This window comes from Streptomyces sp. NPDC038280 (genome assembly GCF_055600045.1).
Genome location: NZ_JBVJYZ010000006.1, coordinates 112,890 through 292,468 on the forward strand (window position 1 = coordinate 112,890; position 179,579 = coordinate 292,468).

Consider the following 179,579-nt stretch of genomic DNA (forward strand, 5'->3'; position numbering starts at 1 on the left):
AGCGGGTCCGGCGCCACATGGACGCCTCCAGATCCACGGGACTGACCTTGCCCCGTACGAATCGCCTCGTGGTCGGCGGGGCGGTCGTCCCGACGACTCCGGTCACCACGCCCACCAGGCCTCCCGTGGTGGCGAGCCCAGCGAGCACCCACAGCACAATGGTGTTCATCCGGCCATCACACGAAGGTCCAGCGGGCGCTGCCAGGAGCCGCGCGGATTGTCGAGGAGGTAGCCGGGGAAGCCGACTCGAACGAGGTCCTCCAGGCACGACGGGTGCATGTGGGGCACGGCCCTCGGTTCACCGGGCGCCGGAGCGAAGATCCTGTTGGTGGCCGGTCGGCCGTTCTCACCCATGCCCGTCACCTCCAGTACGTGCGAGACGAACCGGTGGCGCTTGCCCTGGACCCGGGTCTCGTCGCGCATGGACACGAAGACGATGAAATCGAGGCCGTTGGCGGCCTGGCGATAGGCGAGTTGCTCGGTCATGTTCTCCTGCGCCAGGAGGTACAACTCGGCGATCCGGTCGAAGACGATTTCAGGACGGCGGGCGTGGATGGTGCAGAGATTGCCGCCCTTGCCGTTCGTCATCGCCTGCATCATGGCCACGATCTCCTGGCCCCGGACCTCGCCGACCACTACGCGGGACAGCGACATGCGCAGTGCCCGGTGGATGAGATCGAGGAGGGTGATCTCGCCGGCGCTGCGACCGTCCACACCGCGCTCGCCGTTGGACTCACGGGATTCCATCGGCACGACCTGCCGGTGGAATCCATTGGTGTGCGCGAAGAGTTCGAATTCCGTCTCGATGGTGGCGAATCGCTCGTCCGGGTCGATCTCCTTGAGCAAAGCACGCAGCAGAGAGGTCTTACCCACCGCCTGCTCGCCAGTGATCATGATGTTCTTCTCGGCGCGCACGGCGGCGGAGAGGAACGCCGCCAGGGTCTCGTCGATGGCCCCGAGCTGGACCATGCCCGCCAGATCCACGTCCTTGACGCGGTGCCTGCGAATGGTCACGAAGGTCTTCGGCGTCACCCCGGTGACGGCCTGAAGCCGTGATCCGTCCGCGAGCCGCAACGCGAGGAACGGGTCGGCTGTGGACAGGGTGCGCTCACTCTGGCCGTTGCGCCGGGCCAGGTCCCTGAGCATCTCCTGGAGTTCCTCGTCGGATTCCGCGACGGGGGCAGCACGGACCCGGTGGCTGTCGCCGTAGTCGAGCCACACCTCGTCATAACCGTTGATGAGGATGTTCTCGACCCGGTCGTCGTCAAGGTACGGCTGAAGGCGACCGGCCCTGAAGAGCATGTCGTAGACGGCGGCGGCGAGGGCAGTGTCCTCGGCCTTGGTGGTGCTCACGCCACGCTCGACGGCGATGGCATCCGACCATACTGCGACGGCCTCGTTGATCAGGGCACGGCCCCGCTGAGCCTGAGATTCCTGATTCATCCGTCCCGCGGACTTGATCTCCTGCGCGAGCCGGTCGGCGACGCGCCTCTTGATCTCGCCGGCGACCCGGTGATCCACCGTGACCTGGGGAAGCGCGTTCTCACCGAGCGCACGAGGGGCGGAAGCACCTGTGGGCCCGTACGTCACGGCCGTCGGAGGACCGAACCGCCCGGGGATCACGGTCCGCTCGGCAGCGGCCGCCTCAGGGCGGACGTCGGGATCCGGATGCAGGGGATTAGCGCGCATCAGCCAGCTCCCCTCCTCCGTATGGTGCCTGCGAACGGGGCGCGAGCCGGTCGCGTCGGAGCAGCACGCGCTGGCGCAACGGGCCGGTGAGCGAGCGGGCCGCGCGCATCAGCTCCGAGCGTTCGAAGCGGCTGCCCCCGTCGGCCCCGTCGGAAAGCACTTCGGCCTGCTTCGGCCGCCATGGCAGCGTCCCCAGTACAGGAGCGTGAAGAACCCGTTCCACTTCACCCGGCTTGTACGGGCCACTTTCGATCACGACCACGGCCAGCGCGTCGCCACCGGTGCCGCCCGGTCCGTCCAGTTCCTTGCGCAGCGCCTCCGCACGCACCTGCGCGCTCTGAATGCCGCGCAGCGTGTTGCGCACCACCAGCACCACGACATCGGCCTTCTTGACCAGGACGGAGGAGGCCCCGAACGCACCCCTGCGCCCGAGGTCGACCAGGACGTCGTGGTCGTGGTTCTCGATTCTGACGAAGAGCTCCGCGAGGCTCGACCACGCGGGATCAAGACCAGCGGCCTGTGCCGGGTTGGTTATTCCGGGAAGGAGCAGCCGTGTACTGCTTTCGTCTTCGGAGAGGTCGACGAGCTGCCGCCAGAACGCCTCGACCAGCTGGTCCTTGCGCGACGCGACGGCCAGGTTACGCAGCCCGTAGCGCGAATCCATCCGCCCCTGGAGGGCACCCGCCAGCACGGCTCCGCCGTCCGGGTCGCACTCGGCGAGGATCAGCCGCCGCCCGTGCTCCAAGGGCCAGGCCAGCAGCAGCGCGAGTGCTGTGCTGGTGACCCCGGGAGCGCCGGTGGTACCGGCGAGAGCGATCACTGACATCAGGAACCGCTCCCGTTCTCCACGACAATGGCGACCCGGCCAGTGGCGGCACGCGCCGCCAGCGCCGGACCGTCGGTCGAGGGAACCGCCACGTCGACCGTGACAACGCCTGTCGCGTCACTCGCCTTGCCCACCGACACGACCGTGGCCGGGATGGTCTTGGGCGGGGACGAGGGCACCGCCTCGTCCTGTCCCGGCGTGCTGACGACGAGCACCTTGCGACCGGGGGTCAGCCCGGAGGTGGGCCGTTGCGACGGCTTGACGGAGACACCGACAAGCATGTCCCCCTCGCGCAGCAGTGACTTGTCCGTTACCTGATCGGCGGAGAGCAGGGAACCCGCGGTCAACGCGACCGCGGCACGCTTGCCCACGACGCTGTCCCTGGACGTCGCCTTCACCGGCTTGAGCACCGGGTCGAGCGAGATGGACGCCTCGGTGAGGTCGGCGTCCTCGATCACGTCACCGGCCTGCACATTCTGGCTGATCGCCAGCACCTGCGTCCGCTCCCCGGTCGCGGTGAACAGCAGTGCGCCCGAGAGACCACCGGCCGCGGTCAGCGCGAGCGACAGCGCGATGAGAGCCGGCCGGCGCCGTCGCTGCTTCAGAGCGCGCGGCGGCGCCACGGGCGTAGGGGCGGAGCCGCCGGTCGCACCCTGCACGGGCGGGGTGGCGGTCTTCGTCCTGGTCAATTCCTGCCTCCAGCAGATGTGTTGCCATTCAGCGCGCGCTGACTACTCACCGACGACCTGGAGCTCACCGACAGCGATCTCGGTGTTGGACACCCGGGTCTGGGTCAGCTCTCCGCTCTCGCCGCCGCCCTCCCAGTGGATGGTCCATGTGGCGGTCGCGGTGATCTTGTATTTGTTGCCGGCCTTGCCCTTGGACGTGCGGCTGTAGACGTGACCGCAGTCCGGCGACTCTCGTTTGCCGTAACTGGCCTTGTACGGCGTCCCGGGCTTGGTGCAGGTGACAGAACTCCCGTCACCCATGCTCCAGACGACCTTGTCGACCTTGGCGGTCGCGGTCACGGTCACGCTGCCTGCGGAAGCGGTAACGACCTGGGGCCCGGTGGTTTCCTCACCCGTGCGGTTCCACATCCATACCGGAAGTCCGACCAGCCCCGTCTTTCCGGGTTCGGGCACGATGCTGATGGCAGGGCCCTTCAGCGTCATCCGCGCGACGGCGCGCTCGGCGAGTTCCTCCGGGGTGACGGTCGGGACCCCGTTGAACTTGCCGTCGGGAAAGAAGGTGTCCCGGGGGATGAACGTGCCTGCTCCGACGTAGTCGAAGTCCGGGCAGGACGTGGGCCGATAGATGTCACCCTTGCTCGGGTCGTTGCCGCCCCAGACCAAGGCGTCAGCGGGCGGCTGGGGCTGCAGGAGCTGCCAGTAGCACTGCGCGCTCCAGAAGCCGAGCCCAGGAACGTAACAGGGGATCTTCTCTCCGTTCGCCCGTCGGCACGCGCTCGATTCGCCGCCGCCGGACCCACCTCCCGAGCCCCCCGAGCCGCCATTCCCAGGCTTGCCCGGGTCCTCGGCCTCCACGTCGCAGACCTGGACCTCGGGCGGGCACGTGACCGGACCGTCGGCCAGGGCCGCGTTCGTTCCGCCGAACATCAGCCCGCCGGCGGCCAGGAGCACGAGGGACGCGCGTATCAGGCGTCTTCCGCTCAGCATGTCCTGTCCTTGTCGATCGTGTAGTCCGTGATGCGCCATTCGGCGCCGCCCGCCTTTGCGGTGGTGGCCTTGGCGGTCCAGGGGCGTCGGGCGTCGTCCTTGCCCACCGGAACGGGCTTGCCCGTCGCCCGCTTGACCACGACGCCCGTCATGTCGACACAGTCGCTGATGGTCGCCGTGTGGGGATCGGACGCGACGTCGACCGCGGTCACCTTCGGCGCGATCTGGGGCTTGCCTTTGTAGGCAAGACCTCGCTCGCTGTAGTAGGTGAAGCCGGTGATGATGCTCTTGGCCGCCTCGCCGGTCGTGTAGTCGCTGAGCCGCGCGTTCTTCATGCTCCCCGAGGTGTAGGCCTCCACCTGGGCGTCCCACATACCGCGGTATGCGGCCAGCGCCTTCGCCTGCGCGCCGGCCCTCTGCTTCTGCGCGTCGCCCTGATCCGCACTCGCCTTGGGCGGCTCAGGCTTGTCCTCACCTGACGAGCCGCAGCCCGCGATGAGGAGGAGCGTGGCCGCGGCCACTCCAGCACCGACTCTGCGGACAGTGTTCTCCCCGTACCTCATCAGACCCCCCTTGGTCATGTGACGTAACACTTCTTCCACATCCGGCATGTGACCTGCCGTCATTCTGCATCAGAATCAGACACCACTGCTGTCTTGTTCTGTCACAACCGTGTACTCCTGCGGTCACAACGAGGCAGCCCGACGTCAGAGTTGAGGCAAGGTCAGACATGCACGATCAGTGCCACTCGGGCCACGGTGTCACACCCGCACTCCGTCACGCGCGGACATTTGGGCGGGCCGGCTGCCGGACATACCCGACGCTCGACCCCCAACCTAGGGTAAGACGTCAGTTCGAATAACCGTGTGACACCGACGTGTTGATCGGACAAGATCTTGGCCGGCGTACGGTCCGGAACCGCTTTACCCCTGGACCGGCAACCGTCGCCGCCAGTCCCGGGAGCGGACAAGGGGGGAGTGGAACTGTTGTCGCGTTCCACAGCAAGCCACAGGGGGATCACCGTGTACAGCAGTACCGTCCACATCCGAAAGAACAACGGGCTGGTCGGGCGGCTGAACGCCGAGTGGGAGCGTCTGCAGCAGGACGAGACCGCACGGCTCGCCGTTCGTGACTGGTACGGCGAGGAAGGGCTCGCCGTACCGCAGGACGTCCTCAAAGCCTTGGGCGCCTGCCGCACCCGCATCGAGCAGGACCGTTTTCTCCTGCCTCCGCTGCGCTCAGCGGTCGTTGGCGGCGCGCAGGCGCAGATCGCCGCACGTGTGATCGTCCAGGCGATGCTGCCCAAAGCCATACGCATCGCGCGCAGCCAGCTGCGCCCCGGGCACGACTGGGAGGAGACGGTCTCCCTGACGGTCGGCGCACTGTACGAAGTGATCCGGACCTACCCGGTTGAGCAGCGCGCAGAGCGCATCGCCGCGAACCTCGCCCTGGAGACCCTGCGCCTGACGCACCGCCTGATCGGCTCGGAGCCAAGCGTCGTCCCCCTGGACATCGCCGTCGCCGCCGGCCTCTCCGCCACCGACGCATGCCCCGCTTCGCAGGCGGAATTGGCCATGCTGCTCGCGCAGGCGGGCGAGTACCGGCTGTTGGCCGACGACGAGCCGGGTCGCATGGCTGGGTGGGATGCCCGCGCGGAGCTCGTGGAACTACTCGTCTGGGCCCTGGACACCGGCGCCTTGAGCGTGGACGACGCGCGCCTCATCACCAGTTACTACCGCGACAGCCCGGTGCGGGACGCGATCAAACCCGACCCGCTGGGCCGGGCGGGAGCCAGCCAACGCCAGCGCCGCAGCCGCGCCGTCCGCCGGCTGACGCACGCCGCCTCTGACAGGTTCGCGACAGCAAGGTGACGGCTCAGTGACACAACTCACGCAAGATCTGAGCTTGTTGGGCGTCACACCAGCACCGTCCGACGCACCTTCCTCAGGAGGAGTCCCATTCCTCACTCATATGACAGTCACTCGAAAGGCTCGGAGGGTCCCTTGACCGCCACCCCCACCACGTCCCTGGACGAGAGCGTACGACGCGTCGTCGATCTCGGGCGCCCGGTGCTGTGGATCGCTCAGGGAGGCATGCGATGAAGCGCGACCGGAAGCTCATGAGCAAGAAGCAGGACAAGGACCAGGCACGCAGGGGCCGCGCAAGCACCCGGACGACGCGCCAGGACGCGGTGGCGCCGCAGGGGCACGACGAGATCCACGAGGGCGGTGAACTGGACGAGGCGGTCACCGGCTGGCAGCAGAGCACCGCCAAGCTGGCCGGCTTCACCAGACTCGCCACCATCGGTATCTGGGTTCTGCTGTTGGCGGGGCCCGGCCTCGGTCTCCTCGCGGTGGTCATGGCCGGCTCCCGGGCTCCCGCACAGCACGCCTCGGGCGCGGCGAAGGCCGCCGCGCCCTCGCCCACCGGCCCGGCGGGCTTCGCCGAGCTGTACGTGGCCACGTACCTCTCGGCCGGCGAAGGCACGGAGGAGACCCTCGAGCCGTACTACGCGCAGCACGTGACGCTTGCCAACGAGCCCAATTCGCGGACCGCGACGCATCTGGTCACCGTCGCGGCACAGCAGGTTGGCGACGGCTACTGGGCCGTGACGGTCGCGGCGCGCGTCTCGGCGAAGGCCGACAAGGGCAAGGCCGTCGACAAGGGAGTGCACTACTTCCGCGTCGGAGTCCAGGTCTCCGGGACACCGGCGGCGGGAGGCACCGCCAAGCCCGGTGGCGGCCAGGCGCTCTACGCGGCGACCTCGCTGCCCGCCGAGGTCAACGCTCCCAGCTCGGCGAGCCATGGGGACCTCGACTACGGCACGGACACCAACTCGAGCCTCAACGGCCCGGTGGGCGACACGGTCAGCCGCTTCATCGCCGCCTACCTCACCGGTCAGGGGGAACTCAGCCGTTACGTCTCCCCCGGTCTCCAGGTCGCGCCGATCGTCCCGGCCCCGTACACCACGACCCTTGTCACCGGCCTCCAGGACGATCAGGAAGAGGCGAAGACCCCGGACACGCCCTCCGTCCCGGCGGACGGCACGCGGCGCCGTGTGCTGGCGACCGTGAGCGCCACGGTCGGTGGCCAGGACTACACGCTCAACTACGCGCTCACTCTGAGCACTCGGGACGGCCGGTGGGAGGTCGCGGCGTTCGACGTCGCGCCCGCTCTCTCCCCCGACCAGACCGGTCCCACACCCGACAGCGCCTCGGCCGCGCCGAGTACCGCACAGTCGCCGGACCCAGCTTCCCCGTCGGCCTCCGCCGGGGAATGACCGCCCAACAGCTCATTACACGAGGGGATTTACACATGAGCTCCGCGCATCCCGCCATGATCACACTGGCCGCCAACGGCAAGGTGTTCACCTGGCTCGACGAAACACTCAGCAACGTACAGACTCTGGCCACGACGGCGGCCGGCGTGCTCGCCATCGTCGCGACGGTCCTGGCCTACTGGAAGACCCGTTCCTGGGCAGGCACGCTCACAGCGGCGATCCTCGGCGCCGTGGTCGTCTTCGCAGTCAAGAACATCACCGATCTCAGCAGCATGGTGGACAGCGAAGTGCCCGACGCCGGCAAGGCCAATCCGGGCCAGGTCCTCGTCGTGGACCCGCCGCAGTCCCTGCCTCAGCAGCTGAACGGCGCTGACCTGCTGTGAGCAAGTCGCCGTCCGACGAGGGGGTGCTTGTCGGGCATTCCTACACGCGGGCCCGCAAGCACCCCCTCGTCATCGGCAAACTGCCCGGCGGCGGGCGGATCCCGGGCGGCCCCTACACGATCACCCAGATCGTCACCATGGTGGTGGTCTTCATCCTGCTGATCACCACGCGGGATCTCTGGGCGGTCTTCGGGCTGGGGAACGCGTTCATCCTGATCGCGTTCCCCTGGGGGCTCGCGTGGCTGATGCGGTACGCGCGAATGGACGGGCGTGACCCCGCGCGGGCGCTGCTCGGGCTGATCGTCTACGGCACGTCTCCGCCGGGCGGCCGGCTGGCCGGCCGCCCTCAGCGGCCGTTCCGGACCAAGCTGGTCACCGGCCGCGTGACGATTCGGCTGCGGCCGCCGGAGCCGGCTCGGGACACCGAAGACCGGCCGGTCCGGCTCGTCACACCGGCGCCGCCCGCCCTGCGTCCCGCAGAACAGCTCGCGGGCCGGTCCACGGACCGGCCGGCCCCCGCGGCCCGGCCCCGCACCCGCCTCCAGGAACTGCTTGACGAAGCAGAGCGGAACTGAACCCGCCCTGAACCGAAGGATGGACGAACTGCCATGCGCCTTCCCGTGCGCCACATCAGCGGCAATCTGATCTGGACCACCAACGCGACGGTGTGGGCTGTGTGGCGGGTCGACTCCGACAACTACAGCCACGCCTCCCGGGCCGCCAAGCGCGAGCGGCTCAACGCCCTGGAATCGCTGTTCAAGGCGATCAAGGGCGAGGCCCTGCTGCTCAGCCTCTGCCCTCAGGTGGATGCCGCGAGCGTCGTCACACGCATGACGGCGGGCATCGACCTGGACGCCTCCCCCGAGTACGTGGACCTCTCCCTGCGTGTTCTGGACGAGCTGGAGGAGATGGAACTCTCCGGACGCGTCGACTTCCTCGCCGTTCCCATGCGGCACACGGACTTCAAGCAGGCCACCAAGTCGGTGCTCTCCTCGGCGCAATACGAGGTGATGAGCGCCTTCGGCCTGCCCACCGCTCCGATCGGCAAAGCCGAGGAAGAACGGCGCATCGAGCAGGCACGGCACCTCGCGGCCACCTGGCCGTCCGCGGTGCGGCTGCGCCCGGCGACCGAGGGGGAAATCCTGTGGATCTACGGGCACTGCGCCCGGCGGGGAACGGCTGAACCGCTTCTGCCCGAACAGGACGAGCCGCGGGGCGTGGTGGGACGCGGTCGCGCCGTGGCTGCCTACTCCGAGGTGATTCTGGACGAGGGCGGGCGCGGTGATGGCATCGAGGAGCGCCGCGGCGTGCCCGTCAACCCGTTCCGCCACCGGTACGTGAAGTCGACGACCGAGTTCGGCGACAGTTACCAGGCCTTCTCCATCCTGGCCGAGATGCCGGACTCGTTCGCCTTTCCGGGCAGCGAATACCTGGCCGCTCTGGACGACTTCGGCTTCCCCGTGGACTGGGCCGTGCGGCTGAACATCGAGCCCGGTTCCAAGGCCGAACCCAAGTCCCGCCGACAGGCACGCGAACTGGCCCACCAGCGAGGGGAGTACGACGGAGAGACCGCCGGTGTCCCGGCCAGCCTGGACAAGGCCGGCGCCGCCCTGGACGAGTACCGGTCACGTCTGACCTCGTCGTCCACCGAGGTGGAGATCCGGGCGAGCGTGGTCACGTGCGTCTGGGGCGCGACCCCGGAGGAGACCGAGGAGAAGGCATCGGCGCTGATCAACCACTTCGGCGGCAACGAGTACACCCTGGTCCGTCCGATCGGCGAGCAGACACCCCTCTTCCACAGCATGCTGCCCGGCACCCCTACGCCCCGGGTCATGAACGACTACGCGCAGTACCTCCTGGCCAGGGACTTCGCCATGGCCCTTCCCTTCTGCGGTCAGGCACTCGGTGACGACGGCGGATCGCTGTACGGGCTCCAGCTGAACGGCGGCGGGGCCCGCCCGGTCCTCGTCGACTTCAGCCTCGGCCCGCGGCTGAACGCCTCGGCTTCGGCCGTGTTCATCGGCGAACTGGGCTCGGGCAAGTCGGTGGCCATGAAGACGGCCATGTATTCCATCCTCACCACCGGCCGCCGGATCGGCCGGGCACGCAGCCGTGGCCGGGCACTGGCCATCGACCGTACGCCGCAGCAGGAGTGGGCCCGCTTCGCCCGTGCTTGTCCTGGTGAAACCCAGGTCATCACCGTGGACGAGGACGCCGAGGTGTCGCTCGATCCGCTGCGCGTCTTCAAGGGGCCTCGCGCCGCCCGTTACACCGAGTCCTTCCTCACCCCGCTGCTGGACATCGCCTCGATGAGCACCGAAGGTGTCACCCTCGCCGACGCCATCGACGCCACCCACAAGTCGCCGCAGCCCAGCATGCGCCTTCTCATGGAGAAGCTGACGGAGCGGGCCCAGACGCCCGATCCGAGCGACCCGGACGACCACAACGTCCGTGCCTCGGCAAGCGAACTCTCCCGCAAGCTCCGCTCCCTGGCCAAGAAGGACCTGGGCCGGGTGGTCTTCGATCCTGACCTGCCGATCGTGGAGATCTCGGACGCCGACACGATCGTCTTCTCGGCCGCGAACATCGGTCTGCCCAAGAAGACGGAGCTGGAGGGCCATCGGCTCTCCAGCCTCGAGGTGGAGAAGAAGTTCGGCTGGCGGCTGATGTACCTGGTGGCGGCGCTGTGCCGGGAGATCGCCTTCGCCGACCCGGAGGAGTTCGTCGGGGTCTTCCTCGACGAGTGCTGGTGGCTGACCTCTTCAGCCGAGGGAACCGAACTCCTGCTCGAGATCATCAATGACGGTCGTAAGCACGGCTGTGGTGCGTTCGCCGGCTCCCACGACCCGTACGACGTCGGTCCGGCCAACTCCGAGTACGGGGAGAAGATTCGCGGCCTCGTCTCCCACCGCTTCCTCTTCCGCCACCGCAACAAACAACTGGCCGCCCGTGGCCTTGAGTTCCTCGGTCTCGACGGCACGGACACCTCGCTGGTCAAGCTGGTGACCGAGAACCTGTCGCCGATCAACGTCTCGGAGGAAGAAAGGCTGCTGCGGGCCGGTGAATGCCTCTACTACGACCTGAAGAAGCGAATCGGCGGCATGAAGGTGCTCATTCCCGCCGATGAGGCGGCCGCAGAGGCGATCCACACCACTCCTGGCCGGGCCACGCTCGACGAGCCGGTGGAAGCGGTCGAGGAGGACGAGGTGGCGACGATATGACCGCTCTCCCGGGGGTGGTCCAGCACCCCCGTTTCTGGTTGCGCCTGCTGGTCCTGGTGGCGTTGCCTCTCGTGGTCACGCTGCTGCTGGGACAGCACGCGTGGGCGGACGGCGACTTGTGCAAGCCCAACGAAGCGGTGCCGAACCTCTATTGTGAGCCGCCGCCGCCGCCCAAGGACGCGGGCAAGGTGCTCGGCATCTTCGAGGTGGTCGACAGGAACGGCGTCCCGATCAGCGCCTATGGTCTGAACGTCGACCAGGGCGGCACGCTCGATGTGATCAGTAAGATCATCGCCTTCCTCATCGGTGTCGGCTTCATGGTCACGAAGGTCGTGATCGGCTTCGCCTGCTGGCTGGTGGACTGGGCTCTGGACTTCGGCCTTGCCAAGACACTGCTCGACCCGGTGTCCGACGTCGCCGCCAGCATCAAAGCCCAGGTGATCGACAAACTGGGGCTTCCAGGGCTCTTCCTGACGATCGTCGCGCTGTGGGGCGGATATCACATTCTGTTCAAGCGGCGGTCCAAGGGCTGGAGCGAGATCGCCATGTCCCTGGTCATCGCCTCCATCGCCACGGTGACGCTGGCGAATCCCGGCGCCACGCTGATCGGCAATGGCGACGACTCGGGCGTGCTGGGCACGACCAAACAGTTTTCGCTGGCTCTCGCCGATGTGGTCCTCGAGGACATGTGCAAGGAGCCTCCGCCCGGCGGCCAGAGAAAGAATCCGGACACCACCTGCTCCGGCCAGCAGAAGGGCGACAACGAGGCGGACGCGGTCAGCCGGCCGATCACCGACGGCCTGGTCGACGCGTTCATCCAGCGCCCCGTATGGGTCCTCTACACCGGCAGGGCCATCGACGGGCAGTGCAACGCCGCCTACGGCAAGGCCGTCCTCGCCCGCTACAACTTCAACCGCATGGTCATGCCGAGGATCATCCAGGCCGAGCAGGACAAGGACTTCTGGGACAGACTTGGCGACGCTTTCAGCGACGCCTTCTCGCTCGAGGGACTGAAGGACAACCTGCTGCTGGCCACCGGTAACCCCTGGGCCATCTATACGGTGATCAACGACAAGCAGCAGGCGGCAGTCGAGGAACTCAAGAAGAAGGCAACAGAGCACGCGGCCTGGAAGCAGTACGTCGTTCCGGCCGACGCGGAGGTCAAATCCGTCTGCGGTGGTGAGGCCCCCATGGACGACCAGCAGTTGTCCGCCTCCCTGGACAACCTCCTCAGCGTCTGGTTCATCGCACTCGCCGCGCTCATCGTCGTACTGCTGGTGTTCGGCGTATCCATCACGTTCCTCGTCTCCCAGGTATGGATGGCCATCGAGGTCATCCGGGCACAACCGGCTCTGGTCGCCGGCATCTTGCCGGGCGGCGGTCGGACGGCCATGTGGAACTGGGTCTCAGGAGTCTTCAGAGTCATTCTCGCGATCTTCCTGTCCGTCATGTTCCTGACGCTCTTCCTCGTGATGGTCATCGCGGTGCTGAACGCGGACACCGGCGAGGTCATGACGGTCAAATTCCTCACGATCGACTTCGTGGCCCTGGCGTTCCTGGTCTTCCGCAAGAAGGTCACAGCCGCTGCCAAGACCATCTCGAAGAATCTCGGCGATCGGCTGAACTCGAACACCGGTGGCGGAGGCGCATCGGTCTTCAACGGCGCCGCGTCGGCCGGCCCCAAGGGCCTTGACCAGCTCAAGAGCGACGCGTCGACGCTCAGCAGCGTGGGCCGCAAGGCCCGCGACCTGTGGGTCGGCAAGCCCAAGGGCGGCGGTGGCGCAGGCGGTGGAGCCGGCGGTGGCGGTGGCGGTGGTGGCGGCCAGGGCGGCAAGCCGAAGAAGAACCTCAAGCAACGAGTCCAGGGCGCCGTCAGGTTCGGCACCCAGGTGGCCGCGGCCGTGGGAACCGGAGGTACGACCGCCGCGGTGCAGGCAACCGCCAAGACGGCCCTGAAGAACCGGCTGAAGAACGCCGCGAAGAAGCGTCTGGAGAAGAACCGCGTCGGACGTGGCGCGCTCGCCACCGCGCGCACCGGCCGCTATATCAAGAACGAGGCGCCCGTCACCCGCAGCCGGTTCAGGAACGCGGTCGCGGCGGAGCGGCGCAACCTCGAACGGGAGGCGCGGGGAGGCACGCGGCGTCCCCGCAACGCCCCGCAGCAGGACGCCTCCAGGCGCGTGCGCGATGCCAGGAGCCAGGCCCGCAGTGACGCACAGCGGTTGAACCGGGCCGTGAACGGAAGGCGGAGCCAGCAGCAGAACAGGCGTCGCTCGTCCGCCGGGAGCAGCGGAGCCAACCGCCGTCGCGGGAGGGATGCCGGAGGGCGTGGCAGGTGACGGCAGCCGAAGAGAACGAGCCGATGAGCGGCACGAAGAAGCTGCTCATCGCGCTCGCGGTCGCCACGGTCCTTCCCTGGGCGTTCCTCATATTCGGGGTCGCCATGGCGGCGAACCTGCTGCCCGGTGGCCAGCAGGGTCAGCAGCAGGTTCCGGTCGAGGTCAGCTGCGAGAAAGTGGCGGGCATCCCCAAACCGACCTGTGAGGCGTACCTGGCGGCCGAAATCAAGATCAGGGAAGTTCGTCCCAAGTGCAAGAATCTCAGGTGGACGCTGCTGGCCGGCATCGGAAAGATCGAGTCCCACCACGGCACGTACGCCGGCAGAAAGGTCATCGACAAGCACGGTAAGGATTACGGCAACGTCACGCCGCCGGTCATCGGCATCCCGCTGAACGGTCGCGAGGGCACACAGCTCATCTACGACACCGACGGCGGCAAGTACGACCAGGACACCGAGTACGACCGCGCCGTCGGACCCACCCAGTTCATTCCTCAGACCTGGGAGAGCGTCGCCCAGGACGGGGACGCCGACGGCGACACCGATCCCCAGAACGTCTTCGACTCGGCGTTGTCCACCGCGGCCTATCTGTGCGGGACCGGCGAGGCGGACTTCGGCGACAAGGAGACCGAGCACGACGCCATCTACCGTTACAACCACTCCGAGCAGTACGTGGCCGACGTCCTGGCGGCCAAGGCCGAATACGACGCCCTGGGTGACGTCTCCGGTCCCATCGAAGCCTCGGACAAGGCCAAGAAGATCATCGAGGCGGCCCGGAAGCACAAGGGAGCCGACTACTCCTGGGGCGGCGGCGACGAGAGCGGCCCCTCGTACGGAATCTGCTGTTCACCGGGCGGACAGGACGGTCGCAAAGTCTTCGGGTTCGACTGCTCCGGCCTGACCGAGTACGCCTACGCGCAGGTCGGTCTCCACATCGGCACCACCGCGCAGGCACAGCACGACAGCGGCAAGGTCAGGATCACCACCAAGGCCGGAAGCCTGGCCGGAGCGCAGCCAGGCGACCTGCTCTTCTTCTCCGACAATCCGGGAAGTGGCAGCCAGCTCTTCCATGTGTCCATCTATCTTGGCCAGAACAAGCAGATCGAGGCTCCCCGGCCGGGGGAAGTGGTCACGGAATCCGCAGTACGCATGAAGAGCCTCGACAGCATTGGACACCTGGAATGAACAGCGCGGAGCGTTCGGGCGTCGTCATGCTGGCCATGTCCGCCGTCCTCTCGGTGATCGGAGTGGCCCTGCTATGGCCACAGTCCGACGGAGCCCCACCTCCCGCTGCGGGGCCTCCGGCACATTCCCCGGCCCCGCCGACCCAGTCCGTCCAGCCGTCGTCTCCGGTCAGCCCAACGCCGGCGTCGTCCACGCCGACGCCCACCACCACCGCGCGAGACGCCGACCCGCTCGCCGGCGATGTCAGTGACGCCGTTCTGCAGAAGGCACTGGCTCAGAGCAGAAGGGCGAGCATCCCGCCCACCCTCGAGAGGCGACTCGTGGAACTGGCCGGAAACGTTCTGCTCGCCGATGTCACCGGTGAAGGCAGGAACGCCTTCCCGGAGTACTTCAAGGGCCTGCCCGCCACAGAGCGTTGGCGTGAATGCCGTGTCCGGGCGGGCGTTGCCGAGCGCTACGACGACCGGTCCGACGCGGTCCGGGTCCACCTCGTATGGGCCGGCACGAGTCCTGAAGGTGTTCGCGACGATCGGCAGCCGACGACGGTCCTCCTGGTCAGGAACGTGGGCGGCACCTGGGCTCCCCAGTCGTTCTCGGACGAGCAGGACTGACTGGTCGACACACCGGTGCTCAGGTGAGTGGGGGAAGGTGTCGCCATGGCGGGCCGTCGCCGAACAGGCCTCGCGCACGCCTCCGGCCCTCGGCGATGGCGTTCGGGGTTCCCATCAGCAGCAGTCGGCCGACCACGAGGACCTCGCGGGCCGTGACACAGGCGGCGAGGCGGGCTGGGTCGTGGGACGGCCAGTAGGCGAGGAGGTCGTCCACGTTCTTCGGGTCACCGAAGCGCCGATGCAGGACCAATAGCGCGGCGAGGTCCCATTCGGGCGGGGCGACACAGACGTACTCCAGGTCCACGAGCCAACAACGCTCTGAGGTGTCGATCAGGGCGTTGCCTGGATGCAGGTCGTCGTGGGCGACCACTCGTTGGCACCACGCCCGTCGCTCGGTGAGAGCCGACCGGGCGTCTTCCCAACGGGCGGAGAACCGCCCGCCCGCGTCGGGGCCCAAGAGCTCGCGCCATCTTGACTGGGCAATCTCGGGCATGTGGATCGGTTGGATGCCCTCAACAGCGGCCTCGGCGACCAACGACGCCTGCTCGGCTATCAAGGTCCAGGCACGTTCACGGGAGAGGGGTGGCGCGTGGTCCACCCACTCGGTCACGAAGGCGAACCGCTGACCTGGCACCCGCAAGGGCCCGGACAACAATTTTGGGGTCCGGACACCGGCATCCGCGAACGCGCCGATCGCGCGGGTTTCGTGGGTCACCTGCTCCATGTTCTTGGTTCCCGGCCTGGTCACCGTGATCGCGGCGTTCGCGTCCGGGGCGTGCCAGACCAGCCGGGAGGAGCTGGACACGAGCCGCATCCCGTCAGTGCTCAGTCCCGCTGCCCGCGCCGCGTGGAGTGCCGCGCGTTCGTCCTCGATCTCGTGCATCCCAATGTCTCCCAACACGGCGGGGGCTTGTCCAATGGTCACGGCAGACGGGGAGTACCGGCTGGGGTGACCTTGATGAAGTAGAGAAGCTCTCAACGCACAGGGGGCCAGCCTGCACGAGTCCCGAGTCACGAGTCACGAGTCACGAGTCACGAGTCACGAGTCCATGCTTGGCCACACAACGCGTCACCTGGCCGCTCCGATGAGAGGGAGGCTGGGACGGGGCCGCTGGGCCCGATGCCGATGCGAGGAGGTGGCGCCCGTCGTGGGCGCGGACAATTGGGTCGTCGCAGCGACGCACCACCCACCGGGGCCACGAGCGCGGTTGCGCAACCCTGCACCGAGACTGCAAGCGGCACGCCGGCTCATGCCCGGAGCGGAAGGGCGGCGGGCTCGGAGGTCATGCGCGCATGGGTGACGCCTTCCGGCCCCAGCCTTCACCCGCGCCTGGGACCCGTCGATAAAGGCAAAAGCCCCAGGTCACGGCGAGTGAGTCCTGGGGCTTCTACAGGGCCGCCTTCGGGATTCGAACCCGAGACCTACGCATTACGAGTTGTCCGATCTTGGTCCGGGGGTGTTCGTGGACGTTCTCGAACGGGGCTCCGTGCCTGATGGAAGGGCATGTCAGGACCTTGGTGGACCATGGCGGACGGGCGCGGACTCAGAGGTGACTGAGACCACGACTGAGACCGCGAGCGCCCAACGCTCGCGTCCCGTTTCCATCCATCACACCCGGCCTCCCAAGGTCATCCAAGGGCACCAAGAACTACGACAGCCCCTAACCGAACTGCTGGTCAGGGGCTGTTCTTCGGGGCTGGCACGGGATTGCACCCGCAGCGTCTCGCACCGCGACGGTTTTCAAGAAGCGACAGAGACGACAACCGAATCGGCTCCGTCGATCAGCCGACGTCCATCATGCGCACGCACCTGCGCCGCGTCACTGTCGAGGGCATCGAGCACGCGCACCGAGTACGCCTCAAGCATGTGGCTCTGAACCTCTTCACGAGTGAACCACTGCACATCGACCGATTCGCTAGAGGTGCGCTCTTCCCCTCCGACCGGCCGGCACAGAAACACGAGGGCCACGACGCCGCGCGCCATGTTCTTGTAGACCCCGGTCAGACGCACAGCGTCAACCTTGATGCCGGTCTCTTCCAGGACTTCTCGGCAAGCGCCATCCTCCGGCCGCTCGTCAAGCTCCAAGACACCGCCCGGGGCCTCCCACGCGCCGTTGTCGGCCCGCCGGATCACGAGAATGCGGCCATCGTCACGGACCACGACGCCAGCCACAGACACCGAATGCAGCGACATTGACACGCCTTCCTGGGGTAGCGTTACTCATGTATATAAGCATAGGAGGAACAGAAGGACATGGGGACCACAGCCTCTAGGGACTCTGGCAAGCCACGGTACCTACAGATCGCCGAAGACCTCGCTCAGCAGATCAGGGCTGGAGTGCTCGCGCCCGGAGAGAAGGTACCCAGCGAGTCCGAGCTGATGGCTCGCTACTTGGTGTCGCAGGGCACCGCCCGCAAGGCAGTCGCAGAGCTGCGGCCGATGGGCCTGATCGACACCCACCACGGCAAAGGCTCATTCGTAAAGAGCCAGCCGCCCGTACGCCGAAAATCCTCGGACCGGTTCCGGCGGTCGCACCGCAGGGCGGGGAAGGCCGCTTACATCGCGGAGACGGAGCAGGCAGGGAGGAAACCCGACGTGACCGTCCTCTACATCGGCCCGACCGATGCACCGAGCGAGATCGCGGAACGGCTCGGCGTCCCCGTCGGCGCACAGGTGCTCGCACGTCGCCGACTGTATTTCAGCAACGGCACGCCGACGGAAGAAGCGACGTCCTACCTGCCGTGGGACATCGCGAAGGACATCCCAGAACTGTTCGCTGAGAATCCGGGTGGCGGCGGCATCTACGCACGCCTGGAGGACAATGGACACACTCTCACGGAGTTCACGGAGACGGTCCGCGCGAGGCTCGCCACGAAACAGGAGACGGCGGCCCTCAGCCTCAGTCCCGGCTCCCCCGTCATCCACCTCACCCGCAGCGCAGAGACGGACGCGGGCCGCGTGGTGGAGGTGTGCGACACCATCATGGCCGCTGACCAGTTCGTTCTCGACTACCGCATTCCCGCCGGAGACTGACGGCGACTCAGCCCAGACAGCCCGTCGCGGAGAATCTTCTCGCGGCGGGTTGACTCATGTATACGAGTCGGGCACTCTATGTAACGTAAACTCCTGCACATGAGTGCAGGAGTGAGGGCGCTCTGCGCTCCGTGCATTGCGTGTCCGAAAGGGCGCGCTTGCGTCACAACTCCACAGCGTGATCCACCGCAGCGAGACGGCCGCACTGCACCGGCCGAGGGCGAGTGGAGACCAGTCGGCCGAGACCGGACCCGCTTCACAACCGGGTCCCACACCCCGTAGGGGGACACGCCACCGACTCAAAAGAACCGCACGGCACACCTCCCGCCTGCCACGACCTCCGGGATTCGGAACTCCCTGGACCGAGCAGCACCGTGCGAACAAGAGATCCGCGCACGCTCCCGACCGACCAACTAACGGCGTGCGGCCCCGGTGCTCGAACACCGGGGCCGCTGTTCGGGCCGTTCCTCTGAGAAGGGACCACGACCCAATGGTTTTCATCGCTGCACTTCAGGCCGTTGTTACGGCCGTCCCGTTCGACGGTGAGCCGTCGGACCCGGAGCTGGACGCGATCGAGCGCGAGATGCCGCTGATTCTGGCGGAGGTCGACCTGCTCGACGCGCAGATCATGACCATCGACCGGCCGGCCACCGAGCTGGACGAGCGGCGGACCCGCCGGGCCCGCAACCGAGTCATGTCGGCCCGCCGCGACCTCACGAACCGCGCCGGTACGGCGCTGACGGGCGGTGCCGCATGAGCACGCAGACCCTGAAGGAGCTGAACGCCCCGCTACTCGCGCTGCGGGTGTTCGGTGTGGAGTTCGCGCACCTGTCGGCACCGTGCCTGTCGGTGTCCACGGTCTATCCGGACCTGCTGGAACTGTCCTTCCATGACGACCTCGCCGGTTTCGAGGCGTGGCGCGACGCTCTCGGGCTCACCCCGGAGAGCGTGAGCTACCACGAGCAGGGCACCCACACCCGGGTCCTGAAGGTGGAGACCGAGTACGCCGGCGCCCGGCTGCGCCTGACCGGCTACGGACGGATTCCGGCGCTTGCCCCGGGCGGTGCGGCGTGAACCGGGCCGGTAAGGCGCTGCTCGTCCTCGCCCTGGTGGCCGTGGTCGGCATGGCGTTCCGTGTCTCGTGGAACGCGCTGCGGGACGTGGCCACGGCCGTCGGGGCGGACAAGACCGGCGCGACCCTGTACCCGTTCGTGGTCGACGGTCTGATGGCCCTGGCCCTGGTCGCCACGCTCGTCCTGACCGACCGGGCCGACAAGGCGTTCGCGCTGCGGGTCCTGGCCGCCTACACCGCCGCCTCGCTCGTCCTCAACTTCGTGCACGGTCTCGTACCCGAGCTGCACGGCGAGTCGGTCGACTGGACCCGGCTCGCCGAGTGGGACGCGGTCAACTGGCTGCTCGTCCTGCTCGCCACGTCACTTCCCGTCGGGTCGATCTACTTCGGCTCCGATCTCGTCGCCAAGGTGCTGCACCACCGACCGATCGACCCCGCGAATATGGAGAAATCTAGCCAGATCGACACGGAACGGTCTACCTCTGACCTGCCCGTAGCGGCCCCGGAGCCGCTTCCCGCACTGGTCGAGCCGGTGACGGTCGAGTGGCTCGAGCAGGTCGATTCCCCCGCCGAGGAGGACCCGACTGATCGGGTCGCCGTGCGGGCGGTGGCGGCCGAGCAGTCGGCCTCGCGCCGGGCGACCGGTCGGGTCCCGGACGCGGCCCGATCGGCCCGACCGCGCCGCACGGCGGATGAACTCCTCGATGAAGCGCGGCAGGTGACGGAGTCGTGGACGGTGGATCAGTTGACCGCCGAAGGCATTCGCAAGGCCCTGCGCACGTCCTCGGACAAAGCCCGGATGCTGCGGGAGACCCTGCGCGCCGAGCGGACGGCTGAGCAGGTTCCTGAGCCGGTCGCGGTGGCGTGATGGGCGCCATCCCCGTCTACCGGTGGCGGCTCGCCCCCGACGGATTGGCTACCTTCCGGCAGCTCCGTGCGCTGGGCCTGCGTCCCGGGGGTCAGCCGGTCGCGGCGCAGCTCGAACGTCCCCGCCGGCGGCGGGAGCCGCTGGTCGCCTATCTGTACCGGGTTGACCTGGCCAGACCCGTCCGCCTCATGACGCCCGCCCGGCGGGCGGCCCTCGCCAAGGCGAATGCTGCCCGGCAGATCTGCCCGAACTGCCGCCGGGACGCCGGGTATCGCATCCCGACCTCGCTCGGCATGTGCACGCCCTGCGCCTACCCCGAGCAACAGCCAGAGAGGACACGGCCGTGAACAACCTTCCTGAGCCCGCCAGGGTGGTCCGGCTCCCGGACGGCACCTACGTCTATGCCGACCACCTCCCCGCCATCCACCAGCCGAACACCGCTCCGCAGATCGTGCACCAGCACATCCACCAAGCGCCGCCGGACCGCACGGTTGAGCGCATCGCGCTCGGCTCCGGTGTCGGCGCCGGCGCGGTCGCAGCCGGGGTCTACTTCGGCCCCCTGCTCGTCGGAGCCCTGACCGCCATCGCCGCGAACCTCGCGCTGCTCGCGTTCCTTGCCGTCGCCCTCACCTGGGGCGTCGTGACCGTCGTCAAGAGCGTCGGCGGCCCGGACGGCAAGAACGCGGCCATGACGCTCAAGCGGGCTCGCCTGAAGGGACGGTGACCGTGTTCTCCGCCGGAGACAAGGTGCTCATCGTCGCGTGCGAGGACGACCCCCGGGCCAAGGGACGGACGGGCCGGATCGTGGACGAGGACCCGCCCGGACCGCTCACGAACGGCCGGTGGACCGTCGCCGGGATCAGCTGGCTGATCGCCCCCGTCCTCTGCCACACCGACGAACTGCGGCCCGCCTGACGGCTGCCCGATCCGCCCGTCCCGTACGGGCGGTGAGGGGAGCCGGACAGTCCGGCCCCAGGGAGGGATTACCGCTGTGGACAGCACCCAGTACCGCGCCCGTGCCGAAAAGCTCTTGAGCAGTCAGCACCCCCTCGACCTGAACCCCGCCATGGTCGAGCAGGCTGCCGTGTGGGCCGCGCTCGCCCAGGCCGCCGCCATCACCGAGGCCGCCAAGGAGAAGGCGGAGGTCAAGTGATGGTGCGTCCCGATGAGCCGAAGCTGACGACCGGTGAGAAGGCGAAGGTCGCGCTCCTGGTGGCCCGGATGTGCAAGCGCGGCATCGCCGGTGAGCAGGTCTATCGGGGTGATTTGGAACGCAAGGTCGAGCGGGTCATCGAGGGTGCCCGCAAGCGCGAGGAACGCGCCTCCAAGAAGAACGAGCGCGAGTAGCTGTGCCCCGGGACGGCCGACAGCCGCCAAGCATCCCGACCGCCCCGGGCCCTACCCGCCGCCCTTTCGAGCAGCAGGAGACCAGCATGACCGAGAACGTCATCGCCCTGTTCAAAGACCCACAGAACGAAGAACCCGCCACCCCGCTCGGCCCCGCGTCCGTCGCGGCCGCGCGTGCGCCGGTCCAGCCGGTCCGGGTGTGGAAGCGCGCCGGCCGCGCTGTGGTCGGTGCGGTGAGGCACGAGCGGACCAAGGGCGCCGGCCGGGCCGTGGTCCGTCACGGCTCCTACGTCATCGGCGGAACGAGGATCGTCACCCGTCGGGCGTGGGACGGCCGTACCGGTGCCCGCTACGAGCGGCTGCTCCGTGCGGCGGAGGCGGCGGGCAACTACGAAGCCGCGGGGGAATGGGAGGAACGCCTGCACCGGTTCCGCGACCAGCGGCACAAGCGGCGCATGGACCTGCTCATGGCCCCCGAGAAGGTCGTGAAGGGCGCCGCCTACGGCGCCGGCGGTGGGCTCGGTGCCCTGCTCGCGATCGGTATCGCGCTGACCATAGCGAACAAGGACGCCTCCGACGTCTTCACGCCGCTGATGGCGCTGGTGGAGCTGATCCGGCTGCTCGTCACGCTGATCACGATCCTGTGGGGCCCGCTGGTCGCGTTCGGTCCGTGGCTCGCGCTCATGGGGGTGTGGGCGGTCGGTCGGCACCGGGGCTCCGCCCCGCAGTGGGCTCTCCCCACCAACAGTCGCAGCGACGATGCCGGGGCGCCGATCACCCCTTCCGTCGTCGTCACCGCGCTGCGGGACCTGGGGATCGCGCCGCTGCGGAACGCCATCAAGGAGATGGGCGACGCCGGGGCGGCGATGCTCGGCCCGATCCGGATCGCCGGATGCGGTGTCGAAGTCGACGTCACTCTCCCCTCGGGGGTCTCCACCCAGGAAGTGCAGTCCCGCCGACGTAAGTTGGCGGAGAACCTGGCCCGGCACGAGCACGAGGTGTTCATCACCCTCCCGGCCGCCGCCCGCACCGTCCGCCTGTGGATCGCCGACTCGGGCGCGCTGGACGAGCCGATCGGCCCGTCCCCGCTCGTCACGGACGAGACGATGACCGCCGACTACACCAAGGGCCGGGCCCCGTGGGGTCAGGACCTGCGCGGGGATGCGGCGACGCTGAGCCTGTATCAGCGCCACCTGCTCATCACCGGCCTGTCCAACCAGGGCAAGACCGCAGCGCTGCGCTCGCTGGCGTTGTGGCTGGCGCTGGACCGGTCCGTGGAGTTCCGGGTGGCGGACCTGAAGGGCGCGGGTGACTGGGCCATGTGGGACGGGCTCGCCACGGTCCTGATCCAGGGCCCCACCGACGAGCACGTCATCGACGCTACCGAGATGGTCGAGGGCGGTGTCACGGAGATGGAGCGCCGTCTCCAGGCCCCGCCCGGCACCATCTTCCCGCCGCTGATCCTGCTGGTCGACGAAGCGCAGGTCGCGTTCATGTGCCCGGCGGTCGACGGCGAGAAGCGGCCCTACGGCGGCTCCAAGGCCACGTCCCGGTACTTCATGGCCGCCCGCAAGATTCACAACCAGGGGCGGGCGGTGAACGTGACCCTGTGGCAGGGGACGCAGGACCCGACCGATCAGAACCTGCCCAAGCTGGTCCGCGAAGGCGCCCACACCCGCGCGTCCCTCGCGCTGGGCACCGAGTCGCAGGCCCGGATGGCGCTGGGAGACAAGGCCGTCGACGGTGGCGCCGCGCCGAACCTGCTCCGCCCGGGCTTGGACAAGGGCACCGTCGTCGTCGCCTCCGACGGCATCAAGATTCCCGCCGGACAGGCATCCATCACGGTCCGCACCCACTACATCGACACCGACACCGCCACCGCCATCGCGGAGCGGGCGAAGGCCCTGCGGGGCGGGGTCACCACCCTGCACGTCGTCGACCAGGGCGAGGAACGTGACGCGCTCGCCGACATCTTCAGCGTCCTCGGTGACACCTCCCGGGTATTGACGGCCGACGTGCTCAAGCGGCTGTCCGCGCTCAGCGAGAAGACCTACGGCTCGTGGACGCCCGGCGACCTCAAGCGCGTATTGGAGGACGCCGGCGCCGAGCCGTACAAGTCCGACGGCCGCATGGTCGTCGGCCGCGAACGCGTCGCCCGCGCCCTCGCCAACCGCACCACCGAGGGTTCCGCTTCCGCCGAAGCCTGACAGGGAAGCGACCCCCGGACCGGACAGGGAGGCAGGGAGAACTCCCTGAACCCGTCCCTGCACCGCCTCCCTGGCCCTGACCTGTGAAAACGAGCTACCAGGGAGGCAGGGAGGCACCCTGCCACCACCTGCGAAAACCCCCTCCGCAAGCCATCCGGCAGGGGGTGTGCGTGCCTCCCTGAGCGGCCGCAACCCGTGATTCCGGTTGCTGTCCCCACGAACGCCGAGAGCGGCCCCCACAAGTCCGCCAAGACCGGGACCGCTCTCGTCCACCAGCACCACTTCGAGAACTGGAGACACCCAGCATGACCCATGACGTCCCCATCCGGCGAGACAGCGAACGGCTGTTACTCGCCCTGCGCCTGGCCGCCACTGGCGTGCCGGTCCTGCCACTGCGGGCCGGGAAGGTCCCATTCGGTAACTGCCACGGCTGCACCGGCAACGCCTGCGGCGGTCGGCCGAACATGAAGACCCCCGGCCCCTGCACCTGCCCCAAGCCGTGCCACGGATGGGCCGCCGCCACCACCGACCCCAACATCCTCGCCTCCCCGGCCTGGACGGCCGCGTGGAAGCACGCAGAGACGGTCGCCTACCACCCCGGCGGCGCCGGAGTGACCGTGGTCGACCTGGACGACGCCGACGCGATCGTGTGGGCCCGCGAGACCCTGCCGTCTACCCGGACCGTGGCCACCACGCGGGGCGAGCACTGGATCTACCGGGGCGCGATGCAGTCCGCCAACGGGGTGAGGCCCGGCGTGGACCTCAAGTCGTCCATGTCCTACGCCCGCTGGCTCGGCCCCGGAACCGGCACCATGGCTCCACTTCCGGCGGCCGTCCGCGCCCTGGTCGTGAAGGCGCCCGCTGTCGTCCGCCCCGTGCGAGGCACGGTCGCCGTGCCCGCACCGGCAGGTGCCGGGCCGTGCCTCCACCGGTCGCCCGTGTTCCTGGAGCGGGGTATCGCCATGGCCGAGCAGCGAATCACCGAGACCGCTAGCGCGGTCCACAACACGGTGTACCGGACGTTCCTCGCGGTGTTGTCCGCCCATGGCCGGTGCGGCTGCCTCACCGAGCCGCACATCGACCGCCTGTTCACCGCCGCGCAAGCCAAAGGCGAGTCGGTCCGGCACTGCGCGGACGCGTGGGCCAACGCCCGTACGACGTTGGGACTGTGACCATGACCGACGAGGAAAAGACTCCGGCACGCGAGGTCATCACCGACTACGCGCAATCCCACTTCCGGTACTTCCGCACCGCCGACGGCACGGTGTACGCGCAGAAGAACGGCCATCCCGTCGCCCGCCCGATCCGCTCTCAAGGCACGACGGGCAGCCACCGCCAGGAACTCATGGTCGGGCTGTTCAGGGACGGGTGCGGCGTCTTCAACGGGACCGCGCTCAAGGAAGCACTGGACCTGATCGAGGCACTGGCACTGACCGAAGACGTGCAGCCCGTCCACATCCGCGTCGCCCCCGGGTTCGACGGGGCGACCTGGCTCGACCTGGGTCGCACCGACGGGAAGTCCGTCCGCATCCACCCCACCGGCTGGGACGTCACCACCCCCGACCCCCGCGAGGTGTGCTGGCGGCGGACACAGCTCACCGGGGAACTGCCCCTACCTGCCAAGGACACCAACGGCAAAGGCATCGACCTGCTGATGCGGCTGTGCAACTTCGCCAATGCGGAGACGGAGTGCCTGGCTATCGCCTGGCTGATCGGCTGCTTGGGGCCGTCCGTGCCCGTCCCCGCACCGTTCCTCACCGGCCCTCAGGGAGCGGGCAAGTCCACCGGCGGCCGGATGCTCGTGCGGATCATCGAGGGTATGAGCGGTGACCTGCGCCGGGCGCCGAAGGATGAGGAGAACCTGATCGCGGCTGTGGCGGCTGGATGGGTCACGGCTCTGGACAACCTCTCCCACATGACCCCGGACCTGTCCGACGCCATGTGCTGCATCGTCACCGGCGCCGAGAACGTCAAGCGCGCACTGTTCACCGACGGGGACGTGTTCCGCGTCGGCTACCGCCGGCCCCTGCTCCTGACCGGTATCGATGTCGGAGTCATTCGACCCGACCTCGCGGAACGGCTCCTGCCGCTGCGTTTGGAGCGGCCCCGCGTCCGGCGCACCGAGGCGGAGCTGTGGGCGGAGTACGCGGAGATTCTGCCCGTCGTTCTCGGTTCCCTTCTGGACCTCACGGTTAAGGTCCGCGCAGCCGAGGCAGAGACCCCCACCGACCTGCGCATGGCCGACTTCGCCCACCTGTGCGCGCAGCTCGACGCTGCCACCGGCCTCGGGGCGCTCACCGCCTACCGGGCCAGTCTGGACGACCTGAACGACGACGTGATCGAGGGCGATCTCCTCGCCCAGACCGTCCTCAGGCATGCCGACACCATCGAGCCGGGCGCGGCGCAGCGGATGACCTCCACCGAGTGGCTGCACTGCCTCGGTCGCCTCTACTGCGGTGACGAACTGCGTCCCCTGCCCAAGGCCTGGCCGACCACTGGGAAAGTCCTCTCCGACCGGCTCAAGCGCCTCCAGCCGACGCTTGCCGCTCGCGGTGTCCTCATCGACACGGGCCGCACCAGCGCGGGCCGCTACCTCGAAATGACCCGCCCGGCCACCGCACCCCCACACGAGCAGCAGCGGATGTACTGACCGCGATCCGCACGCTCCCCCGGACAAGCAAGAAGAGCACCAGCGGCGTGGCGTGCTCCTCTTGCTGTTCGGCGGAACGCCGCCCAAAGGTCGCGCCGCGCAGCGGCTCCTTCTTCACGCTTTGCAGCACACCGCCACAACAGACACCCCTCTTCTTTGTCCTAAGAGGGAAGACGCTGCGTCATCTGCGTCATGCAAGCCGAAGACCGGCCCCTGACCTGCGGATACAGGCATGACGCAGACGGCGGAGTCTGCGTCATCCTGCGTCATCTACGTCATCCGATGACGCGGCCCATGACGCTGCGATGACGCACCCCCTAGCCGCTACGTCACACAAAGCCGCAGGTCAGAAGCCTAAATGACGCTCATGACGCAATGACGCAGAAATCCACACCTCGGACACATGCGCGCCAAGGTCCCGAGCGCAACTCCCCTAAGGCAAGGACGACTGCCCAGGAGGCACCCCGGATGAGCACCGCGATTGCCGCCCCCGTCGACCGACTCCTGTACAAGCCGGAGGAGGCTGCCGAAGCCCTCGCCATCGGCCGGTCGACTGTCTACGAGCTGATGGCCGAAGGAGCCCTTAAGTACATCAAGTTGGGCCGCACTCGCCGGATTCGGCGTGCGGATCTCGAAGCGTACGTGGAGAACCTCACTCCGCTGTCCAACTGACCTGAGCACCCCGGAGGCGCTCCGAGCTTCCCGCTCGGGGCGCCTCCCTCGTGGAGGAATGCATGAGCCCGCGAAAGCCCAACATGGAATCGTCCATCTACTTCGGTACCGATGGCTGGTGGCACGGTCGCGTCACGATGGGCGTGAAGAACGACGGCAGTACTGACCGCCGTCATCGTCGTGCCAAGACCGAGCCTGAGATCAAGCGCAAGGTTCGGGAGCTGGAACGGCTGCGCGACCAGGGCCGTGCGCCGGCTGCGGGCCGGAAACCGACCGTGGAGAAGTGGATGGAGACCTATCTCACTGACATCGCGAGTCTGAAGCTCAAGCCGCGCTCCCTGGACGACTACTGGTCCAAGACCCGCAACGACATCATCCCAGGGGTCGGTCAACACCGGATCGACAAGCTGCAACCCGAGCATCTCGAGCGGATGTACCGGGCCATGCTCGACGCTGGGCATGCCCCCTCACACGTGGTGAAGGTGCATCGCATCTTGTCGAGGGCTCTGAAGATTGCCCACCGCCGCCGCATCATCGCGGAGAACGTCGCCACCCTTGTGGATCCCCCGAGCGTCGACGAGATGGAGGCAAATCCGTTCACCAAGGAAGAGGCCAAAGCGTTCCTCGAAGCAGCCGCGAAGCGTCCCACCTTCATGCGGTGGATCGTGGGTGTCGGCATGGGGTTCCGGCAGGGGGAGACCCTGGGTCTGCGCTGGTCGTACGTGGACCTGGAGGCGGAGCTATTCCACCCTGAGTGGCAGCTTCAGCGCCTCACCTGGCGCCACGGCTGCGGCGAGCCGCATGCCTGCGGCTCGCGCCTCCACCGCTTCGAATCCTGCCCACCGGCCTGCACCACGCATAAGGGCTACAAGCGCGGTTGCCCGAAGCCATGCCCCAGGACGTGCACGAGCCACGCGAGCGCATGCCCGCAGCGCAAGGGAGGCGGTCTCGTCTTCACACGCCCCAAGACGAAAAAGAGCCGGAACGCCGTCCCGATTCCGCCCGTCTTCATTCCCTTCCTTCACGACCACAAGGCACGGCAGGAGACAATGCGGGCCGCCGCGGGGGAGTTGTGGCAGGAGTTCGACGTCGTGTTCTCGCGGACGGATGGGCGCCCGCTTGACCCACGGGCCGACTACGAAGAGTTCAAGGAACTGCTCGGGGAAGCAGGAATCGACGACCGCCGCCTGTACGACGGAAGCCGCCACACGGCCGGGACGATCCTGAACGAGCTGGGCGTGGACATGCCCACGATCATGGAGATCCTTCGGCACACCCAGATCAGTCAGACACGGCGGTACGTGAAGGGGCGGTCTCACCTCTCGAAGGACGCCATGCGCCGCATGGGCGAGTTCTTCGTTCCCGCGCCCCCGAAGCCGGATCCGGGCCCCACTGAGACCAGAATTGAGACCGTCGACACTCGCGCGGCCCGCGCCCGACAGCGGCGCCGCATCCGATAAAGGCAAAAGCCCCAGGTCACGGCGAGTGAGTCCTGGGGCTTCTACAGGGCCGCCTTCGGGATTCGAACCCGAGACCTACGCATTACGAGTGCGTTGCTCTGGCCAACTGAGCTAAGGCGGCATGCCGTGCTAATCCCGTGGTGGGTGCAGCAGCGACGCCAAGTCTACACAGTGAAAACGAGTGCCTCTCACACCCCCGGTTGTCCCCCGGCCGACCCCGGGTCGGGTTCAGCGGCAGCGGGTGCCGTCGGCCGGGATCGCCCCCTCCAGCAGGTAGCTGTTGATCGCCGAGTCGATGCAGTCGCTGCCGCGGCCGTACGCCGTGTGCCCGTCACCCTCGTATGTCAGCAGTGTCCCCGTGGACAGCTGGCCCGCGAGGGACTTGGCCCACTTGTAGGGGGTTGCCGGATCCCTCGTCGTGCCGACCACCAGGATCGGGGCCGCGCCCTTCGCCTCGATGCGGTGAGGGGCGCCGGTGGGCTTCGCCGGCCAGTACGCGCAGTTCAGCGCCGCCCACGCGAGGCCCTTGCCGAAGACCGGGGAGGCCTTCTCGAAGGAGGGAAGGGCCCGTGTCACGGCGTCGGGGCCGGTGAAGGAAGGGGGCAGGTCCAGGCAGTTCACGGCGGCGTTGGCGTACATCAGGTTGGAGTACGAGCCGTCGCCCTCCCGCTCGTAGTAGCTGTCGGAGAGGGCGAGCAGCTCCGACCCCTCGCCTCCCATCGCGCGCGTCAGCGCCTCGCGCAGCTGGGGCCAGGCGCGCTCGTCGTACATCGCGGTCATGACCCCGGTCGTCGCGAGGGACTCGCTCAGGGAGCGGGTCTCCCCGGTCGGCACCGGCTTGGCGTCGAGCTCCGCGAAGAAGGCCTTGAGGCGGGTGGAGGCCGCAGCGACCGATTCCGTCCCGAGCGGACACTCGGGCTTCTTGACGCAGTCCGCGGCGAAGGAACGGAAGGCGGTCTCGAAGCCGGCCGTCTGCTCGCGGTTCAGGTCGACGGCGGGCAGTGAGGGGTCCATCGCCCCGTCGAGCACGAGCCGTCCGGTGCGCTTGGGGAACAGTTCGGCGTAGGTCGCCCCGAGGAAGGTGCCGTACGACGCCCCGACGTACGACAGCTTCTGGTCGCCGAGCGCCGCGCGCAGGATGTCCATGTCGCGGGCGGCCGAGACGGTGGAGACGTACGGCAGGACCCTCCCCGAACGCGCCTTGCAGCCCGCCGCGAAGCCCTTGAAGGACGCGGCGAGGCGGTCGGTCTCCCCCGCGTCGTCGGGGGTCGTGTCGACCTGCGTGTACGCGTCCATGCCCGCGCCGTCGAGGCACTCGACGGGCTCGCTGCGGGCGACCCCGCGCGGGTCGACGGCGACCACGTCGTAGCGGGCTCGGACCGGCGCGGGGTAGCCGATCCCGGCGTACCCCTCCAGGTAGGCGACGGCCGAGCCGCCCGGGCCGCCCGGGTTGACCACCAGGGAACCGAGACGCTTGCCGGGTCCGGTGGCCTTCGCCCGGGACACGGCCAGTTTCACCTGTCCGGCGTCGGGCTTCGCATAGTCGAGCGGGGCCCGCAGGGTGGCGCACTCGAAGCCGGGGGTTCCGCAGGTACGCCAGGTCAGATGCTGCGCGTAGTACGCCGTGAGGTCGCCGACGACGGCCTTCGGCGCCGTGGCCGGGGCGCCGGGTCCGTTCGTCGCCCCGGGAGCGGCCGCGCTTCCGCCGGAACAGCCCGAGAGGACGAGGCCGGTGGCCGCCAGGGCGATGGCGGAGCCACGGAGGAAACGCCTGGAGTGCGTGTAAGCCATATGCGGAGCGTAGCCGGACGGTGACGCAACGCGCGGCTTCCTGCCCGTACGGGTGACAAGCCCGCGGGATCCGGGCCCGGACGTCAGCCCTCCCTGAGTGCCATCGTCATGGCCTCCACGGCGAGCAGCGGGGCCACATTGCGGTCCAGCGCCTGCCGGCAGGCGATCACCGCCTCTATCCGGCGCAGCGTGCGCTCCGGCGTCGAGGCCCGCGCGATCCGTTCGAGGGAATCCCGTACGTCCTCGTTGGCGAGCTCGGTGCGCGCCCGCATCTGGAGCGCCAGTACATCGCGGTAGAAGCAGGTCAGATCCGTGAGCGCGAGGTCGAGGCTGTCGCGCTGCGTGCGGGTCCTGCGGCGCTTCTGACGCTCCTCGAGCTCCTTCATGGCGCCGGCGGTGCCCCGGGGCATCCGACCGCCCTGACCCCCGCCCAGCGCGGCCTTCAGGTCCTCCGTCTCCTTGACGTCGGTCTCCTCGGCGACCTGCTTGGCGTCGTCGCCCGCCGCGTCGATCAGCTCCTGGGCCGCCTTCAGACAGCCACCGATGTCCTCCACGCGCAGGGGCAGCTTCATGACGGTGGCCCGGCGTGCCCGTGTCCGCTCGTCGGTGGCGAGGCGGCGGGCCCGGTCGATGTGGCCCTGGGTGGCGCGAGCGGCGGCGGCGGCGATCCCGGGCTCGATGCCGTCGCGCCGTACGAGCACATCGGCGACGGCCGCCACCGGGGGTGTCCGCAGGGTCAGCAGGCGGCAGCGGGAGCGGATGGTGGGCAGGACGTCCTCGAGCGAGGGAGCGCAGAGCATCCAGACCGTGCGTGGCGCGGGCTCCTCGATCGCCTTCAGCAGCACATTGCCCGCGCCTTCGGTGAGCCGGTCGGCGTCCTCCAGCACGATGACCTGCCACCGGCCGACCGCGGGCGACAGCTGGGCGCGACGGACGAGATCGCGGGTCTCCTTCACGCCGATGGAGAGGAGGTCGGTTCGGACGACCTCCACATCGGCGTGCGTACCGATGAGACTGGTGTGGCAGCCGTCACAGAACCCGCAGCCCGGCTCGCCGCCGAGCGCGCGGTCCGGACTCACACACTGCAGCGCGGCGGCGAACGCGCGCGCGGCGGTCGCGCGGCCCGAGCCGGGCGGGCCGGTGAACAGCCAGGCGTGCGTCATCCGGGACGCGTCGGGCGGGGGCGCGTCCGACGCATGGGCGGTGACGAGGGCATCGGCGTCCCGCGCGGCGGCGGCGAGCTGCTCCTGCACCCGCTCCTGCCCCACGAGGTCGTCCCATACGGCCATGTCTGCCCCTCCTCAGGTACGGGATCCATTGTGGGGCACCGCACTGACAACCCGGTCCGGCGGCGGCGTCGACGGCGCGGCCGGAGGGGGCGTCGGCGCGGTCCGAGGGGCTTCGGTCGGGTAGCCGCCGGGGTTGGGACCGGGCCGCCCGGGGTTGGGCCGTTCCGACGGCGGCTTGGGGCCGGGCTCCGCCGGCTGTGAGGCAAGCGCGTCGGCGTTGGGGACCGGGTGCGCCGGGGTCGGGTCGTTCCGACGGGCTTGGGGCCGGGCGACCGGGCCGCCCCGGGTTGGGAGGCCGGGTGGGCCGAAAGCGCCGAGACCCGCCGTGCGACGCAGCCCCCGGCTTCGGGTCGGGCCCGGGCCGGGGGGCAAGGCGCTGCAGCACGTCGGGGATTCGGGCCGGGCGGGCCGGGAGCCCACAACAGGCCCGAGGCCCGCGCCGCAGCGCAGCGCTGGGAGCGGTTAGTCCCGCCCGTACGGCGCCGATCCCGGCAGCGCCCCGCAGCCTCCGCCCCGGGCTTCGGGCCGGGCCGCAACGAAGTCGCCTGCGCCCGCATCGCGCCGCACCCCAGCCGGGTCTGCGCCAGACCGGCCCCCGCCCAGCTCAGCCGGGCCAGGGCCAGGGCCAGACCGCACCCCGCCGGCCCCGCCACGCCGTCGGCTCAACGACCGCGCCGTCGGCCCTCGTCCTCGTCGTGCGGCCCGAGCAGCTCGTCCGCGAGCGACGGGAGGTCGTCCAGCGGAGTCTCCTCGGCCCAGTCCCAGCGGCGCCTCGGACGGCCCTGCTCGTCGACCTGGGGCAGCTCGGCCGTGCGGTCGTTCGGACCGGGAGTCCGGGTCTGGCCCTGGTTCTCGTCACGGAAGATCCCCGGCGGGACCCGGTCGGCCGGATCGGCGTCCCGTACCGGAGGCAGCACCGCCGTCTCGTCGGCAGCACGCGCGTCCCGTACCGGAGGCAGCACGGCCGTCTCGTCGGCAGCACGCGCGTCTCGTACCGGAGGCAGCACGGCCGTCTCGTCGGCAGCACGCGCGTCCCGTACCGGAGGCAGCACCGCCGTCTCATCTGCGGCAGCCGAGCCGGCGGCACCCGAGCCGGTGCCCCGCCGGTCCGTTCCCCGCGAGTCCGTGCCCCGCGAGCCGGCGGCACCCGGGTCGGTCCCCCGCACGTCAGCCTTACGCGGGTCACCCGTCCGCGGGTCAGGGCCACGCCCTTCCCGTACCGGAGGCAGCACCGCCGTCTCGTCGACCGCCTCCGCCGGCACCACCGGCGTCGGCACGGTCTGCGTCACCTCGTCCGGCTGGACGATCGGCGTCGGGACCGTGACCTCGTTCGGGGACACCTCCGGAACCCCGGCCGCCGCCTCCGCCGCAGTCGCCGCTTCCGCCGCCGAGGCCGCCGCAGCCGCCTCCGCCAGCCGGCGCGCCTCCTCGGCCCGCAGCAGTGCCTCTTCCGCCTTGCGCTGCTTCTCCCGGCGCCGTTCCTCGGCCTCGGCCCGCAGGCGGGCCTCCTCCTCGGCCTGCTTCCTGCGCCGCTCGTCCTCCGCGCGGCGCGCCTTCTCCTCGGCCTCGCGGCGGCGACGCTCCTCCTCGGCCGCCTGCCGCGCCTCCTCGGCGCGCCTGCGGGCCTCCTCCGCCTGCCGCTCGGCCTCGCGCTGGCGCGCCTCTTCCTCCTCGCGGCGCTTGCGCTCCTCCTCCTCGGCGCGGAGCTTGGCGAGCTGGGCCTGGCGCTCGCGCTCCAGACGCTCCTCCTCGGCCTTGCGCGCGGCCTCTTCCTCGGCCTTGCGCCTGGCTTCCGCCTCGGCGGCCTTCCGCGCCTCCTCCTGGGCCTTCACCTCGGCCTCGGACAGGGGGAGCATCTGGTCGAGCCGGTGGCGTACGACGGTGGTGACCGATTCGGGTTCCTGGCCGGCGTCCACGACGAGGTAGCGGCTCGGGTCCGCGGCGGCGAGGGCCAGGAAACCGGCCCGTACGCGCGCGTGGAACTCGGGCGGCTCCGACTCGAGCCGGTCCGGCGCCTCCGTGAAGCGTTCCCGCGCGGTGTCCGGCGAGACGTCGAGCAGCACGGTCAGATGCGGGACCAGTCCATCCGTCGCCCACCGGGAGATCCGGGCGATCTCCGTCGGGGACATGTCGCGGCCCGCGCCCTGGTAGGCCACGGAGGAGTCGAGGTACCGGTCGGAGATGACGATCGCACCCCGCTCCAGCGCGGGGCGGACCAGCGAGTCCACGTGCTCGGCGCGGTCCGCCGCGTACAGCAGTGCCTCGGCGCGGTCGGACAGCCCCGCGCTCGACACGTCCAGCAGGATCGAGCGCAGCCGCTTGCCGATGGGTGTGGCGCCCGGCTCGCGGGTGACGACGACCTCGTGGCCCTTGGCCCGGATCCACTCGGCGAGCGCCGCGACCTGGGTGGACTTGCCAGCGCCGTCACCGCCCTCCAGGGCGATGAAGAAACCGGTCGCGCTCGGGGCCTGGGCCGGGTCGGCGCCGCGCAGGGCGTCCCGCAGGTCGCGGCGCAGCGGCACTCCGGATCGATCGTCGGTCTTCGCCAGTACGAGGGCCGCGACGGGCAGCAGCAGGGCGCCCACCAGCATCAGTGTGAACGCGGCGCCGCCGTGCGCGAAGACGAAGTCGCCGCCGGCGAGCCGGTGCGGCCCGATCGCGGCGGCGAGCAGCGGTGCGGCGAGCACGCCGAGGGCGATCGCCACACGGACGACGGCCTGGAGGTGCGCGGTGATCCGGGGGCGCCGGAACTCCTCGGTCTCCAGGTCGGTCAGCGCGTGCCCGGTGTTCGCGGCGACTCCGGCGGCGAGGCCGGCGAGCAGCGCGATGAACAGCACGGTCGCGGTGTCCGGAACCAGACCCATCGCGAGCAGCGCGATACCGGTGACCGCGATCGCGAGTGCGAGGAGGCGGCGGCGGGACAGGGCGGGCAGTACGGAACCGGCCGCACGGATCCCGACGGCCGTGCCGCCGATCAGCGCCAGGATCAGCAGCGCGAAGGTGAGGGGGCCACCGCCGAGGTCGGGGGCGTGCAGAACGGCGACGGCCGCGGCGGAGGCGATGGCTCCGGAGACGGTGGCGCAGGCGACGACGAGCAGCGGGACAGCGCCGGTACGGCCCTTGTCGGGACCGTCTCCGGTCGACGGCCGCCGCAGCCCCTCGAGGGGAGAGCGGAGCCGGGGCGTCTGGGTGTCCGGCAGTTCGATGACGGACAGGACGGAGACGGAGGCGGCGAAGAGGCCTGCCGCGACATACGCGCCGAGGGCCGCCTGGTGCAGCGAGAACCACTCGACACCGGTCCCGAGCAGATTGCCGATCAGGGTGGCGACGAGCAGCGCGGCGGCCGCGGCGGGAATGGCGAGAAACGCCGTACGCAGGGAGAGGCGCCGGAGCGCGTCGAGATGGTCCGGCAGGGGGCGCACGGCGGCACCCTCCAGCGGCGGCGGGGGGAGCAGTGCGGGGGCCGCGCTCTCCCTCGCGGCCGACCAGAACCGCTCGGCGACCCCGGCGACGAACACCGTGCCCAGCAGGAACGCGAGGGCCTTGTCCGGTGTCCAGTCGATCCACAACGGTGCGACGACCAGCAGCCCGATCCGTACACCGTCCGCGCCGATCATGGTCCAGCGGCGGTCGAGCGGGCCGGACGGCGCGGTGAGGCTGGTGAGCGGCCCGAGGAGTACGGCTCCGAAGAGCAAAGTGGCCAGTATCCGCGCACCGAACACCGCGGCGACGGCGAACGCCGCTCCGCGGTAGCCGCCGCCGAACGCCCCCTCGAAGACGGACGCCTGAAGCGCCAGCAGAAGGAGGACGAGCAGGGCGAGCGCGTCGCCGACGCTGCCGACGACGTGCGCGCTCCACAACCGCCGGAGCGGCTGGTTGCGCAACAGAGCTCTTACGGCGCGCTCGCGTGAGTCTGCGGCAAGTGAGGCGTCGGAGCCCGAGGTGTAGCTCACGACGACTGGCTGCTCGGCTGGCTGCTCGGCTCGCGTCATCCGCCCAGCCTATCCGGAGCGCCCCCGTCCCCGGAGTCCCCACCCGAACAAACGCCCGTCTGATCGCCTCACCGGGTGGCGGGTGATCGCCACGACGGGTGCCTTGCGGGGGTGGCGACCGAACGGCTCGGCGTGCGCCTCACCGGTCGGCGACCGAGCCGCTCGACGGGTCACGGGAAGCAGGTGGCGGTGGCGGGTGGCGGGTGATCGCCGCGAAGCGCCCCACCCGCCCCACCATCGTTCCCGGTCCTACTCGTCCGCCGTACCGGCCGACGCCGAAGCCGTCTTCTTGGCGGCCGCCTTCTTCGCCGCCGTCGTTTTCGCGGCGCTCGTCTTGGCGGCCGTCTTCTTCGCCGTGGTCGTCTTCTTCGCCGCGGTCTTCTTCGCCGTCGCCGTCTTGGCCGCCGTCTTCTTCGCGGGGGCCTTCTTCGCGGCCGCCTTCTTCGCCGTCTTCTTGGCCGGGCCCTTCGCCCGCTTTTCGGCGAGCAGCTCGTAGCCCCGCTCCGGCGTGATCTCCTCGACGCTGTCGCCCGTCCTCAGCGTCGCGTTCGTCTCGCCGTCGGTGACGTACGGCCCGAAGCGGCCGTCCTTCACCACCACGGGACGCTCGCTGACCGGGTCGGTGCCCAGCTCCTTCAACGGCGGCTTGGCCGCGGCACGGCCACGCTGCTTCGGCTGGGCGTAGATCGCCAGCGCCTCTTCCAGCGTGATCGTGAAGAGCTGCTCCTCGTCGGTCAGCGACCGGGAGTCCGTGCCCTTCTTCAGATACGGGCCGTAGCGGCCGTTCTGCGCGGTGATCTCGACGCCCTCGGCGTCGGTGCCCACCACGCGCGGCAGCGACATCAGCCTCAGTGCCTCGTCGAGGGTCACCGTGTCGACGGACATCGACTTGAAGAGCGAGGCCGTCCGCGGCTTGACCGCGTTCTTGCCGGTCTTCGGCGTGCCCTCGGGCAGCACCTCGGTCACGTACGGGCCGTACCGCCCGTCCTTGGCGATGATCTGGTGGCCGGTGGCCGGGTCGGCGCCCAGCTCGAAGTCACCGCTCGGCTTGGCGAGCAGCTCCTCGGCGTACTCGACGGTCAGCTCGTCCGGCGCGAGGTCGTCGGGGACGTCGGCGCGCTGGTGGCCTTCCTGCTCCTTCTCGCCGCGCTCGATGTACGGGCCGTACCGGCCGACGCGGAGCATGATGCCCTCGCCGACGGGGAAGGACGAGATCTCGCGCGCGTCGATCGCGCCGAGGTCCGTGACCAGCTCCTTGAGGCCGCCGAGATGGTCGCCGTCGCCGTTTCCGGCATCGGCGGCGGCGCCCGCGCCGGAGCTCTCGCCCTCGCCGAAGTAGAAACGCTTCAGCCACGGCACGGACTGCGCCTCGCCCCGCGCGATGCGGTCGAGGTCGTCCTCCATCCTGGCGGTGAAGTCGTAGTCGACGAGCCGGCCGAAGTGCTTCTCCAGCAGGTTGACCACGGCGAAGGACAGGAACGACGGCACCAGGGCCGTGCCCTTCTTGAAGACGTATCCGCGGTCCAGGATCGTGCCGATGATCGACGCGTACGTCGACGGACGGCCGATCTCGCGCTCTTCGAGCTCCTTGACCAGCGAGGCCTCGGTGTAGCGGGCCGGCGGCTTGGTCGCGTGGCCGTCGGCGGTGATCTCCTGGGCGGAGAGCGCGTCGCCCTCGGCGACCTGGGGCAGCCGCCGCTCGCGGTCGTCCAGCTCGGCGTTCGGGTCGTCGGCGCCCTCGACGTACGCCTTCATGAAGCCGTGGAAGGTGATCGTCTTGCCGGACGCGGTGAACTCGGCGTCCCGGCCGTCGGCCGCCCGGCCGCCGATCTTCACGGTGACGGAGTTGCCGGTCGCGTCCTTCATCTGAGAGGCGACGGTCCGCTTCCAGATCAGCTCGTAGAGACGGAACTGGTCGCCGCTCAGACCGGTCTCGGCCGGCGTGCGGAAACGATCACCCGACGGACGGATCGCCTCGTGCGCCTCCTGGGCGTTCTTGACCTTCCCGGCGTACGTGCGCGGCTTCTCCGGCAGATAGTTGGCGCCGTACAGCTGCGTGACCTGGGCCCGGGCCGCGGAGACCGCGGTGTCCGAGAGGGTCGTGGAGTCCGTACGCATATAGGTGATGAAGCCGTTCTCGTACAGCTTCTGGGCGACCTGCATGGTCGCCTTCGCACCGAATCCGAGCTTGCGGCTGGCCTCCTGCTGGAGGGTGGTCGTGCGGAACGGCGCGTACGGCGAGCGGCGGTACGGCTTGGACTCGACCGAACGGACCGAGAAGGAGGTCTCGGCCAGGGCGGCGGCCAGACCGCGGGCGTTCGCCTCGTCGAGGTGAAGCACCTGGTCCGACTTCAGCCGACCGTCCGAGCCGAAGTCACGGCCCTGCGCGACACGCCGGCCGTCGACCGCGGCCAGCCGGGCGGTCAGCGTCGAGGGGTCGGACGCGTCACCGGTGCGGCCGGTGGAGAACGTGCCCGTCAGGTCCCAGTACTCGGCGGAACGGAAGGCGATGCGCTCGCGCTCCCGCTCGACGACGAGACGGGTGGCGACGGACTGCACACGGCCGGCGGACAGCCGCGGCATGACCTTCTTCCAGAGGACCGGCGAGACCTCGTAGCCGTAGAGGCGGTCGAGGATGCGGCGGGTCTCCTGGGCGTCGACCATGCGCTGGTTCAGCTCGCGCGGGTTGGCGACGGCGTCGCGGATCGCGTCCTTGGTGATCTCGTGGAAGACCATCCGGTGGACGGGAACCTTGGGCTTCAGGACCTCTTGGAGGTGCCACGCGATGGCCTCGCCCTCGCGGTCCTCATCGGTGGCGAGGAAGAGCTCGTCGGATTCGGCGAGCAGCTCCTTGAGCTTCCTGACCTGGGCCTTCTTGTCGGCGTTGACGACATAGATCGGCTGGAAGTCATGCTCGACGTCGACGCCGAGACGGCGCACCTCGCCGGTGTACTTCTCGGGCACCTCGGCGGCGCCGTTCGGCAGGTCGCGGATGTGCCCGACGCTCGCCTCGACGACATATCCGGGGCCGAGGTAACCCTTGATCGTCTTCGCCTTGGCAGGCGACTCGACGATGACGAGTCGGCGGCCGCCGTGTGCGGTCTCGCTGGTCGGGGACAACTTCGCTCTTCTCTCCGGTCGACGCTCAGTGGCACATACGGCGCAGTGGGCGCAGTAGGCGCAGTAAGAGGACTGCGCGCGCTGCGATGACGCTGCTTACGCTGCTGTCGCTGCGGAGTGTGACGGTACAACCCGCCCCCGTGTCAAACGGCAAAAGACCGCAACGGCCACTCGAACGGTAACCCGAGTCCTGCCATTCCTGCCGCCCGGACTCCCACCCCGGCATTGCGGCGCAGCTCACGCCGCCCGGAGGGGCCCTGGGTCAGACGCGCCCGAAGCACCACATCCCGAGGACGAGGAAGGCCGCGCCGAAGGTGGTCGTGAGGGCCGCCGCCGCTGCGGGGCTCACTCCATACGCTATGGGCGCACGGTGCAGGGCCCGCGCTCCCGTCCAGAGCAGCAGCCCCGTTCCGAACAGCGCGAACGCCGTCCCGGCGAAGATGGCAGGTCCACTCTCCATGTGCATGCCCCGTTCCTTCGTGATCGGTGGGCGTCCGTGCTTCCGGCCGCCGAGCCGGCCGCGATCCGGTCGTCGACTCCAGCCTTCGATCCCGGTCGTCGATCCCGTTGCCGACTTCGGCCCCACGCCCCGGAGCGAGAGGCTGGCACCTCCCGGCGTCCTGGACGCGAATTCCCGGTGAACGGCGTGGGCACTCCTCCCGGGTCCCCGCCCGGTCCGGCGGGCCGGCAGGTGTCCGGGGCTCCCGACCGACCGAATATGGCCGGTAGCGGACGGCCCGGGCGCCCGTCGCACGCCACGCGGTACGACACCTTCCGCCGGAGTGGGCCGCCTCCCCCTCCGAGTACGTCACATTCCGCCGGAGTACGTCATGTCGCACGCGCTCCCGCCTACCCACTGCGCGCTGAGCGTCACATCACGTCGAGAGTCGCGCGGCGCCGACCCGGCCGAGGCGTCGCGGACGCCGGGCAGTTCGCGGATTGCGCGCGCGGTGCTGCTCGTCCGCCGTAGGCCTCCATCCGCAGGACGTCCCCCTGCTGGACCCTGGACTTAAGGGTGCCGGGCGTGCCCAGTGCCCGGATTTCGCCACCGCGACGACCGCGACGCGGTCGCACGGCTCGTCGGCCTCGGCCATCCCTCAGTGGCCGGCGCCCGCAGCGGCGCCACGAGCTCCACTCACGCGTCCGCCCCCACCGGTTCGAGGAAGCCCTCCTCCACGAGCGCCCGGATCGCCAGCGGCGTGCGGTCGCGCAGCAGGACCGGGTCCTCGCCCATCAACTGCCCGATGGCGTCCAGGATCCGCCCGGCGCTCAGCGTCCCGTCGCACACGCCCGCGAAGCCCGCTCCAATGGTGTCGACCTTGGTCGCGCGCCGCATTCCGCGGTTCTGCCGGAGCACCACGTGCTCGGGGTCCTCGGCCCCGGGCAGCCCGACCTGCTCCTGCACCACCTCCGGCGCGAGGCGGAAGTGGTCGGCGAGGAGCGCCGCGTCGTCGTGGGTCCGCAGATAGTCCTGACGCGCGAAGTGGGAGCGGACGGTGTCGCTCAGCGGCTGTTCGACCGGGTGGGGCCACTCCTCGATCACGATCGAGGGCCGGTCGACGCCCGACTTGCGCAGGGTGATCCAGCCGAAGCCGACCGCCTTGGTGCCGCGCGCCTCGAACTCGTCCAGCCACGCGCCGTACCGCTCCGCGTACTCCCCCGGGTCGGCGCGATGGTCACCGCTGTCCCGCAGCCACAGCTCGGCGTACTGCGTCACGTCCTGGACCTCGCGCTGCACGATCCAGGCGTCGCAGCCGCGCGGCACCCAGGCGCGGAGCCGCTCCTGCCACTCCTCGCCGTCCAGGTGCTCCCAGTTGGCGAGGAAGTGCGCGAACCCGCCGTCGTTCAGACGGTCACCCGCCTGCTGGACGAGCGAACGGCACAGATCGTCCCCGGCCATCCCACCGTCGCGGTAGGTGAGCCGCGCTCCGGGGGAGATGACGAACGGCGGATTGGAGACGATCAGGTCGTACGTCTCGTCCCCGACCGGCTCGAAGAGCGAGCCGGTGCGCAGGTCGGCCTCCGCCGCGCCGGACAGGGCGAGGGTGAGCCGGGTGAAGTCGAGCGCCCGTGGGTTCAGATCAGTGGCGGTCACCCGCGTGGCGTGCTGCGCGGCGTGCAGCGCCTGGATGCCCGAGCCGGTGCCCAGGTCCAGGGCGGAGGCCACCGGGGTGCGGACGGTGATGCCGGCGAGCGTGGTGGACGCCCCGCCGACGCCGAGCACGACGCCCTCGTCCTTGCTGCCGATGCCTCCGGCGCCGCCGACCGCGCAGCCGAGGTCGGAGACGATGAACCAGTCCTGCCCCTCGGGCCCTCCGTACGGCCGGACGTCCACGGTGGCGCGGATCCCCTCGCCGTCGAAGGAGTCCTTGTCCCTGACGGCCCAGCCGTCGGCGAGGCACTCCTCCAGGGGGAGCGCGGCGCCGGCCGCCGCGGCGGATACCGGCCGCTGGAGGAGAAAGAGCCGCACGAGCGTCTCCACCGGCGTGTCGCCGCCGGTGGCGCGCAGGGCGGGCACGGTCTCGCTGCGGGCGAGCGCGGCATAGGCGGGCGCGCCGAGGAGGTCGAGCAGGCCGTCGGCGGTGAAGTCGGCGGCGAGCAGGGCGTCGCGGAGGCGGGCGGCGCGGTCGGGCACCGGGAGGCTGGCGGTAAGGCTGGTCGTACTCACCCGCCCATTGTGACCGTCGCCACTGACAAACGCCGAACGGCCCGGCTCCCGTTGCCGGGATGCCGGGCCGTGCCGCTCGCTCGTGGCGCTGCGGCCGGTCTACTCGGAGGCCGCCGAGGCGGAAGCCGATGCGGAGGCCGATGCGGAGGCCGAGTCGGAGGCGGCGGGCTTCGACGCCGAAGCCGAGGCCCCGGTGGAGGCGGACGCGGCAGGCTTCGAGGCCGTGGCACCCGGCTTCGCCGACGTCGACACGGACGGCTTGGCGGTCGGCGCCACCGAAGGCTTCGCCTTCTGGCAGCCGGGCTGCTTCGCCATCGCCGATCCCAGCTGCCCGGACTGGAGCTTGGACAACGCGTCCTGGTCCATCTTCTCGATCTTCTTCAGGCCTTCGGCGACACCCTGGAGCCCGTCGGCGAACTTCTCCTGGTTGTTCGGGTCGAGGGCGTCGACCTGCTTCTTCAGACCCTCGTACGCCACTGCCGTGGCGTTGAGCTCCTTGACGGCGTCCTGCTGAAGCTTCTCGCCGTTGTCGACGGGCGGCGCGCCCGCGCCCTGCACGGCCTTGGCGAGCGCCCGGTCCGCGTTGGCGATGTCCTGGAAGGCCTTGGAGTCGGCCGCCTGGATGTCGGCGGGCTTGCCGTCCGCCGCCGTCGAGATGATGATCTGCTGGGCGTTGGCCCTCTTCTGAATCTGGGGCTTCGCCTGGTCGCAGACCGTCTTGGCCCAGGCATCCACCTTGTTGTCGCCGTCGTCGTCGCTGCAACCGGACAGCGCCAGCACCAGTACCGCGCCGCCGGACAGCGCGGCCGCAAGCTTCTTGTTCACCGGATCGGTCCCTTCCAAGGCTCTCGGCCCCGGAACATACACGCCAACTGGGCGACATCCACCTTTCGTGCGACCAGTCCGTGCGCTATTGCAGCCATTTGCACCAAGGGAGACACGCCTCACGCACCATGGCAACGGGCGGACGACGCGTCAGTACGCGTTGTCCGCCCGCCCTTTGACCAGGTGTTACGAAACCACCGCCGGGTCCTGTGACGTGGCCGTACGCTCAGCCGCGTTGCCTTCGTCACCCACGGCGACGGAACGGCGCTTGGAGACGTACACCGCACCGACGATGACGATGATCGCGAGCGCCGCGACCGCCGCCCGTACACCGGCGCTGGCGTCGTCTCCGTAGCTGAACTGCACGACCGCCGGGGCGATCAGCAGTGCCACCAGGTTCATGACCTTCAGCAGCGGGTTGATGGCCGGGCCCGCGGTGTCCTTGAACGGGTCGCCGACCGTGTCGCCGATGACCGTCGCCGCGTGGGCCTCGCTGCCCTTGCCGCCGTGGTGCCCGTCCTCGACCAGCTTCTTGGCGTTGTCCCAGGCGCCACCCGAGTTGGCCAGGAAGACGGCCATCAGGGTGCCGGTGCCGATCGCGCCGGCGAGGTACGAACCGAGCGCTCCGACGCCGAGGCTGAAGCCGACCGCGATCGGCGCCATCACGGCGAGCAGCCCGGGCGTGGCGAGTTCGCGCAGCGCGTCCTTGGTGCAGATGTCGACGACGCGCCCGTACTCGGGCTTCTCGGTGTAGTCCATGATCCCGGGGTGCTCGCGGAACTGCCGCCGCACCTCGTAGACCACCGCGCCGGCGGAACGCGACACGGCGTTGATCGCGAGCCCCGAGAAGAGGAACACGACCGCCGCGCCGAGGATCAGCCCGACCAGGTTGTTGGGCTGCGAGATGTCCATGGTCAGGTTCATCTCGCTCGCCTTGGCGCCGACGTCCCCGACCGCCGTGGCGATGGCGTCGCGGTACGAGCCGAAGAGCGCCGCCGCGGCCAGTACGGCCGTGGCGATGGCGATGCCCTTGGTGATGGCCTTGGTGGTGTTTCCGACGGCGTCGAGGTCGGTGAGGACCTGGGCACCCGCGCCCTGGACGTCTCCGGACATCTCGGCGATGCCCTGGGCGTTGTCGGAGACCGGCCCGAAGGTGTCCATGGCGACGATCACGCCGACCGTGGTGAGCAGACCGGTACCGGCGAGGGCCACGGCGAACAGCGCGAGCATGATCGACGTGCCGCCGAGCAGGAACGCGCCGTAGACGCCGAGACCGATGAGCAGCGCGGTGTAGACCGCGGACTCCAGGCCGATGGAGATGCCCGCGAGCACCACCGTGGCGGGCCCGGTCAACGAGGACTTGCCGATGTCCCGCACGGGGCGTCGGCTGGTCTCGGTGAAGTACCCGGTGAGCTGCTGGATGAGCGCGGCCAGCACGATGCCGATGGCGACGGCCACCAGGGCCAGGATGCGCGGGTCGCCGGAGTGGCTCAGGATCGCGGCCTCGGTGACGCCCTTGAGCTCGGCGTAGGAGGACGGCAGGTAGACGTAGACCGCCGTGGCCACCAGTGCGAGTGAGATCACCGCGGAGATGAAGAAGCCGCGGTTGATGGCGGTCATGCCGCTGCGGTCCGCGCGACGCGGGGAGACCGCGAAGATGCCGATCATCGCGGTGATCACACCGATCGCCGGGACGATCAGCGGGAAGGCCAGCCCGAGGTCGCCGAAGGCGGCCTTGCCGAGGATGAGCGCGGCGACGAGGGTCACCGCGTACGACTCGAAGAGGTCGGCGGCCATGCCGGCGCAGTCACCGACGTTGTCGCCGACGTTGTCCGCGATCGTGGCGGCGTTGCGCGGGTCGTCCTCGGGGATGCCCTGCTCGACCTTGCCGACGAGGTCGGCGCCGACGTCGGCGGCCTTGGTGAAGATGCCACCGCCGACACGCATGAACATCGCGATCAGCGCGGCGCCGAGGCCGAAGCCCTCCAGCACCTTGGGCGCGTCGGCCGCGTAGACGAGGACCACGCAGGAGGCACCGAGCAGGCCGAGGCCCACCGTGAACATGCCGACCACACCGCCCGTACGGAAAGCGATCTTCATGGCCTTGTGCGAGACAGCCGTCAGATCCTTCGCCGGCTCGCCCTCCGCGGGTGTGGCTTCACGCGCGGCGGCCGCCACACGCACATTTGCTCGTACGGCCAGACGCATACCGATGTATCCGGTGGCCGCCGAGAAAAGCGCACCCACCAGGAAGAACAACGAACGCCCGGCCCGCTGCGACCAGTTGTCGGCCGGAAGCAGCATCAGCAGGAAGAACACCACGACGGCGAAGATGCCGAGGGTGCGCAACTGCCGTGCCAGATAGGCATTCGCGCCTTCCTGTACGGCTGCCGCGATCTTCTTCATGGAATCGGTGCCCTCGCCGGCAGCCAGCACCTGGCGTGTCAGCAATTGGGCGACGATCAACGCCGCCAGGGCGACGGCCGCGATGACGATCACGATCGTCCGGTTCTCGTCGGTGAGTACCGCGGCTGCGAAAGTAGTGGGGTGGTCGGTCAGTTCAGGGTTGAAGAGCCCCGCCATTCGTCCTCCTTGACGCTCAGAGCTCAAGATGTGGACGGATTGTAGGTAGCGGGACCTGATCAAAACAGGGCGCCGCAAACGGAATTGACCTTCGAGCGCTACTCAGCAAATGATCGGGTTCCGAAAGTGGCCACGAAATGAGTAATGGGCCAGATGCATTGACACTTGATCAATGATCTAGATAAATGAAAAAAGGCCCTGCTCAGCAGGGCCTCTCGGGACGCACCGCCGCCGGAGCTCCCCGCGGAACAGGCGGGGGGACCCTGGCGCCAGGGGCACGAGTGAATCTAGGGCAGAACAATGGCCGATGTTGTCGGCCAGCTCATCCGGATCACGCCGCCGCGCTCGCCGGCGGACACCTCGACGTCGTCGACGAGCCCGCTGATGACCGCGAGGCCCATCTGGTCCTCGCCCTCGGCGTCGTCGAAGTCCTCGGCGGGGGCGCCACTGCGCGAACCGGGGACACCGGCCGCGTCGGCCGCCGCCACCCCCGCGCCCGGCACCTCGTCGCCGACCTCGATGGAGAAGGTCTTCTCCTCCTCGGTCAGCACGACGCGGACCGGCGCGGTCACGCCGTTGCTGCGGTGCAGTCCGACAGCGCGGGAACACGCCTCGCCCACGGCGAGTCTGACCTCGTCGAGGACGGCTTCGTCGACCCCGGCCCGGCGCGCCACCGCGGCCGCCACCAGACGGGCGGTCCTGACGTGCTCGGGTTGGGCGCTGAAGCGGAGTTCAACGGTGGCCATGCGGTCCCCCTCGGACATAAGGGCGTGCTTCGCAGGGGACCGGGCTGGCCGCCCGGCACCCCTGTCGTTCCTCATGAAGTCGCGGGGCGACTTCAGTCGGTGGCGTTGACGGCCTCTTCGACCGTGGTGTGAATGGGGAACACCTTGGTCAGGCCCGTGATCCGGAAGATCTTGAGAATGCGCTCCTGGTTGCAGACCAGGCGCAGCGAGCCTTCGTGCGCGCGCACGCGCTTCAGACCGCCCACGAGCACGCCGAGGCCGGTCGAGTCGAGGAAGTCCACACCCTCCATGTCGACGACCAGGTGGTAGCTGCCGTCGTTCACCAACTCGACCAACTGCTCGCGCAGCTTGGGCGCGGTATACACATCAATCTCGCCACCGACCTCGACGACCGTACGGTCGCCACTCGGTCCAGACACGTTGCGAGTCGACAGGGACAGGTCCACGGATCCTCCAGCACCTTGCTATCGGGCGGTCGCCCCTCGGGTCTCCCCGACGGAGCCAGGGGACGGATCGCCAGCCGCGATGGCATTCAATCACTTACCAACAGCCATGCACGACGCCTTGGGAGCATTGTCCGTCACGCCAGTGACAGACTCGGTGCCGATGGCCAAGAATCACCGTCCCAGCCGACGACCCGAGAGCGGGGACACCCGCCCCACTCCCCGTACGGTCCTCGACCGGCTCACCGCGGGGGAGAGTCGGGCTGCGCGCATCACCCATACGGAGCACTTGCCCCCGAGACCGGGTCGTCATGCCCTCTGGCCTGATCGAATCCGACCCGAAGTGATCAGTGCCATCCAGCAAGCGGGCATCGACCACCCCTGGGCCCACCAGGCAGAGGCCGCCGAGCACGCCCTGGACGGCGAGTCCGTGGTGATCGCCACCGGCACCGCGTCCGGCAAATCGCTGGCCTATCTGGCCCCCGTGCTCACCACCCTGCTGGACGGCTCCGAGGCCGCCAACGGGCGAGGCGCCACCGCGCTGTACCTCGCCCCCACGAAGGCCCTGGCCGCCGACCAGCGGCGCGCCGTACGGGAACTGGCGGCCCCTCTCGGCAACCGCATCCGGCCCGCTGTCTACGACGGCGACACGCCCGTGGAGGAGCGCGAGTGGGTCCGGCAGTACGCGAACTACGTACTGACCAACCCCGACATGCTCCACCGCGGCATCCTGCCCGCCCACCCGCGCTGGGCCTCCTTCCTGCGCGCCCTGCGCTATGTCGTGATCGACGAGTGCCACACCTACCGGGGCGTCTTCGGCTCCCATGTCGCCCAGGTCCTGCGCCGTCTGCGGCGTGTCTGCTCCCGCTACGGCGCCCATCCCGTCTTCCTCCTCGCCTCCGCCACCGCCGCCCAGCCCGCCCTGGCCGCCGGCCGCCTCACCGGCCTGCCGGTGTCCGAGGTCGCCGACGACGCCTCACCGCGCGGTGAGCTCGTCTTCGCCCTGTGGGAGCCGCCGCTCACCGAACTCCAGGGCGAGCAGGGTGCCCCCGTTCGGCGTACCGCCACGGCCGAGACCGCGGACCTTCTCACCGACCTGACCGTCCAGGGCGTCCGCACCGTCGCCTTCGTACGCTCCCGCAGGGGCGCCGAACTGATCTCGGTGATCGCCCAGGAGCGGTTGGGCCAAGTGGACCGCTCGCTGCCCGGGCGTGTCGCCGCCTACCGGGGCGGCTACCTCCCCGAGGAGCGCCGGGCCCTGGAGCGGGCCCTGCACTCGGGGGAACTCCTCGGTCTGGCCGCGACCACCGCCCTGGAACTGGGTGTCGACGTCTCCGGCCTCGACGCCGTCGTCATCGCCGGATATCCCGGCACGCGCGCCTCGCTCTGGCAGCAGGCCGGCCGCGCCGGACGCTCCGGCCAGGGCGCCCTGGCGATCCTGGTGGCCCGCGACGATCCGCTGGACACCTTCCTCGTCCACCACCCCGAGGCGCTCTTCGACCAGCCGGTCGAGTCGACCGTCCTCGACCCCGACAACCCCTACGTCCTCGCCCCCCATCTGTGCGCGGCCGCCTCGGAGCTCCCGCTCACCGAGGAGGACCTGACTCTGTTCGGCCCCGCCGTGCCCGAGCTGCTGCCCCAGCTGGAGGCGGCCGGACTGCTGCGCCGGCGCGCCTCCGGCTGGTACTGGACCCGCCGCGAGCGTGCCGCCGACCTCACCGACATCCGGGGCGAGGGCGGTCGTCCCGTCCAGATCGTCGAGGCCGGCACCGGCCGCCTCCTCGGCACGGTCGACGAGCCGGCGTCCCACGCCGCCGTCCACGAGGGTGCCGTCCATCTCCACCAGGGCCGCACCTATCTGGTCAGGGAGCTCGATCTGAAGGACTCGGTGGCCCTCGTCGAGGAGGCCAGCCCGCCGTACTCCACCACCGCCCGCGACACCACCTCCATCTCCGTCCTCGACACCGACACCGAGATCCCCTGGGGAGCCGGCCGTCTCTGCTACGGCTCCGTCGAGGTCACCAACCAGGTCGTCTCCTTCCTCCGCCGCCGTCTCATCACCGGGGAAGTGCTCGGCGAGACGAAACTCGACCTGCCACCCCGGACCCTGCGCACCCGCGCGGTGTGGTGGACGGTCACCGAGGACCAGCTCGACGCCGCCCGGGTCAACCCCGAGCAGCTCGGAGGCGCCCTGCACGCCGCCGAACACGCCTCCATCGGCATGCTGCCGCTCTTCGCCACCTGCGACCGCTGGGACATCGGCGGAGTGTCCGTCCCGCTCCATCCCGACACCCTGCTGCCGACCGTCTTCGTCTACGACGGCCATCCGGGTGGCGCCGGCTTCGCCGAGCGGGCCTTCCACACCGCCCGCGAGTGGCTCACCGCCACCCGCGAGGCCATCGCCTCCTGCGAGTGCGAAGCGGGCTGCCCGTCCTGCATCCAGTCCCCCAAGTGCGGCAACGGCAACGATCCGCTGCACAAGCGCGGAGCCGTCCGCCTCCTCACGGAGCTGCTGCGGGAAGCCCCGGATCCGGCAGCCCCGCACCAGGACCCGGAGGCCCCGCCCGCGCCCTGACCGTCGGGGCGTAGGCACCGAACCGGGCCCGGGCCGTCACATCGGCCACACCGCCCCTCAGCGCGCAGCTGACCACTTCTGCCTCCTGGGCCCCCGCCACCCGCTCAGCGGCCGCACAGGCGGCCTCCTGGCCCCACAGAGCCCGGTCCGCGGCGGCCAGCGCCGCCAGGTCGGCGGCCCCACCAGCCCTGTGACGCGCGGCCACCGCCTGCCCCAGGGCCAGCTCAACCGCGAACACCGCGCACATCGCGCTCACCGCCACGGCTGTCCAGACCGTCGCCGAGCCCCTCTCGCCTCCCCTCACGGCCCCACCTCCTGCTCCAGAGGGTCCGCGCCCACCGTGTCCTCGGCGAGGGCCGTCGCCTGCGTCCGCAGAGTCAGCCCCATACCGCCGGGCCCCGGCGCCGGCGCCTCGACCGTCACCCGCCACAGCTCCCCCGACCGGCGAACCGAAATGTCGGCGCCGTCCGGAGCCGCCGAACGGGCGGCCGCCACCGCTGCCCCCGGCGGCTCCGACCGGGCCGCCGCCCGCGCCCCGGCCCTCGCCGCGTCCACGCACTGGATGTACGCGGCCGCCGCGAGCAGCCCCCAAAGGAGCGCCGTCGTGAAGACCACCATCGCGGGGATCACCATGGCCGCCTCCGCGGTCACCGAACCCCGGTCGGCTCCGGCCCCGGACACTTCAGAACTGCGCATTGAGCGCCTTCCCGATCACTGACTCCAGCCCGCCCGACACCGTGTCACTGGTGACGATCTTGTACAGGACGGCCGCGAAGGCGCAGGCGGCGAGCGTCCCCATCGCGTACTCCGCCGTGGTCATCCCCGCGTCCTCCCGCCTCCGGCGCAGCACGCCCCGAAAAAAGCGGTTCTTCAGCTGCTTCCACATATCAACCCCCGTGGTCATCTGCCGTGTTCGTGTGCTGAATTGCTCTGTTGATCTGCTGTGCGGTCTGCCGCGTTCGCATGTCGTGTTGTCGGGCCGTCGGGCCGTCGTCGTCAGCCCCGCAGCAGTCCGCTCGCCAGACCGATCACCACCGGCGCCACTCCCACCGCCAGAAAAGCGGGCAGGAAACACAGCCCCACCGGCGCCGTGATCAGGACCTGTGCGCGCTGCGCGCGTGTCGCGGCCTCCCTCGCCCGGGTCGCCCTGAGCCCTGCCGCGAGCTTCGACACCGGCTCGGCCGCGGGCGCCCCCGAGGAACCCGCCCGCTCCAGACAGCGGGCCAACCCCTCCGCCCCCGGTATCTCCCCGAACCTCCGCCACACCTCGGCGGGTTCACCACCGAGCCTCAGCTCGGCCGCCGTCCGCGACAGCCGCTCCCCCACCGGCCCGCCCAGGGACAAGCCGACCGCCTCGGCCGCTTCGCGCGGCCCGGCCCCGGCCGAAGCGCAGGCCGCCAGCAGGTCCGCGGCCAGGGGAAGTTGCGACGCCACCTCACCGTCGGCTCGTACCGGCCCCGGTCGTTGTTGCCTGCGGAACACGCCGTACGCCCCCGCGAGGCCCACGAGACAGCCGACGAATCCACCGATCAGGACGTAGCCGGTGACAACCGCCCCGAGCGGGCCGCCCCACCGCCTCGCCCAGCGCCCGTAGTCGGGCCGCCGACGCCGCTCCCGTGCCCTCTCGGCCTCCGCCGCGGTCCGCAGCAGCGCCGCGATGCGCCTGCGAGCCCGCGCCTCCTCCCTCCGCCGGGTGATCGAACCGATCAGCCACGCCGCCCCGGCCAGTGCCGCGAGAACTACCCCCAGCCTGTGGACGACCTCCCCGGTCACGGCTCCTCCCCAGCCCGCACGATCCGGGCGGCCCACGCGATCCCCCCGGCCTCCAGGAGGCCACCCACGACCAGGCACACCAGCCCCGCAGGCGTGTGCAGCAGCACCCGGAGCGGGTCCGCCCCCAGCGCGGCCCCGAGCGCGAGACCGAGCGCCGGCAACACCGCCAGCACCGCCACCGTGGCCCAGGCCCCCGCCAGCTGGGCCCGCAACCGCTCCCGCTGGTCCCGGCGTTCGCTCAGCGCCGCTTCCAGCCGGTCCAGCCCGGCCGCCAGACCCGCACCCCCGTCCACGGCCACCTGCCAGCAGGCCGCCATCCCGGCGAGCCCTTCCGCCCCCTCTTCCCTCGATGCCGTCCGCAGCGCCTTCGGCACGTCTCCGCCGAAGCGGCCCGCCGCCAACACCTGGGCCTCGGCGCCGCCCAGCGCGCCCGTGGACCCGGCCCCGAACATCAGCGCCTGCGCCGGCTGCCATCCGGCCCGCAGCTCGCCCGCGACCGTCCCGCACAGGGCAATCACCGCGTCCACCCGCGCCTGCCGGGACTTCCCCCGCTCCCGGGCCCGCAGCCGCCGCCCCACCAGCGGTACCGCTGCCACCCCGGCGACCAGTGGCAGGACCGAGTCGCCCAGTACGGCGAGCAGCAGCCCCCCGACCGGGCAGAGCCATTCGGGCCGCGCACGCAGCCACGGCCACCAGCGTTCCCGGACCCGCGACACCGGCACCCCCGCAACACCCGTGTCCCCTCCCGCGCCCGCCCCCGTCCCTGGGCCGCCACCCATGCCCACCAGCACCAGTCGTGCCCGCCGCGTCCCCCGCCGCTGGTCCACCAGCAGCCACAGCGCCGCGCTCGCGCACAGCGCCACCGCGAAGGCCAACTGCGTCGTCGTCACCACCCCGCACCCCCGATCTGCGACCGCAGCCGCTCCCATCCCCGTTCTTCCGTGAAGCCCTCCGGTCCCCAGCGCAGTGCCGGTACCGTCACCACCAATCCCGTCGAATCACGCTCCAGGACGTGCACCTCGGCGATGCGCCGCCGACCGGCGCTGTCCCTGGCGAGATGCAGGACAGCCGAGAGGCCGGCGCCCACCTGGCTGTGCAGCGCCGCCCGGTCCAGGCCCGCCGCCGTCCCCAGCGCCTCCAGCCGCGCCGGCACGTCCGCCGCCGTATTGGCGTGCACGGTGCCGCAGCCCCCTTCGTGGCCCGTATTGAGCGCGGCGAGCAGGTCGGTGACCTCGGCTCCGCGCACCTCTCCGACCACCAGCCGGTCGGGCCGCATCCGCAGCGCCTGCCTGACCAGGTCCCGAAGGGTCACGCGACCCGCGCCCTCCTGGTTCGCCGGGCGGGCCTCCAGCCGCACCACATGCGGATGGTCGGGCCTCAACTCGGCCGAGTCCTCGGCCAGTACGATCCGCTCCCGCTCCCCCACCAGCCCCAGCAGGGTGGACAGGAGTGTCGTCTTGCCCGAGCCGGTGCCACCGCTGATCAGGTACGAGACCCTGGCCGCGATCAGCGCCCTCAGCACCCGGTCCCCGCCCGGCGGCACCGTGCCGGCCGCCATCAGTTCGTCCAGGGAGAAGGCCCTCGGCCGCACCACCCGCAGCGACAGGCATGTCGAACCGACCACCACCGGCGGCAGCACCGCGTGCATCCGGGTGCCGTCCGGCAACCGGGCGTCCACCCAGGGGCGGGCGTCGTCGAGCCGCCGCCCTGCCACGGCCGCGAGACGCTGGGCCAGGCGCCGGACGGCCGAAGAATCCGAGAAGGACACGCCGGTCAGTTCGAGCCCCGCGCCCCGGTCGACCCAGACCCGGTCGGGCGCCGACACCAGCACATCGGTCACCGACGGGTCGGCGAGCAGCGGCTCCAGCGGCCCGGACCCGACCAGCTCACACCGCAACTCCTCGGCCGCACCGAGCACTTCCGTATCCCCGAGCAGCCTTCCCTGCTCCCTCAGAGCCGCGGCGACCCTGGCCGGTGTGGGTTCCCCGCCGCTCTGCGCGAGCCGCTGCCGTACGGCGTCCAGCAGTCCCGCGCCGCCCGGCGGCGCCGCCGTCATGAGACACCGTCCGCGGCCAGCGCGCGCTCCCAGAACGCCGCACAGAACCTGGCCAGCGCGCCCCGTGCGCTGCCACCCGGGGGTGCTCCGCCGCCCTGCGCCTCCAACAGGCCCGGTTCGACCGGCAGTTCACCGGCGAGTGGGAGCCGCAGCGCCTCCGCGACCCACTGGGCGTCCAGACCGGCCGCGTACGGTCCGCGGGCCACCACCCGGAGATCACGCAGCACCATGCCGGCCATCGAGGCGACCCTGTTCGCCGCCGCCACCGCCCTCAGCTCACCGGGCACGACCAACAGCCCCATGTCGAGCTGCGCCAGCGCCTCGGCCACGCCCTCGTCGATCCGGCGGGGCAGGTCCACGACCACGGCACCGCCCCGCCGCCGAGCGGCGGCCAGAACGGACCTCATCGCCTCCGGCGCGACGACCACCGAGTCGCCCCGGTCCCAGCTGAGCACCCGCAGTCCCCGCACCGACGGCAGCGACTCCTCCAGCGCCCCACCGGCCACCCGCCCCTTCGAGGCGGCGAAATCCGGCCATCGTCGACCCTCGGCCTGTTCGCCGCCGAGCAGGACATCCAGGCCCCCGCCGAGCGGATCCCCGTCGATGAGCATGGTGCGCGTGCCCGCACGCGCCGCCGCGAGGGCGAGAGCGCACGCCAGTGTCGACGCACCGGCCCCGCCCCGGCCGCCGATGACCCCGACCGTCAGCGCCTGCCGTCCCACGCCTTCGACGGTGTCGGCGATCCGGTCCACCAGCCAGCCCTCGGCGTCCGGCAGCCGCAGTACACAGTCCGCGCCGATCTCCACGGCCCGCCGCCAGACGGCGGGGTCGTCCTGGTCGCGGCCGACCAGCAGCACGCCGCTTCTGCGGGTTGCTCCACGGCACCTCGCCGCCGCGTCGTCGCCCACCAGGACGAGCGGCGCCTCGTCCCAGCCGGACCGGTGCTCCGGCACCCCGTGATGCACTTCGGGCTCGGCCCCCGCGGCGGCGCACAGCCGCAGCAGATCGTCGAGCAGTGCCATGTCCTCGGTCACGATCAGCGGTCCGGCCCGCCGCCCTTCGGCGGTCGGCGGCCGATCGGAAGTGATGAATCCGGCCACGATCCCGCGCCCCCTCTCCGTACGATCTCCGCGCGATCTCCCCGTCAATGGGTGTGCGCGGTGAGATCGCGATTCCTGCTGCCCGCGAACTTCGCGGCAGGAATCACCCTGGGGCGATCCGGGAAATCGTGTGGATCTTGCTGAAAAACTGTGGACAACTCTCCAGCTGTGAATAACTTCATCGCCCATACCGGCGACTTCCGGAGAGCAGCGCAACCGCTACGCTGAGTGACGAGTCTCTGCAAGCGGAGGGTGACGGCGATGCGAACGACAGGAGCGGCTCGGGCGCCGTTTCGACGGACGAAAACGCGTCCGGACATGCGACGACCCCCGCCGGGGGGGAGAGCGGGGGTCGTCTCTCCGGCCGACTCGGGGGGGGAGGAGCCGGACCGGGTTAGCACGGTCGCGAACGATCCGTGACTTCCATGGTGTACCCGAGAGCCTTCTCAGGCAAACCCACGCGCCCCAGCGTACGCCGAATGGCGGGCACCTATGCTCGAGCTCGTGGAAAACCACTCGTTGCCGCGCACAGCTGCCTTCTTTGACCTGGACAAGACGGTCATTGCGAAGTCCTCGACGCTGACCTTCAGCAAGTCCTTCTACCAAGGCGGGCTGATCAACCGCCGCGCCGTCCTGCGGACGGCCTACATCCAGTTCGTCTTCCTCGTGGGCGGTGCCGACCACGACCAGATGGAGCGGATGCGCGAGTACCTCTCAGCGCTCTGCAAAGGCTGGAACGTGCAGCAGGTCAAGGATCTCGTGGCCGAGACCCTGCATGATCTGATCGACCCGATCATCTACGACGAGGCGGCGTCCCTCATCGAGGAACACCACGCCGCCGGACGTGACGTCGTGATCGTCTCCACCTCCGGCGCCGAGGTCGTCGAGCCGATCGGCGAGCTGCTCGGCGCCGATCGCGTGGTCGCCACGCGCATGGTGGTCGGCGACGACGGCTGCTTCACCGGGGAGGTGGAGTACTACGCCTACGGGCCCACCAAGGCCGCGGCCATCCGCGAGCTGGCCGAGTCCGAGGGATACGACCTGGCCCGCTGTTACGCGTACAGCGACTCGGCCACCGATGTACCCATGCTGGAGTCGGTGGGCCACCCCTACGCGGTCAACCCTGACCGTGCGCTGCGCCGGGAGGCCACCGCGCGGGATTGGCCGATTCTCGTCTTCAACCGGCCGGTCCGGCTCAAGCAGCGGATCCCCTCGTTCCGTATGCCGCCCCGGCCCGCTCTCGTCGCGGCGGCGGCCGTCGGAGCGGCCGCCGCCACCGCCGGTCTCGTCTGGTACGCCAGCCGACGGAGGAATGCGGCACTTGCCGATCGCTTTGCCCGAATTTGAACCTAAAAGTAAAGAAGCCTGGTCAGGACTTCCCCTTCCACCCCGACAGGAGTAGAAAGGAATCAACGGCCCGCGAGACCAAGGCATCCGAGAGGATTACCTGTTGAGCATGAAGGCCCCACGGACCGAGCATGGAAGCTGAGCACCCACGCGACGTCGACCCGTCGATTACGGGCCAGCCGCACCAGGCGATGGGCAAAGTCCCCGCTTGATGGGCACATATCGAGGACGCATGGTAACTCGGCGGATATGCCAGCGGCGGTACCAGATCTTGGTACCGCCGCAACCCTGTCCACAGGGATTTTTCCCGGTCAGGCAGCTCCGCGCTGAAGCGCCTCGCACACCGCCGTCGACTCCCTGACGCCCAGCTCCACCGCACGCCCGCAGTGCGCGATCCACTGCGCCATCCCCTCGGGCGCTCCGGACCGGTACCCCTCGAAGGCCGCGACGTACGCCGCACGCCCCTGCTCCGCGTGGCCCACCTCCGCCGGGCAGATCGACTTGGGGTCGAGCCCGCTGCCGATCAGCACGATGCGCTCGGCGGCCCGCGCGACCAGACCGTTGTACGAGGTGAAGGCGCGCAGGGCCAGCAGCTCGCCGTGCACCACGGCCGCCGTCACCAGCGCCGGGGCCGAGCCGCCCGCGATGATCAACTCGGAGAGACCCTCGAGCCGGCCGGCGACCTCGTCGGCGTCCGGCAGCGGGGCCTCGATCAGCGGCTCGTCGACCTTCTCGCCCGCCAGCCGGGGGCGGCCCGTCGTCGCGGCCGTGTCGCCGGCGGCGACCAAGTGCAGCCTGGCCAGTACCCGCAGCGGCGACTGCCGCCAGATCGACAGCAGCTGCCCCGCCTCGGCGCTCAGCCGCAGCGCCGCGCCGACGGTCCGCGCCTCCGGATCGCCACTGAAATCGGTGCGCCTGCGGACCTCCTCCAGAGCCCAGTCGGCACCGGACAGCGCCGCCGAGCCCCGCGCCCCCCGCAGGGCCGCCTCGGCCGTGATCTCGTTGCTGCGGCGCCGCATCACGCGGTGCCCGTACACCCGGTCGACGGCCTTGCGTACGGAGTCCACCGAATCGGCGACACCCGGCAGGGAGCCAAGGGCGGCCAGGGGGTCAGAGGCGTGCGTACTCATAAGTAGCGAGGCTACGCGCCCTCGGCCCACACCCCACCTTGGAGTGGTCTTCTTCACGCACCTTGACAACACAGTGCGATAGACCCACTACTCTAGGTGAACATGAAGATCGCTTTCGTGGGTAAGGGCGGCAGCGGCAAGACGACGCTGTCCTCGCTCTTCATCCGTCACCTCGCCGCCAACGAAGCCCATGTCGTCGCCGTGGACGCCGACATCAACCAGCATCTGGGGGCCGCGCTCGGCCTCGACGAGGCGGAGGCCGCCGCGTTGCCGGCGATGGGCGCGCATCTGTCCTTGATCAAGGAGTATCTGCGGGGCACGAACCCGCGGATCGCCTCCACCGAGACGATGATCAAGACGACGCCGCCCGGGGAGGGCTCGCGACTCCTGCGGGTCGTGGAGGACAACCCCGTCTACGACGCGTGCGCCCGGCCCGTGCGGCTGGACGACGGCGTCATCAGGCTGATGGCCACCGGGCCCTTCACCGAGTCCGACCTCGGGGTGGCCTGCTACCACTCGAAGGTCGGCGCGGTGGAACTGTGCCTGAACCACCTGGTCGACGGCGAGGACGAGTACGTCGTCGTCGACATGACGGCGGGTTCGGACTCGTTCGCCTCGGGCATGTTCACCCGCTTCGACATGACCTTCCTCGTGGCCGAGCCCACCCGCAAGGGCGTCTCCGTCTACCGCCAGTACAAGGAGTACGCACGGGACTTTGGCGTCTCTCTCAAGGTTGTCGGCAACAAGGTCCAGAGCCCGGACGACCTGGACTTCCTGTGCCAGGAGGTCGGCGACGACCTGCTGGTGACCGTGGGGCATTCGGACTGGGTGCGCGCGATGGAGAAGGGCCGTCCACAGCGGTTCGAGCTCCTGGAGGCGGACAACCGGATGGCGCTGCAGACCCTGCAGAACGCGGCGGAGGACTCGTACCAGCACCGCGACTGGGAGCGTTACACACGCCAGATGGTGCACTTCCATCTGAAGAACGCGGAGAGCTGGGGAAACGCGAAGACGGGGACCGACCTGGCCGCCCAGGTCGACCCCGCCTTCGTCCTGAGTGAAGGGCTCAGCTCTCCTCAGCCGGTGTGACCTCCTCGTCCTCCGCGTCCTCCGCGCGAGCCGGCGGACCCGCCGGAGCCTGCGGGACCGAAGGAGACGTCGTAGCCGCGGGGGACTTCGGGGCCGCACCGGACTCAGAGGCCGTGGGGGACTTGGAAGCCGCCGGAGAGTGCGGCGTGGACGGGGTGTTCAACCGCTGGGCCAGGAAGGTCGGCCAGCCGCCCGCGGGCGCCTGGCCGACCTTCAGGGTGCGGAGCTTGGCGATGACCGCCGGGTCCTGGGCGTCCAGCCAGTCGGCAAGCTGACGGAAGGACACACACCGCACCTCCTTCTGCACGCAGACCGTCGCGATCGTCTCCTCGATGGCACGCATGTATGTGCCGCCGTTCCAGGACTCGAAGTGATTGCCGATGATCAGCGGCGCGCGGTTGCCGTTGTACGAGCGCTGGAAGGCCTGCACCAGGCCGTCGCGCATCTGGTCGCCCCAGTGCTCGTGCTGCGAGGAGTCGCCCTGGGTCGTCTTGCCCGACTGGTTCACCATGAAGTTGTAGTCCATGGAGAGGGTTTCGAAGGCGCGGCCGGGGATCGGGACGAGCTGCATCGACAGGTCCCACAGGCCCTCGTCCTTCTCGGGCCAGATCTGGTCGTTCACGCCACTGGTGTCGTAGCGGAAGCCGAGCTGGCTCGCTGCCCGCACGAAGTTCTTGCGGCCCTCGAGGCAGGGCGTGCGGGCGCCGACGAGCTCCTTGTCGTAGTCGAACGGGAGCGGCTGCTCGGCGGTGAGGCCGGCGTTCGTCTTCCAGTTCTTCACGAACGACTTGGCCTGGCTGATCTCGCTCTTCCAGTCCTCGACCGACCAGTTGCCGACACCGGCCTCCTTCCCGCAGAAGTGGCCGTTGAAATGCGTGCCGATCTCGTTGCCGTCCTGCCAGGCCCCGCGCAGCTCGCGCACGGTGGCGCGGATGCCCTCGGTGTCGCCGAACCCGATCTCGGAGCTTCCCGGGGCGTGCTGCGGCGGGAGGTACAGCTTCGCCTTCTCCTCGGGCAGCAGATACACGCCGCTCAGGAAGTACGTCATCGTCGCGTTGTACTTCTTCCCCACCTTGCGGAAGTGGGAGAAGAGCTTCTGGCTGTCCTCACCGGCGCCGTCCCAGGAGAAGACCACGAACTGGGGAGGGCGCTCACCGGGCTTCAGCTTCTTGGGCACTGGCTGGTGGGGCTGGACGCCGGTGAAGGCGGTGGAGCCGTCGCCGATGAGGCGGATGGCCTTCTTCTTCGGGGCGGCGGCACCCTTCTTGGCGCCGGCCGCGCCCTTCGTCGGGGCGGTGGAGTCGTCGGAGTCGGAGCATCCGGCGAGTCCGGCAAACAGGGCCACGGCGACGGCACCCGCGGCGATCCTCTTCGTGGCGGCTGGCATCCGCCCACCTCTCCTCTGTTAACCCGATAAACGGACAGTACGAGCGGCGTCAACGTCGCATCAGGCGGCGGAGGTAGAGGCCCCGACAAGCGGCGGGAAGAGAGGTAATCACCGAAACGGGTGAACTATTGCCCTATTTGCCCGGAAATTCATGCCCGAGTCTTTACTCTGCATTACGATCCATTTACCGAGTGTTGAGAGTCGAGCTTCTGAGCGAGCTCCCGAGCACGCCTCCGAGCGAGCCGCCGAGCAAGCGCACGAGCTCCAGATCCCGCCGCTGCACGCCGTGACCCACGGCCGCGACCCCACGTTCGTCACGCACGTTCCGCGACCGCGCTGCCCCGGAGGAGACGGGAACCATGTCAGCCTGCGTCCCCACCCGCACCGACCGACCAGCCCACACCGCCCACACCGCCCCCACCACTCCCCGCTCCCGATTCCAGCGACCGCACGGGCCGCCGGCCGGCGGACGCCGGTTCCGAATCGCCGGTGCCGATGTCTCCGCCTCCATCTCCGTCTTCCTGATCGCGCTGCCGCTCTCCCTCGGCATCGCGCTCGCCACCGGAGCGCCCCTTCAGGCCGGCCTGGTGGCCGCCGCGGTCGGCGGACTCGTCGCCGGCCGGCTCGGCGGCTCCCCACTCCAGGTCAGCGGCCCCGCCGCCGGACTCACCGTGGTCACCGCCGACCTCATCCAGAAGTACGGATGGCGCACCACCTGCGCGATCACCGTCCTCGCCGGAGCCGCCCAACTCGTGCTCGCGGCCCTGCGGGTGGCCCGCTCCGCCCTCGCCGTGTCCCCCGCGATCGTGCACGGCATGGTGGCCGGCATCGGCGTCACCATCGCTCTCGCCCAGCTCCATATCGTCCTCGGCGGCACCGCACAGAGCTCGGCCGTCGAGAACGTCCGCGGCCTCCCCGCCCAGTTGGCCGACCCGCATCCGGTCGCGCTCTCCGTGAGCCTGCTGACGATCGCCGTCCTGCTGCTGTGGCCGAGGATTCCGGGGCGGATCGGCCGGGTCGTGCGGAAGGCGCCCGCGGCACTTGCCTCCGTGGCCGCGGCCACCGTGCTCGCGGCCCTCGCCGGTCTTCGGCTGCCCCGTGTCGACCTGCCCTCGTGGAGCAGTCACGCCCTGCCCGGCCTCCCCGAGGGTCCCGTCCTCGGGATCGCCGCCGCCGTCCTCACCATCACGCTCGTCACCAGCGTCCAGTCGCTCCTGTCGGCCGTCGCCGTCGACAAGCTGACGGCCGGGCGCAAGAACCCCGAAAAGGCCGTGCCCCGGTCCGAACTCGACCAGGAGCTCGCCGGGCAGGGCGCCGCCAACATCGTGTCCGGTGCGCTCGGAGGGCTGCCCGTGGCCGGTGTCGCGGTGCGCAGTGTGGCCAATGTGTCGGCGGGGGCCGTGAGCCGTCACTCCACGATGTTGCACGGCCTGTGGATCGTGCTCGCCGCCCTCTTCCTCGTACCGATCCTCGATCTGATTCCACTGGCCGCGCTCGCCGCGCTGGTGATGGTCGTCGGAATCCAGATGGTCAGCATCACCCACATCCGCAGCGTCACCCGCCACCGCGAGGTTCTGGTGTACGCGGTGACGCTGGCCGGAGTCGTATGCGCCGGGATCCTGGAGGGCGTCGCGCTCGGGATCGCCGCCGCCACGGCCGTCGCGCTGCACCGGCTGACCAGGACGCGGATCACCCGGGAGGAGCAGGACGGCACCCATGTCGTGCGGGTCCGGGGCCAGTTGACCTTTCTGGCCGTCCCCCGGCTGAGCCGGGCGCTGCACCAGATCCCTCTGGGCGCTCATGCGGTCGTCGAGTTGGACGGATCGTTCATGGACCACGCCGCCTACGAAGCCCTGCAAGACTGGCAGACGTCCCAGGTGATGCGGGGCGGCCGGGTGGAGGTGACGGGACGGTCCGGCGGGCGGATCTCGGAGCCGGCGTCCAGCGCGCACAGCTGCTGCCGACCCTGGACGCCCTGGCGCAATCATCATTGCGGCGACCACCCCTCCGAGCACCCCACCGAGCCATCCGGAAATCACCCGGTCGAACACTCCGCAGAAGCCGCCACCGGGTCTCCCGCGGAGTCCTCCGCCGAGTCCGCCGAGAGCTCCGTCGGACCATCGGCCGAGCCCCCCGTCCGGCGCCGACGCCGGGCCGGTCATCAACTGGCGAGCGGCCTCAGCTCGTTCCAGCGCAACACGGCGCCCCTGGTGCGCGACGAGCTGGCCCGGCTCGCCCGGGAAGGACAGCGGCCCTCCCAGCTCTTCCTCACCTGCGCCGACTCCCGGCTGGTCACCAGCATGATCACGTCCAGCGGTCCGGGCGACCTGTTCACCGTACGGAACGTCGGCAATCTGGTGCCGCTGCCGGGCGAGGAGAGCGGAGACGACTCGGTCGCCGCCGCGATCGAGTACGCGGTAGACGTCCTGCGAGTCGAGTCGATCACCATCTGTGGGCACTCCGGCTGCGGGGCGATGCAGGCTTTGCTCACCGGCAGTCCGGACACCCCGCAGACGCCGCTGCGGCGCTGGCTGCGCCACGGGCTGCCCAGCCTCGAGCGAATGGCGAGCCGCCGGCACGCCTGGGCCCGGATCTCCGGACGTCTGCCGGCGGACGCGGTGGAGCAGTTGTGTCTGACCAATGTGGTCCAGCAGTTGGAGCATCTGCGGGCGCATGAATCGGTGGCCCGCCGACTCGCCGAGGGCACGCTGCAACTGCACGGGATGTACTTCCATGTCGGCGAGGCCCAGGCATATCTGCTGGCGGACACGGACGAGGCCGACCGTTTCGCCGACGTCTTCGACCGGGTCGGCCCCACGTCCCAGGAAGGAGCGAGCGCCTGATTCCTCGCCGGTGGAACCGGGGGCAGCCGTGTGCGCGACGGCGGCCCCCTCGCCCCCACGTCTGAACCTTTCCGGTGCCGCGCCCGTGAGACGGTATGGCCCCTTCTTCCCGCCGCCCGGGGAGGAGGGGTCACTCACGCCCCCTCGGCCACATAGGTCTAAACCAATTTCCTGGATGCTCTTGTCACCGGGACCTCTGGCTGATGAGCTATGGCCTGGGACACATAGGCACATAGGACGCCCTGGGAAAGGGAGATGTCGTGAGCAACGAAAGCCTGGCCAACCTGCTCAAGGAGGAGCGGCGGTTCGCGCCGCCGACCGAGCTGGCCGCGAACGCCAATGTCACGGCGGAGGCGTACGAGCAGGCAGCGGCGGACAGGCTTGGCTTCTGGGCCGAGCAGGCGAAGCGGCTCTCCTGGGCCACCGAGCCGACCGAGACCCTCGACTGGTCGAACCCGCCCTTCGCGAAGTGGTTCGCCGACGGCGAGCTCAACGTCGCGTACAACTGCGTCGACCGCCATGTCGAGGCCGGCCACGGCGACCGGGTCGCCATCCACTTCGAGGGCGAGCCGGGCGACAGCCGGGCCATCACCTACGCGGAGCTGAAGGACGAGGTCTCCAGGGCGGCCCACGCGCTGACCGAGCTGGGCGTCCGCAAGGGCGACCGGGTCGCCGTCTATCTGCCGATGATCCCCGAGGCCGCCGTCGCGATGCTGGCGTGCGCCCGCATCGGAGCCGCGCACTCGGTGGTCTTCGGCGGCTTCTCGGCCGACGCCGTGGCCTCCCGCATCCAGGACGCCGACGCCAAGCTGGTCATCACCGCCGACGGCGGCTACCGGCGCGGCAAGCCGTCCGCGCTCAAGCCCGCGATCGACGAGGCCGTCGCCAAGTGCCCGCAGGTGGAGCACGTCCTGGTGGTGCGGCGCACCGGCCAGGACACCGCCTTCACCGAGGGCCGGGACGTCTGGTGGCACGAGATCGTCGCCCGTCAGTCCTCCGACCACACCCCGGAGGCGTTCGACGCCGAGCACCCGCTCTTCATCCTCTACACGTCCGGCACGACGGGTAAGCCGAAGGGCATCCTGCACACCTCCGGCGGTTACCTCACCCAGGCCGCCTACACCCACCACGCCGTCTTCGACCTCAAGCCGGAGACCGACGTCTACTGGTGCACGGCCGACATCGGCTGGGTCACCGGCCACTCGTACATCGTGTACGGACCGCTGGCCAACGGCGCGACCCAGGTCCTGTACGAGGGCACGCCGGACACCCCGCACCAGGGCCGCTTCTGGGAGATCATCCAGAAGTACGGCGTCACGATCCTCTACACGGCGCCCACCGCGATCCGGACGTTCATGAAGTGGGGCGACGACATCCCCGCCAAGTTCGACCTGAGCAGCCTGCGGGTCCTGGGCTCGGTCGGCGAGCCGATCAACCCCGAGGCCTGGATCTGGTACCGGGAGAACATCGGCGCCGGCAAGACCCCCATCGTGGACACCTGGTGGCAGACCGAGACCGGCGCGATGATGATCTCGCCGCTGCCGGGCGTCACCGAGACCAAGCCCGGCTCGGCCCAGCGCCCGCTCCCCGGCATCTCCGCGACCGTCGTCGACGACGAGGCAAGCGAAGTGCCCAACGGCGGAGGTGGCTACCTGGTCCTGACCGAGCCGTGGCCGTCGATGCTGCGCACCATCTGGGGTGACGACCAGCGGTTCATCGACACGTACTGGTCCCGCTTCCCCGGCAAGTACTTCGCCGGTGACGGCGCCAAGAGGGACGACGACGGCGACATCTGGCTGCTGGGCCGGGTCGATGACGTGATGCTGGTGTCCGGCCACAACATCTCGACCACCGAGGTCGAATCGGCGCTCGTCTCACACCCCTCCGTCGCCGAGGCGGCGGTCGTCGGCGCGGCCGACGAGACGACCGGCCAGGCCATCGTCGCCTTCGTGATCCTGCGCGGGACCGCCAGCGAGGACGAGGGACTCGTCGCGGACCTGCGCAACCACGTCGGCGCCACGCTCGGGCCGATCGCCAAGCCGAAGCGGATCCTTCCGGTGGCCGAGCTGCCGAAGACCCGGTCGGGCAAGATCATGCGGCGTCTGCTCCGCGACGTCGCGGAGAACCGCCAGCTCGGAGATGTGACGACGCTGACGGACTCGTCGGTCATGGACCTCATCCAGACGCAGCTGCCCAGCGCCTCCAGCGAGGACTGAGCCAGGCCCCGCACACGACCGGTGGGCCGGCCCTGAGACCTCGGGGCCGGCCCACCGCGCTGTGAGCCAGGGACCTGTCCGCCCGTGTCTCACCCCTGAAGATCACCGGGCAGGCATGCACGTCGTTAGGTAGGGTAAAGAAAACGTCATAGGTGCGCCGGGAAGTCTGGTCGGCAAGTGCTTCGCCCTGCCCACTCGACCCGGAGGTCTCCGCCCGTGGCCGCGCCCCGCCCCACCACCCGCACCTTCCTCGGCCGGCTCGCGCTGCCTGAGCGCAGGTACGTGGCAGAGGCGCTGCGGGCCGAGACCGTCGGCGGCGTACTCCTTCTGCTCGCGGCGATCGCCGCCCTCCTCTGGGCCAACACGCCACTCGGCGACAGCTACGAATCCGTACGCGGCTTCCACATCGGCCCCGCGTCCCTCGGACTGGACCTCTCCATCGAGCACTGGGCCGCCGACGGACTGCTCGCCGTCTTCTTCTTCGTCGCGGGTATCGAACTCAAGCGTGAACTGGTCGCCGGCGAGCTGCGCGACCCCAAGGCCGCGGCCCTGCCCGTCATCGCGGCGCTCTGCGGCATGGCCGTACCTGCCCTGGTGTACGCGCTGGTCAACGGCGTCGGCGGCGGGTCGATGGCCGGCTGGGCCGTGCCCACCGCCACCGACATCGCCTTCGCGCTCGCGGTGCTGGCCGTCATCGGCACCTCGCTGCCCTCCGCGCTGCGCGCCTTCCTGCTGACGCTCGCCGTCGTCGACGACCTCTTCGCCATCCTGATCATCGCGGTCTTCTTCACCAGCGACCTCAACTTCGGCGCGCTGGGTGGCGCCCTCGCGGGGCTCGCGCTGTTCTGGCTGCTGCTGCGCAAAGGTGTGCGTGGCTGGTACGTCTACCTGCCGCTCGCGCTCGTCATCTGGGCGCTGATGTACAACAGCGGTGTCCACGCCACCATCGCTGGTGTCGCCATGGGCCTGATGCTGCGCTGCGCCAGGCGGGACGGCGAGGCGCACTCCCCCGGCGAGCACATCGAGCACCTGGTGCGGCCGCTGTCGGCCGGGCTCGCCGTGCCGCTGTTCGCGCTGTTCTCCGCCGGTGTCTCCATCTCCGGCGGCGCGCTCAGCGATGTGTTCACCCAGCCCGAGACGCTCGGGGTGGTCCTCGGCCTGGTGGTCGGCAAGGCGGTGGGCATCTTCGGCGGTACCTGGCTGGCCGCGCGCTTCACCCGGGCGGAACTCAACGAGGACCTGGCCTGGCCCGATGTCTTCGCCGTCGCCTCGCTCGCCGGCATCGGCTTCACCGTCTCCCTGCTCATCGGCGAACTGGCCTTCAGCGGCGACCCCGTGCTCACCGACGAGGTCAAGGCGGCGGTGCTGATCGGCTCCCTCATCGCGGCGGTTCTCTCCGGCGTGCTGCTGAAGCTGCGGGTGCGGAAGTACCGCGTCCTCTTCGAGGAGGAGGAGCGCGACGAAGACCAGGACGGCATCCCCGACATCTACGAGCAGGACAACCCCGAGTACCACCTCCGGATGGCCGAGATCTACGAGAGGAAGGCCGCCGAGCACCGGCGCCGGGCCGAAGTCGCGGGGGCATCGCGCGACGACGCCGACAGTCCGGCATGATCTGAGGTTCGGACCGTAGAAGAGAAGAGGGAGCAGCGATGAGCGACCCCGGCAACGGTGTAGTGCTCGGTGCGGAGCGCAGTCTCGGCCAGCTGGTCGCCTCGGCGACAGCCGAGATGTCCGCGCTGGTGCACGACGAAATCGCCTTGGCCAAGGCCGAGCTGCGGCAGGACGTCAAGCGCGGCGCGATCGGCGGTGCGGCGCTGAGCATCGCGGGCGTGCTGGCGCTCTTCTCGCTGCCGGTGCTGAGCTTCGCGGCGGCGTACGGCATCCACAACCTGGGGCTCGGCCTCGCCTGGTCGTTCCTGATCGTGGGCGGCGCGTTCCTGGTCGTCGCGGGGCTGGCGGCGCTGCTCGCGGTGACCAAGTTCAAGAAGGTCAAGCCGCCGGAGAAGTCGATCGCCTCGGCCAAGCAGACGGCTGCCGTACTGGGGAGCGTCAAGCCGCATCCCCGTAGCGTCAGCGCGGTCAAGGACGAGGTCGTACCTGTGGCACGCTCGTCTGCATGACGGTCCCTGAAAGCGGCAACGGAAGCGCGAACGGCAGCGGTGGTCCGGTAAGGATCGATGGTCCTTGGACGCACCGGGACGTGGCGGCCAATGGTGCCCGCTTCCACATCGCCGAGATGGGCGAGGGGCCGCTGGTGTTGCTGCTGCACGGCTTCCCGCAGTTCTGGTGGACGTGGCGCCATCAGCTGCCCGCCCTCGCCGACGCCGGGTTCCGTGCCGTCGCCATGGATCTACGAGGGGTCGGCGGCAGCGACCGGACGCCCCGGGGTTACGACCCCGCCAACCTCGCGCTCGACATCACCGGGGTGGTCCGCTCCCTCGGAGAGCCGGACGCGGCGCTGGTCGGGCACGACCTGGGCGGCTACCTGGCGTGGACGGCGGCAGTGATGCGGCCCAAGCTGGTGCGCAGGCTGGCGGTCTCGTCGATGCCGCACCCTCGGCGGTGGCGCTCGGCGATGCTCTCGGACTTCTCGCAGACCCGCGCGGGTTCGTACGTGTGGGGTTTCCAGCGGCCGTGGCTGCCGGAGCGTCAGCTGGTGGCCCACGACGCCGAGCTGGTGGGCAGGTTGATCCGCGACTGGTCCGGGCCGGGGCTGCCGGACGAGGATGCGGTCGAGATGTACCGGCGCGCGATGACCATTCCGTCGACGGCCCATTGCTCGATCGAGCCGTACCGGTGGATGGTGCGGTCGCTGGCGCGGCCGGACGGCATTCAGTTCAACCGGCGGATGAAGCGGCCGGTACGGGTGCCGACGCTGCATCTGCACGGCTCCCTCGACCCGGCGATGCGGACCCGGAGCGCGGCGGGTTCGGGTGAGTACGTGGAGGCGCCGTACCGCTGGCGGCTCTTCGACGGCCTGGGCCATTTTCCGCACGAGGAGGACCCGCAGGCGTTCTCTTCCGAACTCATCAACTGGCTCAAGGACCCCGAGCCCGACCGGTGAGTCACTGGTGACTCACCGGTGACCACGGGAAACAGCCGTGAACGCTTGTCCTACGAACAGCCAAATGCCTGGCGCATAGGCCAATTGGCCGCCCCGGGGGCGGTTACCGACCTTGGGGCCCGGGCAGACGTCGAGGTATGGGCTGGACGCACGACTACGGTGACGCAGCACGCAACCGACGCTCGGCCACGCGGCCGGTGAGCTATGAGAGGGGTGGCCCGCAGGACCCGGGCCACTCGCATCCCGGTGAGGGCATCGGGATTTCACGGATCCTGCGGCGCCGGGCCCGGTGGGTCTCCGCGCGGCTTCGGCATACCCGCGACTGACCGGCCGCGGCGGCGACGCCGCCGGGTCCACCGACGTCACCCCCGGGCCACTCGTCCGGCCTACAGAGCGCATCCCTGGCTGTCGACCTGCTGGTTGGCCGTGCTGCCCCGGGTGATGTCGTCGCGGATCTCGTCCGCCGTCAGCGCGTAGCCGGTGTTCACGTCGTCCAGCGAGCGGGCGAAGATCACGCCGTAGACCCTGCCGTCCGGGGTGAGCAGTGGGCCACCCGAGTTGCCCTGACGGACGGTCGCGAACAGCGAGTACACATCGCGACGGACCTCACCGCGGTGGTAGATGTCGGGGCCGTTGGCGTTGATCCGGCCGCGGACGCGGGCGGAGCGCACGTCGTAGCCGCCGTTCTCCGGGAAGCCGGCGACGATCGCGCTGTCGCCGCTGCGGGCGTCCTCGTCGGTGAAGCGGAGCGGGGTCGCGTCCAGGTCGGGTACGTCCAGGACGGCGATGTCGCGCTGCCAGTCGTAGAGGACGACCTTCGCGTCGTACAGCCTGCCCTCACCGCCTATCTGGACGGTCGGCTCGTCGACGCCGCCGACGACATGGGCGTTGGTCATGACCCTGCGCTCGGCGAAGACGAAGCCGGTGCCTTCGAGGACCTTGCCGCAGCCCGGGGCCGTGCCGACGACCTTGACGATGGAACGCTGGGCGCGGGCCGCCACCGGGCTGTTGGCCAGGGCCGGATCGGGGGCGCGTACCTCGGTGATGGGTTCGTTGGCGAACGGGCTGAAGACCTGCGGGAAGCCGTTCTGCGCGAGCACCGAGGAGAAGTCGCTGAACCAGGTGGACGCCTGATCGGGCATCACCCGCGAGACACCGAGCAGCACCTTGGAGCTGCGGACTTCCTTGCCCAGCGTGGGCAGTGACGTTCCGGCGAGGGCCGTGCCGATGAGCCAGGCGACCAGCAGCATCGCGACGACGTTGACCAGCGCGCCGCCGGTCGCGTCCAGCGCGCGCGCCGGTGACCAGGTGATATGTCGCCGCAGCCGGTTTCCGAGGTGGGTGGTGAAGGCCTGGCCGATCGAGGCGCACACGATCACGATGACGACGGCGACGATCGCCCATGTCGTCGAGACCTGACCCTCGTCCGTCAGCTGATCCCAGATGAGGGGGAGCAGGTAGACCGCGACGAGGCCGCCACCGAGGAAACCGATCACCGACAGGATGCCGACGACGAAGCCCTGGCGATAACCGACGATCGCGAACCAGACGGCGGCGACCAGCAACAGGATGTCCAGCACGTTCACCGTCAATAGCCTCGCAGATTCGTCTTCGGTCGCCGGGGTCAGCCTGTCATGCGCGCCAGTCGAGCGGGACCTGCTTGGTCCGGTCCCATGGCTTTTCCCAGCCGGCGAAGTGCAGGATGCGGTCGATGACACCGGCCGTGAAACCCCAGACCAGGGCCGATTCGACAAGGAACGCGGGGCCTTTGTGGCCGCTCGGGTGGACGGTGGTCGCACGGTTCGCCGGGTCCGTGAGATCCGCCACGGGGACGGTGAAGACCCGGGCGGTCTCTCCCGGGTCGACGACACCGACCGGGGTCGGACGGTGCCACCAACCCAGTACGGGCGTGACGACGAACTCGCTCACCGGGATGTAGAGCCGGGGCAGAACCGCGAAGATCTGGACCCCGGACGGGTCGAGTCCGGTCTCCTCCTCGGCCTCGCGCAGCGCGGCCCGCAGCGGGCCCTCGGCGCGCGGGTCGCCGTCCTCGGGGTCGAGGGCGCCGCCCGGGAAGGACGGCTGTCCGGCGTGCGAGCGCAGGGTGCCGGAGCGCTCCATGAGGAGCAGCTCGGGGCCGCGCTCACCCTCGCCGAAGAGGATCAGTACGGCGGACTGGCGGCCGTGGCCGCTCTCGGGCGGCAGGAAGCGGCTGAGCTGCTCGGGCGCGATGGTGCGCGCGGCCCGAGCCACATCGGCCAGCCAGCCCGGCAGGCCCTCGTCGGTCACGGTGACCGGTACGGCGTGGCCGGCTGCCTGGTCGTAGGTGTTCTCTGTAGCGCGCGTCATAGGCACCCCGTGTTTCACAACGCGGACGGACGATCGTTTCGTTCCCTCATCGCACCGCTCACCCCTCGCCGAGCGGCGGGGCCGGGGCGCCGGGATAGTCCGGTGGCGGGGAGAGCCGCTGCCCCGGCCGGCCGCCCTTCTCGTACTTGAGGAGCTTCTTCGCCTTCTCCGGGTCGGTCTCGCCCTCGCCGTACGAAGGACACAGCTCGGCGATCGGGCAGGCGCCGCACGCCGGCCTGCGGGAGTGGCAGATGCGGCGGCCGTGGAAGATGACCCGGTGGGAGAGCATCGTCCACTCCGACTTGGGGAAGATCGCGCAGATCTCCGCCTCGACCTTCTCCGGGTCCTCCTGCTCGGTGAGCTTCCAGCGCCGCACCAGCCGCCCGAAGTGGGTGTCGACGGTGACGCCGGGGACTCCGAAGGCATTGCCGAGGACCACGTGGGCTGTCTTGCGGCCGACTCCCGGCAGCGTGACGAGGTCCTCCAGGCGGCCGGGGACCTCACCGCCGAAGTTGTCCCTGAGGGCGGCGGAGAGGCCCATCAGCGCCTTCGCCTTGGCGCGGAAGAAGCCGGTCGGGCGGATGAGCTCCTCCAGCTCCTCCGGGACCGCCGACGCCATGTCCTCCGGTGTCGGATAGGCGGCGAAGAGCGCGGGGGTGGTCTGGTTGACCCTGAGGTCGGTCGTCTGGGCCGAGAGGACCGTCGCGACGAGCAGCTCGAAGGGATTCCGGAAGTCCAGCTCGGGGTGGGCGTAGGGATAGACCTCAGCCAGCTCACGGTTGATCCGGCGGGCGCGGCGGACCATCGCGAGGCGGGATTCCGCTTTGGCGGGCCGGGCGGACTTCGGGGTCTTCACGGGTGCCTTCGCCGACGCCTTCGCGGGTGCCTTCGCGACCCCGTTCACCGTCACTTCTGCGGGGCCTTTTGTCGCTTTTGCGGCTTTCTCGGGCCTCGCCGACGACTGTTCGCCCACAGCAGAATCACGCGTTCCGGACACGCTCCCGCCCCCCTTGGCCTGCGCTCTCACCGGCGAATTGGACACCCGGCCAGCCTAAGCCTCACCACTGACATGCGCCCCGGGCACCGCCCAGGACGCCCCAATCGGGCCCCTGACGTACGGACACGCGTGCCAGTACGTCAAACTTGTTGTGATTGATCGCACCACTTTTTACCTGCCCGGGGGTCCGGGGGGTCGTCTCCCCGGGATAAAACTGCACCGTCCGGCATGATGGGACACCTGTCCCTGAGCAGGTCGACAAGGAGAGAACTCGTGGACGACGTTCTGCGGCGCGCCCCGCTCTTCGCGGCGCTCGATGACGAGCAGGCCGCGGAGCTGCGCGCCTCGATGAGTGAAGCGACGCTCGCCCGTGGCGACGCGCTCTTCCACGAGGGCGACCCCGGCGACCGTCTGTACGTGGTCACCGAAGGCAAGGTGAAGCTCCACCGCACCTCGCCCGACGGCCGCGAGAACATGCTGGCCGTCCTCGGCCCCGGTGAGCTGATCGGCGAGCTGTCCCTCTTCGACCCGGGCCCGCGCACCGCCACGGCGACCGCGCTGACCGAGGTCAAGCTGCTCGGCCTCGGCCACGGCGACCTCCAGCCCTGGCTGAACGTGCGCCCCGAGGTGGCCACCGCCCTCCTGCGCGCGGTCGCCCGCCGACTGCGCAGGACCAACGACCAGATGTCCGACCTGGTCTTCTCCGACGTCCCGGGCCGTGTGGCCCGTGCGCTCCTCGACCTCTCGCGCCGCTTCGGTGTGCAGTCGGAGGAGGGCATCCACGTCGTCCACGACCTCACCCAGGAAGAGCTGGCCCAGCTGGTCGGCGCCTCCCGCGAGACGGTCAACAAGGCCCTCGCCGACTTCGCCCAGCGCGGCTGGCTGCGGCTGGAGGCGCGCGCGGTGATCCTCCTGGACGTCGAGCGGCTCGCGAAGCGTTCGCGCTAGTACGCCTGGTACGCCTGTACGCGAAGGGCCGCCCCGGATCCGTCCGGGGCGGCCCTTCTGTGCGTACGGGGTTACCAGCGCGCGCGTACGGGGCTACCAGCGCGCGTACGGGCTACTTCTTCGTGCCGTCCACGATCAGCGGGTTGCCGCTGCCGCCGCCGCAGGGCACCGCGTACACGGGGTTCTTGGCCGCCGCCTCCTTGTACGCGTCGATGCACTGGTTCATCAGGACCTTGTCGGTCAGAGAGGCGTTGAGGATCCGGTTCGCCTGCGCGATGCCCTCGGCCTCGATCTTGCGGCGGTCGGCCTCGGCCTTCGCCGTACGGGCCGCCTCGGTGGCCCGCTCGGTGGCCTGCTGCTGCTGGATCTTCCGGTCGATCTGGTCCTGCAGCCGGTCGGACGGCTTCACATTGCGCAGGTTGACCGTGGTGACGTCGATGCCGCGGGGCGCCAGGCGGTTCTTGATGAGGGTGCCGATCTCGGCGTTGATCTTCTCGCGGGCGGAGGCGTAGCCCTCCTCGCTGGTGTAGCGGGCGAAGACATTGCGGATGATCTCGCGGCTGTCCGGGAAGACCAGCCGCTGCTGGATCGCGTCCTCACTGCCGGCGAGCTTGTACAGGTCGACGGCCTTCGTGGGGGCCACCGCCCACTTCACGGTCGCCTCCACGTACATCACACCGCCCTGCGAGGAACGCACCTCGACCACGTCCTTGTCGGACAGGTTGAGGTCCACCGGGCGCGTGGAGAACGTCGTGATGGTGGTGAACGGCGACGTGAGGTGCATCCCCGAGGTCATCGGCGAGCCGACCCTGCCGAAGGCGACGGGGACGCCGACTTCGTAAGCGCTGATGACCGTCAGCACGCTGGCCAGACCGGAGAACAGGGCGGCGATCAGGGCGCCGAGCGCGCCGAGCTTCAGGCCGCGCCGGTCACCGCCTCGCCCGACGAAGAACAGCACCGCCGCGGCGATGACGAGCACGATGGACAGGACGAACACGGTATTCCCCCCACAGGAAAGACAGCCAGAAGTAAGCGGAGCGTAAGGCATGGGCCAGCGCCCCTCGCACCCGGCCGTACGAGGCCGTGCTCGCGCTACACCAGGCCGTGCTCTTGGAGGTACTCCAGCTGTGCCCGCACCGACAGCTCCGCCGCGGGCCACAGCGAGCGGTCCACGTCGGCGTACACATGGGCCACCACGTCCGACGGGGTCACATGGCCGTTCTCGACCGCCGTCTCCACCTGCGCCAGCCGGTGGGCCCGGTGGGCCAGATAGAACTCGACCGCGCCCTGGGCGTCCTCCAGGACCGGGCCGTGGCCTGGGAGGACCGTATGGACACCGTCGTCCACGGTGAGGGACCGCAGCCGGCGCAGGGAGTCGAGATAGTCGCCGAGACGGCCGTCGGGGTGGGCCACCATCGTGGTCCCGCGCCCCAGGACCGTGTCCCCCGTCAGCACCGCCCGGTCGGCGGGCAGATGGAAGCAGAGCGAGTCCGAGGTGTGGCCGGGCGTCGGGACGACCCGTACTTCGAGCCCACCGAGCGCGATCACATCGCCCGCGGCGAGCCCCTCGTCACCGAGGCGCAAAGCCGGGTCCAGGGCACGGACATGAGTACGGGTCAGCTCCGCGAAGCGGCCCGCGCCCTCGGCGTGGTCGGGGTGGCCGTGGGTGAGCAGCGTCAACGCCACCCGCTTGCCGAGCTTCTCCGCCGTCGCGATCACACGGTGGAGATGGGCGTCGTCCAGCGGACCCGGGTCGATGACGACGGCCAGCTCCGAGTCCGGCTCGGAGAGGAGCCAGGTGTTGGTGCCGTCGAGGGTCATCGCGGACGGGTTCGGCGCGAGGACGTTCACCGCGCGGGCGGTGGCCGGGCCGTCGAGGACCCCGCCCCTCGGCTGCCCCGGCAGGGCTGCGGCGTCGGTCATCGTGTCGCCCCTCCTGTCTCGTGGTCCGTCGGGATGTGCTTGGTGAACTCGTCGTGCCCCGGCCAGCTCAGTACCACCTTGTCGCCCTCCAGGCGCGCCTGCGCGAGGACCGGCGCGAGATCCTGGCTCCGCGCCCCCGCCAGCGCCTGCGCCGCCGTCGCGTACGGCTCGAGCGAGCGCAGGGTGGCGATCGTCGGAGGCATCATCAGCAACTCGCCGCGGTCGTAGCCGGCGGCGGCGTCCGCCGGGCGGATCCACACCGTGCGGTCGGCCTCCGTGGAGGCGTTCCTGGTCCGCTGCCCGGCCGGGAGCGCGGCCACGAAGAACCACGTGTCATAGCGCCGGGGCTCGAACTCGGGGGTGATCCAGCGGGCCCACGCGCCCAGCAGATCCGAGCGCAGAACCAGGCCCCTGCGGTCCAGGAAGTCGGCGAAGGAGAGGTCCCGGGCGACCAGCGCCTCGCGGTCGGCCTCCCAGTCCTCGCCGGTCGTGTCGCTCACCACCGAGACGGGGGTCTCCCCGGCGAGCAGGACGCCGGCCTCCTCGTACGTCTCCCGGACGGCCGCGCAGACGATCGCCTGGGCCTCGGCCGGGTCGGGTACGCCGAGACGCGCCGCCCAGTCGGCCAGCGAGGGTCCCGCCCACCGCACGGGGTGCTCATCGCGCGGGTCCACACCGCCACCCGGATAGGCGTAGGCGCCTCCGGCGAAGGCCATGGATGCGCGCCGGCGCAGCATGTGCACGGCCGGCCCCTCGGCTCCGTCGCGCAGCAGCAGCACGGTCGCGGCCCGTCTGGGCGCGGCGGCCGTCAGCTCACCGCCGGCGAGGGCGCGGATGCGGTCGGGCCATTCCGGGGGGTACCACTGACCATTGGACATGGCCGGATGCTATGCGCATCCATCCGGATGTTCGAGAGGTCGTCACGGCCTGTTCGGTGCCGCGTACACGATGTCGCGCCGCGGTGCGCGAACGGCCCCGCGCCCACCGCTCGTGCGGCGGCCCGGGGCCGTACGAAAAGGCTCTTGGATCTCTGCTCGCCGGGAATCCACAGGGGACCCGCCGCCGGTCAGGCGTGGTCGAGCTCCACCTGGATCTCGACCTCGACCGGCGCGTCCAGCGGAAGCACCGCGACACCCACGGCGCTCCGCGCGTGGACGCCCTTGTCACCGAGCACCGCGCCGAGCAGCTCGCTCGCGCCGTTGATGACGCCCGGCTGACCCGTGAAGTCCGAGGCGGAGGCGACGAACCCGACGACCTTGACGACGCGCTTGACGCGGTCCAGGTCGCCGGCGACCGACTTCACGGCCGCCAGAGCGTTCAGCGCGCAGGTGCGCGCCAGCTCCTTGGCCTCCTCCGCGGTGACCTCGCCACCGACCTTGCCGGTGACCGGAAGCTTGCCCTCCACCATCGGGAGCTGGCCCGAGGTGTAGACGTACACACCGGACTGCACGGCCGGCTGGTACGCGGCCAGCGGCGGCACGACCTCCGGCAGGGTCAGACCCAGCTCGGCCAGCTTGGCCTCCACGGCGCTCACGAGGCGCGCTCGCGCTTCAGGTAGGCCACCAGCTGCTCGGGGTTGTTCGGTCCGGGAACGACCTGGACGAGCTCCCACCCGTCCTCGCCCCAGGTGTCCAGAATCTGCTTCGTCGCGTGCACGAGAAGGGGCACGGTCGCGTATTCCCACTTGGTCATGGAGCCGACTGTATCCGCTGCCACGGACGGCTTCCCGCACAGGCGCCGCCCTCGCCGAATCCGACCCGGGGACGTCTAGCCCCCGCCCTCACTGGTTAGGCTCCAAGGCGTGAGCAGGCTCCAGGTCGTCAGCGGCAAGGGCGGTACCGGTAAGACGACGGTCGCCGCCGCCCTCGCGCTCGCCCTCGCGACCGAGGGCAAGCGGACTCTCCTCGTGGAGGTCGAGGGCAGACAGGGCATCGCACAGCTCTTCGAGACGGAGGCGCTGCCCTACGAGGAACGCAAGATCGCCGTCGCGCCGGGCGGCGGCGAGGTGTACGCGCTGGCGATCGACGCCGAGCGCGCGCTCCTCGACTACCTCCAGATGTTCTACAAACTCGGCGGCGCGGGCCGGGCACTGAAGAAGCTCGGCGCCATCGACTTCGCGACCACCATCGCGCCCGGTGTACGGGACGTCCTGCTGACCGGCAAGGCGTGCGAGGCGGTCCGCCGGCGCGAGAAGCAGGGCGGCTACACCTACGACCACGTCGTCATGGACGCGCCGCCGACCGGCCGCGTCACCCGCTTCCTCAACGTGAACGACGAGGTCGCCGGGCTCGCGCGCATCGGCCCGATACACAATCAGGCCCAGGCCGTCATGCGGGTCCTCAAGTCCCCCGAGACGGCCGTGCACCTGGTGACCCTCCTGGAGGAGATGCCGGTCCAGGAGACCGCCGACGGGATCGCGGAGCTGCAGGACGCCGATCTGCCGGTCGGTCAGGTCATCGTGAACATGGTCCGGCCGCATGTCCTCGACGAGGAGGCCGTACGGGCCGCCGACGGCGACCACCGGGCCGGCATCGCGCGGACGCTCGCCGCGGCCGGTGTCGCCGGCGCCACGAACCTCGTCGCCCCGCTCCTCCAGCAGGCCGCCGAGCACGCCCAGCGGGTGGAGCTGGAGCGGGAACAGCGCGCGGTCCTGGAGAAGCTGAAGGTGCCGCTGTGCGAACTGCCCTTCCTGGGGGAGGGCGCGGACATCGCCGGCCTCTACCGGCTGGCCAAGGAACTACGGAAGCTCGGGGTGGGCGCGTGACGCTGGAGACGGCAGATGTTCCCGGTCTGACCGGGGCTCCCGGCCTGGAGGTCGATCCCCTGATCGACGACCCCGGTACCCGGATCATCGTCTGCTGCGGCGCGGGCGGTGTCGGCAAGACCACGACGGCGGCGGCCCTCGGCGTGCGGGCGGCGGAGCGCGGCCGGAAGGTCGTGGTCCTCACCATCGACCCGGCCCGCAGGCTCGCCCAGTCGATGGGCATCGACTCGCTCGACAATGTGCCGCGCGAGGTCCAGGGCGTGGACGGCGAGGGCCGGCTGCACGCCATGATGCTCGACATGAAGCGGACCTTCGACGAGATCGTCGAGGCCCACGCGGACCCCGACCGGGCCCGCGCGATCCTGGAGAACCCCTTCTACCAGTCCCTGTCGGCCGGCTTCGCGGGCACGCAGGAGTACATGGCGATGGAGAAGCTGGGGCAGCTGCGGGCGCGCGAGGAGTGGGACCTGATCGTGGTCGACACTCCCCCGTCGCGCTCGGCGCTGGACTTCCTCGACGCGCCGAAGCGGCTGGGGTCGTTCCTGGACGGGAAGTTCATCAAGCTGCTGATGGCCCCGGCGAAGATGGGCGGCCGGGCGGGGATGAAGTTCCTGAATGTCGGCATGTCGATGATGACCGGGACCCTGGGGAAGCTGCTCGGCGGTCAGCTGCTGCGCGACGTGCAGACCTTCGTGGGCGCGATGGACACGATGTTCGGCGGCTTCCGGACCCGGGCGGACGCCACGTACCGGCTGTTGCAGGCGCCGGGGACGGCGTTCCTGGTGGTGGCGGCGCCGGAGCGGGACGCACTGCGGGAGGCGGCGTACTTCGTGGAGCGCCTGGCGGCGGAGGACATGCCGCTGGCCGGTCTGGTGCTCAACCGGGTGCATGGCAGCGGCGCCGCCCGGCTGTCGGCCGAGCGGGCACGTGCCGCCGCGGAAAATCTTGAGGAAAGCCGCATTGTGGATCAGGAGGCCGGGAAGGCTGCTGGGCGTGGCTCCAGGGCCACCTCTCCCGAGCCCGAGCCCAAGTCCGGCAAGACTGACGCACAGCCCGCCCCCACCGACTCACGGGCTGCCGAAGGTGACTCACAGGCTGCCGATCCTGACGTACGTCCTGAGTTCGAGCCCGCGGTACCGCTGGAACCGGAAACGGGTGAGCCGCACACCGGTGAGCCACACACGGTGGAGCAGCTGACCGCGGGTCTGCTTCGCCTGCATGCCGAGCGGATGCAGGTGCTCGCGCGTGAACAGCGAACGCGCGACCGCTTCACCGCGCTCCACCCCGAGGTTCCGGTGGCGGAAGTGCCCGCCCTGCCCGGAGACGTACACGACCTCGCAGGGCTTCGGGCCATCGGTGATCGGCTCGCGACCGGTGGGTCGTCTCCGGTCGGAGCTGCGTAGAAGGTCACGGGCCGTGGAAGGTGACGGGGCGTGAGGGGCGCCGGGAGGATCCCGAGCGCTAACCCACCGCCGCGAACGCCTCGTACGTCTCGTCGTCCTCCATGGCCACGGGCAGCAGGCCCGCACCGCGCTCGTACTCCGTACGCGCGGTCTCCAGCAGCCGTCGCCACGAGGTGACGGTCGGCCGCCGGCGCAGCAGTGCCCGGCGCTCGCGCTCCGTCATGCCGCCCCACACGCCGAATTCGACGCGGTTGTCCAGCGCGTCGGCCAGGCATTCGGTCCGCACCGGGCATCCGGTGCACACCGCCTTGGCCCTGTTCTGCGCTGCTCCTTGTACGAACAGTTCATCCGGATCGGTAGTGCGGCAGGCTGCCTGCGCACTCCAGTCGGTTACCCAGCCCATCACGGCGCCGTCCTCTCCCGAATCGAGGCTCCCCCACGGCGGTAGCGGCATATTCACCGCTGCCAGTTGAGGACGTTACGGAAGGTGGGCACAGCGCAACACCCCCTTCGGGCCCAATCTTGAATGGCCCGAACGGACTATGCGTACGCGGCAGATCACCCAGGGGAGTGACCGAAGGACATGCCCGACCATTCGGGCAAACCGGTGCATTTCAGTTGAGTCACAACGGGCTTCGGATGACGCATGAGACGCAATCGGACATGACGTCACACGCTTCGGGTGCGCGGAGAGTCATACCGATGTCACACCGGGGCCTTGATACGGATCCACACTGCTGTGACAGTTGAGAGCAGCTTAGGCCAAGGCATATACGCGTGTCCGGCGAATGAGAACGTAGGCTGCCCCCATGGCAAAGAAGCGCTCGGGCGGAGGCCTGACCGGGGCCCAGCAGGCCGCAAAGTTCCTCGGCGTCAGCGTGCTCTCAGGAGCCGTCCTGGCGGGCATCGCGCTGCCCGCCGCGGGAGCGCTGGGACTCGGCGCCAAGGGAACGGTCGAGGGATTCGACGAGATCCCCGCCAATCTGAAGACGCCCCCGCTCAGTCAGCGCACCACGATCCTCGACGCGCAGGGCGGCCACATCGCCACGGTCTACTCGCGCGACCGGACCGTCGTCCCGCTCGAGAAGATCTCGCCCTACATGCAGAAGGCGATCGTCGCGATCGAGGACTCGCGCTTCTACGAGCACGGGGCGATCGACCTCAAGGGCGTGCTGCGCGCGATCAACCGCAACGCGCAGTCGGGTGGAGTCGCCCAGGGCGCCTCGACCCTCACCCAGCAGTACGTGAAGAACGTCTTCGTCGAGGAGGCCGGCGACGACCCCGACAAGGTCGCGCAGGCCACCCAGCAGACCATCGGCCGCAAGGTTCGCGAGCTCAAGTACGCGATCCAGGTCGAGGAGGAGCTGGGGAAGAAGAAGATCCTCGAGAACTACCTCAACATCACGTTCTTCGGGCAGCAGGCCTACGGCATCGAGTCGGCGGCCCAGCGCTACTTCTCCAAGCCCGCCAAGGACCTGAAGCTGGAGGAGGCGGCGCTGCTGGCCGGCATCGTCCAGTCGCCGAGCCGCTACGACCCCGTCAATGACGCGCAGGAGGCGACCCGGCGCCGCAATGTCGTCCTGCAGCGCATGGCCGACGTGAAGGACATCACCCAGGCGGAGGCCGACCGGGCCAAGGCGACCCCCATCACGCTCAGGGTCAGCAAGCCGAAGAACGGCTGCATCACGGCCACGAACGGCGCCGGGTTCTTCTGCGACTACGTCAAGCAGGTGTTCCTCACCGACCCGGTCTTCGGGAAGAGCCGGGAAGAGCGTGCCAAGGTCTGGAACCGCGGCGGCCTGGTGATCAAGACAACGCTCGACCCGCAGGCGCAGGCGTCGGCACAGCAGTCGCTCAAGGACCACGTCGACCAGGAAGACACGGTCGCGGCCGCCGTGACCATGATCCAGCCCGGCACGGGCAAGATCCAGGCGATGGGCCAGTCCAAGCCGTACGGCTTCGGCGACCACGAGACCACCATCAACTACTCCGTCAACAAGCGGATGGGCGGCTCGAACTTCGGCTTCCCGGTCGGATCGACGTTCAAGCCGTTCGTGGCCGCGGCTGCCATCGAGCAGGGCAGGCCGCCGACCCAGCAGTACTCGGCGCCGTACGAGATGCCGTACCCGGCGTCGATCGCGACGTGCAGCGGGAAGCCGTGGGTCAACACCAGCGGGTTCCGGCTGGAGAACGAGAACCCGAGCGAGGTCGGTCCGTACGCGCTGAAGGACGCGATGGCCAAGTCGGTCAACACGTACTTCGTGCAGATGATCGAGGACATCGGACTGTGCCCGGTCGTCGAGATGACGGACAAGCTGGGCGTCGTGCAGGGCAACGGCACGAAGCTGCCGGTGTCGCCGTCGCCGCTGACGCTGGGCTCCACGGGTATCTCGCCGCTGACGATGGCGACGGCGTACGCGACGTTCGCCAACCGGGGCACGTACTGCACGCCCACCGCCATCGAGTCGATCAGGACGCCGGACGGCAAGAACCTCGACGTCCCGGAGACGAGCTGCAGCAAGGCGATGAACGAGGGGACCGCGGACACGATCAACTCGCTGCTGAGCGGAGTGGTCGACTCCGGCACGGGCCAGGAGGCCGGCCTGCAGGACCGCGACAACGCCGGTAAGACCGGTACGACGGACGAGCGGAAGAACGCCTGGTTCGTCGGCTACACGCCGAACCTGTCGGGCGCCGTGTGGGTGGGCAGCGCGAGCCAGCAGGTACAGATGGAGAACATCACCATCGGCGGCGTCTACCACGACAAGGTCTTCGGCGGTAAGGTCCCCGGCCCGATCTGGAAGGGCGCGATGACCGGAGCGCTGGAGGGGCACGAGGCTCCGTCCTTCGTCCCGGTCGTCATCCCGGACGCGCCGAAGGGCAGGGACAAGGGCCGCGGCGACGGGAAGCCGGGCGGCAACAAGCCCGGCGGGACCGGCGGCAACGACGGAACCCCGTTCCCGGGGATCACCATCCCGCCGGACCTGATCGGCGGGGGCAACAACCGCGGGCAGGGCAATGGCGGAGGGAACGGGTGGCCGCGGCCTTGAGGCGAGCGGAGCGCGTCTGAGCCGAGCCGACGTCGATGAAGGGTCCCCGTGCTTGGCACGGGGACCCTTCATCGTTGCTGCGGAGGGCGCGGGCCGTCGCTCAGGCGGGGGCGCGGGTGCCGCTCAGGCGGGGCGCCGGGTGAGGCGCGGGCCTGCGCTCAAGCGCGTGCGCGGTCACACGGGACGCCCAGTAACACAGCCGCGTCCCCGAACCACGGGGCGCGTCGGCGCTGCGGGCGCGGCGGGTCAGCCGGCGAGGAGCTGCTTGACCGCGGAGGCCACACGGCCGCCCTCGGCGCGGCCCGCCACCTTCGGGTTCACGATCTTCATGACGGCGCCCATGGCACGCGGGCCCTCGGCACCGGCTGCCCTGGCCTCCTCGACGGCCTGGGACACGATCGCGTTCAGCTCGTCGTCGCTCAGCTGCTTCGGCAGGTACGCGTCGAGGACCTCGCCCTCGGCCAGCTCGCGCGCGGCGGACTCGGCACGCCCGCCCTGCTGGAAGGCCTCGGCGGCCTCACGACGCTTCTTCGCCTCCTTGGCGATCACCTTCTGGACTTCGTCGTCGGAGAGCTCGCGGGCCGTCTTGCCGGAGACCTCCTCCTTGGTGATCGCGGCGAGGGTCAGCCGGAGCGTGGACGAGATCAGCTCGTCGCGCGCCCTGATGGCGGCGGTGAGGTCTTCCTTGAGCTTGGACTTGAGCGTGGTCATGCGGACAAGTGTGGCAGGTGCGGCAATGTACTCGCCCGCGCATTTCCGAGCCCCTCCAGGTCTGCGACGATGGAGACATGCGTGCGCGATACGGGCTCCCGATGAAGATCACGGCAGGAATCACGGCCACCGCTGCGGCGGGTCTGGTGTACGCGGCGGGCTTCGAGGCCCGCTCTTTCAGGCTCCGGCGCGTCACCGTGCCCGTACTGCCGCCGGGCATGAGAGACCTGCGGGTCCTTCAGGTGTCCGACATCCACATGGTGTGCGGGCAGCGCAAGAAGCGCGCATGGCTCCAGTCGCTGGCCGGCCTGCGCCCCGACTTCGTCGTGAACACCGGCGACAACCTCTCCGACACGGAAGGCGTACCGGAGGTCGTCGACGCGCTCGGGCCGCTGATGGAGTTCCCGGGTGTCTATGTCTTCGGCTCCAACGACTACTACGGCCCGCAGCTGCGGAACCCGGCGCGCTATCTGTACGAGAAGGCGAAGGGCCGGCACGGCCTGAACGGCAACGCGCCGGTGGTCGGCGCGGTGCACAACCCTTGGGAGGGACTGCGGGACGCGTTCGACGCGGCGGGCTGGGTGAACCTCACGAACACACGGGGGCGCCTGAAGCTCGACGGCCTCGACCTTGCCTTCACCGGGGTCGACGACCCGCACATCAAGCGGGACCGCTACGAACAGGTGGAGGGCGGCCCCGACCCCGACGCCGACTTCTCGATCGGCGTGGTCCACGCGCCGTACCTGCGCTCGCTGGACGCCTTCACGTCGGACGGCTACCCCCTGATCCTCGCCGGCCACACCCACGGCGGTCAGCTGTGCATCCCCTTCTACGGGGCGCTGGTCACCAACTGCGACCTGGACACGGACCGGGTGAAGGGCCTCTCGACCCACTCCGCCTCGGGCCACCTCTCCTACCTCCACGTCTCAGCGGGCTGCGGCACGAACCGCTACACCCCGGTCCGCTTCGCCTGCCCTCCGGAGGCGACGCTGCTGACACTGACGGCCCGGGACTGATCACGAACGCGGCCTCGCGCCGGGGCCCGCCCCCCACCTGCGAGGCCGCGAAAACCGGATTTCGTCTCCGGCCGCGGGTGGGCTAAAGTAATCGATGTCGCCGCGACGGAATGCCTGAGCAGTGACATCGGGGTGTAGCGCAGCTTGGCAGCGCGCTTCGTTCGGGACGAAGAGGTCGTGGGTTCAAATCCCGCCACCCCGACAGCTTAAACACCAGGTGAGGCCGGTACTGATACCAGTACCGGCCTCACCTGTTTCTGCTTGCGTGTCTATCTGCGTGACTACCGCTCCCCGCGTGTCTACAGCCGCTGCGGATCGGCGCCGAAGATCCCGTCCATGACCACGGCACCGGTCTGGATCACGGGCCGGATCTGCTTCCGGTAGACCTCCTCGGTGACGGCCGTCCCGGAGTGCCCGACGAGGCGGGAGATCACTTCCAGTGGAACGCCGCGGTCGGAGAGCAGGGACACGAAGCTGTGCCGGAGCTCCCGGGGCGTCCACTCGTCCGCATTGATCCCGTCGATGTCCTTGAGCGCCTGGCGGAAGGCACGGCGGACGTTGGCCGCGTCGAGCGGCTTGCCCACGGCCGAGGAGAAGACAAGGCCGTGTTCCTCCCACTTCTCGTCGGCGGCAAGCCGGTCCCACCCCTGATCTTCGAACTGCTGCCAGAGAGCTTCGACGCAGCGCGCCGGCAGGGCGAGGGTCCGCCGGGACTTCCGGGTCTTGGTGTCTCCGCCACGCCGGACCGAGCGCCACACCGCGATGTGCGGAGGCTGAGGCGGGTCGGCGTCCGGGATGCCCTTCAGGAAGACGTGGTCCCAGGTGAGCGCTCGAAGCTCCTCGGTACGGGCACCGGTCAGTAGGGCGACGACGATGTACGTGTACATCGAGGTCCCCTCGGCGCCCTTGAGCACTGCTTCGGCCTGAGCGAAGGTAAGCGCCTTGGAAGGGCGCCCGGCCTGCCCCTGAGGCACCGAGCACAGCTCCACGACGTTGCGCTTCACCTTGTCCCTGGCCATGGCGCGCTTGACCGAGCGGTTCAGGCAGGAGTGGATCGCCTGAAGCGTGCGGGTGCTGAGTGTCTTCGACTTGGCGGCCAGCCAGCGGTCTACATCCTCCGCGCTCAAGTCACGGAGCTTGCGAGCACCTAGGGACGGGATGACGTGCGTCCGGGTCAGGGTCGTGCAGGTCTCAGCCGTGCTCGGGTCGATGCCCACCAGGCCGTACGTGAGCCAGTCCGTCACCGCGTCCTTGACCGTGTAGTTGGTGGGCGCGATCGCGAGGCCGTCCTCGTGATCCCGCAGCACCTCCTTGAGCTTGCTCTTGGCCTCCGTCTTGGTCTTGCCACTCCCCCGCTTGACGATCCGCTTGCCGCTCGGATCGAAGCCGAGGTTCGCCGTGGCGATCCATCGTTGCCGCTTCTCGTCCCAGTGGAGACCGCCGTCACCACGGCTACGACGCTTGGTCATCAGGCCGCACGCTCCATCTGCCCCGCGATGAAGTCGCCCACGGCGGAGACGGGGATACGCCGGCAGCCGTCGACCTTGATGGAGACCAGGCGGCGGGTGCGGATCAGGTCGTACACCTTGGTGCGCCCGACCTTGAGCCGGGTCATGACCTCTGGAACGGTCAGCAGGTCCTCAGGCATTTCAGTCCCCCATGTCGTCGTATTCGGGGAGATCGCTCAGGGCCTCCCGTGCGGTTTCGCGGTTGATGCGGATCTCGCGGGCGATGTTGGCGGCGAGCCAGGATTCGCCAGGTGTGTGGCCGTGACCGGCGTAGGCCCAGTGGGCGACGACAAGGACGGTGGCTTCCGGGTCCTCGTCAGGCTCGGGCAGGCCGAGCGCGGTGCGTTGCTGGGCGGCGCGGTAGTCGGCGCGGACCTGGCGCAAGGCGCCGAGGGTGGTCGAGTAGCGGCGGGACTTGGTGGAGAAGTGGCCCCGGAAGCCGAGCATGTGGGCCCAGGCCCGAAGGCGTCGGTCCGGGTAAGCCGGATCAAGGTCCATGCACGCTTCCATGAGGCGCCGGGGGTGGTCGGGCACGTCGAGGAGAATGAGCGCTTCCTTGTTGCCCACCGGGTGGTCTACGGCCCCGGTCGCCTCGGCCGCCTTGGTGGCGTACTTGGCGACGTAGGCGGCGACCGCCTGTTCTGTCAGGTCTTCGCCCTGGCCGAAGTCGCCGATGGGTTGAACGTCGAGCTGCTCGCCCCACGCCAGCTGCACGTCCTGGTCCACGCCGTGCTCGGGGGCAGCGGGCACAGTGACTTGGGCACGGGCGGCGGCGGCCCGGATCGCGTCGGTCAGCAGGTCGAGAGTGGCCCATGCCGGGGGCGGGGAGTCGGGGCCCTCCGGTCCGTCGAAGCGGATCACGGCGTGGAAGTGCACGGCCCCGCGCTTCTGATACTCAGCGACCTTGCCGAAGGAGACACGGGTCTGCTCGCGGGCCGCATTCTGCGTGAGGCCAGCGCGGCGGGCGATCTCGCGGCGGAGGTAGATCGTGAAGTACCGCCACAGCTCGGAGGCGTGGTTGTTCCACAGCACCGCGCCCGCGTAGTCGTATGTTTCCGGGTCGAGTGGGGTGCCGAGTTCGAGTGCGTCCTCCTGGTGGCGGGTGCCGCAGCGGCAGGGCCGGGTGCCGGGGCGGTTGTGAACCGGGCCGAAGGACGGGGCGGTCAGGGTGGCGAAGACGCGCGGGTGATCGCGGATCGTCTCGGGGGTGCCCTTTTCGGGGGCACCGACGAGCCCGGCGCGAATCAGGTGATAGGTGTCCCCCGCGTATGTCCAAGCGCAGGCGGGGCAGCGCGAGGCCCGACGATTGCCGCAGGCGACGCGCAGGACGCCGCCGGGTTCGGCGTCGGTTGTGTAAGCGTGGAGCACGGTCCGGGTTGCGGGGTCCAGGAGCTTGGTGCCGCCGGTGAGTCGGACGGGCGCGGCGCATCCCCCGGTGCGGCGGATCTGGTCGGTGAGGCGGTCGAAGCCGGGGGACCCGGCCACCCGGAGCAGATCGCTCAGGGTGGCCGGGTCCAGGCCCGCCGCAGTGGCGGTGTTGGTCAAGGTGGTCACTTCCCGGCGCGGACGACGGCCGCGGGGACGGTGTGGCCAAGCCCCCGGCAGGTGGGGCAATTCACGCAGACGGTGTCCCGGGTGCCGTCGGAGGTCCGGAGGCCCGTGGTGATGGTGGCGGTGGCGAAGCCGTCGCAGTCGCGGCACACGCGCCGGGTCGAGGCGGTCTCGGGCATCATGAGCATTCCCTTTCGGGTCCGTTGGATCTGGATGGGGTTCAGGCGCCCGGGGCGGCGGAAGTTTGGCGACCGAGGCCGCTCCGGGGGCCGCTCAGCGTGTGTTGCGCCTGCCGTGGCCCTTGGCCAGGTACATGGAGGAGTCGGCGGCGGACAGCGCGTCGGTGAGGACGGGCACCGGCAGGTGTTCGCGGTGGCAGTGACCGACCGAGGCCGAGACCGGCAGGGTGCAGCCGTCGTGCGTGACCGGTTGGTCGAGCGCGGCCTGAAGGGCGCCGAGGCCGGGGGTGTGGGCGGGGTCGGTGACGATGGCTGCGAACTCGTCTCCACCGAGGCGGGCGGCGATGCCGTGGCGCCCGCACCAGGCGGTCAGGCGGCGCGCGGTCTCGGTGAGCACTGAGTCGCCGACGGCGTGGCCGTGGGTGTCGTTAATGGCCTTGAAGTCGTCCAGGTCGACCAGGAGCACGAGCGCGTTCGCGTTCTTGGTCATCAGGTGTTCGGCGCGGGAGGTCCAACCGGCGCGGGTGTGCAGGCCGGTCAGGGGGTCACGTCGGGCGGTGGCCAAGCGGCGCAGAAGCATCCCGCCGTGCAGGGCCCAGCCGAGGGCCGGTAAGCCAGCGGCAGCAATCGCGTACGTGTCCATGTGGGTCACCGGCCCTTCTGCATATCGCGGAGGAGCAGGCGCAGGACGACCGCCACGGAGACGCTGGTGATGGCGACCGCCAGGAGCAGCGAGACGAGGACGGCTCCGACGACCAGGACCACGGCTCCACCGCCGACCGTGAGCGCGACCGCGCTGCCTGGGGTGAGCTGGACCGTCGTGCGGGCTGGGGCGACCGGGGCAGGGGCCGGGGTGGTCGAGGTGAGTGCGGTCGAGTGGTCGGGCACGGTGTGCCGGGTCGGGATGTAGGTGTCCGGGGTCGGGTACTTCGGGGTGAACACGGGTGGGTTCCTCTCAGGCGTTGCAGCGGTGGGTGCGGGCGGCGAGTTCGGCGGCGGCGCGGGTGAGGTAATCAGCGGAGAAGTCACAGCCGGGGGCAGCGCACACGGCGGTGTGCTTGGTGCGGCCCCGGCCGTCGTGGTGAGTGCCGACGCGGACCGGTCCGATGCGGATGACGTTGTAGAAGCGGTTCGGGCGCACGGGTCTTTCTCCTCTCAGGTCAGACGAGTTGGAGGGCGATCGAGTCCGCCAGTGCCGGCGGTACGCCGAGGCGGCTGCGCAGGGTGGCCGCGTCGATCGGGGCGCCGGTCTGTGAGCGATGGGCGTCCGCGATCTTCCGAGCGTGGTCGAGCAGCGCGGGCGGCACCGGCACGGCGGGAGCCAAGGAAGCAGGCTCGGGAGGAACTTCCGGCGGTGCGGGCGGCAGCTCGGGCGCCGGTTCCGGAGCGCGCTCCACGGTCAGATCCGGCACCGGTTCGGCGTTGGGCTCTTCCGAGGGGGCCGGTTCGGGCTTCGGCGCCGGGGTGTGTGCGTGGGCGAGGAGCGTGCCGCCGAGAAAGGCGAGGGCAGGCCACCCGGCGACGAGGATCCGCAGCCAGGCCGGAACGTTCTGCATGTCGAGCAGTCCGGCGGTGGCGACGTTGGCGCCGAGCGACGCGGTCAGGGCGATGGCGAACCAGAGCCAGGGGTCGCGGTTGCCCGCGTCGGTACCCATCCGGCGCCAGGCGGCGACCATCAGCAGGTCGACGCTGACCGGGTAGGCCCAGGCCTTCCATCCGTCTTGTCCAGCCGCGGCGGCCAGGTCGTGCAGGTGGGCGAAGGACAGGGCACCGGCGATAACGGCCTGGATGAGTACGGCGTCGAAGCGGAGGGTTCGGAACACGGTTCACCTCCTTTCGGGCATGGGTCGGGTAGGGACCTGGCGTGAGACGGTCACGCCGACCGAGGGGGAAGGGGTGTCAGTCCGTCGCCAGGATCGGCTTCACCAGCGGGACGGGTTCGGCGGAATCAGCCAGAGCAGGGGCCGTCGACCGATACGCCGCGAGGGCCGGGAGGCTCGGCGTCAGGTGCGCGTACTCGGCGCAAATCGCGGCAGCCTCGGCCGCGCTCAACTCGGGCGTACGAATGCGGGACCAGCCGCCAGAGGAGTCACCGGCCACCGCGACGCCGGGCCGATCGGGCGGGATCGTCGTCACCGCCACGACCGCGTCCGGGGCGATGTCGCCCAAGCCCATGTCGGCCGTCTGCTTGTCGTTGACCCGATGCACGACACGACCGGTGAGCTGGGCGCGCAGGGTAGTGGCGCCCCTTCCGAGGTCGGAGCCGAACCGCTGGCCGCAGACCTCCAGGAAGATGCCGGCCGCGCGGGCCATCTGCCCCAGCCGGATCATCTGCATGACCATCCGGTCCCGGCGTTCCTCATCCTTCTTCCCGGCGACGAGAAACAGCTCCGCGACCTCGTCCACCAGGACCACGACCGGCACCGGCCGCGCCATTTCCGGCAGGGCCCAGATGTCGGCAGCCCCGTGCTCACTAAGCAGGTCGAAGCGCCCTTCCATCTCCCCCACCAGGGCATCCAGGAGCCCGGACGCTTCTTCGGGGGTAATCGCGAGGGCCGATAGCCGGGGCGCGTACCCGCGCTGTTCGACACCCCGCTTGCAGTCGATCCCGACCAGAGCGACGTCCAGGCGGGCAAGCCCGGCGATCAAGTTGCGCTGATACATGGACTTGCCCGACTGGTTCGCGCCGAGCGTCAGCGCGTGCGGGACCTTCAGGTAGTCCCGCACGTACGCGGTCCCGTCTTCCCGGAGCGCGACCGGAACCGTCATTGGCCCGGAGATGCCCCGGCGCGGCATCTTCACCCGCTGCAGCACGTCGTAACCGGTCATCCGCAGCTCGACGTAACCCGGCTTGGTCTCCACTACGTTGACGGAATGGACGCCCCAGGCGTGCCGCAGCCGCTCCGAGGCCGCCATCACGTCGGCGGGCTCAAGGCCGGCGGGGAGACGGAGGGTGACCCGCATCCCGGTCGAGGTACCCCGAACCCGGCGGATCTTCGGCGGCACCGGCTGGATGTCGCTGCGTCGGGCCACGCTGCGGACGAGAAAGGCGCGGAAGCGAGAGGGCTGCACGGTCAGCCCGCACACGTCCATCGTCGAGCGGTACGTCATCGTGAAGCGCACCTGGGTGACCGGCAGACCCACCAGAGACCAGAACACCCGAGGCGCCCGCACCTTCGCATACCCGAGGCCACCGGCCCCAGCCAGCGGGACGCCTACCTCCCATAACGTCGACAGGTCCGTCATAGTCAGGCCCCCAGCGGCGTGACGGCGACCGCGCGGAACGAGATGCCGTGGCGGGCCTGACCGTTGAACGTGTTCTCCCAGTCGCGGGCCTTGAGGCCGATCACCGACACCGGCGTACCCGGCGCCAGACCCTCGGGAAGGCCGGTCTCCGGCACGGTCACCTGGTAGAGGTTTCCTTCACCCTCGTCGGAGATCAGGAGACCCACGGTCGAGAGTCCGGCGCCGGTCTCCCGGTCCATGGCGCGCTCACCGGTCTGCTTGCTGACGAGCTTGGGCGTCGGAGCGGTCGCGACGAACACGACGGCAGTCGAAAGATCGATCTTGAAGGACGGCATGTTCCACTCTCCCGATAAGGGGGGCTTAACAGCCCGAGTGTCGTTCCCCCGCGCGCGTTAAGGGGGGATTAGCACCCAAGATGCACTCGATTGGTGCGAGGCGTCAACCCCCCCTTAGCATGTTGCGTATGAAGTCAGATCCCCGTCCGGTTTCGCGAGGTGTTCGGCGTGATTGAGGAAGTGCGGCGCGTCGCTGCCATGCAAGATCACGCGCTCCGCGCGAAGGCCGCAGTGGAGTTGATGACGGAGCTACAGGCGGCCGTTGTCGAGACGTCGCGCATGCGCAAGGAGAGCATCGCGTGGCTGCGCGACCACGGGCACTCGATGGCTGACGTAGCGAAACTCATGGGCGTAAGCCGGGCGCGCGTCGCCCAGCTCCGTAATGCCGGCCCGCCACCGGAGCGAGCGTTCCTCGGCACCCAGCACGCCCAGGTGATCGTGCCCATGCGGCCGGGAGAGCGGGAGTACGTGGCGCTCGAAGACAGCTCCACGGGCCAGAAGCTCTTGGCACTCGCGCATCAGCTCCAGCTCGAAGGCGACCTGGGCTATATCCCGACCTCGGGCGAGATCGACCTCAACCGCGACGATCTCATCGTCGTGTGCGGCCCCAAGACATCACCCGTGACGGCGGCAGCCCTCCAGGCGGACCCACGGCTCTCGTTCGAGACTCTGCCGGACGGCCGTTGGGCCCTCATCGAGCGGGACAGCGGCAAGACGTTCACGTCACCGAGCGACGATCCGGACGATCCGGCGCTCTCGGATGTGGCCTACCTCGGCAGACTCCCGAGGCCCGATGGGGAGGGTACGTTCCTGCTGGTCGCGGGCGTGCACGCGGTTGGGTCACTGGGGGTCGCGCACTTCCTCACGGAGAATCTCGCGGACCTCTACAGCCGAGCCGGAACGGCCGAGTTCTCGATGGTCATCGAGTGCGACTACGAGCAGGGAACGAAGGCAATCACGGACAGCCGTGCTGCCAGCGAGGTGCTGTTGCACGAGGTGAACTGACGTGCACTTCTCCCAGACCAGCCTTCCCCGTCCCGGCGGGCGCAATGAGGACTTCGCGATCGCCAGCCCGGAGTGCGCCGTGGTGCTGGACGGCGCCGGCACCCCGAACGGCCTGCCCACCGGGTGCGTCCACGGCGTGGCTTGGTTCGTCGAGCTGCTCGGGACGATGCTGCACCGCGAAGCCGTCGAGAGCGGCCGGGACTTGGGCCGCTGTCTCGCCACCGCCATCGAGGACACGGCGGAGCTCCACCGGACGACGTGTGATGTGGGTAGTCCGTTCTCCCCGTCAGCAACGGTCGCCGCACTCCGAAGCCGCGGGAAGGAAATCGAGTGGCTGGTGTTGGGCGACGCCGTTCTCGTCCTCGACGGCGGTCGAGACCCCGAGGTCGTCACGGATCAGCGCTTGGCGCGGGTGGCGAGCCAGGAGCGGGCCGCCATGCGTACGGCTGCGCGGAGATCAAAGGGGGAACTGGGGGCGCACACCGCACTGGTGGAGGCCGAGAGGGCGATGCGCAACCGTCCGGGTGGGTACTGGGTCGCGGCCGCGGAGCCTGAGGCGGCGGACGAAGCCCTCACAGGTCGCATGCCGATCGCGCAGCTGAGGCGGGCAGCCCTTCTCACCGACGGCGCAGCCCGGTTCGTCGACACCTTCGCCCTTGGTGACTGGTCCACCTGTCTCGACGTCTTGGAGCACCACGGCACAGCAGACCTCATTGGCCAGGTTCGCGACGCCGAGCACAGCGACATCGACCTTGAGCGATGGCCGCGCTCCAAGACGCACGACGATGCAACGGTGATCTTCGTTCGCGTCTAAGGCGAGCTGTTACAGGTTTCTCTACCTCATCAAGCACCCGGCTGCGCTCCGCTCCGCCGGGCGGGCTTCCCGGCTCCGCTCCGCGCGACGCTCCTGCCTCCGGCCCGCTCCGCGCGCGCTGCGCCGACGCCCGCCCCTACGGCTGGGATAGGCCCAAGGCATGAGTCGAGCCCCAACGGCCGCGATTCCCAACCCGTCACCGACATGCCTCCGGCGGGGGCGCTCAGGCTCCAGGATGGCGGGGGCTCCGTACGCGGGTGCCGGCCGGTGGGGTGCTGAGGCGGGGGAACTCCCATCCCGTCCGCCATCGACCCAGGACAAGCCGAGCAGACACAGCACCGGGCGTCCAGGTCGTTCGTACAGTGGCGCGCTCCACCTGGACGCCCGGCACCGCGCCCGCTCCACATACGTGTGGGTCGACGGCAGACGGGATGAGAGTTGGGGCGAGTGGTGGGCGGGCGAGACCCACGCAAAACCACTGCATGGCCCACCTGCTGTGGTTACGCTTCTGTGGACTACCCAAGCGATGAGCAGCGGAGAGCAGTGGAATACATAACGGCTACCTTCATCGTGAAGCTCACCGACCATCCCACGTCGGAGCCAGACGAGGTTTGGATTCTCAGCCTCGACAGTTTCCAGATGCCGGCCGACGACGTCATCGAGGAGCTTCAGGCCCTGACGTGGCTCGATGGAGCCGAGTACCCAGCCATGAGCCACATCAGTTCTCGGCAGGGGATCACCAATTGGGGCGCCTCCTCTTCGTTCATGGAGTTTGTTCTTGAGATGAGCTCCAACGGCATGGGAGGTATCGCAACCGTCATCGTTTCCGAGGCGGTCAAGACGCTCTACTCGAAGCTCCGGGAACGCTCTCAGGGCGACCACTGGGGAGAGGCGGTCTCAGAGGAGACCGCTATTGCGGTGGCCAAGCAGCGCATCGCAAGCCAGTACAGCGTAGAGGGGGACAGCCTCACCCTTTCTCGATCCGAGACCGACGCGGCGAACCGCAGCTGCCTCTTCGCCTTCAGCCATCCGGATGGACGGTCCTTCGGTGCCGAAGTGGGCATCCTGAAGGACGCCCCCACGTGCATGCGAATTTGGCGCCAGATTGCGCCCGAGTGACCAGGCGGTAGGGCCCAAGCTCCACATGAGTGTCTAACTGAGTGACAACGGCGACGGACACCGGCGGACACCTGCGCACTCCGACGGACTATCTAGGCAGCTCAGGGCTGCGCCAGCCCAAGGAAGCGAGCCCACCCGAGTTGCTTCGGGACGAAGAGGTCGTGGGTTCAAATCCCGCCACCCCGACAGCTGAAACACCAGGTCAGGGGCCTGATCCACTCAGTGGATCAGGCCCCTGAGTCGTTTTCGGAGACCGTTTGGGAGAAATCTGCGAGAAGATCTCGGAAGCGCTCTCCCACGGCGCCTTCCGCGGAACTCCGCACACCTCCAGCCCGGCGAGGGTTCGGGCAGCCTTCTGGTAGCTGGCGAACGCCATCTTCAGCGCCGAGGCGGAGCCGACGCCGCCGCTCGCACGGCGGACATGCAACGCAGTCTCTTGAACCGTCGAGCCCGGCCGGATCTCCTCCGCGATACGCCGCATCCGCTGCGGGTTGATCGCGTTGGCGTCCACGTACGCCCCAGCGTGACGGGGAGACGCTGCTGGCCGGGCCGCTCCGCCAGAACGTCCACCGACCGCCCCAGGGCCCAACTTTCACCGAACTAAGCCGCCCTGCCAGGCCCTTCACGGCTGCGGTCCCCGAGCGAGATGGCACTCTGGCGGCATGGCAGAACTCAACGGGGAACCGGTCGAGCCGTCTCAGCTTCAGACCCTGGCCCTGACCAACTACGGCCACTTCACTTCGATGCGCGTGGACGATGGCCGCGTACGCGGCCTCTCTCTGCACCTGGAGCGGCTCCGGCGTGACAGCCGAACCCTCTTCGATGTCGACCTCGACCCGCAGCGCGTTCGCGAGCTGGCCCGCCGGGTCGCTCCCCCGACCGGGTCCACGACCGTCCGCGTCACCGTCTTCGACCCCCGCCTGGAACTCGGCCACCCGAGCAAGGCCAACGACCCGCACGTGCTGGTGACCTCTCGTTCTGCAGGCGCCCTCCCACTGCCTCCGCTCAGGGTGCGATCCACGACGTACGTACGTGACGTGCCAAGCGTCAAGAGTGTCGGCCTCTTCGCGACCCTGCACCACCGTCGTCAGGCACAGCTGAACGGATTCGACGACGCCCTTTTCCTCGACCACAAGGGCGTGATCTCGGAGGGAGGCACCTGGAACATCGGCTTCTTCGACGGCAACCGGGTGATCTGGCCGAACGCCGACTGTCTCGTCGGCGTGACCATGGATCTCCTCAAGGACGCCCATGACCACGACGAGCGTACGGTCCGGCTGGACGACCTGAAGAACATGACGGCCGCATTCGCCACCAACGCGGCCATCGGCGTCCGGGCCATCAGCTCGATCGACGGAATCGAGCTACCCGCATCCCACGCGATCATCGACGCTCTCCGCAAGGAATACACGGAGATCGAAGGCGACTTGCTGTAACGCTCCGAAGCTGGCCTCCCACTACATCGTGGTCCTGCCCGAAGAACGCAAACGGCACGGCGCAGCTCAGGTCGCCGCGGCCGTGCCCTTAGGGCACGGCTGTCCACTGCCACGGCCTCGGTCCCCTCTGTCCCATGAGGCACCCCACTCGGTACTGCACCTCCTGGAGTGCCGAGGGGCAGTACGCCGAGGTCATCGCGCGCGACACCCGCGCGGAGTTCGACTCCGCTCTCGCCGAGACGACGAGCCTCGTCGACGCGCTGACGCGGGAGCTGCGGATCACCGCCGAGCTCCCCGGACCCGACGCATGGCCGCTGCCGGGGAAACGGAAGGAAGTGAAGGCAGCCCGCGTGCCCTCCGCGCCACTGCTGAACGGCATCGCCGTGTGCCTGGTTGATGTCGCCGACGAGGCCCGGCGCGCTCGCCTCGCCGAGCATGACGCTGGCCGATGGGGCGCTCCGGCGGTCGACGCCTTCCTCGGCTGGGCCGCATGGCACCGGAAGCATGCCCTCGACCCCCGTCACCGGCCCGACGTCATCGTCGACAACGGCTTGCCCGAGATGGCCTGGCACCGCTGGACCACGTGGCACGCCGGTGACCCCCGATGGCGCACTCAACTGCTCGACACCAGGACCAACCGATCACGAAATCCGTGGACCAGGTTGAGCGGTGGATCACCGAGCAGCGCGACGCGCATCAGACCGGCCAGCTCGCCCTGAGTCACGATTGGGCTTCGTGATCCGTACGAGCCGTCCGGGCGCTTCATCGACGATCTTGCTCGAGGCGGACTCCGATGGAGGTTGTCTTTTCTCGTGACCATCGACTCCAGCCATGACAACGCACCTGCCCGTCGCATCGACTGCAAACAGAACGGCGCCGACTCACGCAGGTGAGTCGGCGCCGCGCCTGATATCAGACGTCGATGCGGGCGACCTTGCGGCCCACCTTGAGGTACAGCTCGGCACCTTCGAGTGCGCCGATCTCGCTGACGACTTCGCCGAGCGTCTGCTGAACAGAAGCCTCCGTGAGTGGCGTCGGCTGCTGGTCTCCATTCGATTCACGGATCAGACGGAGGCCCTTCTGCTGAGCCACACGGCGCACGGCGGAGATGCTGGGAGCGAAGTCCAGCGTGCGGCTGATCAGCGCCCCGAGCGTGTCTTCGGCGTGGTCCTTCAGGGAGATGACGGGGAGGTTCTGGGTGTCCCCGAAGGAGCGCTTGGAGAAGCGCGCCGTGAACTCCGCGCGAGCGGCGGCAGCAGCGTCCAAGCCGTGGAGGGCGGCCACCACCTCGCCGGCGAGGATGCGCTTGATCGCCATCGGGTGCGCGGTCCCCTCCTCCAGGCGCTTGGTGACCACGCGGATCTCGTCGTCCGTCCACTCAGTGAGCAGTTGGAGGTACGGCTCGGTGAGGTGGTCGGGGACGGACATCAGCCGGCCGTAGACGTCATCAGGCGACGCCGTCAGGCCCACGTAGTTGCCCTTGCTCTTGCTCATCTTGGCGCCCGTGCCGTCGGTGCCCTCGATGAGCGGAGTGGTGATGACGACCTCGGGTGCCTGCTCCGAGATCTCCATGACCTTGCGGCACATCTGGAGGTTCAACAGCTGGTCCACACCGCCGAGTTCGACGTCGGCGTCGATGGCCACCGAGTCCCACGCCATGACCACGGAGTAGACGAACTCGGCGACGGACAGCCCCTGTCCCTCGGCGAGCCTGGTGCGGAAGTCCTCGCGCTGGAGCGACATGGAGACCGGCACCCGGGCGAGGACCCCGACGAGCTCCGGCAGGGTGACCTTGTTCAGCCACTCGCCGTTGAAGCGCAGGTCGGCACGCTCGAAGTCGATGAACGGCGTGACCTGCTGCTGGTAGCCGCTCAGATTGCGAGCGATGTCCTCGTCAGTGAGGGTCGGCCGCTCCGAGGACCTTCCCGACGGGTCACCGATCTTGGCCGTGACGTCACCGATGATGAAGACGACGTGGTGGCCCATCCGCTGGAACCGGCTGGCGATGATGATCGGTACCGCGTGGCCGAGGTGGACGTCGGGCGAGGTCGGGTCGATACCGTACTTGACGACGAAGGGGCGCCCGGCGGCCTGCGCGGCTTCGATCTTCTCGGCAAGCACCGCTGCCGAGGGGATCAGGTGGTTCGTGCGTCCCTCGACCAGGGCGGCCTGCTCCTGGGGGGAGAGGTCGGAGAGGTCCAGGGAGCGCCGGGCTGTTGTCTCGTCGAGCAGCTGCGCGACCGCATAGTCCGCGCCCAGGTCCGCTCCATCCAGGATGTGCATGACACGGGTGACGGACTCGCTCAAACGGCTCATGGCCCTTATACGCTCCTGGGTCGGACAACTGGCCTGACCAGTAGGGATTGAAAGCAGCGATTTTATCGTCGCATCGGCAGAATGATCACGATTGAGCCTGCTCGCCTGGGTCTGTCGTGAGCCGGACCAGCGGCCGACCCGCGATCGCGCTGGAAAGGGACCGGAGCCACGGGGCCATTGGGTCTCGGGCTCGGAGCGTGGCGATGAGCATTCCCGGAATCAGGATCATTGCGGATAGGCGCTGAGTTCGCTGCAGGGCGGATTCCACTCTTTGCCCAGAAGCAAGGGCACGGAAGTGCCGGGAGATCCGCCTGAGTTGGCGAGTGGTCGCCCAGGCTGGAGGATTCCCGCACATAGCGCGGAGCCGATCCGAAAGTCCCAGACACACCTCGGCCCGATAATCCTGCGACAGGCCGGGCGTATTTCGGTCGGTCATGCCGCGCGGGTGCACTCGCGTTTGTTATGGCCTGTTCGAGATGCCGGCCGTAGTTGTGGCAAAGGATCACGTACGAAATGCGCGGAGGGGTGCTCACCAGTCACCCCCGTACACGCGGGCGTAGTCGTCCAGGATCGTCCTGTGTTCCTGGGCCCTGTAGTCGAGGAACTCGCAGTCGAGGCGGCGGGGTCTGGAGCCGAGCCGCGCTGCCGCATTCTCCAGCGCGGTCAGGAACTTCTCTCCGAAGAGATTGGGGTGCCCCTGCGACCAGTCGAACCATTCGGGTTCTTCGACGAGCCCCTTGTGGCGCTCGTACTGCTCGGGCAGGTGACCCGTGAGGGAGCAGACGGAAGCAGGTTCAGGTCGAAGGCCACCTCCAGCTGTTCGGAGTGACTGCCCCAGAGGTACGGCAGCAGCAGCGAGTCCGAAGCCAGCCCGGCGTCCGCGGGGCTGAACGCGCGCAGAGGGACGTGGAGCCTGCTGTGGGGATCTGGATCCCCACACTCCAGTTGACCATGGTGGACAACTGGCCCCTGCTGGTCCGGGAGGCACCGAACATGAGGTACCTGGCCCCCGACCCCCAGCCTCGCGCTCCAGGTCAGCCGGTGACGCGGGGGCAGCGACGTATCCGTAGGGGATGACCGCTGCACTGAGACGCTCGCCGAGAACCTCCGTCAGCTTCGTGACGGATTCCGCAGTCGAGCGTGTTGTCGAGGTCGAAGAAAACCAGGAGGGGTTGCACATCCCACGGCCTACGGCGCGAAGGTCAGCTCCCAGCGAGAGTGAGACCACCCCGGTGGCCGTTCTCAGCGCGGGGCCTCCTGGGCCCCCCGCTCCCTGCGGACGCTGCCCAGCCAGAGGACGTCGCGGGCTCGGGTCATGGCCACGAAGAGCTGGCTCCGGGCGAGCTCGTCCCGTTCGCGTTCTGCTTCGGGAGTCCCGGCGCTCCTCATAGGAGCGGCGTCGTAGTTCGGCAAGTAGACCCGTTTGAATTCGAGGCCCTTGGCGCGGCGGTAACTGCCCAGCTTCACGGCCTCGACAGGACGCCCGTCGTAGTGCTCCAGCAGGCACACGGGGATGCCCGCGCGGGCAAGAAGGCGTTGACAGTGCCCGATGGCACGCATGGAGGGACACAGGACAGCGGCGTCTGCCAGCGTGTGCGGCGACAGGGCGCGAAGGGCGTCCAGCAGGGCCCGGTCGTGTTCCGCCGTTGTCTCCGCTCTCACGCGGTGGACGTGGCCGTCGTGGTACGTCAGGTCGACATCCCGGCGACCCGGGCTGCGCAATCCGTCGATGTCCTCGAAGGCGTCCTCGGCGACGACTGCGAGAGCTGCCTCCAGGATCTCCTTGCTGTTGCGGTAGTTGACCCGCAACACCTGTCCTCGATCGCCACGGATGTCCACGCCCGCGTCGGAGAGGCGGAAGCCACCCGGATAGACCGCCTGCTGGCCGTCGCCGATGAGCAGCAGACCGTTGGGGGCGTCCCCGACCAGCGCGTGCAGGAGCCGGACCCCGATGAGGGTCAGGTCCTGTACCTCGTCAACGATCACAGCGGTGTAGGGCGACCGATGCTGTCGACTTCCCTGGCCCACCTCTGCCAGGGCGAGGGACAGGACGTCGTTGAAGTCGTGTACCGCGCGTTCGGCGCGCGCGCGTTCGTACGCCTCGTACAGTGCCCATACCGCCTGGCGGTGCGACCTGCGCAGGACAGTACGGCGCCGGCGCCTGGGCACAGCGGCATACTCCTCGAAGGACGTGATGCCGCGGCCCTTGATGACGTAATCGATCTCCTCACGCCAGTAGCGGTGGCCCGAATCGATCTCGGTGAGGCAGCTGCCCCGGCCGACGTGTTTCCAGGCAAGGCTGAAGGCGGTCTCCGCCTTGTCCCCATGCAGGCGTACCGGCACCTCGCGGCTCTGCAGGAATTCCTGGGCCCAGGAGTGGAGACTGCGGAAGTCGACGCGATCCGCCACGGACGGCGCCATGGCCTTCAGGAAGGTGCCCTGCACGCGGGGCAGGTTGTTGGCAAAGGTGACGTACAGGATGCGCCCGTCGGTGCGTTGGGCGAGATGTGCCGCCCGGTGGAGACCGACGACCGTCTTGCCCGTACCGGCGGGACCGCTGATCCGGGCGGGACCCGCCCAGTTCCGCCGGACAAGAGCGACCTGGTCAGGGTGGAGAAAGGTCATCCATTGCTCGATGGGAGCCTGCCGCGCCTCGTCAAGGGCGGCCTCGCGCAGCGTTCCGATGTCGAAGAGGCCATCGGCCTCGCCGTCCACCGCCTGGTCGTCGCGTCGAACCGTCTCCGGAACAGCCGAGTCTTCGTACTCGGGAAAGACCCGCTCCAGATGGTCGGCGATCGCCCGGATCTGCGCCGGCTGAAGCCGGCGGCGCTCCGAGAACAGAGAGGGTCCGACCTCCCGTTCGCCGAGCAGCCGGATCCTGCCCAACTCGGCGTCCAGCTGTCGGCCCGCGAAGACCATGACCGGCCGCACGGCCACGGGCGACAGCCCCAAGGCCCCCACCGCACTCTCCGCCGCCTTGGTCACCGCAAGCAGCTTGCGCGCGTGTTCGTCCCTCGGCTCGCCGCCGGCCCAGAGCCTTCCGTAGGAGACCTCCGGAGCGGCCCGCCAGTTCTTGACGTCGATGACGAAGACGCCACCGGGGCCGACGAGCAGCATGTCCACGTTGGCGGCACGCGTTCCCGGCCACCGCCGGTCGACCAGCAGCCGCCATCCGTGCTCGGTCAGCACCAGCAGTTGAGCCGCGACGCTCCGCTCCCCCTCGCTCGCCGCCTGCCATCTGCGGGCCTCCTGCCGAGCGGCCTGCCACTGCTCACGTAAGCGCCGTTCCTGCCGCCGCGCCTCCTGCGCCCGCCGAGACGCCGAATCGCCAGCAGCCATGCCCCGCCCCCTCGTACACCGAGTAGCGATCATAAAACGTTGTGCAACACACCGACAGTGGGCGTACTGACCATGCGGATGAGCAACGTCGATGTCGATGACCTTGGTGCGATGAGTTTTTGACGGAGTGGCGGTCTTCATCGACGGCGGTGCGAGCGAGCCGTGGACGCGTCAGGGCGCGGGGGCGCTCACCGAGTTGCTGTCGGCCTCTGTTGCCCGCACGCTCGACGGGCAGGGCCACGACGGGACCCGCGCGCCCTCGCCCCACTGCCGGCGGACGTCCTGACCATGAACGGAGAGCGGTGACGTGAGCAAGGTCTTCGCCAGCCTGGGCATGTCCCCTGGACGGCTTCATCGCCGGGCCGAACGCACGGCCCGGCAACCCGGCTCGGCGACGCGGGACGCGCATCCACCAATGGTTGTACGGGGTTGAGGCCTGGCGGGAGCGCCAGAGCATGAGCGGCGGCGAGTCCAAGGTCTCCGGTGAGGTCGTCGAGGAGAACTTCGCGCGGGCCGGCGCCTATGTCATGGGCCGGAGCATGTTCTCCGAGGGGGAGATCGGCCGGCCGGACCCGCCGCCGTTCCGCGCGCCTGTCTTCGTCCTGACGAGCACGGCGCGTGGACCCTGGGTCCGGCAGGGCGATACGACGTTCACCTTCGTCACGGACGGCGTCGAGAGTGCCCTCGACCGGGCCTGCGCCGCCGCCGGGGAGAAGGACGTGCAGATCGCCGGAGGCGCCCGGACGGTCCGTCAGTACCTGAACGTCGGGCTGGTCGACGAGCTGGAGATCCACCTTGCGCCGCTCGTGCTCGGTGAGGGGCTCCGGCTGCTCGACGGCGTCACGGCCGATCTGCGGCTGGAACCGGACCGGGTCGTCGACGCGCCGGACGTCACGCATCTGCGGTACCGCGTCGTGCGCTGAGCCGGCGCCTCAGCACCTTTGTCCGCCCAAGCCTCGCCCCGGGCGGGGCTCTGCCGTGCCCGCCGTCGCCCTTGTCATACCGCCATCACCCGCTGTTTCCGCACACCTCCCCCTTGTCCGACCTGTCCGGAGGGCGAGACGTATTGACGGGCGGGGCCGAGGCCACTTAGGTTCGCCTTACCTCACTTCACCGAAAGGTTTCAGCCATGTCCGGGGCTTCCCAACCTCCAGCGTCCCTGACGCCACAGACGCCCCAGAGCTCTCTTGCGCCCCTTTCGGCCATCGGCACCCCGGTGTGGACCCTGGTGGTGATCGGCGCCCTGAGCTGCGCCGCACTGACCACCGTCTGCTGGGCGGCAGGCCATGTCCACGCCGCCCCGTCCCTCCTCACCGGGGCGCGCTTCCTGCACCTCGCGTCCCTCGTCGTCGGACTCGGTTCCGTACTCGCCGTCGACTGGCACGCCATCCTCTGGGCCCTCGGCCGCCGACGCCTCAGTGACGTCGTGCGGACCGCGTCCGCGCTGCACGTCCCGATCTGGGGTGGGCTGGCCGGGCTGGTGCTGAGCGGCATGTTCCTCAAGCCGAACCTGGAGTCTCCGCTCACCTGGGTCAAGCTCGGACTCGTCCTCGTCGTCACGCTCAACGGCCTCTACGCCCACTGGCTCGGACAGCGCCTGGCTCCCGAGAGAGCGGTGCCCGTACCGCGTCGGCTGCTGGTGCGGTGCGCCATCGCCGCCACCGTCTCCCAGTGCGGGTGGTGGGGCGCCACCTTCATAGGCTTCCTCAACAGCCAGTCCTAGGAGCCGCAGGCGGCAGGGCCGTGGAGTTCGCCGACATGCCGGGCCCTCCCGGGCCACCTAGCCCCAGAGCGCCTCCGCCGCCGCCACCCCCGCGAACACCGCCCCGAGCCCCGCCGCCACACTTCCGATCACATTCGCCGCGGCGTAGAGCGTCGCGCCGTCCTCCGCCAGGCGCAGCGTCTCGTACGAAAAGGTGGAGTACGTCGTCAACGCCCCGCACAGGCCGGTGCCGAGCAGCAGTTGAAGCTCCGAGCCGGCGGCGCCCGCCGTGGCCGCGCCGGTCAGGAGGCCGAGGACGAGGCAGCCCGCGACGTTCACGGTGAAGGTGCCCCAGGGGAAGAGGGAGTCGTGGCGCCTCTGCACGGCGCGGTCGGTGAGGAAACGCAGAGGGGCGCCGACCGCGGCGCCGGCGATCACCAGGAGCCAGTTCACTCGGGAGTCCCGGTCCCCGGACCGTCGTCCGCCGCGCGGCCCGCGTAGCGGATGACCTCGCACGTGTCGAGGCTCACCAGGCCCTCCCCCACCAGCTCGTCGAGCTGCGGCAGGAAGGCCCGTACGCGCTCCTCGGTGTCCACGATCACGATCGCCACCGGCAGGTCCTCGCTCAGGGACAGCAGCCGGGAGGTGTGGATCAGGGACGAGGCGCCGAAGCCCTCGATGCCGCGGAACACGCTGGCACCGGCGAGGCCGGCCGCGTGGGCGCGGTGCACGATCTCCGTGTAGAGGGGCTTGTGGTGCCACAGGTCGCTCTCTCCGATGAAGACCGTGACCCGCAGGGCCGTGCCCGTCAGCCTCGTCATGGCGCACTCCTCTCCGTTGGGGGTACCCGGCCCGCCGGACGCCGGGCCGCCACCAGGCGGCGCGTCGCCGCCGCCCCGAGCCATACGCCGACGAGCGCCGCGAGCAGTGTCGCCCCCAGATACGCCGCCCCCTTGACCGCCTCGCCGCCGTCGACAAGACGCCGGATGTCGGCGGCGTACGTGGAGAAGGTGGTGAAGCCGCCCAGGACACCGGTACCGAAGAAGGGGCGTACGAGCCGGTGCGCGGCCCACACGTCGGCGATCACGACCATGAACGCGCCGATGACCACGCACCCGACGGCGTTCACCGCCAGGGTCGTCCACGGGAAGGCCCCGGGGTCCGTCGGCCAGAGCAGGGCGGCTCCGTACCGGGCAGTGGCTCCGATGGCCCCGCCCGCCGCCACCACACCGATGACGGGCCACAGCGCCGGCGGGGCTGGCCTGGTCATACGTCTCCTACGGGGGCGGGGCCCCAGCCTATCGCCGCGCCCGTCCGCAGGGCGGGAGGGCCGCATTACCCTTCCTGGCCATGGGCACTGTGCGGCGGAGGATCTCCGCGGAAGAGCGGCGCGTGCGGCTGGCCGTGCGGCATCGGCTGGCCGGGGACGCCCGGGGCGGCGGGGCCGAGGAGGTCGGACGGGCCGTCGTGGCACTGCACGCCACCGACGCGGCGAGTGTCCACCTCGCGGTCGGGGCCCGGCTCCGGGACGCCGGAAGGACGGTCGCGGAGGTGGAGCGGGCACTGTACGAGGACCGGACGCTGCTGCGGATGCACGGCATGCGGCACACCCTCTTCGTCTTTCCCGCCGACCTCGCGCCCGTGGTCCAGGCGTCCACCACGCACGCCGTCGCCGTCCGCGAACGCGCCATGCTCATCAAGCATCTGGAGGCCGGAAGCGACCTCGACGCGGCGTGGCTGGAGCGGACGGAGCAGGAGACGCTCGCCGCCCTGGAGGCGCGGGGCGAGGCGACGGCCGCTCAGCTGGGGGCGGACGTACCGCGGTTGCGGACGCGGTTCGTCTACGGTCCCGGCACGCCCAACGAGGGGCCCCAGTCCGTGTCCTCCCGGCTGCTGCGCGTCCTCGGAACGGAAGGGCGGGTGACGCGCGGGCGGCCGCTCGGCACGTGGACGTCCAGTCAGTTCCGCTGGGCCATCGCGCCGCCGATGCCCGACATGCCGGCCGCCGAGGCACAGGCGGAGCTCGTACGGCACTGGCTGGCCGCCTGCGGTCCCGCCACCGATGCCGATCTGAAGTGGTGGACCGGCTGGAAGGTCACCGACGTACGCAAGGCCCTCGCCGCGCTCGGCGCCGAGGCCGTCGATCTCGACGAGGGCGTGGGGTACGTCCTGCCCGGGGACACCGAGGACACCCCGGCGACCGGGCCCTGGGCGGCCCTGCTGCCCGCCCTCGACCCCACGGCCATGGGCTGGCAGGGCCGCGACTGGTTCCTGCGTCCCGGCCATCGCACCGAACTCTTCGACCGCAGCGGCAACATCGGTCCCACCGTCTGGTGGAACGGTCGGATCATCGGGGGCTGGGCCCAGCGCGCGGACGGCGAGATCGTGTGGAAGCTGTTCGACGACCCGTCCGCTCCGGGCCGGGACACCGCCGCCGTCGCCGCCGTCGAGAAGGAGGCCGAGCGGTTGCACGGGTGGCTCGGCGGCGTCCGCGTCACTCCCCGCTTCCGTACGCCCCTCGAGCGCGCGCTCACCGGCCCGAGGACGGGCGGGACGCCTTGACCGAGTACATCAGCGGAGTACGGGGGCGGTCCGCCGGGAAGCGGTAGCAGCCGTCCTCGTGCCGCCGCAGCGAGCCGAAACGGGGGAAGAGCGTGACGTCGTGCTCGTGCAGGAACTCGATGCGCAGGCCGGCCGCCGCGAGCGCGGAGACGACGTCGCCGACGGGGTGCTGCCACTCCACGCTGCGGTTGTGGACGGTGGCGGCGTCGGTGTCGGCGTACGTCCCGGCCACCTCGTCCACCCAGGCGTCCCGGGCGAAGTAGTCGTAGCTGATCCGCGAGCCGGTCTCCTCGTCGAGCGCGTCGGTGAGCGGGTGGAACTCGCTGAGGTAGAGGAAGCCGCCGGGCGCCACGAGGGATGCGGCGGTGTCGGCCCAGCGCTCGATGTCGGGAAGCCAGTTCAGCGCGCCGCAGCCGGTGTAGACGATGTCGTACGCGCTGTCCGGGACGGCCTGCGCGGCGTCATACACGTCGGCGGCGACGAACGCGGCCGCGTCGGGAGTGAGTCCGAGATCGGCGGCGAGGGAGCGGGCGGTCTCGACGGCGGGTTCGGAGAAGTCGAGGCCGACGACGTGAGAGGTGCCCCGGCGCGCCCAGGAGAGGGTGTCGAGGCCGATGTGGCACTGGAGGTGGAGCAGCGACCGGCCGGTGACGTCGCCGACCTCCGCCACCTCGAAGTCACGCAGTACGTCCTTGCCGGCCCGGAAGGCGGCGAGGTCGTAGAAGTCGCTCGCGACGTGGATCGGGACCCGTTCGTCCCAGCGGGCGCGGTTGGCCTCGCGCCAGTCGGCGGGGGTCGGAGAGTACATGCCGGGGAGGTTATCCACAGGCTGCGGACGATGCGAGCGGATTGTCGGCGGGGCAGAGCATCATGGGCGCATGACTGAGCACCGCAACACGAACGAGTCGTCGGCGGCCGGCCCGGGAGCCGGCCTCGCGGGGGCGGACCCCGCCGGGACGGAGCCCGCGGGGACGGAGCCCGCGGGGACGGAGCCTGCGGGCACCGGCGTCTCCGGGCCCGACCTCGCCGGGATGCCGGACTGGGAGAAGCGCTTCCGGGCGCCGCGGGTGTCGCTGCCCGACTGGGCGCTGGACGCTCCGGACCGGTCGCTGTTCGTGTCCAATGCCACCGGGACGTACGAGCTGTACGCCTGGGACCGGGCCACCGGAGGGCAGCGGCAGGCCACGGACCGGCCGAACGGTACGACCGACGGCATACTGTCGCCCGACGGCGAGTGGATCTGGTGGTTCTCGGACACGGACGGCGACGAGTTCGGCGTGTGGATGCGTCAGCCCTTCGGCGGCGGGGACGACACACCGGCCGTGCCCGGGCTCGAGGCGTCGTACCCGGCGGGGCTGGCGATCGGGCGGGACGGCACGGTGGTGGTCGGCCGGTCCACCGACGAGGTCGGATCGACGGTCCATGTCGCGCGGGACGGCGGGGCTCCCCTCGAGATCTACCGGCACCGGGAGTTGGCCGGGGTCGGCGACCTCTCCCACGACGGCACGCTGATCGCCCTCGAGCACACGGAGCACGGGGACGCCATGCACTCGGCGCTGCGGGTGGTCCGCCGGGACGGCTCGCCGGTGGCGGAGCTGGACGACACCAAGGGCGGCCAGGAGGAGCTGGGGCTCTCGGTGCTGGGGTTCGCGCCGGTCGACGGCGACACCCGGCTGCTGGTCGGGCACCAGCGGCGCGGCCGCTGGGAGCCGATGCTCTGGGACGTCGCGTCGGGCACGGAGACCGACCTGAAGCTCGGTCTGCCGGGCGATGTGTCGGCGGAGTGGTACCCGGACGGATCGGGGCTGCTGATCGTGCACAGCTTCGAGGCACGCAGCGAGCTGTGGCGGTACGACACGGCCACGCGCGCCCTGGAGCGGATCCAGACGCCTGCCGGGTCGGTGACGGACGCGACGGCCCGCCCGGACGGGACCGTCGAGTACCTGTGGTCGTCGGCGCAGCGCCCGCCGTCGGTGCGCTCGACCGCCGGCGGGATGGTGCTGGACCCGCCCGGACTGAAGGCGCCGGAGTCGGTGCCGGTGGAGGACGTCTGGGTGGAGGGCCCGGGCGGCCGTGTCCACGCTCTGGTGCAGCGTCCGTCCGGCAGCGGCCCCTTCCCGACGGTCTTCGAGATCCACGGCGGGCCGACCTGGCACGACAGCGACGCGTTCGCGGCCGGGCCGGCGGCCTGGGTGGATCACGGGTACGCGGTCGTACGGGTCAACTACCGGGGCTCCACGGGATACGGCCGGGAGTGGACCGACGCGCTGAAGCACCGGGTCGGGCTGATCGAGCTGGAGGACATCGCGGCGGTCCGTGAATGGGCCGTCTCCTCCGGGCTGGCCGACCCGGAGGAGCTGGTGCTGGCGGGCGGCTCCTGGGGCGGTTATCTGACGCTGCTCGGGCTCGGCACGCAGCCCGACGCCTGGGCGGTGGGGCTGGCGGCGGTACCGGTCGCGGACTACGTCACGGCGTACCACGACGAGATGGAGGCCCTGAAGGCGATGGACCGCACGCTGCTGGGCGGGACACCGGAGGAGGTCCCGGAGCGGTTCGAGGCGTCGTCGCCGCTGACCTACGTGGACGCGGTGCGCGCGCCGGTCTACATCTCGGCGGGCGTCAACGACCCGCGCTGCCCGATCCGCCAGGTCGAGAACTATGTGGACCGGCTGGCGGGGAGGGACGCGGTGCACGAGGTGTACCGGTACGACGCGGGGCACGGCTCGCTGGTGGTGGAGGAGCGGATCAAGCAGGTGCGGCTGGAGCTGGACTTCACCGAGAGGCACCTGCGGGGGCGGCGCGCGTGACCCGCGGGGCGGGGAGCGCGAGGGCGGGCTCGGGGCCCGCAGGGGCCACGGCCGGCGGGGTCAACACGGCAGGGGGTGAGGGGGTGCAGCAGTGAGGCGGTGAGGGGCGGCGCGCCGGGGCGGGCGGGCGGTGGCCGGGGCGACGCGGCGGGACGCGACGGGGTGAGCGGGCGGTGGCCGGGGCCGGGGTGAGCGGGAAAGCAGCCGCCGACCGGGCTGGCACGCTGGGGCGGGCCGGCGGGGGCCGGGGCGGACCGGGGGAACGGGAAAGCGGCCGCCGGCGGGACGACGCGGCGGGCGGGCGGTGGCCGGGGCCGGGGTGAGCGGGGACGCGGTTCTCGGCACGGTCCGGGGACCCGAGCGGCCGGAAGGCGAGCGCGTTCCGTACCGTGGAGGGGTGTACCGGTTCCTGAGAACGCCCCGCTGGTGGGGGATCAACGTCTTCGTCCTGCTGGCGATCCCGTTCTGCGTGTTCATGGGCACCTGGCAGCTGGGCAAGTTCGAGGACCGCGTCGACTCCCACCGGCAGGCCGAGCAGCGCCCCGATCCCGGTACGCGGGCCGCCGCGCCGCTCGACGAGCTGCTGCCGGTCGACAAGGAGACGTCGGGACGGCACGCGTCGGCGAGCGGGCGGTACGGCGAGCAGTTCCTCGTACCGGACCGTGAGCTGGACGGCCGGACCGGCTCGTACGTGCTGACCATGCTGCGGACCGACGGCGGCAAGTCCCTGCCGGTGGTACGGGGATGGCTCCCGCCGGGCGCGAAGGCCCCGGCGCCGCCGTCCGGCGAGGTCACCGTCACGGGTGCGCTCCAGGCCTCGGAGAGCGCCGGGACGAACGGTGTCCACGCGGGTGGCGGCCTGCCGGAAGGGCAGCTGGGGATGATCAGCGCGGCGTCGCTGGTGAACGTGGTCTCCGACGACGTCTATGACGCCTGGGTGACGCTCACGGACGCCCCTCAGGGCCTGAAGCCGGTTCCGGCGAGCGCCCCGGCGGGCAGCGGTCTGGACGTGAAGGCGTTCCAGAACCTCGGCTACACGGGCGAGTGGTTCGTCTTCGCCGGCTTTGTGATCTTCATGTGGTTCCGTCTGTTCCGCCGGGAGGCGGAGGCGGCGAGGGACGAGGCCCTGGGCCTCACGGCCTGAGGCGGCCGGCGCCCGGCCGTACGTCGTCGTTCACCGGGACCGTCGGCTCCGGGCCTGAGGCGGTCAGCGCGCCCGGCCGTACGTCGTCGTTCACCGGGCCCGTCGGCTCCGGCACGGCCCTCCCGGCCGACGTGCCGAGGCAGCCGCCCGTGGCCGGCCCTCCGCGGACTGCGCCTCGCCCGTCCCATCTCATCCAGCACCCTGGTCGTCCCGGCGCGGGCGTGCCGCGCGTCCCCGTCACGCCTCCCCCGCCGGCTAGGACGCGTCCAGCACTCCCGTGCGGTAGATCGTGCCGGCGCAGGCGTTCGGGATGGTGGCCTCGGCCGCCGGCGCTCCCGGTTCCGCCGTGTGGCTGACCGCGACGCTGCCCTCCTGCGGGGTGCCCTCCTCCGTGCCGAGCTGCGTCGTGGTGTTCGCCGACGACGTGTCCGTACCGGTCGAGCCGCTCGTCGTGCCGCCCGCGTCGGCCGGGGGCGTCGGGTCCGGGGAGACCCCCGTGGTGGGGCAGGTCTCCGTGGGGACCCAGGCGAACTTCACCTCGTACGCCGTGTCCGGCTTCAGGACCAGCGGCTGGGCTTCCTGCGACGGGTCCGGGAGGCCGCTCGCCGCGTCACCCGCAGCGTGTTCCACGACGCTGATCCTGGACTTGTCGGCCGCACCCTTGGCCTCGAAGTTGACGCTGCCCGCGCCGTTGACCGCGCACTCCGTGCCGGAGATGTTGGAGACGCGGAAGGTTCCGTAGACCTTGCCGTCCGCGTCCGGCTTCTCCGCCTGCGCCGAGATGACGCTCAGCTGGCCGGCCTCGCAGACGGGGGAGGACACCGCGTACGAGGTGGACGGGGTGACCGAGCCTCCGCCGGCGCCGCCCGTGCTGCCCGAGATCGCTTCTTCGGGCTTCTGCGTGCCGGGGGTCGCGCTCTCACCGGCCGACGGACCGACGGAGGGCCTGCCGGGGGCGTTGCCGCTGCCGTCCTCGCCCGTCTCGTCACCGGTGCCGCCCTGGGCCTGCTCACCGTGGCCCGCGTTGACCGGCAGATCGTCGGAGATCGCGCCCGAGGTCGCGACGTGCACGAACGCCGGGACCGCGGTCCCGATCAGGACCACCGCGGCCGCGATGCCGACGACAGCCTGGCGCTTGCGGGCGCGTCGCGCCGGGACCGCGAGGCGCAGGCGATCGAGGGCGCCTTCGGACGGTTCGAGATCATCGACAGCCCCGCGGAGCATGCGCCGGAGCGCCAGCTCGTCGTCCCCGCCCTCGCCGAGTCCACCACCGGGCCCGCCGCCACCGAAGCCACCAGCACCAGCACCAGCACCAGCACCAGCACCGAAGTCGATGCCGCTCGCACCCTCAAGGCGCTCATGGCCTGCTGGGCCCGCTTGGTCCCCTCGGCCCGCTTGGTCCGCGGCGCCCGCGTGGCCGCCCGTTTCCTTCACGTGCCGCTCGTTGTCCGGCCCGTCGTTCACAATTCCGTTTCCAGTCCGGTCGTCGTCCAACGGCCCGTCCGGCCCGTACCGCTCATCGTCGTCAGGGCCTCGATCGCCGAAGCCCTTGCCCCAGGAGCCCTTGTCCCCGAAGCCCCTGCCGCCGCGCCAGTTCATGCGTTCGCCTCCATGGCGACACGCAGCGCCGCGATACCGCGCGATCCATACGCCTTCACCGAGCCCAGCGATATGCCGAGCGTCTCGGCGACCTGCGCCTCGGTCATGTCCGCGAAGTACCGCAGGACCAGGACCTCACGCTGCCGGCGCTGCAGTCCCCGCATCGCCTTGATGAGGGCGTCCCGCTCCAGCTGGTCGTACGCGCCCTCCTCGGCGCTCGCCATGTCGGGCATCGGCTTGGAGAGCAGCTTCAGACCGAGGATGCGGCGGCGCAGCGCCGAGCGCGACAGGTTCACGACCGTCTGGCGCAGATAGGCGAGCGTCTTCTCGCGGTCGCGCACGCGGTTGCGCGCGGAGTGGACGCGGATGAAGGCCTCCTGGACCACGTCCTCGCAGGAGGCCGTGTCGTCCAGGAGCAGCGCCGCGAGGCCGAGCAGCGACCGGTAGTGCGCGCGATAGGTCTCGGTGAGGTGGTCGACGGTGGTGCCCGCGGTCATCGTCGCTTCAGCGCCCTCGCGCGGCGCCGGAATGCGGGCGGGCCGCGTGGCGGGCATCGGAGCGATCACCGGCATGCCGCCGGGCGTGCGAGGCCGCCGGAGCGGACGCACGGAAGCGCCCAGAACCGGGGCTGCCGTCGCGGTCCGGAGCGGGACCACGGCCGCACCGCGGAGCGGGACCACCGCTGTGATGTCGAGTACCTCTGCCACGCCTGTTGGACACGCTGCCCCCCGTCAGGGTTGTACGCGTACGCCACCGTTTTTGACGGTGCGTCGTTTGCCCTCATGCGTACCCGCTCTTCCCCAATGCCCCGATTTTCGCAGCACCGCGAAGGGGCGACCGCATAGACGCCTCCCGCCCAACTACCGGTTGCAGAAAGGGGGAAGAGCATCGTCGAACATGCCATCACCCCAGTTCAAGTGGCATGGACCGGCGACTTGCTCACACGGCGTTCACAGATCCTACAAACCGCAACGATCGTGCCGCAGCCAATTCCCGCCGCATATGACCGGATACATCAAGTCGACAGAGGCCGGGCCGCGAACTCGGTGGCGATCGCCTCGGCGATCTGCGCGGTGTTCAGGGCGGCGCCCTTGCGCAGGTTGTCGCCGCAGACGAAGAGCTCCAGGGCGCGCTCGTCGTCCATCGACCGCCGCACCCGGCCGACCCAGGTCGGGTCCGTGCCCACGACATCGGCGGGGGTGGGGAAGTCGCCCGCCGCGGGGTTGTCGTACAGCACCACACCCGGCGAGGTCGCCAGGATCTCGTGCGCCCGGTTCACGGTGACGGGGTTCTCGAAGCGCGCGTGTACGGAGACGGAGTGGGCGCTCACCACGGGCACCCGCACACAGGTCGCCGCGACGCGCAGATCGGGCAGCCCCAGGATCTTGCGGCTCTCCTCGCGGATCCGCAGCTCCTCCGACGACCAGCCGTCCTCGCGCAGCTCACCGGACCACGGCACCACATTGAGGGCGAGCGGACCGGGGAAGGGGCCGGTGTCGTCCCCGACGGCCCTGCGGACGTCTCCGGGGTGGATGCCCAGTTCCGTACCGGCGACGACGGAGAGCTGCGCGCGCAGCGCGCCCACGCCGTCCTGGCCCGCACTACTGGCGGCCTGGTACGCCGAGACGACCAGCTCGGTCACACCGAACTCGGCGTGCAGCGCGCCCACGGCGACGATCAGCGCCAGCGTCGTGCAGCCGGGGCCGGCGACGATGCCGCGCGGGCGCACCCGCGCGGCATGGGAGTTGATCTCGGGGACCACCAGGGGCACGTCCGGGTCCATCCGGAACGCCGCCGAGCTGTCCACGACGACGGCGCCCTTGGCGGCGGCGATGGGTGCCCACCGCGCCGCCACGTCCGCGGGCACCAGGAACAGCACGACATCCGTGCCCTCGAGGGTCTCCTCGCTGAGCGCGAGGACCTCCATTTCCTCACCGCGGACGGCCAGTTTGCGGCCGGCCGACCTCGGTGAGGCGACGAGACGGATGTCGCCCCAGATATCGGCGTGCTGCGACAGGATCTGGAGCATCACCGCGCCGACGGCTCCGGTCGCTCCGACGACCGTGAGCGTCGGCTTGCGGATCATCGTCCGGCGCTCGTCGTCGGGCGTTCCGGGGCGCTCATCGCCGGGTGCTCATCGTCCGGTGCCGCCGTACACGACGGCCTCGTCCGAGTCGCTGTCCAGACCGAAGGCCGTGTGGACGGCGCGGACGGCCTCGTTGACGTCGTCGGCGCGGGTGACGACCGAGATGCGGATCTCGGAGGTCGAGATGAGCTCGATGTTCACCCCCGCGTCGGAGAGCGCCTGGAAGAAGGACGCCGTGACACCGGGGTTGGTCTTCATACCCGCGCCGACCAGGGAGATCTTGCCGATCTGGTCGTCGTAGCGCAGGGAGTCGAAGCCGATCGCGCTCTTCGCCTTCTCCAGGGCGTCGATGGCCTTGTGGCCCTCGGCCTTGGGGAGGGTGAAGGAGATGTCCGTGAGGCCGGTGGAGGCGGCCGACACATTCTGGACGATCATGTCGATGTTGATCTCGGCATCCGCGATGGCGCGGAAGATGGCCGCGGCCTCGCCCGGCTTGTCCGGCACACCGACGACCGTGATCTTGGCTTCGGAGACGTCGTGGGCGACTCCGGAGATGATGGCGTGCTCCACCTGCTGGTCCCCTTGCGGCTCGTTGCTGACCCAGGTCCCGCGCAGCCCGGAGAAGGACGAACGGACGTGGATCGGGATGTTGTATCGGCGTGCGTACTCCACGCAGCGGTGCAGCAGCACCTTGGAGCCGGAGGCGGCGAGCTCCAGCATGTCCTCGAAGGAGATCCAGTCGATCTTCTTCGCCTTCTTCACGACCCGGGGGTCGGCGGTGAAGACGCCGTCGACGTCGGTGTAGATCTCGCACACCTCGGCGTCGAGCGCGGCCGCGAGGGCCACCGCCGTGGTGTCGGATCCGCCGCGGCCGAGGGTGGTGATGTCCTTGCTGTCGGCGGACACCCCCTGGAACCCGGCGACGATGGCGATGTTGCCCTCGTCCAGCGCCGTACGGATCCGGCCCGGCGTGACATCGATGATGCGCGCTTTGTTGTGGACCGAGTCGGTGATGACACCTGCCTGGCTGCCCGTGAAGGACTGGGCCTCGTGGCCCAGGTTTTTGATCGCCATGGCCAGCAGGGCCATGGAGATCCGCTCTCCCGCGGTCAGCAGCATGTCGAATTCACGCCCGGCAGGGATCGGGGATACCTGCTCGGCGAGATCGATCAACTCGTCCGTCGTGTCGCCCATCGCCGAAACCACGACGACCACCTGGTGGCCGTTCTTCTTGGCATCGACGATCCGCTTGGCGACGCGCTTGATGCCTTCGGCATCGGCAACGGAGGAGCCTCCGTACTTCTGCACGACAAGGCCCACGTGCGCTCCTCGCTCGGTCCATGTACCGCAGTCATTACTACGGCCGGTTCAGTCTAACGAGCAGCCCCGAATCGCCCGGGCCATATCGCATCGTGAGATGTCCCGCTCACGAAGTGATCAAGCGCCGGGGCCGGGGCTGCCCGTACGGGGCACTTGCCCAAGGTCTCCGGGCGTACGCGGAATGTGCGGCAGGTCACGCGCGACACGCTGGGGCGAGCCGCGGACGGCGGCGGAGGGGTGAGTGCGGCGCCCGGGGGGCGAGGCGGGTACGAGGGGCGCCGTGGCGCGGGCACGCGTAGCCGGCGGCGCCCCGGGGGCGAGGGGCGCCGTGGCGCGGGGCACGCGTAGCCGACGGGGCTCTGGGCAACCGGTAGCAACCACGACGAACCCCCGCAGGGCGAGGGCATTCTGACCGACCGTCAAGGAGGAGAGGCGTCATGAGTTCCACGGCGGACGGCGTGACGGGAACCGTCACCACCAAGGTTCCCGCGCGTCTCGACCGGCTGCCATGGTCACGCTGGCACTGGATGATCGTGATCGGTCTGGGCACTGTGTGGATCCTCGACGGGCTCGAGGTCACCATCGTCGGCAGCATGGCGAGCCGGCTCTCCGAGGACGGCAGCGGACTGTCGATCACGGATGCGCAGGTCACCGGCACCGCCGCGGCGCTGTATGTGGCCGGCGCCTGTACCGGAGCCCTGTTCTTCGGCCGGCTCACCGACCTCTTCGGCCGCAAGAAGCTCTTCCTGATCACTCTCGCCGTCTATCTGGCCGCCACCGCCATGACCGCGATCTCCTTCTCGGTCTGGTGGTTCTTCCTCTTCCGCTTCCTCACCGGCTTCGGCATCGGAGGTGAGTACGCGGCGATCAATTCGGCGATCGACGAGCTGATCCCCAGCAAGTACCGGGGGCGCGTCGACCTGATCATCAACGGCAGCTACTGGCTCGGCGCCATGGGCGGTGCCCTGCTGTCCGTGGTGGCTCTCGACACCGACCTCCTCCCCAAGGACATCGGGTGGCGGGTCTCCTTCGCCCTCGGCGTCGTCCTGGGCCTTGTGATCATGCTCGTACGCCGCCATGTTCCCGAGAGCCCTCGCTGGATGTTCATCCACGGACGCTCGCAGGGCGCCGAGGAACTCGTCGCCGACGTGGAACGCCAGGTGGAACGGGAGAAGGGCGCGCCCCTGCCCGAGCCCGGCACGGCGATCACCATCCGGCAGCGCCGCGGCACCGGCTTCGTCGAGATCGCCCGAACACTGTTCCGCTCCTACCCCAAGCGGGCGACGCTCGGATTCGCGCTCTTCGTCGGGCAGGCGTTCCTCTACAACGCCATCACCTTCGGGTTCGGCTCGATCCTGGTGACGTTCTTCGATGTGCCCAGCGGGTCGACGGGCTACTTCTTCGCCGTCATCGCCTTCGGCAACTTCCTCGGCCCCCTGCTCCTCGGCCGCCTGTTCGACACCGTCGGCCGGCGCCCGATGATCGCGGGGACGTACCTGCTCTCGGGGCTCCTGCTCTTCGTCACCGCCTGGCTCTTCAGCAGCGGCCGGCTGAACGCCGAGACCATGACCCTGTGCTGGTGCGTCGTGCTCTTCTTCGCCTCGGCGGGGGCCAGCTCCGCGTATCTCACGGTCAGCGAGGTCTTCCCGATGGAGACCCGGGCCATGGCCATCGCGTTCTTCTACGCCGTCGGCACGGCCGCCGGCGGCATCTCGGGGCCGCTGCTGTTCGCCGGGCTGACCGAGAGCGGGGTCGTCTCCGACGCGGTACTCGCCTTCGGCGTGGGCGCCGCGCTGATGGTCGCGGCGGGGCTGGTCGCCGTGTTCCTCGCGGTCCCGGCGGAGGGCAGGTCCCTGGAGGACATCGCCGCCCCACTGTCGGTCAGCGGCACGGAGGACGAGGGCCCGGGCAGGACCACTGCCATCGCCCCCGCGAACGTTACGACCATCTGAGCCCACCGCCCACCGAACGGCACGCAGGCAGCACAGGACCCGCCCGCGCATCACCGCGCGGGCGGGTCCTCAAGGCTGACGGGCGCGGTTTACCCGGACGTGCGGGCCTGCATGCCGAGCGGACCCGCGATCTCCTCCAGCATCACCCGGCCCGCCTCCTCCGCCAGGGCGTCCTCGGCGAGGTCCTCGTCCGTGTCCAGGCCGTCCAGCTCGGCCAGCGGCTGGTCCAGGCGGACGTGGGACACCAGGGACTGCAGCGCGCGCAGGGTCGCGGACGCCGTGGGGCCCCAGTTGGAGAAGTACGAGAACTGCCACCACCAGAGCGCCTCGGTCGTGCGGCCCGCGCGGTAGTGGGCCAGGCCGTGGCGCAGGTCCGTGACGATGTCGGCGAGGTTGTCGGAGATTCGGGACGGCACCGGCGCCTTGCGCGGCTCGTACGGGTCGAAGACCTCCGAGAACACGTCCACCGGGTCCAGCAGCACCGCGAACCGTTCACGCAGGTCGTCCACGTCCAGGTCAGGGCCCGTGTCCGGCTCGTACCGCTCGTCCGGGACGATGTCCTCGTGCGCGCCCAACCGGCCTCCGGTCAGGAGCAGTTGGGAGATCTCCAGGAGGAGGAAGGGAACCGCGCTGTCGGGCTCGTCGCCCTTGGCCACTTCCGTGGTGGCCACGATGAAGGACTCGATCGAGTCGGCGATCTGGACCGCGAAGCTGTCCGGATCCTGCGTGATGGAGTGCAGTGTGGCGTCAGACATCGAGGATGCCTCCCTTGAGCGCACGGTCCCTGTCGTCATACATCTAGCAGCCGCCGCCCCTCGAAAGCACGCCCCAGGGTGACCTCGTCGGCGTATTCGAGATCGCCGCCGACGGGCAGTCCGCTGGCGAGGCGGGTCACCTTCAGGCCCATGGGCTTGATCATCCGCGCCAGATACGTCGCGGTGGCCTCGCCCTCCAGGTTCGGATCGGTCGCCAGGATCAGCTCGGTGACGGAACCGTCGGCGAGCCGGGCGAGCAGTTCACGGATCCGCAGGTCGTCGGGGCCGACGCCCTCGATCGGGCTGATGGCGCCGCCCAGCACGTGATAGCGCCCCCGGAACTCGCGGGTCCGCTCGATCGCGACGACGTCCTTCGGCTCCTCGACCACGCAGATCACCGACAGGTCGCGGCGCGGGTCACGGCAGATGCCGCACTGCTCCTGCTGGGCCACGTTGCCGCAGACCGCGCAGAACCTGACCTTGTCCTTGACCTCCAGGAGCGCGTGCGCGAGGCGGCGCACATCGGTCGGCTCGGCCTGGAGGATGTGGAAGGCGATCCGCTGCGCGCTCTTGGGACCGACGCCGGGCAGCCTGCCCAGTTCGTCGATGAGGTCCTGAACAACGCCTTCGTACAACGGAACGCCTTTCCTGTGCCTGACTCTTACGGTAGTTGCTGGACGTACGCGTTAGAAGGGGAGGCCCGGCATCCCGCCCAGACCCTGGGTCAGGGGGCCGAGCTTCGACTGCTGGAGCTGCTGTGCGTTGTCGTTCGCCGCCTGTACGGCGGCGACCACGAGGTCGGCGAGGGTCTCGGTGTCCTCCGGGTCGACCGCCTTCGGGTCGATCACCAGGGCGCGCAGTTCGCCGGATCCGGTCACCGTGGCCTTGACCAGGCCGCCGCCGGCCTGCCCCTCGACCTCCGTCGCGGCCAGCTCCTCCTGTGCCCGCGCGAGATCCTGCTGCATCTGCTGGGCCTGCTGGAGGAGCTGCTGCATGTTGGGCTGGCCACCACCGGGAATCACGGTCACTCCTGGCATTTCGACGACGAATGTTCGGTAAGCCGAGCCTACGTGGTTGACGCCCGGCATGCCGCCACAACTCTTTCGAGTGAGAAACGTGGCGCTCCACTACCTGATCAAGGCCCCCGTGAGGACGGAAATCCCGGGATTCCGGGCGTCCGGCCCGCCATTCGGCGGTAGGAAGGGGTGCGCGAACATGCGCACCAGCACGCACGCGTGCACCGCACGTCACGATGGGTAACAGGAGAGCGCAGAGCGCTGAGCAGAGGAGTTCCCCGGTGAGCCAGCCGGAGATGCAGCCCGGGGGGCCCGCCCGGGAGGAGGGGGACGCCTCGCACGGGGCGTCGCACGAGGCGCCTCGCAGGGCGTCTCACGGGGTGCCGCACAGCGATCTGACCGGGAGGCCCTTCCCGCTCGGCGACTGGGGCGAGCCCGCGGAGCGGCTCGACGAGCTGTACCGGTGGGTGGAGGGCAACGCGCTGCGGACCACCGAGTGGTACTTGGCCGACCGCGTCCGCAAGCGCCGCGCGGCCAGGGCCCTGCGCGCGGCCACCGCCGTGGGGGTCGTCGCGGGTGCCGCGCTGCCCCTGCTGGACCTGACGGGCGTCGCGAGCGGGGCCGCGGGGTGGGGCTATCTGTCACTGCTGCTGGCGGGGGCGTGTGTGGCCTGCGACCGGTACTTCGGCCTGACCTCCGGCTGGATAAGGGACGTGGCCACGGCACAGGCGGTGCAGCGGCGGCTGCAGGCTCTTCAGTTCGACTGGGCGTCGGAGAGCGTACGAGAGGTGCTCGGGCCCACGGAGGGCACCGCGAGCGAGGCGGCGGAGCGGTGCCTCGGGGTGCTGCGCAGGTTTTCGGAGGATGTGACGGAGCTGGTCCGCGCGGAGACGGCGGACTGGATGGTCGAGTTCCGGGCCGGTCCGGCACCGCTGGTGATGCAGTCGGTGGCGGCGACGTCGGGCCCGCGCCAGGACCCGGCGGCGCCCGCGCTCCGGATCCCGCTGCCGCCGGGTACCCGCCCGAACATGCCGCGCCAGAGACCCCCGGAGCCGCGCTGAGTCTTGCCCGCGCCGAGCGAGCCGCGCTCGCGGGGGACGGGCTCCGCCGACCGCGCCGAGAGAGCCGCACTCGCGGGATCGTGCCGCGCTGGAGAGCCGCGCTCGCGGGGATCGGGCCCGGGCGGATGCGCTAAGGGCGCCTCCGTCATGGAGGCGCCCCCGATGCCGTGACCCTCGGCCGGTCGGCCGGCCGAAGACGACGAGGTCAGCTGAAAATGATCATGGAGCCTTGGCCGAGGCTGCGGGTCGCCGCCGCGTGGAGGCCCAGCCAGACGTGGCGTTCGCGGGCGAAGGGGCTCTCGTCGTACGGAATCGGGCCCGCCGGCTCCTCGAGGGAGGTGGGGCGGTCCGGGGGAAGGGGCGCCGCCGGGGGGTTGGCCGGGTCGATGCCGATGGAGGGGGCCACGAACTCGAGTTCGCGCAGCAGGCCCTGGGAGGATCCCAACGGGCCGCCGCCCTCGAGGAGTTCCTCGGTGGACAGGGGTGCGGCGAAGTCCACCGGGACGTACGCCCCGGCGTGGTCGTAGTGCCAGACCAGGTGGGACTGCTGGGCGGTCGACTCGAACATCTCCAGGAGCTGCTCGTAGTCGCCTCCGAGTTCGTCCACGGGTGTGACGGCGAGACCGCAGAGCTGGAGGAGATACGCCCGGCGCAGGAAGTGCAGGGCGTCGTAGTCGAATCCGGCGACCGGCGCCACGTCACCCGAAAGTCCCGGCATGTAGGCGAAGACGGGGACGGTCGGCAGACCGGACTCGGTCAGGGCCTTGTCGTAGGCCGCGATCTCTTCGGCGAAGGGATTGTCGGGGCTGTGGCACAGCACATCGACGAGGGGGACCAGCCACAGGTCACAGGCCAACGCAGGCTCGCTCTCCGTCAGGTTCGTACGATGGTCGGGACAGCGTAGTGCGCCGCGTACGCTCCGCACAGTCAGTGGGCACCAGTCGCACATCAGCGGACCTCACCGGCCCCGGGTGCCCATCCCCTACCCACCCACCAGCGCTCTTCTTCCCCATACGGCCCAGCAGTTTCGCGGACTGCCCGGCAGCCCGCGACCGGCGCCGGGTCAGCGCCCCTCAGGCCGAGCGCTGCTCCAGGCGGTCCGCCCACCGGAGCGCGAGGTCGTTGTCCGCCATGGTGGCCTCTCGCGCCGCCCGGGCGTCCCCGAGAGTGATGGCGTCCACGAGGTCCGTGTGACCGCTCCACAGCCACTGCTGGACGTCGGGCTCGGCCCGCAGCCGGGGGACGGCGAAGACCCAGACCTGGACGCGCAGACGGTGGAGGAACCCGGCGATGTAACGGTTGGTGACGAGCGCCCCGAGCTCACGCCAGAACCGCAGGTCGTAGCCGATGAGGACGTCCAGCTCGCCGCCCCGCGCGGCGCGCGAGGCCTCGTCCGCGCGGCGGCGTACGGAGACCAGGGCGGGCCCGTCGGTCAGAGGCGGGAACGGCGTCCCGTCCACGCGGAAGATGCCGTCCACGATGAGGGCGCGGGCCTCGACCATGTCCCGGAAGTCCTCGACGGAGAACCGGTGCACCTGGAAGCCCCGGTGCTGGATGGAGTCGAGCAGGCCCTGGCCGGTGAGATCGACGAGAGCTTCACGCACGGGCGTCGCGGAGACCTCGTACTGCTCCGCGATCTGCTTGACCGTGAATTCCTGGCCGGGCTTGAGGCGTCCGGCCAGCACCTCGTCGCGCAGCGCGTCGGCGATCTGCTGCCGCAGCGTGTTGCGGGTGACAGCTCCGCTCGCGAGCATGGCGTGGGTCCCCTCCGTCCGGTTCCGCACACCTTAAGCCAGGGGGATTCCCCGCCGGCGCGGCCCGTGGGCACCTCGGGGCGGAGAGGGCGGGCGACCGGCCCCGCCACGAGGCTGCCCGCAGGGCCGGATTCCAGCCACTGTTCCGGCCTTCCTCCAGTCCGGCGGGCAGTTCACACCGCGGCTCGCGGCCCGCGGCGGGGTCCCGCAGGCGCCGCCCGGCTACACCGTGTGTTCGTCCGCCACCGACAGCGCGATGTCGAGCGCGGCGAGGCCTTCCTTGGCCTCCGCCTCGGTGACGTTGCAGGCGGGGACGGCGTGCGTGCGGTTCATGTTGATGAAGGGCCAGAGTCCTTGCTTCTTGGCCGCCGCGCCGAAGGCCGCCATGGGCGCGTTGGCCTCACCGGTGGCGTTGTACGGGACGAGCGGCTCGCGCGTCTCCTTGTTCCGTACGAGGTCGAGGGCCCAGAAGGCGCCGAGGCCGCGGACCTCGCCGACGGAAGGGTGCCGCTCGGCCAGTTCGCGCAGGCCGGGGCCGAGGACGTGCTCACCGATGTGGGCGGCGTGCTCGACGACCTTCTCGTCCCTCATCACCTCGATGGTGGCGATGGCGGCGGCGCAGGCGAGCGGGTGCCCCGAGTAGGTCAGACCGCCCGGGTAGGGGCGCTTGTCGAAGGTCGCGGCGATCTCGGCGCTGATCGCCACACCGCCGAGGGGTACGTAACCGGAGTTCACGCCCTTGGCGAAGGTCAGCAGGTCCGGCACGACGCCGTAGTGCTCGGTGGCGAACCACTTTCCGGTACGGCCGAACCCGGCCATGACCTCGTCGGCGATGAGGACGATGCCGTACCGGTCGCAGATCTCGCGGACACCGGCGAGGTAACCGGGCGGCGGGGTCATGATGCCGGCGGTGCCCGGGACGGTCTCCAGGATGATCGCGGCGATGGTCGCGGGGCCCTCGAAGGCGATGGTGTCCTCCAGGTGCGCGAGGGCCCGCTCGCACTCCTGCTCCTCGGTCTGCGCGTAGAACGGCGACCGGTAGAGGAACGGCGCCCAGAAGCGGACCACGCCGGCGGAGCCGGTGTCGGAGGCCCAGCGGCGGGGGTCGCCGGTCAGGTTGATCGCCGTCGAGGTGGCGCCGTGATACGAGCGGTAGGCACTCATCACCTTGTGGCGGCCGGTGTGCAGCCGGGCCATGCGCACGGCGTTCTCGACGGCCTCGGCGCCGCCGTTGGTGAAGAAGATCTTGTCCAGGTCGCCGGGGGTGCGCTCGGCGATGAGGCGTGCGGCCTCGGAGCGTACGTCGATGGCGAAGGCGGGCGCGAAGGTGGTGAGCTTCGCGGCCTGCTCCTGGATGGCGGCGACCACCTTGGGGTGCTGGTAACCGATGTTGGTGTAGACGAGGCCGCTGGTGAAGTCGAGGTAGCGGTTGCCGTCGTAGTCCCAGAAGTACGAACCCTCGGCGCCGGCGACGGCGAGCGGGTCGATCAGGCCCTGGGCGGACCAGGAGTGGAACACGTGCGCGCGGTCGGCGGCCTTCACGGCCGCGCCGGCCTGGGGATCGGGTTCGACATGAGGGGTCATACGGCCAAGGGTAAGGACGCCCAGGTGGGGACGGACATGGCCACCTTGTATGGACTGGGCCACTTTCGTCGGCAGGGTGTCCACCCTGTGGGACAGCCCTCCGGAAGGCCCACTTTCATTGACAGCATGCTGTCGATATGACAGCCTTCTGTCATAAGCCGAAGCGTACGCACAGGCACAGGAGGCCGGCATGACCAGCACCGCCACCCACACCCCCGCAAGCTCCCGCGGGACCGTTCACCTCGCGGTCTACGACGCCCTCGCTGACTGGGAGACCGGCCATTGCACCGCCTGGCTCGCCCGCTCCGGGTACGAGATCAGGACGGTCGGGCCCGGCACCGCGGCGGTCACGTCCATCGGGGGGCTGCGCATCACACCCGACATCGCGCTCGACGACCTGGAGCCCGAGGACAGCGCCCTGCTCATCCTCCCCGGGGCCGACCTGTGGGACTCCGGCGACGAGCTGGCCCCCTTCGCCACGAAGGCCCGCGCCTTCCTCGACTCCGGGGTGCCCGTCGCCGCGATCTGCGGCGCCACCGCGGGACTCGCCCGCGAGGGACTGCTCGACGACCGGCCGCACACCAGCGCGGTCTCCTTCTATCTGGCCGCCACCGGCTACAAGGGCGGCGCGCACTACGTCGAGGCCGACGCGGTCACCGACGGCGACCTGATCACGGCCGGCCCGACCGAGCCGGTCGCCTTCGCCCGCGAGGTGCTCGGCAGGCTCGGTGCCTTCGAGGGCCCGAAGCTGGACGCCTGGTACCGGCTCTTCCACGACTCCGACGCCGCCGCGTACGAAGAGCTCAACGCGCGGGAAGGGCTCGACGGGGACGAGGAGCTCAACGCGCCGGAAGCGACGGCTTCATGAGCCGCGAAGAACAGGACGCGCTCAGCAGGACCGCCCTGGCGGTCTTCCGGCTCAACGGCCAGTTCCTCTCCGTCTCCGAGGAACTGGCCGAGCCCGCCGGACTGACTGCCGCCTGGTGGCAGGTCCTCGGAGCCGTACTGCCCGAGCCGCTGTCCGTCGCCGGGATCGCCCGCGTCATGGGCATCACCCGGCAGAGCGTGCAGCGGGTCGCGAACCTGCTGGTGGAACGCGGCCTCGCGGAGTACGCCCCCAACCCCGCGCACCGCCGCGCCAAGCTCCTCGCCCCCACCGCCGAGGGACGGGCCGTCATCAGGAAGATCGACCCGGGTCACGCGGAGCTGGCCGCCCGGCTCGTCGACGAGCTCGGAGGACAGGAGCGGTTCGACGAGACCGTGCGCGTCCTGGAGCGGCTGTCGCGGGCGCTGGACGCGATCACGGACGACCGGGGCGGTACAGCGAACTAGTCATGTAGGCCATGGCCTGCGTGAAGACGGGGTCGGACATGCGCCGTTCCATCTCCTTCTCGTCGACGTCCTCGATGTGCGTCTGGATCCACCAGAGGTTGCCGAAGGGGTCCCGCACCCGTCCGACCCTGTCCCCGAAGAACAGATGCGTGACCTTGCTGACGGAGGTGCCGCCCGCCTCGACCGCGCGCCGGTGGGTGGCGTCGGCGTCCTCCACGTACAGCCGGAGGAAGGCGGGCGTCGCCGGCCAGTCCGCCGGGCTGTCGAAGGCCATCAGCCGCGCGTCACCGATGCGCAGTTCGGCGTGGCCGATCCTCCCGTCCTCCATGACGACCCGGCCCAGGTCCTCGGCCCCGAAGGCGCGCTCCAGATAATCGATCAGCGCCGCCGTGTCGGGGGAGATGATCCACGGCGTGATCGCGGTGTAGCCGTCGGGAACGGGCCTGATCCGTGCGGACATGCGCTGCTCCTCACCAATGGTGTGTGGTGGGAACGACGCTAGGGGCCATTGAGGACAGAAGACGGCCTAGTCGCGCCTCACGCGCCGACGGTTCCGTCGATCCCCTCCCGCAGGAAGTCCGCGTGGCCGTTGTGCCGGGCGTACTCGTGGATCATGTGCAGCATCACCAGGCGCAGGGACACGTCCCCGCCCCACCGCGGCTGATGCCCGGTCACATCGAGGGACTCCGCCTCCGCTTCGATACGACGAGCGTGCTCCACCTCCGCCTGCCAGGCCGCGAACGCCTCGGACCGGGTGGCGGTGCGGGCGTCGTAGGCCACCTGATAGTCGTTCTCCGACCAGACCAGCGGGAGGTCCTCCCCGTTGATCACCTTGCGGAACCAGCTGCGCTCCACCTCCGCCATGTGACGCACCAGACCCAGAAGGCTGAGCGAGGACGGCGGCATCGACTGTCGCCGCAGCTCGTCGTCGGTGAGGCCGTCGCACTTCATGGCGAGGGTCGCGCGGTGGAAATCGAGGAAGGCGCGCAGGGTCTCGCGCTCACCCCCGGTGAGGGGCGGCCCGACGCGTTCGGTCGTCGTGGGGCCGGCCGTCACGGGGGCGGTCGTCGTGGGGCCGCCCGCCGTGCGGTCGGACGTCGTCGAGTCGGTTGCCGCGTGTTCCGTTGTCATGGGGATCAGTCAATCGTCACAGGCGCACGCGGTACACCCTCCGCTTCCCCGGATGCTCTCCCAGGCACCACAAACCGTCACCCCTCGCCAGGGGTTGATGACTCGGATCGCCGGGTCCGAGGGAGAGCGTCCCCAGCGGCTCGGCCGCCCCGGATCCACGAGGCCGGTGGGCCCACAACTCCCCGCGCAACACGCCCCCGCCCGACGGCGGTTCGTCGACGGCCGGTTGGGCCGCGTAGTACATCCGGTCGCGCGCACAGACCGCTCCCCGCACCCCGGCGACGCGCAACGGCCAGGCGCTGTCGACCTGTTCGGCGGCGATGTAGCCGGAGCTGTGCAGGTTCCAGCGCACGGCCATGCCGGTGTCCCGTGCCGGCGCCTCCCGGTCAGTACGGTCCGGGCCGGCGGAGCCTCAGAAAGCCGTCGGACCCTGGCTCCGGCTCCACGCCGGTGCCGAAGGGCCGCCCCACCCGGGTCAGCACCTCGCACAGCCAGGCGGCGTCCTGCTCCGGCGGGCGGTCGAGCCTCATCCGCCGGGCCCGCAGGGGAGCGATCCGCAGTCCGGCGAGCGCGCCCGTGGCCGGGTCCAGGGACGGGAAGTACAGCAGGCGCAGGTCATCCCGGTACCGCTCGTAGCCCGTGATGCCTTCGTAGTCGTCGATGAGGTCTCCGCAGCCGTACAGGATGAGCTTGCCCCGGTAGACCTCGATCGGGCGCGGATGGTGCGAGGAGTGGCCGTGCACGAGGTCGACCCCGCCGTCGACGAGCCGCCGGGCGAAGGCGGTCTGGGGGCGCGGGACCGTGTAGCCCCAGTTCGAGCCCCAATGGATCGACACGACCAGCAGATCACCGTCGCGCCTCACCTCACTCAGCCGCCGTACGAGACCCTCCGCCGCCCCGGCGGACAGTTCGGGCAGGAAGTCGATACCGGGCCGGTCCTCCGTCGCCGCCCAGTGCGCCGGGATCCCGCTGGACGCGGTCCCGCAGGACAGTACGACCACCCGCCCGCCGCCAGGCGTCGCCACCGCGACGGGCCGCCGTGCCTCGTCGAGTTCGCGTCCCGCGCCGGCCGGCCGCAGCCCCGCGCCCCGGAGCGTGTCCAGGGTCTCCTCCAGGCCCCGGCGCCCGAAGTCCAGCACGTGGTTGTTGGCGAGCCCGCACACATCGGGGCGGGCGACCGTCAGGGAGGGGACGTTGGCGGGGTGCATCCGATAGGTGACGGCCTTGTCCGGGGCGAAATCGGCGCTCGTGGTGACGCTCGTCTCCAGATTGATGACCCTGACGTCGGGGGCGACCGCCTCCAGCGTCTCCAGCGCCGCTCCCCAGGGCCAGGCGGGGTCCACTGGCGCGGGGACGGGGCCGTGGGCGGCCTCGGCCAGCGCGACGTAGTCCCGGGCGTCCCGGATGTACGCCTCCCGCAGCTCGGGGTCGCCGGGGTGCGGAAGGATCTGGTCGACGCCCCGGCCCGGCATCACATCGCCGCTCAGGAAGAGCGTCACGAGGGCCCGGCCCATGTGCCCATCCTCCCACCGCCCGGGTCCGGTCCCACCGTGCGAGCCCCGCCGCCAGGCCCCCCTCCCCCGCGCGGCGGAGGCGGTTCGTCCCCGGGCGTGATCATGTCCCGGGGGCCGCCGGGGACGCTGAAGCCATGACCACTGCCGAGCGTCCCGCGCCCCTTCCGCACCCCGCGCCCCTCCCCGCCGAACACCCCGGCCACGGCACCGAGCGCCCCGTCCCCCGCTGGGCCGACGTCGTCGCCCACGCGATGCCCCTGGTCGCCCTCCCCGTCTGCCTCTGGCGCCTTCCGTACGCCTTCGGTTACGACATGGGCAGCACCCAGCCACCGTCGCCGTGGCAGTGGTGGCACGTGCCGTACGTCCTCGGCCTCAGCATCCTGTCCGAGGCGGTCGCGCTTCTCTGCTTCGGTCTCGTGCGCCGCTGGGGAGAGGTGGTCCCGGCGTGGGTGCCGCGGCTCGGCGGCAGGCGCATACCGCCGTTCGCAGTGATCGTTCCGGCGACGCTCGGAGGACTGCTCTTCACCGGACTGCTGGTCGCCTGGGTGTGCGGTGTCCTCGGGCTCGGGGGCGCCGCCCGGCCCCCGTACGAGGACGGTTGGTACGCGCTGGCGACGACCGTCGGGCTCCTGATGACCCTCTGGGGACCGATGATCCTGGCCCTCACCTACGCCTATTACCGTCGCCGCAGCGGATCTTCCTGTGTAGCCTAGGTAAAAACCTAGAGGTCCTAGGCAATGGGGAGCCGGACCACCACCGAACAGGAGACCCGCCGTGAACCACCCGTCGAAGACCGGTGCCCTGCCCGTGCCGGGCGCGACCCTGCACTACGAGGTGCGGGGCACCGGACCCGTACTGCTGCTGATCCCCGGCGGCGGGGCGGACGCCTCCGCGTACGACGGCCTCGGGGACGCGCTCGCGGACCGGTACACCGTCGTCTCCTACGACCCGCGCGGGAAGTCCCGCAGCGTCCTGGACGGACCGGTCACCGACCAGCGGGTGGAGGAGCAGAGCGAGGACGCGTACCGGCTGCTGCTCCATGTCCTCCCCGACGGCGAGCGGGCCTTCGTCTTCGGCAGCAGCTCGGGCGCGATCATCGCGTTGGACCTGCTGACCCGGCACCCCGAGCGGGTCCACGTGGTCGTCCCCCACGAGCCGCCCGTGGTGGAGGTGCTCCCGGACGCGGCCGAGCACCGGGCCTTCTTCGCCGCCGTCCACGCGTCGTACGAACGGGGCGGCCTCGCCGCCGCCGTCACCGTCATGAACGAGGGCGTCGGAGAGCAGGGCGGCGAACTGCCGGACCCCGACCAGCTGCCCGCGCCCCTCGCGGAGTCGTTCAGGCGGGTCCTGGCGAACATGCCGTTCTTCCTGGTGCGGGAGTTGCGCCAGTACACGGCCTACGTACCGGACGAGGAAGCCCTCGCGGACATGGTGCGCGCCCGGCCGGGACAGCTTGTGCTCGCCGGAGGCCGTGACTCCCGCGGAAAGCTGCTGTACCGGCCGGGCGCGGCTCTGGCGGAGCGGCTCGGCGTGGAGTTCGTGGAGTTCCCGGGCGGCCACACGGGGTACCGCGGCCACCCGGGCGCCTTCGCTCCCGTGCTGGAGAGGCTGCTCAGCAGTACAGGTTCCCGCCCGGCGTGACGCCGAGGATCTGCGTGAACCGCTGGTAGCTGTCCACCCGGCTCTGGACCTGGGCGGGGTTCTTGCCGTCGCACTCCAGCGAGCCGTTGATCGAGCGGATCGTCTGACCGAAGCCGGCGCCGTTGACCATGGCGTTGTGGCCGGTCATCGTGCCGGGGCCGTTCTGGGTGTTCCAGTACCAGAGGCCGGTCTTCCAGGCGATGGGTGCCTCGCGCTCGACCCGGTAGGGGTTGTTGAGCAGGTCGATGCCCAAGGCGTCACCGGCGGCCTTGTAATTGAAGTTCCAGCTCAGCTGGATCGGTCCGCGACCGTAGTACGCGGCCTGTCCGGCCGGGCAGCCGTAGGGCTGGCTCGCGTCGCAGTAGTGCGGGTAGTTGGCGGTGTTCTGCTCGACGATGTACACCAGGCCGCCGGTCTCATGGCTGACGTTGGCGAGGAAGGCGGCGGCCTCCTGCTTCTTCACGGTGTCGCTGCCGGTGTTCGCGAAGCCCGGGTAGGCGCTCAGGGCCGCGGTGAGGCCGCTGTAGGTGTAGAACGAATTGCGGCTCGGGAACATCTGGTTGAACTGGGCCTCGCTGACGACGAAGCCCGAAGGGCTCGGGCCGGGACCCGGGTCGGTGCCGCCGCACGCGCCCTGGTCGGACCAGACGTCCGTGGTGCCGGGCCGCTCGTTCTGGGTCCACCACTTCGCGTACCAGTTGTGGCCGTTGTACGAAGCGGTCTTGCCGCCGGTGTAGACGGTGGCGGAGCTCCAGGGAGCGGCGCAGGCGGCGGCCGAGGCGACGGAGGCGGGGAGGAGGACGGCCAGTCCGACGGCCGTGGTGAGCGCGGCGAAGAGAGACAGCAGGCGTCGCAGCATGCGAGCGTCCTTCCGAGTGGGGGGCGCCCACCGAACCGCGATTGGTATGGACCTGTCAAGGTCTAGACCACAGGTTGTTACAGACGCGGCCGCCGCCCTCAGCCCTTCAACAAGCGCTCCAACAGCTGGGTCAGCAAGGCGCGTTCGACGACGGTCAGCGGAGCGAGCAGCTCGTCCTGGATGCCGTCGAGCACCTTGTCGAGGCGGCGCAGTCGGCGTCGGCCCTCCGCGGTCAGGGTGATGACGTTGCGGCGCTTGTCGGCGGGGTCGGGGGCGCGCTCGACGAGCTCACGCTCGGCCAGTTCATTGATCACGGCGACCAGATCGCTGCGATAGATGCCGGTGCGGCGACTCAACTCCGCCTGGCTCGCCGGGCCGAGCTCCTGGAGTGAGACCAGTACCGCGTAGTGCCACTTGCGGGCGCCCTCCGCGGCCAGCCGCTCGGTGACCAGGCGGTCGGCCTGCGCGGCGGTCAGCGCGAGGAGCCTGCTGGGCATGGACCTCAGGCGCTCGGGGGTGCGGGGGCCGTCCCCCTCGCGCATGGCGTCGCTCGCCCGGCCACTCGCGCCGCCATCCGTCTCGTCACTCGCGCCCACGCGCTTGCCTTCGCTCATGGGGTGCATCGTACCCGTTGCGTTAGTGACACTAACGATGTAACTTCGTTCGTGGCACTAACGTTAGCGCCACGAACGAATGAGGAGATAGTCATGCCCAGCATCGCCGTCCTCGACTCGGCCATGTACTACGAGGAGATCGAGGGTTCCGGGACCGGAACGCCGTACGTCTTCCTCCACGGCAACCCCACCTCCTCCCACATCTGGCGGAACGTCCTGCCCGCGATCGGCGGCGACGCCCGGCTGCTCGCCCCCGATCTGATCGGGATGGGCCGCTCCGGCAAGCCGGACATCGCGTACTCCTTCGACGACCAGGCCCGCTATCTCGACGCCTGGTTCGACGCCCTCGGCCTGGAGGAGGCGGTCCTCGTCGGCATCGACTGGGGCGGCGCACTCGCCTTCGACCGGTCGGCCAGGCACCCCGGCACGACCCGCGGGGTCGCCTTCATGGAGACGATCATCCGGCCGATGACCTGGGAGGAGTACCCGGAGGCATCCCGCGCCCGCTTCCAGGCGTTCCGGCGGCCGGGAGTCGGCGAGGAGCTGGTCCTGGAGAAGAACGTCTTCCTCGAGTCCTTCTCCCAGACGGTCCTGACGGGGCTGGCCGAGGAGGACTGGGCGGTCTACCGCGCCCCCTACCCCACACCCGAGAGCCGTCGCCCGCTGCTCGCCTGGCCGCGGTGCATGCCGATCGGCGAGGACCCGGCGGACGTGGTCGCCCGGGTCGAGGAGTACGACGACTGGCTCGCCGTCAGCGCCGACGTGCCCAAGCTGCTGCTGACCTTCGAAAGCCCTCGCGGACTGCTGGTGGGTCCGGAGATGGTGGCCTGGTGCGAGGAGAACATCGCCGCCCTGGACGTCGTGCCCTGCGGCGAGGCCGGCCACCAGGCCGCGGAGGACCGCCCCCTTGAGATAGCCGCGGCGATCACCGAGTGGGCGGACCGGCACGGGCTCGGCTGAACGAAGGGCGAACTCCACACGAAGGGACTCCGGTTCGCGCCCCGCACGCCCCCGGCGCACCTACGGTGGCCGGCGTGGCCCCCGCAACGAACCGGCGAACTCCTCCCGGGGCGCGCAGGGACGACCCGCAGGCGCCGGTCGTCCGGTGCGAGCTCGACTCCACGGAACAGGTGCTCACGACGGTGGCCCGCCTCCCCGGAGCCATCGGCTACACCGAGCTGCGCGCGGGCAGCGGCCTGAAGGGCCTGCACCGGATCGGCATCGACGGCCGGGTGCCGAATGTGGACGAGATCGGCGACAGCACGTACCCGTACCGGGAGATCGAGTACGCGTACACCTACGGGCAGCCGCCGGCCGACTCGCTCACCGCCGGCTTCCTCGCCTATCTCAGCCGGGGCAGGGACAGGACGTGGTCCGGACCCACGGACATCCGCCGTGCGCCACTCCGAAGGGCCTCAGGATCTGTGACGCGTAGGCGCGGCGGGCGGCAGCGGGGCGCACAGCGAAAGGGCGCCCCGCCGACCGTCGCCGGCGAGGCGCCCATCGCAGGGATCGCCGGCGGAGCGCCGGCGGCAGCCGTGGCTGCTACAGGAACGAGTTGATCTCGATCGTCTCGGTCCGGCCGGGGCCGACACCGATCGCCGAGATCGGCGCGCCCGACATCTCCTCCAGCGCCTTCACATACGCCTGCGCGTTCTTCGGCAGGTCGGCGAAGGTCTGCGCCTTGCTGATGTCCTCGGTCCAGCCCGGCAGCATCTCGTAGATCGGCTTCGCGTGGTGGAAGTCGGTCTGCGAGTACGGCAGCTCCTCGACGCGCTTGCCGTCGATCTCGTACGCGACACAGACGGGGATCTGCTCCCAGCCGGTGAGGACGTCGAGCTTGGTGAGGAAGAAGTCCGTCAGGCCGTTGACCCTGGTCGCATAGCGGGCGATCACCGCGTCGAACCAGCCGCAGCGGCGGTCACGGCCGGTGGTGACACCGCGCTCGCCACCGATGCGGCGCAGCGCCTCGCCGTCCTCGTCGAACAGCTCCGTCGGGAACGGGCCGGCGCCGACGCGGGTGGTGTACGCCTTGAGGATGCCGATGACACGGCTGATCTTCGTCGGGCCCACGCCCGCACCCGTGCAGGCACCGCCGGCGGTCGGGTTCGAGGAGGTGACGAACGGATACGTGCCGTGGTCGACGTCGAGGAGGGTGCCCTGACCGCCCTCGAAGAGGACGACCTTGCCCTCGTCGATGGCGTTGTTCAGGATCAGCGTCGTGTCGGCGACGTAGGGCTTGATCTGCTCCGCGTACTGGAGCATCTCCTCGACGATCCTGCCGGACTCGATCGCGCGGCGGTTGAAGACCTTGGCGAGGAGCTGGTTCTTCTGCTCCAGGGCCGCCTCGACCTTCTGCTCCAGGATCGACTCGTCGTAGAGGTCCTGGACGCGGATGCCGACCCGGTTGATCTTGTCGGCGTAGGTCGGGCCGATTCCCCGGCCGGTCGTGCCGATCTTCCGCTTCCCGAGGAAGCGTTCCGTCACCTTGTCCAGCGTGACGTTGTACGGGGTGATCAGATGGGCGTTTCCGCTGATCAGGAGCTTGGACGTGTCGACGCCGCGGTCATTGAGCCCGCTCAGCTCGGAGAGCAGGACCGCCGGGTCCACGACGACACCGTTTCCGATGACCGGAGTACATCCCGGCGAGAGGATTCCGGAAGGGAGCAGATGCAGCGCATACTTCTGGTCGCCCACGACGACGGTGTGACCGGCGTTGTTGCCGCCCTGGTATCGCACTACATAGTCAACGGATCCACCGAGGAGGTCGGTGGCCTTTCCCTTGCCCTCGTCACCCCACTGAGCACCGAGCAGCACAAGTGCGGGCACAGGCGTACACCCCTTCCGGGTGGGGCATGTCCAAGGTCAGGGGGCAGAAAAACGTCGTACGACGGTGTACGACACAGCCTGAGCCGTCGAACCGGTTGCCCCGGAATAGACGAAGCCCCTGGCGCAATAGCGCAAGGGGCTCTTGCACAAAGATGCTACCCGAGGAAGGACCGAGGTGTCGGCTCACGACCAGCTCCTGGTGGTCATCGACCCGGTCGCCCGCCGAATCGACGGCGAGTCTGTACGGATCGCGAAAGATGTTCTCTGCGCCGGATCCACGGCGAAGATTTGCCTCCCGGAGAGCCCGGAGGAGTTCGCCCGGGCCTTGGCGCGCCGGGGCTCCCGGCGCCCCGTACTGATCGGTGACGACCGTGCGCTGCTACGCACCGTGACCCTGCTGCACCGGGAGCGTGAGCTCGCGAGGGGGTCGCTGTCGATGGTCCCGGTCGGTATGCCCGGCTCTTTGGAACTCGCCCGTTCGCTCGGCGTGCCGCTGGGGGCGGTCGCGGCGGCACGCGCCGTCCTGGAGGGAGCGGTGCGCCGGCTCGATCTGCTCGTCGACGACAGCGACGGCGTGGTGGTCGGGGGCCTGCGGATCCCGGCGGCGCCCGGGCCGGTCGTGACGTTCGGCCAGCCGCCCTCCGTCTGGGACACGTGCCGTTCCCTGGTCCGCACCCTGGTCCGGCCCGCGCCCGCGCCTCCCTCCGTGCGCACCCACCGGCTGCGCGTGGAGGCGGACGGGGTGCTGCTGGCCGACGTCGGCGAACCGGTGGAAGGGGTGAGCGTCCGCTCCCTCGGTGGCCTCGCCGAGGTGACCGTGAGACCCCGGGGCGCGGATCCGGTCCGCGTCGAGGCCAGCACGGTGACGGTCTCGGGCCCCGACTTCCGCTACCGCGCGGACGCCCTGGTGGCGGGGCCGGTGCGCCGCAGGACGTGGACGGTTCGCGAGGGGGGCTGGGGCCTGACCCTGCCGGTGCCCTAGCCGCACCGCACCAGGGAGTACGGGAAGCGGCCTGGGCCGGACTTCTGGAGCGGGCCCCCGCCCCGGCCCCGGCTTCGGCTTCGGCTCCGGCTCCGGCTCCGGGCACAGACTCCTGGCGCTCCTGGAGGACGAGGACGCTCGGGCCTCCTGTCGGCGAGCCGCCGGCGAGGGCGCGAGCACCGCGCCCAGCGCCAGGCGCCTAGAAGGACGGATCCCGGGGCACCTCGGGGCCCCGGCCCGCCGATGCGCGGTGGGCGCGCCAGCGGTCCATGATGCCGAGCAGCTCGTGCTGCAGGAACGCGAAGAACTCGGCCGTCTCCGCCGCCCGCGCGCCCGCCCGTGTCCCCAGGAGCTCCGCGCCCTCCCGCAGCACCTTCTCCCATCGGACGAGGATCTGGTCGCGCCGCGTGAAGGTCTCGTACCAGAGCTCGTCGTGGAGCACGTACCGCTCCCGGCGCGAGCCCGGGTCGCGCTCACGGCTGACCATGTTCACCTGCGCGAGGTAGCGCACGGCGCCGGACACCGCCGCCGGGCTGATCCGCAGCTGCTCGGCGAGCTCCGCCGAGGTCATCGACGCCGACTCGGAGGCGATCAGGGCGGCGAAGACGCGGGCGGCCATGCGCTGCATGCCGGCCTCGGTCAGTTCGGCGGCGAAGCGCTCCACGAACCGGGACACGGCCTCGTCATCGGTGGTCATGCCGGCCATCGTCTCCCTCGCTCGCCGATTTCCCCCGGGCTCCTGTGGCCTTCGACTTTATACGCTTCCTTAACTTCACAACTTTCTGAAAGTACCGTACGTTCGGAAGCATGACGAAGGCACACTCCGCCCTGGACGTAGCCGCGCTGCGCAAGTCGTTCGGGCGGACACAGGCGCTGGACGGCCTCGACCTCCGGGTCGAGACCGGTGAGGTCCACGGCTTCCTCGGCCCCAACGGCGCCGGGAAGTCCACCACGATCCGAGTCCTGCTCGGACTGCTGCGCGCCGACTCCGGCACCGCGCGGCTCCTCGGCAAGGACCCCTGGAACGACGCCGTCGAACTGCACCGGCGGATCGCCTACGTCCCCGGGGACGTCACCCTGTGGCGCAACCTCTCCGGCGGCGAGGTCATCGACCTCTACGGGCGGCTGCGCGGCGGTCTGGACACCGCTCGGCGGGCGGAGCTGCTCGAGCGGTTCGAACTCGACCCCACCAAGAAGGGGCGGACGTACTCCAAGGGCAACCGGCAGAAGGTCGCCCTCGTCGCCGCCTTCGCCTCCGACGTCGACCTGCTCATCCTGGACGAGCCGACGAGCGGCCTCGACCCGCTGATGGAGGAGGTCTTCCAGAGGTGCGTGGTCGAGGAGCGCGAACGGGGGCGGACCGTGCTGCTCTCCTCGCACCTCCTCAGCGAGGTCGAGGCCCTCTGCGACCGGGTCAGCATCATCCGCAGGGGGCGGACGGTGGAGACCGGTTCGCTCACGGAGCTGCGGCATCTGACCCGTACGAACGTCAGCGCCGAACTGGCCGCCGCGCCCAACGGGCTCGCGCGTCTGCCCGGCGTCCACGGCCTCGAGGTCCGGGGACGGCGGGTCACGCTCCAGGTCGACACGGACAAGCTGGACGCGGTACTCCGGTCGCTCACCGCGTCGGGGGTGCGGTCGCTGACCAGCACTCCGCCCACCCTGGAGGAGCTGTTCCTCCGTCACTACGCCACCGAAGAGGCGATGTCGCGATGACCGCGCCCGCGGTTTCCCTGACCGGTACCACCGCTCTGACCAGGCTCGCGCTGCGCCGCGACCGGTTGACGCTGCCGCTGTGGGCGGTGGTCGTCGGCGGCCTGGTCTCCAGCGGCTCCGGCTCGCTGGGGAGCCTCTACGACACGGCCGCCGACCGGGCCGGACTCGCCGCGTCCATGAACGCCAACAGTTCCATGCGCTCGCTGTACGGGCCGGTGTTCGGGGACTCGCTCGGCGGGCTCGTCGCCTGGCGCTTCGGGACCTTCGCGGCCGTGCTCGCCGCCGTGATGAGCCTGATCATCGTCGTCCGGCACACACGGGAGGAAGAGGAGACGGGCCGTCAGGAGATGCTGTCCTCGGCGGTGGTGGGGCGGCGGGCGTCCCTGACGGCCGCGCTGCTCACCGCGCTCGCCGCCAACGCCGTCGTCGTCCTCCTCATCACGGCCGGGCTGGCCGGGCAGGGCGCGGGAGGGGCGCTCGCCCTGGGCCTGGCGGTCGGCGGAACGGGCATGCTCTTCGCCACGACGGCGGCGATCGCCGCCCAGCTCACCGAAAGCGCGCGGCTCGCCAAGGGCCTGACGGCGGCGGTCCTGGGGGTCGCCTTCGCCCTGCGGGCGGCGGGCGACGCCGGAAGGGCCGACGGGTCCTCCGCCCTGACCTGGCTCTCCCCGATCGGCTGGGCCGAGAACGTGCGGCCCTTCGCCGGGCAACGCGAATGGGTACTGCTGGTGATCGCCGGGGCCGTCGTGGTCCAGGCGGCGGTGGCGTACGGACTGACCGGCCGGCGCGATGTCGGCATGAGCTTCCTGCCGGCACGGCCGGGACCGGCACAGGGCCGTCTGGCGACGGCCGGGGCCCTCGCTTGGCGCCTCCAGCGCGGCAGCGTCCTGGGCTGGGCGCTCGGCTTCCTGACGGCCGGGCTGGTCTTCGGCGGGATGGTCGAAGGCGCGGCGGACATCGTCGGGGACAACGAACGGGCCCGGGAGATCTTCGAGCGGATGGGCGGGCAGGCTGCCCTGACGGACGCGTTCCTCGCCACGATGGTGGGGATGTTCGGGATGGTGGCCGCGCTGTACGCGGTGGCGTCGGTGCTGCGGCTGCACGGCGAGGAGACCTCCCAGCGCGCCGAACCCCTCCTCGCGAACGCGGTCGGCCGGCTGCGGTGGGCCGGGGGGCACCTGCTCATCGCCTTCCTCGGCGCCGCGCTGATCATGGCGCTCGCGGGGACCGGACTCTCCCTCTCGTACGGCCGGGACTTCGCCCCCGTCCTTGGCGCCTGCCTGGCCCAACTCCCCGCGATCTGGACGCTCGCGGGCCTGGCGGTCCTCCTCCACGGCGCATTCCCGAAGGCGGCGGTCGGGGCATGGGCGGCGTCGGGCCTCTCCCTGATCCTGGGCTGGCTGGGCCCCGCCCTCAACCTCCCCCAACCCCTCATGAACCTCTCGCCCTTCACCCATCTCCCGAAGCTCCCGTCCGCCGACTTCACCTGGCCCCCGGCCCTGATCCTGACGGCCCTGGCGGCGGTTCTGGTGACGGCGGGACTGACGGGACTGCGGCGGCGGGACGTGCTGGTCTGAGGGCCGGGGCGGCGGGGCGGCGCCAGCCGCGTCAGGTGAGGCGGGGGCTCAGGCTTCCACGACCAGGGACTCCAGGCCCCGGATCACATAGCCCGGCTTCCGGCAGGGCTCCGACGCGAGGCGCAGGTTCGGCGCGCGGGTCAACAGGGAGGTCAGGGAGGCCACCAGTTCCATCCGGGCCAGTGGAGCGCCGATGCAGTAGTGGAGGCCCGCGCTGAAGGAGATGTGCGGGTTGTCGCGGCGGGCGAGGTCCAGGGTGTCCGGGGCGCGGAAGACCTCGGGGTCGCGGTTGGCCGAGCCGAAGAGGAGGGCGACCTCCGAGCCGCGGGGGATCACGGTGCCGTCGATCTCGACGTCGTCGAGGACCCAGCGCTCGAAGAGCTGCAACGGAGTGTCGTAGCGGAGGAGTTCCTCCACGGCTGTGGACGACAACGCGTGGTCCGCCCGCAGCGCCGCCAGCTGCTCGGGGTGCCGGAAGAGCGCCCACCAGCCGTTCACGGTCGCGTTCACCGTCGCCTCGTGCCCCGCGTTCAGCAGCAGTACGCACGTGGAGATCATCTCCTGCTCCGACAGCCGGTCACCCTCCTCGTACGCGGCGATCAGCCCGGAGATCAGGTCCTCCCCGGGCTCCTTGCGCCGCTCCGCGATCAACTCCCGCAGGTACGCCGAGAATTCGACCGACGCCACGACCGCGCGCCGCGCCGTCTCCTCCGAGGGATTCAGCTCGTACATCCCGCAGATGTCCGCCGACCACGGCCGCAGCGCCGCCCGGTCCCCCTCCGGGATCCCCAGCATCTCGGCGATGACCGCGACCGGCAGCGGCTCGGCGACGGCGGCCAGCAGGTCGCCCCCGCCGGCCGCGACGAGCCCGTCGACCAGGTCGTCGGCCAGCCGGTGGACGTACGGCCGCAGCCCCTCCACCGTCCTCGGGGTGAACGCCTTCGAGACCAGGCGCCGGATCCGCGTGTGGTCCGGCGGCTCCAGATCGAGCATCCCGTGGTCATTGAGCGTGTGGAAGGGCTCCTGCGACGCCGGCGGCGCGCTGCGCCCGAAGTCCTCGTGCCGGAAGCGGTGCTGGTACGTGCGCCCCAGGCGCCGGTCCCGCAGCAGCGCGGACACATCGGCGTGATGGGGCACCAGCCACTGCCCCGTCGGCTCGAAGTAGTGCACGCGACCCCGTGCGCGCAGCTCGGCGTACGCGGGATACGGATCGGCGACGAAGGCCGGCGACGAGGGGTCGAAGGGCGCGGAAGCTGCATCCATGCGGGGACGCTACCCGCCCGGACGGACTCCGGCACAGGCCCACCGCCCGACCGGGGCCAGGACCCTCCCGGCGCATGGCCCCCGCCCGACCGGGGCGGGAGAGGCTCCGGACCCAAGCGAGCGCGGCCTCGGCGAGGCCGATCAGGGCAGGACCCCGCCCCTACCACCGGGCTACGACCGCCGGCCCCCGCGACAAGGCGCGAACCCGCCCTACCCCGGTGTCACCAGCCTCGCCTCGTACGCGAACACCGCCGCCTGCGTCCTGTCCCGCAGCCCCAGCTTCACCAGGATCCGGCTCACATGCGTCTTGATCGTCGACTCCGCGACCACCAGATGGTCCGCGATCTCCGCGTTCGACAGGCCCTGCGCGATCAGCACCAGGACCTCCGTCTCGCGTTCCGTCAGGTCCCCGACGCGTGCCAGCGCCGGCGGCCTCGGGGTCTCCGCCGCCTTCGCGAACTCCGTGATCAGGCGCTTGGTGACGGTCGGCGCGAGCAGCGCCTCGCCGGAGGCCACCACCCTGACGCCGTCCGCGAGCTGCCGCGCCGAGGCGTCCTTGAGCAGAAAGCCCGACGCACCCGCGCGCAGCGCCTGGTACACGTACTCGTCCAGGTCGAACGTGGTCAGGACCAGTACCTTCGCGTCGGCGTCCGCCGCGACGATCTCGCGGGTCGCCTCGATCCCGTTGAGCTCCGGCATCCGGATGTCCATCAGGACGACGTCCGGCCGCAGCGCCGCCACCTGCGACACCGCCTCGCGGCCGTTGACCGCCTCGCCGACCACCTCGATGTCCGGCATCGCGCCGAGCAGGACGGAGAAGCCCTCACGGACCATGATCTGATCGTCGACGATAAGGACCTTGATCGTCACTCCGCCCCCTCGCGCACCAGGGCGACCGGAATGAACGCGGCGACCTCATAGCCCCCGTCGTCCGTCCCCTCGGCCGTCATCTCGCCGCCCAGCATCGCCACGCGCTCCCGCATCCCCGTGATCCCGTGCCCCGCCCCGGGCGAGGGCTTCACCAGATCCCGGGCCGGGCCGTTCGCGACCCGCAGGCCGAGCCCGCCGAGGACGTACGACACCTCCACCTTCGCGGTCGCCCCGGGGGCGTGCCGCAGCACATTGCTCAGCGCCTCCTGGATGATCCGGTACGCGGACAGCTCGACGCCCTGGGGCAGCTCGCGCACCGCGCCGGTGACGGTCTTCTCGACGCTCAGGCCCGCGTCGCGGACGTTCGCCACGAGGCCGTCGAGATCGGCCAGGGTCGGCTGCGGGGCGTCCGGCGCCTCGTAGTCCTCGGCCCGTACGACTCCGAGGACCCGCCGCAGCTCGGTCAGCGCGGCGACCGCGTTCTCGCGGATGGTGAGGAAGGCCTGCTCCAGCTCGGGCGGCGGGTTCTCCACCCGGTACGGCGCGGCCTCCGCCTGGATGGCGACGACGGACATGTGGTGGGCGACGACGTCGTGCAGCTCGCGGGCGATCGTGGTGCGCTCCTCCAGGAGGGTGCGCTTGGAGCGCTCCGTCTCGGTCACCGTCTGCTGGGCGGTGACCTCCTGCCTGGCCTCCCGGCGGACGTGCAGGACGGTGACGCCGAGCAGGACGACCGCGGAGGCGAACAGCATCTCGGGGCTGTTGCCGCCGTAGCCCCGGTTGAGGAAGACCTCGCCGACCATGCAGTACGCCGCGGTGAGCGCCCACATCCACGCGGCGGTCCGGGGGCGGGTGCGGGCGGCGACGACCGTCAGCACCACGAGGTGCCCGAAGAAGGAGAAGGCCGACCAGGGCACGTCCCCGCCGTCGAGGTACGCCACCGGCGCGGAGCTGAGCAGCGACACCCAGAACGCCGCGACCGGCCGGACGAGGGTGAGCAGCACGGCGGCCGCCGAGACCGCCGCGAGCGGGACGCTCTCGGTGTCGAAGATCACCATCAGCATGAACAGCGCGACGGACGCCACCACGGCGTGCCGCGCCCACACGGCGTACCGGCGTATCCCGCCCGGCAGTCGCCTCACGACCGGGGCGTCCGGCGAGAGGGGCGGCAGCAGCCGGTAGGCGAAGACGTCGTCGAAGAGCTCACGGCGCATGCCCCGGAGCGCGGTCGCGGCCAGGCGGTACTCGGGGCTGCGGCTGCCGTGGGAGTCGGCGCGCGGCGGATTCGGCGTGTGGGGCGGGGTCTGTGTCACATCAGCCACGGTAAGGGCGCGGGCGGACGGGGTCGTCACCATGAATGCGGATCCTTCCGCGTCCGTCCCAGGTACTACACGCCGCCGTGTCGCCGTATCCCGAACGCCGCCGCGTTCTCCGAGGCGCAGGAGACGAAGGTCCGGGCCGGGCGGCCCATGCCCTTCTCCACCGCCTCCGACACGGTCCGCGAAAGCGTCGGCCCTGCCTGGAGGGTCAGCACCTCAGGGCCCGTGACGAACAGTTCCGGTCCACGGTCCCCGGCCGTCTCACCAGGCCAGCTGGGCGATCTCCTCGGCCACCACCGCGCACGCGTCCGCGGCGGGGTCGATCAGGGGGAAGTGGCCGACGTCCTCCAGGAGCGTGAAACCGACGGTCTCGCCGGCCCTCGCCGCCGCCTCGACATAGGCGTCGGCGACGGCCGGGGGCACCACGATGTCCTCGCGGCCCTGCACGACGGCCGTGGCGATGCCGGTGGGCAGCAGCAGGGCCGGGTCGGCGTGCGGCGCCCGTTCGGCGACATGCTCCTGCCCTCCGAGGAGCTGGGTGACGGCTCCACCGCACACGCCGAGCTCCACCGCCCGCTCGAAGTGCGCGATCGGGGCCAGCGCGACCGCGCCGCGCAGCGCCGGGGGGCCGGCCAGCCGCCAGGGGGACCCGGCGGGGAGGACGTGCCTGGCCGCGGCCCACAGCGCCAGATGCCCGCCCGCCGAGTGCCCGGTGACGACGATCCGGCGCGGATCGGCCTGCGGAAGGTGTGCGGTGACCAGGTCGGGCAGCGCGTCCAGCGCCGCGGCCACGTCGTCGAAGGTCTCCGGCCAGCGTCCCGCGACCGGGCCCTCGCCGGCCCGTTGCGCGGGAATGTCGCCGCCGCCCCGGCGGTACTCCACATTGGCGACCGCGAAACCCCGGCGCGCCAGGAAGTCCACGAACGGGGTCAGGTGCCGGCGGTCGTACGGCGCCCGCCACGCCCCGCCGTGCAGGGCGACGACGAGCGGTGCCTGCGCCCGTCCGCCGCCCGCCTGTTCACCGCGCGGGGCGTAGAAGTCCACGATCTGGTCAGGGTGTTCACCGTAGGCGGCGGAGGCGTCCGGGTCGATGGCCGGATGCGAGAAGGCCGATGCTTCCTCGGCGGCGTCGCGCGCGGCGGGGTCCGGCATGCTGCTCCAACCTTTCGGTGACGGGGCCGAATTGGTCTGACCTGCGGGGACCGTACCAGGACTGGAGCCCCCGCAGATCAAGCCCTCTACCGGCCCAGCACCTCGGCCAGCATCCGCGCCGCCCGCTCGGTGTCGGCGAAACCGACGTACAGCGGGGTGAATCCGAAGCGCAGGACGTCCGGCCGGCGCAGATCACCGACCACGCCGCGCGCGATCAGTGCCTCCATCACGGCCGGGGCGTCCGGGCAGCGCAGGGCGACCTGGCTGCCGCGCTCGGTGTGCGCCTCGGGGGTGAGCGGGACGACCCGGCCCTCCGGGACGTAGGCCCGTACGCACTCCAGGAAGAAGTCCGTCAGGGCCAGCGACTTCGCCCGTACGGCGTCGATGGCGACGCCGTCCCATACGTCGAGGGCCGACTCCAGCGCGAGCATGGACAGGATGTCGGGGGTGCCGACCCTGCCGCGTACCGCGCCGTCCGCCGCCGTGTAGCCGGGGGTCATCGCGAAGGGATCACTGTGCGAGTTCCAGCCGGGCAACGGCGAGTCGAAGTCCGCCTGGTGCCGCTCGGCGACGTACAGGTACGCGGGCGAACCGGGGCCGCCGTTCAGGTACTTGTACGTGCAGCCGACCGCGAGGTCCACACCGTGGTCGTCCAGACCGACGGGCAGGGCGCCCGCGCTGTGGCACAGGTCCCAGACCGCGAGGGCGCCCGCCGTGTGCAGGGCGGCGGTGATGCCCGGCAGGTCGTGCAGCCGCCCGGTGCGGTAGTCGACATGGTTGACGAGCGCCGCGGCGGTACGGGGGCCGATCGCGGCCGGCAGGTCGCCCGGCGTGACGGGGACGAGCCGCTTGCCCGTCATCCGGGCCGCCGACTCGGCGATGTACCCGTCCGTGGGGAACGTCGTCGCGTCGACCAGGATCTCGTCGCGGCCGTCCCCAGCGAGCCGGGCCGCGGCCACCACCGCCTTGAAGACGTTGACGCTGGTGGAGTCGCCGACCACGACCTGGCCGGGGCCGGCGCCGATGAGCGGGGCTATCCGCTCGCCGATCCGCTCCGGCGCGGTCCACCAGCCGCTCTCGTCCCAGGAGCGGATGCGCAGCTCGCCCCACTCGCGGCCGAGGACGTCGGCCATGCGGGCGGGGACGTGGCGGGGCAGCGCCCCGAGCGAGTTCCCGTCCAGGTAGACCCCGTCGTCGAGGGCGAACAGCTCGCGGTGCTTGGCCAGCTCGTCGCCCGCGTCCAGAACGGCGGCCTTGGCGGCGAGGGACTCAGACATGGCTGCGGGCCGTCCACAGCTCGGGGAAGACGTTCTTGCGGGCCCGCTTCTCCAGCCAGGCCACGCCGGCCGAGCCGCCGGTGCCGGTCTTGGAGCCCATCGCCCGCCGGGTCGCCACGAGATGGTCGTTGCGCCAGCGCCAGACCAGCTCGCCGACGTCCGTCAACGCCTCGCCCAGACGCACCAGTTCGGCGTTCTGGTCGGGGTCGGCGTAGATCTGCGCCCAGGTGTGCTCGATCACCGGAGACGGCTCGTACTTCTGCGACAGGTCGCGCTCGAGCACCTCGGCCGGGATCGGCAGCCCGCGCCGCGACAGGAGCCGCAGCACCTCGTCGTACACGCTCGGCTGGTAGAGCGCCTTCTCCAGCTCCGCGTGGACGCGCGGGGCGGCCTTGTGCGGCACCAGCATCGACGCGGACTTCTCACCGAGCAGGAACTCCATGCGCCGGTACATCGCCGACTGGAATCCGGAGCCCTCGCCGAGGGCGCTGCGGTAGGCGTTGAACTGCGCCGGGGTGAGCTGCGAGAGCGGGCGCCAGGAGTGGTTCAGCGCCTCCAGCTCCCGTACGGACCGCTTGAGGGCGTCCATCGCCACCGGGACGCGGTCCTCGCGCAGCGCGCGGCTCGCGGTCTCCCACTCATGGACGATGACGGTGAACCACAGCTCCATCACCTGGGTGGTGACCAGGAAGACCATCTCTCCGGGATCGTCGGAGAGGGGGTGCTGGAGGTGGGTGAGTACGTCCGCCTGGACATAGTCCTCGTACGGCGTCGTGCCCGCGAAGTCGAGGTTCGGGTCGACCGAACCGGCTCCGGAGGCATCGGGGAAAGTCGACATCTCTGTCTCCTCGATACGAACTACCGGGTAGCGGTCCGCTCCCTCCCATCGGCTGTGGAGCCCCGGTCCCCTCGGGTCCGCCCGCTTCGTCGCGTGCGGCCCCACGCGCATCATTACACGAGCGGGCCCTTGATGTAGATGCCATCTTCGTCATACGGATACGCATTCGAACGGCAGCCGTCCAGACCCTTGATCTGCTGCATCATCACCGGCGCGAGCTTGCCCGGGCCCGGGCAGCCCATGTGCTGCCGGATGCCGATCTCATGACCGACCTCGTGGTTGATGATCAGATGGCGGTACTCGGAGGGCGGCCCGGCGAAGGTCGGGGAGCCGAGCAGCCAGCGCTTCAGGTTCACGACGACACCGTCGGTGGTCTCGCAGTTCAGCTCACCGTGCGTGTTGAGGCCCTGGGCGAGGCAGAGCTTGTCGGCGGTCTTCGGCGTGGCGATCCGGATGACGAAATCGGCGTTCTCCGACACCAGCTGGAAGGAGCCGCGCCCGTGGGCGGCCCAGCCGCGCGGATGGGCGAGGATCTGCTGGATCTCGGCCGCGGCCTGCTTGGCGGAGACGTCCACCCCGTCCTCGACCTGGACGCGGTAGCGGCGCACGGTCCCCGCCCCGACGGCCTTGCCCGCGGCCTGGGCGGTGCTGAAGGTCCCGGCGCCCGAGGCGGGCACGTCCTTCTCGTCGACCTTCTTCTCCTGCTTCTTCGCGGCCTTGGAGGGCGACGCCTTGGGGGACGCGGAGACGGTGACCTTCGGCGCGGGCGGCGACGCCGGGGCGACGGCGGTGGGCGACGAGGACTGCTTCCCGTCCGCGCGGTCGTGGCCGGTGCCTGCCTCGTCGCCCCAGAAGGCGAGGGCGGCGCCGCTGCCGAGGATCATGACGCCCAGACCGACCGCGAGCAGGAGTATCGGCCCGAAGGGGCGGCCGCCGCGACTGCCGCCTCCGCTTCTTCGCCCCCTGCCGCTGCTGCTCGTCCGGCCACTGCTGCGTCGGCGGCCGTGGCCACGACCGCGTTCTTTGGGTGCGGCGGCACGCTTGCCCAAGACAGACTTCTCCCCTGTGTCGGCCGGGTGGGGGGAGAGGGTGTGGGGAACCTCCGCGCCGGCGCTACGAAATCGATGGCGCGTGCGATCGTACCGGCGTCCGGTGAACGCTCTGACGCGACGAGGCCCGCCCCGCCCGGTTTCGTGCGGGCGGAACAGGCCTGTAGCGGTGGTGAATTGACGCTCAGCCGAGCGTGTCGGCCGCCGTCTCGGAGGAGTCCCGGAGGAACGTCGAGCAGCGCTCGTACTCCTCCTTCTCACCGATCGCCCGGGCGGCGCGGGCGAGGGCGTGCAGGGCACGCAGGAAGCCGCGGTTCGGCTCGTGCTCCCAGGGGACGGGGCCGTGGCCCTTCCATCCGCTGCGACGCAGCGCGTCCAGGCCGCGGTGGTAGCCGGTGCGGGCGTACGCATACGACTCGACGACCCGGCCGGCCTCGAACGCCTCGTCGGCGAGCTGGGCCCAGGCCAGCGAGGACGTCGGGTACTTCGCGGCGACATCGTCGGGCGCGGCACCGCCGGCGAGCAGTTCGCGCGGCTCCGGCTCGTCGGGCAGACGGGTGGGGGGAGGTCCCCCCAGCAGGTTCTCGTGGATGGCCATGCCCTCAGTCTGCCTGACCCCGGCGCGCCTCCGTCCCGCCCGGGTCCAGTGGTGGGGAGGTCACCCCGCAGTGGACACGGCACTCCGGGTGGCATCCGGCGCTCCGGGGGTTGCGGACGGTCGCCCAGGCCAGGAGGGCGCCCGCCACCAGCAGCCCGGCGCACATCGGCATGGCCCTGCGGAAGGTGGCACCGAACTCGCTCGCCGAGCGGTACGCCTCCGGCCCCATCCCGGCCAGCAGCGGCAGCGCGGCCACCGCGAGGAGGCCGGCGGCGCGGGCGGCGGCGTTGTTGATCCCGCTGGCCAGGCCCGCCCGGGCGACGTCCACGGAGGCCAGGACCGTGGCGGTGAGCGGGGCCACCAGGACGACCATGCCGAGCCCCATGACCATCAGGGCGGGCAGGACGTCCAGCAGGTACGAGGCGTCCTCGCCGACCCGCAGCATCAGCAGGATTCCGGCGGCGCAGAGCAGCGGGCCGACGGTCAGCGGGATGCGCGGCCCGAACCGCTCCCCCAGCTCGCCGGCCTTCGCGGACAGCAGCAGCATCAGGAGGGTGGTGGGCAGCAGCGCGGTCCCGGCGCCGAGGGCGGAGTACCCGGAGACGACCTGCAGCTGGAGGGCGGCGAGGAAGAAGAAGCCGGAGAAGGCGGCGTACACACAGAGAGTGACCAGATTGATGGCCGTGAACTGCCGTGAGGCGAAGATCGACGGCGGCACCATCGGCTCCGGCCGGCGCCGCTCGACCGCCACGAAGACGGCGCCGAAGGCCAGCCCCAGACCCCCGGCCCACCACGCCTCCCCGATGAGCGCATAGGTGATCAGGGCCAGGGCGGCGGCCCCGAGGACGGCCCCGACGACGTCGAAGCGGCCCCGCGCCGCCGTGTCCCGCGATTCGGGTACGTGGCGCAGGGCGACCGGCACGCACAGCGCGGCGAGCGGCACATTGAGCAGGAACACCCAGCGCCAGCCCGGCCCGTCGACGAGCCAGCCGCCCACGAACGGCCCGACGGCCGCACCGACGCCGCCGAAGCCGGACCACAGGCCGACCGCGCGGGCCCGGTCGTCCGGGTGGAAGCTCGCCTGGATCAGCGCCAGTGATCCGGGGGTGAGCAGTGCCCCTCCGACGCCCTGGAGGGCGCGGGCGGCGATGAGGAACCCCGCGTTCGGCGCGATCCCGCACAGCAGCGACGCCACGGCGAACCAGACGGTCCCGACGACGAACACCCGCCGGCGCCCGTAGCGGTCCCCGAGCGCGCCGCCGAGCAGGATCAACCCGGCGAGCGTGAGCATGTAGGCGTTGACGGTCCACTGGAGGTCGGCCATGTCGGCGCCGAAGTCCCGGCCGATGTGGGGCAGGGCCACGTTCACGACGGTGGAGTCCAGCAGGACCATCGCGGACCCCAGCACGGTGGTGAACACCACCCACCGTCCCTGGGCCGTGGCCAGCCGAATGTCCATACGGGCCATCCTGTACGGCCGCCCGCCCGCGGGCTAGTCGAGCGGCCCCGACGTGCTCGCCGGGCATGACGGGGGCCCGGCACCGCGTCGGTGCCGGGCCCCCGTCCTCACCTGACTACTTGAGCTTGGTGCCCGTGGAACGCAGCGCCGCGCACGCCTCGGTCACACGCTTGGCCATGCTCGCCTCGGCCAGCTTGCCCCAGGTGCGCGGGTCGTAGGTCGACTTCTTGCCGACCTCGCCGTCGACCTTCAGCACGCCGTCGTAGTTCTTCAGCATGTGGTCGGCGACCGGACGCGTGAACGCGTACTGGGTGTCGGTGTCGAGGTTCATCTTCACGACGCCGTTCTCCAGCGCGGTGGCGATCTCCTCGGCCGAGGAGCCGGAGCCGCCGTGGAAGACGAAGTCGAACGGGGACGCCTTGCCGTACTTCTCGGCGACGCCCGCCTGCAGGTCCTTGAGCAGTTCGGGGCGGAGCACGACGTTGCCCGGCTTGTAGACGCCGTGCACGTTGCCGAAGGAGGCGGCGAGCAGGTAGCGGCCCTTCTCGCCCAGGCCGAGGGCCTCGGCGGTACGCAGGGCGTCGTCGACGCTCGTGTACAGCTCGTCGTTGATCTCGTGGGTGACGCCGTCCTCCTCGCCGCCGGTCGGGGTGATCTCGACCTCGAGGATGATCTTGGCGGCGGCGGCCTTCGCGAGCAGCTCCTGGGCGATGGCCAGGTTGTCGGCGAGGGTCTCGGCGGAGCCGTCCCACATGTGGGACTGGAAGAGGGGGTTCTGACCCTTGGCGACACGCTCGGCGGAGATGTCGAGCAGCGGACGGACGTAGCCGTCCAGCTTGTCCTTGGGGCAGTGGTCCGTGTGCAGCGCGACGGTGACGTCGTACTTCGCGGCGACGATGTGCGCGAACTCGGCCAGGGCGACCGCGCCGGTCACCATGTCCTTGCTGTACTGGCCGCCCAGGAACTCAGCGCCACCGGTCGAGATCTGGATGATGCCGTCGCTCTCGGCCTCCGCGAAACCGCGCAGCGCGGCGTGCAGGGTCTGGGACGAGGTCACGTTGATGGCCGGGTAGGCGAACTTGCCTGCCTTCGCCCGGTCGAGCATCTCGTTGTAGATCTCGGGGGTTGCGATGGGCATGTGTCCGCTCCTTGTGATGCGCGGGGTGTGCGATATGTGCAGGCCCTGACCTGGGGGCGACGTCATCGTCGCCCCTATCTTTCCAGACTCTGACGCAGGCTCCACCCCCCGGCGGGGCCGGGCATGGGTGAAGGGCGGGCTGTTTCACGTGAAACAGCCCGCCCTTCACCAAAAGCCCAGGTCACCCCGTGTGCGGCCGTCGGCTCGTCAGTTTCAGCCGAGTCCCAGCTCGTCCAGCTCGTACGCGTAGAGGTACGGCACACCGGCCGTGCCGCTGATCTTCTCCGCCGCTCCGGTCGCCCGGTCCACGATCGTCGCGACCGCCACGACCTCGGCGCCGGCGGCGCGTACCGCCTCGACGGCGGTCAGCGGCGATCCGCCGGTGGTGGAGGTGTCCTCGACGACCAGGACACGGCGGCCCTTGATGTCCGGTCCCTCGACCTGGCGCTGCATTCCGTGGGCCTTGGCGGCCTTGCGGACGACGAACGCGTCGAGCGTCCGGCCGCGCGCGGCGGCCGCGTGCAGCATCGAGGTCGCCACCGGGTCGGCGCCCAGGGTCAGACCGCCCACCGCGTCGAAATCGAGATCGGCGGTCAGGTCGAGCATGACCTGACCGACCAGCGGCGACGCGGCGCCGTCCAGCGTGATCCGGCGCAGGTCGACGTAGTAGTCGGCTTCCAGACCCGAGGAGAGGGTCACCTTGCCGTGCACCACGGCCTTGTCCTTGATCTGCTGGAGCAGGTCAGCGCGTACGTCAGTCATGCCCGCCAGCTTAAAGCCGCCCGCTCAGAGGCGCCGCCAGCTCCACGTCGTCGCGATCTCCAGGGGCTCGATCGGGGTCACATAGTGCGGATGGGTGTTGAGGCCGTTCGGAGGGCCGGACTGGGGTTCCACACAGACGGCGGCCTCCTGCTCGTCGTACAGGACGACCCACTCGGCGCGGCTGGTCACCTTCAGTTCGAGCCGCTCCGGCCAGGTGAGGGTGACATCGACGCCGTCGGGCATGCCGAAGCAGTCGTCCCAGGGGCCGGGGGCGGGGCCGATCCGGCGGCCGGTGGGCAGGTGGTCGGCGCCGCGCTCCTCCTGCCAGTCGGCGGTGAAGCCGATGCGCACGGGGGCGCTGGGGGTACCGCCGTCGAGCCTGCGGTTGAACCACGGGTGCCAGCCGGCCTGCGCCGGGAAGGAGTCGCCCAGGGTCTCGACGCCGAGCTGGATCGTGAGCGCGTCCTCGGTCAGCTCGACGATCTGGGTGACCCGCCCGGGGTACGGCCAGGGCTCGGCGAGGTCGTAGGTGAAGGCGGCCTCGGTCTTCTCCTCGCGGACCGTCCGCCAGGCCGCGTCGCGGCCGGTGCCGTGGATGGCGTGGGGCGGGGAGTTGAGCGGCATCTGGTGCCGGATGCCGCCGTTGGCGAACTGCCCGTTCGCGATGCGGCCGCACCAGGGGACCATCGGGAAGCAGCCGTAGCGCTCGCCCTGGCGCAGGAGCTCGATGCCGCCGACGCGCAGGCTCGCGATCCGGCAGCCGTTGTCGGGGTCGATGGTCAACTCGGCGTCGCCCGCCGTCAGTCGCGTCTCGTTGTTGCTCACGCTCCGACCCTAGGACAGGGCGCCGCCCTTGTGACCGGGACGCGGCGGTGCCTCGCCTCAGCGGCGCCTGCGCAGCGCGCGGCCGACCACCACGGCGGAGGCGAGGGCCAGCGCCGCGGCGGGGGCCATCCAGCGGAGGGTGGCGCCCGCGGAGCCGGAGTCGGGCGCCGGGACGGGGGCGTAGCGGCCCCGTGGCGGGGCGTGGTCGACCTCTTCCGCGCTGCGGCCGATCATCGTGCGGCGGGCGTGGGCGGCCTCGGCCGGGGGCTCGGCGGGAAGGCCGATGCGGGGCTCGCCGAGGTCGTCGTCCTCGAGGGGGTCCAGGGCGGACGGCGGGATCGGAGCGTCGAAAACGGACGGGCGGGGCGGCGGGGTGGCTTCGTCCACGTCGTCGGTGAGTTCGTCGACCTCGTCCGTGAGATCGTCGAGCTCGTCCACGATGCCGGCCGTGGCGCCCGTGGTCTCGGCCGCGCTCCGGTCCGTTTCCGCGGGCTTCTTGTCCTTGGTCTCGTCGCCGTTCCCGGCAGTCTGGTCCGCCGCCGTGGTGAGGGATTCCGCGAAGCGGTCCAGCAAGCGGTGCGCGGTGGCGGCGGCCGCGTCGGCCGGGAGCTCCGCCAGTCGGCCCTGGGACGTGGTGGTACCGGTGAACGTCAGCGTCGTACCGTCCCCGGTCGGGGTCAGCCGGATCGCCAGTGACAGCTTCGCCGAGCCGCTGCCCCGGGCTTCCGTGCCCTCGCCCTCGACGGCGAAGCCGCCGCCCCGCTCGGAGACGCGCAGTGAGCCGCGGTAGGTGATGGTGTGCCCGGCGACCCGGATCCTCAGACGGCCCGCCAGCGGGCCGGCCGTCGCGTTCGCGTCCTGCTGGAGCCCCGGCACACAGCGCGCGACGCACCCCGGGTCGGCCAGCGTCTGGCGAAGAATCTCGGGCGCAACCGGAACGAACACCTCATGCTCCATGGGATCGAGCCTACTCAGACAGACCGGTCCCGTCTTCGTTTCGACGGCCGCCTCAGCCGCCGTAGCGCGGATGCACCAACGTCGACGGCGCCACGTCCCGGGGCCTCGACCGGTCCTCGACCCGCCCCGCCGCCAGCAGCGCGGGGCTCAGCGTCCGCAGCCGGGGCGCGTCCGCCGCGAGCGCCAGGGCCGGCCGGTCGCCCGCGGCCGCCAGGACGAAGCCCCAGTCGTGCGGTTCCTCGGACGAGCTCTCGCCGTACCGGTCGGGACCGGCCGCGAACCCGTACGTGCGGCCCGAGGCGCTGTACGGCCTGGTGGCGAAGCCCGCAGCCCGCAGCGTCGCCTCGACCGTCCAGTACGTCCGGGGCCGCGACGACAAGGGCCCGGCGTGCACGGCCAGCCGACCGCCGTCCGCGAGCACGCCGGCCGCGAGCCCGTAGAACTCCGCCGAGTACAGCTTGGTGCTCGCCGTGATCCCCGGGTCCGGCAGGTCCGAGATCACGACGTCGTATCCCGTCGACGCCGTGCGCAGCCACCGGAACGCGTCCGCGTACACGACCGTGACCCGCGGGTCACGGTAGGCGTGGGCGTTCAGCGTCGCGAGCGCCGGGTCGGTACGGGCGATGCGTACGACTCCGGGGTCCAGCTCGACCACGGTCACCGACGCGACCCCGGGATAGCGCAGTACCTCGCGGGCGGCGAGGCCGTCGCCGCCCCCGAGGATCAGGACGCGGCGGTGGGGGCCGCGCATCGCGGGGTGGACCAGCGCCTCGTGGTAGCGGCGTTCGTCACGGCCGCTGACCCGCAGCCGCCCGTCCAGGAACAGGTCCGGCGGGCCGGCCCGCCCCCCGGTCAGCACGACCTCCTGGAGGTCGGTGCGGACGGCGACGCGCACGCTGTCCCCGTACACCGCCCGCCGCGCCGCCCGCTCGAAATCGCCGACCAGCACCGTCGCCGTGGCCAGCACGGCGAGCACGGTCACGTTGACGGTGATCAGAAGCACGCGCGAACGGGCCGTCAGATCCCGCCGGAACAGCCACAGCACCAGCGCGCCGCCCGCTATCGCGTTCACCGCGCCCGTGACCAGCGCGCCGGTGAGCTGCCCCAGCCAGGGCAGCAACAGGAACGGAAAGGCCAGCCCGCCGACGAGCGCACCCACATAGTCCGCGGCGAAGAGCTCGGCGACCGTACCCGCCGGGTCGTCGTCGGGGCCGTCCGAGGCCTCCTCCTGGTGCGACGCGCCCCGGCCCCGGCCCCCCACGGCCGGCCGTGCCGTCCGCTGGATGAGGGACATCAGCAGGGGGATCTCCGCGCCGATCAGCACCCCGATCGCCAGCGAGAACCCGACCAGGACGTATCTGGACTCGCCCACCCAGGCGAACGCCGCGTAGAGCACGAGCGCGCTGCAGCCCCCCACCAGCGCCAGCGCCGCCTCCACCAGGCCGAACCCCACGGCGGCCCGGCAGCGCAGCCGCTTGGCGAGCAGCGAACCCACGCCCATGGCGAAGACCATCACCGAGAGCACCACCGACGCCTGCGTGACCGAGTCACCGATCAAGTACGAGGCGAGAGCGACCAGTTCCAGCTCGTAGACCAGCCCGCAGGCAGCGCAGACGAAGACCGCGGCGAGGACGAGCGACCGCCCCGCGCTGGGCCGTACAGGCAGCCGCGCCACACGTTCGGGTGGCGCGGAGACGGACGGTTCGATCATGTTCGTAACGCTACGTCACACCTGCGGTGCAGCCTGTCACCCACACGGGTGTTTAGTCGCTTCCACACCTATAGGGCGGCCGTGACGCGGGCACCGATGCGGGTCCGGGTGACCACCAACTGTCCCTCCTGCGGATAGGCGTGCCAGGTACGCCACCGCACCTGCCCCTCGTGACGCTGCGCCAGCATCGCCGTGAAGGCGTGCGGCGAGCCGGGGAACGTTCCGGCGAGGCCGTTGGGATGGTCGGCGACGAGGGCGAGCAACTCCTGCGCCCGGCCCGCGAACGAGCCCTGCGAGAGCGTCTCCACCCGCGCGGCGAACTCGTACTCCCATCCGCCCACCCGTTTGGACACGCCCAGCGGCAGCGGCGTACTGCTGCCGGGCATACAGGCGACGGTCTCCGAGCAGGTGCCCTTCTCCTCCTCGAGGAGCACCTGGTGAGAGGCGCCGAGGAGTCTCAACTGGAGCTTGGCTCCTCTCAGTTCGAGGTCGAGTACGGCGAGGGCGGGCAGCGGCTCCCGCCCCAGCGCCCAGGCCAGGTCGGCCGCGCGCGTGTCGGTATAGGTCGTCTTCAGGGTCGTGAGCATGGGTCGGCTCCGCAAACACGGTTTGACGGGTGGACCGGGGGCGTCCCGGTGAGTTCTCAACGGGAGTGGGGTTCGCCGGCTCGGGTCCACACGAGGTCCGAGGGCTGGATGTTCTCGACAGCGAGGGAATCATGAACTGCGGGGGACTCACAGCGTTTTTACCCAACTTGACGTGGTTTCCATCCCCCCGGGGGCCCCTCGGTTCATCTGTTCAAAGAGAAACCGATCGCGCGGTACGACAACCGTCACACCGGTCAACAAGAAGACGCCCGGCGGCAGTTCGCTCGCCGGGCGCCTTCAGTGGTTGCGGACCAGCTGCCCCGTGTCAGCTGCCTCCGCCACCGCATCCACCCCCGCCGCCACCGCCGCCACAGGACGACCCGCCGCCGCAGGAGGAGCTTCCACCGCAGGAGGAGCTTCCGCCGCAGGAGGAGCCGCCGCCGCCCGCCCACCAGCCGCCCCCGTGGCTGCCGCTGGACCTCCGCCGCCTGCGCCGCTTGTCGCGGGAGCCCGCCATCAGGCTCACCACCACGACCGCCATCACGAATCCGATGACCAGTACTTCCATTCGTGTCACCCCCGTACGCCTTGTGTGAGGGGGATGCCCCCGCCGTCACACGGCCAAATCCGAATTGAGCAAGTCCAGAGCTTCGCGCCGGCAGCGGGACGAGCCGGCCACATGGCAGGGGGATCCCCCCGCCCGGGATCCGTCAAAGCACACTTGAGGAAGTCCAGAGGTACGCCCGAGGATGACCGTCATGACACGACCGCTGCTCAACCGCCGCCTCGCCGAATTCGGCACGACGATCTTCGCCGAGATGTCCGCGCTGGCCATGCGCACCGGGTCGATCAACCTGGGCCAGGGCTTCCCCGACACCGACGGCCCCGAGGAGATCCGGGAGGCCGCGGTCCGGGCCCTGCGGGACGGGCGGGGCAACCAGTACCCGCCCGGACCGGGCGTCCCCGAGCTGCGCAGCGCCATCGCCGCCCACCAGGAGCGCCGGTACGGCCTCGCCCACGACCCCGACAGCGAGGTCCTCGTCACCGCCGGGGCCACCGAGGCGATCGCGGCGGCCCTGCTCGCACTCGTCGAGCCCGGCGACGAGGTGATCGCGCTGGAGCCGTACTACGACTCGTACGCCGCGTGCATCGCCATGGCGGGCGGGACAAGAGTGCCGGTCACCCTGCGCCCGCACGAGGGCGCGTACGTCCTCGATCTGGACGAGCTGCGCGCCGCCGTCACCGACCGGACCCGGCTGATCCTCCTCAACACCCCGCACAACCCCACCGGTACCGTCCTCACCCGCGAGGAGCTCACCGCGGTCGCCGCGCTCGCCGTCGAGCGGGATCTGCTCGTCGTGACGGACGAGGTCTACGAACACCTGGTCTTCGGCGACGCCGAGCACATCCCGATCGCGACGCTCCCGGGGATGCGGGAGCGCACGGTCGCCATCGGCTCGGCGGGCAAGACCTTCTCCTTCACCGGCTGGAAGGTCGGCTGGGTCACCGCGAGTCCCGCGCTGATCACCGCTGTCCGGTCCGCCAAGCAGTTCCTGACGTATGTCTCCTCGGGCCCGTTCCAGTACGCCGTCGCCGAGGCCCTGCGGCTGCCCGACAGCTACTTCGACGGGCTCCGGGCCGATCTGCTGGCCAAGCGGGACCTCCTGAGCGACGGTCTGGCCGAGGCGGGCTTCGAGGTCTACCGCCCGTCCGGCACCTACTTCGTCACCACCGACATCCGCCCCTTCGGCGAGAGCGACGGCTTCGCCTTCTGCCGCGCGCTGCCCGAGCGCTGCGGGGTGGTGGCCATCCCGAACGCCGTCTTCTACGACCACCGCGACGAGGGGGCGCCCTTCGTCCGGTTCGCGTTCTGCAAGAGGGAGAGTGTGCTGCTGGAGGCGGTATCGCGGCTGAAAGCGCTTTAGCGCCGCCCGGGATCTGCCGATTGTCGGGTTGACCGATGTTCGGCTCCCCGCCGGTCCGTGCCGTCGGGGGGTCGGGCCGACCGACCCCGCGCCCGGAGGTGCCCCCTGTCCGCCGAGACCTTCCATCACGCCGCTTCCACAGGTGCGCGGACCGTTCCCCGGTGGCGGGCCTCGCTGCACAGGGCCACTCCCGCGCTCGGGCTGTTCGCGCTCGCGCGGCTCACCGGGATGGTCGTCCTGGCGCTCTGGTCCTGGCACATCGGCCGCTCCCCGAGGGCGCTGCTCGCGAACTCGTACGACTCCGACTGGTACATCGGGATCGCCGCCCACGGCTACGGCCGCACGGTCTACTGGCCGGACGGGGCCGTCCAGTCCGATCTGGCGTTCTTCCCGCTCTATCCGGGGCTCGTACGAGCCGTGACCGAAGTGCTCCCGGTGACCGGGGGGACGGCGGGGCTCGTGCTGTCCTGGGTGGCGGCGGGGGCCGCCGCCTGGGGGATCTACCTCGTCGGCGAACGGCTGCGCGACCGGACCACGGCCACCGTGCTCGTGCTGCTCTGGGGTCTGCTGCCGCACTCGATCGTGCTGTCCATGGCGTACACCGAACCGGTGATGACCGCCTTCGCCGCCTGGGCGCTCCACGCGGTGCTCACCCGGCGCTGGCTGTGGGCGGGCGCCCTCGCCTCGCTCGCCGGGCTGTCGCGGCCCAACGGGGTGGCGGTCGCCGTGGCGGTGCTGGCCGCGGCCGCCTACGAGATCGGCCGGCGCCGCGGCCGGGTCCCGGGGGCGGTGTGGGCGGGCGCGGCCCTGGCCCCGCTCGGCTGGACCGGCTATCTGCTGTGGGTGGGCGGGCGGCGGGGCGATCTGTTCGGCGGATACTTCGCCGTGCAGGAGGGCTGGACGTCCCGGTTCGACTTCGGGATCGGCGCCCTGCGCTTCGTCCGCACGCTCCTAACTCAGCCCATGGCCTTCGGCTTCTCGATGGCTCTGGTGATCACCGCGGCGGGGGTGCTGCTCTTCGCGCTGCTCGCGATGGACCGCCCGCCGGTCGTCGTGCTCGTCTACGCGGCCGTCCTGGTGGTGATCACCGTGGGCGGCTCCGGCTTCTTCGAGTCGAAGCCCCGTTTTCTGCTGCCCGCGTTCCCGCTGCTGCTGCCGTTGGCGTGCGCGCTGACGAAAGCCCGGCCGCGGGCCGCGATCGTCGTGATCACGGCCCTGGCCGGGCTGTCGTTCTGCTATGGCGTCTACGCGCCGACGATGGTCCTGTAGGGCCTCACGAGTGACCTCGCGGGGCAGCGGCGGAACCGCTCAGGCCTCGTCGCCGGGCTTCTCGTCCTCGCCGGACTCCAGGCCGAACTGCTCCAGGAGCCACTTGTCGAACTCGATGGACGCGCGCACCCAGCTGACCGTCGAGGAGACGAAGTGCTCGAGGGCGACGCCGGTGCCGATCAGCATCTGCGCCTCGCCGATGAGACGGAGGGTGGCGGAGCCGTCCTCCTCCTCGTGCAGATGCGTGTAGACCTTGGGCCACAGGGTGCGGCGGTTCCAGTCGTCGATCGTGTCGAGGATCTTGGCGCGGTCGTCCGCGGCGTGCGGCCGGTCGTAGAAGGTCCGCACCGAGAAGACCTTCTGGTCCTCCTCGCCGCGGAACATGAAGTACGTCCGGAAGTCCTCCCACGGCGCCGCGAGGTCACCCTCGTCGTCGACGACGTACTTCAGCTCCATCTGGTCCAGGAGCTGCTTGACCAGGTCCTGGTCGGGGACGACGGGGCCCGCCGGTCCTGAGGCCTGAGGCTGGGGCTGTCCCCCGAAATTCGGAATCGAGGACGGGTCGATGCTCACCGTGAATTTCCCTTCGTACGGTTCCTGCCATCCTCTCCCATCCCGACCGGTCGGTGGCAAGCCCGGGCCGCCCCGATCCGCTGCGGGCTGACAGATCGTACGAGGGTGGCGGACACCGCCCTCGCACGCCTGTTCGCATCCGCCCCCGGGCCACGGGCGGCGAGAGCGGCTACTGGGCGGCGCCCACGATCAAGCCGTCCTCGAAGCGGTCCACGCGGACCGTGTCGCCGTCCCTGACCTCACCGGCGAGGATCTCCTTCGCGAGCCGGTCGCCGATCGCCGTCTGAATCAGGCGGCGCAGCGGCCGCGCGCCGTACGCGGGGTCGTTGCCCTTGTCCGCGAGCCACTCCAGCGCGTCCGGGGTGACGTCCAGGATGAGCCGGCGCTCGGCCAGCCGCTTGGCGAGCCGGGCGATCTGGAGCTCCGCGATGTGGGCCAGCTCGTCCTTCGACAGGGCGGAGAAGACCACCAGGTCGTCGAGCCGGTTGAGGAACTCCGGCTTGAAGGAGGCGCGGACCACCTCCAGGACGCGCTCCTTCTTCTCCTCCTCCGTGGCCGTCAGATCGATCAGGAACTGGCTGCCCAGATTGGAGGTGAGGATCAGGATGGTGTTGCGGAAGTCGACCGTCCGCCCCTGACCGTCGGTCAGGCGGCCGTCGTCCAGCACCTGCAGCAGGATGTCGAAGACCTCGGGGTGCGCCTTCTCCACCTCGTCGAGCAGCACCACGCTGTACGGGCGGCGGCGGACCGCCTCCGTCAGCTGGCCGCCCTCCTCGTAGCCGACATAGCCGGGCGGCGCGCCGACCAGCCGGGCGACGCTGTGCTTCTCGCCGTACTCGCTCATGTCGATACGGACCATGGCCCGCTCGTCGTCGAAGAGGAAGTCGGCGAGCGCCTTGGCCAGTTCGGTCTTGCCAACACCGGTCGGGCCGAGGAAGAGGAACGATCCGGTCGGCCGGTCCGGGTCGGCGATCCCGGCGCGCGTGCGGCGGACCGCGTCGGACACGGCCCGCACGGCCTCGCCCTGACCGATGAGCCGCTTGCCCAGTTCGTCCTCCATGCGCAGCAGCTTCTGCGTCTCGCCCTCCAGGAGGCGTCCCGCCGGGATGCCGGTCCAGGAGCCCACGACGTCCGCGATGTCGTCGGGGCCCACCTCCTCCTTGACCATGGTGTCCTTCGCGGCCTCCTGCTCGGCCTCGCTGGCCTCCTCCAGCTCCCGCTCCAGGGCGGGGATCTCCCCGTACAGCAGCTTGGAGGCGGAGTCGAAGTCGCCGTCGCGCTGGGCGCGCTCGGCCTGGCCGCGCAGGTCGTCGAGCTTCTCCTTCAGCTCACCGACCCGGTTGAGGCCCTGCTTCTCCTTCTCCCAGCGGGCGGTCAGCCCGCGCAGCTCCTCCTCCTTGTCGGCGAGGTCCTTGCGGAGCTTGTCCAGGCGCTGCCTGGAGGCCGGGTCGGTCTCGTTCTTGAGGGCCAGCTCCTCCATCCGGAGCCGGTCGACGGCGCGCTGGAGCTCGTCGATCTCCAGGGGCGAGGAGTCGATCTCCATCCGGAGCCGGGACGCGGCCTCGTCGACGAGGTCGATGGCCTTGTCGGGCAGGAAGCGGGAGGTGATGTACCGGTCGGAGAGGGTCGCGGCGGCCACCAGGGCGGAGTCGGCGATCTGGACCTTGTGGTGGGCCTCGTAGCGCCCCTTGAGGCCGCGCAGGATCGCGATGGTGTCCTCGACGGTCGGCTCTGCGACCAGTACCTGCTGGAAGCGCCGCTCCAGAGCGGGGTCCTTCTCGATCCGCTCGCGGTACTCGTCGAGCGTCGTCGCGCCGACCATCCGCAGCTCGCCGCGGGCCAGCATGGGCTTGAGCATGTTGCCGGCGTCCATGGCGGAGTCGCCGCCGGCTCCCGCGCCGACGACCGTGTGCAGCTCGTCGATGAAGGTGATGATCTGGCCGTCGCTGGCCTTGATCTCGGAGAGGACGGTCTTCAGCCGTTCCTCGAACTCGCCGCGGTACTTCGCTCCGGCGACCATCGCGCCGAGGTCGAGCGAGACCAGGCGCTTGTTCTTCAGCGACTCGGGGACGTCGCCCTTCACGATCCGCTGGGCGAGGCCCTCGACGACCGCGGTCTTGCCGACGCCCGGCTCACCGATGAGGACCGGGTTGTTCTTGGTACGGCGGGACAGCACCTGGACGACCCGGCGGATCTCCTGGTCCCGCCCGATGACCGGGTCGAGCTTGCCCTCGCGGGCCGCGGCCGTGAAGTCCGTGCCGAACTTCTCCAGCGCCTTGTACTGACCCTCGGGGTCCGCTGTGGTCACCCGGCGTCCTCCCCTTGCCTTCTCGAACGCGTCCAGCAGCTTCGCCGCGCTCGCCCCCTGCTGGGCGAGCACCTCGCCGGCCTGTCCGCCCTTCGCCGCGATTCCGATGAGCAGATGCTCGGTGGAGAGGTAGTCGTCCCCGAGCTCCTTGGCGCGCTTGTCGGCGTCGGCGATGACGGCGAGAAGATCACGGCTGGGCTGCGGCGGCGCGACGGTGGAACCGGTGACGCTGGGCTGGGCGGCCAGCAGCCGCTCCGCTCCGGACCGTACAGCGGCCTGGTCGGCCTCGACGGCCGCGAGCAGGTCGATGATGTTCTCGTTGTCCTGGCCCGCGAGCAGCGCGAGGAGCAGATGCGCGGGGGTCAGGTCGGGATGCCCCTCGGACACGGCCCGACTGGTGGCCGCGTTGATCGCGTCCCGGCTCTTGTTGGTGAGTTCTGCGTCCACGTGCGGTGTCTCCTCCTCGTTGCGCGGCCGCGGCTCAGCGGTCCCGGGCTTCCCGGACGACTTCTATGACTCTTCCAAGGTACACAAAGTTGAGTCTATTCCGCTCAAGGTGTCGCGAATCCCGGCCGCGCGGGTAGGTTCCGCCCCATGGCCATCGACCCGAGCAACCCCGACGACTCGTACCGCGCCTTCTGGAGCGAGTACCACATGAGCACGCTGACCACTCCTCGGCCGGACGGCAGTCCGCACGTGGTCGCGGTGGGCGTGACGTACGACCCCGAGGGCGGCGAGAAGGGCATCGCCCGGGTCATCACGAACAAGCACAGCCACAAGGTCGCCAACGTCCTGGCGGCGGGCCCGGACGGCGCGCGGGTCGCGGTCTGCCAGGTGGACAAGGGGCGCTGGGCGACGCTGGAGGGCGTGGCGACGATCCGCACCGAGGCGGAGGTGGTGGCCGACGCGGTCGAGCGCTACGCCGCCCGCTACAACCGCACGCCGGCACCGAACCCGGACCGGGTGGTCATCGAGATCGCGCTGACACGCGCGATGGGCCGGGCGTAGGGCCCGCCTTCGGATCAGCCCGGCCGTACGGGCACAGCACAGCGGCGCCATCGTGTTTCAGGTCCACGATGGCGCCGCTGTGTGGGGGAAGTACCTGAGCGATTTACAACGACGGGGGAACCGCTCAGGCACTGCGGGGGGTGGCGGTGGTGGTCTCGGGCTCGACCAGCTGGTGGTCGCGCTGGTCGAGATTGACGAAAATCATGCCGTACCGGATGGCACAGCGGACGGGCTGTGGGGCCCCTCGGGGCCGACGGAGGCAGCGGTAGGCGCGAATGTCCTCGTCTTCTCCGCGGGTGACGAGGATGGGCTCCCCGAAGAGGGTGACCATCAACGATTCGCCACGGTGCGGCACCGCGGTGACGAGATCGATGAAATGCCACCCGGATCGATAGGCCGAAGCCATCTCCCGGCGGAAGACCCGGTCGTCCGGCGGAACGGTCATGCGTCCGCGTCCATCGGTGCGGCGTCCCAGGTCGGCTCACCCTGAACGGCAGGAGCGAGGTCCCATGTGGGCTCCCCCTTGCCGGCGGGTGCGACGTCCCAGGTCGGCTCCCCCTTGACCGTGGGAGCGATGTCCCACGTCGGCTCGCCCGGAGCCGCTACCACGCTGTGTGCGGGTTCGCTGTCCCACGTCGGCTCACCGTTGGCAGCGACAGCGCCGAGAGCAGCCGCCGCAACAACAGCTATGGCGCTAAGTGCACGAACCATCCTGGTCATGGCCGATCTCCACCTCTTTTGATCATTACCTCCTCCCCCGCGCCTACGACGATGGCTCACTCCGAACGCTTCCACCAGCAAGTCCAGGCATCATGTTCCTGTAATGCAGGACCCTGAGGGGGGTGTAAATGCAGTCGAAAAGGGGCGATACGGATAACGGTCACAGTCATGGCGAGCTGTGCGATGCCGGAAAGCACCTGTACGCGACCGCTCTACGCGCCGGCCGGATAGCCCGGGCGGACGTCGAAGAGGTGCCGTGCCTGATAGACCTCGCCCTGCTGCACCCCGATCCGGACGACTCCCGGTGGCTCCGGCCCGTCCCGCCGTCGATCGCGCTGAACAAGCTGATACACCCCATCGAGCGGGAGATCCAGCAGCGGCGGCAGCTCGCGATCTCGCTGGCCGACACGTTCGAGCCATTCATGACCATCAACGCCCCGGACCCGTCGGCCACTCAGGCCATCAGCGTCCTGGAGGGTCTCAGTCTGATCAACGCCACGCTGGACCGCGTGATCAACGAGTGCACGGTGGAACTGCTCACCCTGCAGCCGGGCAGCGGGCGCACGCCCGAGGTGCTGAAGGACGGACTGCGCCGGGTGGAGCCGCTGCTCGACCGCGGTGTGCGGATGCGCACGCTGTACCAGCACACCGCCCGCCACCACTCGGCCACCATGGGATACGTCGAACGCATCGCGCCCTACGGCCTCGAGGTGCGCACCCTCGAGGAAATCATCGACCGGCTCATCATCGTGGACCGGAAGGTCGCCTTCATCCCGGCGCGAAGAGACCGGCGGGTCGCCCTGGAGCTGCGCCACGAGGGCCTTGTGCAGTACCTCGTGGGCGTCTTCGACCAGTTCTGGCTGCACGGTGTCCCCTGGGAGCACGAAGTCCCCTACACGCCGGCCGTGGACGGCATCAGCGGCGTGCAGCGCTCCATAGCCAAACTCCTCGTCGAGGGCCACGTCGACGAGGCCATAGCGCGCCGGCTGGGGATGAACGTCCGCACCTGCCGGGCCCACATCGCCAAGCTCGCCTCCGCCCTCGGCAGTGGCAGCCGGGCCCAACTCGGCTTTCTCATCGCACAGTCCGGAATGCTGGAACGGGATCATCAGGCATGCCCACTCACATCGCCCTCGACATCGACGCCGGGACCCTCCACGTGACCGGCGAGGGCCTGCCCTCCGTCGCGCTCGTACGGGCCCCCGGCACCACCCCGGACGTCCATGTCCCCATAGGTACCCGGGCGGCCGACCTGCTCACCCTGACCGTCGACGGGCGGTCCGCCCGCATCCTGCCCGCCAAGGGGCGGATCTCCCGGCGGTCCTACCGCGTCGACGCCGAGGTCGGCGGGGTGAACTACCGGCTGGTGCCCTGCTCGTACGTCACCAGCCGGCTGCTGAGGGACGGCCGGGCCCTGGGGGAACTGGACTCCACCGGCGACGGCACGGTCTCGGCCGACTGGCGGGACGACGCCAAGGTCCTCGGCCAGGACATCGCCGTGGGAACGGCGCTGGCCGCCGCCTTCGGGACGGGCGCGGCGCCGTGGTGGGAGTCGGCGCTCGACCTGGGCATCGAAATGATCACGTGACACGGGTGGCGGCGCGGACGCCGGGCGGCGCCGGGCCCAGGTGATAGGCCGGGTGGCCGGGCGCCGGGCCGGACGGCAGAGCAAGTGCCCAGGCGGCGCGGGCCCAGGTGATAGGCCGGCTGGCCCGGCGCCGGGTATGACGAAGGCCCCCTCCGTCGGAGGGGGCCTCGCCTCACGGGCCTACTCGGGTCGCTTCGGCCGCCAGACCACCAGCGCGCTCGCCTGCTGCACATCCTGATACGGCACCAGATCCCGCCGGTACGACGCGTGGACCTGGGCCTCGCGCTGGCGCAGCGTCGCCGCCGCGCCCTCCACGGCCGCCGACAGCTCGGCCACCCGGGACTGCAGCGCGGCGACCTGGTTCTCCAGCTCGATGATGCGCTTGATCCCCGCCAGGTTGATGCCCTCGTCCTGCGACAGCGCCTGCACCTGCCGGAGCAGCTCGATGTCACGGGCCGAGTAGCGCCGGCCGCGCCCCGCCGTACGGTCCGGGGAGACCAGGCCCAGGCGGTCGTACTGCCGGAGCGTCTGCGGGTGCAGGCCGGAGAGCTGGGCCGCCACCGAGATCACGTACACCGGCGTCTCGTCGGTCAGTTCATACGGATTGCGGCTGCGTCCCGGTCTGATGTCCATGACGTCAAGCTCCCTTCGCGGCCTGGAACAGCTCTGCCCTGGGGTCCTCACCCGCGGTCGCCTCGCGGTAGGTCTCAAGGGCCTCGCGCGCCTTGTCGTCGAGGTCCTTCGGCACGATGACCTCCACGGTCACCAGCAGATCCCCGCGGGTGCCGTCCTTGCGGACCGCACCCTTCCCACGGGCGCGCATCGTACGGCCGTTGGGCGTGCCCGCGGGCAGTTTCAGCGTCACCGGAGGGCCACCGAGGGTCGGGACCTTGATCTCGCCGCCGAGCGCCGCCTCGTCGAAGGTGACGGGCACGGTGACGGTGAGGTTGTCGTCCTTGCGGCCGAACACGGGGTGCGCGTCGACGTGCACGACGACATAGAGGTCGCCGGCCGGACCGCCGCGCTCGCCCGGCGCGCCCTTGCCGCGCAACCGGATCCGCTGCCCGTTGGAGACGCCCGCCGGGATCCGGACCTGCATGGTCCGGGACGACTTGGCGCGCCCGCTGCCGTGACAGACGTCGCAGGGGTCCTGGGCGATCAGCCCACGGCCCTTGCAGTCCACACACGGGTCGGTCAGCGAGAAGGAGCCGCTGCCGCCCCGGGAGACCTGCCCGGTGCCGACACAGGTCGGGCACACGCGGGGCGTGCCGTTCTTGTCGCCGGTGCCCGAACAGGCCTTGCAGGGCTGCTGGCTGGACATCCGCAGCGGGACCGTGGCCCCGTCGACCGCCTCGGTGAAGCTGAGCGTCACCTCGGACTCGATGTCCTGGCCGCGGCGCGGCTGGGTACGCGTACCCGGACCGGCGCCCCGGTTGAACAGGCCGCCGAACACGTCCCCGAGTCCGCCGCCGAAGCCGCCGGCGCCGCCCTGCCCCGGGCCCTGGGCGCCCCCGAAGAGGTCACCCAGGTCGAAGTTGAACGAGCCGCCGGCGCCGCCGGGCCCGGCCCGGAACCCGCCGTTGCCGAACAGCGCGCGGGCCTCGTCGTACTCCTTGCGCTTCTTCGGGTCACCGAGGACGTCGTTCGCCTCGGAGATCTCCTTGAAGCGCGACTCGGCGCCGGCGTCGCCCTTGTTGGCGTCCGGGTGGAACTCGCGGGCGAGCTTCCGGTACGCCTTCTTGATCTCTGCGTCCGTGGCGTCCTTGGGGACGCCGAGAACCTTGTAGTAGTCCTTCTCGACGAAGTCCTTCGTACTCATCGACGTCCCTCCTTCCACCGGGTCGCGTCAGCCCTCGTCCGGGCCACCGCTCTCCTCGTCGGACGACTTCTCTTCCTTCGCGGCCGGCGTCGCCCCTGGCTGGGGCTCGGCCACCGCCACCCGCGCGGGCCGGATGGTCCGCTCGCCGATCCGGTACCCCGGCTGCAGAATCGCCACGCAGGTCGTCTCGGTGACGTCCGGCGCGTAGCTGTGCATCAGGGCCTCGTGGATCGTCGGGTCGAAGGGCTCGCCCTCCTTGCCGAACTGCTGCAGGCCCATCTTCGCGGCGACCGTCTCCAGCGATTCGGCCACCGACTTGAAGCCGCCCACCAGCTCGCCGTGGTCACGGGCGCGGCCGATGTCGTCGAGCACCGGAAGGAGCTCGGTGAGGAGGTTCGCCACCGCGATCTCCTTGACGGTGATCCGGTCGCGCTCCACCCTGCGGCGGTAGTTCTGGTACTCGGCCTGGAGCCGCTGGAGGTCCCCGGTGCGCTCGGTGAGCGCGCTGCGGACCTGGTCCAGCTGGGCCGTCAGGCCGGCCGTCTGTGCTGCGTCCCCGGCCGGGGCCGCCGAGCCCTCCTCCGTGGAGGGGGCCTCGGCGGCTTCGGCGGCGTCGTCAGAGGCGGCGCCGGAGGGGACGTCGGGCTTCTCCTCGAAGCCCGGGGTCTCCTCCGTCATGCGGCGCCACCCTTCGCGTCCTTCTCGTCGTCCACGATCTCGGCGTCGACGACGTCGTCCTCGGCCTTGGCCTGACCCGCACCGGCACCGGCGTCGCCGCCGGCGGCCTGGGCGCCCTGGGCGTCGGCGTACATCGCCTGGCCGAGCTTCTGGGAGACGGCCGCGACCTTCTCGGTGGCCGTGCGGATCTCGGCGGTGTCCTCGCCCTTCAGCTTCTCCTTGAGCTCGGCGACCGCCGTCTCGACCTCGGTCTTGACGTCACCGGGGACCTTGTCCTCGTTGTCCTTGAGGAACTTCTCGGTCTGGTAGACGAGCTGCTCGCCCTGGTTGCGGGCCTCGGCGGCCTCGCGGCGGCGGTGGTCCTCCTCCGCGTACTGCTCGGCCTCCTGGCGCATCCGGTCGACCTCGTCCTTCGGCAGCGAGGAGCCGCCGGTGACGGTCATCTTCTGCTCCTTGCCCGTGCCCAGGTCCTTCGCGGTCACGTGCATGATGCCGTTGGCGTCGATGTCGAAGGCGACCTCGATCTGCGGGACCCCGCGGGGGGCCGGCGGCAGACCGGTCAGCTCGAACATCCCGAGCTTCTTGTTGTACGCCGCGATCTCGCGCTCGCCCTGGTAGACCTGGATCTGCACGGACGGCTGGTTGTCCTCGGCCGTCGTGAAGATCTCGGACCGCTTGGTCGGGATCGTGGTGTTGCGCTCGATGAGCTTGGTCATGATGCCGCCCTTGGTCTCGATACCAAGCGACAGCGGGGTCACGTCGAGGAGCAGGACGTCCTTGACCTCACCCTTGAGGACACCGGCCTGGAGGGCGGCGCCGATGGCGACGACCTCGTCGGGGTTCACACCCTTGTTGGCGTCCTGGCCACCGGTCAGCTCCTTGACGAGCTCCGCGACGGCGGGCATACGGGTCGAGCCACCGACGAGAACGACGTGGTCGATCTCGGACAGGTTGATGCCCGCGTCCTTGATGACGTTGTGGAACGGCGTCTTGCAGCGCTCCAGAAGGTCCTGGGTGAGCTGCTGGAACTGAGAGCGGGTGAGCTTCTCGTCCAGGTGCAGCGGGCCCTCGGCGGAGGCCGTGATGTAGGGCAGGTTGATCGTCGTCTCGGTGGAGGACGACAGCTCGATCTTCGCCTTCTCCGCGGCCTCGCGGAGACGCTGGAGAGCCATCTTGTCCTTGGACAGGTCGACGCCGTGCCCGTTCTGGAACTGCTTCACCAGGTAGTCGACGACACGCTGGTCCCAGTCGTCACCACCGAGGTGGTTGTCACCGTTGGTGGCCTTCACCTCGACGACGCCGTCGCCGATCTCCAGGAGCGACACGTCGAAGGTGCCGCCACCGAGGTCGAAGACGAGGATCGTCTGGTCGTCCTTGTCGAGGCCGTAGGCCAGGGCGGCCGCGGTCGGCTCGTTGACGATGCGCAGGACGTTGAGGCCCGCGATCTCACCGGCCTCCTTGGTGGCCTGACGCTCGGAGTCGTTGAAGTACGCCGGGACGGTGATGACCGCGTCGACGACCTTCTCGCCCAGGTACGCCTCGGCGTCGCGCTTCAGCTTCTGCAGGATGAAGGCGCTCATCTGCTGCGGGTTGAAGTGCTTGCCGTCGATCTCGATCTTCCAGTCGGTGCCCATGTGGCGCTTGACCGACCGGATGGTCCTGTCGACGTTGGTGACCGCCTGGCGCTTCGCGACCTCGCCGACGAGCACCTCGCCGTTCTTGGCGAAGGCGACGACGGACGGCGTGGTCCTGGCGCCCTCGGCGTTGGTGATGACGGTGGGCTCGCCGCCTTCCAGAACGCTGACGACGGAGTTAGTCGTGCCCAGGTCGATGCCGACCGCACGTGCCATTTCAATTCCTCCAGCTGACTACTTGAGTGGAACTGGCTCAAGGATGCATGACCCGTGCCGACGCGTCAACAGACCTGAGCGTGGGCGGCTCAACTCTTCGCCCGCCGGGCCGCTCATAGCACTGGTCCGGGGACCGCGTGGCAGCCCGGGGATTCCCTCCCCGCCGTGAGAGAGTCTGACCGCAAACATGGACAAATAACTCACACAATCCAGGGACGGTGTGGGACATGACGGCCAAACGCGCACTCGATCTGGCAGGCAGCCTCCTTCTGCTGCTGGTACTGACCCCGCTCCTGCTCGCCGTGGCGGCGGGCGTGGCGGCGAGTTCACCCGGAGGAGTACTGAGACGGGAGCGGCGGGCGGGCCTGGCGGGTCGGGAATTTCAGATGCTGGCGTTCCGCACGACGAGGACGTCGGGGACGACCACGACCGGGACGACCGGGACGGTGCAGGCCCCGGGGGCGACGGAGACGGCGGGCGGGCCGAAGGCGGGCGACGCGAAGGCGGACGGGCCGAAGGCGGGCGACGCGAAGGCGGACGCAGCGGTGATGGCGAGCGAGGCGAAGCCGGCCGCCGGGTCCGAAGGCGCGGCGGGGGTCGGCGGGCAGGCCGTGATCGCCGGCGAGACCGGGGCAGACGGAGAGACCGGACGCGGCTGCGAGACCGGGACTGCTTGCGAAGCCGAGGCCGTCGGCGCGAGCGCCGAGAGCGGCGCCCTCACCCCGTACATCCCGCACTCCCGCAGCACACCGTCCCGCGACCCACTGCTCACCCCGCTGGGCCGCCACCTGCGGCGCCTCGGCCTGGACGGTCTGCCGCAGCTGATCAACGTCCTCCGGGGAGAGATGTCCCTGGTCGGACCGCGCCCCCTGCCGGCCACCGACGAGAGCTGCATGGGCGAGGGACGCCGCCGGCTCTCCGTACGCCCCGGCATGACGGGGCTGTGGCAGGTCAGCGGCCGCTCGGAACTACCCTGGGAGGAGATGACCCTCCTCGATCTGCACTATGTGGATCAGCACTGGCTGGGGATGGACCTCGCGATCCTCGCGCGGACCCTCCCGGCACTCAGGGGAAGGGTCACCTGAGCGATACAGATCACCGCAGGCCTGGCTACAGCGTGGCGCGATAAGTGGGTAGTCTCAGCCTGAACTGATTAAGTTACCGCTTAGTAAGCCCACGCTTGATCAGCATACGCTGACTTCCGCCTCGCAGGCCCGAGGAGCCCCTCATGCAACTCGCCGCGATCATTGTGTCGCTGGTGCTGACCGTGGTCGGCGTCGCGCTGCTCGCACGCGCCATCGGCCAGTTCGTCCGGTACTTCAAACTCGGCCAGCCGGCTCCGGCCGGCACCCGGACCGACAACCCCTACCAGCGCAGTGTGACCCTGGTGCGGGAGTTCCTCGGCCACACGCGCATGAACCGGTGGGGCATCGTGGGCTTCGCCCACTGGTTCGTGGCCGTCGGCTTCCTGACGCTGCCTCCGACGATCATCACCGCGTACGGCCAGCTCTTCAAGGCCGACTGGACGCTGCCGATCATCGGCGGCTTCCTGCCGTACGAGCTGTACATCGAGTTCATCGCCGCGATGACCACCCTCGGCATCGCCACGCTGATGGTCATCCGCCTGCTGAACCTTCCCTCGCGCCCCGGCCGCAAGTCGCGGTTCGCGGGCTCCAAGATGGGCCAGGCGTACTTCGTCGAGTGGGTCATCCTCACGATCGGCCTGGCCATCTACGTGCTGCGCGGCCTCGAGGGCGCCCTGCACCACGTGGACCACTACGAGGCCGCGTACTTCGCGTCGTACCCGCTGATCCTGGCCTTCAAGGGCCTGGGCGTCACCGCGCTGCAGAACCTCGTCTACCTCGCCGCGATGATCAAGCTGGGCACCACCATGATCTGGATGATCACGGTGAGCCTGAACACCAACATGGGTGTGGCCTGGCACCGCTTCCTCGCGTTCCCGAACATCTGGTTCAAGCGCAACGCGGACGGTTCCACCGCCCTCGGCGAGCTCAAGCCGATGACCTCGGGCGGCAAGGAGATCGACTTCGAGGACCCGGGCGAGGACGACGTCTTCGGCGTCTCCCAGGTCGAGCAGTTCTCCTGGAAGGGCCTCCTCGACTTCTCCACCTGCACCGAGTGCGGGCGTTGCCAGTCGCAGTGCCCCGCCTGGAACACGGGCAAGCCGCTGTCGCCCAAGCTGCTGATCATGTCGCTGCGCGACCACGCGCACGCCAAGGCGCCGTATCTGCTGGCCGGTGGCGGCAAGACCATGGAGGGCGAGGAGAAGGCCTCCGCGGAGCAGCTCAAGGACGTGCCCGCCGCCGCGCTCGCCGAGGCCGAGCGCCCGCTGATCGGCACGCTCGAGGAGAACGGGGTCATCGACCCCGACGTCCTGTGGTCCTGCACGACCTGTGGCGCGTGCGTGGAGCAGTGCCCGGTCGACATCGAGCACATCGACCACATCGTCGACATGCGCCGCTACCAGGTGATGATCGAGTCCGCGTTCCCGTCCGAGGCGGGCACGATGCTCAAGAACCTGGAGAAGAAGGGCAACCCCTGGGGGCTCGCCAAGAAGCAGCGCGTCGAGTGGACCAAGGAGGTCGACTTCGAGGTCCCGATCGTCGGCAAGGACATCGAGGACCTCAGCGAGGTCGACTACCTCTACTGGGTCGGCTGCGCCGGCGCCCTGGAGGACCGGGCGAAGAAGACCACCAAGGCCTTCGCGGAGCTCCTGCACATCGCGGGCGTCAAGTTCGCGATCATGGGTGGCGACGAGAAGTGCACCGGTGACTCCGCCCGCCGCCTCGGCAACGAGCCGCTGTTCCAGCAGCTCGGCCAGGAGAACGTGGCCATGCTGAACATGGCGTACGGCGAGGACGACGAGGACCCGGCGACGAAGAAGCCGAAGGCCGCGAAGAAGATCGTCGCGACCTGCCCGCACTGCTTCAACACGATCGCGAACGAGTACCCGCAGCTGGGCGGCGAGTTCGAGGTCATCCACCACACGCAGCTGCTCCAGCACCTGATCGACGAGGGCAAGCTGATCCCGGTGACCCCGGTCGACGGTCTGATCACGTACCACGACCCGTGCTACCTGGGCCGTCACAACAAGGTCTACACGCCCCCGCGCGAGATCATGTCCGCCGTCCCGGGCCTGCGTCAGCAGGAGATGCACCGTCACAAGGAACGCGGCTTCTGCTGTGGCGCGGGTGGTGCGCGCATGTGGATGGAAGAGCGGATCGGCAAGCGCATCAACACCGAGCGCGTGGACGAGGCGCTGTCGCTCAACCCGGACATCGTCTCCACCGCCTGCCCCTTCTGCCTGGTCATGCTGACCGACTCGGTCAACGGCAAGAAGAACGACGGCAAGGCCAAGGAGAGCCTCCAGGTCGTCGACGTCGCCCAGCTCCTGCTGGACTCCGTCAAGACGCCGGTGGAGGACGTGCCGGTGGAGGAGCCGGTCTCCTCGTAACCGTTGGCACGGGGGCGCCTGCGCGCAGGACGTCCGCACGTGGGCCGCGGAGGTACCTGAGAACGACGAAGTGGCCGGTCAGCCCGTGGGGGCGGACCGGCCACTTCCTCGTTACGGGTTCCCTTAGGGGATGTCTCCTTAGGGGATGTCACAGGTCAGCCGCAAAGACGGCCGCGTTCCGCCGCCCCGCGCGCCCCGCACAGCGGGAGCGGGTACGTTCGTTGACGTGGCTGGATTCAGGATCGGACGCGGCCGGGACAACAACCGCCCCCCGCAACAACAACCGCAGCAGGCGCCGTACGGACAGAACGCGGCGCCGCCGCCTCCGTACGCGCAGCAACATCAGCAACGGTGGCCCCAGGGAGGCGGGGGGCAGGGACCGTACGGCGAGCCGGAGTACTTCGGCGACCCGCGCCACTCCCCGCACCCACAGCACCCCCAGTCGCCGCAGCAGGCCCAGCAGTACGGCTACGACCCGTACGCCGGCGGCCCGCAGCCGGCGTCGGCGGCCAACAACCCGGGCCACACCCAGGCGTTCAGGATCGACGAGGACCCGTACGGCGACGGCGCCACCTACCGCGCCGGCACCGCCCCGGCCCCCTCGGGCCCCTCGGGCCCCCGGCTGGCCTGGAAGGCCCTGCTGAGCGGCATAGTGATGCGCCCGGGCCCGACGTTCTGGCAGATGCGGGACCACGCGGTGTGGGGCTCGGCGCTGATCGTCACGTTCCTCTACGGCCTGCTCGCGATCTTCGGCTTCGACCAGGCGCGCGAGGAGGCGATCAACGCGACGATCACGACGGCGATTCCGTACGCGCTGATGACCGGCGTCGGCTTCGTGATCGGTGGCGTGATCCTGGGCGCGGTGACCCACACCCTGGCCCGCCAGCTCGGCGGCGACGGCGCGTGGCAGCCCACCGTGGGCCTCTCGATGCTGATCATGTCGATCACGGACGCACCGCGCCTGGTCTTCGCCCTGTTCCTGGGCGGGGAGAACGGCCTGGTGCAGGTGGTCGGCTGGCTGACCTGGCTCGCGGCGGGAGCGCTGTTCACGTCGATGGTGAGCAAGTCGCACGACCTGCCGTGGCCGAAGGCCCTGGGGGCGTCGGCGATCCAGCTGATCGCGCTGCTGTCGATCATCAAGCTGGGCACCATCTGAACAACGCGGAGACCCGTGAAGCGCGAGAAGGCCCCGCCGAGCGTCTCGGCGGGGCCTTTCTCCACGTACCGGGGGTGCAGGGCGCCGCTAGGCGTCCAGGACCTGCCCGGAGCGGCGTACGACGGGCTTCTCGACGCTCCAGGGGAAGTTGATCCACTCGTCGGTGCGCTTCCACACGTACTCGCACTTCACGAGGGAGTGCGACTTCTCGTAGATCACGGCGCTGCGGACCTCGGCGACGTTCCCCAGGCAGAAGTCGTGCACGAGCTTGAGCGTCTTGCCGGTGTCCGCGACGTCGTCGGCGATCAGCACCTTCTTGTCGCTGAAGTCGATCGCGTTGGGGACGGGGGCCAGCATGACCGGCATCTCGAGCGTCGTACCGACCCCGGTGTAGAACTCCACGTTGACCAGGTGGATGTTCTTGCAGTCGAGGGCGTAGGCCAGGCCGCCGGCGACGAAGACTCCGCCGCGCGCGATGGAGAGCACGATGTCGGGCTCGTACCCGTCGTCGGCGATGGTCTGCGCGAGCTCGCGCACGGCGCGCCCGAACCCCTCGTACGTCAGGTTCTCGCGTACGTCACTCATGGCTCACACCTGCGTCCGATGGAAGTTCATGTACGACCGGGAGGCCGTCGGCCCCCGCTGCCCCTGGTAGCGAGACCCGTAGCGCTCGCTGCCGTACGGGAACTCCGCGGGCGAGCTCAGCCGGAACATGCACAGCTGCCCGATCTTCATCCCCGGCCAGAGCTTGATCGGCAGGGTCGCGAGGTTCGACAGTTCCAGCGTGACATGCCCGGAGAAGCCGGGGTCGATGAAACCGGCGGTGGAGTGCGTGACGAGCCCGAGCCGGCCGAGGGAGCTCTTGCCCTCCAGCCGCGACGCGATGTCGTCGGGAAGCGAGATGACCTCGTACGTCGACGCGAGCACGAACTCGCCGGGGTGGAGGATGAACGCCTCGTCGCCCTCCGGCTCGACCTCACGGGTGAGGTCGGTCTGCTCGACGGCGGGGTCGATGTGGGGGTAGCGGTGGTTCTCGAACACCCGGAAGAAGCGGTCAAGCCTCACGTCGATGCTCGAGGGCTGCACCATGGATTCGTCGTACGGGTCGATGCGGACCCGCCCGGCGTCGATCTCGGCCCGGATGTCCTTGTCTGAGAGAAGCACGCCCCGAGGATACGCAGAGCGCGCGGGCCCGCCCCAATCGGACGGCCCCCGCGCGCCCCCACCCCGCCTCCGGCGGCCGTCCTACCGCTCCTGCAGCTCCACGGGCACGGCGTGCCGCAGCCGCGCACAGCGCGGACACCGCAGAAGCCGCCCGGGTCCGATCCGGCCGGTACCGAGCTGCTGCAGCGGGAACGAAGTGGTGCTGAACACGTGCCCTTCGGCACAGCGAACGAGGGTGCGCTCCATCGGGTCCATCGAGTCCCTTCCCCAACAAGCCGTGGACGAGATAGCCACATTAGGGGATGAACAGGACACAGCCAGGAGCGGCACTCCGCCCACCCAAGCTACGCCCCAACACCCGCCCTCCGCACCCGCGTCCACCGCCGGAAGACGACACGGGCCCCCCGGGAGACGACACCGAAGGGCCTGGATATGGGGTAGAGTGTGCGACGATGCGGCACCGTGATCGGGTCCGTTACGCGGGTGTAGTTTAATGGTAGAACATGAGCTTCCCAAGCTCAGAGCGCGGGTTCGATTCCCGTCACCCGCTCTTGAACGAAGGCCCTGGTCAGAGACCAGGGCCTTCGTCGTTGTCCGGGCCTCTCCGGGCGTCACGCGCCGGGGCCGACCGGGAGCGGTCAAAACTCCAGCACCTCACGGTCGAGCGGATACCGCGCACGATGGGGTCCGTCGTACGGCGAGGGCGTGATCGGGAGGACGCCGGTCAGCTGGGTGCCCAGGTTGTCGTCCCAGAGGCGGGGTTCGACCTGTCCGACGACGCGGAACTTCCGGAAGGTGAACGGCGGGCTGTCGGTCGGGAAGAACTCGGGCGTGGTCATCACGTGGAAGTGCAGGTGCGGCGTGGTCGAGTTGCCGCTGTTGCCGATCAGCCCGAGGACCCGGCCGGGTTCGACGTGGTCGCCTTCCCGGACCTTGAGCGAGCCGGGCGTCAGGTGGGCGTAGAGCAAGTAGCGGCCGGGCGCGACCTCCACGGTGACGTGGTTACCGACGGTCTGCTCGATCGGCGGGACCGGCGGCGTGACGGGCGGCGTGTTGTCCGGGATCCCGTCCTGGACCTCCACCACCCTGCCGCCCGCCGCCGCCACGACGGGCTGCCGGTAGCTCAGGTAGCTGGTGAGCCGCGCGGGGTCGCCCTCCCAGGTCTGCCCCCGCTCGCCGACCCGGTACCAGTCGATCGCGAAGCGCTGCGGCACGTAGAAGCGGCCGTTGATCGGGCCGAGGCCGCGCCGGTGGTGGGTGTTGCCGCAGCACGACTCGCTGGAGTACCAGGTGCCGGGACGGACCGGCGCGTCCAGGTTCAGCTGCGCGGTGCGGTCGGTCGGGGTGATCTGGACCGTCTCCTCGAACGGGGAGGGGCCGGAGGCGGTGAGGACGGCACCCGAGAGGTGGTGCTCGAGGACCTTGGGCACCCGCTGACCGCGGTCGAGGACCAGGTCGAGCCAGACGACCCACTGCTGGGAGCCCGGAATGACGGTCGGCGTCGGCCCCGGGGGCGCCGGCGTGTACCCGTCCGCCCCCGGCAGGGGGTCGCCCACCGGGTTGGCGGCATCGGCCAGCGCCTGCCCGCTCAGCGAGCCCACCACACGGTGAGTGCGGGCGTCCCGGACCTCCACCCGGTCCAGCCGCACCCGTGCGCTGCTGGACAACGCGTTCGTGGTGAGCAGTTCGTACGAGAGGTGCGTCTTGCCGTCCGTGGCGCGGAACGGCGCCGGTTCGGTCATCACGGCCGCCGTCAACGGCGTGAACTGGGGGCGGGGCGCCGGCGTGGTCGGGCCGGTCCCGTATCCGGGTGCCGCCGAAGCCGTCATCATGCCGACCGCGAGCACGGCGGCGGCGAGCCCGCGACGTAGCGGGCCGCGGCCGGTGCGGTTGCGAGGGTGGCGCTCTGCCATGGTGCTCTTCCAGTCGTCGGGTCCGGGACCGTGAAGGGCACCGGCACGCCCCACGCCGAGGCGCAGGCCCATGTAATCCGGCCGAGCGACGCTCCCGGCGGACGGCGCCGGAGTCAGGCGCCGAACTACACCCGTCCAGCCGCACCGGACCGCCGAGCGGGGGTCGGCACGTGCCCCATCCGCGCCCTCCAGGGCGGTGAACAGCGGTCACCACGGGTGTGAGCAGAGCCTCCCGGACGGACCCGCGAAGAGGAATGTCCGCAGGTCAGAGGCCACATGGACGGCCAAAACAGCGGTGATTCCCAAGCTCAGAGCGCGGGTTCGATTCCCGTCACCCGCTCCACGCAGAAGGCCCAGGTCAGGAGACCCGGGCCTTTCTTGTTCTCCGGCCAGGCGTGAGCGGTGCGTGTCACGTCCGCGCCAAAGGCTGATGGCACCCCTCCAGCGGCTGGCGCGCATCAGCGGCGGAGCCCGGGAAAATCCTCGCGCCGGCAGCCGCGCCCGTGACGGCGCTCGTGGACATCAGACCCCAGCAGACCCGGTCTTCCGGAGCGGAGTTCCGCGCCGCAGGTTGCGTCAGAAGTGGAAGACGCCGAGATCGCGCACCGTGTCGGCCAGAGCGCGGATGAGGTCGTTCTCCGCCTCGGTCCGCCAGACGAGGGCGAAGTTGAGGTTCTCTATTTCGGGGACGGGAAGGAATCGGATGTTCGACATGCCCCAGTACCTGGTGACGTGGTGGGGGAAGGTATTGATGATCTCGCCCATGCCGACCATGCTGATTAGTTCGTCGGAGTTGTCCGCGGGCTTGAGGCGCTCGATCGGCCGGCCCCGCGGGGTGTGGAAGGGCAGGTAGGCGTCCTCCCAGTAGTCCGGCAGACCGAGGGCGGTGGAGTGCGGGAACTCGGCGAGCAGTTCCACCGGCACGGAGTCCCGTCCCGCGAACCGGTGGTCCGCGGCCACGGCAAGGACCCGGGAGTCGGTGCACAAGGTCGGACCGACGGTGAAGTCCGGCTCTTCCACCGGCAGCCAGACAACAAGAACATCCATGGCACCGGAACGTAGCTGGCCGAACAGATCGTTGAAGGTCGCCGAACGTATCTGGAGTTCGCACTGCGGGTACCGCGCGCGGAACGCCTTCCAGTAAGGGTGCAGATCGGCGACGTTGAACGGCATCATGCTGACGCGGAGCCGGGCGGTGACGCCGCGGGCCGCCAGCCGGGCCCGCTCCAGGGATTCGTGCAGGCCCGCGTAGACCGGTTGCAGATCGTCACGGAACTGACGGCCGACCTCGGTCAGGAACACCGAACGGCTGGTGCGCGTGAACAGCTCGGCACCGATGCGCCGCTCCTGCTTCTTGATGGCCTGACTGACGCGTGCCTGGGAGACGTGCAGCCGCTGCGCGGTCCGACCGAAATGCAGTTCCTCCGCCAGCACCAGGAAGATCTCGATGTCCCGCAGCTCCACCGGCCCCCCAGCCCCCCGTCGATAACCCAGCGGCTATCGAACCGCGCGGAAGTTTACATTGATCACGATTGCGACCCGCAAGAAGCTTGTAGCGCGGGTTCGTTTCCCGTCATTCGCTCAGGTGCGAGCGCCCAGGTCGGAGACCTGGACCTTCGCCGTCGCCCCGACCGGTTGCGAACCGGAGTTCCGCGCCGCAGGTTGCGTCAGAAGTGGAAGACGCCGAGATCGCGCACCGTGTCGGCCAGAGCGCGGATGAGGTCGTTCTCCGACTCGGTCCGCCAGACGAGGGCGAAGGTCATGGTCGTCAGGTCGGGGACGGGAAGGAATCGGATGTTCGACATGCCCCAGTACCTGGTGACATGGCCTGGGAAGGTGTGGATGATCTCGCCCATGCCGACCAGGTTGATCAGCTCGTCGGCGTTGTCCGCGGCCGCGATGCGCTCGATCGGCCGGCCTCGTGGAGTGTGGAAGGGCAGGTAACTGTCCTCCCAGTAGTCCGGCAGGCCGAGGGCAGTGGCGTGCGGGAACTCGGCGAGCAGTTCCACCGGTACGGAGTCCCGTGCCGCGAACCGGTGCTCGGCGGACACGGCAAGGATCCGGGAGTCGGTGCACAGGCTCGGACCGACGGTGAAGTCCGGCTCTTCCACCGGCAGCCAGACGACCACGACGTCCATGGCACCGCTACGGAGTTGGCCGAACGGATCGGTGAAGGTCGCCTGGCGGATCTGGAGTCCCCATTGCGGGTACCGCGCGCGGAACGCCTTCCAGTAAGGGTGCAGATCGGCCATGTTGAAGGGCATCAGGCTGAGGCGGAGCTGTGCCGTGATGCCGCGGGCCGCCAGCCGGGCGCGCTCCAGGGATTCGTGCAGGCCCGCGTAGACCGGCTGCAGATCGTCACGGAACTGCCGGCCGACCTCGGTCAGGAACACCGTGCGGCTGGTGCGGGTGAACAGCTCGGCGCCGATGCGCCGCTCCTGCTTCTTGATGGCCTGACTGACGCGTGCCTGGGAGACGTGCAGCCGCTGCGCGGTCCGACCGAAATGCAGTTCCTCCGCCAGCACCAGGAAGATCTCGATGTCCCGCAGCTCCACCGGCCCCCCAGCCCCCTTCGATAACCCAGCGGTTATCGAACCGCGCGGAAGTTTACATTGATCACGATTGCGACCCGCAAGAAGGTTGAGGGCATGCAATCACGCATGAAGAACCCGGCGCTCGTCCTGCCGGACGCGCTCACGAGCATCGGCAACTTCTTCAAGTCGGTCAACCAGGGCGCCCTCCCCGATGAGCTGCCGGAGATCGTGGCTCTGCGCGCCAGCCAGATCAACGGCTGCGGTGACTGTGTGCACACCCACGTGCAGAACCTGCGCAAGGCGGGCGAGAGCGACGAGCGGGTGACGGCGGTGGCCGCCTGGCGGGAGGCGCCGTTCTTCACCGATGCCGAGCGCGCCGCGCTGGAGCTGGCCGAGGAGGTCACGCGCCTGGCCGACCGATCCCCGGGTGCCGTACCTGACGCGGTGCCTGACGAGCTGTGGGATCAGTTGTCCGCGCACTTCGACGAGCACCAGCTGTCCGCGCTGATCCTGTCGATCGGCGTGACCAACATGTTCAACTGCCGCACCACCGGTGTCCGTGAACCGGCCGGCACGTCCTGGAGCCGACTCCGGCCATGAGCGATGCCATCGACCTGACCGCGACATACGCGATGCACGACGCCCTGCGCCGGGAGCTGGCCCATCTGGACCGGATGACCACCGGCACGAACCGTGACCCCCGGCAGTTACCGGCCACTGCCGGATGGACGCTGTTCAAGAAGGCCCTCCGCGCCCACCACACGGCCGAGGACGACGCGCTGTGGCCGGCGCTGCGCCGACGTCTGGCCCGCCGCCCGAAGGACCTGGCTCTTCTGGAGGCGATGGAGGCCGAGCACGCCGCCATCGACCCGCTGATCGAGGCCATCGACGTGGCGCTCGCCGACCCCGAGGTCGATCAGCTGCGGTTGGGCGTTCTGGCCGACGCGCTGACCACCGGCCTGGCCGGGCACCTCAAGCACGAGGAGGACGCGGCCCTGCCGCTGATCCGGCGGGCGTTGACGGCCGAGCAGTGGGACCACTTCGGCCAGGTCCATGCCCAGCTGATCGGCCCGGACGCACCGCTGCTGCTGCCGTGGCTGATGGACGGCGCCGACGAGCCGACGGTGGAGAAGCTGCTCGCTCCCCTGCCCGCATCCGTTCGCGCCGCCTGCACCGCCGAGTGGGCCCCGGCCTACACCGCCCTGGACCGCTGGAGTCCTGGCACCGCTCCGACGCACTGACACCGCCTGCCGCGCCCCGCAGAGCGTCGCGTCGGCCGGTGTCGCAGGGCCCGACGCCACCCGTGGGGTGGTTCACCGGCCCCGTAGTCGTGCGCACGGCATGCATGCGCAACGTCCGGAACCCGGAATGACGTTCCCCCTGAAGATCCATGGAGTCATCGCCTTGTCCGAGCACATCCGTCTCACTCCGCTGCACAACATCTCGGCCACCGACGCCGCCGCCTGGCACCAGGTCGTCGCCGCCTCGATGGCCCACGACCTGCCGGACGTACCGCCGCCCGGCCCCGCGCAGATCCACGCCCAGCTCACCAAGCCCACGCTGAACAGCCACCGGCTGACCTGGCTGGCCACCGGGGCGGACGGCAGCCCGGCCGGAGTCGCGGGCCTGCGGCTGTTCACCTCCCCCGGGCGGGATCACCTGGCCGAACTGGAACTCCACGTCGACCCCGCACACCGGCGCCTGGGAACCGGCTCCCTCCTGCTGGCGGCGGTCGTGGCGGCCTGCCGCGCCGAGGACCGGCGCAGCCTGATCGTCGAAGCGGCGGCCGACAGCCCGGGCGACGCCTTCTGCCAAAGGCGGAACTTCCGCCAGGCACTGGCCCTGGACCATCTGATCCTGCACCTGGACCAGTTGGACGAGGCCGCCGTTGTCCAGGTCGTCGAGGCCGAGCACCCCGGCTACCGGCTGACCGGCTGGACCGGCACGGTGCCCGACGACCTCGCCGCCGCCTTCGCCGCCGCCAAGGACGCGATGAACGACATGCCCGTCGGAGACCTGGACTACGGCACCGTGGACTGGGACGCCGACCGCGTACGGGCCATGGCCCAGGTGATCGCCGACCGCGGCGACACGCTGCTGACTCTCGCCGCCGTCCACGACGACGGCACCATGGCCGGCTACACCGAGATCCTGCTCCCCCAAGGAGCGCCGCCGCGGGCGCAGCAGTACGACACCGCCGTCGCGCCCGCGCACCGCGGCCACGGGCTGGGGCTGTGGGTCAAGGCCGCCATGGTGCGCCGGCTGCGCGCCGAGCACTCCGGAGTCGTCGAGATCGAGACGGACTGCGCCGAGGACAACGTCCACATGCTCGCGGTCAACCACGCACTGGGCTTCCGCTCCTACCGGCGCACACGCGAGTACCAGCTCGACGTGCCCGCGGCCTGACCCCGTGCCCTTACTCACCTCCGGTAGAGAAGGTGTCGGCCGGCCGGACCCTGATCCTGCCGGCGGACCGGATCCGCCGGATCCATGCCCCGGAAGGGGCCGAGGCCCACGTCTCGATGCGCTCCGACGGCGTCGTCTTCCGTACCCGGTACCGAGGGCAACCGTGAGCTGCCCTGGGCTCGGTGACCGCCGCAGCTCCGCAACCGGGGTCCCCCAGGGGCTTCCGGCAAGGCACCAGTCTTGCCGCACATTCACCGGCCGAGGCCGGCATCCATGGAAATGAGAGTCGCTGAATGCGTGTGTTGTTGATGGCGTACGGGTCGCGTGGAGACGTCGAGCCGATGGTGGGACTCGCAGTGAGTTTGCGGGCGCTCGGCGCGGAGGTGCGCGTGTGCGCGCCGCCGGACTTCGCGGAGCTGCTGGAGAGCCTGGACCTCCCGCCGGCGCCGATCGGCGAGCCGTTGCGGCCGGTCGTGAAGGCGGTGGTGACCGGGACGGCGCCGACGGCGGCGGGCCTGGCCGAGCGCACGGCCGCGTTGCTCACCTCCACGTACGATGCGGTCGCCGCGGCCGCAGAGGGCTGTGACGTGGTGGTGGCGACCGGCCTGGTCCCGGCCCTGGCCGCCGCGCGGTCGGTGGCGGAGCAGCTGGGCATCCTCTACATGTCCGTGGCCTACTATCCGGCGTTCCTGCCGTCGCCGCACCACCCGCCGCTGGCGTGGCCGGGCCGGCCGGTCCCGCCGGAGGTGACCGACAACCGGGTGCTGTGGGAGCTGAACGCGGAGAACCTGAACGCGTTGTTCGGCGAGGCGATCAACACGCACCGGGCATCGATCGGCCTGCCCCCGGTGGACAGCGTCCGCGACCACGTCCTCACCGATCGGCCGTTGCTGGCAGCCGACCCGGTCCTGAGTCCGTGGCTGGAGCCCGCGGACCTCGACGTGGTGCAGACCGGCGCGTGGATCCGGCCGGACGAACGCCCGCTCCCGGCTGATCTGGAGGCGTTCCTGAACGCCGGCACACCACCGGTGTACGTGGGCTTCGGCAGCATTCCCGTGCGCGACGCGCAGAACGTCACCCGGGCTGCCATCGAGGCCATCCGCGCGCAGGGCCGCCGTGTCCTGCTCTCCCGCGGCTGGGCCGACCTGGAACCGGCCGACGACAAGGACGACTGCTTCGCCGTCGACGAGGTCAACCATCAGGCCCTCTTCCGCCGGGTGGCCGCCGTCGTGCACCACGGCGGCGCGGGCACCACGACGACGGCCGCCCGGGCCGGCGCGCCCCAGGTCGTGGTACCCCAGATGGCGGACCAGCCCTATTGGGCCGGCCGTGTGGCCGAGCTGGGCATCGGCGCGGCACACGACGGTCCCACCCCGACCTTCGAGTCCCTGTCAGCCGCGCTCGAAACGACCCTGGCCCCCGAGACGGCAGCACGGGCGAAGGCCGTCGCCGGCATGATCCGCACCGACGGGACGGCGGTGGCCGCGAAGCTGCTCCTCGACACGGCACACGCTGCGCCGGTGAGCCGCGAACAGATCTCCAGCATTGCCCATGCCGACCACCCGATAAAGTCCCCGCTCGACGACGACTCGGTCAGCCGGCTGCTCGAACGCGGCCTCCCGCGGGGCGACGAGCGAGTGCTCGACCTCGGCTGCGGCACAGCGGAATGGCTTCTGCGCGCCCTGGCGACGCGCCCGCACCTGCACGCCGAGGGCGTCGACACCTCCGAAGTCGCCCTGACGCAGGCCCGCCAGGCAGCGAGCGGACTCGGGGTCGACGAGCGCCTGGTCCTCCACCACCAGGAAGCCGCGGACTTCGTCTCCCCAGAGCCGTTCGACCTGGTGATCAGCGTCGGCGCCACGCATGCCTTCGGCGGCCTTCTCCCCACCCTCGCGGCGGCCCGCAAGCACCTGGCCCCCGGCGGCCGCGTCCTGATCGGTGAGTCGTTCTGGGACCGCGCCCCTTCACCGGAGGCCATCGAGATGTTCGGTGACCTCGACGACCTGGCGACCACCGTGGACCGCGTCGTCGCCGACGGCTGGACCCCTGTCCACGGCCATGTCAGCACCCGCGGTGAGCTGGACGCGTACGAGTGGGCCTGCTGGGGCTCGCTGGCCGCATGGGCCCTGGACCACCCTGCCGATCCGGCCGGCGCCCAGGTGCTGGAGACGGCCAACGCCCAGCGTTCGCAGTGGCTGCACGGGTACCGGGACAGCTTCGGCTTCCTCTGCCTGGTCCTGCGCCAGACCCCCGTAGCGGCCGGAAAGTGAGTACACAGATGCAACCGACATTCGTACTGGTCCACGGAGCCTTCGCGAACTCCTTCTCCTTCGCGCCCCTCCAGGCGGAACTCGGCCTCCTCGGGTACCGCTCGGTCGCCGTCGACCTGCCCGGCCACGGGTTCCAGGCGACCTTCACCCACGCCTACCAGTCGCCTCAGGACCCCGAGGGGCTCGCCACCGCGCCCGGCTCGATCAAGGGCGTGACGCTCGCCGACAACGCCGCGCACCTGATCGGGATCCTCGAACGGGCCAAGCGGAACGGCCCCGTGATCCTCGTCGCCCACAGCCGCGGCGGTGTCACGGTCACGGCCGCGGCCAACGCCCGCCCGGATCTGATCGACCGCATCGTCTACGTCTCGGCCTGGTGCCCGGTCGACCTCGACGTCAACGACTACTACGCCGAGCCGGAGATGGCCACGGTCGACCCCGCCGCCTTCGCTTCGGCGCTGGCCGGAAACCCTGCCGAGCTCGGCCTGCTCCGCGTCAACTTCCGCACCGCGCACCCGGACTCACTCGCGGCATTCAAGGCGGCCTTCTTCGCCGACGGCACCGACGAGCAGTTCCTCACCTTCCTGAACACCTTCCAGCCCGACGAGAACCTGGACGTCGGAGGCTCCGCCGACCGGGCGCAGGCCGCGACCTGGGGCCGCATACCCAAGACCTACATCCGACTGGCCGACGACACGAGCCTGCCTCTCGCCCTACAGGACCGGCTGATCCGCGAGGGCAACGAGCTGACGCCGGACAACCCGTACGACGTCCGCACGCTGGAGGGAAGCCACCTGAAGTGGCTGGTCGACCCGGCGCCGGCAGCCCGCGTCCTGGGCGAACTCGCCACGCTCCCGGACCCGTCCACTCCGGCGTGAGCGGATCGGCGTGAGCGGATCGGCGCGAGCGGACTGGTGCGAGCGGACTGGTGCGAGCGGACTGGTGCGAGCGGACTGGTGCGAGCGGACTGGTGCGAGCGGACTGGTGCGAGCGGACTGGTGCGAGCGGACTGG

Annotated in this window: 170 protein-coding genes, 3 tRNA genes and 4 pseudogenes (1 of these 177 only partly in view); 75 read left to right on the forward strand and 102 right to left on the reverse strand. The window is 70.4% G+C overall.

Going from position 1 to position 179,579, the window contains the following annotated elements; genetic code table 11:
- The 6 genes in view from ACZ7J0_RS15330 to ACZ7J0_RS15355 are tightly spaced (at most 42 nt apart) and all read right to left on the reverse strand, a layout consistent with a single transcriptional unit that may run on beyond the window.
- On the reverse strand, positions 1-169 hold the start of the coding sequence (locus ACZ7J0_RS15330; RefSeq protein WP_470887507.1) for a type II secretion system F family protein. The gene continues 743 nt to the left of window position 1, outside the view; only the first 169 of its 912 coding nucleotides appear in the window; the start codon lies at positions 167-169; its stop codon lies beyond the left edge, outside the window.
- A complete protein-coding gene (locus tag ACZ7J0_RS15335) occupies positions 166-1,689 on the reverse strand; it encodes a CpaF family protein (RefSeq protein WP_470887508.1) in 1,524 nt (507 codons plus the stop codon). Before ACZ7J0_RS15335 ends, ACZ7J0_RS15330 begins: the two co-directional genes overlap by 4 nt.
- On the reverse strand, positions 1,679-2,515 hold the full coding sequence (locus tag ACZ7J0_RS15340; RefSeq protein ID WP_470887509.1) for a hypothetical protein: 837 nt from the start codon (positions 2,513-2,515) through the stop codon (positions 1,679-1,681). Before ACZ7J0_RS15340 ends, ACZ7J0_RS15335 begins: the two co-directional genes overlap by 11 nt.
- The gene (locus ACZ7J0_RS15345; RefSeq protein ID WP_470887510.1) at positions 2,515-3,204 is read right to left on the reverse strand and encodes an SAF domain-containing protein; all 690 of its coding nucleotides are present in this window, start codon (positions 3,202-3,204) and stop codon (positions 2,515-2,517) included. The genes ACZ7J0_RS15340 and ACZ7J0_RS15345 overlap by 1 nt, the downstream gene beginning before the upstream one ends.
- A gap of 42 nt (positions 3,205-3,246) precedes the next feature.
- Positions 3,247-4,191, reverse strand: a complete 945-nt coding sequence (locus tag ACZ7J0_RS15350; RefSeq protein ID WP_470887511.1) for a hypothetical protein — start codon at positions 4,189-4,191, stop codon at positions 3,247-3,249.
- Complete coding sequence (locus tag ACZ7J0_RS15355; RefSeq protein WP_470887512.1) at positions 4,185-4,772, reverse strand: hypothetical protein; 588 nt, start codon at positions 4,770-4,772, stop codon at positions 4,185-4,187. The genes ACZ7J0_RS15350 and ACZ7J0_RS15355 overlap by 7 nt, the downstream gene beginning before the upstream one ends.
- 441 nt (positions 4,773-5,213) lie before the next feature.
- On the opposite strand from ACZ7J0_RS15355, the gene ACZ7J0_RS15360 reads away from it, so the two are divergent.
- The 8 genes from ACZ7J0_RS15360 (at position 5,214) to ACZ7J0_RS15395 (ending at position 15,209) form a co-directional block, all read left to right on the forward strand.
- A complete protein-coding gene (locus ACZ7J0_RS15360) occupies positions 5,214-6,062 on the forward strand; it encodes a hypothetical protein (RefSeq protein WP_470887513.1) in 849 nt (282 codons plus the stop codon).
- A 227-nt stretch (positions 6,063-6,289) separates the two neighbouring features.
- The gene (locus ACZ7J0_RS15365) at positions 6,290-7,471 is read left to right on the forward strand and encodes a conjugal transfer protein (protein ID WP_470887514.1); all 1,182 of its coding nucleotides are present in this window, start codon (positions 6,290-6,292) and stop codon (positions 7,469-7,471) included.
- A gap of 35 nt (positions 7,472-7,506) precedes the next feature.
- A complete protein-coding gene (locus ACZ7J0_RS15370; protein ID WP_470887515.1) occupies positions 7,507-7,854 on the forward strand; it encodes a hypothetical protein in 348 nt (115 codons plus the stop codon).
- Entirely contained in the window at positions 7,851-8,429 is a 579-nt protein-coding gene (locus ACZ7J0_RS15375; protein WP_470887517.1) for a hypothetical protein, read from the forward strand. Before ACZ7J0_RS15370 ends, ACZ7J0_RS15375 begins: the two co-directional genes overlap by 4 nt.
- Before the next feature lie 33 nt (positions 8,430-8,462).
- Entirely contained in the window at positions 8,463-11,075 is a 2,613-nt protein-coding gene (locus tag ACZ7J0_RS15380) for an ATP-binding protein (protein ID WP_470887519.1), read from the forward strand.
- Positions 11,072-13,414 carry a hypothetical protein gene (locus tag ACZ7J0_RS15385; RefSeq protein ID WP_470887521.1) on the forward strand — a complete coding sequence of 781 codons (2,343 nt, stop codon included), beginning with the start codon at positions 11,072-11,074 and terminating at the stop codon, positions 13,412-13,414. The genes ACZ7J0_RS15380 and ACZ7J0_RS15385 overlap by 4 nt, the downstream gene beginning before the upstream one ends.
- Positions 13,411-14,598: a C40 family peptidase gene (locus ACZ7J0_RS15390; RefSeq protein ID WP_470887523.1), complete on the forward strand. Its 1,188-nt coding sequence runs from the start codon at positions 13,411-13,413 to the stop codon at positions 14,596-14,598. Before ACZ7J0_RS15385 ends, ACZ7J0_RS15390 begins: the two co-directional genes overlap by 4 nt.
- The gene (locus tag ACZ7J0_RS15395) at positions 14,595-15,209 is read left to right on the forward strand and encodes a hypothetical protein (protein WP_470887525.1); all 615 of its coding nucleotides are present in this window, start codon (positions 14,595-14,597) and stop codon (positions 15,207-15,209) included. The genes ACZ7J0_RS15390 and ACZ7J0_RS15395 overlap by 4 nt, the downstream gene beginning before the upstream one ends.
- A gap of 19 nt (positions 15,210-15,228) precedes the next feature.
- Here the strand turns inward: ACZ7J0_RS15395 and ACZ7J0_RS15400 are convergent, their stop codons facing one another.
- Positions 15,229-16,092, reverse strand: coding sequence for a phosphotransferase family protein (locus tag ACZ7J0_RS15400; RefSeq protein ID WP_470887527.1), 864 nt, complete (start codon positions 16,090-16,092; stop codon positions 15,229-15,231).
- Positions 16,093-16,950: 858 nt separating this feature from the next.
- Positions 16,951-17,403: an NUDIX hydrolase gene (locus tag ACZ7J0_RS15405; protein WP_470887529.1), complete on the reverse strand. Its 453-nt coding sequence runs from the start codon at positions 17,401-17,403 to the stop codon at positions 16,951-16,953.
- A gap of 60 nt (positions 17,404-17,463) precedes the next feature.
- Here ACZ7J0_RS15405 and ACZ7J0_RS15410 point away from each other — a divergent pair, with 60 nt between their 5' ends.
- From ACZ7J0_RS15410 to ACZ7J0_RS15475, 14 genes are all read left to right on the forward strand, one after another.
- Positions 17,464-18,243, forward strand: a complete 780-nt coding sequence (locus tag ACZ7J0_RS15410; protein ID WP_470887531.1) for a GntR family transcriptional regulator — start codon at positions 17,464-17,466, stop codon at positions 18,241-18,243.
- Between the two features lie 490 nt (positions 18,244-18,733).
- Positions 18,734-19,000, forward strand: coding sequence for a DUF6284 family protein (locus tag ACZ7J0_RS15415; RefSeq protein ID WP_470887533.1), 267 nt, complete (start codon positions 18,734-18,736; stop codon positions 18,998-19,000).
- On the forward strand, positions 18,997-19,317 hold the full coding sequence (locus ACZ7J0_RS15420; protein WP_470887535.1) for a hypothetical protein: 321 nt from the start codon (positions 18,997-18,999) through the stop codon (positions 19,315-19,317). Before ACZ7J0_RS15415 ends, ACZ7J0_RS15420 begins: the two co-directional genes overlap by 4 nt.
- Entirely contained in the window at positions 19,314-20,183 is an 870-nt protein-coding gene (locus tag ACZ7J0_RS15425; protein ID WP_470887537.1) for a DUF2637 domain-containing protein, read from the forward strand. Before ACZ7J0_RS15420 ends, ACZ7J0_RS15425 begins: the two co-directional genes overlap by 4 nt.
- Positions 20,183-20,530: an RRQRL motif-containing zinc-binding protein gene (locus tag ACZ7J0_RS15430; RefSeq protein ID WP_470887539.1), complete on the forward strand. Its 348-nt coding sequence runs from the start codon at positions 20,183-20,185 to the stop codon at positions 20,528-20,530. The genes ACZ7J0_RS15425 and ACZ7J0_RS15430 overlap by 1 nt, the downstream gene beginning before the upstream one ends.
- Positions 20,527-20,907 carry a DUF6251 family protein gene (locus ACZ7J0_RS15435; protein ID WP_470887541.1) on the forward strand — a complete coding sequence of 127 codons (381 nt, stop codon included), beginning with the start codon at positions 20,527-20,529 and terminating at the stop codon, positions 20,905-20,907. Before ACZ7J0_RS15430 ends, ACZ7J0_RS15435 begins: the two co-directional genes overlap by 4 nt.
- Positions 20,904-21,098: a hypothetical protein gene (locus tag ACZ7J0_RS15440; RefSeq protein WP_470887543.1), complete on the forward strand. Its 195-nt coding sequence runs from the start codon at positions 20,904-20,906 to the stop codon at positions 21,096-21,098. Before ACZ7J0_RS15435 ends, ACZ7J0_RS15440 begins: the two co-directional genes overlap by 4 nt.
- A gap of 76 nt (positions 21,099-21,174) precedes the next feature.
- Entirely contained in the window at positions 21,175-21,336 is a 162-nt protein-coding gene (locus tag ACZ7J0_RS15445; protein WP_470887545.1) for a hypothetical protein, read from the forward strand.
- On the forward strand, positions 21,336-21,530 hold the full coding sequence (locus ACZ7J0_RS15450; protein WP_470887547.1) for a DUF6257 family protein: 195 nt from the start codon (positions 21,336-21,338) through the stop codon (positions 21,528-21,530). Before ACZ7J0_RS15445 ends, ACZ7J0_RS15450 begins: the two co-directional genes overlap by 1 nt.
- Before the next feature lie 86 nt (positions 21,531-21,616).
- The gene (locus tag ACZ7J0_RS15455; protein WP_470887549.1) at positions 21,617-23,737 is read left to right on the forward strand and encodes a P-loop NTPase family protein; all 2,121 of its coding nucleotides are present in this window, start codon (positions 21,617-21,619) and stop codon (positions 23,735-23,737) included.
- Between the two features lie 305 nt (positions 23,738-24,042).
- On the forward strand, positions 24,043-24,909 hold the full coding sequence (locus ACZ7J0_RS15460; protein WP_470887551.1) for a bifunctional DNA primase/polymerase: 867 nt from the start codon (positions 24,043-24,045) through the stop codon (positions 24,907-24,909).
- 2 nt (positions 24,910-24,911) lie between these two features.
- Complete coding sequence (locus tag ACZ7J0_RS15465) at positions 24,912-26,387, forward strand: ATP-binding protein (protein ID WP_470887553.1); 1,476 nt, start codon at positions 24,912-24,914, stop codon at positions 26,385-26,387.
- Between the two features lie 468 nt (positions 26,388-26,855).
- Positions 26,856-27,059 carry a helix-turn-helix domain-containing protein gene (locus tag ACZ7J0_RS15470; RefSeq protein WP_277311916.1) on the forward strand — a complete coding sequence of 68 codons (204 nt, stop codon included), beginning with the start codon at positions 26,856-26,858 and terminating at the stop codon, positions 27,057-27,059.
- Positions 27,060-27,121: 62 nt separating this feature from the next.
- Entirely contained in the window at positions 27,122-28,519 is a 1,398-nt protein-coding gene (locus ACZ7J0_RS15475; protein WP_470887555.1) for a tyrosine-type recombinase/integrase, read from the forward strand.
- A gap of 47 nt (positions 28,520-28,566) precedes the next feature.
- On the opposite strand, the gene ACZ7J0_RS15480 is transcribed toward ACZ7J0_RS15475, so the two are convergent.
- From ACZ7J0_RS15480 to ACZ7J0_RS15530, 11 genes are all read right to left on the reverse strand, one after another.
- A tRNA-Thr gene (locus tag ACZ7J0_RS15480) sits at positions 28,567-28,640 on the reverse strand.
- A 107-nt stretch (positions 28,641-28,747) separates the two neighbouring features.
- Complete coding sequence (locus ACZ7J0_RS15485) at positions 28,748-30,310, reverse strand: alpha/beta hydrolase (protein ID WP_470887557.1); 1,563 nt, start codon at positions 30,308-30,310, stop codon at positions 28,748-28,750.
- Between the two features lie 83 nt (positions 30,311-30,393).
- Entirely contained in the window at positions 30,394-31,599 is a 1,206-nt protein-coding gene (locus ACZ7J0_RS15490; protein ID WP_470887559.1) for a DNA polymerase III subunit delta', read from the reverse strand.
- Between the two features lie 662 nt (positions 31,600-32,261).
- Complete coding sequence (gene tmk, locus ACZ7J0_RS15495; protein WP_470887561.1) at positions 32,262-35,591, reverse strand: dTMP kinase; 3,330 nt, start codon at positions 35,589-35,591, stop codon at positions 32,262-32,264.
- Between the two features lie 249 nt (positions 35,592-35,840).
- On the reverse strand, positions 35,841-38,711 hold the full coding sequence (gene topA / locus ACZ7J0_RS15500; RefSeq protein ID WP_470887563.1) for a type I DNA topoisomerase: 2,871 nt from the start codon (positions 38,709-38,711) through the stop codon (positions 35,841-35,843).
- 262 nt (positions 38,712-38,973) lie between these two features.
- Entirely contained in the window at positions 38,974-39,171 is a 198-nt protein-coding gene (locus ACZ7J0_RS15505; RefSeq protein ID WP_470887565.1) for a hypothetical protein, read from the reverse strand.
- A 675-nt stretch (positions 39,172-39,846) separates the two neighbouring features.
- Entirely contained in the window at positions 39,847-41,379 is a 1,533-nt protein-coding gene (locus tag ACZ7J0_RS15510; RefSeq protein ID WP_470887567.1) for a DUF7059 domain-containing protein, read from the reverse strand.
- Positions 41,380-41,478: 99 nt separating this feature from the next.
- Positions 41,479-42,204, reverse strand: a complete 726-nt coding sequence (locus ACZ7J0_RS15515) for a small secreted protein (RefSeq protein ID WP_470887569.1) — start codon at positions 42,202-42,204, stop codon at positions 41,479-41,481.
- 186 nt (positions 42,205-42,390) lie between these two features.
- Complete coding sequence (locus ACZ7J0_RS15520) at positions 42,391-44,787, reverse strand: sodium-translocating pyrophosphatase (protein WP_470887571.1); 2,397 nt, start codon at positions 44,785-44,787, stop codon at positions 42,391-42,393.
- A 287-nt stretch (positions 44,788-45,074) separates the two neighbouring features.
- Positions 45,075-45,533, reverse strand: coding sequence for an ATP-binding protein (locus ACZ7J0_RS15525; protein WP_470887573.1), 459 nt, complete (start codon positions 45,531-45,533; stop codon positions 45,075-45,077).
- A gap of 92 nt (positions 45,534-45,625) precedes the next feature.
- Entirely contained in the window at positions 45,626-45,979 is a 354-nt protein-coding gene (locus ACZ7J0_RS15530) for an STAS domain-containing protein (protein WP_147979000.1), read from the reverse strand.
- 79 nt (positions 45,980-46,058) lie between these two features.
- Here ACZ7J0_RS15530 and ACZ7J0_RS15535 point away from each other — a divergent pair, with 79 nt between their 5' ends.
- Positions 46,059-48,551, forward strand: a complete 2,493-nt coding sequence (locus ACZ7J0_RS15535; RefSeq protein ID WP_470887575.1) for a DEAD/DEAH box helicase — start codon at positions 46,059-46,061, stop codon at positions 48,549-48,551.
- On the opposite strand, the gene ACZ7J0_RS15540 is transcribed toward ACZ7J0_RS15535, so the two are convergent.
- The 7 genes from ACZ7J0_RS15540 to ssd all read right to left on the reverse strand — a co-directional run bounded on the left by ACZ7J0_RS15540 (position 48,478) and on the right by ssd (position 53,480).
- Entirely contained in the window at positions 48,478-48,855 is a 378-nt protein-coding gene (locus ACZ7J0_RS15540) for an Rv3654c family TadE-like protein (RefSeq protein WP_470887577.1), read from the reverse strand. The two genes, ACZ7J0_RS15535 and ACZ7J0_RS15540, sit on opposite strands and share 74 nt — an antisense overlap.
- Positions 48,852-49,247: a TadE family type IV pilus minor pilin gene (locus ACZ7J0_RS15545; RefSeq protein ID WP_470887579.1), complete on the reverse strand. Its 396-nt coding sequence runs from the start codon at positions 49,245-49,247 to the stop codon at positions 48,852-48,854. Before ACZ7J0_RS15545 ends, ACZ7J0_RS15540 begins: the two co-directional genes overlap by 4 nt.
- Positions 49,234-49,437 (reverse strand): DUF4244 domain-containing protein, encoded by a 204-nt coding sequence (locus tag ACZ7J0_RS15550; protein WP_470887581.1) that lies wholly within the window; start codon positions 49,435-49,437, stop codon positions 49,234-49,236. Before ACZ7J0_RS15550 ends, ACZ7J0_RS15545 begins: the two co-directional genes overlap by 14 nt.
- 110 nt (positions 49,438-49,547) lie before the next feature.
- On the reverse strand, positions 49,548-50,324 hold the full coding sequence (locus ACZ7J0_RS15555) for a type II secretion system F family protein (protein WP_470887583.1): 777 nt from the start codon (positions 50,322-50,324) through the stop codon (positions 49,548-49,550).
- Positions 50,321-51,253, reverse strand: coding sequence for a type II secretion system F family protein (locus ACZ7J0_RS15560; protein ID WP_470887585.1), 933 nt, complete (start codon positions 51,251-51,253; stop codon positions 50,321-50,323). The genes ACZ7J0_RS15555 and ACZ7J0_RS15560 overlap by 4 nt, the downstream gene beginning before the upstream one ends.
- A complete protein-coding gene (locus tag ACZ7J0_RS15565) occupies positions 51,211-52,380 on the reverse strand; it encodes a TadA family conjugal transfer-associated ATPase (protein ID WP_470887587.1) in 1,170 nt (389 codons plus the stop codon). The genes ACZ7J0_RS15560 and ACZ7J0_RS15565 overlap by 43 nt, the downstream gene beginning before the upstream one ends.
- Positions 52,377-53,480, reverse strand: coding sequence for a septum site-determining protein Ssd (gene ssd, locus ACZ7J0_RS15570; protein ID WP_470887589.1), 1,104 nt, complete (start codon positions 53,478-53,480; stop codon positions 52,377-52,379). Before ssd ends, ACZ7J0_RS15565 begins: the two co-directional genes overlap by 4 nt.
- A gap of 492 nt (positions 53,481-53,972) precedes the next feature.
- Between ssd and ACZ7J0_RS15575 the strand changes: the two genes are divergently transcribed.
- Positions 53,973-54,827 carry an HAD family hydrolase gene (locus ACZ7J0_RS15575; RefSeq protein ID WP_470887591.1) on the forward strand — a complete coding sequence of 285 codons (855 nt, stop codon included), beginning with the start codon at positions 53,973-53,975 and terminating at the stop codon, positions 54,825-54,827.
- A gap of 311 nt (positions 54,828-55,138) precedes the next feature.
- Here the strand turns inward: ACZ7J0_RS15575 and ACZ7J0_RS15580 are convergent, their stop codons facing one another.
- Complete coding sequence (locus tag ACZ7J0_RS15580) at positions 55,139-55,957, reverse strand: oxidoreductase (protein WP_470887593.1); 819 nt, start codon at positions 55,955-55,957, stop codon at positions 55,139-55,141.
- A gap of 102 nt (positions 55,958-56,059) precedes the next feature.
- Here ACZ7J0_RS15580 and ACZ7J0_RS15585 point away from each other — a divergent pair, with 102 nt between their 5' ends.
- The gene (locus tag ACZ7J0_RS15585) at positions 56,060-57,046 is read left to right on the forward strand and encodes an ATP-binding protein (RefSeq protein ID WP_470887595.1); all 987 of its coding nucleotides are present in this window, start codon (positions 56,060-56,062) and stop codon (positions 57,044-57,046) included.
- Here ACZ7J0_RS15585 and ACZ7J0_RS15590 read toward each other — a convergent pair.
- A complete protein-coding gene (locus ACZ7J0_RS15590) occupies positions 57,024-58,433 on the reverse strand; it encodes a polysaccharide deacetylase family protein (protein ID WP_470887597.1) in 1,410 nt (469 codons plus the stop codon). The genes ACZ7J0_RS15585 and ACZ7J0_RS15590 overlap by 23 nt on opposite strands.
- A gap of 359 nt (positions 58,434-58,792) precedes the next feature.
- Between ACZ7J0_RS15590 and ACZ7J0_RS15595 the strand changes: the two genes are divergently transcribed.
- From ACZ7J0_RS15595 to ACZ7J0_RS15620, 6 genes are all read left to right on the forward strand, one after another.
- The gene (locus ACZ7J0_RS15595; protein ID WP_470887599.1) at positions 58,793-61,276 is read left to right on the forward strand and encodes a bifunctional SulP family inorganic anion transporter/carbonic anhydrase; all 2,484 of its coding nucleotides are present in this window, start codon (positions 58,793-58,795) and stop codon (positions 61,274-61,276) included.
- Positions 61,277-61,536: 260 nt separating this feature from the next.
- The gene (gene acs, locus ACZ7J0_RS15600) at positions 61,537-63,492 is read left to right on the forward strand and encodes an acetate--CoA ligase (RefSeq protein ID WP_470887601.1); all 1,956 of its coding nucleotides are present in this window, start codon (positions 61,537-61,539) and stop codon (positions 63,490-63,492) included.
- Between the two features lie 216 nt (positions 63,493-63,708).
- Positions 63,709-65,106 carry a Na+/H+ antiporter NhaA gene (gene nhaA, locus ACZ7J0_RS15605; RefSeq protein ID WP_470887603.1) on the forward strand — a complete coding sequence of 466 codons (1,398 nt, stop codon included), beginning with the start codon at positions 63,709-63,711 and terminating at the stop codon, positions 65,104-65,106.
- Between the two features lie 38 nt (positions 65,107-65,144).
- Positions 65,145-65,615 carry a phage holin family protein gene (locus ACZ7J0_RS15610; protein WP_470887605.1) on the forward strand — a complete coding sequence of 157 codons (471 nt, stop codon included), beginning with the start codon at positions 65,145-65,147 and terminating at the stop codon, positions 65,613-65,615.
- Positions 65,612-66,559, forward strand: coding sequence for an alpha/beta fold hydrolase (locus ACZ7J0_RS15615; protein WP_470887607.1), 948 nt, complete (start codon positions 65,612-65,614; stop codon positions 66,557-66,559). The genes ACZ7J0_RS15610 and ACZ7J0_RS15615 overlap by 4 nt, the downstream gene beginning before the upstream one ends.
- Positions 66,560-66,696: 137 nt before the next feature.
- Positions 66,697-66,885 (forward strand): hypothetical protein, encoded by a 189-nt coding sequence (locus ACZ7J0_RS15620; protein ID WP_468711502.1) that lies wholly within the window; start codon positions 66,697-66,699, stop codon positions 66,883-66,885.
- Positions 66,886-66,945: 60 nt separating this feature from the next.
- Here the strand turns inward: ACZ7J0_RS15620 and ACZ7J0_RS15625 are convergent, their stop codons facing one another.
- The 3 genes from ACZ7J0_RS15625 to nth are packed head-to-tail and all read right to left on the reverse strand — an operon-like array spanning position 66,946 to position 69,812.
- Complete coding sequence (locus tag ACZ7J0_RS15625) at positions 66,946-68,145, reverse strand: MarP family serine protease (RefSeq protein WP_470887609.1); 1,200 nt, start codon at positions 68,143-68,145, stop codon at positions 66,946-66,948.
- A gap of 46 nt (positions 68,146-68,191) precedes the next feature.
- Positions 68,192-68,908, reverse strand: coding sequence for an NUDIX hydrolase (locus ACZ7J0_RS15630; RefSeq protein WP_470887611.1), 717 nt, complete (start codon positions 68,906-68,908; stop codon positions 68,192-68,194).
- Positions 68,909-68,966: 58 nt separating this feature from the next.
- Positions 68,967-69,812, reverse strand: a complete 846-nt coding sequence (gene nth, locus ACZ7J0_RS15635; RefSeq protein ID WP_470887613.1) for an endonuclease III — start codon at positions 69,810-69,812, stop codon at positions 68,967-68,969.
- Between the two features lie 366 nt (positions 69,813-70,178).
- On the opposite strand from nth, the gene ACZ7J0_RS15640 reads away from it, so the two are divergent.
- Positions 70,179-70,853 (forward strand): Crp/Fnr family transcriptional regulator, encoded by a 675-nt coding sequence (locus tag ACZ7J0_RS15640; protein WP_469120663.1) that lies wholly within the window; start codon positions 70,179-70,181, stop codon positions 70,851-70,853.
- A 112-nt stretch (positions 70,854-70,965) separates the two neighbouring features.
- Here ACZ7J0_RS15640 and ACZ7J0_RS15645 read toward each other — a convergent pair whose 3' ends face one another.
- From ACZ7J0_RS15645 to ACZ7J0_RS15665, 5 genes are all read right to left on the reverse strand, one after another.
- Positions 70,966-71,850: a prohibitin family protein gene (locus ACZ7J0_RS15645; RefSeq protein WP_470887615.1), complete on the reverse strand. Its 885-nt coding sequence runs from the start codon at positions 71,848-71,850 to the stop codon at positions 70,966-70,968.
- A gap of 95 nt (positions 71,851-71,945) precedes the next feature.
- A complete protein-coding gene (locus tag ACZ7J0_RS15650) occupies positions 71,946-72,776 on the reverse strand; it encodes an MBL fold metallo-hydrolase (protein ID WP_470887617.1) in 831 nt (276 codons plus the stop codon).
- A complete protein-coding gene (locus ACZ7J0_RS15655; protein WP_470887619.1) occupies positions 72,773-73,654 on the reverse strand; it encodes an NUDIX hydrolase in 882 nt (293 codons plus the stop codon). The genes ACZ7J0_RS15650 and ACZ7J0_RS15655 overlap by 4 nt, the downstream gene beginning before the upstream one ends.
- Positions 73,655-73,842: 188 nt before the next feature.
- Positions 73,843-74,310, reverse strand: coding sequence for a RidA family protein (locus tag ACZ7J0_RS15660; RefSeq protein ID WP_470887621.1), 468 nt, complete (start codon positions 74,308-74,310; stop codon positions 73,843-73,845).
- Entirely contained in the window at positions 74,307-74,468 is a 162-nt protein-coding gene (locus ACZ7J0_RS15665) for a DUF4177 domain-containing protein (RefSeq protein ID WP_356630092.1), read from the reverse strand. Before ACZ7J0_RS15665 ends, ACZ7J0_RS15660 begins: the two co-directional genes overlap by 4 nt.
- A gap of 109 nt (positions 74,469-74,577) precedes the next feature.
- Here ACZ7J0_RS15665 and bagA point away from each other — a divergent pair, with 109 nt between their 5' ends.
- Both bagA and bagB read left to right on the forward strand, forming a co-directional pair.
- Entirely contained in the window at positions 74,578-75,540 is a 963-nt protein-coding gene (bagA, locus tag ACZ7J0_RS15670; protein WP_470887623.1) for an ATPase BagA, read from the forward strand.
- Complete coding sequence (bagB, locus tag ACZ7J0_RS15675) at positions 75,537-76,943, forward strand: ATPase BagB (protein WP_470887625.1); 1,407 nt, start codon at positions 75,537-75,539, stop codon at positions 76,941-76,943. Before bagA ends, bagB begins: the two co-directional genes overlap by 4 nt.
- Positions 76,944-77,001: 58 nt before the next feature.
- Here bagB and ACZ7J0_RS15680 read toward each other — a convergent pair whose 3' ends face one another.
- Positions 77,002-77,346 (reverse strand): WhiB family transcriptional regulator, encoded by a 345-nt coding sequence (locus ACZ7J0_RS15680; RefSeq protein WP_019888264.1) that lies wholly within the window; start codon positions 77,344-77,346, stop codon positions 77,002-77,004.
- A 406-nt stretch (positions 77,347-77,752) separates the two neighbouring features.
- Here ACZ7J0_RS15680 and ACZ7J0_RS15685 point away from each other — a divergent pair, with 406 nt between their 5' ends.
- Positions 77,753-79,993 carry a transglycosylase domain-containing protein gene (locus ACZ7J0_RS15685; RefSeq protein WP_470887627.1) on the forward strand — a complete coding sequence of 747 codons (2,241 nt, stop codon included), beginning with the start codon at positions 77,753-77,755 and terminating at the stop codon, positions 79,991-79,993.
- Positions 79,994-80,239: 246 nt separating this feature from the next.
- Here ACZ7J0_RS15685 and ACZ7J0_RS15690 read toward each other — a convergent pair whose 3' ends face one another.
- Complete coding sequence (locus tag ACZ7J0_RS15690; protein WP_468711526.1) at positions 80,240-80,704, reverse strand: GatB/YqeY domain-containing protein; 465 nt, start codon at positions 80,702-80,704, stop codon at positions 80,240-80,242.
- Positions 80,705-80,781: 77 nt separating this feature from the next.
- Between ACZ7J0_RS15690 and ACZ7J0_RS15695 the strand changes: the two genes are divergently transcribed.
- A complete protein-coding gene (locus tag ACZ7J0_RS15695) occupies positions 80,782-81,720 on the forward strand; it encodes a metallophosphoesterase (protein ID WP_470887629.1) in 939 nt (312 codons plus the stop codon).
- 128 nt (positions 81,721-81,848) lie between these two features.
- Positions 81,849-81,922 (forward strand) — tRNA-Pro (locus ACZ7J0_RS15700).
- Between the two features lie 97 nt (positions 81,923-82,019).
- On the opposite strand, the gene ACZ7J0_RS15705 is transcribed toward ACZ7J0_RS15700, so the two are convergent.
- From ACZ7J0_RS15705 to ACZ7J0_RS15750, 10 genes are all read right to left on the reverse strand, one after another.
- Positions 82,020-83,189, reverse strand: a complete 1,170-nt coding sequence (locus ACZ7J0_RS15705; protein ID WP_470887631.1) for a tyrosine-type recombinase/integrase — start codon at positions 83,187-83,189, stop codon at positions 82,020-82,022.
- Complete coding sequence (locus tag ACZ7J0_RS15710) at positions 83,189-83,368, reverse strand: helix-turn-helix domain-containing protein (RefSeq protein WP_470887633.1); 180 nt, start codon at positions 83,366-83,368, stop codon at positions 83,189-83,191. The genes ACZ7J0_RS15705 and ACZ7J0_RS15710 overlap by 1 nt, the downstream gene beginning before the upstream one ends.
- 1 nt (position 83,369) lies before the next feature.
- Positions 83,370-84,773: a replication initiator protein RepSA gene (gene repSA, locus ACZ7J0_RS15715; RefSeq protein ID WP_470887635.1), complete on the reverse strand. Its 1,404-nt coding sequence runs from the start codon at positions 84,771-84,773 to the stop codon at positions 83,370-83,372.
- A gap of 5 nt (positions 84,774-84,778) precedes the next feature.
- Complete coding sequence (locus tag ACZ7J0_RS15720) at positions 84,779-84,961, reverse strand: hypothetical protein (protein ID WP_470887637.1); 183 nt, start codon at positions 84,959-84,961, stop codon at positions 84,779-84,781.
- A gap of 91 nt (positions 84,962-85,052) precedes the next feature.
- Positions 85,053-85,601, reverse strand: coding sequence for a GGDEF domain-containing protein (locus tag ACZ7J0_RS15725; RefSeq protein WP_470887883.1), 549 nt, complete (start codon positions 85,599-85,601; stop codon positions 85,053-85,055).
- A 5-nt stretch (positions 85,602-85,606) separates the two neighbouring features.
- Positions 85,607-85,900, reverse strand: a complete 294-nt coding sequence (locus tag ACZ7J0_RS15730; RefSeq protein ID WP_470887639.1) for a SpdD-like protein — start codon at positions 85,898-85,900, stop codon at positions 85,607-85,609.
- Positions 85,901-85,913: 13 nt separating this feature from the next.
- On the reverse strand, positions 85,914-86,099 hold the full coding sequence (locus ACZ7J0_RS15735) for a mobile element transfer protein (RefSeq protein WP_470887641.1): 186 nt from the start codon (positions 86,097-86,099) through the stop codon (positions 85,914-85,916).
- Positions 86,100-86,118: 19 nt separating this feature from the next.
- Positions 86,119-86,781, reverse strand: coding sequence for a DUF2637 domain-containing protein (locus tag ACZ7J0_RS15740; RefSeq protein WP_470887643.1), 663 nt, complete (start codon positions 86,779-86,781; stop codon positions 86,119-86,121).
- Between the two features lie 76 nt (positions 86,782-86,857).
- On the reverse strand, positions 86,858-88,204 hold the full coding sequence (locus tag ACZ7J0_RS15745; RefSeq protein ID WP_470887645.1) for an FtsK/SpoIIIE domain-containing protein: 1,347 nt from the start codon (positions 88,202-88,204) through the stop codon (positions 86,858-86,860).
- A 2-nt stretch (positions 88,205-88,206) separates the two neighbouring features.
- Complete coding sequence (locus tag ACZ7J0_RS15750) at positions 88,207-88,539, reverse strand: SCO3933 family regulatory protein (protein WP_470887647.1); 333 nt, start codon at positions 88,537-88,539, stop codon at positions 88,207-88,209.
- A 168-nt stretch (positions 88,540-88,707) separates the two neighbouring features.
- Here ACZ7J0_RS15750 and ACZ7J0_RS15755 point away from each other — a divergent pair, with 168 nt between their 5' ends.
- The 3 genes from ACZ7J0_RS15755 to ACZ7J0_RS15765 all read left to right on the forward strand — a co-directional run bounded on the left by ACZ7J0_RS15755 (position 88,708) and on the right by ACZ7J0_RS15765 (position 91,477).
- Positions 88,708-89,544, forward strand: a complete 837-nt coding sequence (locus tag ACZ7J0_RS15755; RefSeq protein ID WP_470887649.1) for a sigma-70 family RNA polymerase sigma factor — start codon at positions 88,708-88,710, stop codon at positions 89,542-89,544.
- 1 nt (position 89,545) lies between these two features.
- Positions 89,546-90,358 carry a protein phosphatase 2C domain-containing protein gene (locus tag ACZ7J0_RS15760; protein WP_470887651.1) on the forward strand — a complete coding sequence of 271 codons (813 nt, stop codon included), beginning with the start codon at positions 89,546-89,548 and terminating at the stop codon, positions 90,356-90,358.
- A 570-nt stretch (positions 90,359-90,928) separates the two neighbouring features.
- Positions 90,929-91,477 carry a hypothetical protein gene (locus ACZ7J0_RS15765; RefSeq protein ID WP_470887653.1) on the forward strand — a complete coding sequence of 183 codons (549 nt, stop codon included), beginning with the start codon at positions 90,929-90,931 and terminating at the stop codon, positions 91,475-91,477.
- Positions 91,478-91,679: 202 nt separating this feature from the next.
- On the opposite strand, the gene ACZ7J0_RS15770 is transcribed toward ACZ7J0_RS15765, so the two are convergent.
- Positions 91,680-91,988, reverse strand: a complete 309-nt coding sequence (locus tag ACZ7J0_RS15770; protein WP_470887655.1) for a hypothetical protein — start codon at positions 91,986-91,988, stop codon at positions 91,680-91,682.
- 151 nt (positions 91,989-92,139) lie between these two features.
- On the opposite strand from ACZ7J0_RS15770, the gene ACZ7J0_RS15775 reads away from it, so the two are divergent.
- Together ACZ7J0_RS15775 and ACZ7J0_RS15780 are read left to right on the forward strand one after the other, a co-directional pair.
- Positions 92,140-92,913, forward strand: a complete 774-nt coding sequence (locus ACZ7J0_RS15775) for an aminotransferase class IV family protein (RefSeq protein WP_470887656.1) — start codon at positions 92,140-92,142, stop codon at positions 92,911-92,913.
- Between the two features lie 134 nt (positions 92,914-93,047).
- A complete protein-coding gene (locus tag ACZ7J0_RS15780) occupies positions 93,048-93,632 on the forward strand; it encodes a hypothetical protein (protein WP_470887658.1) in 585 nt (194 codons plus the stop codon).
- A gap of 193 nt (positions 93,633-93,825) precedes the next feature.
- Here the strand turns inward: ACZ7J0_RS15780 and tyrS are convergent, their stop codons facing one another.
- Together tyrS and ACZ7J0_RS15790 are read right to left on the reverse strand one after the other, a co-directional pair.
- Positions 93,826-95,229 carry a tyrosine--tRNA ligase gene (gene tyrS / locus ACZ7J0_RS15785; RefSeq protein WP_470887660.1) on the reverse strand — a complete coding sequence of 468 codons (1,404 nt, stop codon included), beginning with the start codon at positions 95,227-95,229 and terminating at the stop codon, positions 93,826-93,828.
- A 1,242-nt stretch (positions 95,230-96,471) separates the two neighbouring features.
- Positions 96,472-98,568 (reverse strand): nuclease-related domain-containing DEAD/DEAH box helicase, encoded by a 2,097-nt coding sequence (locus ACZ7J0_RS15790; protein ID WP_470887662.1) that lies wholly within the window; start codon positions 98,566-98,568, stop codon positions 96,472-96,474.
- A gap of 127 nt (positions 98,569-98,695) precedes the next feature.
- Here ACZ7J0_RS15790 and ACZ7J0_RS15795 point away from each other — a divergent pair, with 127 nt between their 5' ends.
- The 3 genes from ACZ7J0_RS15795 to ACZ7J0_RS15805 all read left to right on the forward strand — a co-directional run bounded on the left by ACZ7J0_RS15795 (position 98,696) and on the right by ACZ7J0_RS15805 (position 100,291).
- Positions 98,696-98,854: a hypothetical protein gene (locus tag ACZ7J0_RS15795; protein WP_470887664.1), complete on the forward strand. Its 159-nt coding sequence runs from the start codon at positions 98,696-98,698 to the stop codon at positions 98,852-98,854.
- 169 nt (positions 98,855-99,023) lie between these two features.
- Positions 99,024-99,491, forward strand: a complete 468-nt coding sequence (locus tag ACZ7J0_RS15800; RefSeq protein ID WP_470887666.1) for a dihydrofolate reductase family protein — start codon at positions 99,024-99,026, stop codon at positions 99,489-99,491.
- Positions 99,492-99,697: 206 nt separating this feature from the next.
- Positions 99,698-100,291 carry a hypothetical protein gene (locus ACZ7J0_RS15805; protein ID WP_470887668.1) on the forward strand — a complete coding sequence of 198 codons (594 nt, stop codon included), beginning with the start codon at positions 99,698-99,700 and terminating at the stop codon, positions 100,289-100,291.
- Positions 100,292-100,348: 57 nt separating this feature from the next.
- On the opposite strand, the gene crcB is transcribed toward ACZ7J0_RS15805, so the two are convergent.
- Genes crcB through ACZ7J0_RS15820 form a run of 3 tightly spaced genes read right to left on the reverse strand, consistent with a single transcriptional unit; the run spans position 100,349 to position 101,540 of the window.
- Positions 100,349-100,723, reverse strand: coding sequence for a fluoride efflux transporter CrcB (crcB, locus tag ACZ7J0_RS15810; RefSeq protein ID WP_470887670.1), 375 nt, complete (start codon positions 100,721-100,723; stop codon positions 100,349-100,351).
- Positions 100,720-101,091 (reverse strand): DUF190 domain-containing protein, encoded by a 372-nt coding sequence (locus ACZ7J0_RS15815; RefSeq protein ID WP_470887672.1) that lies wholly within the window; start codon positions 101,089-101,091, stop codon positions 100,720-100,722. Before ACZ7J0_RS15815 ends, crcB begins: the two co-directional genes overlap by 4 nt.
- Entirely contained in the window at positions 101,088-101,540 is a 453-nt protein-coding gene (locus ACZ7J0_RS15820) for a fluoride efflux transporter FluC (RefSeq protein ID WP_470887674.1), read from the reverse strand. Before ACZ7J0_RS15820 ends, ACZ7J0_RS15815 begins: the two co-directional genes overlap by 4 nt.
- Positions 101,541-101,620: 80 nt before the next feature.
- Here ACZ7J0_RS15820 and ACZ7J0_RS15825 point away from each other — a divergent pair, with 80 nt between their 5' ends.
- The gene (locus ACZ7J0_RS15825) at positions 101,621-102,832 is read left to right on the forward strand and encodes a winged helix DNA-binding domain-containing protein (RefSeq protein ID WP_470887676.1); all 1,212 of its coding nucleotides are present in this window, start codon (positions 101,621-101,623) and stop codon (positions 102,830-102,832) included.
- On the opposite strand, the gene ACZ7J0_RS15830 is transcribed toward ACZ7J0_RS15825, so the two are convergent.
- Positions 102,801-103,640: a class I SAM-dependent methyltransferase gene (locus ACZ7J0_RS15830; protein ID WP_470887678.1), complete on the reverse strand. Its 840-nt coding sequence runs from the start codon at positions 103,638-103,640 to the stop codon at positions 102,801-102,803. The two genes, ACZ7J0_RS15825 and ACZ7J0_RS15830, sit on opposite strands and share 32 nt — an antisense overlap.
- Positions 103,641-103,863: 223 nt before the next feature.
- On the opposite strand from ACZ7J0_RS15830, the gene ACZ7J0_RS15835 reads away from it, so the two are divergent.
- Entirely contained in the window at positions 103,864-105,639 is a 1,776-nt protein-coding gene (locus tag ACZ7J0_RS15835; protein ID WP_470887885.1) for a S9 family peptidase, read from the forward strand.
- A 397-nt stretch (positions 105,640-106,036) separates the two neighbouring features.
- Positions 106,037-106,783 carry an SURF1 family protein gene (locus ACZ7J0_RS15840; protein ID WP_470887680.1) on the forward strand — a complete coding sequence of 249 codons (747 nt, stop codon included), beginning with the start codon at positions 106,037-106,039 and terminating at the stop codon, positions 106,781-106,783.
- Here ACZ7J0_RS15840 and ACZ7J0_RS15845 read toward each other — a convergent pair.
- The 5 genes from ACZ7J0_RS15845 to ACZ7J0_RS15865 form a co-directional block, all read right to left on the reverse strand.
- Positions 106,773-106,898 (reverse strand): hypothetical protein, encoded by a 126-nt coding sequence (locus tag ACZ7J0_RS15845; RefSeq protein ID WP_470887682.1) that lies wholly within the window; start codon positions 106,896-106,898, stop codon positions 106,773-106,775. The two genes, ACZ7J0_RS15840 and ACZ7J0_RS15845, sit on opposite strands and share 11 nt — an antisense overlap.
- A 140-nt stretch (positions 106,899-107,038) precedes the next feature.
- Positions 107,039-108,382, reverse strand: a complete 1,344-nt coding sequence (locus ACZ7J0_RS15850; RefSeq protein WP_470887684.1) for a hypothetical protein — start codon at positions 108,380-108,382, stop codon at positions 107,039-107,041.
- The gene (locus ACZ7J0_RS15855; protein WP_470887685.1) at positions 108,379-109,089 is read right to left on the reverse strand and encodes a SigE family RNA polymerase sigma factor; all 711 of its coding nucleotides are present in this window, start codon (positions 109,087-109,089) and stop codon (positions 108,379-108,381) included. The genes ACZ7J0_RS15850 and ACZ7J0_RS15855 overlap by 4 nt, the downstream gene beginning before the upstream one ends.
- A gap of 308 nt (positions 109,090-109,397) precedes the next feature.
- A complete protein-coding gene (locus tag ACZ7J0_RS15860) occupies positions 109,398-110,468 on the reverse strand; it encodes an aspartate-semialdehyde dehydrogenase (RefSeq protein WP_470887687.1) in 1,071 nt (356 codons plus the stop codon).
- 48 nt (positions 110,469-110,516) lie between these two features.
- The gene (locus ACZ7J0_RS15865) at positions 110,517-111,788 is read right to left on the reverse strand and encodes an aspartate kinase (protein ID WP_470887689.1); all 1,272 of its coding nucleotides are present in this window, start codon (positions 111,786-111,788) and stop codon (positions 110,517-110,519) included.
- 437 nt (positions 111,789-112,225) lie between these two features.
- Here ACZ7J0_RS15865 and ACZ7J0_RS15870 point away from each other — a divergent pair, with 437 nt between their 5' ends.
- A complete protein-coding gene (locus ACZ7J0_RS15870; RefSeq protein ID WP_470887691.1) occupies positions 112,226-113,740 on the forward strand; it encodes an MFS transporter in 1,515 nt (504 codons plus the stop codon).
- A gap of 89 nt (positions 113,741-113,829) precedes the next feature.
- Here ACZ7J0_RS15870 and ACZ7J0_RS15875 read toward each other — a convergent pair whose 3' ends face one another.
- The 3 genes from ACZ7J0_RS15875 to ACZ7J0_RS15885 are packed head-to-tail and all read right to left on the reverse strand — an operon-like array spanning position 113,830 to position 115,517.
- Positions 113,830-114,495: a DUF5063 domain-containing protein gene (locus ACZ7J0_RS15875; RefSeq protein WP_470887693.1), complete on the reverse strand. Its 666-nt coding sequence runs from the start codon at positions 114,493-114,495 to the stop codon at positions 113,830-113,832.
- Between the two features lie 35 nt (positions 114,496-114,530).
- Positions 114,531-115,130 carry a recombination mediator RecR gene (gene recR / locus ACZ7J0_RS15880; protein ID WP_469120633.1) on the reverse strand — a complete coding sequence of 200 codons (600 nt, stop codon included), beginning with the start codon at positions 115,128-115,130 and terminating at the stop codon, positions 114,531-114,533.
- Positions 115,131-115,181: 51 nt separating this feature from the next.
- The gene (locus ACZ7J0_RS15885; RefSeq protein WP_470887695.1) at positions 115,182-115,517 is read right to left on the reverse strand and encodes a YbaB/EbfC family nucleoid-associated protein; all 336 of its coding nucleotides are present in this window, start codon (positions 115,515-115,517) and stop codon (positions 115,182-115,184) included.
- A 275-nt stretch (positions 115,518-115,792) separates the two neighbouring features.
- Between ACZ7J0_RS15885 and ACZ7J0_RS15890 the strand changes: the two genes are divergently transcribed.
- A complete protein-coding gene (locus ACZ7J0_RS15890; protein ID WP_470887697.1) occupies positions 115,793-116,572 on the forward strand; it encodes an SLATT domain-containing protein in 780 nt (259 codons plus the stop codon).
- Positions 116,573-116,777: 205 nt separating this feature from the next.
- Here the strand turns inward: ACZ7J0_RS15890 and ACZ7J0_RS15895 are convergent, their stop codons facing one another.
- The 3 genes from ACZ7J0_RS15895 to ACZ7J0_RS15905 all read right to left on the reverse strand — a co-directional run bounded on the left by ACZ7J0_RS15895 (position 116,778) and on the right by ACZ7J0_RS15905 (position 119,910).
- Complete coding sequence (locus tag ACZ7J0_RS15895) at positions 116,778-117,428, reverse strand: hypothetical protein (protein WP_470887699.1); 651 nt, start codon at positions 117,426-117,428, stop codon at positions 116,778-116,780.
- Between the two features lie 217 nt (positions 117,429-117,645).
- A complete protein-coding gene (locus ACZ7J0_RS15900) occupies positions 117,646-118,326 on the reverse strand; it encodes a GntR family transcriptional regulator (RefSeq protein ID WP_470887701.1) in 681 nt (226 codons plus the stop codon).
- A 222-nt stretch (positions 118,327-118,548) separates the two neighbouring features.
- On the reverse strand, positions 118,549-119,910 hold the full coding sequence (locus ACZ7J0_RS15905) for an aminotransferase class III-fold pyridoxal phosphate-dependent enzyme (protein ID WP_470887703.1): 1,362 nt from the start codon (positions 119,908-119,910) through the stop codon (positions 118,549-118,551).
- Between the two features lie 190 nt (positions 119,911-120,100).
- Between ACZ7J0_RS15905 and ACZ7J0_RS15910 the strand changes: the two genes are divergently transcribed.
- A complete protein-coding gene (locus ACZ7J0_RS15910) occupies positions 120,101-120,778 on the forward strand; it encodes a type 1 glutamine amidotransferase family protein (protein WP_470887705.1) in 678 nt (225 codons plus the stop codon).
- On the forward strand, positions 120,775-121,242 hold the full coding sequence (locus ACZ7J0_RS15915; protein ID WP_470887707.1) for a MarR family winged helix-turn-helix transcriptional regulator: 468 nt from the start codon (positions 120,775-120,777) through the stop codon (positions 121,240-121,242). Before ACZ7J0_RS15910 ends, ACZ7J0_RS15915 begins: the two co-directional genes overlap by 4 nt.
- Here the strand turns inward: ACZ7J0_RS15915 and ACZ7J0_RS15920 are convergent.
- The 4 genes from ACZ7J0_RS15920 to ACZ7J0_RS15935 all read right to left on the reverse strand — a co-directional run bounded on the left by ACZ7J0_RS15920 (position 121,211) and on the right by ACZ7J0_RS15935 (position 123,887).
- Positions 121,211-121,702 (reverse strand): VOC family protein, encoded by a 492-nt coding sequence (locus tag ACZ7J0_RS15920; RefSeq protein ID WP_470887709.1) that lies wholly within the window; start codon positions 121,700-121,702, stop codon positions 121,211-121,213. The two genes, ACZ7J0_RS15915 and ACZ7J0_RS15920, sit on opposite strands and share 32 nt — an antisense overlap.
- Positions 121,703-121,779: 77 nt before the next feature.
- Entirely contained in the window at positions 121,780-122,373 is a 594-nt protein-coding gene (locus ACZ7J0_RS15925; RefSeq protein ID WP_470887711.1) for a DinB family protein, read from the reverse strand.
- A gap of 16 nt (positions 122,374-122,389) precedes the next feature.
- A complete protein-coding gene (locus tag ACZ7J0_RS15930; protein ID WP_470887713.1) occupies positions 122,390-122,731 on the reverse strand; it encodes a hypothetical protein in 342 nt (113 codons plus the stop codon).
- Between the two features lie 28 nt (positions 122,732-122,759).
- Positions 122,760-123,887: a CapA family protein gene (locus tag ACZ7J0_RS15935; RefSeq protein ID WP_470887715.1), complete on the reverse strand. Its 1,128-nt coding sequence runs from the start codon at positions 123,885-123,887 to the stop codon at positions 122,760-122,762.
- A 134-nt stretch (positions 123,888-124,021) separates the two neighbouring features.
- Here ACZ7J0_RS15935 and ACZ7J0_RS15940 point away from each other — a divergent pair, with 134 nt between their 5' ends.
- Both ACZ7J0_RS15940 and ACZ7J0_RS15945 read left to right on the forward strand, forming a co-directional pair.
- Positions 124,022-124,600, forward strand: coding sequence for a hypothetical protein (locus ACZ7J0_RS15940; protein WP_470887717.1), 579 nt, complete (start codon positions 124,022-124,024; stop codon positions 124,598-124,600).
- Between the two features lie 61 nt (positions 124,601-124,661).
- Entirely contained in the window at positions 124,662-125,528 is an 867-nt protein-coding gene (locus ACZ7J0_RS15945; RefSeq protein WP_470887719.1) for an alpha/beta fold hydrolase, read from the forward strand.
- Here the strand turns inward: ACZ7J0_RS15945 and ACZ7J0_RS15950 are convergent.
- Both ACZ7J0_RS15950 and ACZ7J0_RS15955 read right to left on the reverse strand, forming a co-directional pair.
- Entirely contained in the window at positions 125,500-126,387 is an 888-nt protein-coding gene (locus ACZ7J0_RS15950; protein ID WP_470887721.1) for a glycoside hydrolase family 19 protein, read from the reverse strand. The genes ACZ7J0_RS15945 and ACZ7J0_RS15950 overlap by 29 nt on opposite strands.
- A 98-nt stretch (positions 126,388-126,485) precedes the next feature.
- Positions 126,486-126,929, reverse strand: coding sequence for a MarR family winged helix-turn-helix transcriptional regulator (locus ACZ7J0_RS15955; protein WP_470887887.1), 444 nt, complete (start codon positions 126,927-126,929; stop codon positions 126,486-126,488).
- Positions 126,930-127,088: 159 nt separating this feature from the next.
- On the opposite strand from ACZ7J0_RS15955, the gene ACZ7J0_RS15960 reads away from it, so the two are divergent.
- Complete coding sequence (locus ACZ7J0_RS15960; protein WP_470887889.1) at positions 127,089-127,961, forward strand: haloalkane dehalogenase; 873 nt, start codon at positions 127,089-127,091, stop codon at positions 127,959-127,961.
- A gap of 82 nt (positions 127,962-128,043) precedes the next feature.
- A pseudogene (locus ACZ7J0_RS15965) lies at positions 128,044-128,436 on the forward strand (phosphate ABC transporter substrate-binding protein); the annotation flags it as partial.
- Positions 128,437-128,546: 110 nt separating this feature from the next.
- Here the strand turns inward: ACZ7J0_RS15965 and ACZ7J0_RS15970 are convergent.
- A complete protein-coding gene (locus ACZ7J0_RS15970) occupies positions 128,547-129,830 on the reverse strand; it encodes an adenylosuccinate synthase (protein ID WP_468711574.1) in 1,284 nt (427 codons plus the stop codon).
- Positions 129,831-130,005: 175 nt separating this feature from the next.
- Here ACZ7J0_RS15970 and ACZ7J0_RS15975 point away from each other — a divergent pair, with 175 nt between their 5' ends.
- Positions 130,006-130,812 carry a serine/threonine-protein kinase gene (locus ACZ7J0_RS15975; RefSeq protein ID WP_470887723.1) on the forward strand — a complete coding sequence of 269 codons (807 nt, stop codon included), beginning with the start codon at positions 130,006-130,008 and terminating at the stop codon, positions 130,810-130,812.
- Between the two features lie 199 nt (positions 130,813-131,011).
- On the opposite strand, the gene ACZ7J0_RS15980 is transcribed toward ACZ7J0_RS15975, so the two are convergent.
- Complete coding sequence (locus ACZ7J0_RS15980) at positions 131,012-131,518, reverse strand: GbsR/MarR family transcriptional regulator (RefSeq protein ID WP_470887725.1); 507 nt, start codon at positions 131,516-131,518, stop codon at positions 131,012-131,014.
- Positions 131,519-131,619: 101 nt separating this feature from the next.
- Between ACZ7J0_RS15980 and ACZ7J0_RS15985 the strand changes: the two genes are divergently transcribed.
- Positions 131,620-132,528, forward strand: coding sequence for an ABC transporter ATP-binding protein (locus tag ACZ7J0_RS15985; RefSeq protein ID WP_470887727.1), 909 nt, complete (start codon positions 131,620-131,622; stop codon positions 132,526-132,528).
- Positions 132,525-134,105, forward strand: coding sequence for an ABC transporter permease (locus ACZ7J0_RS15990; RefSeq protein WP_470887729.1), 1,581 nt, complete (start codon positions 132,525-132,527; stop codon positions 134,103-134,105). The genes ACZ7J0_RS15985 and ACZ7J0_RS15990 overlap by 4 nt, the downstream gene beginning before the upstream one ends.
- Before the next feature lie 48 nt (positions 134,106-134,153).
- Here the strand turns inward: ACZ7J0_RS15990 and ACZ7J0_RS15995 are convergent, their stop codons facing one another.
- From ACZ7J0_RS15995 to ACZ7J0_RS16070, 16 genes are all read right to left on the reverse strand, one after another.
- The gene (locus ACZ7J0_RS15995) at positions 134,154-135,368 is read right to left on the reverse strand and encodes a cytochrome P450 (RefSeq protein WP_470887731.1); all 1,215 of its coding nucleotides are present in this window, start codon (positions 135,366-135,368) and stop codon (positions 134,154-134,156) included.
- Between the two features lie 210 nt (positions 135,369-135,578).
- The gene (locus ACZ7J0_RS16000; RefSeq protein WP_470887733.1) at positions 135,579-136,238 is read right to left on the reverse strand and encodes a response regulator; all 660 of its coding nucleotides are present in this window, start codon (positions 136,236-136,238) and stop codon (positions 135,579-135,581) included.
- Positions 136,235-137,593, reverse strand: coding sequence for a sensor histidine kinase (locus tag ACZ7J0_RS16005; RefSeq protein WP_470887735.1), 1,359 nt, complete (start codon positions 137,591-137,593; stop codon positions 136,235-136,237). Before ACZ7J0_RS16005 ends, ACZ7J0_RS16000 begins: the two co-directional genes overlap by 4 nt.
- Positions 137,594-137,818: 225 nt before the next feature.
- Positions 137,819-138,709: an alpha/beta hydrolase family protein gene (locus ACZ7J0_RS16010; protein WP_470887737.1), complete on the reverse strand. Its 891-nt coding sequence runs from the start codon at positions 138,707-138,709 to the stop codon at positions 137,819-137,821.
- Between the two features lie 86 nt (positions 138,710-138,795).
- The gene (gene kynU, locus ACZ7J0_RS16015; protein WP_470887739.1) at positions 138,796-139,986 is read right to left on the reverse strand and encodes a kynureninase; all 1,191 of its coding nucleotides are present in this window, start codon (positions 139,984-139,986) and stop codon (positions 138,796-138,798) included.
- Entirely contained in the window at positions 139,979-140,824 is an 846-nt protein-coding gene (locus tag ACZ7J0_RS16020; protein ID WP_470887741.1) for a tryptophan 2,3-dioxygenase, read from the reverse strand. Before ACZ7J0_RS16020 ends, kynU begins: the two co-directional genes overlap by 8 nt.
- 113 nt (positions 140,825-140,937) lie before the next feature.
- Complete coding sequence (locus ACZ7J0_RS16025; RefSeq protein ID WP_470887743.1) at positions 140,938-141,873, reverse strand: DUF3152 domain-containing protein; 936 nt, start codon at positions 141,871-141,873, stop codon at positions 140,938-140,940.
- Between the two features lie 184 nt (positions 141,874-142,057).
- A complete protein-coding gene (locus ACZ7J0_RS16030; protein WP_470887745.1) occupies positions 142,058-142,471 on the reverse strand; it encodes a DUF3151 domain-containing protein in 414 nt (137 codons plus the stop codon).
- 4 nt (positions 142,472-142,475) lie between these two features.
- Positions 142,476-143,930: an MFS transporter gene (locus ACZ7J0_RS16035; protein ID WP_470887747.1), complete on the reverse strand. Its 1,455-nt coding sequence runs from the start codon at positions 143,928-143,930 to the stop codon at positions 142,476-142,478.
- 115 nt (positions 143,931-144,045) lie between these two features.
- Entirely contained in the window at positions 144,046-145,068 is a 1,023-nt protein-coding gene (gene fbaA / locus ACZ7J0_RS16040) for a class II fructose-bisphosphate aldolase (protein WP_470887749.1), read from the reverse strand.
- A 213-nt stretch (positions 145,069-145,281) separates the two neighbouring features.
- On the reverse strand, positions 145,282-145,830 hold the full coding sequence (gene pyrE / locus ACZ7J0_RS16045) for an orotate phosphoribosyltransferase (protein ID WP_470887751.1): 549 nt from the start codon (positions 145,828-145,830) through the stop codon (positions 145,282-145,284).
- A 24-nt stretch (positions 145,831-145,854) separates the two neighbouring features.
- On the reverse strand, positions 145,855-146,655 hold the full coding sequence (locus ACZ7J0_RS16050) for an aldose epimerase family protein (RefSeq protein ID WP_470887753.1): 801 nt from the start codon (positions 146,653-146,655) through the stop codon (positions 145,855-145,857).
- A 57-nt stretch (positions 146,656-146,712) separates the two neighbouring features.
- Complete coding sequence (locus ACZ7J0_RS16055) at positions 146,713-147,612, reverse strand: SRPBCC family protein (RefSeq protein WP_470887755.1); 900 nt, start codon at positions 147,610-147,612, stop codon at positions 146,713-146,715.
- Positions 147,613-147,664: 52 nt separating this feature from the next.
- Entirely contained in the window at positions 147,665-149,323 is a 1,659-nt protein-coding gene (locus ACZ7J0_RS16060; RefSeq protein ID WP_470887757.1) for a polyamine aminopropyltransferase, read from the reverse strand.
- Between the two features lie 68 nt (positions 149,324-149,391).
- The gene (locus ACZ7J0_RS16065) at positions 149,392-149,910 is read right to left on the reverse strand and encodes a DUF2617 family protein (RefSeq protein WP_470887759.1); all 519 of its coding nucleotides are present in this window, start codon (positions 149,908-149,910) and stop codon (positions 149,392-149,394) included.
- 325 nt (positions 149,911-150,235) lie between these two features.
- On the reverse strand, positions 150,236-150,487 hold the full coding sequence (locus ACZ7J0_RS16070) for a hypothetical protein (RefSeq protein ID WP_470887761.1): 252 nt from the start codon (positions 150,485-150,487) through the stop codon (positions 150,236-150,238).
- 172 nt (positions 150,488-150,659) lie between these two features.
- Here ACZ7J0_RS16070 and ACZ7J0_RS16075 point away from each other — a divergent pair, with 172 nt between their 5' ends.
- Both ACZ7J0_RS16075 and ACZ7J0_RS16080 read left to right on the forward strand, forming a co-directional pair.
- Positions 150,660-151,835, forward strand: coding sequence for a pyridoxal phosphate-dependent aminotransferase (locus tag ACZ7J0_RS16075; RefSeq protein ID WP_470887763.1), 1,176 nt, complete (start codon positions 150,660-150,662; stop codon positions 151,833-151,835).
- 57 nt (positions 151,836-151,892) lie between these two features.
- The gene (locus tag ACZ7J0_RS16080; RefSeq protein WP_470887765.1) at positions 151,893-153,104 is read left to right on the forward strand and encodes a hypothetical protein; all 1,212 of its coding nucleotides are present in this window, start codon (positions 151,893-151,895) and stop codon (positions 153,102-153,104) included.
- A 39-nt stretch (positions 153,105-153,143) separates the two neighbouring features.
- Here ACZ7J0_RS16080 and ACZ7J0_RS16085 read toward each other — a convergent pair whose 3' ends face one another.
- Positions 153,144-153,677 carry a type III secretion system chaperone family protein gene (locus ACZ7J0_RS16085; RefSeq protein WP_470887767.1) on the reverse strand — a complete coding sequence of 178 codons (534 nt, stop codon included), beginning with the start codon at positions 153,675-153,677 and terminating at the stop codon, positions 153,144-153,146.
- Between the two features lie 169 nt (positions 153,678-153,846).
- Positions 153,847-156,432 carry an ATP-dependent chaperone ClpB gene (clpB, locus tag ACZ7J0_RS16090; RefSeq protein ID WP_470887769.1) on the reverse strand — a complete coding sequence of 862 codons (2,586 nt, stop codon included), beginning with the start codon at positions 156,430-156,432 and terminating at the stop codon, positions 153,847-153,849.
- A 147-nt stretch (positions 156,433-156,579) separates the two neighbouring features.
- On the opposite strand from clpB, the gene ACZ7J0_RS16095 reads away from it, so the two are divergent.
- A complete protein-coding gene (locus ACZ7J0_RS16095) occupies positions 156,580-156,993 on the forward strand; it encodes a pyridoxamine 5'-phosphate oxidase family protein (RefSeq protein WP_470887771.1) in 414 nt (137 codons plus the stop codon).
- Positions 156,994-157,117: 124 nt separating this feature from the next.
- On the opposite strand, the gene ACZ7J0_RS16100 is transcribed toward ACZ7J0_RS16095, so the two are convergent.
- Positions 157,118-157,438, reverse strand: a complete 321-nt coding sequence (locus ACZ7J0_RS16100) for a (2Fe-2S)-binding protein (protein ID WP_468711606.1) — start codon at positions 157,436-157,438, stop codon at positions 157,118-157,120.
- Between the two features lie 403 nt (positions 157,439-157,841).
- Between ACZ7J0_RS16100 and ACZ7J0_RS16105 the strand changes: the two genes are divergently transcribed.
- On the forward strand, positions 157,842-158,876 hold the full coding sequence (locus ACZ7J0_RS16105) for a helix-turn-helix transcriptional regulator (RefSeq protein ID WP_470887773.1): 1,035 nt from the start codon (positions 157,842-157,844) through the stop codon (positions 158,874-158,876).
- Positions 158,828-159,301 (forward strand): hypothetical protein, encoded by a 474-nt coding sequence (locus tag ACZ7J0_RS16110; protein WP_470887775.1) that lies wholly within the window; start codon positions 158,828-158,830, stop codon positions 159,299-159,301. Before ACZ7J0_RS16105 ends, ACZ7J0_RS16110 begins: the two co-directional genes overlap by 49 nt.
- A gap of 180 nt (positions 159,302-159,481) precedes the next feature.
- Here the strand turns inward: ACZ7J0_RS16110 and ACZ7J0_RS16115 are convergent, their stop codons facing one another.
- Genes ACZ7J0_RS16115 through dnaK form a run of 4 tightly spaced genes read right to left on the reverse strand, consistent with a single transcriptional unit; the run spans position 159,482 to position 163,648 of the window.
- The gene (locus ACZ7J0_RS16115) at positions 159,482-159,934 is read right to left on the reverse strand and encodes a heat shock protein transcriptional repressor HspR (protein WP_468711612.1); all 453 of its coding nucleotides are present in this window, start codon (positions 159,932-159,934) and stop codon (positions 159,482-159,484) included.
- Positions 159,935-159,938: 4 nt separating this feature from the next.
- The gene (dnaJ, locus tag ACZ7J0_RS16120) at positions 159,939-161,120 is read right to left on the reverse strand and encodes a molecular chaperone DnaJ (RefSeq protein ID WP_470887777.1); all 1,182 of its coding nucleotides are present in this window, start codon (positions 161,118-161,120) and stop codon (positions 159,939-159,941) included.
- Positions 161,121-161,147: 27 nt separating this feature from the next.
- Positions 161,148-161,798 carry a nucleotide exchange factor GrpE gene (grpE, locus tag ACZ7J0_RS16125; protein WP_468711614.1) on the reverse strand — a complete coding sequence of 217 codons (651 nt, stop codon included), beginning with the start codon at positions 161,796-161,798 and terminating at the stop codon, positions 161,148-161,150.
- Complete coding sequence (gene dnaK, locus ACZ7J0_RS16130) at positions 161,795-163,648, reverse strand: molecular chaperone DnaK (protein WP_469120599.1); 1,854 nt, start codon at positions 163,646-163,648, stop codon at positions 161,795-161,797. Before dnaK ends, grpE begins: the two co-directional genes overlap by 4 nt.
- Before the next feature lie 227 nt (positions 163,649-163,875).
- Between dnaK and ACZ7J0_RS16135 the strand changes: the two are divergent.
- The 4 genes and pseudogenes from ACZ7J0_RS16135 to ACZ7J0_RS16150 form a co-directional block, all read left to right on the forward strand.
- A pseudogene (locus ACZ7J0_RS16135) lies at positions 163,876-164,070 on the forward strand (sugar transferase); the annotation flags it as partial.
- 354 nt (positions 164,071-164,424) lie between these two features.
- A pseudogene (locus ACZ7J0_RS16140) lies at positions 164,425-164,733 on the forward strand (sugar transferase); the annotation flags it as partial.
- Between the two features lie 143 nt (positions 164,734-164,876).
- A complete protein-coding gene (locus tag ACZ7J0_RS16145) occupies positions 164,877-167,123 on the forward strand; it encodes a (Fe-S)-binding protein (RefSeq protein WP_470887779.1) in 2,247 nt (748 codons plus the stop codon).
- Positions 167,124-167,349: 226 nt separating this feature from the next.
- Entirely contained in the window at positions 167,350-168,279 is a 930-nt protein-coding gene (locus tag ACZ7J0_RS16150; protein WP_470887781.1) for a Yip1 family protein, read from the forward strand.
- 87 nt (positions 168,280-168,366) lie between these two features.
- Here the strand turns inward: ACZ7J0_RS16150 and ACZ7J0_RS16155 are convergent, their stop codons facing one another.
- Positions 168,367-168,864 (reverse strand): phosphoribosyltransferase, encoded by a 498-nt coding sequence (locus ACZ7J0_RS16155; protein ID WP_468709229.1) that lies wholly within the window; start codon positions 168,862-168,864, stop codon positions 168,367-168,369.
- 3 nt (positions 168,865-168,867) lie between these two features.
- Positions 168,868-169,443: a dCTP deaminase gene (dcd, locus tag ACZ7J0_RS16160; protein WP_468709228.1), complete on the reverse strand. Its 576-nt coding sequence runs from the start codon at positions 169,441-169,443 to the stop codon at positions 168,868-168,870.
- Between the two features lie 479 nt (positions 169,444-169,922).
- Here dcd and ACZ7J0_RS16165 point away from each other — a divergent pair.
- A tRNA-Gly gene (locus tag ACZ7J0_RS16165) sits at positions 169,923-169,993 on the forward strand.
- 88 nt (positions 169,994-170,081) lie between these two features.
- On the opposite strand, the gene ACZ7J0_RS16170 is transcribed toward ACZ7J0_RS16165, so the two are convergent.
- The 3 genes from ACZ7J0_RS16170 to ACZ7J0_RS16180 all read right to left on the reverse strand — a co-directional run bounded on the left by ACZ7J0_RS16170 (position 170,082) and on the right by ACZ7J0_RS16180 (position 173,911).
- Complete coding sequence (locus ACZ7J0_RS16170) at positions 170,082-171,356, reverse strand: M23 family metallopeptidase (RefSeq protein WP_470887783.1); 1,275 nt, start codon at positions 171,354-171,356, stop codon at positions 170,082-170,084.
- Positions 171,357-171,932: 576 nt separating this feature from the next.
- Positions 171,933-172,820, reverse strand: a complete 888-nt coding sequence (locus ACZ7J0_RS16175) for a LysR family transcriptional regulator (protein ID WP_470887785.1) — start codon at positions 172,818-172,820, stop codon at positions 171,933-171,935.
- Between the two features lie 203 nt (positions 172,821-173,023).
- Positions 173,024-173,911 carry a LysR family transcriptional regulator gene (locus tag ACZ7J0_RS16180; RefSeq protein ID WP_470887787.1) on the reverse strand — a complete coding sequence of 296 codons (888 nt, stop codon included), beginning with the start codon at positions 173,909-173,911 and terminating at the stop codon, positions 173,024-173,026.
- 93 nt (positions 173,912-174,004) lie between these two features.
- On the opposite strand from ACZ7J0_RS16180, the gene ACZ7J0_RS16185 reads away from it, so the two are divergent.
- The 6 genes and pseudogenes from ACZ7J0_RS16185 (at position 174,005) to ACZ7J0_RS16210 (ending at position 179,444) form a co-directional block, all read left to right on the forward strand.
- Positions 174,005-174,490 carry a carboxymuconolactone decarboxylase family protein gene (locus ACZ7J0_RS16185; protein WP_470887789.1) on the forward strand — a complete coding sequence of 162 codons (486 nt, stop codon included), beginning with the start codon at positions 174,005-174,007 and terminating at the stop codon, positions 174,488-174,490.
- A complete protein-coding gene (locus tag ACZ7J0_RS16190) occupies positions 174,487-175,131 on the forward strand; it encodes a hemerythrin domain-containing protein (RefSeq protein WP_470887791.1) in 645 nt (214 codons plus the stop codon). The genes ACZ7J0_RS16185 and ACZ7J0_RS16190 overlap by 4 nt, the downstream gene beginning before the upstream one ends.
- 127 nt (positions 175,132-175,258) lie before the next feature.
- Positions 175,259-176,296 carry a GNAT family N-acetyltransferase gene (locus ACZ7J0_RS16195; protein WP_470887793.1) on the forward strand — a complete coding sequence of 346 codons (1,038 nt, stop codon included), beginning with the start codon at positions 175,259-175,261 and terminating at the stop codon, positions 176,294-176,296.
- A gap of 293 nt (positions 176,297-176,589) precedes the next feature.
- A pseudogene (locus ACZ7J0_RS16200) lies at positions 176,590-177,801 on the forward strand (glycosyltransferase); the annotation flags it as partial.
- A 15-nt stretch (positions 177,802-177,816) separates the two neighbouring features.
- Positions 177,817-178,566: an SAM-dependent methyltransferase gene (locus ACZ7J0_RS16205; RefSeq protein WP_470887891.1), complete on the forward strand. Its 750-nt coding sequence runs from the start codon at positions 177,817-177,819 to the stop codon at positions 178,564-178,566.
- 8 nt (positions 178,567-178,574) lie between these two features.
- Entirely contained in the window at positions 178,575-179,444 is an 870-nt protein-coding gene (locus tag ACZ7J0_RS16210; protein WP_470887795.1) for an alpha/beta fold hydrolase, read from the forward strand.
- Positions 179,445-179,579 lie beyond the last annotated feature (135 nt).

Bases quoted from the DNA above. Each gene is read 5' to 3' on its own strand.
- ACZ7J0_RS15825 (WP_470887676.1), top strand. From the start codon at position 101,621: ATGGGCACTGTGCGGCGGAGGATCTCCGCGGAAGAGCGGCGCGTGCGG.
- ACZ7J0_RS15830 (WP_470887678.1), bottom strand. From the start codon at position 103,640: ATGTACTCTCCGACCCCCGCCGACTGGCGCGAGGCCAACCGCGCCCGC.
- ACZ7J0_RS16020 (WP_470887741.1), bottom strand. From the start codon at position 140,824: ATGTCGACTTTCCCCGATGCCTCCGGAGCCGGTTCGGTCGACCCGAAC.
- ACZ7J0_RS16095 (WP_470887771.1), top strand. From the start codon at position 156,580: ATGGCCATCGACCCGAGCAACCCCGACGACTCGTACCGCGCCTTCTGG.
- ACZ7J0_RS15335 (WP_470887508.1), bottom strand. From the start codon at position 1,689: ATGCGCGCTAATCCCCTGCATCCGGATCCCGACGTCCGCCCTGAGGCG.
- ACZ7J0_RS15465 (WP_470887553.1), top strand. From the start codon at position 24,912: ATGACCGACGAGGAAAAGACTCCGGCACGCGAGGTCATCACCGACTAC.
- ACZ7J0_RS16030 (WP_470887745.1), bottom strand. From the start codon at position 142,471: ATGGCCATCCACGAGAACCTGCTGGGGGGACCTCCCCCCACCCGTCTG.
- ACZ7J0_RS15385 (WP_470887521.1), top strand. From the start codon at position 11,072: ATGACCGCTCTCCCGGGGGTGGTCCAGCACCCCCGTTTCTGGTTGCGC.
- ACZ7J0_RS16195 (WP_470887793.1), top strand. From the start codon at position 175,259: ATGACGTTCCCCCTGAAGATCCATGGAGTCATCGCCTTGTCCGAGCAC.
- ACZ7J0_RS15630 (WP_470887611.1), bottom strand. From the start codon at position 68,908: ATGACGCGCGCTACAGAGAACACCTACGACCAGGCAGCCGGCCACGCC.
- ACZ7J0_RS16145 (WP_470887779.1), top strand. From the start codon at position 164,877: ATGCAACTCGCCGCGATCATTGTGTCGCTGGTGCTGACCGTGGTCGGC.
- ACZ7J0_RS15575 (WP_470887591.1), top strand. From the start codon at position 53,973: ATGCTCGAGCTCGTGGAAAACCACTCGTTGCCGCGCACAGCTGCCTTC.
- ACZ7J0_RS15615 (WP_470887607.1), top strand. From the start codon at position 65,612: ATGACGGTCCCTGAAAGCGGCAACGGAAGCGCGAACGGCAGCGGTGGT.
- ACZ7J0_RS15790 (WP_470887662.1), bottom strand. From the start codon at position 98,568: ATGGCTGCTGGCGATTCGGCGTCTCGGCGGGCGCAGGAGGCGCGGCGG.
- ACZ7J0_RS15800 (WP_470887666.1), top strand. From the start codon at position 99,024: ATGAGCGGCGGCGAGTCCAAGGTCTCCGGTGAGGTCGTCGAGGAGAAC.
- ACZ7J0_RS15610 (WP_470887605.1), top strand. From the start codon at position 65,145: ATGAGCGACCCCGGCAACGGTGTAGTGCTCGGTGCGGAGCGCAGTCTC.
- tyrS (WP_470887660.1), bottom strand. From the start codon at position 95,229: ATGAGCCGTTTGAGCGAGTCCGTCACCCGTGTCATGCACATCCTGGAT.
- ACZ7J0_RS15650 (WP_470887617.1), bottom strand. From the start codon at position 72,776: ATGACCGACGCCGCAGCCCTGCCGGGGCAGCCGAGGGGCGGGGTCCTC.
- ACZ7J0_RS15690 (WP_468711526.1), bottom strand. From the start codon at position 80,704: ATGACCACGCTCAAGTCCAAGCTCAAGGAAGACCTCACCGCCGCCATC.
- ACZ7J0_RS16060 (WP_470887757.1), bottom strand. From the start codon at position 149,323: ATGATCGAACCGTCCGTCTCCGCGCCACCCGAACGTGTGGCGCGGCTG.
- ACZ7J0_RS15720 (WP_470887637.1), bottom strand. From the start codon at position 84,961: ATGATGCCCGAGACCGCCTCGACCCGGCGCGTGTGCCGCGACTGCGAC.
- ACZ7J0_RS15415 (WP_470887533.1), top strand. From the start codon at position 18,734: ATGGTTTTCATCGCTGCACTTCAGGCCGTTGTTACGGCCGTCCCGTTC.
- ACZ7J0_RS15470 (WP_277311916.1), top strand. From the start codon at position 26,856: ATGAGCACCGCGATTGCCGCCCCCGTCGACCGACTCCTGTACAAGCCG.
- ACZ7J0_RS15450 (WP_470887547.1), top strand. From the start codon at position 21,336: ATGGTGCGTCCCGATGAGCCGAAGCTGACGACCGGTGAGAAGGCGAAG.
- ACZ7J0_RS15815 (WP_470887672.1), bottom strand. From the start codon at position 101,091: ATGACGAGGCTGACGGGCACGGCCCTGCGGGTCACGGTCTTCATCGGA.
- ACZ7J0_RS15725 (WP_470887883.1), bottom strand. From the start codon at position 85,601: ATGGACACGTACGCGATTGCTGCCGCTGGCTTACCGGCCCTCGGCTGG.
- ACZ7J0_RS15860 (WP_470887687.1), bottom strand. From the start codon at position 110,468: ATGATCCGCAAGCCGACGCTCACGGTCGTCGGAGCGACCGGAGCCGTC.
- ACZ7J0_RS15590 (WP_470887597.1), bottom strand. From the start codon at position 58,433: ATGCCAGCCGCCACGAAGAGGATCGCCGCGGGTGCCGTCGCCGTGGCC.
- ACZ7J0_RS16100 (WP_468711606.1), bottom strand. From the start codon at position 157,438: ATGACCGTTCCGCCGGACGACCGGGTCTTCCGCCGGGAGATGGCTTCG.
- dnaK (WP_469120599.1), bottom strand. From the start codon at position 163,648: ATGGCACGTGCGGTCGGCATCGACCTGGGCACGACTAACTCCGTCGTC.
- ACZ7J0_RS15525 (WP_470887573.1), bottom strand. From the start codon at position 45,533: ATGGCCACCGTTGAACTCCGCTTCAGCGCCCAACCCGAGCACGTCAGG.
- ACZ7J0_RS15920 (WP_470887709.1), bottom strand. From the start codon at position 121,702: ATGTCCGCACGGATCAGGCCCGTTCCCGACGGCTACACCGCGATCACG.
- ACZ7J0_RS15595 (WP_470887599.1), top strand. From the start codon at position 58,793: ATGTCAGCCTGCGTCCCCACCCGCACCGACCGACCAGCCCACACCGCC.
- ACZ7J0_RS16065 (WP_470887759.1), bottom strand. From the start codon at position 149,910: ATGCTCACGACCCTGAAGACGACCTATACCGACACGCGCGCGGCCGAC.
- ACZ7J0_RS15875 (WP_470887693.1), bottom strand. From the start codon at position 114,495: ATGTCTGACGCCACACTGCACTCCATCACGCAGGATCCGGACAGCTTC.
- ACZ7J0_RS15655 (WP_470887619.1), bottom strand. From the start codon at position 73,654: ATGTCCAATGGTCAGTGGTACCCCCCGGAATGGCCCGACCGCATCCGC.
- ACZ7J0_RS15380 (WP_470887519.1), top strand. From the start codon at position 8,463: ATGCGCCTTCCCGTGCGCCACATCAGCGGCAATCTGATCTGGACCACC.
- ACZ7J0_RS15430 (WP_470887539.1), top strand. From the start codon at position 20,183: ATGGGCGCCATCCCCGTCTACCGGTGGCGGCTCGCCCCCGACGGATTG.
- ACZ7J0_RS15460 (WP_470887551.1), top strand. From the start codon at position 24,043: ATGACCCATGACGTCCCCATCCGGCGAGACAGCGAACGGCTGTTACTC.
- ACZ7J0_RS15395 (WP_470887525.1), top strand. From the start codon at position 14,595: ATGAACAGCGCGGAGCGTTCGGGCGTCGTCATGCTGGCCATGTCCGCC.
- ACZ7J0_RS15835 (WP_470887885.1), top strand. From the start codon at position 103,864: ATGCCGGACTGGGAGAAGCGCTTCCGGGCGCCGCGGGTGTCGCTGCCC.
- ACZ7J0_RS16035 (WP_470887747.1), bottom strand. From the start codon at position 143,930: ATGGACATTCGGCTGGCCACGGCCCAGGGACGGTGGGTGGTGTTCACC.
- ACZ7J0_RS15490 (WP_470887559.1), bottom strand. From the start codon at position 31,599: ATGGCCGTATGGGACGACCTCGTGGGGCAGGAGCGGGTGCAGGAGCAG.
- ACZ7J0_RS15990 (WP_470887729.1), top strand. From the start codon at position 132,525: ATGACCGCGCCCGCGGTTTCCCTGACCGGTACCACCGCTCTGACCAGG.
- ACZ7J0_RS15805 (WP_470887668.1), top strand. From the start codon at position 99,698: ATGTCCGGGGCTTCCCAACCTCCAGCGTCCCTGACGCCACAGACGCCC.
- ACZ7J0_RS16210 (WP_470887795.1), top strand. From the start codon at position 178,575: ATGCAACCGACATTCGTACTGGTCCACGGAGCCTTCGCGAACTCCTTC.
- ACZ7J0_RS15695 (WP_470887629.1), top strand. From the start codon at position 80,782: ATGCGTGCGCGATACGGGCTCCCGATGAAGATCACGGCAGGAATCACG.
- ACZ7J0_RS15505 (WP_470887565.1), bottom strand. From the start codon at position 39,171: ATGGAGAGTGGACCTGCCATCTTCGCCGGGACGGCGTTCGCGCTGTTC.
- ACZ7J0_RS15905 (WP_470887703.1), bottom strand. From the start codon at position 119,910: ATGACCCCTCATGTCGAACCCGATCCCCAGGCCGGCGCGGCCGTGAAG.
- ACZ7J0_RS15420 (WP_470887535.1), top strand. From the start codon at position 18,997: ATGAGCACGCAGACCCTGAAGGAGCTGAACGCCCCGCTACTCGCGCTG.
- ACZ7J0_RS15680 (WP_019888264.1), bottom strand. From the start codon at position 77,346: ATGGGCTGGGTAACCGACTGGAGTGCGCAGGCAGCCTGCCGCACTACC.
- ACZ7J0_RS15930 (WP_470887713.1), bottom strand. From the start codon at position 122,731: ATGGCCGTGCGCTGGAACCTGCACAGCTCCGGCTACATCGCCGCCGAA.
- ACZ7J0_RS16005 (WP_470887735.1), bottom strand. From the start codon at position 137,593: ATGGTGACGACCCCGTCCGCCCGCGCCCTTACCGTGGCTGATGTGACA.
- fbaA (WP_470887749.1), bottom strand. From the start codon at position 145,068: ATGCCCATCGCAACCCCCGAGATCTACAACGAGATGCTCGACCGGGCG.
- ACZ7J0_RS15340 (WP_470887509.1), bottom strand. From the start codon at position 2,515: ATGTCAGTGATCGCTCTCGCCGGTACCACCGGCGCTCCCGGGGTCACC.
- ACZ7J0_RS15370 (WP_470887515.1), top strand. From the start codon at position 7,507: ATGAGCTCCGCGCATCCCGCCATGATCACACTGGCCGCCAACGGCAAG.
- ACZ7J0_RS15545 (WP_470887579.1), bottom strand. From the start codon at position 49,247: ATGCGCAGTTCTGAAGTGTCCGGGGCCGGAGCCGACCGGGGTTCGGTG.
- ACZ7J0_RS16075 (WP_470887763.1), top strand. From the start codon at position 150,660: ATGACCGTCATGACACGACCGCTGCTCAACCGCCGCCTCGCCGAATTC.
- ACZ7J0_RS15685 (WP_470887627.1), top strand. From the start codon at position 77,753: ATGGCAAAGAAGCGCTCGGGCGGAGGCCTGACCGGGGCCCAGCAGGCC.
- ACZ7J0_RS15560 (WP_470887585.1), bottom strand. From the start codon at position 51,253: ATGGGAGCGGCTGCGGTCGCAGATCGGGGGTGCGGGGTGGTGACGACG.
- ACZ7J0_RS15710 (WP_470887633.1), bottom strand. From the start codon at position 83,368: ATGCCTGAGGACCTGCTGACCGTTCCAGAGGTCATGACCCGGCTCAAG.
- ACZ7J0_RS15915 (WP_470887707.1), top strand. From the start codon at position 120,775: ATGAGCCGCGAAGAACAGGACGCGCTCAGCAGGACCGCCCTGGCGGTC.
- tmk (WP_470887561.1), bottom strand. From the start codon at position 35,591: ATGACGCGAGCCGAGCAGCCAGCCGAGCAGCCAGTCGTCGTGAGCTAC.
- ACZ7J0_RS15665 (WP_356630092.1), bottom strand. From the start codon at position 74,468: ATGACCAAGTGGGAATACGCGACCGTGCCCCTTCTCGTGCACGCGACG.
- ACZ7J0_RS15405 (WP_470887529.1), bottom strand. From the start codon at position 17,403: ATGTCGCTGCATTCGGTGTCTGTGGCTGGCGTCGTGGTCCGTGACGAT.
- ACZ7J0_RS15900 (WP_470887701.1), bottom strand. From the start codon at position 118,326: ATGCTCGCGAGCGGAGCTGTCACCCGCAACACGCTGCGGCAGCAGATC.
- ACZ7J0_RS15955 (WP_470887887.1), bottom strand. From the start codon at position 126,929: ATGCGCGAGGGGGACGGCCCCCGCACCCCCGAGCGCCTGAGGTCCATG.
- dnaJ (WP_470887777.1), bottom strand. From the start codon at position 161,120: ATGAGTACGAAGGACTTCGTCGAGAAGGACTACTACAAGGTTCTCGGC.
- ACZ7J0_RS16190 (WP_470887791.1), top strand. From the start codon at position 174,487: ATGAGCGATGCCATCGACCTGACCGCGACATACGCGATGCACGACGCC.
- ACZ7J0_RS16055 (WP_470887755.1), bottom strand. From the start codon at position 147,612: ATGGAGCATGAGGTGTTCGTTCCGGTTGCGCCCGAGATTCTTCGCCAG.
- ACZ7J0_RS15475 (WP_470887555.1), top strand. From the start codon at position 27,122: ATGAGCCCGCGAAAGCCCAACATGGAATCGTCCATCTACTTCGGTACC.
- ACZ7J0_RS15565 (WP_470887587.1), bottom strand. From the start codon at position 52,380: ATGACGGCGGCGCCGCCGGGCGGCGCGGGACTGCTGGACGCCGTACGG.
- ACZ7J0_RS15485 (WP_470887557.1), bottom strand. From the start codon at position 30,310: ATGGCTTACACGCACTCCAGGCGTTTCCTCCGTGGCTCCGCCATCGCC.
- ACZ7J0_RS15950 (WP_470887721.1), bottom strand. From the start codon at position 126,387: ATGCTGCGACGCCTGCTGTCTCTCTTCGCCGCGCTCACCACGGCCGTC.
- ACZ7J0_RS15585 (WP_470887595.1), top strand. From the start codon at position 56,060: ATGAAGATCGCTTTCGTGGGTAAGGGCGGCAGCGGCAAGACGACGCTG.
- ACZ7J0_RS15985 (WP_470887727.1), top strand. From the start codon at position 131,620: ATGACGAAGGCACACTCCGCCCTGGACGTAGCCGCGCTGCGCAAGTCG.
- ACZ7J0_RS15580 (WP_470887593.1), bottom strand. From the start codon at position 55,957: ATGAGTACGCACGCCTCTGACCCCCTGGCCGCCCTTGGCTCCCTGCCG.
- ACZ7J0_RS16185 (WP_470887789.1), top strand. From the start codon at position 174,005: ATGCAATCACGCATGAAGAACCCGGCGCTCGTCCTGCCGGACGCGCTC.
- ACZ7J0_RS15910 (WP_470887705.1), top strand. From the start codon at position 120,101: ATGACCAGCACCGCCACCCACACCCCCGCAAGCTCCCGCGGGACCGTT.
- kynU (WP_470887739.1), bottom strand. From the start codon at position 139,986: ATGTCTGAGTCCCTCGCCGCCAAGGCCGCCGTTCTGGACGCGGGCGAC.
- ACZ7J0_RS15705 (WP_470887631.1), bottom strand. From the start codon at position 83,189: ATGACCAAGCGTCGTAGCCGTGGTGACGGCGGTCTCCACTGGGACGAG.
- ACZ7J0_RS15745 (WP_470887645.1), bottom strand. From the start codon at position 88,204: ATGACGGACCTGTCGACGTTATGGGAGGTAGGCGTCCCGCTGGCTGGG.
- ACZ7J0_RS15535 (WP_470887575.1), top strand. From the start codon at position 46,059: ATGGCATTCAATCACTTACCAACAGCCATGCACGACGCCTTGGGAGCA.
- ACZ7J0_RS15870 (WP_470887691.1), top strand. From the start codon at position 112,226: ATGAGTTCCACGGCGGACGGCGTGACGGGAACCGTCACCACCAAGGTT.
- ACZ7J0_RS16105 (WP_470887773.1), top strand. From the start codon at position 157,842: ATGCAGTCGAAAAGGGGCGATACGGATAACGGTCACAGTCATGGCGAG.
- ACZ7J0_RS15550 (WP_470887581.1), bottom strand. From the start codon at position 49,437: ATGTGGAAGCAGCTGAAGAACCGCTTTTTTCGGGGCGTGCTGCGCCGG.
- ACZ7J0_RS16010 (WP_470887737.1), bottom strand. From the start codon at position 138,709: ATGCCGGACCCCGCCGCGCGCGACGCCGCCGAGGAAGCATCGGCCTTC.
- ACZ7J0_RS15940 (WP_470887717.1), top strand. From the start codon at position 124,022: ATGACCACTGCCGAGCGTCCCGCGCCCCTTCCGCACCCCGCGCCCCTC.
- ACZ7J0_RS16170 (WP_470887783.1), bottom strand. From the start codon at position 171,356: ATGGCAGAGCGCCACCCTCGCAACCGCACCGGCCGCGGCCCGCTACGT.
- ACZ7J0_RS15780 (WP_470887658.1), top strand. From the start codon at position 93,048: ATGAGGCACCCCACTCGGTACTGCACCTCCTGGAGTGCCGAGGGGCAG.
- ACZ7J0_RS15350 (WP_470887511.1), bottom strand. From the start codon at position 4,191: ATGCTGAGCGGAAGACGCCTGATACGCGCGTCCCTCGTGCTCCTGGCC.
- ACZ7J0_RS15410 (WP_470887531.1), top strand. From the start codon at position 17,464: ATGGGGACCACAGCCTCTAGGGACTCTGGCAAGCCACGGTACCTACAG.
- ACZ7J0_RS15355 (WP_470887512.1), bottom strand. From the start codon at position 4,772: ATGACCAAGGGGGGTCTGATGAGGTACGGGGAGAACACTGTCCGCAGA.
- ACZ7J0_RS15750 (WP_470887647.1), bottom strand. From the start codon at position 88,539: ATGCCGTCCTTCAAGATCGATCTTTCGACTGCCGTCGTGTTCGTCGCG.
- ACZ7J0_RS15400 (WP_470887527.1), bottom strand. From the start codon at position 16,092: ATGCACGAGATCGAGGACGAACGCGCGGCACTCCACGCGGCGCGGGCA.
- pyrE (WP_470887751.1), bottom strand. From the start codon at position 145,830: ATGACTGACGTACGCGCTGACCTGCTCCAGCAGATCAAGGACAAGGCC.
- ACZ7J0_RS15520 (WP_470887571.1), bottom strand. From the start codon at position 44,787: ATGGCGGGGCTCTTCAACCCTGAACTGACCGACCACCCCACTACTTTC.
- ACZ7J0_RS15925 (WP_470887711.1), bottom strand. From the start codon at position 122,373: ATGACAACGGAACACGCGGCAACCGACTCGACGACGTCCGACCGCACG.
- ACZ7J0_RS15850 (WP_470887684.1), bottom strand. From the start codon at position 108,382: ATGAACTGGCGCGGCGGCAGGGGCTTCGGGGACAAGGGCTCCTGGGGC.
- ACZ7J0_RS15935 (WP_470887715.1), bottom strand. From the start codon at position 123,887: ATGGGCCGGGCCCTCGTGACGCTCTTCCTGAGCGGCGATGTGATGCCG.
- ACZ7J0_RS15820 (WP_470887674.1), bottom strand. From the start codon at position 101,540: ATGACCAGGCCAGCCCCGCCGGCGCTGTGGCCCGTCATCGGTGTGGTG.
- ACZ7J0_RS16155 (WP_468709229.1), bottom strand. From the start codon at position 168,864: ATGAGTGACGTACGCGAGAACCTGACGTACGAGGGGTTCGGGCGCGCC.
- ACZ7J0_RS16115 (WP_468711612.1), bottom strand. From the start codon at position 159,934: ATGGACATCAGACCGGGACGCAGCCGCAATCCGTATGAACTGACCGAC.
- ACZ7J0_RS15455 (WP_470887549.1), top strand. From the start codon at position 21,617: ATGACCGAGAACGTCATCGCCCTGTTCAAAGACCCACAGAACGAAGAA.
- ACZ7J0_RS15620 (WP_468711502.1), top strand. From the start codon at position 66,697: ATGGGCTGGACGCACGACTACGGTGACGCAGCACGCAACCGACGCTCG.
- ACZ7J0_RS15980 (WP_470887725.1), bottom strand. From the start codon at position 131,518: ATGGCCGGCATGACCACCGATGACGAGGCCGTGTCCCGGTTCGTGGAG.
- ACZ7J0_RS15775 (WP_470887656.1), top strand. From the start codon at position 92,140: ATGGCAGAACTCAACGGGGAACCGGTCGAGCCGTCTCAGCTTCAGACC.
- ACZ7J0_RS15365 (WP_470887514.1), top strand. From the start codon at position 6,290: ATGAAGCGCGACCGGAAGCTCATGAGCAAGAAGCAGGACAAGGACCAG.
- ACZ7J0_RS16110 (WP_470887775.1), top strand. From the start codon at position 158,828: ATGCCCACTCACATCGCCCTCGACATCGACGCCGGGACCCTCCACGTG.
- grpE (WP_468711614.1), bottom strand. From the start codon at position 161,798: ATGACGGAGGAGACCCCGGGCTTCGAGGAGAAGCCCGACGTCCCCTCC.
- ACZ7J0_RS15995 (WP_470887731.1), bottom strand. From the start codon at position 135,368: ATGGATGCAGCTTCCGCGCCCTTCGACCCCTCGTCGCCGGCCTTCGTC.